Annotated in this window: 188 protein-coding genes and 1 riboswitch (1 of these 189 running past the window's edge); of the genes, 104 read left to right on the top strand and 84 right to left on the bottom strand. The window is 57.3% G+C overall.

All coding sequences use genetic code 11. The features are described 5' to 3' along the window. The 4 genes in view from A3224_RS12920 to A3224_RS12905 are tightly spaced (at most 17 nt apart) and all read right to left on the bottom strand, a layout consistent with a single transcriptional unit that may run on beyond the window. Positions 1–300: the 5' end (the start) of an ABC transporter ATP-binding protein gene (locus A3224_RS12920; RefSeq protein WP_067155409.1), read on the bottom strand. It extends 300 nt beyond the left edge of the window; only the first 300 of its 600 coding nucleotides appear in the window; it begins with the start codon at positions 298–300; the stop codon falls past the left edge of the window. 17 nt (positions 301–317) lie between these two features. Continuing rightward, entirely contained in the window at positions 318–770 is a 453-nt protein-coding gene (locus A3224_RS12915; protein WP_067155406.1) for a DUF2214 family protein, read from the bottom strand. 11 nt (positions 771–781) lie between these two features. Continuing rightward, positions 782–1,378, bottom strand: coding sequence for an imm11 family protein (locus A3224_RS12910; protein ID WP_067155403.1), 597 nt, complete (start codon positions 1,376–1,378; stop codon positions 782–784). Beyond that, complete coding sequence (locus A3224_RS12905) at positions 1,378–2,103, bottom strand: AHH domain-containing protein (protein ID WP_067155399.1); 726 nt, start codon at positions 2,101–2,103, stop codon at positions 1,378–1,380. The genes A3224_RS12910 and A3224_RS12905 overlap by 1 nt, the downstream gene beginning before the upstream one ends. 134 nt (positions 2,104–2,237) lie before the next feature. Between A3224_RS12905 and parC the strand changes: the two genes are divergently transcribed. The 4 genes from parC to A3224_RS12885 all read left to right on the top strand — a co-directional run bounded on the left by parC (position 2,238) and on the right by A3224_RS12885 (position 8,307). After that, positions 2,238–4,487, top strand: coding sequence for a DNA topoisomerase IV subunit A (gene parC / locus A3224_RS12900; protein ID WP_067155396.1), 2,250 nt, complete (start codon positions 2,238–2,240; stop codon positions 4,485–4,487). A 778-nt stretch (positions 4,488–5,265) separates the two neighbouring features. After that, complete coding sequence (locus A3224_RS12895; protein WP_067155393.1) at positions 5,266–5,721, top strand: MarR family winged helix-turn-helix transcriptional regulator; 456 nt, start codon at positions 5,266–5,268, stop codon at positions 5,719–5,721. Between the two features lies 1 nt (position 5,722). After that, the gene (locus tag A3224_RS12890) at positions 5,723–6,802 is read left to right on the top strand and encodes an HlyD family secretion protein (protein WP_197462988.1); all 1,080 of its coding nucleotides are present in this window, start codon (positions 5,723–5,725) and stop codon (positions 6,800–6,802) included. A gap of 59 nt (positions 6,803–6,861) precedes the next feature. Continuing rightward, positions 6,862–8,307 carry a DHA2 family efflux MFS transporter permease subunit gene (locus A3224_RS12885; RefSeq protein WP_067155387.1) on the top strand — a complete coding sequence of 482 codons (1,446 nt, stop codon included), beginning with the start codon at positions 6,862–6,864 and terminating at the stop codon, positions 8,305–8,307. A 42-nt stretch (positions 8,308–8,349) separates the two neighbouring features. Here the strand turns inward: A3224_RS12885 and A3224_RS12880 are convergent, their stop codons facing one another. From A3224_RS12880 to A3224_RS12870, 3 genes are all read right to left on the bottom strand, one after another. Continuing rightward, positions 8,350–8,766, bottom strand: coding sequence for a DUF2147 domain-containing protein (locus tag A3224_RS12880; protein ID WP_197462987.1), 417 nt, complete (start codon positions 8,764–8,766; stop codon positions 8,350–8,352). A 103-nt stretch (positions 8,767–8,869) separates the two neighbouring features. Then, the gene (locus A3224_RS12875) at positions 8,870–10,336 is read right to left on the bottom strand and encodes a protein adenylyltransferase SelO (protein WP_067155384.1); all 1,467 of its coding nucleotides are present in this window, start codon (positions 10,334–10,336) and stop codon (positions 8,870–8,872) included. Positions 10,337–10,365: 29 nt separating this feature from the next. After that, positions 10,366–11,835 carry a Ppx/GppA phosphatase family protein gene (locus A3224_RS12870; RefSeq protein WP_067155381.1) on the bottom strand — a complete coding sequence of 490 codons (1,470 nt, stop codon included), beginning with the start codon at positions 11,833–11,835 and terminating at the stop codon, positions 10,366–10,368. Positions 11,836–11,954: 119 nt separating this feature from the next. Between A3224_RS12870 and ppk1 the strand changes: the two genes are divergently transcribed. Next, on the top strand, positions 11,955–14,012 hold the full coding sequence (gene ppk1 / locus A3224_RS12865) for a polyphosphate kinase 1 (protein WP_067155378.1): 2,058 nt from the start codon (positions 11,955–11,957) through the stop codon (positions 14,010–14,012). Here ppk1 and A3224_RS12860 read toward each other — a convergent pair. Together A3224_RS12860 and aceK are read right to left on the bottom strand one after the other, a co-directional pair. Then, on the bottom strand, positions 13,999–14,496 hold the full coding sequence (locus A3224_RS12860; protein ID WP_067155374.1) for a hypothetical protein: 498 nt from the start codon (positions 14,494–14,496) through the stop codon (positions 13,999–14,001). The genes ppk1 and A3224_RS12860 overlap by 14 nt on opposite strands. Before the next feature lie 117 nt (positions 14,497–14,613). Next, positions 14,614–16,365: a bifunctional isocitrate dehydrogenase kinase/phosphatase gene (aceK, locus tag A3224_RS12855; protein WP_067155371.1), complete on the bottom strand. Its 1,752-nt coding sequence runs from the start codon at positions 16,363–16,365 to the stop codon at positions 14,614–14,616. A gap of 294 nt (positions 16,366–16,659) precedes the next feature. On the opposite strand from aceK, the gene ybaL reads away from it, so the two are divergent. Continuing rightward, positions 16,660–18,363 carry a YbaL family putative K(+) efflux transporter gene (gene ybaL / locus A3224_RS12850; protein WP_067155368.1) on the top strand — a complete coding sequence of 568 codons (1,704 nt, stop codon included), beginning with the start codon at positions 16,660–16,662 and terminating at the stop codon, positions 18,361–18,363. Positions 18,364–18,409: 46 nt separating this feature from the next. Here the strand turns inward: ybaL and pstS are convergent, their stop codons facing one another. Continuing rightward, the gene (gene pstS / locus A3224_RS12845; RefSeq protein ID WP_067155365.1) at positions 18,410–19,477 is read right to left on the bottom strand and encodes a phosphate ABC transporter substrate-binding protein PstS; all 1,068 of its coding nucleotides are present in this window, start codon (positions 19,475–19,477) and stop codon (positions 18,410–18,412) included. Positions 19,478–19,621: 144 nt separating this feature from the next. Further along, positions 19,622–21,550: a PhoX family protein gene (locus A3224_RS12840; protein ID WP_067155362.1), complete on the bottom strand. Its 1,929-nt coding sequence runs from the start codon at positions 21,548–21,550 to the stop codon at positions 19,622–19,624. Between the two features lie 416 nt (positions 21,551–21,966). Here A3224_RS12840 and A3224_RS12835 point away from each other — a divergent pair, with 416 nt between their 5' ends. Together A3224_RS12835 and A3224_RS12830 are read left to right on the top strand one after the other, a co-directional pair. Then, positions 21,967–24,573: a TonB-dependent receptor gene (locus tag A3224_RS12835; RefSeq protein WP_067155359.1), complete on the top strand. Its 2,607-nt coding sequence runs from the start codon at positions 21,967–21,969 to the stop codon at positions 24,571–24,573. A gap of 198 nt (positions 24,574–24,771) precedes the next feature. Continuing rightward, complete coding sequence (locus tag A3224_RS12830) at positions 24,772–26,601, top strand: phytase (protein WP_156481482.1); 1,830 nt, start codon at positions 24,772–24,774, stop codon at positions 26,599–26,601. A 2-nt stretch (positions 26,602–26,603) separates the two neighbouring features. Here A3224_RS12830 and A3224_RS12825 read toward each other — a convergent pair whose 3' ends face one another. Then, positions 26,604–27,470, bottom strand: a complete 867-nt coding sequence (locus tag A3224_RS12825; RefSeq protein WP_067155353.1) for a LysR family transcriptional regulator — start codon at positions 27,468–27,470, stop codon at positions 26,604–26,606. Between the two features lie 93 nt (positions 27,471–27,563). Between A3224_RS12825 and A3224_RS12820 the strand changes: the two genes are divergently transcribed. After that, a complete protein-coding gene (locus A3224_RS12820) occupies positions 27,564–28,535 on the top strand; it encodes a YeiH family protein (protein WP_067155350.1) in 972 nt (323 codons plus the stop codon). 4 nt (positions 28,536–28,539) lie between these two features. Here the strand turns inward: A3224_RS12820 and A3224_RS12815 are convergent, their stop codons facing one another. The 3 genes from A3224_RS12815 to A3224_RS12805 all read right to left on the bottom strand — a co-directional run bounded on the left by A3224_RS12815 (position 28,540) and on the right by A3224_RS12805 (position 31,221). Further along, positions 28,540–29,250: an outer membrane beta-barrel protein gene (locus A3224_RS12815; RefSeq protein ID WP_067155347.1), complete on the bottom strand. Its 711-nt coding sequence runs from the start codon at positions 29,248–29,250 to the stop codon at positions 28,540–28,542. A gap of 98 nt (positions 29,251–29,348) precedes the next feature. Then, positions 29,349–29,897, bottom strand: coding sequence for a replication protein P (locus tag A3224_RS12810; RefSeq protein ID WP_231902387.1), 549 nt, complete (start codon positions 29,895–29,897; stop codon positions 29,349–29,351). A gap of 16 nt (positions 29,898–29,913) precedes the next feature. Next, a complete protein-coding gene (locus tag A3224_RS12805; protein ID WP_067155341.1) occupies positions 29,914–31,221 on the bottom strand; it encodes a DnaT-like ssDNA-binding domain-containing protein in 1,308 nt (435 codons plus the stop codon). Positions 31,222–31,490: 269 nt separating this feature from the next. Between A3224_RS12805 and A3224_RS12800 the strand changes: the two genes are divergently transcribed. Beyond that, positions 31,491–33,737, top strand: a complete 2,247-nt coding sequence (locus A3224_RS12800; protein WP_067157984.1) for a heavy metal translocating P-type ATPase — start codon at positions 31,491–31,493, stop codon at positions 33,735–33,737. Continuing rightward, a complete protein-coding gene (locus A3224_RS12795) occupies positions 33,734–34,096 on the top strand; it encodes a cupredoxin domain-containing protein (RefSeq protein WP_067155337.1) in 363 nt (120 codons plus the stop codon). The genes A3224_RS12800 and A3224_RS12795 overlap by 4 nt, the downstream gene beginning before the upstream one ends. 321 nt (positions 34,097–34,417) lie before the next feature. Here the strand turns inward: A3224_RS12795 and A3224_RS12790 are convergent, their stop codons facing one another. The 4 genes from A3224_RS12790 to A3224_RS12775 all read right to left on the bottom strand — a co-directional run bounded on the left by A3224_RS12790 (position 34,418) and on the right by A3224_RS12775 (position 37,992). Continuing rightward, positions 34,418–35,152 (bottom strand): copper resistance protein B, encoded by a 735-nt coding sequence (locus tag A3224_RS12790; RefSeq protein WP_074902806.1) that lies wholly within the window; start codon positions 35,150–35,152, stop codon positions 34,418–34,420. 12 nt (positions 35,153–35,164) lie between these two features. Continuing rightward, a complete protein-coding gene (locus A3224_RS12785; RefSeq protein WP_067155334.1) occupies positions 35,165–37,057 on the bottom strand; it encodes a copper resistance system multicopper oxidase in 1,893 nt (630 codons plus the stop codon). A gap of 9 nt (positions 37,058–37,066) precedes the next feature. Further along, entirely contained in the window at positions 37,067–37,546 is a 480-nt protein-coding gene (locus A3224_RS12780; RefSeq protein WP_067155331.1) for a DUF411 domain-containing protein, read from the bottom strand. Between the two features lie 95 nt (positions 37,547–37,641). Continuing rightward, positions 37,642–37,992 (bottom strand): hypothetical protein, encoded by a 351-nt coding sequence (locus A3224_RS12775; protein ID WP_067155328.1) that lies wholly within the window; start codon positions 37,990–37,992, stop codon positions 37,642–37,644. Positions 37,993–38,112: 120 nt separating this feature from the next. Between A3224_RS12775 and A3224_RS12770 the strand changes: the two genes are divergently transcribed. Continuing rightward, positions 38,113–38,670, top strand: coding sequence for a L,D-transpeptidase family protein (locus tag A3224_RS12770; protein WP_231902386.1), 558 nt, complete (start codon positions 38,113–38,115; stop codon positions 38,668–38,670). 356 nt (positions 38,671–39,026) lie between these two features. Here the strand turns inward: A3224_RS12770 and A3224_RS12765 are convergent, their stop codons facing one another. After that, positions 39,027–39,224 (bottom strand): CopG family transcriptional regulator, encoded by a 198-nt coding sequence (locus tag A3224_RS12765; RefSeq protein WP_067155326.1) that lies wholly within the window; start codon positions 39,222–39,224, stop codon positions 39,027–39,029. Positions 39,225–39,356: 132 nt separating this feature from the next. Here A3224_RS12765 and dauA point away from each other — a divergent pair, with 132 nt between their 5' ends. From dauA to cobO, 7 genes are all read left to right on the top strand, one after another. Next, a complete protein-coding gene (dauA, locus tag A3224_RS12760) occupies positions 39,357–41,120 on the top strand; it encodes a C4-dicarboxylic acid transporter DauA (protein WP_067155323.1) in 1,764 nt (587 codons plus the stop codon). Between the two features lie 154 nt (positions 41,121–41,274). Further along, on the top strand, positions 41,275–42,669 hold the full coding sequence (gene radA / locus A3224_RS12755; RefSeq protein WP_407939253.1) for a DNA repair protein RadA: 1,395 nt from the start codon (positions 41,275–41,277) through the stop codon (positions 42,667–42,669). Positions 42,670–42,716: 47 nt separating this feature from the next. Continuing rightward, positions 42,717–43,526, top strand: a complete 810-nt coding sequence (locus A3224_RS12750) for an ABC transporter substrate-binding protein (RefSeq protein WP_156481481.1) — start codon at positions 42,717–42,719, stop codon at positions 43,524–43,526. Beyond that, a complete protein-coding gene (locus tag A3224_RS12745) occupies positions 43,510–44,505 on the top strand; it encodes a FecCD family ABC transporter permease (RefSeq protein WP_067155314.1) in 996 nt (331 codons plus the stop codon). Before A3224_RS12750 ends, A3224_RS12745 begins: the two co-directional genes overlap by 17 nt. Next, positions 44,502–45,284: an ABC transporter ATP-binding protein gene (locus A3224_RS12740; RefSeq protein WP_067155311.1), complete on the top strand. Its 783-nt coding sequence runs from the start codon at positions 44,502–44,504 to the stop codon at positions 45,282–45,284. The genes A3224_RS12745 and A3224_RS12740 overlap by 4 nt, the downstream gene beginning before the upstream one ends. Before the next feature lie 329 nt (positions 45,285–45,613). Next, a riboswitch (cobalamin riboswitch) is annotated at positions 45,614–45,783 on the top strand. 103 nt (positions 45,784–45,886) lie between these two features. After that, positions 45,887–47,707 carry a TonB-dependent receptor plug domain-containing protein gene (locus A3224_RS12735; RefSeq protein WP_067155308.1) on the top strand — a complete coding sequence of 607 codons (1,821 nt, stop codon included), beginning with the start codon at positions 45,887–45,889 and terminating at the stop codon, positions 47,705–47,707. A 95-nt stretch (positions 47,708–47,802) separates the two neighbouring features. Then, positions 47,803–48,423, top strand: coding sequence for a cob(I)yrinic acid a,c-diamide adenosyltransferase (cobO, locus tag A3224_RS12730; protein WP_067155305.1), 621 nt, complete (start codon positions 47,803–47,805; stop codon positions 48,421–48,423). A 1-nt stretch (position 48,424) separates the two neighbouring features. Here cobO and A3224_RS12725 read toward each other — a convergent pair whose 3' ends face one another. After that, entirely contained in the window at positions 48,425–49,483 is a 1,059-nt protein-coding gene (locus A3224_RS12725) for an AraC family transcriptional regulator (protein ID WP_067155302.1), read from the bottom strand. Between the two features lie 997 nt (positions 49,484–50,480). Here A3224_RS12725 and A3224_RS12720 point away from each other — a divergent pair. Next, complete coding sequence (locus A3224_RS12720) at positions 50,481–51,182, top strand: glutamine amidotransferase-related protein (RefSeq protein WP_067155299.1); 702 nt, start codon at positions 50,481–50,483, stop codon at positions 51,180–51,182. A 54-nt stretch (positions 51,183–51,236) separates the two neighbouring features. Here A3224_RS12720 and A3224_RS12715 read toward each other — a convergent pair whose 3' ends face one another. Continuing rightward, positions 51,237–51,785, bottom strand: a complete 549-nt coding sequence (locus A3224_RS12715) for a thioredoxin family protein (protein WP_067157975.1) — start codon at positions 51,783–51,785, stop codon at positions 51,237–51,239. 1,109 nt (positions 51,786–52,894) lie between these two features. Here A3224_RS12715 and A3224_RS12705 point away from each other — a divergent pair. Further along, positions 52,895–55,948, top strand: coding sequence for a TonB-dependent receptor (locus tag A3224_RS12705; RefSeq protein WP_067155294.1), 3,054 nt, complete (start codon positions 52,895–52,897; stop codon positions 55,946–55,948). Positions 55,949–56,078: 130 nt separating this feature from the next. Here the strand turns inward: A3224_RS12705 and ettA are convergent, their stop codons facing one another. Beyond that, positions 56,079–57,743, bottom strand: coding sequence for an energy-dependent translational throttle protein EttA (gene ettA, locus A3224_RS12700; RefSeq protein ID WP_067155291.1), 1,665 nt, complete (start codon positions 57,741–57,743; stop codon positions 56,079–56,081). A 145-nt stretch (positions 57,744–57,888) separates the two neighbouring features. Between ettA and A3224_RS12695 the strand changes: the two genes are divergently transcribed. From A3224_RS12695 to A3224_RS12670, 6 genes are all read left to right on the top strand, one after another. Further along, a complete protein-coding gene (locus A3224_RS12695; RefSeq protein WP_067155288.1) occupies positions 57,889–58,992 on the top strand; it encodes an enoyl-CoA hydratase/isomerase family protein in 1,104 nt (367 codons plus the stop codon). Positions 58,993–59,266: 274 nt separating this feature from the next. Further along, on the top strand, positions 59,267–60,166 hold the full coding sequence (mmsB, locus tag A3224_RS12690) for a 3-hydroxyisobutyrate dehydrogenase (RefSeq protein WP_067155285.1): 900 nt from the start codon (positions 59,267–59,269) through the stop codon (positions 60,164–60,166). A gap of 420 nt (positions 60,167–60,586) precedes the next feature. Beyond that, positions 60,587–61,270 carry an OmpW/AlkL family protein gene (locus A3224_RS12685; RefSeq protein WP_231902385.1) on the top strand — a complete coding sequence of 228 codons (684 nt, stop codon included), beginning with the start codon at positions 60,587–60,589 and terminating at the stop codon, positions 61,268–61,270. Positions 61,271–61,363: 93 nt separating this feature from the next. Beyond that, entirely contained in the window at positions 61,364–62,746 is a 1,383-nt protein-coding gene (gene hemN / locus A3224_RS12680; protein ID WP_067155282.1) for an oxygen-independent coproporphyrinogen III oxidase, read from the top strand. 63 nt (positions 62,747–62,809) lie between these two features. Further along, positions 62,810–63,541, top strand: a complete 732-nt coding sequence (fnr, locus tag A3224_RS12675; RefSeq protein WP_067155280.1) for a fumarate/nitrate reduction transcriptional regulator Fnr — start codon at positions 62,810–62,812, stop codon at positions 63,539–63,541. A 100-nt stretch (positions 63,542–63,641) separates the two neighbouring features. Then, on the top strand, positions 63,642–64,070 hold the full coding sequence (locus A3224_RS12670) for an Hsp20/alpha crystallin family protein (protein ID WP_067155277.1): 429 nt from the start codon (positions 63,642–63,644) through the stop codon (positions 64,068–64,070). Between the two features lie 355 nt (positions 64,071–64,425). On the opposite strand, the gene A3224_RS12665 is transcribed toward A3224_RS12670, so the two are convergent. Together A3224_RS12665 and A3224_RS12660 are read right to left on the bottom strand one after the other, a co-directional pair. Further along, the gene (locus A3224_RS12665) at positions 64,426–64,872 is read right to left on the bottom strand and encodes a SpoIIAA family protein (RefSeq protein WP_082817521.1); all 447 of its coding nucleotides are present in this window, start codon (positions 64,870–64,872) and stop codon (positions 64,426–64,428) included. Between the two features lie 100 nt (positions 64,873–64,972). After that, positions 64,973–65,545 carry a hemerythrin domain-containing protein gene (locus tag A3224_RS12660; RefSeq protein ID WP_067157969.1) on the bottom strand — a complete coding sequence of 191 codons (573 nt, stop codon included), beginning with the start codon at positions 65,543–65,545 and terminating at the stop codon, positions 64,973–64,975. A gap of 274 nt (positions 65,546–65,819) precedes the next feature. On the opposite strand from A3224_RS12660, the gene A3224_RS12655 reads away from it, so the two are divergent. The 12 genes from A3224_RS12655 (at position 65,820) to ribA (ending at position 75,456) form a co-directional block, all read left to right on the top strand. Then, positions 65,820–66,308: an outer membrane beta-barrel protein gene (locus tag A3224_RS12655; RefSeq protein ID WP_067155275.1), complete on the top strand. Its 489-nt coding sequence runs from the start codon at positions 65,820–65,822 to the stop codon at positions 66,306–66,308. Between the two features lie 127 nt (positions 66,309–66,435). Further along, a complete protein-coding gene (gene glyA / locus A3224_RS12650) occupies positions 66,436–67,701 on the top strand; it encodes a serine hydroxymethyltransferase (RefSeq protein WP_067155271.1) in 1,266 nt (421 codons plus the stop codon). Positions 67,702–67,993: 292 nt separating this feature from the next. Then, positions 67,994–68,461 carry a transcriptional regulator NrdR gene (nrdR, locus tag A3224_RS12645; protein ID WP_067155268.1) on the top strand — a complete coding sequence of 156 codons (468 nt, stop codon included), beginning with the start codon at positions 67,994–67,996 and terminating at the stop codon, positions 68,459–68,461. Further along, entirely contained in the window at positions 68,458–69,585 is a 1,128-nt protein-coding gene (ribD, locus tag A3224_RS12640; RefSeq protein WP_082817520.1) for a bifunctional diaminohydroxyphosphoribosylaminopyrimidine deaminase/5-amino-6-(5-phosphoribosylamino)uracil reductase RibD, read from the top strand. The genes nrdR and ribD overlap by 4 nt, the downstream gene beginning before the upstream one ends. Positions 69,586–69,609: 24 nt before the next feature. Then, entirely contained in the window at positions 69,610–70,272 is a 663-nt protein-coding gene (locus tag A3224_RS12635) for a riboflavin synthase (protein WP_067155265.1), read from the top strand. Positions 70,273–70,386: 114 nt separating this feature from the next. Beyond that, positions 70,387–71,511, top strand: a complete 1,125-nt coding sequence (gene ribBA / locus A3224_RS12630; protein WP_067155260.1) for a bifunctional 3,4-dihydroxy-2-butanone-4-phosphate synthase/GTP cyclohydrolase II — start codon at positions 70,387–70,389, stop codon at positions 71,509–71,511. Positions 71,512–71,569: 58 nt separating this feature from the next. After that, the gene (gene ribH / locus A3224_RS12625) at positions 71,570–72,040 is read left to right on the top strand and encodes a 6,7-dimethyl-8-ribityllumazine synthase (RefSeq protein ID WP_067155257.1); all 471 of its coding nucleotides are present in this window, start codon (positions 71,570–71,572) and stop codon (positions 72,038–72,040) included. 188 nt (positions 72,041–72,228) lie between these two features. Beyond that, a complete protein-coding gene (gene nusB / locus A3224_RS12620; protein ID WP_067155254.1) occupies positions 72,229–72,672 on the top strand; it encodes a transcription antitermination factor NusB in 444 nt (147 codons plus the stop codon). A gap of 13 nt (positions 72,673–72,685) precedes the next feature. Beyond that, on the top strand, positions 72,686–73,636 hold the full coding sequence (gene thiL / locus A3224_RS12615) for a thiamine-phosphate kinase (RefSeq protein WP_067155251.1): 951 nt from the start codon (positions 72,686–72,688) through the stop codon (positions 73,634–73,636). A gap of 7 nt (positions 73,637–73,643) precedes the next feature. Next, the gene (locus A3224_RS12610) at positions 73,644–74,123 is read left to right on the top strand and encodes a phosphatidylglycerophosphatase A family protein (RefSeq protein WP_067155246.1); all 480 of its coding nucleotides are present in this window, start codon (positions 73,644–73,646) and stop codon (positions 74,121–74,123) included. Positions 74,124–74,133: 10 nt separating this feature from the next. Then, a complete protein-coding gene (locus tag A3224_RS12605) occupies positions 74,134–74,766 on the top strand; it encodes a retropepsin-like aspartic protease family protein (protein WP_067155243.1) in 633 nt (210 codons plus the stop codon). Between the two features lie 81 nt (positions 74,767–74,847). Further along, the gene (gene ribA / locus A3224_RS12600; protein ID WP_067155241.1) at positions 74,848–75,456 is read left to right on the top strand and encodes a GTP cyclohydrolase II; all 609 of its coding nucleotides are present in this window, start codon (positions 74,848–74,850) and stop codon (positions 75,454–75,456) included. Between the two features lie 97 nt (positions 75,457–75,553). Here ribA and pulA read toward each other — a convergent pair whose 3' ends face one another. Together pulA and A3224_RS12590 are read right to left on the bottom strand one after the other, a co-directional pair. Continuing rightward, a complete protein-coding gene (gene pulA / locus A3224_RS12595; protein WP_231902384.1) occupies positions 75,554–78,910 on the bottom strand; it encodes a pullulanase-type alpha-1,6-glucosidase in 3,357 nt (1,118 codons plus the stop codon). Between the two features lie 514 nt (positions 78,911–79,424). After that, on the bottom strand, positions 79,425–79,658 hold the full coding sequence (locus tag A3224_RS12590; protein ID WP_067155236.1) for a hypothetical protein: 234 nt from the start codon (positions 79,656–79,658) through the stop codon (positions 79,425–79,427). A 321-nt stretch (positions 79,659–79,979) separates the two neighbouring features. Between A3224_RS12590 and A3224_RS12585 the strand changes: the two genes are divergently transcribed. Together A3224_RS12585 and A3224_RS12580 are read left to right on the top strand one after the other, a co-directional pair. Continuing rightward, positions 79,980–80,381: a ZrgA family zinc uptake protein gene (locus A3224_RS12585; protein ID WP_197462986.1), complete on the top strand. Its 402-nt coding sequence runs from the start codon at positions 79,980–79,982 to the stop codon at positions 80,379–80,381. 183 nt (positions 80,382–80,564) lie between these two features. Beyond that, positions 80,565–82,751, top strand: a complete 2,187-nt coding sequence (locus A3224_RS12580) for a M3 family metallopeptidase (RefSeq protein ID WP_067155230.1) — start codon at positions 80,565–80,567, stop codon at positions 82,749–82,751. Between the two features lie 183 nt (positions 82,752–82,934). On the opposite strand, the gene folE2 is transcribed toward A3224_RS12580, so the two are convergent. From folE2 to A3224_RS12550, 6 genes are all read right to left on the bottom strand, one after another. Next, entirely contained in the window at positions 82,935–83,837 is a 903-nt protein-coding gene (folE2, locus tag A3224_RS12575; protein WP_067155227.1) for a GTP cyclohydrolase FolE2, read from the bottom strand. Positions 83,838–83,911: 74 nt separating this feature from the next. Next, positions 83,912–85,198: a dihydroorotase gene (locus A3224_RS12570; protein WP_231902528.1), complete on the bottom strand. Its 1,287-nt coding sequence runs from the start codon at positions 85,196–85,198 to the stop codon at positions 83,912–83,914. A gap of 45 nt (positions 85,199–85,243) precedes the next feature. Then, on the bottom strand, positions 85,244–85,669 hold the full coding sequence (gene hisI, locus A3224_RS12565) for a phosphoribosyl-AMP cyclohydrolase (RefSeq protein WP_067155221.1): 426 nt from the start codon (positions 85,667–85,669) through the stop codon (positions 85,244–85,246). After that, positions 85,666–86,046: a MerC domain-containing protein gene (locus A3224_RS12560; protein WP_231902527.1), complete on the bottom strand. Its 381-nt coding sequence runs from the start codon at positions 86,044–86,046 to the stop codon at positions 85,666–85,668. The genes hisI and A3224_RS12560 overlap by 4 nt, the downstream gene beginning before the upstream one ends. A gap of 152 nt (positions 86,047–86,198) precedes the next feature. Next, a complete protein-coding gene (locus A3224_RS12555) occupies positions 86,199–88,601 on the bottom strand; it encodes a TonB-dependent receptor (protein ID WP_067155215.1) in 2,403 nt (800 codons plus the stop codon). 254 nt (positions 88,602–88,855) lie between these two features. Continuing rightward, the gene (locus A3224_RS12550; RefSeq protein ID WP_067155212.1) at positions 88,856–89,491 is read right to left on the bottom strand and encodes a DUF3299 domain-containing protein; all 636 of its coding nucleotides are present in this window, start codon (positions 89,489–89,491) and stop codon (positions 88,856–88,858) included. 79 nt (positions 89,492–89,570) lie between these two features. Here A3224_RS12550 and A3224_RS12545 point away from each other — a divergent pair, with 79 nt between their 5' ends. Further along, entirely contained in the window at positions 89,571–90,308 is a 738-nt protein-coding gene (locus tag A3224_RS12545; RefSeq protein WP_067155209.1) for an ABC transporter ATP-binding protein, read from the top strand. Beyond that, positions 90,298–91,512 (top strand): ABC transporter permease, encoded by a 1,215-nt coding sequence (locus tag A3224_RS12540; protein ID WP_067155206.1) that lies wholly within the window; start codon positions 90,298–90,300, stop codon positions 91,510–91,512. Before A3224_RS12545 ends, A3224_RS12540 begins: the two co-directional genes overlap by 11 nt. A 112-nt stretch (positions 91,513–91,624) precedes the next feature. Here the strand turns inward: A3224_RS12540 and A3224_RS12535 are convergent, their stop codons facing one another. The 5 genes from A3224_RS12535 to A3224_RS12515 all read right to left on the bottom strand — a co-directional run bounded on the left by A3224_RS12535 (position 91,625) and on the right by A3224_RS12515 (position 98,393). Then, positions 91,625–93,472 (bottom strand): DUF885 domain-containing protein, encoded by a 1,848-nt coding sequence (locus A3224_RS12535; RefSeq protein ID WP_067155203.1) that lies wholly within the window; start codon positions 93,470–93,472, stop codon positions 91,625–91,627. A gap of 81 nt (positions 93,473–93,553) precedes the next feature. Further along, entirely contained in the window at positions 93,554–95,461 is a 1,908-nt protein-coding gene (gene dxs, locus A3224_RS12530; RefSeq protein ID WP_067155200.1) for a 1-deoxy-D-xylulose-5-phosphate synthase, read from the bottom strand. A gap of 160 nt (positions 95,462–95,621) precedes the next feature. Then, on the bottom strand, positions 95,622–96,527 hold the full coding sequence (locus A3224_RS12525) for a polyprenyl synthetase family protein (protein ID WP_231902383.1): 906 nt from the start codon (positions 96,525–96,527) through the stop codon (positions 95,622–95,624). Next, positions 96,527–96,787, bottom strand: a complete 261-nt coding sequence (gene xseB / locus A3224_RS12520) for an exodeoxyribonuclease VII small subunit (protein ID WP_067155197.1) — start codon at positions 96,785–96,787, stop codon at positions 96,527–96,529. The genes A3224_RS12525 and xseB overlap by 1 nt, the downstream gene beginning before the upstream one ends. A 118-nt stretch (positions 96,788–96,905) precedes the next feature. After that, positions 96,906–98,393 carry a PQQ-dependent sugar dehydrogenase gene (locus A3224_RS12515; RefSeq protein WP_067157959.1) on the bottom strand — a complete coding sequence of 496 codons (1,488 nt, stop codon included), beginning with the start codon at positions 98,391–98,393 and terminating at the stop codon, positions 96,906–96,908. A gap of 697 nt (positions 98,394–99,090) precedes the next feature. Here A3224_RS12515 and A3224_RS12510 point away from each other — a divergent pair. Beyond that, a complete protein-coding gene (locus A3224_RS12510; RefSeq protein WP_067155194.1) occupies positions 99,091–99,663 on the top strand; it encodes an HNH endonuclease in 573 nt (190 codons plus the stop codon). Positions 99,664–99,738: 75 nt separating this feature from the next. Here A3224_RS12510 and A3224_RS12505 read toward each other — a convergent pair whose 3' ends face one another. From A3224_RS12505 to A3224_RS12480, 6 genes are all read right to left on the bottom strand, one after another. Beyond that, a complete protein-coding gene (locus A3224_RS12505; protein ID WP_067155192.1) occupies positions 99,739–100,740 on the bottom strand; it encodes a D-alanine--D-alanine ligase in 1,002 nt (333 codons plus the stop codon). A 22-nt stretch (positions 100,741–100,762) separates the two neighbouring features. After that, positions 100,763–101,599 (bottom strand): penicillin-insensitive murein endopeptidase, encoded by an 837-nt coding sequence (gene mepA, locus A3224_RS12500; protein ID WP_231902382.1) that lies wholly within the window; start codon positions 101,597–101,599, stop codon positions 100,763–100,765. Positions 101,600–101,750: 151 nt separating this feature from the next. After that, entirely contained in the window at positions 101,751–102,842 is a 1,092-nt protein-coding gene (gene hisC, locus A3224_RS12495; protein ID WP_067155189.1) for a histidinol-phosphate transaminase, read from the bottom strand. Then, positions 102,839–103,912: an FHA domain-containing protein gene (locus A3224_RS12490; protein WP_067155186.1), complete on the bottom strand. Its 1,074-nt coding sequence runs from the start codon at positions 103,910–103,912 to the stop codon at positions 102,839–102,841. The genes hisC and A3224_RS12490 overlap by 4 nt, the downstream gene beginning before the upstream one ends. Beyond that, positions 103,903–105,222, bottom strand: coding sequence for a S1C family serine protease (locus tag A3224_RS12485; protein WP_067155183.1), 1,320 nt, complete (start codon positions 105,220–105,222; stop codon positions 103,903–103,905). Before A3224_RS12485 ends, A3224_RS12490 begins: the two co-directional genes overlap by 10 nt. A gap of 165 nt (positions 105,223–105,387) precedes the next feature. After that, positions 105,388–107,169, bottom strand: a complete 1,782-nt coding sequence (locus A3224_RS12480; protein ID WP_067155180.1) for a trans-sulfuration enzyme family protein — start codon at positions 107,167–107,169, stop codon at positions 105,388–105,390. A gap of 678 nt (positions 107,170–107,847) precedes the next feature. On the opposite strand from A3224_RS12480, the gene A3224_RS12475 reads away from it, so the two are divergent. Then, positions 107,848–108,327, top strand: coding sequence for a hypothetical protein (locus tag A3224_RS12475; protein ID WP_139223215.1), 480 nt, complete (start codon positions 107,848–107,850; stop codon positions 108,325–108,327). On the opposite strand, the gene A3224_RS12470 is transcribed toward A3224_RS12475, so the two are convergent. Next, complete coding sequence (locus tag A3224_RS12470) at positions 108,328–110,883, bottom strand: serine/threonine-protein kinase (protein WP_067155174.1); 2,556 nt, start codon at positions 110,881–110,883, stop codon at positions 108,328–108,330. Positions 110,884–111,184: 301 nt separating this feature from the next. Beyond that, positions 111,185–111,463, bottom strand: coding sequence for a hypothetical protein (locus A3224_RS17675; RefSeq protein ID WP_367620115.1), 279 nt, complete (start codon positions 111,461–111,463; stop codon positions 111,185–111,187). Here A3224_RS17675 and A3224_RS17320 point away from each other — a divergent pair. Next, positions 111,359–111,715: a hypothetical protein gene (locus A3224_RS17320; RefSeq protein WP_231902381.1), complete on the top strand. Its 357-nt coding sequence runs from the start codon at positions 111,359–111,361 to the stop codon at positions 111,713–111,715. The genes A3224_RS17675 and A3224_RS17320 overlap by 105 nt on opposite strands. Before the next feature lie 870 nt (positions 111,716–112,585). Here the strand turns inward: A3224_RS17320 and A3224_RS12460 are convergent. Then, positions 112,586–113,572, bottom strand: a complete 987-nt coding sequence (locus A3224_RS12460; protein WP_067155168.1) for an FHA domain-containing protein — start codon at positions 113,570–113,572, stop codon at positions 112,586–112,588. A gap of 839 nt (positions 113,573–114,411) precedes the next feature. Next, entirely contained in the window at positions 114,412–114,924 is a 513-nt protein-coding gene (locus A3224_RS12455; RefSeq protein ID WP_067155165.1) for a MarR family winged helix-turn-helix transcriptional regulator, read from the bottom strand. 302 nt (positions 114,925–115,226) lie between these two features. On the opposite strand from A3224_RS12455, the gene ectA reads away from it, so the two are divergent. The 5 genes from ectA (at position 115,227) to A3224_RS12430 (ending at position 121,300) form a co-directional block, all read left to right on the top strand. After that, complete coding sequence (gene ectA, locus A3224_RS12450) at positions 115,227–115,868, top strand: diaminobutyrate acetyltransferase (RefSeq protein WP_082817518.1); 642 nt, start codon at positions 115,227–115,229, stop codon at positions 115,866–115,868. A 52-nt stretch (positions 115,869–115,920) separates the two neighbouring features. Further along, positions 115,921–117,255, top strand: coding sequence for a diaminobutyrate--2-oxoglutarate transaminase (ectB, locus tag A3224_RS12445; RefSeq protein ID WP_067155162.1), 1,335 nt, complete (start codon positions 115,921–115,923; stop codon positions 117,253–117,255). 114 nt (positions 117,256–117,369) lie between these two features. Then, positions 117,370–117,771: an ectoine synthase gene (locus A3224_RS12440; RefSeq protein WP_067155160.1), complete on the top strand. Its 402-nt coding sequence runs from the start codon at positions 117,370–117,372 to the stop codon at positions 117,769–117,771. A 286-nt stretch (positions 117,772–118,057) separates the two neighbouring features. Beyond that, positions 118,058–119,503: an aspartate kinase gene (locus A3224_RS12435; protein WP_067155158.1), complete on the top strand. Its 1,446-nt coding sequence runs from the start codon at positions 118,058–118,060 to the stop codon at positions 119,501–119,503. A gap of 378 nt (positions 119,504–119,881) precedes the next feature. Beyond that, on the top strand, positions 119,882–121,300 hold the full coding sequence (locus A3224_RS12430; RefSeq protein ID WP_067157950.1) for a sodium/proline symporter: 1,419 nt from the start codon (positions 119,882–119,884) through the stop codon (positions 121,298–121,300). Between the two features lie 100 nt (positions 121,301–121,400). On the opposite strand, the gene A3224_RS12425 is transcribed toward A3224_RS12430, so the two are convergent. The 5 genes from A3224_RS12425 to A3224_RS12405 all read right to left on the bottom strand — a co-directional run bounded on the left by A3224_RS12425 (position 121,401) and on the right by A3224_RS12405 (position 125,292). After that, the gene (locus tag A3224_RS12425) at positions 121,401–121,967 is read right to left on the bottom strand and encodes a YceI family protein (RefSeq protein ID WP_067155155.1); all 567 of its coding nucleotides are present in this window, start codon (positions 121,965–121,967) and stop codon (positions 121,401–121,403) included. Beyond that, positions 121,964–122,581 carry a cytochrome b gene (locus tag A3224_RS12420; RefSeq protein ID WP_074902855.1) on the bottom strand — a complete coding sequence of 206 codons (618 nt, stop codon included), beginning with the start codon at positions 122,579–122,581 and terminating at the stop codon, positions 121,964–121,966. Before A3224_RS12420 ends, A3224_RS12425 begins: the two co-directional genes overlap by 4 nt. A gap of 174 nt (positions 122,582–122,755) precedes the next feature. Then, the gene (locus tag A3224_RS12415) at positions 122,756–123,412 is read right to left on the bottom strand and encodes a hypothetical protein (RefSeq protein WP_067155152.1); all 657 of its coding nucleotides are present in this window, start codon (positions 123,410–123,412) and stop codon (positions 122,756–122,758) included. A gap of 408 nt (positions 123,413–123,820) precedes the next feature. After that, on the bottom strand, positions 123,821–124,774 hold the full coding sequence (gene corA, locus A3224_RS12410) for a magnesium/cobalt transporter CorA (RefSeq protein WP_067155149.1): 954 nt from the start codon (positions 124,772–124,774) through the stop codon (positions 123,821–123,823). An 80-nt stretch (positions 124,775–124,854) separates the two neighbouring features. After that, complete coding sequence (locus tag A3224_RS12405) at positions 124,855–125,292, bottom strand: host attachment protein (RefSeq protein ID WP_067157947.1); 438 nt, start codon at positions 125,290–125,292, stop codon at positions 124,855–124,857. A gap of 521 nt (positions 125,293–125,813) precedes the next feature. Between A3224_RS12405 and A3224_RS16630 the strand changes: the two genes are divergently transcribed. Together A3224_RS16630 and A3224_RS12395 are read left to right on the top strand one after the other, a co-directional pair. Continuing rightward, positions 125,814–126,077 carry an Hsp20/alpha crystallin family protein gene (locus A3224_RS16630; protein WP_067155146.1) on the top strand — a complete coding sequence of 88 codons (264 nt, stop codon included), beginning with the start codon at positions 125,814–125,816 and terminating at the stop codon, positions 126,075–126,077. Positions 126,078–126,157: 80 nt separating this feature from the next. Then, positions 126,158–126,577 (top strand): CBS domain-containing protein, encoded by a 420-nt coding sequence (locus A3224_RS12395; protein ID WP_231902380.1) that lies wholly within the window; start codon positions 126,158–126,160, stop codon positions 126,575–126,577. 285 nt (positions 126,578–126,862) lie between these two features. On the opposite strand, the gene A3224_RS12390 is transcribed toward A3224_RS12395, so the two are convergent. Beyond that, entirely contained in the window at positions 126,863–128,398 is a 1,536-nt protein-coding gene (locus A3224_RS12390; protein WP_067155140.1) for a phospholipase D-like domain-containing protein, read from the bottom strand. Between the two features lie 236 nt (positions 128,399–128,634). On the opposite strand from A3224_RS12390, the gene A3224_RS12385 reads away from it, so the two are divergent. The 9 genes from A3224_RS12385 to A3224_RS12345 all read left to right on the top strand — a co-directional run bounded on the left by A3224_RS12385 (position 128,635) and on the right by A3224_RS12345 (position 138,770). Next, positions 128,635–130,950 carry a marine proteobacterial sortase target protein gene (locus tag A3224_RS12385; protein WP_231902379.1) on the top strand — a complete coding sequence of 772 codons (2,316 nt, stop codon included), beginning with the start codon at positions 128,635–128,637 and terminating at the stop codon, positions 130,948–130,950. A gap of 18 nt (positions 130,951–130,968) precedes the next feature. Next, positions 130,969–131,547 carry a class GN sortase gene (locus tag A3224_RS12380; protein WP_067155134.1) on the top strand — a complete coding sequence of 193 codons (579 nt, stop codon included), beginning with the start codon at positions 130,969–130,971 and terminating at the stop codon, positions 131,545–131,547. Positions 131,548–131,991: 444 nt separating this feature from the next. Then, positions 131,992–134,661, top strand: a complete 2,670-nt coding sequence (gene aceE / locus A3224_RS12375; RefSeq protein WP_067155131.1) for a pyruvate dehydrogenase (acetyl-transferring), homodimeric type — start codon at positions 131,992–131,994, stop codon at positions 134,659–134,661. Between the two features lie 17 nt (positions 134,662–134,678). Further along, positions 134,679–136,325: a dihydrolipoyllysine-residue acetyltransferase gene (gene aceF / locus A3224_RS12370; protein ID WP_067155128.1), complete on the top strand. Its 1,647-nt coding sequence runs from the start codon at positions 134,679–134,681 to the stop codon at positions 136,323–136,325. A 436-nt stretch (positions 136,326–136,761) separates the two neighbouring features. Next, complete coding sequence (locus A3224_RS12365) at positions 136,762–136,965, top strand: hypothetical protein (protein ID WP_139223216.1); 204 nt, start codon at positions 136,762–136,764, stop codon at positions 136,963–136,965. Between the two features lie 39 nt (positions 136,966–137,004). Beyond that, positions 137,005–137,301 carry a hypothetical protein gene (locus A3224_RS16940; RefSeq protein WP_156481479.1) on the top strand — a complete coding sequence of 99 codons (297 nt, stop codon included), beginning with the start codon at positions 137,005–137,007 and terminating at the stop codon, positions 137,299–137,301. After that, on the top strand, positions 137,291–137,593 hold the full coding sequence (locus A3224_RS12355; protein WP_067155120.1) for a hypothetical protein: 303 nt from the start codon (positions 137,291–137,293) through the stop codon (positions 137,591–137,593). The genes A3224_RS16940 and A3224_RS12355 overlap by 11 nt, the downstream gene beginning before the upstream one ends. Before the next feature lie 101 nt (positions 137,594–137,694). After that, entirely contained in the window at positions 137,695–138,327 is a 633-nt protein-coding gene (locus A3224_RS12350; protein ID WP_067155117.1) for a carbonic anhydrase, read from the top strand. A gap of 86 nt (positions 138,328–138,413) precedes the next feature. Then, positions 138,414–138,770 (top strand): hypothetical protein, encoded by a 357-nt coding sequence (locus A3224_RS12345; protein WP_067155114.1) that lies wholly within the window; start codon positions 138,414–138,416, stop codon positions 138,768–138,770. 58 nt (positions 138,771–138,828) lie between these two features. Here A3224_RS12345 and tmpT read toward each other — a convergent pair whose 3' ends face one another. The 3 genes from tmpT to A3224_RS12330 form a co-directional block, all read right to left on the bottom strand. Further along, positions 138,829–139,470, bottom strand: coding sequence for a thiopurine S-methyltransferase (gene tmpT / locus A3224_RS12340; protein WP_067155112.1), 642 nt, complete (start codon positions 139,468–139,470; stop codon positions 138,829–138,831). 99 nt (positions 139,471–139,569) lie between these two features. Continuing rightward, positions 139,570–142,752, bottom strand: a complete 3,183-nt coding sequence (locus A3224_RS12335) for an efflux RND transporter permease subunit (RefSeq protein ID WP_067155109.1) — start codon at positions 142,750–142,752, stop codon at positions 139,570–139,572. Positions 142,753–143,015: 263 nt separating this feature from the next. Beyond that, complete coding sequence (locus tag A3224_RS12330; protein ID WP_067155106.1) at positions 143,016–144,152, bottom strand: efflux RND transporter periplasmic adaptor subunit; 1,137 nt, start codon at positions 144,150–144,152, stop codon at positions 143,016–143,018. A 373-nt stretch (positions 144,153–144,525) separates the two neighbouring features. Between A3224_RS12330 and A3224_RS12325 the strand changes: the two genes are divergently transcribed. Then, positions 144,526–145,485, top strand: coding sequence for an AraC family transcriptional regulator (locus tag A3224_RS12325; protein WP_067155103.1), 960 nt, complete (start codon positions 144,526–144,528; stop codon positions 145,483–145,485). Positions 145,486–145,505: 20 nt separating this feature from the next. Here the strand turns inward: A3224_RS12325 and A3224_RS12320 are convergent, their stop codons facing one another. From A3224_RS12320 to A3224_RS12290, 7 genes are all read right to left on the bottom strand, one after another. Then, positions 145,506–145,778, bottom strand: coding sequence for a high-potential iron-sulfur protein (locus tag A3224_RS12320; protein WP_156481478.1), 273 nt, complete (start codon positions 145,776–145,778; stop codon positions 145,506–145,508). Positions 145,779–146,034: 256 nt separating this feature from the next. After that, positions 146,035–147,366, bottom strand: coding sequence for a sensor histidine kinase (locus A3224_RS12315; RefSeq protein ID WP_067155097.1), 1,332 nt, complete (start codon positions 147,364–147,366; stop codon positions 146,035–146,037). Between the two features lie 91 nt (positions 147,367–147,457). Further along, positions 147,458–148,822 carry a sigma-54-dependent transcriptional regulator gene (locus A3224_RS12310; protein WP_067155093.1) on the bottom strand — a complete coding sequence of 455 codons (1,365 nt, stop codon included), beginning with the start codon at positions 148,820–148,822 and terminating at the stop codon, positions 147,458–147,460. Positions 148,823–148,943: 121 nt separating this feature from the next. Then, on the bottom strand, positions 148,944–150,161 hold the full coding sequence (locus A3224_RS12305) for an ABC transporter permease (protein WP_067155090.1): 1,218 nt from the start codon (positions 150,159–150,161) through the stop codon (positions 148,944–148,946). A gap of 10 nt (positions 150,162–150,171) precedes the next feature. After that, complete coding sequence (locus A3224_RS12300; RefSeq protein WP_067155087.1) at positions 150,172–151,485, bottom strand: ABC transporter permease; 1,314 nt, start codon at positions 151,483–151,485, stop codon at positions 150,172–150,174. Positions 151,486–151,496: 11 nt separating this feature from the next. Further along, on the bottom strand, positions 151,497–152,198 hold the full coding sequence (locus tag A3224_RS12295; RefSeq protein ID WP_067155084.1) for an ABC transporter ATP-binding protein: 702 nt from the start codon (positions 152,196–152,198) through the stop codon (positions 151,497–151,499). Positions 152,199–152,345: 147 nt separating this feature from the next. Next, positions 152,346–153,626, bottom strand: a complete 1,281-nt coding sequence (locus tag A3224_RS12290) for an efflux RND transporter periplasmic adaptor subunit (protein WP_067155082.1) — start codon at positions 153,624–153,626, stop codon at positions 152,346–152,348. A gap of 303 nt (positions 153,627–153,929) precedes the next feature. Between A3224_RS12290 and A3224_RS12285 the strand changes: the two genes are divergently transcribed. Both A3224_RS12285 and A3224_RS12280 read left to right on the top strand, forming a co-directional pair. Next, positions 153,930–155,435 carry a SulP family inorganic anion transporter gene (locus A3224_RS12285; protein ID WP_067155079.1) on the top strand — a complete coding sequence of 502 codons (1,506 nt, stop codon included), beginning with the start codon at positions 153,930–153,932 and terminating at the stop codon, positions 155,433–155,435. After that, entirely contained in the window at positions 155,435–156,349 is a 915-nt protein-coding gene (locus A3224_RS12280) for a universal stress protein (RefSeq protein WP_082817517.1), read from the top strand. The genes A3224_RS12285 and A3224_RS12280 overlap by 1 nt, the downstream gene beginning before the upstream one ends. Before the next feature lie 245 nt (positions 156,350–156,594). Here the strand turns inward: A3224_RS12280 and A3224_RS12275 are convergent, their stop codons facing one another. Continuing rightward, a complete protein-coding gene (locus A3224_RS12275; protein WP_067155076.1) occupies positions 156,595–158,259 on the bottom strand; it encodes an aminotransferase class V-fold PLP-dependent enzyme in 1,665 nt (554 codons plus the stop codon). Between the two features lie 175 nt (positions 158,260–158,434). Here A3224_RS12275 and A3224_RS12270 point away from each other — a divergent pair, with 175 nt between their 5' ends. Further along, entirely contained in the window at positions 158,435–158,908 is a 474-nt protein-coding gene (locus A3224_RS12270) for an Lrp/AsnC family transcriptional regulator (protein WP_067155073.1), read from the top strand. 262 nt (positions 158,909–159,170) lie between these two features. Here the strand turns inward: A3224_RS12270 and A3224_RS12265 are convergent, their stop codons facing one another. The 3 genes from A3224_RS12265 to A3224_RS12255 all read right to left on the bottom strand — a co-directional run bounded on the left by A3224_RS12265 (position 159,171) and on the right by A3224_RS12255 (position 161,013). Beyond that, a complete protein-coding gene (locus A3224_RS12265; RefSeq protein WP_067155070.1) occupies positions 159,171–159,881 on the bottom strand; it encodes a DUF2238 domain-containing protein in 711 nt (236 codons plus the stop codon). 11 nt (positions 159,882–159,892) lie between these two features. After that, the gene (gene miaE, locus A3224_RS12260; protein ID WP_067155067.1) at positions 159,893–160,465 is read right to left on the bottom strand and encodes a tRNA-(ms[2]io[6]A)-hydroxylase; all 573 of its coding nucleotides are present in this window, start codon (positions 160,463–160,465) and stop codon (positions 159,893–159,895) included. A gap of 119 nt (positions 160,466–160,584) precedes the next feature. Beyond that, positions 160,585–161,013: an acyl-CoA thioesterase gene (locus A3224_RS12255; protein ID WP_067155064.1), complete on the bottom strand. Its 429-nt coding sequence runs from the start codon at positions 161,011–161,013 to the stop codon at positions 160,585–160,587. 350 nt (positions 161,014–161,363) lie between these two features. Between A3224_RS12255 and fabV the strand changes: the two genes are divergently transcribed. From fabV to A3224_RS12215, 8 genes are all read left to right on the top strand, one after another. After that, positions 161,364–162,542, top strand: a complete 1,179-nt coding sequence (fabV, locus tag A3224_RS12250) for an enoyl-ACP reductase FabV (protein ID WP_067155061.1) — start codon at positions 161,364–161,366, stop codon at positions 162,540–162,542. 169 nt (positions 162,543–162,711) lie between these two features. Continuing rightward, a complete protein-coding gene (locus A3224_RS12245) occupies positions 162,712–163,755 on the top strand; it encodes an NADP(H)-dependent aldo-keto reductase (RefSeq protein ID WP_067155058.1) in 1,044 nt (347 codons plus the stop codon). Positions 163,756–163,835: 80 nt separating this feature from the next. After that, positions 163,836–164,069 (top strand): DUF2789 domain-containing protein, encoded by a 234-nt coding sequence (locus tag A3224_RS12240; RefSeq protein WP_067155055.1) that lies wholly within the window; start codon positions 163,836–163,838, stop codon positions 164,067–164,069. A 160-nt stretch (positions 164,070–164,229) separates the two neighbouring features. Further along, a complete protein-coding gene (gene lpxL / locus A3224_RS12235) occupies positions 164,230–165,195 on the top strand; it encodes an LpxL/LpxP family Kdo(2)-lipid IV(A) lauroyl/palmitoleoyl acyltransferase (RefSeq protein WP_067155052.1) in 966 nt (321 codons plus the stop codon). Positions 165,196–165,379: 184 nt separating this feature from the next. After that, positions 165,380–166,255, top strand: a complete 876-nt coding sequence (dapA, locus tag A3224_RS12230) for a 4-hydroxy-tetrahydrodipicolinate synthase (RefSeq protein WP_067155049.1) — start codon at positions 165,380–165,382, stop codon at positions 166,253–166,255. Between the two features lie 34 nt (positions 166,256–166,289). Beyond that, positions 166,290–167,465 carry an outer membrane protein assembly factor BamC gene (gene bamC / locus A3224_RS12225; RefSeq protein ID WP_067155046.1) on the top strand — a complete coding sequence of 392 codons (1,176 nt, stop codon included), beginning with the start codon at positions 166,290–166,292 and terminating at the stop codon, positions 167,463–167,465. Continuing rightward, positions 167,465–168,235 carry an MBL fold metallo-hydrolase gene (locus A3224_RS12220; protein WP_067155042.1) on the top strand — a complete coding sequence of 257 codons (771 nt, stop codon included), beginning with the start codon at positions 167,465–167,467 and terminating at the stop codon, positions 168,233–168,235. The genes bamC and A3224_RS12220 overlap by 1 nt, the downstream gene beginning before the upstream one ends. Positions 168,236–168,320: 85 nt before the next feature. Further along, a complete protein-coding gene (locus A3224_RS12215; protein ID WP_067155039.1) occupies positions 168,321–169,148 on the top strand; it encodes a sulfite exporter TauE/SafE family protein in 828 nt (275 codons plus the stop codon). A gap of 389 nt (positions 169,149–169,537) precedes the next feature. On the opposite strand, the gene A3224_RS12210 is transcribed toward A3224_RS12215, so the two are convergent. Then, positions 169,538–170,227, bottom strand: coding sequence for a LexA family protein (locus A3224_RS12210; RefSeq protein WP_082817516.1), 690 nt, complete (start codon positions 170,225–170,227; stop codon positions 169,538–169,540). A gap of 849 nt (positions 170,228–171,076) precedes the next feature. After that, on the bottom strand, positions 171,077–172,861 hold the full coding sequence (locus tag A3224_RS12205; protein ID WP_067155033.1) for a peptide MFS transporter: 1,785 nt from the start codon (positions 172,859–172,861) through the stop codon (positions 171,077–171,079). Between the two features lie 336 nt (positions 172,862–173,197). Here A3224_RS12205 and A3224_RS12200 point away from each other — a divergent pair, with 336 nt between their 5' ends. Continuing rightward, on the top strand, positions 173,198–174,334 hold the full coding sequence (locus tag A3224_RS12200) for a tetratricopeptide repeat protein (protein ID WP_067155030.1): 1,137 nt from the start codon (positions 173,198–173,200) through the stop codon (positions 174,332–174,334). Positions 174,335–174,404: 70 nt separating this feature from the next. On the opposite strand, the gene A3224_RS12195 is transcribed toward A3224_RS12200, so the two are convergent. The 9 genes from A3224_RS12195 to A3224_RS12155 all read right to left on the bottom strand — a co-directional run bounded on the left by A3224_RS12195 (position 174,405) and on the right by A3224_RS12155 (position 194,248). Next, positions 174,405–177,083 (bottom strand): TonB-dependent receptor plug domain-containing protein, encoded by a 2,679-nt coding sequence (locus A3224_RS12195; protein ID WP_067155027.1) that lies wholly within the window; start codon positions 177,081–177,083, stop codon positions 174,405–174,407. Between the two features lie 853 nt (positions 177,084–177,936). Then, on the bottom strand, positions 177,937–178,917 hold the full coding sequence (locus tag A3224_RS12190; protein WP_175487779.1) for a class I SAM-dependent methyltransferase: 981 nt from the start codon (positions 178,915–178,917) through the stop codon (positions 177,937–177,939). A 70-nt stretch (positions 178,918–178,987) separates the two neighbouring features. Continuing rightward, positions 178,988–181,615 (bottom strand): TonB-dependent receptor plug domain-containing protein, encoded by a 2,628-nt coding sequence (locus A3224_RS12185; protein WP_074902909.1) that lies wholly within the window; start codon positions 181,613–181,615, stop codon positions 178,988–178,990. 410 nt (positions 181,616–182,025) lie between these two features. After that, positions 182,026–184,851, bottom strand: a complete 2,826-nt coding sequence (locus A3224_RS12180) for a TonB-dependent receptor plug domain-containing protein (protein WP_067155018.1) — start codon at positions 184,849–184,851, stop codon at positions 182,026–182,028. 851 nt (positions 184,852–185,702) lie between these two features. Then, a complete protein-coding gene (locus tag A3224_RS12175; RefSeq protein WP_067155015.1) occupies positions 185,703–185,993 on the bottom strand; it encodes a ComEA family DNA-binding protein in 291 nt (96 codons plus the stop codon). 154 nt (positions 185,994–186,147) lie between these two features. Then, positions 186,148–188,940 (bottom strand): TonB-dependent receptor plug domain-containing protein, encoded by a 2,793-nt coding sequence (locus tag A3224_RS12170; protein ID WP_067155012.1) that lies wholly within the window; start codon positions 188,938–188,940, stop codon positions 186,148–186,150. A gap of 288 nt (positions 188,941–189,228) precedes the next feature. After that, positions 189,229–192,126 carry a TonB-dependent receptor gene (locus A3224_RS12165; protein ID WP_231902378.1) on the bottom strand — a complete coding sequence of 966 codons (2,898 nt, stop codon included), beginning with the start codon at positions 192,124–192,126 and terminating at the stop codon, positions 189,229–189,231. Between the two features lie 134 nt (positions 192,127–192,260). Then, on the bottom strand, positions 192,261–193,307 hold the full coding sequence (locus A3224_RS12160) for a FecR family protein (protein WP_067155009.1): 1,047 nt from the start codon (positions 193,305–193,307) through the stop codon (positions 192,261–192,263). Positions 193,308–193,720: 413 nt separating this feature from the next. Further along, positions 193,721–194,248 carry an RNA polymerase sigma factor gene (locus A3224_RS12155; RefSeq protein WP_067155006.1) on the bottom strand — a complete coding sequence of 176 codons (528 nt, stop codon included), beginning with the start codon at positions 194,246–194,248 and terminating at the stop codon, positions 193,721–193,723. A 226-nt stretch (positions 194,249–194,474) separates the two neighbouring features. Here A3224_RS12155 and dnaX point away from each other — a divergent pair, with 226 nt between their 5' ends. The 17 genes from dnaX (at position 194,475) to A3224_RS12070 (ending at position 212,508) form a co-directional block, all read left to right on the top strand. Further along, a complete protein-coding gene (dnaX, locus tag A3224_RS12150) occupies positions 194,475–196,433 on the top strand; it encodes a DNA polymerase III subunit gamma/tau (protein WP_067155003.1) in 1,959 nt (652 codons plus the stop codon). A 90-nt stretch (positions 196,434–196,523) separates the two neighbouring features. Continuing rightward, on the top strand, positions 196,524–196,868 hold the full coding sequence (locus A3224_RS12145) for a YbaB/EbfC family nucleoid-associated protein (protein WP_067155001.1): 345 nt from the start codon (positions 196,524–196,526) through the stop codon (positions 196,866–196,868). Between the two features lie 29 nt (positions 196,869–196,897). After that, positions 196,898–197,491, top strand: a complete 594-nt coding sequence (gene recR, locus A3224_RS12140) for a recombination mediator RecR (RefSeq protein WP_067154998.1) — start codon at positions 196,898–196,900, stop codon at positions 197,489–197,491. 8 nt (positions 197,492–197,499) lie between these two features. Continuing rightward, positions 197,500–198,630, top strand: coding sequence for a ribonuclease D (gene rnd, locus A3224_RS12135; RefSeq protein WP_067154996.1), 1,131 nt, complete (start codon positions 197,500–197,502; stop codon positions 198,628–198,630). Further along, positions 198,627–198,914, top strand: a complete 288-nt coding sequence (locus A3224_RS12130) for a YcgL domain-containing protein (RefSeq protein WP_067154994.1) — start codon at positions 198,627–198,629, stop codon at positions 198,912–198,914. The genes rnd and A3224_RS12130 overlap by 4 nt, the downstream gene beginning before the upstream one ends. 13 nt (positions 198,915–198,927) lie before the next feature. Next, positions 198,928–199,377 (top strand): YcgN family cysteine cluster protein, encoded by a 450-nt coding sequence (locus tag A3224_RS12125; protein ID WP_067154990.1) that lies wholly within the window; start codon positions 198,928–198,930, stop codon positions 199,375–199,377. A gap of 54 nt (positions 199,378–199,431) precedes the next feature. After that, positions 199,432–199,812, top strand: coding sequence for a hypothetical protein (locus tag A3224_RS12120; protein WP_067154987.1), 381 nt, complete (start codon positions 199,432–199,434; stop codon positions 199,810–199,812). 145 nt (positions 199,813–199,957) lie between these two features. Next, positions 199,958–200,638, top strand: coding sequence for a YEATS-associated helix-containing protein (locus tag A3224_RS12115; protein WP_067154985.1), 681 nt, complete (start codon positions 199,958–199,960; stop codon positions 200,636–200,638). Between the two features lie 137 nt (positions 200,639–200,775). After that, on the top strand, positions 200,776–201,621 hold the full coding sequence (locus tag A3224_RS12110; RefSeq protein WP_067154982.1) for an AAA family ATPase: 846 nt from the start codon (positions 200,776–200,778) through the stop codon (positions 201,619–201,621). Positions 201,622–201,665: 44 nt separating this feature from the next. Next, positions 201,666–202,847, top strand: coding sequence for a vWA domain-containing protein (locus A3224_RS12105; RefSeq protein ID WP_067154979.1), 1,182 nt, complete (start codon positions 201,666–201,668; stop codon positions 202,845–202,847). 234 nt (positions 202,848–203,081) lie between these two features. Beyond that, the gene (gene hrpA, locus A3224_RS12100; protein ID WP_067154976.1) at positions 203,082–206,996 is read left to right on the top strand and encodes an ATP-dependent RNA helicase HrpA; all 3,915 of its coding nucleotides are present in this window, start codon (positions 203,082–203,084) and stop codon (positions 206,994–206,996) included. A gap of 225 nt (positions 206,997–207,221) precedes the next feature. Next, the gene (locus A3224_RS12095; RefSeq protein ID WP_067154973.1) at positions 207,222–207,515 is read left to right on the top strand and encodes an HvfA family oxazolone/thioamide-modified RiPP metallophore; all 294 of its coding nucleotides are present in this window, start codon (positions 207,222–207,224) and stop codon (positions 207,513–207,515) included. Positions 207,516–207,766: 251 nt separating this feature from the next. After that, positions 207,767–208,624 carry an HvfB family MNIO-type RiPP peptide maturase gene (locus tag A3224_RS12090; RefSeq protein WP_067154970.1) on the top strand — a complete coding sequence of 286 codons (858 nt, stop codon included), beginning with the start codon at positions 207,767–207,769 and terminating at the stop codon, positions 208,622–208,624. Further along, positions 208,605–209,396: an HvfC family RiPP maturation protein gene (locus A3224_RS12085; RefSeq protein ID WP_067154967.1), complete on the top strand. Its 792-nt coding sequence runs from the start codon at positions 208,605–208,607 to the stop codon at positions 209,394–209,396. Before A3224_RS12090 ends, A3224_RS12085 begins: the two co-directional genes overlap by 20 nt. A gap of 133 nt (positions 209,397–209,529) precedes the next feature. Continuing rightward, the gene (locus A3224_RS12080; protein ID WP_231902377.1) at positions 209,530–210,444 is read left to right on the top strand and encodes an MlaA family lipoprotein; all 915 of its coding nucleotides are present in this window, start codon (positions 209,530–209,532) and stop codon (positions 210,442–210,444) included. Between the two features lie 39 nt (positions 210,445–210,483). After that, positions 210,484–211,665 carry a PP2C family protein-serine/threonine phosphatase gene (locus A3224_RS12075; RefSeq protein ID WP_067157935.1) on the top strand — a complete coding sequence of 394 codons (1,182 nt, stop codon included), beginning with the start codon at positions 210,484–210,486 and terminating at the stop codon, positions 211,663–211,665. Positions 211,666–211,992: 327 nt separating this feature from the next. Next, positions 211,993–212,508 carry an STAS domain-containing protein gene (locus A3224_RS12070; protein WP_067154964.1) on the top strand — a complete coding sequence of 172 codons (516 nt, stop codon included), beginning with the start codon at positions 211,993–211,995 and terminating at the stop codon, positions 212,506–212,508. Between the two features lie 44 nt (positions 212,509–212,552). Here the strand turns inward: A3224_RS12070 and A3224_RS12065 are convergent, their stop codons facing one another. The 3 genes from A3224_RS12065 to dusA all read right to left on the bottom strand — a co-directional run bounded on the left by A3224_RS12065 (position 212,553) and on the right by dusA (position 215,097). Beyond that, the gene (locus A3224_RS12065; protein ID WP_067154962.1) at positions 212,553–213,050 is read right to left on the bottom strand and encodes a tellurite resistance TerB family protein; all 498 of its coding nucleotides are present in this window, start codon (positions 213,048–213,050) and stop codon (positions 212,553–212,555) included. Further along, positions 213,031–214,020 (bottom strand): transaldolase, encoded by a 990-nt coding sequence (tal, locus tag A3224_RS12060; RefSeq protein ID WP_067154959.1) that lies wholly within the window; start codon positions 214,018–214,020, stop codon positions 213,031–213,033. Before tal ends, A3224_RS12065 begins: the two co-directional genes overlap by 20 nt. A 99-nt stretch (positions 214,021–214,119) precedes the next feature. Then, positions 214,120–215,097 carry a tRNA dihydrouridine(20/20a) synthase DusA gene (dusA, locus tag A3224_RS12055; protein WP_067154955.1) on the bottom strand — a complete coding sequence of 326 codons (978 nt, stop codon included), beginning with the start codon at positions 215,095–215,097 and terminating at the stop codon, positions 214,120–214,122. 538 nt (positions 215,098–215,635) lie between these two features. Between dusA and A3224_RS12050 the strand changes: the two genes are divergently transcribed. Together A3224_RS12050 and A3224_RS12045 are read left to right on the top strand one after the other, a co-directional pair. After that, positions 215,636–216,490, top strand: a complete 855-nt coding sequence (locus A3224_RS12050; protein ID WP_231902376.1) for a hypothetical protein — start codon at positions 215,636–215,638, stop codon at positions 216,488–216,490. A gap of 8 nt (positions 216,491–216,498) precedes the next feature. Then, positions 216,499–216,939 (top strand): DUF5991 domain-containing protein, encoded by a 441-nt coding sequence (locus A3224_RS12045; RefSeq protein WP_156481477.1) that lies wholly within the window; start codon positions 216,499–216,501, stop codon positions 216,937–216,939. A gap of 19 nt (positions 216,940–216,958) precedes the next feature. Here the strand turns inward: A3224_RS12045 and A3224_RS12040 are convergent, their stop codons facing one another. Continuing rightward, on the bottom strand, positions 216,959–218,167 hold the full coding sequence (locus A3224_RS12040; protein WP_067154949.1) for a glycerol-3-phosphate dehydrogenase/oxidase: 1,209 nt from the start codon (positions 218,165–218,167) through the stop codon (positions 216,959–216,961). Next, the gene (locus A3224_RS12035; protein WP_231902375.1) at positions 218,151–218,912 is read right to left on the bottom strand and encodes a glycerophosphodiester phosphodiesterase family protein; all 762 of its coding nucleotides are present in this window, start codon (positions 218,910–218,912) and stop codon (positions 218,151–218,153) included. Before A3224_RS12035 ends, A3224_RS12040 begins: the two co-directional genes overlap by 17 nt. 348 nt (positions 218,913–219,260) lie before the next feature. Between A3224_RS12035 and motA the strand changes: the two genes are divergently transcribed. The 10 genes from motA to cheZ all read left to right on the top strand — a co-directional run bounded on the left by motA (position 219,261) and on the right by cheZ (position 230,219). Next, positions 219,261–220,124 carry a flagellar motor stator protein MotA gene (gene motA / locus A3224_RS12030; protein ID WP_067157926.1) on the top strand — a complete coding sequence of 288 codons (864 nt, stop codon included), beginning with the start codon at positions 219,261–219,263 and terminating at the stop codon, positions 220,122–220,124. After that, positions 220,121–220,987, top strand: a complete 867-nt coding sequence (motB, locus tag A3224_RS12025; RefSeq protein WP_197462985.1) for a flagellar motor protein MotB — start codon at positions 220,121–220,123, stop codon at positions 220,985–220,987. The genes motA and motB overlap by 4 nt, the downstream gene beginning before the upstream one ends. Before the next feature lie 2 nt (positions 220,988–220,989). Beyond that, on the top strand, positions 220,990–223,080 hold the full coding sequence (gene cheA, locus A3224_RS12020) for a chemotaxis protein CheA (protein WP_067154946.1): 2,091 nt from the start codon (positions 220,990–220,992) through the stop codon (positions 223,078–223,080). Further along, a complete protein-coding gene (locus tag A3224_RS12015) occupies positions 223,077–223,580 on the top strand; it encodes a chemotaxis protein CheW (protein ID WP_067154943.1) in 504 nt (167 codons plus the stop codon). Before cheA ends, A3224_RS12015 begins: the two co-directional genes overlap by 4 nt. Beyond that, on the top strand, positions 223,577–225,235 hold the full coding sequence (locus A3224_RS12010) for a methyl-accepting chemotaxis protein (protein ID WP_074902931.1): 1,659 nt from the start codon (positions 223,577–223,579) through the stop codon (positions 225,233–225,235). The genes A3224_RS12015 and A3224_RS12010 overlap by 4 nt, the downstream gene beginning before the upstream one ends. Positions 225,236–225,240: 5 nt before the next feature. After that, positions 225,241–226,101 carry a CheR family methyltransferase gene (locus A3224_RS12005; RefSeq protein ID WP_067154940.1) on the top strand — a complete coding sequence of 287 codons (861 nt, stop codon included), beginning with the start codon at positions 225,241–225,243 and terminating at the stop codon, positions 226,099–226,101. A gap of 122 nt (positions 226,102–226,223) precedes the next feature. After that, positions 226,224–227,282: a protein-glutamate methylesterase/protein-glutamine glutaminase gene (locus A3224_RS12000; protein ID WP_074902934.1), complete on the top strand. Its 1,059-nt coding sequence runs from the start codon at positions 226,224–226,226 to the stop codon at positions 227,280–227,282. Positions 227,283–227,325: 43 nt separating this feature from the next. Next, the gene (locus tag A3224_RS17430; RefSeq protein ID WP_067154937.1) at positions 227,326–229,086 is read left to right on the top strand and encodes a methyl-accepting chemotaxis protein; all 1,761 of its coding nucleotides are present in this window, start codon (positions 227,326–227,328) and stop codon (positions 229,084–229,086) included. Between the two features lie 24 nt (positions 229,087–229,110). Further along, positions 229,111–229,497: a chemotaxis response regulator CheY gene (cheY, locus tag A3224_RS11990; RefSeq protein WP_067154934.1), complete on the top strand. Its 387-nt coding sequence runs from the start codon at positions 229,111–229,113 to the stop codon at positions 229,495–229,497. Between the two features lie 29 nt (positions 229,498–229,526). Next, positions 229,527–230,219, top strand: coding sequence for a protein phosphatase CheZ (gene cheZ, locus A3224_RS11985; RefSeq protein WP_067154931.1), 693 nt, complete (start codon positions 229,527–229,529; stop codon positions 230,217–230,219). Positions 230,220–230,686 lie beyond the last annotated feature (467 nt).

Below are 230,686 nucleotides of genomic sequence, written 5' to 3'. Positions count from 1 at the left end.
GTGAAGGGCTTTTGGCATGGGCTTGTACAGATGTTCGCCGACAGTGTCGAACCACCAGGCGCTCTCCGCAGGCACCATCATCACCGAGCGCCGCCAGCGGTGGCCGGGTACTAAGCCCTGCGCCAAATTCCCCAGTTTCACAGTGCCGCCGTGGGGTTCCAGGTCCGCAACAGCCCTGAGCAGGCGGCTCTTGCCAGCGCCGGAAGGACCGGACAGGCACACTATCTCTTCCGGCGCCACTTCCAGGTTAATATTTTGGAGGGTGCCGATCGACACCTGGTGAAGTATGAGTTTGGCCAATGCACTTGCCTGTCGGTTCAGCCGAAGTAGCCGATTCCTCTCGCCATCATGGCCGCGCACAACAGAATACCGACTACCGCCGCCAGCTCGATATGCACAATGCCGCGCATCCGCTTCCACTGCCGCTCGCTGACATCCGGCAGTTTCCCCTGTTTGAGGGACTTGTTCCAGGAGACAAAGCGAAAGGTTGGGTAAATGGAAAGCAATGCGGCAAGAAAAAACAGCGCCAGCTTTGCGTGGAAGGCGCCGTTGTGGAAATAGTAGGCACTGCCCTTCTCGAAGTAGAAAACCCGCAACAGGCCGACCACCACGAGTAGCCCCGCGGAAATACCTAGTACCCGATCGACGATTTGAAGCTTGCGCGCCTTCTCAAGCGTGAACTTTTGCCCCAGCAGCACTAGTTCTATGGCGATGGCGGAGACCAGGGCGAAGGCGGTGAGGTGGTGTAGGAATGCGAAAGTCAGAGGCATTTTTTTGAATTTTAGTAGATATTGGATATATCTTCGTCGAAAATCAAACCGTCCAAATCGAATTCTTCACAGGTTTGCTTGAATTCATCCGTGCAAAACACTCCCCCAAAAGATTTTTCGCCCGAGCGGAACAGGAACTTTCCCCGTAGATCGCTCTCACTGAAGACAAGCTTTTCAATTCCATCAGGGAAGGTTCGATCTTCACCGGAATATTGGTAAACGGTTTTTTTCTCGTCTACTTCGACATAGGTAAATAGGTTGAATATAAAGTAGTTGGTTTCCTGAACCTGTACGGGTAGAAACTCTCCATGCGGCTCAAGTATAAGGCTTAGCGCGGCCTTGGCTTTCTCGGAAAGTACTAATGCTGATCCTATCCATATGGAAATATTCGGGATCTTTACTGCAGAGGGGTACATGGGAGAGGCTTCGAAGTCGGATTTGACCCGTTTCCACGGGTGTGGAAATGGCTTGCCGCTAGTGCCCAGATCCGAACAATCAGACAAGCCGGATTCCGAATCTTCCAGGTGGAGCTGTTCATAAAGTTGGACGCAGTCTAAGGAAAGCTCTTTGAACGACTTTTCATCATTCTTTAGTCTGTAGAGATTCATTATTTGCCGCTCCACAATGGATCTTTTGGGCTTTCGATTTTTACCGGATAGGTGCCGCTTTTAATTTTCATTTTAACGTCTCTCAATTTGGCGACGAAGGTTGGCCCGGGAGGGATTGGAAGAAATTGGACTGAAATCCAGTGCTCATAGTTTACGCCGTGTATGGATTTATGTGTTGGGGCTTCGGGTGTGGCCCAGTGATTTTTGTGTGTTTTCAAGTTTGGTATCCATACGCCATTTCTCGGATCGTTTATGCGGATGCCGGACAGATGCAGTTTGATGCGAGCCGCTAGCAGGTTTTTCTGCTTCCAGCGCCCTTTCCCCGGTATAAGGTGGTGGGCTACATGCTGTAGGCTGGGTTTTGGTTCTCCTTCTGCAAGCAGGTGACGGGCAAGCACCTTGGTTGGGTGATGCTTTTCCTTACGCATGCGCTCAAGTCTTTGGGAGGATGTCAGGGCGTTGAATTCCATCCGGTATTTAACCAACCCATCTTCAATAGACGCGAGCGTATTGATTCGTCTGCGCTCCTGCTCCAGATGCTCTCGTGCCTCACGCCACTCTCGTAGGCGTTTATCCCGTTCTTGCGGGGATTCATTGCTTAAGGAGGGGGAGTATTGGGCCGCGTGATAGGCATCACACTTCTTTTCAAATTCGTAGATGGCCATTTCCAGGGCTGTTGCGGCTTTGGGTGGGGCATTGGGAGCCGGAGGCTGTTCAAGCCACATATAGCACACTCCTTGCGCAGTGGATTCTTTGCGATTATGGCTAGCGGTCATGGTAGTAGCAAGATGTTGGACTTTGAACCCGGGCTACCTGTCGGCCATAATCCGCTCCTTCCGCACAAGATAACGAGAGTTGTATGACCGATACCTCCGTTTATGAGGCCAGCGAGCGGCAGTCGCTCGCGGAGTACACTGAGAAGGCGTACCTGGACTACTCCATGTACGTGATCCTGGACCGCGCCCTGCCCAATATCGGCGACGGCCTGAAGCCCGTGCAGCGGCGTATCGTCTACGCCATGAGCGAGCTGGGGCTCAAGAACACCGCCAAGTACAAGAAGTCTGCCCGCACCGTGGGCGACGTGATCGGTAAGTATCACCCGCACGGCGACAGCGCCGTGTACGAGGCCATGGTGCTGATGGCGCAGCCCTTCAGCTACCGCTATCCCCTGATCGACGGTCAGGGCAACTGGGGTTCACCGGACGATCCAAAATCTTTCGCCGCCATGCGTTACACCGAGTCGCGCATGGGCAAATACTCGGAAGTGCTCTTGTCGGAACTGGGCCAGGGCACCGTAGACTGGCAGCCGAACTTCGACGGCACTCTGGATGAGCCGGCGGTGTTGCCCGCGCGGGTGCCCAACATATTGCTGAACGGCACTACCGGCATCGCCGTGGGTATGGCCACCGATATACCGCCGCACAATCTGCGCGAAGTGGTCAATGCGACGGTGGCGCTGCTGGAAAACCCCAAGGCCACGGTGGCGGAGCTATGTGAGCATATTCTGGGCCCGGATATGCCCACCGAGGCGGAGATCATCACGCCGCGCGCAGAGATACAGAAGATGTACCAGACCGGCCGTGGCTCGATCAAAATGCGCGCTATCTGGGCTAAGGAAGATGGCGAAATTGTCATCAGTGCGCTGCCTTATCAGGCCAGTGGCGCCAAGGTATTGGAGCAGATAGCGCAGCAGATGCAGGCTAAGAAGCTGCCGATGATTACAGATCTGCGCGATGAATCGGACCACGAGAATCCCACCCGCCTGGTGATAGTGCCGAAATCCAACCGCGTGGACCTGGAAGCGGTGATGAACCACCTGTTCGCCACCACTGACCTGGAGAAGAGTTACCGGGTCAACCTAAATATGATCGGCATCGACGGCCGCCCACAGGTGAAGTCTCTCGATAAGATCCTGGGGGAATGGCTCAGCTTCCGCACTGTAACCACCCGCCGCCGCCTGCAGTTCCGCCTCGACAAGGTGGAAAAACGGCTGCACTTGCTGGCCGGTTTGCTGATCGCTTTCCTCAATATTGATGAAGTGATCGAAATTATCCGTACCCACGACGAGCCCAAGCGCGAGCTGATGGAGCGCTTCGAGCTGACTGACGTGCAGGCGGAATATATCCTCGATACCAAACTGCGGCAGTTGGCGCGGCTTGAAGAGATGAAGATCCGCGGTGAGCAGGCGGAGCTGGAGAAAGAGCGCGATATGCTCACCAAAACCCTGGACAGCCCGCGGCGCCTGAAAACCCTGATCAAGAAAGAACTGCTGGCGGCGGCGGAAGAATTTGGTGACGAGCGCCGCTCGCCGATTGTGGAGCGCGCCGAAGCCAAGGCCTTCAGCGAAGCGGAACTGCTTTCCAGTGATCCGATCACCGTGGTGTTGTCGGAGAAGGGCTGGATTCGGGCGGCCAAGGGACACGATATAGATCCGGCCGCCCTGAGTTACAAAGCCGGCGACCGCTTCAAGCTGGCCGCCCGCGGCAAGAGTAACCAGCCGGCGTTGTTGCTGGACAGTACCGGGCGCAGCTATGCGATCGCCTCCCATACTCTGCCGTCCGCGCGCGGCCAGGGAGAGCCCCTGTCCGGCCGCATCAACCCGCCTTCCGGTGCTGTCTTTGAGGGGCTCTTGATGGGTGCCGATGAACAGCGGGTTCTGCTGGCCAGCGATGCCGGCTATGGCTTTATTGCCAAGCTGGCGGATCTGCAATCGCGCAATAAGGCGGGCAAGGCGATGCTGACACTGCCGAAGGGCGCGCGGGTGTTGCCGCCCTGTGTGGTGGAAAACCCCGGCGAAGCGTTGCTGGCGGCGGTGACCAGCGAAGGGCGCATGCTGGTGTTCCCTGTCTCCGAATTGCCGGAACTGGCGAAAGGCAAGGGCAATAAGATTATTAATATCCCCGCCGCCCGCGCCGCCAGCCGCGAGGAGTTTGTGGTGGGTATCGCCGTGCTGGAGGGGGATGTCCAGCTGGTGATTCACGCTGGCAAACGCCATACCAAGATCAAAATCTCCGAACTGGAGCACTACCTTGGAGAGCGCGGTCGCCGCGGCAATAAACTGCCGCGGGGCTTCCAGAAGGTGGACCGGATCGAGGTGTTGAAAAAATAACGCCTCTGACAGTACCGGGCCCGGTAAATCTTTCCGGGCCCGGAGTCTGAATACGCCGCCTCTGCAAAAGAGGATGAAAGCCTCTGTGTCTGACGCTATGTAGATGGGGAATTGGCTGTAGGCCTGGAAACTCTGTTTTTTGATGACGGCGATGTTGCAGGCCGCTTTCTATTTAAGTCCAAGTTGCAGGGAAGTGGCGTGCTCTACTGCTCCTCCTTCAAAGCATTATGTGAGGAGGCTGGCCTGAGAGGGCTTCGATTTGATGAGGATTTGCTTAGGGAACCTCTGATTAATTCGAGGGGATACTACGGTGGGTTCCGGGGCGCTCAGGCAATAGGATGGATTTTTCGAAAACGCACAAGTACTTCCCTGTAGCTCCGACGGATACATCCCTGTATCCGACGGTTTCGAAATATCCACCCTATCACCTGAGCTTCTCATCCGCCCACGAAGAATCTCTCCCCCCAGAACGTGAATTAATCAGAGTTTCCTTAGACTTTTCTGACCAAGGGTAAGCAAATAGCGGTTCTGTTGAGGCAGCAGCACTGCCAATGAATTGATTTTTATAGGGGGGAACCTCGGGGGCGCTCCCTTTTTTGTTTTCAATGTGCGATCAACCCCGCTCCCGCCAAAAGTGTGAGCGTCCCTGCGTCAGCCGCGCGCCTGCATCTATTTAACATCGATTCCCTAAGGTCACGGTTGCATCAAAGGATGCACGAATTCTCATTGCGACATTTATAAGCATGCTTATAATAAGCGCCCTTCAAAAGGAGGGGGCATGTCCGAAGATTTCGATGCAGCAAAAGGCAGCGCCGCTGAGATGAGTATTGAGCTGCATTCCGCCGCGCGCCTGTTGCGGCGCAATTTCGATCGCCGAGCCAAGGCCCACGGCCTCAGTCGTTCCCGTTGGCAGGTGCTCTGGCATCTGAGCCGGGAAGAGGGGCAAAAGCAGGCGGAGCTGGCGGAACGTATGGATGTGGCGCCGATCAGTCTGACGCGACAGCTGGACAACCTGCAGCGGGAAGGGCTGGTGGAGCGCCGCCCGGACCCGGAGGACAGGCGTTGCTTCCGCATCTATCTCACCGAAGCCGCCCAGCCGGCACTGGAGCTGTTGCGCGGCCTGGCTCAGCAGACCCGCGCTCAGGCACTGGCCGGTTTTTCGGCGGCAGAGGTGCGGCAGTTGCATGGTCTGCTGGCGCGGTTGCGGGAGAATTTGACACGAGAGGAGGTATAGCTTGAGGGGCAAATTGGGGCTACAGATGGGGAATTTGCCGGCGCGGCAGCTGGGCTTTCTCCTCGGCATTGTCGTCGCTGTGGCGGTGGCAGGTTGGTGTGTGTTTGGCGGTGGCGGCCGCGTGGAGACCGAGAACGCCTATGTCAAAGCGGACAAGATTTCCCTGGCGCCGGAGGTAAGTGGCGTGGTGGCCGAAGTATTGGTAAAGGCCAATCAGGTGGTGGCGCAGGGGCAGCTGCTGGTGCAGCTGGACCCAACCCCCTTCGAGTTGGCGGTGGCCGAGGCTGAAGGGCACCTGGGGCAGGTGCGCAACCAATTACTCGCTCGCCGGGCTGAGTACGCTGAGGCGGAAGCTGCCCTGGAGCAGGCGACCAAAGACGCGGACTTTTATCGCCGCCAGCTGTCCCGCAATGAAAAGCTGAGCGACGTGGCCCTGTCGGAGGCACAGTTGGATGAATCCCGCCAGCTGCTGCAGCGGGCGCGGGCACAGATAGCGATCAATACAGAAAAACTCGCCAGCCTGCGGGCGGAGCTGGGCGGTAATCCGGAGATTCCCCTGGAGGAGCAGGCCGACCTCAAGGTAGCCCAGGCACAGTTGGACAAGGCCCGCTACCAGTTGTCCCGTACCCGTATTGTCGCTCCCGTGGCGGGGGTGATCGCCAACGAGGTCCCTGTGGTCGGGGAGATGATTCCAGCCGGTATCAACGTCATCAGCATGCTCGCCAGCGAGGGGCTCTGGGTGGAAGCGAACCTGAAGGAGACGGAACTCGGGGAAGTGCGCCCTGGTCAGCAGGCTGAAGTGGTGGTGGATGCCTATCCTAATTTCAAGTGGCAGGCCCAGGTGGACAGTCTTAGCCCCGCCAGCGGCAGTGAGTTTGCGCTGATTCCGCCGCAAAATGCCAGCGGTAATTGGGTCAAGGTGGTGCAGCGGGTGCCGGTGCGCCTGCGTCTTTATCCGGCCAAAAACGCGCCGGTGCTGCGCGCCGGTATGAGTGCCCGCGTGCGCATCGACACCGCTGAGGACGATAAGTTAGTGGCCGCGCGCGCGAGCGGCGGCGAGGACAGTCGGGTAGTGCTGTAGCCGTGAGTGGTGCAACGGGCATAACGGAAGGACGGCGCAGGTGGATTACTGTCAGCATTATGTTGGCCACAGTAATTCAGGTGTTGGATACCACTATTGCCAACGTCGCTCTTCCCCATATGCAGGGGAGTCTCGGTGCCGGCAGTGATCAGATTACCTGGGTGCTGACGTCGTACATCGTCGCCGCGGCCATTATGACGTTGCCGGTGGGGTACCTTTCTCAACGCTTCGGCCGCCGTCGCCTGTTTCTCTGGTCAGTGGCCGGTTTTACTGTCACTTCCATGCTGTGTGGTCAGGCGGGCAGTCTGAACGAGATGATTTTCTGGCGCTTGATGCAGGGTGTCTTCGGGGCCGCTCTGGTACCACTTTCCCAGGCCACTCTGCTCGATACCTATCCGCCGGAGCAGCACGCTTCAGCCATGGGACTCTGGGGCGTGGGCGTGATGATTGGGCCCGTATTGGGGCCGACTTTGGGCGGCTGGTTGACGGAATATTACTCGTGGCGCTGGGTCTTCTACATTAATTTGCCGTTCGGCATTTTGTCGTTGCTCGGTATTTACTTTGCTCTCCCCGAGCGGGAAACCACCAGGCCGCGATTTGATGCGCTTGGCTTTGGCCTGCTGGCACTGGCGGTGGGCGCGTTGCAAATGCTGTTGGACCGTGGCGAACAGGTGGACTGGTTTGAGTCTCTGGAAATTCAGGGCTATGCCATTGCCTCGGCACTGGGACTCTATCTGTTCGTGGTGCACTCGCTGACGACAAAAAAACCCTTTCTTTCGCCGGGCTTGTTCCGCGACCGCAATTACGTATCGGGCTTGGTGTTTATTTTTGTGGTCGGCATTATTTTGTTGGCCACCATGGCGCTGCTGCCTTCGTACTTGCAGCAGTGGAAAGGCTATCCGGTGGTGGCGACAGGATTGGTTTTGATGCCCCGCGGCCTGGGGGTGATGGTGGCGATGATCTTGGTCGGGCGCCTGCTGAAATTTGTCGACGGTCGCGCGCTGATTGTCGCGGGTATGTTCCTGGTCAGTTTCTCCTTACATCTGATGGCTGGTTTTAATCTGCAGGTAAGCCGTTCCGCGTTGGTGTGGACTGGTGTTTTGCAAGGGTTTGGCCTGGGTCTGGTATTTGTGCCAATTTCCACGCTGGCCTATGCGACCTTGCCGGCGCAGCTGCGCGGTGAAGCCACAGCGCTGTTCAGTTTGTCGCGCAATCTGGGCAGCAGTGTGGGCGTATCGATTGTGATGGCCGTGCTCACCCGCAATCTGTGGATCAATGAGCAACAACTGGGGGAACATTTACAAGTGCCGCGGAATTTGGCGGGCACGCTGCCGAATACAGGGGAGTTGCAGACGCTGCCGCTGAATATTATGCAGGAGCTGTCGCGGCAGTCGGCGGAGATCGCCTATGTGAACGATTTTCAGCTACTGATGTGGATCAACCTGGCGGCGGTGCCGCTGGTATTTCTGCTGGCGAACCCCCGGCGCGGGCTGGAGGTCGCCTAAGCCGGTTTTCCCTAACGGAAAACCGGTGATTCCGGTGACGGTTTACTCCACTCTCTGCCAGGTTTGGGTGCGGTAGAAGAAGCCGAGGTAGCCACGCACCTTTAGCTCATTCCCCTCGAGCCAGAATTTGCAGTCGTAGGTTTTACCTTTGGCCGGGTCCAAGATTTGGCCACCCTCGTAGGTATCACCTTTTTTCATCATATCGGTAATGATGTCCATGCCGACGATTCTCTGCCCTTTGCGTTCGCCGGGGCATTTGTCGCACACGGTGTCATCCGGCTTCATCAGTAGGTCCACCACACGACCATAGTATTTGTCGCCCTTTTGGTAGATTTCGATGATGGACTTGGGCTGGCCGGTTTCGTCGTCGATGGTACGCCATTTGCCCACAACTTCCTGGGCTCCGGCCTGCAGGGCGAACAACAGGCTGCACGCAGCGATTATTAGTGTTCTCATCATGTCGCTTACCTTTTTGGTTGAGTGACCAGGATATTACACCAGGTCACGCAAGAAGACAGAATCCCGTGTCCAGTGTAGTAGCGGTCAGGCATTGCCGTCGGCTTCAGGATGAGCAGCTGATCGGCATATGCTTGCCGGACTCCGGTGGCGCTGCGGCCCAGAACTCGTGTTGCGGGTGCTCGTCGAAGGGGTTCTGCAGCAGCGTCACCATCGTCTGCAAGGGCCGGTAATCGCCGGTCTCGGCGGCCTCTATCACTTTCTGTGCCAGATAGTTGCGCAGTATGAACTTGGGGTTCACGGCGCGCATGGCGCGGTTGCGTCGGCAGAAATCGCTGTTCTCGTGGGCCAGCCGCCGGTCGTAACCCTCCAGCCAGTGGCGTAGCGCACTGTGCCCCGCTGGGGGCAGCAACGCCAGTAACGCCGAAGGCGGGCGTTCGCCGCGGTAGTGGGCCAGGGCGCGGAAAAAATTGGTGTAGTCGACCCGGTTGTCGGCGAGCAGTTGCAGCAGATCCGCGCAGAGTTTCTGGTCGTTTTCTTCTTCTGTCGTCAGGCCCAGTTTGCGCCGCATCAGGGCGGCGTAGGTGTTGATCAGGTGTGGCTGGAATTCTTCCAGACACTCGCGCAGTGTCTCGGCACCGACGAAGGCGGACAGGGCATGGGCGAGGGCATTGAGGTTCCACAGTACTACGCCGGGTTGCTGCTCGAAGGCATAGCGGCCGGTGTGGTCCGAGTGGTTACAGATAAAGGCGGGTTCATAATCGTCGAGAAAACCGTAGGGGCCGTAGTCGAAGGTGTCGCCGATAATGGACATATTGTCGGTGTTGAGCACCCCGTGTGCGAAGCCCACCGATTGCCAGCCGGCGACCAGCTCAGCGCTTCTGCGCGTCGCAAAGCGCAGCAGTGCTTCAGCCTGTTCGCTGGTGCCCATGTCTCCGGTGTCGGGGATAAAGCGCTGGCAGACAAAATCGATCAGCCGTTGCAATGCCTCCAGTTGCTTGGTGTAGAAGAGGTACTCAAAGTGGCCGAAGCGTACATGGGTTTCCGCCACGCGGATCAACATGGCGCCGGTTTCGATTTCCTCCCGAACCACCGGCTCGTCGCTGCCGACAATGCACAGGGCGCGGGTGCTGCGGATACCGAGGGCGGTCAGTGCTTCACCGGCCAGATATTCGCGGATGGTGGAGCGCAGTACCGCGCGGCCGTCGCCAAAGCGGGAGTAGGGGGTTTTGCCGGCGCCTTTCAGGTGCAGTTCCCAGAGTCTGCCGCGGGCTTCTATTCCCCCCAGTAAGAGGGCGCGACCATCGCCCAGATCTGGGTTGTAGACGCCGAACTGGTGGCCGGTGTACTTCATTGCAAAGGGTTTGCTGCCCTTGAATAACTTTTTGCCGCAGCCGAGCTGCGCCCAGTCGGGATTGTGTGCCTCGCTTGCGTCTATACCCAGCAGTTGCAGCACCGCTGGGTTCACATGGATCAATGCGGGGTGGGCGAAGGGCGTGGGGGTGGTGCGGCTTCCGAAGGCCCCGCCCAGATCAGCGTATTGGTGTGTGAGGGTGACATCGCTGAGTTTCATGGGAACCTCTGATCAATTCGTGGGCGGGCTCAAACTTCGCTGATCTCCAGCGCCTGGGGTTGCGACTGCCAGTATTCCTCCTCCTGCCGGAGAAGGTCTTCAATCGCGGGGTTCTGATCCAGCCACTCCCGGGGCAGGCGCAGCCGGTAACCGTTGTCGCGGGCCTTGAGTTTGATGCCATCCAGGCCGCGGTCGGTGCGGTCGCGGTGGATAATACAGGCCAGGCGCAGACACAGCAGCAGGTCGGGGTTGGGGTGGAAGCCATAGTGTTCCCGCGGCGGCTTGATACGCCCGCGCTGATTGCGCAGCAGATAGGCCAGATATTCCTGTTCTGTCTTGGCGAAACCGGCCAGGTCCGCGTGCTCGATCATATAGGCGCCCAACTTGCGGAAGTCGCTGTGGGACAGTGCCAGGCCTATTTCGTGCAATTGCGCCGCCCAGCGCAGCCGCTGCAATTCCTCGCTGCCCGTTTTTGGGCGCAGCTGGTGCAGCAGGGCCAGGGCGGTGTCGCCAACGCGTCGGGCCTGTGCCGTGCCTACCTGCCAAAGTTGCATCAGCGCCGCCACTGTATCGGCGCGGCGGTCCCCACCGTGCAGGCGCCCGGCCAGATCGTGCACTATGCCCTCGCGGATGGCGTAGGGGGAAACCTGCATTGTCTGGATATCCAGCTCACAAAAGGTTGCGTGCAGTATCGCCAGGCCCGCGGCGAATACCGGGCGCCGCTCGCTGTCCAGGTCGGGCAGGTCCAGGTCGGCAATGTGCTTGGCGTCGGCCACTTTTGCCGCCAGCTTGTCGATATCCTCGCGCTTGATCTCCGCAAGCTCGCCGCCATAGAGAACCCTCGCCACCGCCTTGATGGTCCCGGAGCTGCCGATCACTTGAGCCCCTTCCGCTAAGTGTTGGAGCTCTTGTAGTTCCGCCCGAGCGGCGCGGTGGGCGCGGTTAAAATGGTTGACGGTGTTACTGGAGACGATGCCGTCGGCAAAGAAGCGCTTGCTGAAAGACACGCAGCCCATATAGAGGCTTTGCAGTTGTTGCGGCGTTTCGTAACCGCGCACCAATTCGGTGGAACCGCCGCCGATATCCACTACGCAGCGCAGCCTCGGGGGGCCGTCGGCGGCGGCCATAACGCCACTGTAAATCAGTCTGGCCTCTTCTATACCGCTGATAATTTCGATTGGCGCGCCCAGGATGGATTCGGCGGACTCGAGGAAGCCGTCGGCGTTGGCGGCGGCGCGCAGGGTGTTGGTGCCCACAACGCGGATGTGGTCCGCGGGCAGTTCCGCCAGTACCGGACGGAATCGATGCAGTGCGTCCAGGGCTCGTTCGGCCACGGCCGTGTCCAGATTGCGCTTTTCGTCCAGTCCCTCCGCCAGCCGGACCATGGCTTTGTCCGTGTGCAAGCGCACCATGCGCTGGTCGCGGAATTCCGCCAGCAACAAATGGAAGCTGTTGGAGCCCAGGTCGAGGGCGGCGTAGCGTTCGGTGTCGGGTACCATGCGGTTCTCTGTCAAAAAAATGTCATCTGAATGTAGCAAACTGCTCTACTATTTTTCGGGACCCGGTTCGGAGTCGCAGTCCCATCACCGCTATTCCTTGTGTAGATTAAGAAGCACGCATGTTCAATGATACGCCTCTGTACCCGAAAGAGCTAAGTTGGCTTTCCTTCAATGAGAGAGTGCTCCAGGAAGTGGAGGATAAAAGTGTCCCCATTATCGAGCGGGTGCGTTTCCTGGGCATCTTTTCCAATAATTTGGACGAATTCTACCGCGTGCGGGTGGCGGATGTGCGCCGCCTGGCCGCTTTTACCAAAGGGGAAAATAAAGAGCGGTTTGCAGAGCTATTGGCGGATATTAATGAAAAGGTATTGCGCCTGCAGCGCCGTTATCACACTGCCTACTTGAACGTGCTGTCGGATCTCGATAAGCACAATATTCATTTGGTCAATGAGAACCAATTGTGTGAAAAACAGCGCGCCTTCGTGGAGGCTTACTTTCACCGCGAGGTGTTGCCGGAACTGGAACCGTTTTTTATCGACGACCGGAACACCATGCCGCTGCTCAACGAGACCAGCATTTACTTCGCGATTTATTTGTTGCTGGAAGACGGCTCTGAGCGTTTCGCGGCGCTTGAAATTCCCACGGATACGCTGCCGCGTTTCGTGGTGATTCCACCGCGCAAGGGCAGGAAAGAAAAAGTTTATATCGTGCTCGATAATATTATCCGCGCCTGTTTGCTGGAGGTATTCCGCTATGTGTTGCCGATCCGGCGGGCCGAGGCCTATATGTTTAAAATCAGCCGCGATGCGGAGTTGGAGCTAGGGGAGCACGTCACACAAAATATTCTCGATCGGGTGGCAAAGTCCCTTAAAAAACGCAAGCAGGCGGAGCCGGTGCGCCTCGCCTATGACGCGAAGATGCCGGAAGTGTTGCTGAACCTGGTGAAGAAAAAACTGAAAATGGGGCGCTATGACAGCTTTACTCCGGGCGGGCGCTACCACAATTCCAAAGACTTTATGGGCTTTCCGGCCGATTCGGCGCGCCACAGCTACAAGGCGCTCAATCCACTGGCCACGCTGCCGGAAAAAGAGAGCGTGTTCAATTTGTTACGGGGACACGACCAGCTCTACTACTATCCCTACCACGACTTCCGGGCCATCACGAATTTTCTGGTCTCCGCGGCCATCGATCCACAGGTGAAGGAAATCCGTATCAACCTCTACCGGGTGGCGAAAAATTCCCGCGTGGTTGGGGCGTTGATCAACGCGGCGCGTAACAACAAAAAGGTCATCGCGGTAGTGGAACTGCAGGCGCGCTTCGACGAGCTGGCCAATATTCACTGGTCCAACGAGTTGCGCGAGGCCGGGGTACAGGTCATTTTCGGTGTTCCCGGCCTCAAGGTGCATTGCAAGCTGATTTCCATTGTGCGCAAGGAGGACGGCGGGGACCGGTTTTACAGCCATCTTGGCACCGGAAATTTCAATGAGAGCACGGCGCGCGTCTACTGTGATTTCAGTCTGCTGACCAGCGATCAGGCCCTGGGGCGGGATGTCTACAATGTCTTCGAATTTATCCAGTTCCCCCACCTGAGGCCCGAATATCGGCACATCGCCGTCTCTCCCTACACCAATCGCCCGGCGTTGTTGAGTGCCATCGATAGAGAAATCGCTGCCGCTGAGGCCGGTAAGCGGGCAGAGCTGTTTTTCAAGTGCAATAACCTGGTCGACGGCGAGGTGATAGAACATCTGTACCGCGCCAGCGCGGCGGGAGTGCGGGTGCGTATTATCGTGCGCAGCATGTGTTCGCTGGTGTGCGAAACCCCTGGGGTGTCGGACAATATTCAGGTGATCAGCCTGGTGGATAAATATCTGGAACACGCCCGCGTTTATATTTTTCACAATGGCGGTGACGAGCAGGTGTGGATGTCATCGGCGGACCTGATGACCCGTAATCTGGATCACCGTGTGGAGGTGACCTTTCCGGTCCGCGATGAGCAACACCGGCGCACGGTGAAGAAAATCATGGAGCTGCAGTGGAGTGACAATCAGAAAGCGCGGGTATTGGACAAGCTGCAGAGCAACACGCGCATCGCCAGTAATACGGAAAAGGGCTGCCGCTCTCAGGATGCCATTTACCGCTATCTGAAGCGTCAGGCCTCACGGCTCAGCGGCGGCTGAACCCAACCAGTTCGCCGCGACTGAATGAGAAGCGGTAGCGTTTGCCAATCTTGAGGCGGTTGCGGCAGGGGGATTGAATGGTGATGCGGGGATACTGGGGGGTGACCACCCAGGTGGTGAACGCCTTTCCGGGGCCGCGGCCGATCAACCAGTAGCGATCGCCGCCCTCGCATTGACCGGCCTCCATACAGTTGTCGAATCCCCAGACATAGGCATTGACGTCATATTGCGCCGGTGTGTTTTCCGCTTCGCGGAACGGCTGCTCGGAGTCGCCTGTAAAGACATAGAGGTCGTCAAACGCCACTTGGCGGAAGCCCCGCGCCGGGGTTTTGCAGCTGACGGTATGGGGTTTGGTGACCGCGCGCGCATGTCCGCGGTCCTTGTCCTTTTTCTCCTTGTCCATTTCGCTGGGGAGGTAACCGCAGCCGCTGGACACCAGTAGTATCAGAGTGCCGGCAGCTGCCGCGAAGTCAATAAAACGCACAACTTGCCCCTCGCCTGTCCACCTCTTCCACTATAGACCCAATTGGCGCGGCGTTCAGGAGCGCCTTGGCGAGAGCCCGGGCGGCGGCAAAAACTTGCCATTATCTGTTCGATGCGGTCACTTCTGGAGCGCGCCGGAGCCACTGCGCTTAAAACGCCATTTGCGCCGGTAGGGGAAGGCGCTTTCGATGTGGCCGGCGCGGATGCGCTCCTGCAGCCGCTGCCAATAGCGGTAGTCGTAGAGGTCGCTGTGCTGTTCCTCGAACGCCTTGCGTGCCTCCGGGTTTCCTGAGAAGAACAGGCGGAACTCTTCCGGGAAGACGTCCATTTCATCCACTGTGTACCAGGGCTTGTCAGACAGCTCCTGCTCCGCGGTCTGGGGCTCGGGAATCTTGCGGAAGTTGCATTCGGTCAGCGGGCAGAGTTCGTCGTAGTCGTAGAAAACCACGCGGCCGTGGCGGGTGACGCCGAAGTTTTTCAGCAGCATATCACCGGGGAAGATATTGGCGGCCGCCAATTGTTTGATGGCGTTGCCGTATTCTTCCATGGCTTCGCGCACCTCTTCTGCGCTGGCGCCCTGTAAATAGAGGTTGAGCGGTTCCATGCGCCGTTCGACGTAGAGGTGCTTGATGATCACCCACTTGTCGTCGATATGCAGCTTAGACGGGGCCAGCTGCTTTAGTTCTTCCAGCAGTTCATCGCTGAAGCGGTTGCGATAGAAAATAAAATTGGTGTATTCCTGGGTGTCCGCCATGCGGCCCACCCGGTCGGAGCGGGATACGAATTTGTATTTTTCCTTCACGATTTCTTCGGTGACGGTTTTCGGACGGTCGAATTTGTCCTTGATCACCTTGAACACCACAGGGTAAGAGGGCAGGGTGAAGACGCTCATCACCATCCCTTTGATACCAGGGGCTATCACAAACTTGTCGTTGCTTACTTTCATATGCGCCAGCACGTGGCGGTAGAACTCTGTTTTGCCGTGTTTGTGGAAGCCGATAGAGTTGTACAGCTCCGAGCGCTCTTTGAGCGGCATGATCGTGGATAGGAAACGTACAAAACGCGACGGAATCGGCGCATCTACCATAAAGTAGGAACGGGTGAAGCTAAACACGATACTGGCGGCATCTTGGTTGTAGAGTACTGTGTCTACAAAAATACCGCCGCGGCCGTTGTTCAGGCAGGGCAAAATCAGCGGTACTACCTCGCCGCCGAACATCATGCGGCCGACCAGGTAGGCTGCCTTGTTGCGGTAGAAGACAGACTCGAGCATATCCACCCGCAGCTGTTTTTCGTTTTCCAGGCCCGAGAGGGGGGCCTTGCGCAGGGCGGCACAGATATTTTTGATATCCCGCTGCTGGTTTTCCCAGGGCACTGAAAAGCCGTAGTCGTTGAGAATATCTTCGATCATATACTCCAGGCCGTCGCGGCCGCTGTAGCTGATGTAGATGCTGTAGTCGCGCAGTGGCTTGTCGTCTGGGGCGCGGGAGGGTTTAACGAAGATGTAATTATCGTGGATATTGTCGTGCTGAAACTGGCTGCAAAACACTGAGTTGAAAAAGGTTTCGGCAATTTCGTAGTTGCTGTGGTTGGCGATCAGCTGTGCGTAGGCGGCGCGGGCCTCTCGCCACAAATCCAGTTGGCCGGTGTCTTTGCTGGTGACCGAGTGAACCAGCTTCAGCACTTGGTTGACCTTGGTTTTGTAGAGATCTATGCGCTCGCGATTGGCTTGGTGTACCTCGTGCCACGCGGCGCGTTCAAAGCGTGCCTTGGCGCCGAGAGTGATGTTCTGGAAATCGGCGAAGTAGGCGTCGAAGCCGTTGAGGATAGTCTTGGCGATGCGGCGCGTTGTCGGTGAGTGATTGGTCATGCACTAGACTTTTGGCTGAAAGTGGGATTGCTCCTTCAGGGACAGCCTGCGGTCGCATTCAGTGCTTGGTGCGTGGACGCGGCCCTTCCGGCTGCGGGATTTGTCGATAGTAGCACGCCGCACCGGTGTATCACCTGGGCGATTGGATCAGATGTTTTGTCATTTTCGCAGGGTCTACCCGGTGTGTCGCCGCCATTTATCAAATTAGCCTGTGTGCATGACAGATTTGCCGCCTTTGCGGCTGTGTAAAACAGGTAAAATGGTTTTTTTGGCTGCCTGAAGGAAGAGAGCACTTTGCATCACGATATCACTTTGATCACCACGCTTTCCGCTGCCCTGGGACTCGCACTATTGCTCGGTTTTGCCGCTGTTCGCCTGCATCTGCCGGCGCTGGTCGGCTACCTGATCGCCGGTATTTTGATTGGCCCGGCAACACCGGGATTTGTCGCGGATATAGAGCTTTCGCAACAGCTGGCGGAGATCGGAGTGATATTGATCATGTTCGGTGTCGGCCTGCACTTTTCCATCGAGGACCTGATGTCGGTGCGGCGTATTGCCATTATCGGCGCACTGGCGCAGATTGCGGTGGCGACCGCGCTGGGGGCCGCGGTTGCCAGTTACTGGGGCTGGCCGCCGGGTGCTGCCGTGGTTTTTGGTCTGTCACTGTCGGTGGCCAGTACCGTGGTTTTGCTGCGCGCACTGGAGGCCCGCGGCCTGCTCGACTCCATCAACGGCCGCATCGCCGTAGGCTGGCTGGTTGTCGAGGACCTGGTGATGGTGCTGGTGCTGGTGGTGCTGCCGCCACTGGCGGGCTGGCTGGGTGGCGGCGGTGCCGATGTCGGCGAGGGCGACCTGTCGACCACGGTGCTCTGGACCCTGGTGAAAGTGACCGTCTTCGTGCTGCTGATGTTGGTGGTGGGGCGCAGGCTTTTCCCCTGGTTTCTGTGGCGAATTGCTCGCACTGGCTCCCGTGAGCTGTTCACTCTTTGCGTGATCGTATTCGCCATGGGGATAGCCTACAGCGCAGCGGAGGTTTTCGGTGTCTCCTTCGCCCTCGGTGCCTTCTTTGCAGGCAGTGTTCTGCGCGGTTCGTCACTCAGCCACCGCGCCGCGGATGAGTCACTGCCCCTGCGCGATGCCTTTGCCGTGCTCTTTTTTGTGTCGGTGGGCATGCTGTTCGATCCGGGGATGTTGCTCGAAGAGCCGCTGCGGGTTCTGGCTGTGCTGGCGATTATTATGCTGGGCAAGACCCTGGCCGCTTTTATCCTGGTATTGCTGTTCCGCTACCCGCTCAATACCGCGCTCACGGTGTCCGCGAGCCTTGCCCAGATTGGCGAATTCTCATTTATTCTCGCCGGCTTGGGGGCGTCCCTGAATCTGCTGACGGCGGATGCCCAGAATCTCATTCTCGCCGGAGCGCTCCTTTCTATCGCCCTCAATCCGCTGCTGTTTAACGCGGTGGAGCCATTGCAGCGCTGGATTCGCTCCCGTTCCCGCTTGGCGCGGGTGATGGAAAGATCGGCGGACCCCCTGGCGGAACTGCCGGCGACGGTGAGCTCGAAGTCGGTGACCGGCCACGCGCTGCTGGTGGGGTACGGGCGTATAGGCCAGAGAATTTGCGACGACTTGATCGAAAACGGCATCTCGCTGGTGGTGGCCGAGCAGAACCGGGAGATTGTGGAGAGTCTGCGCAGCCGCGGTATCCCGGCGGTTTCCGGGGATGCGGCGGAGCCGGAGGTGCTGATCCAGGCCCATGTGGCGCGGGCGCGGATACTCGTTATTACCACTCCCGATGCCGTGCGTGTGCGAAAAATGATAGAGACCGCCCGCATCCTGAACCCGGCGATCGAGATTGCCGTGCGCGCGTACAGCGACGAGGATGCGATGTTGTTGCGTAGAGAGCAGGTCGGCAATGTGCTGATGGGGGAGCGCGAGCTCGCTCTCGGCATGAGCCGGTGTGTCAAGGAGAGTTTTGGGGAAGCGGCGCGGGAAGGTTAAGAAAGCGCATTAATCAGAGGCTTTCCCGTGAGGGAGAAGGCAGTATTCAGCGGATAAAGCCGACAGTTTCCCGCGCTTGCTGCCTGAGTTCCTGTGGCAGCGGGATAAAGCCCAGCTCTCTGGCTTGCTGCTGTGCCTCATCGCTGAGTATGTAGATCACTAGTTTGCGCAGGGCCGCCGCTTTAGCGCTGTCCTGCCGGGCGTAGAGCAGCAGCCAGCTGAGGCCGATGACGGGATAGGCCGACTCTCCGTCTGGATCGGGAATATCGGCTACCAGGTTGGGAGCACCGCTGACCGGCAGCCTGTCCCGCGGAAACTCTACTTCTGATAGCGCCGCCGCACTTGCTTGTGGGCCGGGGGCAACATAGCTGCCAGACTTGTTCTGCAGCCGCGCCACCGGCAGAGCCAGCAGTTTGGAGAAACTGTATTCCACGTAGCCGATGGCGCCGGGGGTGTGTTTCACTCGTGTGGCGACGCCCTGGTTGCCGGGTGTGGCGATGAAGCGGGCGGCACCGGGCCAGCGGGGTTGGCGGCTTCTGCCGATGCCCTTCTCGAAAGCCGCGCTGATCGCACACAGGTGGTTGGTGAGTATGTCTGTGGTACCGGAGGGGTCCGATCGGGTCACGACGGTGATGGGCATGTCCGGCAACTCGATACCGGGATTGGCTGCGGCGATTTTCGGGTGATTCCAGTTGGTGATTTCGCCGAGAAAAATTGCCGGGTACACATCCCGCGGCAATCGCAACCCATCTACGCCTTTCAGGTTATAGGTCAGCGCTACCTGTTCGGCGGCCAGGGGCAGCAGCACCACGCCCTGCTCGATTGCGGCGATTTCTTCCGCCGTCAGCGGCGTACCGGAAGCGGCGAAGTCTACGGCACCGTGGAGAAAATCCTGAATGCCTCCGCCGCTGCCCTTGTCCTGGTATAGCACTTTCACGTTCCCGTGTTTGCGCGAGAAATCCTTGAACCAGTTCGTGTAGATGGGGTAGGGGAAACTGGCGCCCGAGCCCTTGAGCTGAAGTTGTTCCTCGGCCGCACGGGCGGAGAACAGAAAAAGCATCAGGACTACTGCCGCGAGGCAGCCGTAGATAGTAGTGGTGCGCCGGAACTTCATGGAGATTCCCCAGAAACGGTTCCTTTGAGTCTAGACGACCGCAGTAATTGCCCCTGGGGGCGGAATTCGCTCCATGGCAGTAACGACCACTTGTGCGCGCACCGGGGTTAGCGGCAGCACCCGTGTGAATGAAACGGAAGCGCCTTAACTTCCGATCACCCTGCCGTCCTTGCGGTAGATGGCCAGCACTGACGGCCGCGGCGGCAGCGCCGGGTCCCCGTCCGGCCAGCGGTGCATGGGATGGTCGAAGGTGGAAGAGCCACCGTCTGCCGGGTGCTGCACGGCGACGAATAGGGTGGTGCCATCTGGCGTGAATTCCGGCCCGCACACTTCGGCGCCGCGGGGGCAACCGAAGAAGTGTTTTGGGGCCGCGCGCATTTCCCCTTCTGTGGCCATGGCCCAAAGGCCGTCGTGGAAGCCAAATCGCTCGCAGCCGTCGGTGGCGATCCACATATTGCCCTTGGGATCGAAGGCGACGTTGTCGGGATTGGCGAACCAGCCGTGGGTGGAAATGGCGCCGGGTGATTGCTGGCCGTAGGCGCCCCGCTCATTGGGATCTTCTGCATTGGGGTTGCCGCCGAGCAGGAAGGTGTTCCATTTGAAGCGGTTACTGCTGTGGTCGCGCCGGCCTTTCTTGCCCGGCGGTACGATTTCCAGGACGTGGCCCGCAACATTGCGCGGACGCGGGTTGGCGGCGTCGATATCTCCGTGTTTGCGTTTTTTGTTTTTGGTCAGCATCACATAGGTGCAGTCGTTGACCGGATTGGTTTCCACATCTTCTGGGCGGTCCATCGGTGTGGCCCCGAGCAGGGCGGCGGCGCGGCGCGTATCTATCAGCACATCTGCCTGGTTGCGGAAGCCGTTTTCCGGCGTCAGCGGACCCTGGCCAAATAGCAGCGGCAGCCAGCGGCCGCTGCCGTCGGCGTCGAAGCGGGCCGCGTAGAGGGTGCCTTCGGTGAGGAGCTGGCGGTTTTGGGTGTGGTCACCGGGCCGATAAATGCCGCTGCTGACAAAGCGGTAGACAAACTGGTGTTCGTCGTCGTCGCCGCCATAGGCGACAACCGGCGCACCCGGTTTGCACACCAGGGTAAACCCCTCGTGCTGGAAGCGGCCGAGACCGGTGAGCTTGCGCGGGCGGGAGGAGGGGTCATAGGGGTCGTATTCCACCATCCAGCCGAAGCGGTTGGGCTCGTTCGGCTCCACAGAAATGTCGAAACGGCGGTCGTACTCGCCCCAGTTGCGGTTGTGCGGTGATATGCCGAAGGCGTGGTGATTGCGCGCCTCCACGGGGTCGGCGACAGCGTCCGGGTCCCCCTGGAAGGCGCCGCCGAAGCCTTCCTCGGCGATCAACACGGTGCCCCAGGGTGTTTTGCCGCCGGCGCAGTTGCCGACCGTGCCCAACACCCGTTTGCCGGAGCTGTCGGCCCCGGTGCACAGGCGGCGGTCTCCAGCTGCCGGCCCGACGATCTCCATACCGGTGTTCAGGGTGATGCGGCGGTTGTAGGGGCTGTCCAACACCGGCCGCCAGCCATTGTCTGTTTTTGCGATTTCCACCACCGAGTGACCGCAGGCGGCCTGCTCCACGGCCACATGCTGCGCGCTGACGCCGCGGGTGGCGCTGTGTTCATCGTTGTAGCCGGAAAACATCAGGTGCGGTTGGGTGTACTCGTGATTGACGCACAGCAGACCGCGAGTACTGTTGCGGCTCTTGCAGTGGCGCTCCCCCTCGCCTGGACCCGCCCCCGGGTCCAGGGGCATAAAGGCGATGAAATCGTTGTTGTAGCCGAAGCGCCGCTCTTGTTCGCGCGGCGTCAGGGCTCGGGGATCAAAGGGCGTGGCGCCGGGGACAAGCGGATCTCCCCAACGCAGCAGCAGATCGGCGTTGTAGCCGACGGGCAAATGATGCCGGTCATCCAGGGCGTGGGGGATTTCCGCAAAGCTCAGGTTAGCGGCGCCGCTATCGCGTTTTTTTCCGCAGCTCGGCAACAGGCCGACCGTGGCGCCGACAGCTGTTGCGGCACCCAGTGCCTTGAACAGGGCGCGGCGGGTGGGATTTTTCGGTTCCTTGCTCATGAGTCACTCCGGGAGCGCGGGGCTGTGTCCTTGAATAAAAATTTTCAGCGCCCCTGATGGATTCGTATGGGCGCGCTGTTGATACCGGAGCGCTCAGGCAAGGAGGTATACATCTGGCCGCGGGGTTCCTTTTCCGCAGGGAGGCGAAATCATCGGAGGCTCCGTAATCAGAGAAAAATACCCTAAACGCAAGTTGTGACATTTATGTAACGCAAGCTTCACACCGCGCCGTTAGTCTGCGCCCATTCCACAGCAATCACCAATAAAGGAATCTCAGCTTCATTTCCCTCAGAGCCTTGTCGGGCAGCGGCGTAGCTCGGAGCCTCGAGCGCGAATCAATCTGCGGTTTTTGTAAGGCTCAGGCGCGAATGAATCCAGGGGTTCCCAAACGCCAACAATGGGGGAATGGGTATCTCATGAATAGCAAAATAATTCACGCGCGTTTGATGAATGTGCCTTTGGCGGCCATTGCCGCGGCGATCATTTCCTTTAACGCCGTTGCTGAGCAGAACCAGGCGCTCGAAACCGTTACGGTAACCGCCCAGGCCGCCAATGCCAGCAGCGATATTGAGCGCCAGCGCAACTCGAACAAGATGGTGGCGGTCCAGACCTCGGAAGCGATCGGCGAGTTGCCGGATGCCAATGTCACCGAGGCGCTCCAGCGTATGCCGGGCGTGTTTATCGTGCGCGACCAGGGCGAGGGGCGATTTGTCGGTGTGCGCGGTATCGATCCCAACCTGAACGCATCCACCATCAACGGCGTAAGCCTACCGGCGCCGGAGACCGACAGCCGCGCGGTGGCCATGGACGTGATTCCATCCGACCTGCTTTCCAGCCTGGAAGTGTTTAAAACGCTCACGCCGGATATGAGCGCCGACTCCATCGGCGGTGCCATTGAAATCAAAAGCCTGAGCGCGCTCGACCGCGATGGCCGCCACTTCAAGCTGAGCGTTGAAAACAGCTACAGCGAATTGCAGGAGGAAAACAGCCCCAAGCTGGCGGGCACCTTCACCGATAGATTCGAGCTGGATGGCGGCCGCGAGTTGGGCGTCGCCATCGTCGCCAGTCACCAGGCGCGCAATTTCGGCTCGGAAAATATTGAAACCGACGGCATCTGGGAAAAACTCACCGCGGTGGATGGCAGTGAAGCCTTCGGCGCGGTGGAAATCGAACAGCGGGATTACACCATTACCCGCGAGCGCACCGGGCTCGCCGCCAATTTCGACTTGCGCCTGTCCGAGAGCAGCCAGTTATACCTGCACACCCTCTACTCCGATTTTTCCGACGAAGAGGAGCGCCAGCGCAACTCCTGGAAACTGGATGAAGAAAATGACGATCCCGCCAGCATCAGTGCCAGCAGCGCGGTCTGGGAAGACGCCGCGTTGGAAAAATCCCTGAAGGATCGTCTCGAAGAGCAGGAAATTCTATCTGTGGTATTTGGCGGCGAGCACCAGCTAGACCAGTGGGGCATCGAATATGCCTTGGGCTACTCTCAGGCGGAGGAAGCCGAGCCGCACCGGCGCGATACGGACTTCGTTCAGGAAGGCCTACTGCTCGGTTACACCAGTGCCGGCGAAAAGCCGCAAATGGCGGTCGGCGCCGATGACTTGGAAGCGGCTCTGACCGCGGCCAATTACGCGCTGGATGAATTGGTGATCGAGGACAACTTTACCGAAGATGAGGAAATCAGCTTCCGCCTCGATTTCAGCCGTGAGATCCAGCTGGCGGGTAAGCCTTCGGAACTGAAGTTCGGCCTGCACGAGCGCCGCCGTGAAAAATCCGGCGACCTGAACGCCACCGTCTACGACGGCTTCGGCGCCGATTACACACTGGCCGACTTTGCAATGGGACAGGTCGACTATGATCTCGCCGCCTTCGGCCCCGGTGTCAACAAGGGGGCGCTGAACCGTTTTATCGATGCCAACCTGTCCAGCTTCGAAGTGGACGAAGCCGAAACCGCCCTCGGTTCCGCCCGCGACTATGTGATGAGCGAAGACATCTCCGCCGTCTACGTGATGAACACCATCGAGCTGGAGCGGGCGCAGCTGGTCTACGGTGTGCGCTATGAAGCGACGGATTTTAGCGCCGATGGTTACCGGGTGATTGAGTCAGAGGAGGCGGTGCCCGGTGCCGAAGAGGTGGCCGAGGATGTCTACGTCAGTCCTGTGCACTATCAACGCGATTACAGCAATCTCTTCCCGAGCGTCAATTTAAAGTACGATTTCAGTGACAACATCGTACTGCGCGCGGCTTACACAGAGTCACTTTCCCGCCCTTCTTTCGGTTATCTGAACCCATCACCGGCAGCGGTTGAGTACGATGAGGGCGAGCTGGAGGTCGAAGCGGGCAACCCGGCGCTGGACCCCTACGAAGCGCGCAATCTGGACTTTTCCGCCGAGTACTACGCCGACAGATTGGGTATGTTTTCGGTGAGCTTTTTCCATAAGCGCATCGACAACTTTATCGTGGTCGCGGATGTGGCGGGCGTGGTGGATGTTGCCGACTATGCGGGCAGCCTGCCGGTGGACGATGCGGAAATTCTGCAACCGGTCAACGGCGACACCGCCACCCTCACCGGTGCCGAACTGGCCTGGACCCAGGGCTTCGACAATGGCCTGCTGCTGCGCGCCAACGCCACCTTTACCGATTCCGAGGCCAGCCTGGGGCTGGGGCCGGACGCGGAGCGCAGCGACGATATCTCGCTGCCGAATCAGGCGGATTTAGTGGGCAATTTCATCATCGGCTACGAGCGCGACGCTTTCAGCCTGCGTCTGTCCACTACTTTCCGGGGAGAGCGGCTGTTGGAAGTCAATATGGAAGACGCGGGCGGCGACCGCTACGAGGACGACCATATGCAGGTGGACCTGTCGGCCAAGTACCGGTTCGAAAACGGCCTGCAGCTCACCTTCAGCGGCGTAAACCTGACCGACGAGCCTTTATTCGTGCACAACGCCGGCTACAACGGCCAGTACGAAGAATACGGCCCCACTTATGTGCTGGGACTGACCTACAGTACCTTCTGATTGCTGAAAGTCCCTTTTGCTGGATTTGGGTGGAAATGTGCCCCCTGGCATTTGCTCCGGCCATGCTGTTGGATTTAACAAGCAGTGGAAAAAATGACGCGAAAAAAAATTCTCAAACTGTGTATTGTCGCGGCTCTTTTGGACTTTCTTATTGGGTGCGGAAAAACGACAGAGGTAACAACAAAGCACGTTGGAATATTGAAAGATCCGCAAACACTGTCGCTGCAGGATGTTGCCTCCAGCCAACTGGCGCCGCTGTCGTTGGGGGAAGCAAATTATCTGTTGCTGGCCAGCGAAACCCGCGGACTGGTGCTGATTGGGGAAGACGGCAGCGAGATCGCTGCGCTGGATGGCGGTAGTGTGGAACGCTTTGCGTTGCAGGCGCGCGGCGGGGGCCACTGGTTGGTGGCGGCCTACGACGAGGACAGCGGCAAGATCCAGCTGCGCGGGCTGGAGCCCGACGCCCAGGGCCGGCCCCGTTTTCAGTTTCTCGGGGATATGGCTGTGGACGCGCCCCAGGCCGCGCTCTGCTTTTCCCGCCAGAAGGATCGCATCCATCTGTTTGCCATCGATGAAAGCGGCCTCGGCCGAGAGTATTTGCTTCTTCCGCGGGCGTCGTCCTGGGGGTTCAGTGAAGTGCGCCCTTTGTATTTCGGCGAACAGGTCAGCAGCTGCGCGGTGGATAACGCTCGAGGGAAGCTGCTGGTGGCGCAGCCGCCGCTGGGGATCTGGCGGCTGAATGCCGACGCGGAGCGGGATGAGGCGCGGGAAGTTTTCGTCGCCCCCGACCGGCAGGGCGCGGACTTTGGCGGCCTGTGGGTCGACGCTGCCGCCGGCCATCTGTGGGTGGCGGCGGAAAGCGGCGTGTGGGCATACGATTTGAGAAGGCCTCTTTCCGAGCCGCTTTTTTCCCGGTCCCTGGATGGTGTGGCGCCGGTATCCGTGGCGGTGGCCGGCGGCAAACTGCTGGCGCTGGAAGAGGAGAGCAACGCGGTGTTGCGCTTTGCCGTGCCGCTGCCGGAACCGGTGGCGGAAATCCAGGCGTTCCGCGGCGCGGTTTCGATGCCACACGTGGCCGCCCGCGCGCAGACAGCGCCGGTCGCCTCCGGTGGCGATGCCGCCGACGATCCCGCCATCTGGGTCAATCCGCGCAACACCGAAGAGAGTCGTATCCTCGGCACCGATAAAAAGCGCGGCCTCAATGTGTACGATTTAAACGGGAAGCTGCTGCAAGCCCTGCCGGTGGGGCGGGTTAACAATGTGGATTTGCGCCCGCTGGATCACGCCCGTTTTGCCGCCCTGGCCGCTGCCTCCAACCGTACCACGCCGGGGGTCAGTCTGTTCGGTATTACCGCGGATGGCGAGGTGGAAAGCCTGGGACTGCGGGAGATGGATCTCGCCGATCCCTACGGCTTGTGCCTCTCCCGCAAAGACGGGGGCCTGTTTGTCTGGATGTCCGACAAGCAGGGCGATCTGCATCTGGCGGAAATTCGCCTGGGGGAAAATCCGCTGCAGTGGCAGCTGCTCCCCCGCGCCAGGCAGCCCCTGGCGGGGCTGGTGGAAGGCTGTGTGGCGGACGATGAGCGCGGGCAGTTGTTTTACGCCGAGGAAGATCGCGGAATCTGGCGTCTGGATATCGACGCCTTTGTCGCCGGCGAAGGCCAGCCGCAACTGGTGGCGAGGGTGGACGGCGACAAACTGGTGGATGACATCGAAGGTATGGCGCTTTACCTCAACGGCGACAGCAGCTATTTGGTGGTCTCCAGTCAGGGCAACAACAGCTATGCCCTTTTCAGTCGCGACGGCAGCGAGTTCGTCGGGCGTTTCCGTGTTGATATCAACCCGGAGCTGGGGATTGACGGCGTCTCCGAGACCGACGGTCTGGAAGTGACCAGCGCCGCGCTGGGCGCGGATTATCCACAGGGGGTGCTGGTGGTACAGGACGGGCGCAACCGCTTGCCCAGCGCGGCGCAGAATTTTAAGTTGATTTCCTGGACGGAAATCGCTGACGCGCTGGCGCTGCAGTGACGCTATTCCAACAGTGACAGAAAGGCATTCAGGGTGGTGTCGCGGCGCCTGCCCGGCGGCACCAGCCAGGACAGTTCGCGCTCCAGTTGCAGGGGGGTCGCCAGTTCGACAAATTGACCGGCGGCCACTTCATCGGCGATGGAGAGGGCGGACAGGCAGCCCACACCCAGCCCCGCGAGCACCGACTGCTTGATCGCCTCCTGGCGCGGCAGTGAAAAGGCGATGGTGGGGGTGATGCGGGCCGCGCGCATGGCGGCGTCGAATACCGAGCGGGTTCCGGAGCCGGGTTCGCGCACTATCCAGCGCTGTTGTCCCAGATCTTTGCGCTCGATTCTGCCGCTGCCGGCCAGTGGATGGTCGGCGGCGCAGAAAACACTCAACGTGTCCTTCCGCCACGAGTGCACTTCCAGCGCCGTGTGTCCTGCCGGCCCCTCGATAATCCCCAGGCGGGCGCGCCCCTTTTCCAGCAATTCGATGACTGCCTCACTGTTGCCGATAGTTACCCGCGGTTCTACCTGTGGGTGGCGTCGGCAGAACGCGGCCAGCAGGTGTGGCAGAAGATAACAGCCTATGGTGACGCTGGCGGCCACGTGAAAGTCCCCGCGGACCTGGTCGCCGCAGGGGTCTTCCAGCGTATCTACCAGAGACAGTATCTCCCGTACCCGCGGCAGTATCCGCTGGGTGGCGTCGCTCGGTTCCAGGTTGCGGCCCACCCGGTGAAACAGTGAGTAGCCCAGTGTGCGCTCGAGTTCGCGGATTGCCTGGCTGGCGGCGGATTGGCTGATCGCCTGTTCATCCGCCGCCTCGGTGAGCCGCCCGAGACGGCAGGTGGCCTCCAGAAGGCGAAGCTGACGCAGATTTAAATTCATAAGTAGTACTTAATTTTTACATTAATAATATCCATTTTAGTTAAGTGTATGTGGCGGATAAAGTCACCTCGGAAATACGAGGGAGCTTCTGTCATGTGGATACATTTACTGCTGATCACCGGGAGTGCCGTGGCGCTGGCTCAGGTACCGCAGATTGCCGGGCTCGGTCTGTCGGCATTGCCGCTGGCAATCCTGCTGGGGATGCTGTACGGCAATCTCTACCCGACAAAAGGCAACGATGAAGGCGCGGTGAACTGGTGCCAGCGGCGCGCCCTGCGCCTCGGCATTGTGCTCTTCGGGTTCAATCTGAGTCTGCAGCAGGTGGCGGCACTGGGGTGGCAGTTAGTGCTGGTGGATACACTGGTGATCTGTGTTGTGCTCGCGGTGGGCATTGGGGTCGGTATGCGCCTGCTGGGGTTGTCGCGTGAGCTGGCGGTGCTCACTTCGGTGGGTAGTGCGGTCTGCGGCGCGGCGGCCATCGCCGCCGCCGAGCCGGTGGCCCGTGCACGGGAGCAAGACGTGGCGGTGGCGGTGGCAACCGTGGTGTTGTTCGGCACGCTGGCAACCTTTTGCTATCCGCTGATCTATTCGCTGTGCGGCTGGGAGGAGTCGGTCTTCGGCATTTATATCGGCAGCACGGTGCACGAGGTGGCGCAGGCGGTGGCCGCGGGCCAGTCCATCGGCGCCGATGCCATGCAGAGTGCCCTGGTGGCGAAGTTGGTACGGGTGATGCTGCTGGCTCCGGTAGTGGTGTTTCTCGGCAGTGTACTGTTTCGCGCACGGGGCGGTGAACGGCGCGGGGCGCCAGCGCCCCTGCCCGGGTTTGTGTTCGGCTTCGCGTTGGCGGTGGGACTCAACAGTGTGCTGGTGCTGCCCCAGGCGCTGCAGACAGTTTTGCAGTTGGCCTCTCAGGGATTGCTGGCGCTGGGGATGGCGGCGCTGGGCGTCAAAGCGCGCTGGCGCAGTATCCGCAGCGCTGGTGCGCGCCCGCTGCTGCTGTCGTCGCTGCTGTTTCTGCTGCTGCTTGGGGGCGGGTTTGTCTTGAATGCTTACTTCTACCGTTGAGCATTCAGAAGTGCATACTCCAGCCGAGGGTGGCGCTTTGTGCATCGAAGTCGCTGCGGAAACTGTCGCTGCCGACTTCGGTAAAGGATTCCCACTCGGCGCGCAGCGTCCATTTGTTACGGTAGCGGTAGTCGATGCCGAACCCATATCCCCAGTGAAAGCCGTTGTCGCTGTCGTAGGCTTTGCCGCTGACTTCCTCCAGCCGCGTCTCCACTTCGTCCTCTGCGACCGGGTAGGCGAATAACAGCTGCCCGGACTGGCGTTCCGACAGCTCGGCGCTCCACAGGCCGCCGCCCAGTTTGCCGAACAGACTGAGCCCCTCGAACAGGGGGCAGTGACCGACGATAAAGGCGTTGAGCAGGTGGGTTTTGATCCTGTCTTCAAACTGTAGGAACTCGCCGTTGGTGGCATCGATGCGGAAGTCCAGGTCGGCTTTTGCCAGCTGCTGGTAGCTGGCTTCCACCGCCATATATGGGGTCCAGCGCCAGCCGGTATAGATTTTCCAGCTGTCGCCCTTCTCACCGCAGGCGCTGGCGCTGGCAGTCTGCCCGGAAGAGTTCAGGTTTCGTACAAATACTGCGGCGCCGTTGCAGAAACCTTGTAATTCCGTATTGCCGTAGCCGATACCGCCGTATTTATGGGAGTAGAAATCGGCCTGTGTTTGGGCACAGGCGACTAGGAAAAATACCGCTAGCAGAACGTTTGGCCGCTTCATGGCGTTACCTGCTTTTGGGTTTTAGACGGGATTTTTACTGCATTTCCAGTGGTTGATGAAGTTTTGCCGGAGCGATTGTGTACAGTTGCTGCGGATCATTAAATATCGAGTTCGGCCCGCAGCTCTGCGAGCTTCTTCGCATTTTCTTCCTTGGATAGGGGTTTCCCGGGTTTTTCTTCCAGTTGTAGCTGTTCGGGCACCGGCAGCTTTTCGCCCTCCAGTACCCGCGCGCAGAGCTTGCGGTAGTGCTCGGCAAATACCGGATAGGCGATCGACTCCGAATTGCTGGCGAGAAAAAACCAGCCGGTCTCGCGCCCGGCGTGGTAGACCGCCGGGTGGCTCCAGTTGTAGTTGGCCCTGGGGCTGGGTGCGTTACAGGCTTCGCGATAGGCGGCGCGGGCGTCGGGCAGGCCGTTTTCTCCGGCGGCGCACAGAGTGAGCATCTTGTGCACTGTAGGCAGGTATTCGCTCTGCAGTATCGCGCGCTTGGCACCGGCCATGATTTCCTGCGGGCTGAAGGCGGCCAGTGCTTCCAGCCACAGGCGTTTGGCGTGGTGCAGGGTTTCGGTGTCCGGGAAGGCGGCGCTGAACTGGTTGTGGTAGTTCAGCTTGAAGAGCGCGAAGACTTCGTTGATGGCGCGCTTCATCTCGTTCAGTTCGGGACTACCAGTCTGTGTCTGTGAGTATGTCGCCGATTGACCGGTCGCGGGTGCGTTGGTTGGTCGGGCGGGTGGTGTCTTGTGGCTTGCCATAAGAATTTCCTATTGCCAGCTTGTTGCGCTCGGCCCACTGGTGGCGAGCGTGACGCACGAAGACGGCGTCCCAGCTTTTGCGCGCGGCGTTCTGTCCGCGCCAGTAAAGAATAAATTCAGGCACCAGGGAGAGGGCGAAATCGCGGTCTATTTCACACTGGTTGATCAGGTGGCTCAAGCAGTCTGGGCTCGGCTGCCAGTTCCGCGGCAGGGGCTTGGCCACCGGGTTTTTCTCGATGCCCTGACAGTAGTAGGCCCACTCCTCGCGCGCGTACTGGATAAATTGCTCTCCCCAGCGGGCGCTGTGACCGCCGCGCTCGAGCCATTTGTAGATAAATTCCGGCAGCAGTTCGGCGGCGAAGTCGGGGTTGATCGCCAGGCGCTTGAGCTGTTCCCAGGTGTGCTCGCTGGGTTGCCAGTCGCGGGTCATGGGCTGGGGTTTGCGCTTCTCAATAAAGGGCGCGTCTTGATTTTCCCAGTCTTCCATCACCCAGTCGTTAAATTCCAGGTCCCAGGAGATGGATTGTTTGCCGCTGGAGTGGTGGTAGTCGAGAAAGCGTTGCAGGGCCCGCTGCACAAAGGTGCTCGGTACACCTTCGTCGGAGAGTTTGCGCAGTGTCTCTTGGCCGGGGCGCCAGTTTTCCGGCAAGGGCTGCTTGCGCTGCGCGGTGGCCCGGTAGGCCTCCCACTTGCTCTTGACCTGTTTAACGAACAGGGAGCCGAAAGAGTGGCGCGGCTCGCCCCGTTCGCGCCAGTAGGTAACGAATTCCGGCAGCTGTTCGCGGGCGAAGTGATCCGGTACGCCCAGCTGGGCGATGCGCGCCATGGTCTCGGCATCCGGCTGCCAGTTGGGGCCTATGGTGTTGGCGTTGCGCTCCGTCGCGGGGGTAAAGCGAGGGTCCGGGCGGGCGGTGCCGAGGGGCAGGGCGAATTTAAGAAGCTCACTGCTGCCGTAGGGCGCGGCGGCCAGCAGAAGGGCGCCTTGGTTGCGGAGGCTGGTGGCCACCCGCTGAATATCCGCCGGCTGCCAGAAGGGGAGAAGCTGGTTGAGCTGTTCTCCGTCCGCCGTGTACCAGTTGTGCCCGGAGCGGTGCTCCAGAGGCAGGAAAGGCAGCAGGTCCCCGAGCGCGGTCAGCAATACTGCTTCCTCCAGGCCGAGGGTGGCGGCCAGAGTAGGGGAGATGCAAAGGGGTCTTTCGGGGAGCAGGGGGTGTTTCATGGCGCGATTCTAGCACTCCTGTGTATCCGCTGCGCGCTCCTCTGGTCCGCTTACAATGGCTCGCCAGCTGCGGGGCAGGTGAGATCCACTGTCGCTGCAAAGTTTTACTTGCCCTGCCCTTGGGGGAAGCTTTTAACTTGCCTGACAACAGAGATCCCTTAGGGAACCCCTGATTAATTCACATATGAGTTTTTTCGGGTTTCAAAACATCTTTACCGCCACGAAGCGACTTAATCAGTGGTTCCTTAGCAATGCTGATGGAGAGTGACATGAAAGAAGGGGCTGGATCCCCGGCGCAGCTGTTCCGCCTGAGGGGGGCTTCCTGCGCCGGCTGCGTCAACAAGATAGAGCGCGCCCTGCAGCAGGTGCCCGGTGTGGCCGAGGCGAGGGTCAATCTGGCGGACAAGACGCTCTCGGTTCGGGGCAGTGTGAGCGCAGATACTTGTATCCGTGCCATAGAAAACGCCGGCTACGGCGCTGAACTGGCAACGGTCAGCGAACGCGAGTTGCGCGAGCAGCAGCGTGCCGCGGACCGGGCGCACTACCGCGATCTGCTGTGGCGCTCTGGGCTGGCGCTGGGGCTGGGTTTGCCGCTGATGATCTGGGGGCTGGTGACCGGTGAGATGTCGGTACACAGTCTGGGGCAGCAGCTGGCCTGGGGGCTGGTGGGGCTGGCCACGCTGGCAGTGCTGGTTTACTGCGGGGGGCACTATTTCACCGGGGCCTGGAAGGCGTTCCGTCACCACAACGCCAGTATGGATACGCTGATTGCGCTGGGCACAGGCACCGCCTGGGCCTTTTCCTCCCTGGTCGTCGTGGCGCCGCAATTGCTGCCGGAAGTGGCGCGGCACGTTTACTTCGAGGCCAGTGCGATGATTATCGGCCTGATCAACCTGGGGCAGGCTTTGGAGCTGCGCGCGCGCGGCAAAACCAGCGCGGCAGTGGAGAAGTTGCTGTCGCTGCAGGAGACCAAGGCGCGCGTATTGCGGGATGGTGAAGAATTGGATGTCCCGGTGGATGCGGTGCAGCCGGGCGACCGCCTGCGAGTACGGCCCGGAGAGAAGATACCTGTGGATGGCAGAGTGGTGGAAGGCGATAGCCTGGTGGACGAGTCCATGCTTTCCGGTGAGCCGTTGCCGGTGCGGAAAACTGCCGGTGATGCCTTGTCCGCCGGTACTTTGAACAAGAACGGCAGCCTGTTATTTGTCGCTGAAAAGGTCGGCGCCGAAACCCGCCTGGCGCAGATTATCGAGATGGTGAAGCGCGCACAGAATTCCCGTGTGCCCATCGCCCGCCTCGCAGACCGCATTGCCGCGGTATTCGTGCCAGTGGTGATGATTGTCGCGGTGCTGGCAGCGCTCGCCTGGTTTAACTGGGGGCCGGAGCCGAAAGTCGCGCATATGCTGGTGGTAGCCACCGCAGTGCTGATAATTGCCTGCCCCTGCGCACTGGGATTGGCCACGCCCATGTCGGTGATGGTGGGCGTGGGCCTGGGCGCCGAGCACGGTGTGCTGGTGCGCAATGGCAAGGCGTTGCAGCAGGCGGGTAAATTGAATGTCCTGGTGGTCGACAAAACGGGCACGCTCACCGAGGGGGCGCCCAGGGTTACCGATCTGCAGGCGGACGGCGATGAGCGGGAGCTGTTGCGTTTGCTGGCGGGCCTTGAGCAGGCGTCCGAGCATCCGCTGGCGGCAGCCATTGTGGCTGCGGCCCGGGAACGCGGAATCAATCCCGGTGAGGTGCAGGATTTCGAGTCCATTACCGCTCACGGTGTTTCCGGTACTGTGGATGGCCGCGCCGTGTTACTCGGCAACGGCAAACTGATGCAGCGCAAAAATATCGATATCGACCGCTGGCGGGAGACCGCGGAAACGCTCGCCGCCCAGGGGCGCACGGTGATGTTCGCGGCTGTAGACGGCGAGGCCGCGGGACTGATCGCAGTGGCGGACCCCCTGCGCGAAGATGCGAAACTGGCGATACAAAGGCTCAAAAAACTCGGCCTGGAAATCCAGATGCTCACCGGTGACAACCGCGCTGCGGCGGAGGCGGTAGCTGCGCAGCTGGGAATCGATCGGGTCTACGCGGATCTGCTGCCGGAGGACAAGGCGCGTATTGTCGGCGACTTGCAGGCCGATCGAAGGCTGGTGGGGATGGTCGGCGACGGCATCAACGACGCCCCGGCGCTGGCGCGGGCCGAAGTGGGCTTCGCCATAGGTGCCGGTACCGATGTGGCCATTGAAACCGGCGATATCACCCTGATGCGCTCCTCGCTGCACGGGGTGGCGGATGCGATCGAGCTGTCGCGGGCGACGCTGCGCAATATCAAGCAAAACCTGTTCGGCGCCTTTATCTATAACACCCTGGGAATTCCCATTGCGGCGGGAGTTCTGTATCCGCTGACCGGCAGTTTGCTGAGCCCGGTGATTGCCGGTGGGGCCATGGCCCTGTCTTCGCTGACGGTGGTCAGCAATGCCAATCGCCTGCGTTTGTTTAAGCCCTCGGAGGTGACCGTATGAGCTTGCTCGTCAATCTGAGTGGACTGGCGCTGATCGCGGCTATTGTCTGGTGGTTTCAGTTGCTGAAGCGCAGCCCGGCTGCCGATAAGGCTGCGGAAGCCGCCGCATTGATAGTAGTTAGAGATGGTATTTATGAGCCGGGGTGCATCCGGGTAGCTGCGGGGAGGGAAACCGAGTTGCGCTTTCTGCGCGAAGACCCCAGCCCCTGCGCCGAATATGTGGTGTTTGCGGATTTGGATATCAGCGCGCAACTGGCTGTCGGGCGTGAGACAGCCGTATCCCTGCCGCCCCTGACGGCAGGGGAGTATGAGTTTACCTGCCAGATGCGTATGTATCGCGGAACTCTGGTGGTGACATAGAGAACCGCTGATGAATTTGCGCGAGCGCTTCAGAAGATTCGGAGGCGGAGTATTTTTAAGGAACCTCTGATTAAGTCACTTTCTGGTGGCAGAGGCGCTTCGGGGGCGGATGTGAAGCTCAGGTGATAGGACGGGCATTTCGAAACCGTCGGATACAGGGATGTATCCGTCGGAGCTACAGGGAAGTACTTGTGCGTTTTCGTAATGTCCATCCTATTGCCTGAGCGCCCCGGAAGCTACCATAGTGTTCACGCGAATTAATCAGGGTTCCTTAAACCTCGCGAGCGAATTCATCAGATGTAAAAACGCTGGTATCCAGTATCAGAACCAGACGCTGAGGCCCATTACCCAGGTGGTTTCTCGGGATTCCCGGCCATCTTCGCGGGCGAAATCGGCGGCGCGGCCGAACTTACGCTCGTGGTGTATGCCGATATAAGGGGCAAACTGGCGCGTGAATTCGTAGCGCAGGCGCAGACCGGCTTCCATTTCCGAGAGGCCCGCGGCGGTTTCGTTGTCCCTGTCGTTCTGGCCATAGAAATCCAGTTCTATTTCCGGGCTCAGTATCAGGCGCTGGGTAAACAGCAGTTCGTACTCGGCGCCGATGCGCATGCCGATATCGCCGCCATCACTTGCGAACAGCGCTGACTCCACTTCAAAAAAATAAGGGGCCAGCCCCTGGAAACCGATTACTCCCCAGTTCTCGCTCGGTCCGTTTCCCAGCCTGAAATCGTGGCGCATTCCTATCTGCAGGTCCCAATAGGGTGCAACCGCGCGGCTGTAGAGTAGTTGCAGCTCGGCGTTTTCGGTGCTGTTCTCCTCGCGATTCAAGTCGCCCTTTAGCCACAGCTTGTCGCGGTCGCCGCCGAAGCGGATATCGCCCCTGAGTGCGCTGCCCTGGTCCCCGCGCGCTTCCAATCGGTCCACGCTGACCGTGGTCAAGAGCGTGTTGTGGTCCATTACATGGTCCGGTGTGAGAGCGCTCTGGTATGCGGGCTCAGCGGCGGCCGTGCTGGAGAGAGCCGCGAGCACGGCATTGCTGATCAATCGCTTTTTCATTGCCTCCCCTCCTTAAACGACGCGTACTTCGCGGAACATGCCGGGCATGTGGTACAGCAGGTGGCAGTGGTAGGCCCAGCGGCCGTAAGCATTGGCAGTCACCAGGTAGCTGATTTGGGAACCCGGTTGCACGAGTACCGTGTGTTTGCGCGGTATGTAGTCCGGTTCTTCTGTCTCCAGTTCACTCCACATACCGTGCAGGTGGATGGGGTGGGTCATCATGGTGTCGTTGACCAGCGTGATACGGATGCGCTCGCCGTAGTTCAGCATCAGCGGCGCTGACTCGTTAAATGGAATGCCATCCATACCCCAGAGGTAACGCTCCATATTGCCGGTAAGGTGGAGTTGGAGTTCCCGCGAGGGCTCGCGTTTGTCGATGGTGGGGGTGAGGTTGCGGATATCGCCGTAGTTCAGTACCCGCCGGCCATAGCGCTGCATGTGGTCTCGCAGTCCTACACCGGGGTCACGCAGGCCGTTCATCGGCTGTTCTGATCGCATATCTACCGTGTAGCGGTATTCGCTCGGCAGGTGCACCACTGGGCTGTGGCTGCCGAAGCCGGCGCGCCCCAGGTTTCCCGTGTACCAGACGCCCTGCATACCGCCCAGTTCCGGGCGGTCGCCGTGCAGGCTGTAGCCACTGGCAGCAGTGTGCCCTGTGTGGTCAGTGCCGCCCATTTGGTGCCGGTTGTGTTCCATACCGTGCCGGGCGTGATCCATGCCGTTCATCGGATGTTGGGTGTGGTTCATATCGCTCGAACCGTGCGCCATACCCATATCGCGGTGGGTGAGTACCGGCGCGTAGTCCATGGCGGGCACCGGCGCAGTCAGGCTCAAGTCTGAGGTCAAGGTGCCGCGGGCGAAGCCGCTGCGGTCGATGGTTTGCGCAAACAGCGTATAGGCGGTGTCCGCCTCGGGTTCGACCACGACATCGTAGGTTTCGGCCACGCCGATACGGAATTCGTCCACGGTGACCGGCTCTATATTCTGGCCGTCGCTGGCGACGACTTTCATTTTCAGGCCGGGGATACGGATATCGAAGATCGACATGGCGGCGGCATTGATAAAGCGCAGGCGGATTTTTTCGCCCCGCTTGAACAATGCTGTCCAATTGTCGTCCGGGGTTTGTCCGTTCATCAGATAGGTGTAGGTGCGGCCGGTTACATCGGAAATGTCGCGGTCCGACATGCGCATCAGGTTCCACATCTCTCGCTCGCGCCAGGTGGCCGCCAGCCCTTTGTCCCGGATCTCCCGCCACAGGTCGCCGGCAGTGCGGCGGCGCAGGTTGTAGTAGTGCCCCTCTTTTTTCAGCTTGGAATAGATATTGTGGGGTGTTTCGTCGCTCCAGTCGGACAGCAACACCACATAGTCTCGGTCATAGGCCACCGGGTCTGGTTCGGCCGGGTCTATCACGATGCTGCCGTAGAGGCCCTGCTGTTCCTGGAAGTCCGAGTGACTGTGATACCAGTAGGTGCCGCTCTGGCTGACCTGGAACTGGTAGCTAAACGTCTCGCCGGGTTTGATGCCGCTGAAACTGAGCCCGGGAACGCCGTCCATATGGCTTGGCAGAATCACGCCGTGCCAGTGAATGGAGGAGTCGTGCGCCAAATGATTGGTGACATTCAGCGTGACTGTGTCCCCCTCCCTCCAGCGCAACACTGGGCCGGGCAGGCTGCCGTTGACGGTCACCGCGGTGCGCTTGCGGCCGGTGAAATTCACCGGCTGATAGCCGATATGCAGGTCGAAGCGGTTGCCGCGCAATGTCTCTAGGGCGCTACCTGCTCGCGGTGTGCGTGCCTTGAGCCCGGCGGGCAAGCCCAGCAACGCAGTGCTGGCGGCCACACCGGTAATGAAGGTCCGGCGGCCGGGTGAGAACAGCTGCCGCCGGCAGTTCCTGATTTTGTTCATTCTGTTCCCTCAGTACTGCTGGTCGGCCGTATTGATTTCGGCGTAGACACTGTGGCTGCCATCGGCATTGATTTGCAGTACCTGGTAAGGCACGAAGCGATCGCCCATTTCCATGCCCGGGCTGCCCGGTGGCATGGCCGGCACCGCCAGACCTTTGGCGCCCTCGGGTGGATTTTGCAGAAAGCGCCGCACCAGTTTGGCGGGGATATGTCCTTCGAATATATAGCCCTCGGGCGATACGCTGGTGTGACAGGATTGGAAACGCGGGTCGATACCGTGACGATTTTTCACCCCGTTGAGGTCGTCGACGTCCATGGCGGTCACGGCAAAGCCATTGTCTCGGGCGTGGTCAATCCACAGTGTGCAGCAACCGCAGCTGGCGGACTTGTACGTGGTCAGCGGAATGTCTTCGACGGCCGGTTTTTTTTCTTCGGCACAAGAGGTCAGAGCCAGCAACAGCAGGCCGGCGGCAAACAGTTTGCGGTACATGATTTCAACTCTTTTCCACAGATGATGGTCGCGCGCTGTTTATGCGCGCGGATTGTCAATCGGCTGGGGAATGCGCCGGGCGCACTGATCCCGCATCAGCTGTGAATCGGGGGACGCAGAGCCGCTTCGGGTTCGGGGGAGGAGCTGAATTCGCGATAGGCGGTGGCCTGGATATTTCCGGCAGGGGCTACTGCTCTGTTGTCACCTGCGGGCAGTGCGCTGGCGCAGTGGCCGGGGCAGCAACCGCAGCTTTGGTCGCAGTTACCGCTGTGCGCTTCGCAATCGCCGTTGGCAGCGGGTGAGCAGTGGGACTGGTGATCGCCCTGCATGTCCATCGGCATGGGCATTTTCCCGCTGGCTTCGGCGTCACAGCCCGCCGCCAGCGCCTGGCCGTTGAGGGCCAGTAGCAGTACCAGCAGCAGTGTGCGGGTGAATCGGACGGGCATGGCAGTGACTTTGAAATTAAGGCGGGTGCAGTTTATGAGCTGGTCCCTGTCGGCGCAACTCTAGGGATGTAGGAATGCGGGTTGGGCGACACTATGCTGGCCAGTGCGGGAGGAGTGTTTATGCACCCGATACGGCAGTACAGGCAATATCTCACCGCTCTGGCGATGTGCCTCGCTGCGTTAATGGCGACAGCGGCCAGCGCAGCGCCGGAGAATTGGTTCGACGAGGCGGCCGCGGCCAACAGCTCAGGAGCTGCTTCCATCCGCGTTTCTCTCGGTGAACAGCGGGCCTATTTCTACAAAGGCAAGAAGTTGGTGGGGGTGTCCCGGATTTCCTCCGGCAAGGCCGGCTACAGAACGCCGAAGGGGCATTACAAGGTCAGGGGCAAGAAGCTTAAACACAGGTCCACCCTCTACGGCAGTTATGTGGACAGGAATACCCATCGGGTAGTGCGCGCGGATGTGGATACCCGCAAGCATCGCCGCCCGCCGGGCACCTATTATCGCGGTGCCAAGATGGATTACTTTATCCGTTTCAACGGCGGTATCGGCTTCCACGCATCCGGTAATGTGCCCAGCTATCCCGCCTCCCACGGTTGTGTGCGGATGCCGCGGCATATGGCGCAGAAGTTTTACCGCTATGCGCCGGTGGGTACGCCGGTTATCGTTACCAATTGATGGGATGGGAATTTCGAAAACGCACAGGTACTTCCCTGTAGCTCCGTCGGATACGCTCTTGTATCCGCTGGCCTATCACATCACTTGAGCTTCTTTCCCGTCTCCCGGGCTCGGAGTCTCTTTCCTCTTTGGGAGAGAATTAAGGAACCTCTGATTAATTCGCGTGAACTCTTTGGTAGCTTCTGGGGCGCTCAGGCAATAGGAGGGCCATTTCGAAAACGCACGAGTACTTCCCTGTAGCTCCGACGGATACATCCCTGTATCCGACGGTTTCGAAATGGCCCTCCTATCACCTGAGCTTCTCATCTGGCTCCAAAGAGTTTTTACCGTCAGGAAGCGAATTAATCAGAGGTTCCTTAATTAGTGGCTCCCTCACTATCCTGGCCGAACACCTGCTTTTTCCAGTCGGCCCCCAGCTGCTCCTCGATATACTCGCGAATAAACTGCCGGACTTTCTGCGACGGGGTAACGTCTTCCTGCGCACACAGTTTTTCGAATACCGCCTTCTTCTTGGGGTCGATCAACAGTGTCAGCCGGGCTGTGCGGTTTTCCATGGGGGAACCTCTCGTTTTCTCTCTTATGAGTTATACATGTTAATCATATTAACATTGAAGATGCTTTAAATGAGAGGATAATGCGCATAAATCTTCCCTTCACATTGCTCTCCACGGGTTTGAACCGCAACTATGGCGCACCGCAAGCATCTGCTTTCTCTTAGAGTCGCCCACGCCCTACGGGATGCGCTGGGTGAGCATTCCTATGACAGGCGGACTTTCGCCAAGGATCTAATCGCCGGTGTTACCGTCGGCATTATCGCCATACCTCTGGCCATGGCGCTGGCCATCGCCTGTGGCGTGGCGCCGCAGTACGGTCTTTACAGCGCTTTTGTCGCTGGCTTCCTGATTCCGCTGCTGGGCGGTTCGCGCTACAGCGTATCGGGGCCCACGGCGGCCTTTGTGGTGATTCTGGCTCCGGTGGTTCAGCAGTACGGCCTTGCCGGTCTGCTGATCGCCAGTGTGTTGGCGGGAGCCATGCAGTTGCTGTTGGCCCTGATGCGGCTGGGGCGTTATATCGAATACATCCCCGAATCGGTCACCCTGGGGTTCACCGGGGGCATTGCGGTGGTGATCGCCACTTTGCAATTGAAGGATTTTATGGGGCTTCCTGTTGCGGAAATGCCGGAGCACTTTACCGGCAAGATGCTGACCCTGATGGAGGCCATGCCCGCCTTTTCATCGCCCAGCCTCACTGTCGGCCTGGCGACATTGGCGGTAATGCTGGTCTGGCCGCGCCTGAAAACGCCGCTGCCGCCACACCTGCCCGCAGTACTGGTGGGTACCATGGTTGCTCTGGCGTTGAACCGGATGGGTCAGGATGTTCCAACCGTGGGGTCCACCTTCAGCTATTCCCTGGCGGACGGTATTTCCGGAGCGGGCATTCCCCCGGTGCTGCCGGACTTTCAATGGCCCTGGGGGCGCACTCAGCCCGGGGAGACACCGCTGGTCTTCAGCTGGCAGCTGGCGGGGGATCTGCTGTCCGCGGCTTTTGCCATCGCCATGCTGGGCGCCATTGAATCTCTGTTGTGCGCGGTGGTGCTCGACGGCATGACCGGCAAAAAGCACAGTGCGAACAGCGAACTCCTAGGCCAGGGGATCGGCAATATGGTCACGCCGTTTTTTGGCGGTATTACCGCCACTGCCGCCATCGCCCGCTCCGCCGCCAATGTGAAGGCGGGCGCGCAGACTCCGATTGCCGCCATGATCCACGCGCTGGTGGTGCTGGTTGCACTGGTGTCTCTGTCGCGCCTGCTCGGTCATCTGCCGATGGCCAGTATGGCCGCGCTCCTGATGGTGGTCGCGTGGAATATGAGTGAGGCCCCCAAAGCTGTGCAGCTCATCAAAAAGGCGCCGCGCAGCGATGTATTGGTGTTTGCTGTGTGCTTTTCCCTCACCGTGTTGTTTGACATGGTGATTGCCATCACCGCCGGTGTGGTGCTCGCTTCCCTGCTGTTTATGAAAAATATGGCGGAGATGACCCGGGTGGCGGAGGTGACCGGTAACCGCAAGCTGGTGGATGTGGATGTCCCGGAGGGGTGGCGGGTTTTCAAAATCAATGGGCCGCTCTTTTTTGCCGCGGCGGACCGGGTATTCGGCGAGCTGTCTCTGCAGTGCGAGCGGCAGCGGGGCATTGTTGTGTATCTGGATGCGGTGCCCATCCTCGATGCGGGGGGCTTGTCCGCACTCACTAATTTCCTGGGAAAATGCGCGGCTTCGGATACCCGGGTGTATCTGGCGGATTTCCAGTATCAGCCTCTGAAAACGCTGGCGAAAGCCGGATTCAAGCCGGACCAATGGGGTTGCACGCTCTTCCCGACACTGGCCGATGCATTGAGCCGAGTAGCCGATTCCGCCGGCCGAATCGATTCTTCTGTCCGGGAAAGTGGCAACTAAACGCTGAGGTGGGGCCTGGTCTATCGTGTACCGGCCCCAGTGCGCGAGCTCCCCGCACGGCGGCGCAGCAGCGCCTGCAGGAGAAAGCCGGGTCCGCTTCCGGTACACTCCCCCGCGATAGCAGAGTATGTGCCCCATTAATGCGGAGCGAGATTTGGCCAAGAAGCAGAAAACTGCCTACGTGTGTAACGAGTGCGGCGCCGACTATAGCAAGTGGGCTGGTCAGTGCAGTGCCTGTGGCACCTGGAACAGCCTCAGTGAGGTGCGCCTGGGCCCGGAGCACAGGGACAGCCGCGCAGCTAACTTTACCGATGCCCAGTCCGGTTACGCCGGCGCCGCAGGTAGTGGCAAGGTCCAGAATCTGTCCGAAATCGATCTCGGCGAACTGCCGCGTATCCCTACTGGCGCCGGGGAGTTGGACCGGGTGCTGGGCGGTGGTCTGGTGCCGGGATCGGTGGTGTTGATCGGCGGCCATCCCGGCGCCGGTAAATCCACCATACTGCTGCAGACCCTCTGCCAATTGTCTGGAACCATGCCCGCGCTCTATATCACTGGCGAGGAATCGCTGCAGCAGGTGGCTATGCGCGCTAAGCGTCTGGGGTTGCCGGCGGAGCATCTGCAGTTGCTCAGTGAGACCGATGTGGAGCGCATTTGCCACGTGGCCAAAGAGGTCAAGCCGAAGGTGATGGTGGTGGATTCCATCCAGGTGATGCATATGAGCGAGGTGCAGTCGGCCCCCGGCTCCGTGGCTCAGGTGCGCGAGAGCGCGGCCTACCTGACCCGCTTCGCCAAGCAGACGGGCACAGCGTTGATTCTGGTCGGTCATGTGACAAAAGACGGCAGCATCGCCGGACCCAAAGTGCTGGAGCACATAATCGACTGCTCGATACTGCTCGAGTCCACCCACGATTCCCGCTTTCGCACCCTGCGCGCGCACAAGAACCGCTTCGGCGCAGTGAATGAGCTGGGAGTCTTCGCGATGACCGAGCAGGGCCTGAGGGAAGTCTCCAATCCCTCGGCGATATTCCTGCAGCGCGCCGAGGAAGTTGCGGCGGGTTCAGTGGTGACTTCCGTATGGGAAGGGACCCGGCCGCTGCTGGTGGAACTGCAGGCACTGGTGGACGACAGCAGCCTGGGCAATCCGCGCCGCGTCGCCGTGGGCCTGGATCAGAACCGTCTGAATATGCTGCTGGCCGTCCTGCACCGCCACGGCGGTATTCTTGTCGGTGACCAGGATGTATTTATCAACGTGGTTGGCGGGGTCAAGGTGATGGAGACCAGCGCCGATCTGACACTGCTGTTGGCTGTGGTATCCAGCTTTCGCAACCGGCCGCTGCCGCGCGACCTGATGGTCTTCGGCGAGGTGGGCCTGGCCGGAGAGATACGCCCCGTGCCTTCTGGCCAGGAGCGGCTGCGCGAGGCGGCCAAGCACGGCTTTCGCAAGGCGATTGTGCCCGCCGCCAACCGGCTGAAAAATGATATCGAAGGCATGGAGATGCATCCGGTGAAAACCCTGGCAGAGGCCTTGGCGGCGATCGATATGGGCTGATCCCGCGGGCGCTTGCGAATTCAGGTGTGGCGGAGAACACCGAAAAAATGAAGCAAATACTCCTGCTGACCTCTCTGCTGTTGTCTGCGAGCGCAACGGCCTATGAGCGTATCGCGTCACTCAATCTTTGCCTCGACCAGATGCTTCTCAGCTGGGTGCCTGCGGAAAAGATTGCCTCGGTCACCTGGCTTTCCGCCGACGACCACTACCGCTCGGCGCCACTACCGGAAAACATCCACTTAAACCGCGGGCGGGCGGAAGAGTTGGTGCCTCTGGCGCCGGACCTGATTCTGGTGGGCGAGTTTGGCGCCCAGCGGGCAGCGCGGCGTTTGCGGGATTTGGGGATGAAGGTGGTCTCCATTCCCGATGCCTACAGCCTCAAGCAGCTGCAGGAGCAGCTGGCGGCGCTGGAAAACGTCCTCGGGCCATTGCCGCCGCTGCAAAAACAACAAAGGCAATTGCAGGAACTACTTGCCAGACCCGTACCGGAATCAGAGGCCAGTGCGCTGATTCTCTCTGCCAATAACATCACTTACGGTCGGGGTATGCTGGAGCATCAGTTGCTGGCGCGGGCGGGCTTTGCCAATCTCGCCGCCGAGCGGGGTGTGGAACAACTGGGGCGTGTCAGCCTGGAGGAGGTGATCGCGCTTCAACCGGATTTGCTGGTGCTCTACGGCGGCGAGAGCGATTTTGCCCTGGCGCACTTGGCCTTTCGCCACCCGGTATTGAAATCCTATATCGATGGCCATCGCCTCTACACTTTGCCGGCGGAGCTGGGTTTTTGCCCGGCGCTGGTGGCTGCAGATGTGTTGAAACAACTTACCGAAAAGAGAAAAAAACTTGTCGCGCAGCAATAGATGGTTCTTTTTCCTCATCGTTTTCGCTTTATTGCTGGCACTGATCGCGGCGCTTGCCAGCGGTCCCGTGTCCATTAATTTGAGCTCGGCCCTGGCGGAAGGTTGGCGCAGTGAAAACAGCGATGCGGTGATTCTGTGGCAGCTGCGCCTGCCGCGGGCGCTGCTGGCGATAATGGTCGGCGCGGCCCTGGGGATGGGCGGCGCGGCCATGCAGGGGATGCTGCGCAATCCGCTGGCGGAACCGGCACTGTTGGGGGTTTCCAGTGGCGCGGCGCTGGCGGCAATTCTGCTGCTTTACTACGGTGTGGCCTGGCAGTCCGGCTGGCTGCTGCCACTGCTCGCGATAGCAGGTGCCTTTTGCTCGGTGGCCTGCGTATGGATGCTGGCCGGGCGCGGTGCCAGCGCCAGTCGCCTGGTGCTGGCGGGGGTGGCGATCAATGCCTTTCTGTCCGCGTTGATGGCACTGGCTCTGAACTATGCGCCGAGCATGTTCGCAATGCAGGAGATTGTCTTCTGGTTGCTGGGCTCGCTGGCCAATCGCGGCTGGGACCAGCTGCTGCTGGCACTGCCGTTTATTCTCGCCGGTGCCGCTTTACTGTTTGCTGCGCGCAACTATCTGCGCGCCCTCTCTCTGGGGGAAGCCACCGCCGCCTCGCTGGGATTTCGCGGCCGCCGCTACCCGCTGCTGGTTCTGGCCGGCATCGCCGCTGCTGTGGGGGCGGCGGTGGCGGTGGCGGGTACTATCGGTTTTGTCGGCCTGGTGGTACCGCATCTGATGCGGCCGCTGGTGAGGCAGGACCCGGGGCGCCTGTTGTGGGCCAGCGCGCTCGCCGGCGCGCTGCTTTTGTTAATTGCAGATATTTTGGTGATCAATATAGTCGGCGCTCAGGAGCTGCGCATCGGCGCGGTGACGGCTTTTCTCGGAGCGCCTTTCTTTTTCTGGCTGATCGTCAGTGCGCGCCGGGGGCAGTCGCTGTGAGGGAAAGCAAGAAGCTCGAAGTCTCTTGTCTGAAGCTCGGCTTGGCGCGTCAGCACCGCGAGGTGTTGCGCGGTATCAACGCCACCTTTAAACCGTACGAGCTGACCGCAGTGGTGGGACCCAACGGTGCCGGAAAAAGCAGTCTGCTCAACTGCTTGGCCGGCGTGCTGGCGCCGACTGCCGGGCAGATCGAGTTCGATGGAAGACCGGTGCAGTGTTTGTCGGCGACTCAGCGCGCGCGCTTCTGCGCCTATCTGCCCCAGGCGGAGACGCCGGCCTGGCGCCTGGAGGCCGCCGATCTGGTGGCGCTGGGGTTGTTGCCCTGGGGGCAGCCCGCGGACAGCGCGGCGCGAGTGACGCATGCCCTGAAACTGGTGGATGGATTGCAGTTTGCCCGCCGCCCTGTCACTCAGCTCTCTGGCGGCGAGCTGCGCCGGGTGCAGATCGCGCGCCTGCTGGTGGGCGAGGCGCCGTTACTGGTTGCCGACGAACCCACCGCGGCGCTGGATATTCGCCATCAGCTGCAGCTGATGCAGACTTTCCGCAAGCTGGCGGATGCGGGGCACACCGTGGTGCTGGCACTGCACGACCTGTCCCTGGCCGCGCGCTTCTGCGACCGTATTTTGTTGTTGCAAGACGGGCGGCTGCTCGCCCAGGGGGCGCCCGAGGATGTCTTCAGCCCGGCGTTGATCGGCGATGTTTACGGGGTACGCTGTGAACTCCGCCGCTGCGGCGGCGTGCTGGAATTTGTCGCTGTGGATCTGCTCGAACGTCCTTAGGGAGCCTCTGATTAATTCGCGTGAACGCTTTGGTTAGTTCCGTGGCGCTCAGGCAATAGGATGGCCATTTCGAAAACGCACGAGTACTTCCCTGTAGCTCCGACGGATACATCCCTGTATCCGACGGTTTCGAAATGGCCATCCTATCACCTGAGCTTCTCATCTAGCTCTAAAGAATTTTTACTGTCAGGAAGCGAATTAATCAGAGGTGCCTTAGGTTCTCCAAAAGTGTTGGCAACTCTCAAGTGAACGAACCTGAGGCCCTTTCGCACACCGGGTTGAGTGCCCGCGCTGGATGCGCAAGGTGTGCTCCCGCAACGCCGACTGCTATACTGCCGCCCGCCCTGGGTGCCCAGCAGCGCGATGCGCTTGGCTGGGGTAAACGGGAAGTCCGGTGGAGGTTTCAGGTATTTTCCTGAGGTCGATTCCGGCGCTGCCCCCGCAACGGTGATTCAGATTATCTGATCAGCCCGATACCGGCCCTCGGCATACACAGGATAAAGCGGAGGGCTTTGTCTGATCCGTGTGCCTCTATCCCTCAGCGCACCGATTGCACTCACCCTCCCTCAATCCGTACACACATTCGAGATTGGGGAATCACCATGAAAAAAACGCTTATCGCTGCGGCCCTTGTTGCCGCCGGCCAGCCGCTGCTGTCTGCAGCTGATACTCTGGAGCAGGTCACCGTTACGGCCAGTCGTACCGAAACTCCCAAACGGGAAGTGGGCGTCTCTGTTTCAGTCCTTACACAGGCGGATATTCAGCGCATGGGATACGATAGCTTGTTGGATGTGATCCGCACATTGCCGGGAATTTCCGTCAGCAACAGCGGCGGTGCCGGCAAGGTCAGCTCCGTATTTATTCGCGGTGAGAGCAACTACCGCACTCTGGTTTTACTGGATGGGGTCAATATCGCCGATCCTTCCGCGCCGCAGGTAGGCGCCCAGTTCCAGCACTTACAGGTGGCGGATATCGAGCGCATCGAAGTGCTGCGCGGTCCCCAAGGCATGATGTACGGCGCCGGTGCCGGAGGGGTTATCAATATCATCAGCCGCAAAACCAGTGAGCCGCTGCGCGCGCAATTGGACCTGGAAGCCGGTCGCTATGGCACGCAAAAAACCGCTGCCAGTCTGGGGGGAAGCAGCGACGGATGGAATTACGATCTAAGCATCAGTGACTTTTCCACCGACGGCTTTAACGCGATGGAGGCCGATGACAGCGGTGAGCGGGACGGTTACGACAACGTCAGCGGCAGCGCTCGGCTGGGCTATCAGTTTAATGAGGCTTTCTCTCTCGAAGGGCAATTACAACGGACGGAAACCGAAACCGGGTACGATAACTGCGGTTTTCTGTTCTTTGTTAATGATTGTATGGATCGCTATAACCAGAGCAGCGCCAGGGTGAGCGGCAAATATCAACAGGCGACCTCCGGCCACGAGCTGTCTGTCGCCAGCACGGATATTGAGCGGGAAGCCTTTGCCTTCGGTGAACCCTCCTACGGCTTCGACGGCGCGATCAGCGAATTGAACTATATCGGCAAGAGTGCGCTGGGCGGCGGACAGCTGTTGTGGGGAGGTGAATACGAACAACAGGAGTTCACCAGTAACTTCAGCGAGCAGGATATCGACAGCCTGGGGATCTTCGCTGAGTGGCGCAGTGATATCGCCGATAAGGTGTTCTACACCCTGGGTTACCGCCGCGACAGCCTGGAAACCGACGACCATAACAGTTGGCGTGCATCCGTGGCTTATCCGGTATTGCTGGGTGACAATCAGCAGCTGAAGTACCGGGCCAGTTACGGTACCGGCTACCGTGCGCCCAGTCCCTACGAGGTAGGGCTCAATCTCTCGGAAGGCGTGGAAGCCGTCGGACCTGAAACCAGCCGCGGTTATGAGCTGGGCTTGGAGTATCAGTTGGCCAGACTGCTGCAGCTGGAAATTACCTATTTCGACCAGGAAATTACTGACGCAATTGTCTACGACTATACTCTGGGCTCCTGGGGCGCCTACCGCCAGGATGACGGCGACAGCTACTCCGAGGGGGTAGAGCTGTCCTTGAACGGCAGCCTGGGGGAGCGTTTCGGATGGTATTTTAACGGTACTTGGCTGGACGCCGTGGATACTACAGGCGCGCAGCGCTCACTGGTTCCGCAGCGGGTCTGCAATCTGGGCTTTAGTTACAGCCTGCTCGCAGACAAGCTGACTTTGAATGGCAATTGGCGGCGGGCGGAGGACATTCTGGATTCCTCTGGTGAGGCGCTGGATGACTACAGCAAGCTGGATTTGAACCTCGCCTATCGCCTGACGGAAAAGCTGCGCCTGACCTTGCGCGGTGAAAATATTCTGGATGAAGACTACCGCGAAGTGGGGGGGTACTATACCGCCGGCGCGGCTGTGTATGCCGGGGTACAGCTGACTCTGTAGCCCGCGTTTTTATACGGAGCGGTTGGCCGCCGCTCCGTGTATGCACAGCGTTTTCAGCTCTACAATGTTGTTATCAATCCTAATCCCGTATCCCCATGAGTGCCCCGGAAGAAAAAGCCAAACGCCACAAGAAGCGCATGCAGGCGCGCAAAAAAATCGTTGACGAAGGTGTGGCGAAAGCACTGGAGGAGCGGGGCGTAGTTGTACTCTATACCGGTGATGGCAAGGGCAAGACCACCGCGGCGGTGGGCACAGTGGCCCGCGCGCTGGGCTACGGCTATAAGGTGGTGGTGGCGCAGTTTATTAAGGGAGTCTGGGAATGTGGGGAGAAATATCTGTTAACCCAATTGCCAGAGCAGCGCTACCGGCTCGAATGGCACGAGATGGGCACGGATTTTACCTGGGAAACACAGGACTACGAGGCGGACAAGGCAGCCGCCCGGGCCCTCTGGGAAAAGGCACTGGCGGCGCTCAGGGATGAGAGCGTCTATCTGGTGGTGCTCGATGAACTCACTTATGCCTTGAATTTTCACTGGCTGGAAAAGCGGGAAGTGCTCGAGGCGATCCAAGGGCGACCGCGGGGGCAAACTGTCATTATCACCGGGCGTGGAGCAAAACAATATCTGAGGGATATTGCTGATACCATTAGCGAAATGCGCCCGGTCAAACACGCCTTCAACGATGGCATTGCCGCACGCAAGGGCATCGAATGGTAGATCAGGTGTCCGCTTCTGTTTCCGCCTGCTGTGGTGCTGCTCCGGCTTCCTTTTTCAGTAGCTGCCGGCGCCGTTTTAGCGGCGTAATGCCATACCAGCGGCGGCAGGCCCGGTTAAAGGAACTTTGCTCTCGGTAGCCGAGTTGTGCCGCAATCTGGATCATGGGGATATTCGGCTCCGCTAGATAAGTTTCTGCATGTGCGCGGCGAATATCATCGAGCAGTTCTTCAAAGATGATATCGTGCTCCGCCAGCCGGCGTTGCAGTGTGCGCTTGTGCAGCCCGAGCTGGTTGGCCACTTCCTGCAGATTGCAGCGTTGTACAGGTAACAGGTGGTAAATCAATTGTTCCACCTGGTGCTTCAGGTCCATGGTCTCCTGCTGCGGTGTCGCTTCCGTTGCGTCGCCCGGACGTGGGGCGCCCGGACATCCGGGCTTTACTCCTGGCACGACCTTTCTATCGAGTTGTTCGGCACTGAGTATCAGTGCGTCCCGCAGGCGGGAAAAGATTACCGGCGCAGTGAAAAAATCGTGGTAGCTGTTGTGTAGGGGGACGTCGCAGCTTCGCCAGACGGCTACGGGCGCTGAACGGGCGTTACTGAGCATTGTCATGGCCCTTTGCGTCAAGCCCATAATCCATTCTGCGCTCTGTGGGGGCAGCGGGCAGCCGTTATTGGTGTCAAATAACAAACATCCGTGCCCGGTTCTATCGTCGCGGTCGAATGAAATTTGGAATCCGCCGGTGTATTGATAGAGATTGTGGGAGATGGTCTCGAGGGCTTCGCCGACAGTGGATGCGTTCAGAGCCTCTGTCCCTAGAGATCCAAGGGCCCTGAGATCCTGCCGCCGCGCCAGGCGCAGGCCGAAATCCGCACAGCTTAACAGCCGGGCGGTGTTTTCGATCAGTCTGACGGTGGAGCGATAGGGTAGCACCCCCTCAAGCGCTTTTACTTTATCGGGTTCAATATCGAACCTGCGCAATAGTGTATCCGCGTCGCCATTGAGCTGATTAACCAGATCATAAAATCCCATCAATGAAGTGGTCTGGATCAGTTGTGTCATACCTCTTTGAATCCCTGCTGGCCCCAGTAGCACTGGGTAAATCGTGTGCTGTGATCTGAGCACCACGGTTAGCGGCGGCTATATGTTTTTATGGTGATCGCTGTCCTTGTGCTTTCTAGTAGCGGGAAAACCGATTTCGTCGGCAAGACGACGGTGACATTGTCATCATGCGGGGAACGAACTTTGATGTGGAAGTAGGGCGACGGATGACCTAGCCGGATTCACCGGTACGGCGAGGGGCAGGGCAGCTGCAATTAGCAGTCATGACCGACTTCCCATATTTTTTTTCGGCGTTCCGCAGATGTTTTCCCTGGGCATCCGGCCGCGGGGATTGCTGGTTGCAGTTACCTCTTAGCCGAATATTACCCGTTTATAGTGAATAGTTATTTGGCTTTTGGTGACTTTTAGTGCCATCTTCTCATGGAGAATTCGGACATATTTCCATTTTTGTTTTTATTATTGGTAAGTTGTTTGTCTATATAAGTTATCGACCAACGTATGTTTTAATTTATGGGTCTTTTAAAAAATAATTATTTCTCGATAGGGCTGTTTCTCTAAAATGCTCTCCGTGAACACATTGCGGTTGTCGGTCGCGATGTAAGAATTCCAGGGGGATCGCTTCGTCTACCCTTGAGGCCCGTAAATTCCACGGCGGGGTAGGGACATCATCGTCGCGAATGGTGCAGGAATGTTCTACCTCTTACCCAAAAGCTTCTCTACTCTCATTTATAAATTGATGCGAGGGCAGGGAGATACAATAATCATGAAACATGTGGATCTGGACGAATTTTCAGCAACTGAACATCATTGTGGCTGTTAGCCTCTTAGCGCCTCCAGGTCGCAGAAAGGTAGAAGGTGATACGGCCGCGTAAAATGCGATTGGCGTGGAGCTGGTCGGTGGGGGCTGCTCGCCTGCTATTCGGCCATGGGCTGCCGAGGATATGCCATAATCCGCCTGTAAAATGGATAATCGATAGCAGAACCTAGCGGTGAATTAATGAAAATTGGTGTTTTGAAAACCGATGACGTGCGCGAGGAACTGGTGGACGACTTCGGAGAATACCCGGAGATGTTTGCCCAACTGCTGCGCAATCAGGACCCTGGTCTCGAGTTTGTCACTTATGAGGTACAACGCGGCCACTATCCCGAGGATATCGACGAGGTGGATGCCTATCTGATCACCGGCAGCAAAACCGGCGTCTACGAAGACAAAGACTGGATTCCCCCCCTGATGGAATTCGTGCGCAGGCTGCACCAACTGAAGAAGCCCACCATCGGCATCTGTTTTGGCCACCAGTTGATCGCTCAGGCCCTGGGGGGCAGGACGCGGAAGTCTGACAAGGGGTGGGGTATTGGGGTGCACAGCTATGAGCTGCAGGAGACACCCGCCTGGATGTCCCAGCCGCTGGAGCGCTTTTCCCTGCTGGCCAGCCACCAGGATCAGGTGGAAGAGTTGCCTCCCGGCGCCAAGGTGCTGGCGGGCAGCGATTTCTGCCCTATGGCCATGATGCAGGTGGATGACCACATGCTTACCTTTCAGGCCCACCCGGAATTCACCAAACCCTACTCCAAGAGCCTGATGGAGTTGCGCAGGGAGGCGTTTGGAGAGGAGGTGGTGCAGAAGGGCCACGCCTCGCTGCAGAACGACATCCACGAGAATGTGGTTGCCAGTTGGATGCTGGATTTTTTGCGCAAATAGCGCTGCATTATGCCCCCTCTCCCATGCGTGGGAGAGGGGCAATCAGAGCCAAGCTTACTTCCACTTGATATTGCACCCCATCGAAGGGGTCTGCTCTTCGCCGGGCTTTTGCCCCGCCAACACCGCGTCGGCCGCCGCGCGCAGATCGTGCCCACTGGCCGCTTCACCACTCCCGGGCCGACTGCTGTCGAACTGGCCCCGGTATGCCAGCTTGCGGTCCTTGTCGAATAGAAAGAAATCCGGTGTACAGGCAGCGCCAAAGGCACGCGCTACTGCCTGGCTTTCATCCACCAGATAGGGAAAGGTATAACCGCGCGCGACGATTTCCTTTTGCATCTGTTCCGGACTGTCATCGGGATAGGTTTCGAAGTCGTTGCTGTTAATCGCGATAACGGTTAGCCCTGCCTTTTGATACTCCCGCGCGAATTCGGAAAGGGCGGGGGCAATATGCTTTACGTAAGGACAGTGGTTACAAATAAAAGCCACAAGTATTGGCTGGTGCGGGAGAGCGTCGCTGCTGTGCAGATTACCCGCCGCGTCCGGCAGTCTGAAATCCGGCATGGGAGTGCCGAGGGGAATCATTGTAGATGGGGTCAGTGCCATTGGTGCCTCCCGTTGCGTTGTTGAATATCCCGGCTGCAGTTTATTGGTATCCCGGATGCCGGCCAAGAGATCCACCGCGTACATCTCCGTGGGTTGGCTCTAACTATAGAATGCACAGCCTCTACAAGCGTGACTTTCTTATTCGCCGGTTTTGGAGAATGAAGCGGCACGGCGGCGCTTTGCATTAGATAGTCTCACGCAGCGGTTCAGCAAGTTGGATGATCTGCTCTCCTCTAACCACCACTGGTGGTAATCCAAACCTTTTCACCATCGCGAATACTATTGGCAGCATAACCATCCGGATCTCTGTGCAGATCTGGAGCGGTTTACGGACTGTGATGTGGAACGATTGGAGAGCGATATTGCCACTACGATGAAGCAACTGTCTGCATGGATTCCGCAAGGCCCGCGTTTGCAATAGCTAGCGTGTTTGCCCCATTTTGGCGCCCGTAGGCTCCAATACGATGCCCGCCTGGCGTGGGGAATTTCGGGGCGCAATTGGAGCCAGGTTCGCCCTTTTGCCGTCCGCTGGCACACTGGTTGGTGCTGGACAGAGCACTCTTTCCGCCAGAGGGCGCGCGGATATCGGCGTTTTCTGTGAACGCAGTTTGATACCGCGCTATATCTCGCTGAAGGCTTGGCACTGAGTGATGTGCTGTGCAAATACAACGAAAAATTCAGCTGGTTTCCTGTTGTTGATTTGATTTTCCAGGTGATGGCATAGATGTTGCAAAGTGCAAGGCGCTAGGAGGTATCTGGTGGATTATAAAAATACGTTTGTGTGTTTTCGAATAATCCACCCTGTATCTGAGTGTCCAAGGAGAGCCTTTGTTGATCGCTACGAAAAGGCCGCGCCCAAGCTCGCCGAGTAGGCAGAAGAAATTTTTTTCAAGGATTGGTGGTTTACCAGTTGGCAGAGGCGTATCAGAGAAGGTAGTGAACATGCAACCTTTAGAGAAGGACAGCAAAAGCTGAATTGCTGGACGTACATGGCAACGCTGTTTCTCAATGAGGAATCATGTCCAGTTAACGGGGAATTTACAGAAGAAAGGTTGCTTTATCTCGGACATGCCGTCATCCCAACCTATAAAACTAAAGAGGATATATGTATGAACAGGGTAAAATTTCGTCAAGGTGGGGTACCCAGAGGAAGCTATAAGTTCGCTTTTAAGCGCTCAGTACTGGCTGTTGCACTTGGATTGTGCGTTGCGAATGGTGTTCAGGCCCAAAGTACCACCGGTAGTATTCATGGTTCAGCGCCTGAAGGTGCCACAGTTATTATTACAAACAATAGCGGTTTTAGCCGTACTGTAACTGTGGATGCCTCGGGCAATTATAATATTCGATCTTTGCCAATCGGCACCTATACCGTAACTGCGAAACAGGGTGAGGAGACTATCGGAACACGCACTGTCCCCATTCGTGTGGGTGCTGGTGCTGACGTTTCTTTCGGTGACCCCGATGTCATTGAAACCGTGATGGTTACTGGAGAGCGTCTGCCGGCAATTGATACTGGAGCAACTGATACGCGTGTCGTAATAACATCTGAGCAGCTCAATCGTATGCCGATTGGTCGCTCCGCTGAGGATATTGCTCTGCTGGCTCCGGGCGCCAACGGGGGTGCTGCTGGCTACTTCGATGGCCTAGTTTCCTTCGGTGGTGCTGGCATTTCCGAAAATGCTTACTACATTAACGGCTTTATTTCCAGTGACCCTCTGTCCAACCTCGGAGGTTTTGATTTGCCGTTTGGTGCTATCGATCAGCAGGAAACCTATACGGGCGGCTACGGAGCCAAGTACGGCCGCTCTTCTGGCGGTGTGATTAATCAGGTTGGTAAACGCGGTGACAACGAGTTCCATTATGGCGCCCAGGTTGTTTTTAGACCAAAAGAATTGCGTTCTTCTGGACCTAAAACTTATTTCCAGGATATGGAACTACCGGAAGGCTATGAGTACGAAAATGAGTCTCTTGTTGGGACTTTATATGAACGTAAGAGCGAAGATTTTTCCTGGAGCAGCACCTACAGCGGCTATGTTAGTGGGCCATTAATTGAGAATACGTTGTTTGGTTTTGTAGCTTATGAAACTGAGCTTGAGGAGATGCAGAACTCACCGAAAGCGACACAAAATCAATTCCTGGAGGAGGGTGAAACTGACACGTCTAAGCTTTATGCCAAACTGGACTGGAATGTCAGTGAAGATCATCTGCTCGAATTCACATATATGCAGGAAAAGGAGGACTACGACGGCAGCTACAGTGCTTGGGAGTTTGAGAAAGGTAAAAAAGGCGAAAGTTTGGATATTTCGCCGAATGTAGATGGGCACGAAAGTGAATTTACGATTCTGAATTACACCGGTTTCCTGACGGAAACTCTGACATTGAATGCCATGTACGGGCATGGCAGCTTTACTTATTATGATACCCCTGTGGGTACCTTGGATTATCCTTATATCTCTAGTTATAGAAATCAAGATCCATCTATTGTCGGTGATAATTTTGTGCAAGGACTTGCCGGTGGTTACAACGGCCGAGATGCTGAAGATACAACTGATGGTATACGCTTAAACCTGGAGTGGGTATTGGGCGACCACACTCTCACCTTCGGTATCGACAATATGGAGTTTGAGGCCGAAAACGAAGGTACCATGCAGTTTACTGATGTTTGGGTTTATGCCCACGCCACGGACCCATCGAAACCGATTAGCTCCGTGCTAGGGGTGGGAGCCCCAGGTGGCGATGGCTACTACGTGTACCAATATTTTTATGAAACTGCTACTACTATGAAGCTGGAGCAGGATGCTTACTACATAGAAGATAGTTGGCAGGTGACTGATGATATTCTGCTGAACCTGGGACTGCGGAATGACAAGTTCACCAACTACAACAACGTCGGCGAAGCTTATATGGAATCCGATGACCAATGGGCGCCTCGTCTAGGTGTCGCTTGGGACGTGTTCGGAGATTCCTCACTGAAATTGTTTGCTAACGCTGGCCGCTATTATCTTGCTATGCCGAATAATGTGGCCATCCGCGGCGCGTCGGCTTCAACCTATACCCGTGAATATTTTACTTATACCGGTGTAGATCCGGAAACCGGAGCGCCGACAGGTCTGACGGCATTGGGCCCGGGGCCGGTTTCCTCTAACGGCGAATACGGTGAACCTGTCGATCCGCTCGCATTCGCACCGGCCGACCTGGAAAGCATGTACCAGGACGAGTACATCATGGGCTTTGAGAAGACTTTTCTCGAAGACTGGACCTACGGAGCCAAGTTCACCTTCCGGGATCTAAAATCCGGTATCGATGATGTGTGTGATCCATACAGTATGTTAGATAAATTATCCGAAATGGGGGTAGATCCCGATACGGTAGACTGGCAATACTGTTACATGTTTAACCCCGGCGACACGAACACCTTTAGCTTGGCAAACCTCGACGCGAGCGGCAATCCTACAGGTACTCGCACAGAGGTGACGATGAGTGCCGACGATTGGGGTATGCCAAAGCTGAAGCGTGAGTACAAGGCCATCGACTTGTTTGTTGAGCGTCCATTTGACGGTAAGTGGGAGCTCCGTGTCGATTACACCTACAGTAAGCTACAGGGCAATACCGAAGGGCAGGTTAAGTCCGAGTTTGGGCAGGACAATATCTCCAAGACCCAGGACTGGGATGTAGCCGAATTGATGATGTTCTCAGATGGTTATTTGGCCAATGACCGTCGTCACCAGTTGAAAGTCCGTGGTAGTTATGCGCTGACCGATGAGGTCTTGCTCAGTGCCAATGCGAGTATTAAATCTGGCATGCCGATTAGCTGCCTGGGTTACTACAATCCGGACGGCAGTATTGATGAATCCTCACCCGCAGGAGATCCAGTGAGCTATGGATCGAGCTACCACACATGCTTCGGCAGTGTGGCTGAGCCTGGCAAAGAGCGAACCCCTTGGACACGCAATCTGGACCTGGCGGTAACCTACACTCCGGCAATGTTTGAGGACAAACTGAGCCTGAGTCTGCAGGTGTTTAACGTTCTGGACGAGCAAGAACCATTGCAGGTGGATGTGACTTCGGAAGAAGGTCCGTACACTGTAAGCAACACTTACCGGGTTCCAATTGCTTATCAGACACCGCGTTATGCGATGCTGACAGCGACATTGAACTTCTGATCAGTGGTTCATCACTAATTTGACGTAAGCGATTCCGGCCCCAGTAATGGGGCCGTTTGAGGTGCCTCTTATTTGGTATACCCAAAAGTAGAAAAGCCCGTATAAATACGGGCTTTTCTGTATCCGGGTATCAGGTTTTGAGTTTCTTATACTGCATCCGATGCGGTGTCGCATCCTCACCTTTGCGCTTGATAAAGTCCTCGTGGTACTCAGTGTAGTTGCCCTCGAAGAAGACCACTTCACTCTCCCCTTCATAAGCGAGGATATGGGTGGCGACCCGGTCCAGGAACCAGCGGTCGTGCGAGATTACCAGGGCGCAGCCGGGGAAGTTCAGCAGGGCTTCTTCCAGAGCGCGCAGGGTTTCGATATCCAGGTCGTTGGAAGGTTCGTCCAGCAGAAGTACGTTGGCACCCTGTTTCAGGGTGTAGGCCAGGTGTAGGCGGCCGCGTTCACCGCCGGAAAGCTCGCCAACACGCTTCTGTTGATCTGAACCTTTGAAGTTGAAGCGACCGACGTAGTTGCGTGAACCGACCTCGTAGTTGCCGATCTTCAGTATGTCGTGACCGTCTGAGATAGCTTCCCAAACAGTTTTGTTGTCATCCAGGTTTTCGCGGCCCTGCTCTACGTAGGCGATTTTTACTGTCTCCCCGATCTTGATCTCGCCGGAATCCGGTTTTTCGGTGCCGGTGATCATGCGGAAGAGGGTGGATTTACCCGCGCCGTTACCGCCGACGATGCCGACAATGGCCCCCTTGGGAACACGGAAGGACAGGTTGTCGATCAGCAGGCGCTCGCCGAAGCCCTTGCTCACACCCACGAACTCGATGACGTTGTCACCCAGGCGCTCGCCCGGCGGAATATAGATTTCGTTGGTTTCGTTGCGGGCCTGGAATTCCTGCGATTGCATTTCCTCTAAGCGCGCCAGGCGGGCCTTACTTTTCGACTGGCGGCCTTTGGGGTTTTGACGCGCCCATTCCAGTTCTCGCTGCATGGACTTCATGCGCGCTTGTTCCGCGCGCTGCTCCAGCTCCAGACGCTTCTCTTTCTGTTCGAGCCAAGTGGTGTAGTTGCCTTCCCAGGGAATGCCGTGGCCGCGGTCGAGTTCCAGTATCCAGCCAGCCACGTTGTCGAGGAAGTAGCGGTCGTGGGTAATGGCCACCACTGTGCCGCTGAAATCGTGCAGGAAGCGCTCCAGCCAGTACACGGATTCTGCGTCCAGGTGGTTGGTGGGTTCGTCCAGCAGCAGCATGTCCGGGCGCGACAGCAGCAGGCGGCACAGGGCCACACGGCGTTTTTCGCCGCCGGATAGGGTGTTTACGTCGGCATCCCAGGGGGGCAGGCGCAGGGCGTCGGCGGCCACTTCCAGGCGGTGTTCCAGGTTGTGGGCGTCCCAGGCCTGAATGATGTCCTCGTACTGCTGTTGTTTCTTGGCCAGGGCATCGAAATCCGCGTCTGGCTCGGCGTAGTCGGCGTAGACCTGTTCCAGGCCTTTGAGGGCGTCGATCGCCTCGCGCACACCGTCTTCGACGTTGCCGCGCACATTCTTAGCCGGGTCCAGCTGTGGCTCTTGGGGCAGGTAGCCCACTTTGATACCCGGCATGGCGCGGGCTTCACCGTTGTAGTCCTGGTCCACGCCGGCCATGATGCGCAGCAGGGTGGATTTGCCGGCACCGTTCAGTCCCAACACGCCGATTTTGGCGCCGGGAAAGAAGGACAGGGAGATATCCTTGAGGATTTCGCGTTTGGGTGGCACTACCTTGCCCACCCGGTTCATGGTGTATACGTATTCGGCCATTTGGAATTCCGTTGCAGGGGTTGGACAGAAATTGCGCGCAAGTTAGCCAAAAGCCCGCCAACAATCAACCACCGCGGCGCGGCTGACTCCAGCTCGCTTCTGTGCTTAACTGCAGCGCAATCTGTACCGAAAAGCGCAATGAGAGATGGATCAGGATTCGCCAATATTATTTTCTCGCCGCGGTGCCCTGGCGACCGCAACCCTCAACCTGCCCCGGGTGCTCAATGCACTCAACCTGGAGATGATTAACCGGTTATCGCAGAAGCTCGATGAGTGGGCTGTCGATGACAGTGTGGCCGCTGTATGGATCGATGGCAGTGGCGGCAAGGCGCTCTGTGCCGGCGGTGATGTGGTGACTTTGTTCCGCGAGTCCACCGCCTACGGTGAGTCTCCGGATTACCGCTTCACTACTGAATTCTTTTCCCGCGAATACCGCCTCGATTACAAGATTCATACCTATAAAAAGCCGATAGTGGTCTGGGGTGGCGGCATAGTGATGGGCGGAGGTATCGGCATTATGGCCGGGGCCAGCCACCGTATAGTCACCGAAACCACGCGCATGGCAATGCCGGAGGTGACCATCGGTTTGTTCCCGGATGTCGGCGGCAGCTGGTTCCTGAGCCGTATGCCGGGGCGGTTGGGATTGTTTCTCGGCTTGACCGGGGCACAGTTCAATGGAGCCGATGCGCTTTTCGCGGGTATGGCGGATCGCATGCTGCCAGACGATTCGCGCGAAAAGGTACTGGAGGAATTGGCCGGGCTGCCATATGCCACAGACAGCGAGGACAACCGGCGCCAGATCAGCGATTGCCTGAAGCGGTTGCAGCTGCCACCGGAAGCGCAGCCGGCGTCAAACCTGCGCGCCCATTTTGATCAGGTTCAGCAGCTGACCGATTTCGCCTCCCTGCCGGAGGTGTGCCGCTCAATCACGGGTTACCGGGGCGGGGATGAATGGCTGCAAAAAGCCGCTGCCACACTGGCCGCTGGTTCTCCACTGACGCCCTGGATTGTTTGGGAACAACTGCGCCGCGGCCGCCATTTGTCTCTGGCCGGGGTGTTCAGAATGGAGTTGGTGCTGGCGGTCAACTTGTGTGCCAGCGGCCATTTCCGGGAGGGTGTGCGGGCACTGTTAATCGATAAGGACCGCCAGCCCAAGTGGCGCCCGGCGACTCTGGAGGAAGTATCCGCGCAGGAGGTGCAGGCCAGTTTCCAGGCCCCCTGGACAGAAAACCCCTTGGCCGACCTGTAGCTGCGTTCCTGGCCGCTCAGTCTGAACAATAACCATAATTAAGGAACCGTCAAAGTGTTGGTGCGAGCGCCCAGGTTGCTAGCGGGCGCGCGGACAATGGGGTGGCGATATTTTCGAGGCATAGGAGTGTTGCCCTATAGCACTCTTGCCGGCAGGCGACGACCGCCAAATGCCTATCCCAGCGCCGGTTTTTCCCTCTGGTGGCGAAGTCGGCTTACCGCCAGGAGGCGATGCAATCAGAGGTTCCCCAGGACCTATAAAAAGGAGTGGCACAATGGAAAACATAGCTTTTTTCGGACTCGGCAATATGGGGGCGCCCATGTCTGCCAATCTGGTTCGGGCAGGTTATCGGGTAACCGCCTTTGATCCTTCCGATGCGGCGTTGCGGCGGGCGGTGGACAAGGGCTGTGTGCGCGCTGAGAGTGCGCTGCAGGCCGTGCAGGGCGCGAGTGCGGTGATATCGATGCTGCCGGGAGGCGATGCGGTGAAATCGCTTTACCTGGGGCAAGACGGGCTGCTGCGTGCGTTGGCGGGAAATACCCTGGTGATCGATTGCTCGACCATAGCCGCTGAGGATGCGCGCCAACTGATCACTGCGGCGGGGGAGCTGGGGCTGCGCGCGATCGATGCTCCGGTTTCCGGTGGCACGGCGGCGGCCGCTGCCGGCACTTTATCGTTTATGTGTGGCGGCGATAAAGAAGCAGTGGATGCGGCGCGGCCCTATTTGCAGGCGATGGGTGCCAAGCTGTTTCACGCGGGCCCGGCGGGCGCCGGTCAAGTGGCCAAGATTTGCAACAATATGCTGCTCGCGATTCATATGATCGGTACCGCGGAAGCACTGCAGCTTGGCGTGGACAACGGTTTGGACCCGGTGGTCCTGTCGGAGATTATGAAAGCCAGTTCCGGCGGCAACTGGTCGTTGGAGAAATACAATCCCTATCCCGGGGTAATGGAAAAGGTGCCTGCCGCCAATGGTTACGCCGGTGGCTTTTCGGTGGCGTTGATGTTGAAGGATTTGGGGCTGGCCATGGACACTGCCGCAGCCAGTGCCTCTTCCACACCGCTGGGCGCACTGGCGAAAAATTTATATCAGCTGCATGGCAGTTGTGAGGAAAACCGGCGCTTGGACTTTTCCAGTATCCAAAACCTGTTCCGCCGCCCGGCGGGTGGGTGACCGGGAACCGCTGATGAATTCACAAAAACGCTGTCGTTGATTCCGAGGCGCTCAGGCGACGGAATGAACAATTCGAAGGTGCAAACTGCATCGCTGTAACTCCGTCGGATACATTCTTGTATCCGGCGGTTTCGCACAGTCCATCCTATCAATCGAGTTTCTGATCTGGCTGCAGTACCTATGTCGTCGGAGAGCGAAACAGGCAGAAACTCCCATTCGCCCACTTGCGCTCTTCTCCAGGCGCGAATGACACTGACATTTTCCAGAAAATAATTTTTCCACATAAATCGCCGACGTCGCGGCTGTTTGATTTGGATCAAGAGGCACTAACCGAGGCTTGTTTAACCTGCCCTGGTCCCGCGGGGATGAATAAAGACCGCTGCGGGAACAACGCCCAACACACACATCATGGAGATGTCGATGAAACTGTTAGTAGCCCTCGCCGCTGCCGCTCTGTCTGTGCCCGCTATGGCCTATGAGTCCGGGACCTTTATTCTGCGCACAGGGATTGCCACCGTGAGTCCGGATGTGGACTCCGATGCGCTCGCACTGTCGGGAACTGAGTTGACTGGTACTGCTGCCGATGTGGATGACGCCTCGGCTCTTGGGCTGACCGGTGTTTATATGCTGAATGATCACTGGGGGGTGGAACTGGTGGCGGCCACTCCGTTTACGCACGATCTAGAAGTTAAAGGCCTGGGGGCCACCTTCGATCTGGGGGAAACCAAACACCTGCCCCCCACGGTGCTGCTTCAGTGGTACCCCATGGATGCCAATTCCAATATTCAGCCCTACGTCGGCCTGGGCTTGAATTACACCGTTTTCTTTGATGAGGAAATCGATAGCCAGGCCAATGAAGTTTTCGCCGGCCTGGGCGCCACCGGCAATGCGGATTTGTCGCTGGACAATTCCTTTGGCATGGCCGCTGAGGCCGGTGTGGATTTTGCCTTTGGTCAGGACCAGCGCTGGTTGTTCAACCTGTCCGTATGGTGGATGGATATCGATACAGAGGCGGAAGTAAAAGTACCGGGAGTCGGTACGATTAAAGCCGATGTGGAGCTGGATCCGCTGGTCTATATGGCGGGGCTGGGTTACCGCTTCTAAACGGGCCCACCACTTTTGGTCGGTAAGGGTGCGGGGCGGCGTTAGAGCGCGTCGCCCTGTACCCGTTTATGTTGTTGCAGAGGTTTTTTTAAGATGAGACAAGCGCAGAACGCTGCAGAGCCGGCTTTATCCGAGGAATTACTCTCCCGCTATGCCGGGCCCTGTCCGCGCTATACTTCCTATCCCACAGCGGATCGTTTTGGCCCCCTGGGTGACGGAGAACCTTGGCGCGCACTGGCGGATATTCGCAGCCTGTCACTCTACGTGCATATTCCTTTCTGCCATTCGCTCTGTTACTTCTGTGCCTGCAACAAAGTCATTACCCGGCAATACGGGCTTGCGTCCAGTTATCTGGAGCAACTGCTGCGGGAAATGCGCTGGTATCGCGACAAGGTGGCCAGAGTGCCCGTGACTCAGTTGCACCTGGGGGGAGGAACACCCACCTATCTGAACGACGATGATATGCGTCGCCTCATCGATGGACTGGCACAGATCTTCGATCTGCGCACGGGGGAAGACGTTGAATACAGTATCGAGGCGGACCCGCGCACTCTTGAGCTGGATACCCTCGCCACACTGCGCCAACTGGGTTTTAACCGCCTGAGCCTCGGCATTCAGGATTTCAATCCGGTGGTGCAGCAGTCGATCAACCGCATTTGCAGCTCCGACCAAGTGGCGCAGCTGACTGACGCTGCGCGCGAACAGGGGTTTCGCTCCATTTCCTATGATCTCATCTATGGTCTTCCCGGGCAGAGTGTAGATAGCCTGCAACGCACTTTGGACAGAGTGCTGGAGCTGGCACCGGACCGTATCGCGCTCTACCACTACGCCCATCTGCCGCACCGGTTCAAGGCGCAGCGGCTGATTGATTCCAACCTGATCCCCACGCCGACGGAAAAAATCGCCATGCAGTTGGCGGCGGTATCCCGCCTTACCCAGGCCGGTTATGAGTTTTTGGGCATGGATCATTTTGCGCTGCCCGGCGACGAGTTGGCGGCAGCCGCTCGCGAGGGACGGCTGGCGCGCAACTTTCAGGGATACACACTGATGCCCGCGGATGCACTGGTAGGGCTGGGGGCTTCGGCGATCAGTTACAGCGCTGATGGCTACTGGCAGAATCTGCACCGGTTGAAGGAATATGCCCAGGCAGTCACCGACCGGGGGATCGCCACTTGCCGTGGATGGCTGCTTGACGGCGATGATCGCCTGCGCCAATGGGTGATCGGAGAGTTGATGTGCCGTCTGCAGTTGGACAAAAAAGAGGCCGCAGAGCGCGCTGGAGCGCCTTTTGAGACCTATTTTGCGGCCGATTTGGCGAGATTGCAGCCAATGTTCGACGACGGCCTGCTGCAGCAGGACGAAAACTGTTTGCGCGTCACGAACCGAGGCCGCTGGTTTGTGCGTAATGCCGCCGCCGCTTTCGACCGCTATCTCCATTCAGCGGAAACCGATGCCCGCTATTCCCGTGTTCTGTAACCGTGTAATATCCGGACTGCTCCGTAACCGATAACTGATGTGCTACGAAAGGTCCGGATATCCATGACTGATACTCAGAGAGCGGTAAGCTGCGGGAACTGTTCGGTCAGGCGGCTGTGCCTGCCGGCCGGCCTTTCCCAGGGTGATATCGACAAGCTCGAACAAATCACGCGCAAAAAGAAAATCGTCAAGTCCGGCGAGTCCCTTTTCCGCACCGGTGATCCCTTTGCAAACCTGTACGCGATTCGCTCAGGTAGCTTCAAGTCGGCGGTAATTGCCGCAGATGGCGATACTCAGGTGACCCATTTTGCCCTGCCGGGAGAACTGCTGGGCCTGGACGCCTACAGTGGCCGGGTGCACCCGAGCTATGCGGAAGCGCTGGAGGATAGCAGCGTCTGTGTACTGCCGTTCTCGCAGCTGGAGACACTGGCACAGCAAGTGCCGGCACTGCAGCAGCAGATCTACAGCATTTTCTCGGAAGAGCTGAAACAGGAAAACGATATCCTGATGCTGCTGGGCAAGCGTTCTGCGGATACACGTTTGGCGGCGCTGCTGATCAATATCTCCAGTCGTTATGCGCGCCGCGGTTATTCTGCCAGCCGCTTTGTGTTATCCATGCCGCGCACCGATATTGCCAACTATCTCGGGTTGACCGCGGAAACCGTAAGCCGCCTGTTTTCCCGTTTTCAAAAGGAAAAGCTGATACGGGCCAGCGGGCGCGATGTGGAAATACTGGATCTGATCGGACTCAGTGAAGTGGCCGGTACTCACTGCGGCTACGAGGGCGAGGGCTGATGTGCCAGCGCCTGATTTTGGCTTGATTCAGATCAATAACTGCCACACGGTTGCGGCTTAACCTTAAAGCGTAAATCAACCGCTGAAAGGAGTCGCAACCATGCAAATTATTCCGAGAAAATCTCCGTTTGATTTCGATCATATTTTTCACGGCTGGTGGGGTGGTGTACCCAGCACCGACACCACAACTCCGGTAACTTTTGCTCCCAAAGTGGATATCTTTGAAGAAAAGGGAAAATACCGTATTGTCGCCGATCTGCCGGGTGTCGAACGGGAAAATATCAAGCTCACTCTGGATGAAGGTGTGCTCACTCTGGAGGCGGTGCTTGAGCGAGAAAGCAAAAAAGAAGAAAAAGGAAAGGTGATTCGCCGAGAACGTTTTAGCGGCAGTTATCTGCGCCGCTTTGATCTCGGCGACAATATTGCCGAAGATGATGTTCAAGCAGAGTTTAACAACGGTGTGCTCACCTTGGAAATCCCTTTTCTGGAGCCGCGTGAGCGTGCGGCAAAGCGCATTCAAATCCGTTAAGTAGTAGTCTTTTGCTTGGGCGTCTTTATTGATACAGGGGCGTTCAGGCTGTGGGATGGATGCTATGAAAGCACACAGGAGCTTTCCTGTGACTGACGGCTTTTAGGTGTCTGTCCCATCATTTGACCATCTTTTTAAGATGGAAATTTTGAGCACGAGAGTTTTTTATTTGCGGTTCCCAGTCAAAACCGCAGTGGCCAGCTTCTCCGCTGGCCTTTTTTATTAAAAAAAAGACCGGCTATGCCGGTCAAAAAAGCAACCCGGTTGTCCGCTTCCGGGTGAGCTAGCGATGAATTCCTATATTGCCTGAATGAATCGAAACCAATCTCAGCGCTTGTGACAGTTTTACTGTTTCCTAGTGGGCGGGAAATACTGGCGTACTATGGTGGTTGTCTCGACTAGATTTCTCGGTATTATCCGGTTGCGCCAGCCAGTGCAGTGCGTCGTCATGTTCTTCGAAATATTGTACGTCTCCACTCAAAAACCAGGAGGCGATACGTGCGGCAACTTTTTGCCATTTTTCTTCGCCCACCACGGCGATTCTGGAAAACTCATTGCCGTGTTTCAGCGCCAGTTTAAAGTCATCCCAGGCGGCGCGCAGTTCCCAACCCTCGAAATCTTCCACATCTACCAATGCTTTCACTTTCGGATCTTTTATACCTTGTAATGCGTAGTCGAGAAGTGGTGTTATCCTTTCATAATCTTCATGGGTAAGCCGACCGATAGCTTTGACGTAGAGAAAAAAATCAGAGTCGATTCTTTCAAGCCCGATGGATATGCCGTGGCACTTGATGTCTCTCATTGGATGCTCCTTTCTCTGGTTTCCTGATCGAGAGATTGCGATGCATTGAAAAATGATGTCTGTTGCTACAGTGCAATCGCCCGCTTTTTATCTCGCGGGTTCAGGTCAATGCGGCTGCGGGTTGATCTGATGTTGTTAGATACTGGTGCAGCATGTCGTATGTTTTTTTGATTCCGGCGTGAAATACCGGATTGCTGTTTTGCTTCAGGTTCGCGTGTATTTCCTGCCAGTCAGCCTCGGTGAGGTATTGTTCGATCAGGGGATAGACAATCTCGTTTTCCCATCGCATGTGGTCGCGCTGCAGATTCAGGTAATCCAGGGCCGTATTGATTAGCTTGCTGCGCTCTACGGCAGAATCATTGGCGATGGCGTAGAACAGGCTGGACATTTGCCGCGTGCAGGCGGCGATATGTTGGTGCTCCTGTGATGTGGCGATAACCGCCTCCCGGCAGGGGATGGGTTTGGTCAATAGCTGCTGAAATACCACATCTTCAACGGGGTGGTGCCACTTGTCCGGGTAAACGGAAATATAGTCTAAAGCGTCGAGAATCAGCCCCAGGGTCGCCGGGTCCCGCTCCCTGTCGTCCAGGCTGTGGAGAAGGGACTCAAAAGTATCGAGGAGCTGCTGGAGGTGTTTATGATCCAGGCACAGCTGCCGATAGATAGTGTTCATGTCCGCCTCCATTGATTGACCGGTGTCCCCATTGTTGTCTGTCTGACAGCGGGAGGCTTGACCTGGATCAAGCCTCGGCACGGTTGCGTGGTGGCAGGCGGCAATCTGCGCGCTTGGACACGGGGCGGGCCTTGGAACCATGCGTTGCCATCGCGGTCACAGGGGCTCCGTGTGCGCTTCTGTGATTGGGGAACTGTTAGGTGGAAATCAAGGTGAGTAGAATCCGTGCCCACCTTATCGTGTGAATTGATCAATAACCAGTTAGGGAATTTGTATGCGTAATATTGCAAAAGGTGTCGCTGTATTAGCGCTGGTATCTTCTTCCGCGGCTTTTGCTGAGGGGGGCTATTGGGGGGCTGTTGGCGGGATCATGGATATAGACCTGCCCAACGCAGACAGCCCATTAAATCTGGGATTGCGTGGAGGTTATATATTGCCCTCAGGATGGGGATTCGAGCTTGAGTACACCAATTCGCTGATCAGTGGTCAGGCCGATGTTTTTGCCAATGATGTCGATGTGGACGTTCAGACCATGGCAGGCTACGCCACCTATCGCTCCTATGGCGATGTTTACTTTAAAGGCCGCCTGGGCGTGCTGTATGAGGACGTCTCCGTGGGCGCCTCCAGCAGCGACGACACCGGCGTTTCCCTGGGGGCGGGCATCGGCTTCAACTACGGCCCCAACACCAATATCGAGCTTGAATACACAGTGATTGAGGAAGATATTGCCTTCTGGTCCGGTACCATGACCCTGCACTTCTAAACCCTTCCCAGCGCGCGGCCCGAAGCCGCGCCGCTATACGTGCGCGCCAACGATTTCCTTGGTGTACAATGCGCGCCTTCGATAGTTTCACCCTGTCTGATCCAGCCCGCATTACCGAGGGAATACCATGTTTGATTCATCAGTCACACTCGCCTCCTATGACCCGGATATCTGGGAAGCCATTCAGGAGGAAGATCGCCGCCAGGAGGAGCACATTGAGCTGATCGCCTCCGAGAACTACACCAGCCCACTGGTGATGGCAGCCCAGGGCAGCAGCCTGACCAACAAGTACGCGGAAGGCTACCCGGGTAAGCGCTACTACGGCGGTTGTGAGTATGTCGATAAAGTGGAAACCCTGGCGATAGAGCGGGCCAAGCAGCTGTTCGGCGCCGACTATGCCAACGTGCAGCCGCACTCCGGCTCCCAGGCAAACGCCGCGGTTTATCAGGCACTGTGTGCGCCGGGGGACACCGTATTGGGGATGAGCCTGGCCCACGGTGGCCACCTGACCCACGGAGCACGGGTGAACTTCTCCGGCAAGATATACAACGCGGTGCAGTACGGCCTCAACCCCGAGACCGGTGAGGTGGATTATGAAGAGGTGGAACGCCTCGCTCTGGAGCACAAGCCGAAGATGATCGTTGCCGGTTTCTCCGCTTATTCACGCATTATGGATTGGGGCCGCTTCCGCGAGATCGCCGACAAAGTGGGCGCTTACCTGTTTGTGGATATGGCCCATGTTGCCGGTCTGGTGGCTGCGGGTGTCTACCCCTCGCCGATTCCCCATGCGGACGTGGTGACCTCCACTACCCACAAAACCCTGCGCGGTCCCCGTGGCGGTATCATTCTGGCCAAGGCCAACGAAGAGATCGAGAAAAAGCTCAACAGCGCGGTATTCCCCGGGGGGCAGGGCGGCCCTCTGATGCATGTGATCGCGGCCAAGGCCGTGTCCTTCAAGGAAGCCATGAGTCCGGAGTACAAGGAATACCAGAAGAAAGTGGTGGAAAATGCCCGAGCCATGGCCGAGACCTTCCTCGATCGCGGCATCAACATTGTCTCTGGCGGTACCGACGATCACCTGATGCTGGTGGATCTGATTGGCAAAGAGTACACGGGCAAAGATGCCGATGAAGCGCTGGGCCGGGCCAATATTACCGTGAACAAAAACGCGGTCCCCAACGATCCGCGCTCCCCATTTATCACCAGTGGTCTGCGCGTCGGTACGCCCGCGATTACCACCCGTGGCTTCGGTGTCAAGGAAACCCAGGAGTTGACGCATTGGATCTGCGACGTGCTGGATGCCCTGGAGAAAGGCGACGCCGAGGCGACCATCGCCGAGGTGAAGCAAAAAGTGCTGGATATCTGCGCGCGCTTCCCTGTCTACAAAGGCTGAAAACCTACAGCGTGGCGGCGGCTGATCAAGCCGTCCTGCGGCCGCGGGCCCTCCCCCGGGCGAGAAGCCCGGGAGGTGGGTGGAAACTTTGAGATCGCTGAATACGGGCCTCACCCGGCTGCTGAGTGCCCTGTACAGTCGAAACATTCATCCCATTTAGACCTGCCCTATGGATCAGCGGTTGCTCTGATACAGGGGAATCATGGGGCCATAGTGCGGCGGGACCGCTCAAGGGCCGGAGTGTCTGTGGTAAACTGCGGCCCGTTTTTCAATCCCCTAGAGACAATCCCTCATGCACTGTCCATTCTGCAGCGCAGAAGAAACCAAGGTTGTCGATTCCCGCTTGGTGGCTGACGGTGACCAGGTGCGCCGCCGGCGCGAGTGCCTACAGTGCCGCGAGCGCTTCACTACCTTTGAGACCGCGGAGCTCTTATTGCCGCGGGTAGTCAAGCAGAACGGCCATCGCGAGCCCTTCAATGAAGACAAGCTGCGTGCGGGCATACAGCGCGCGGTGGAGAAGCGGCCAGTGAGCACCGAGCGCGTGGAGTCCGCGGTTTCACAAATCAAACACGCCCTGCGGGCAACCGGAGAGCGAGAACTGCCGGCGCGGGTCATCGGTGAACTGGTGATGGAACAGCTGCGCGAGCTGGACCAGGTCGCCTATGTCCGCTTCGCCTCGGTTTACCGCCGTTTCGAGGATGTCAGCGAATTCAGTGAGGAAATCGAGCGGCTCACCAGCAGGCACACGGAGAAGAAATGACCCCACGGGAACTGATGGCGCGGGCGATTCAGCTGGCGGAGCGGGGCCTCTACACCACTATGCCCAACCCCCGTGTCGGCTGCGTGATTGCCGACAGCGAAGGCAATATCGTCGCTGAAGGCTGGCACCAGCGCGCCGGTTTGCCACACGCGGAGATTGAAGCACTCAGTGTTGCCGGGGATGGCGCCCGCGGTGCGACTGTCTATGTGACCTTGGAGCCCTGCAGCCATACTGGCCGCACTGGCCCCTGTGCTGACGCATTGATCCAGAGTGGTGTGGCCAGAGTGGTTTACGGCATGCAGGACCCCAACCCCGCGGTCAGCGGTCGGGGGCTGCAAAAGCTCAAGGACGCGGGTATCGAGGTGGAGGGCCCACTGCTGGAGGAGCAGTGTCGTGCGCTCAACCCCGGGTTTATCAAGCGTATGACTTTGGGCCTGCCGTTTGTGCGTTGTAAGTCGGCGATGAGCCTGGACGGTCGCACTGCCATGGCCAGCGGTGAATCCAAGTGGGTTACCGGACCCGCCGCCCGCGCCGATGTACAGCGGCTGCGCGCGCGCAGCTGCGCGATAGTCACCGGCGTGGAAACCGTGCGTTTTGACAATCCCAACCTGAATGTGCGCGCCGACGAAATGGCCCTGGAACTGCTGGCCGCGGAGCAAGCGGCGGAAGTGCAGCCGCTGCGGGTTATTGTTGACAGTAAACTGCGCACCCCGCCCAAAGCCTTTATATTGCAGGGCGACGCCCCCACATTGGTGGCCACAACCGCAGGCGCGGACATATCGCGCCGCGACCGGCTGGAACAGGCGGGCGCCGAGGTGTTGGTACTGCCGGCGGACGGAAAGGGACGCGTGGATCTGTCGGCGCTGCTCAAGGAGTTGGCGCGGCGCCAGTGCAACGAGATACTGGTGGAGAGCGGCGCTACCCTTTCAGGTGAATTCCTCTACCGAGGCCATGTAGATGAGCTGATTGTCTATATGGCGCCGAAGCTGCTCGGCAGCACGGCCAGGCCGCTGTTCGAACTACCCATCGCGCGGATGGGTTCGGTGTTGCCGGTTACCATTACTGATATGCGTGCGGTCGGGCACGACTGGCGCATCACGGCCACAACTGACATAGAGCGTTAAAGGCTCTTATATGATGGAGCGGAGATGTTTACCGGTATTATCGAAGCTGTAGGTGAAATTTCTGAACTGCAGCCAAAGGGCGGCGACCTGCGTTTGCGGGTCAAGACCGGCAAGCTCGATTTGTCCGACGTGCAGCTGGGGGACAGTATCGCCACCAACGGTGTTTGTCTGACGGTGGTGGACCTCCCCGGTGATGGCTATTGGGCCGATGTCTCCGCCGAAACCCTCAAAGTGGCCACCGTCGGTGACTGGAAGATCGGTGATAAGGTCAACCTCGAAAAGGCTCTGACCCCGCAGACCCGGCTCGGTGGTCACATTGTCAGCGGCCATGTGGACGGTATCGGCGAAGTGGTTTGGCGCAAATCCGAAGCCCGCGCCGAGCGCTTTCGTCTGCGGGCCCCGGACAACCTGGCCAAATACATCGCTCACAAGGGCTCCATCACCGTCGACGGCACCAGCCTCACTGTTAACGCGGTAGATGGCGCTGAGTTTGAATTGACCATAGTGCCGCACACGCTTCAAGAGACGGTGATGGACGTTTACCGGGCCGGCACCCGCGTCAATTTGGAGGTGGATCTGATTGCCCGCTACCTGGAGCGGCTGCTGCTCGGCGACAGGGCTGCCGAACCGGAAAGCGGTGGATTGACGATGGAATTTCTGGCCAGGCACGGCTTTTACAGGGCTTAGTGGGCTGTTGGTATTCAACAGCCTGTTCGCCGGCGCCGATCGATCGGATGCTTCTGCACTACCGGGCGCCCCGGCCTCAAATTGAGGTCGCCAACCAAAGAGTTAGAGAGCTTTATGGAACTCAATACCGTTGAAGAACTGATCGACGATATCCGTCAGGGCAAAATGGTGATCCTGATGGATGACGAGGATCGGGAAAACGAGGGCGACTTGGTGATGGCCGCCGAGCAGGTGCGCGCGGAGGACATCAACTTTATGGCCACCCACGCCCGCGGTCTCATCTGTTTGCCCATGAGCAGGGAGCGCTGCGAGCAGCTGGATCTGCCGCTGATGTCGCGGGAAAACGGCGCTCAGTTCAATACCAACTTCACCGTGTCCATTGAGGCCGCCGAAGGCGTCACCACTGGTATCTCCGCCGCTGACCGCGCGCGTACCATTCGCGCTGCGGTCGCGCGCAATGCCAAACCCTCAGACTTGGTTCAGCCCGGTCATATTTTCCCGATTATGGCCCAGCCCGGTGGCGTACTGAGCCGGGCCGGTCACACTGAAGCGGGCTGCGACCTGGCGCGCCTGGCGGGTTTCGAGGCGGCCGCAGTTATCTGTGAGGTCATGAATGAAGATGGCACCATGGCGCGCCGCCCGGATCTGGAAAAATTTGCCCAGACCCACAACCTCAAGATTGGTACTATCGCCGACCTGATTAATTATCGCGCCTTGAACGAAAAGACCGTAGAGTGCATCAACGAGCGTTCGGTGCAGACCGAGTTCGGCGAATTCAAGCTGCGCACATATCTGGATAAGGCCCGTCGCGAACGCCACTTCGCGTTTGTCAAAGGGGAGCCGACGCCGGAAGAACCGACTCTGGTGCGGGTGCATGTGGGCAATACATTGCGGGATGTGCTCGGTATCCGCCGAGGCGACGAAAAGTTCACTCCCTGGACCTTCCGCCGCGCGATGCAGCGCATCGCCGCAGAGGGCAAGGGAGTGGCGGTACTGATCTGCCACAACGAAACCACCGAGGAAATCGAAGAGAGCATCGACTGGCTGATCAGCGGTAAACAACAGCGTCCCAGTCAGGATCTGGTTTACAAGCAGGTTGGAACCGGTTCGCAGATACTGCGCGATTTGAAGGTGCGCAAAATGCGCCTTATGAGCGCCCCGTTTAAATTCAGTGCCATTTCCGGTTTTGATCTGGAAGTGGAAGAGTATCTGAACGCGGACGACGGCGCTCGGGACTGAAGCGCCGGCCGGACCGAAGAACACCAGAACCCGTCTGCGGGGACAATGGAAAACAATTATGAGCAATATCAAGGTTATCGAAGGCGATTTCACCAACTGTCAGGGCAAATACGCGCTGCTGGTAAGCCGCTGGAACAGTTTTGTGGTGGAGAGCCTGAAGGAAGGCGCTCTGGATACACTGCGCCGCAAGGGAATCAAGGATGAGGACATCACCGTCTACTACGCGCCGGGGGCCTTTGAGTTTCCGCTGGCCGCGCAAAAGCTGGCCGGAAGCGGTAAGTTCGATGCCATTATCGCGCTGGGTGCGGTGATTCGCGGCGGCACACCGCATTTCGAATATGTCGCCGGTGAGTGCACCAAAGGTCTGGCCCAGGTATCCCTGAACAGCGGTATTCCGGTGACTTTTGGCGTGCTGACCGTAGACAGTATCGAGCAGGCAATTGAACGCGCCGGTACCAAGGCTGGCAACAAAGGCTGTGAAGCGGCGGAAACTGCGTTGGAAATGGTCTCCCTGCTGGGCAAGATCTAAGGAATTTCTGATTAATCCGCTTCACGGCGGTGTAGATTCTTCGGCGTCAAATGAGTGCTCTGGAATCAACGACAGCGTCCGTGTGCATTAGTCAGGGGTTTTTCTAAGACCTGTCAGACTAGTCCCAATTGCCGCTTCACTTCCTCGCGGGCCCTGGCCGGGGAAGCCAATAAAAGATTGATTGAACCATGACTGTAACTGCATCCGCGCGCCGCAAGGCGCGCCATTATGCCATGCAGGCCCTTTATCAGTGGCACATGGCCGGCGCCAGCCTGAATACCATCGAGGCTGAGTTTCACGCCGATAACGATATGAGCAAGGCAGACGTGCCTTACTTTCGCGATCTGCTGCACGGTGTCGCGAAAAATCTCGATCGGGTGGAGGGCGCTTTCGCTCCCCATTTGGATCGCAGCGTCGATGAGCTGGATCCGGTTTCCCGGGCACTGCTGCGCATGTCCACCTATGAGTTGCTGCATCGCGTCGATGTGCCCTATAAGGTGGTGATCAATGAAGCGATCGCGTTGGCGAAAAAGTTCGGTCCCACCGACGCCTACAAATTTATCAACGGCATTCTGGACAAGACCGCTGCGGACCTGCGCGCGGCCGAAGTAGCCGCGGATAAAAAGGCCTGAGGCGCAAAGAGACATGCCGGCCGCTTCTGGCGAATTTGACATCATTCGCGATTTTTTTGCCGGGGCAAAAAAAAACAGCGAGGGCGTCGTACTGGGCATCGGCGATGACTGCGCCCTGCTGCGGCCGCCGGCGGAGGGGATGCTCGCCACCTCGGTGGACACTCTGGTTGCGGACAGGCATTTTCCTGCCGGCGCGGACCCTGTTGCCGTTGCCGCCCGTGCACTGCGGGTTAACCTCAGTGATCTGGCGGCAATGAACGCGCGGCCGCTCTGGTTCACCCTGGCACTGACGCTGCCCCACAGCGATGTCGATTGGCTGCGGGCTTTCTCCCGTGGCCTGCTGGAGACCGCGGCGCGCTATGGGATCTCTCTGGTGGGTGGCGATACCACCCGCGGTCCGCTGTCGATCACGATTCAGGTCACCGGTATCAGCGAGTGCCCCCTGCGCCGGGACGGCGCATCGGCGGGCGACGCAGTTTACGTGAGTGGCTCCCTGGGGGCCGCGGCGGCGGCTCTTCCGGTCATATTGGGGCAGCAGCCGGCCGCTGAAAGCACTCGGCGGGAGGCTGAGCACCTCTTCTATTTTCCCGAGCCGCAATTGTCCCTCTCCGAGTCCATCGGTGGTCTGGCCAGCAGCGCGCTGGATATCTCCGACGGTCTGCTCGCCGATCTCGGGCATATTTGCGCCGCCAGCGGCGTGAGTGCGGATATCGATATGCAAGCCCTGCCGGTGGCGCCGCTGGCGCAGCAGCTGGCAGGCGAGGGCGCTGCGGCGTTGGCCGCGGGCGGTGGAGACGACTATCAGTTGTGCTTTACCGTACCGCCGGAAAATATTCCGCAGCTGGAACTGCTCGGTCTGGATGTGACGCGGATCGGTCGCATTGTCGAAGGTGCGGGCGAAGTCCGGGCCTGGCGGGACGGTGAGCGCTGGATTCCCCAGGCATGCGGCTATCAACACTTTTGATCGGACTATGAAAAAAACCAGTTTCCGCCAGCTGTTGCGCGACCCGGTAATGTTGCTGGCTTTTGGCTTCGGCTCCGGACTGGCGCCCAGAGCGCCGGGTACTTTTGGAACCCTTGCGGCCATTCCCTTCTGGTGGCTGCTCGCCGGGCTGTCCCCCGCCTGGTATCTGGCGCTGGTCACCGCCGCCGCCTTGCTTGGTTGCTACCTGTGCGGCGCCGCATCGGAAAAGCTCGGTGTACATGACCACGGGGGCATCGTCTGGGATGAGATGGTGGGCTACTGGCTGACCATGTTTATGGCCCCCGCAGGCTGGGCATGGGCGCTGTATGGATTCGCGCTCTTTCGCCTGTTCGACATCGTCAAACCGCCGCCCATCCGCTGGATTGACCGCCGCGTACACGGTGGTGTCGGAATTATGCTGGACGATATACTGGCGGGCATCTTTGCAGCGTTATTGCTGCAATTGACCGCCCTGGTGATCGGATAGGGAAGCGCCCATGCGTCTTATGCTTGTCTGGCTGTGCCTGCTTTCGCCTGAGGTCGCATTTGCTCAGCAGGTACAACTGAAAGGACTGTTTGGCACTAGCGCCATGCTGGAAATCGACGGACATCAGCGATTGTTGAAATCCGGGCAGAAATCCCCGGAAGGTGTGCAGTTGATCGAGGCGAATACCCGCTATGCGCGCGTGAAAATTGACGGGCGAGAGCAGAAGCTGACCCTGGATGCGCCTGTGGCCAGCAGCTACGCGGAAACTCGGCGGGCTGAGGTGCGTTTGATGCCGGACAGTCGCGGCCACTACAACACCAGCGCCTGGATTAACGGTCGCAGTGTGCCGGTTCTGGTGGATACCGGCGCCACCAATATCTCGCTCAACTACCCCACCGCGCGCCGCCTGGGATTGAATCTGGAGCGGGCGCGTCCGGTACAGGTGGCGACCGCTAATGGTATGGTCCGCGCTTACAAGCTGCGCCTGGACAGTGTCACTATCGGCGGTATTGCGCTGACCAATGTGGACGCCACGGTACACGCGGACGACTTCCCCCGCATAACCCTGCTCGGCAACAGTTTTCTGAGCCGGGTGGATATGGAGCAGCAGGGCGGCGTCCTGATACTGCGGGCCCGCAACTGAAAATGTGGGCCGTACCACGGCGCTAGCGCACCGGAACCCGTGAACCGGAAGCGACGCCATTCGATATTGAGAGGTACGAATTTGACCATTCGCTATGTGGAGTCATCCAAACTGCCCACTTCATGGGGCATGTTTGAAATGCATGGCTTTGAAGATGTAGAGGCAGGCAAAGAGCACGTGGTGCTCACTATGGGAGATATAGGAACAGGCGAGGCGCTGCTGGCTCGCATCCATTCAGAATGCCTGACGGGAGACGCGCTTTTCTCCCTGCGCTGTGACTGCGGTGCGCAGTTGCAGCACGCTATGCACCGGATCGCGATGGAGGGCCGCGGCGCCATCTTTTATCTGCGCCAGGAGGGGCGCGGCATCGGTCTTTTGAACAAGATCCGCGCCTATCACCTACAGGACTGTGGTGCCGACACCGTGGAAGCCAACGAACAGCTGGGTTTTGGCGCCGATATGCGCGATTACTCGATTTTGAAGGCCATGTGCGAGCATTTGGGGATTCAGTCTGTACGCCTGATGACCAACAACCCGCGCAAGGTAAAGGCCTTGCAGGATCTGGGTATAGAGGTTGTAGAGCGCCTGCCCCATCAGAGTGGTCGCAATCCGCACAATGTTAAATATCTGTCCACTAAAAAGGGCAAGCTGGGGCACCTGTTCGACGATAATGGCGAAGAGCAGGAGTAATTCGCCAATCACCTCTCGTGATTGATGGGGCGAAGCCCCCGGGGGCGTGTAAAAACGGCCTCGGAGGATTCGCCCTAGCGGCGGGATCAGTCGCGGATTAATCCCACCACCATACGTGTTTCCGCGGGCCGTGACGCTTCTCCACAAACACGACAGTGCTGCGCCCAGGCAGGGTGAAGGTACCGCTGTCTCGGTCGAAATCCACTGTGCGCAGGCGTCGATCCACCGAGAATTTCTGCAACGGGTGCAATTTCAGGTTCAGGCCGCGCAGGCTGTCTTTGCTGAATTGCACGGTTTCGTCGTCGCCGTTAAATAGTACCAGTATTCGCGCATAGCGGCGGTCTACTTCCCCTTTCCTGTCTCTGAGTTGCATGGCGATCAGCCCGGGAACCTGTTCTGGCCCTGTGTTGAGAAAACTCAGGTGCTTTTCTACCGCTTCGGCCGTCGGCAGGCGGAACAGCGGTGAGCTGTTGCGTATTGCCAGCTGTTCTCGGAAGAGGGCTGTGCTCCACAGTCGGTGTATTTTCCGCGGTGAAAGGTTTGGATTGGCCAACAGTGGCTGCATGATTTGCCAGTTGTCCTGATTTTTTTCGGCGATAGGCAGGCCCGCTCCCCATTTGCTGGTTTCTAAACTGAAGTCCAGTGCATTGAACCAGTCGCCGGAGTTGTAGCTGTCCCTGTCCATGGATTTGGAGCGCAGGAATTCCTGCCCGGCGTGGATAAACGGAACGCCCTGGGCGAAGAGTACCAGTGAGTTGCTAAACGCCTGCATGCGTACCCGCTCTTCCAACGAAGCGGTGCTGTTGGCCTTGATCTGAATCCCGTCGAACAGGGTTTCATTGTCGTGGGCGGCAATATAGTTGATTGATTCCTGCGGGTCGGCAGTGTAGCCGGTGGGCTGGCCGTTGTAGATCAACTGGCTGCCGGTAATCGCATTGCCGCTGGCATCGATCAGCGGGTAATCGGCCAGGTTACCGGCCAGTGAAATACGCACCTTGTCCGCCAGGGTCAGCAGTGTGGCGCGTTCGTCGCCGCCGGCGAATTTTCCGTTGGAATCGGTATAGAGGCCGTTGCCGAAACCCTGTTCTTCATAGCCGCCGAACGGGTTACCGCCGCGCACCGCATCGCGCAGCCGGTCGTTAAAGGTGCCTACGCCGGTGCCAGCCATATTGCTTTGGCGGGCCTGTACAAAACGGGCATCGTTCGCCACTTCACCGAAATTCCAGCCTTCACCGTAGAGGTAGATGCTGCTGCCATCGACACCGTCTTCTTCCGGTGTCAGGGATTGCAGGAATGCCTGTGCCTTGAGGATATTGTCGCGGCTGTGATGGCCCATCAGGTCGAAGCGGAAACCGTCCACCTTGTAGGCTTTTGCCCAGGTGAGCATGGAATCCAGCATGAGCTTTTCCATCATCGCGTGTTCGCTGGCGGTGTTGGCGCAGCAGCTGCTCATTTCCACACCGCCTTCCAGGTTGCGGCGGTGGTAGTAGCCGGGAACAATTTTATCGAGAACGGAATTGTCGTATTGGCCAAAGGAGCTGGTGTGGTTGTAGACCACATCCATTACCACCCGCAGGCCGATACGGGAAAGCCCCTGCACCATTTCGCGGAATTCGCGGATACGTGCCACACCATCGGGGTCGGTGCTGTAACTGCCCTCGGGCACGGTGAAATGCAGCGGGTCGTAGCCCCAGTTGAAACCGTCGCTGTCCCGTACGGCACTGACCGCTGCCTGCTGCTCTGCGCTGTCCGGAGCATAGATGGAAAGGTCCGGGGTTTGCGCTTGCCGGCTGCGATCTTCGTTTACCGTGGCGAAATCGAAAGCGGGCAACAGGTGCACATGGGTCAGTCCGGCGCGGGCCAGCCCAGCTAGATGGCGCATACCATCACTGTTGTGCTTGGTAAACGCCTTAAAGGTACCCCGTGCCTCTTCCGGTACGGTTTTATCTTCGATGCTGAAGTCGCGCACATGCAATTCGTAGAGGGAAATATCTTCCGCTTTCTCCAGGCGCGGCTTGCGCAGCCGGTCCCACCCGCGAGGTTTTAAGTCGCGGTCATCCAGGTTGACGATCTGGCTTTTGCCGCTGTTGATGGACAGGCTCAGGGAATAGGGATCGGTGACCAGATTGGTCTCAATACTGCGACTGAAATAGGAATAGACCTCTACTTCGTAGAGATAGAATTTACGATCCCATTGCTTATCTATGTCCGCGGTCCATACTCCAGTGTCCTGGTCGAAGACCATTGGCACAATCATATCGGCGGTGTTGCCAGCCGCGTCGCGGAACAGGTGCAGTTTTACTGAGCGTGCGGTGGGCGCCCAGAGTTTGAAGGCGATGGATGTATGGCCGACGATGGCACCGAGGTCGCCGTCGTAGGCGAAGCGGTCGTCGAGGGCGCCCGCCAGCTGCACACCGGTGGCGTCTCGGACTTGACCTTCGCTGTCGTAAATTGCCAGCGCCAGTTGCTTTGTTACTAAGTCGCTGATCGGTGGGTTTCCAGCGGGCAGCTGCAGTGCGGTGTAGCCGGATAGGTGGGGGAATTTTTGCCGCACGGCATCGGAGAGGCTGCTTGTTTGCAGGGTTATCTCACCGTCGCCGCTGACGCCGTCGGTACCCAGTTTCAGCTTGGCATCTGTGCTGAAGTGCAACTTGACGGTGTCGCCGTCCCGCGGGGAAATGTTCCAGGCGAAGGTATCCGCCGAGACCCAATGGGCCTTGTCCAGGCTCAAGTCGCCGCGGGGAATACCGTTGGTACTCACGCTCACCTGTTTTGTCGCACTGTCGAAGGCGAAGTAGATTTCGTCATTGTCCTCGCTTACAGTGAATGCGAGGTTATTTCCCTGATTGCCGTAGCTTTCGCTCCAGCTTTCATCTAAAGCTACTTTAAATTCGTAGTCTCCTGCGGCAATTTTGTCGGTGACAAAGGTATAGATGCCGTCGCCATCGAGGTCCTGCATCCAGCTCCGCAGACAGTCCGGCTGCCAGTCTCCGGGGCAGCCTAGCTGGGACTGAAAATTGCCCGCCACAGTGGCGATGGTGCTGTTGACGTTGTCTGTGATCCAGTGAGTCTCGTGGTCGTAGATAAATTTGACCTCTCTCCCTGCACCCAGGTGCAGCGGGATATTGGCGCCATCGCGCCAGCCGCCCAGGCCGTAGTTTTCATTCCAGCTACCGTTCAGTGCCGCTTTGTATTCCCAATTGCCGGCGGGAATAAAGAAGCTGCCCTGCCATTTGTCGTCACTGGCGTCGTAGCCGAGCATGCTGGCGGCACATTCCGGCTGCCAGTCTCCGGGACAACCGAGTTGGCCTTGGATGGTACCGGGAATATTGACCGCTGAGGGCTCAGGGGTATCGGATGACTGTGCCGGTAGGCACACAGCGCAAAACAGACTGCTCAGCAACAGTCGCGCCCATGGGGACGTTTGGTGAAAGGTGACGATCGATCGCATCATTTTGCTCCGGGTTGTTTTTATTAAGTAGAGGGAGCCGACGTTTCTCCCTTAGGGAGCCGCTGATAAATTCACCTGAGCTTCTCACCTGAATGCAAAATATCTTTACAGTCAGGAAGGGAATTAACCAGTGGTCCCATAGTAGATTGGAGCGCAGGGAGAGGGCTGCTGCATCCCACCCGGGTATGGAGGAGTTCAGTAAGGAGGGGCGTACACAAGAAAATGGTACGCGCGTCACAAATATTTTATAAATGTGTCACTGTTTCGTCATCCGCGATGGTCATTCTAGAGCGCGAGTAAAAAGTGCTGTGGAACTTTGTACAGCGACTATACTCAAACCATCAGATTGTCAAAGGTCGGGAAAGGTGATGCACCTGGGCAATCGGATGCGAAGGCCGGCGCCATGCCGGCTTTTCTTTTTTCCGCCACGGTGCACAGTTTGGCGCCACCGCAGAGTACAAAGTGGGCCGCTGGTGACTTTTTACTTCGGGCCACTGTTGGCGTGCAATCTGTGAGCTCATTGATCGCTCTGTCGGGGATTGCCAAGCTCCTCTTTTGCCCTTGCGAACCATGCCAGGGTGCGCCGCCTTTGCTCTTCTCCATAGAGTTGAACAAAACGCTTGGTCATATAATCACTATCGTCTTGCAGTGCCCGTAAACGGCTGTCGATAAATACGGGTGTCAGCTTCTGAGCGCAAATTACGGTAATACAGTGCCGCCATTCTCGGTAGCTGTCTGGGATGAGCGCCATTTGGGTCTTCTAGTGCCTCCTTGTTGTAAATGTGATCATTTATTTGACAGTAATGATATGATGTAACATTATATTGGATCGGGCAAGTGGAGAAGGCCTGTATATCCACCTATTGCCTGAGCGCCACGGAACTAGCCAAAGCCTTCACGCGAATTAATCAGAGGTTCCCTGGTTCTGACGAAGCTTTACACCAGGAAGCGAATAAATCTGAGGTCCTTTAAAAAGATGACAGTAAAACGGCCATTGTTTTTCATCCTATTGCTTTTCTTTTCGGTAGAGGTGCGTGCGCATCAGATGGCGCATGTGCATGGAAGGGCGCATATGAGTATCGCCGTTATCGACAATGTATTAGAGGTTGAGTTTGCATCTCCAGCGGAAAATCTGGTCGGGTTTGAGCATACACCCCATACAGCGAAAGAAAAGCAGGCACTGGAAGCGACAAAACATCAGCTCGCCAGCGGGGAAAATTTAATTAGGTTCAATGGTGCCAATTGCCGCCTGGAAGATGCCCGAATAACAGTACCTCAGAGTGAGGGTGATCATGCAGGACTTTACGCCAGCTACCGCTTTCATTGTGACAATCTGGCATCGATCAAGAGTATTTCTGTACCGCTCTTTGCGAGCTTCTCCGGTATTGAAGTGATCGAAGTACAGTGGCTGACATCCAGTGCCCAGGGCGCTGAAACACTTACCCCGCAAAGTAATGAACTACAGCTGCAATAATGGCATCGGCATATCTTAAGTTTTGGAAATGCCGGCTTATGATGAAAAGCGCCAGCAAGTAAAAATATACTGGTGTTATTGCCCGGATACCAACGGGGCGGTGTTTGTCCCTCTATAGGCGATTTTCGAAGTATGAATGCGGTATTGGAGATCGCAATACTATAAGATTTATTGGAGAATGCAATGTTAAAAAAACTACTCATCGCAGCCGCTTTCTCGATAGCTGGTTGCTCTGATTCATCTGACACAGATATGAAAGAATCCGGCATGACAGCAAATCCCACGACTATTCCGGAATCTGGGCAGGCAACAGTTACAGAAAATGAAAATAATCCTCTCCTGATTCCCAGCCCACTGCAATATCAGGCTCCGAACTTTAACAAAATAAAAGACGAGCACTTTCTCCCCGCGTTTGAACAAGGTATGGCGGAACACTTGCAGGAAATCCAGGCAATTATTGATAACCCTGAGCCCGCCAGCTTTAACAATACGATAGTCGCGATGGAAAAATCCGGCAGACTGTTGACCCGGGTATCGAGGATTTTCTTTAATCTGGTGGGTACCGACAGTAATGAAGACCGCCGTAATTTGCAAAGGCAGCTGGCACCGAAGCTTTCCGCTCACTGGGATAACATCTATCTTAATGCAGGGCTTTTTGCCCGTGTGGAAGCACTCTACAACCAGCGGGTAAAACTGGAACTGGATGCTGAATCTGAACGCTTGTTGGAAATATATTACGAAAATTTTGTCAAGGCGGGAGCAAAGCTTCCCGAGGAGCAAAAGGTTACCTTGCGGGCATTGAACGAAGAGCACTCGAAACTTACGACTAAATTCTCACAAAATCTATTGCAGATCGGTGAGGCCAGTGCTGTGTTGGTTGACAATAAGCAGGACTTGGACGGGCTTTCGGAAAGTGAAATCAAAGCAGCCGCGGCGGCGGCTGAAAGTGCAGGAAGTCCAGGAAAATACCTGATAGCTATAACCAATACCACTCGTCAGCCGGTGCTCGCGTCATTGAAAAACCGTGAGTTGCGTCGCCGTATCTGGGAGGCTTCGGCAAACCGCGGTACTTCAGGAGAGCTGGACAATCGCCCCATAGTGCAACGTCTGGTGCAAATCCGGGCACAAAAAGCCAAACTGTTGGGGTATAGCAACTGGGCTGAATATCAGTTGACCGACACCATGGCAGAAAAACCGGAAAATGTGTTTTCCATGCTGAATTCCATGGTTCCAGCGGTAGTGAGTAATACCAAAGCGGAATTGACAGACATTCAGGCCATGGCCAAAAAAGAAGGCGCCGACTTCGATATACAGCCCTGGGACTGGGCTTACTATGCGGAAAAAGTGCGTCAGGAAAAGTACGATCTCAATGAGCAGGAGGTTCGCGAATACTTTGAATTTGAGAAGGTATTAAACGACGGTCTGTTTTACACAATGAAGCGCCTGTTTGGTATCCGGTTTGTGCCGCGACCGGATTTTCCTGTCTACCATCCGGATGTGCGGGTGTTCGAAGTGTTTGATCACGACGGAGAGAGTCTTGCCATCTTTTATGCAGATTACTTCGCCCGGGAAGGAAAGCGCGGTGGTGCATGGATGAGTACTTTTGTAAAACAGACCGGGCTTTTAGGCCAGAAACCGGTTGTAGTGAATGTCATGAATATTCCCAAAGCCCCGGAAGGAGAGCCGACTTTACTGAGTTTCGATCATGTCACAACGATGTTCCACGAATTGGGACACGGCCTCCACGGAATCTTTTCGGACGTCCGTTACCCAAGTCTTTCTGGTACCGATGTGTCACGTGACTTTGTAGAGTTCCCTTCCACATTCGAAGAAGACTGGGCGATCTTTCCTGAGGTGCTGGAAAATTATGCGTACCACTATAAGACCGGTAAACCCATTCCAAAAGAGCTGCTGGATAAGATTCTGAAAGCGAAAAATTTCAATATGGGATTTGACACACTGGAGTATATGTCCGCCGCACTATTGGATATGGAGTGGCATTCGCTGAGTGCGGATAAACCGCTGCAGGATGTAGAGGAGTTTGAAGATGAAGTGCTGAAAAAGCACGGCGTTGATCTGCCAACAGTTCCTCCCCGCTATAAGTCCACTTATTTTTCCCACTCTATGAGTGGGGGCTATTCTGCGGGTTACTATGCCTATATGTGGAGTGAGATTTTGGCGGCGGATGCTTTTGCCTATCTCTTGAAGGAGGGCGGGCTGAGCAGAAAGAGCGGTGATTTATACCGCAAGGCGATTCTAGAAGTTGGGAATTCCCGGCCACCGATGGAGTCCTACATCGAATTCAGAGGAGAAAAGCCGACCACAGAAGCGTTGCTTGCCCGCCGAGGCCTCAAATCCACAACCCACTAAAGTGTTGTTGCGCAGGGAGGCGCAGTGCATTAAGTTGTTGGGAGGTTGCCTTACGTTTTCCACCAATGTTGGAAATTCTTAGATATGGGATGGATATATTAATATCCATCCCTTCCTTGTTTGGCTATGTACGACCGATCAAGCTGAACACAGAAGAATAAGTGGTAATAGACTGTTAAATAATCAGTTTGGACTTTTTTGGTCAATCACTACCGCATTGTGCGCGTGCAGACTTTCTCTGTGTTCAACCTTAAACCAATAGTCTGTAATCCACGTTGACTGCTCCAGCAGGGTTTTAATTTTTCGCGCTGCATCCTCACAGAACATCAGGTTGTCAGCGTTTAATCGTGCAAATTCCTGTTCGTCCGTACGCTTGACCATGGTTTGTACGGGAGTCCCTATTGCTTCCTCGATTTGCGAGATAAAAGATGATAGCGGCAACCAGGAGTTATCGCCCAGCTTCAGATTCAGGTAGGCGTAAGAGCGCTGACTGTGTGGGGTGGCAATAGATTTTTCCTGCAGCCACATCAGCAGTGATTGCTTGTCGATATTCGATGCAGAAAATTCACGGTCTATCGCGGTTGCCAGAAGCTGCCGGGAAAGCGCTGCAGAGCAGGGACAGGTGCTGGAATAGGGGACAGTGAGCCCAATTTCATATCTGGAGTTGCCGCTTATTCGCTCGCCAATAATTTTTACAGGGTAGGATTGAAAGCCGGCTTCTTGACTGAGAAGGGACGACTTTGTAAGTACTAAATCAAAGTTCAGTTCAATTTTGGCACTTTGACTGAGCCCTTCTTGGGATTCGATCATTCTTTCCAGAGCGGTATCGAGAGCGTTTTTATCGCAGTTGGTGCTGGAAAGATGATTGAGGACCGTGTGTAGTCTGGACATATGAATGCCTTTTTCAGCGGCGTTGTCCAGGCTTACATAAGCATTGGCTTTGGCTGCGACGGTTTGGTGCTGATTGTTACCTATTGATATGGAGAGTGGAACAGCGATGCCTTCCATGCCTACCCACTGTAAAGGATAATTCCCAGATTCAGTTTGGCTTTTGGCAATATCTGGAAGCGTGGTTAAAACGTGCATTTAGTCTAGCCTTGGTGTGTTGGATAAGTAATGTGATCTATCAGTAATGGGCTTGATTTTTTGTGGCGCTTCAATCAGCGATTAAAGAAGAGTGGTAATGCCGGTTTGATTGTTGCTGGAATGTCGTCACCAATATAGTAGGGTTGTCCATTCACCCAGGTGTTTATCACTTTTGAGGAGAACGCCTGTCCGTGAAAAGGAGACCATCCACAGCGATATAGAATATTTCTTCGGTTAACAGTTGTGGATTTATGTATATCGATTAGCACTAGATCGGCGTAATACCCCTCACGAATGAATCCCCTGCTGTCAATGGAATAACGAATCGAAGGATTGTGTGCGGTTTTCTCCACAACCTGGGTTAGAGATAAATGTCCATTTTTTACCTGTTCAAGTAAAATCAGTAGCGCATGTTGCACCAGTGGCAGTCCAGCAGGAGCCTGATCGTAATCGAGTTGTTTTTCCTCCCATGTATGGGGAGCGTGGTCGGTTGCAATGATATCGATACGGTTGGTGTGCAAGGCGTGAATTAATGCCGATTGGTCTCGCCGACTCTTTATTGAAGGGTTGCACTTTATCAGGTTGCCAAGACGTGGGTAATCCTGGTCGTTGAACCATAAATGATGTACACAGGCTTCAGCGGTTATATGTTTGTTTTGTATTGGCCCGGGTTCGAAGAGTGTCAGTTCTTTTTCTGAGGTGATGTGTAGCACGTGCAACTGGCTTCTGTACTTGCGGGCTAGTTTGACCGCGTAAGAGGAAGAGGCAAAGCAGGCTTCGGTGTTGCGTATTTTGGGGTGGTCTTCTATTGTGAGTTTAGATTTTTTGCTGAGTATCGACTCTCGGTTTTTATTAATAACAGAACCACTTTCACAGTGTGTCGCAATAAGTACCGGAGATTCCCGGAAAATAGCCTCGAGTGCTGTAGGATTCTCTACGAGAAGATTTCCTGTAGATGCGCCCATAAATACCTTGACGCCACAGTGCTTTTCGGGGTCAAGTAATTTGATTTGTTCAAGATTGTCCTCGGTAGCGCCGAGGTAAAACGCATAATTTGCAGCCGAGTGCCTAGCGGCGATTGCGTATTTCTCCTCCAATGCATCGATTGTCGTAGTGGCTGGGTTTACGTTTGGCATTTCCATGTAGCTGGTAATGCCGCCGGCTACAGCGGCGAGAGAATCGCTGGCAATCGTGCCCTTATAGGTTAATCCAGGCTCACGGAAGTGCACCTGGTCGTCGATCATTCCTGGGAGCAGGTGGCGTCCCTGAGCATCAAAGATCTTGTCTGTGTGCTTCGCGGTAATATGAGTGGCGATTTTATCAACTCTATCGTCAACAATTCTCAGATCAGATTCTGTGATGTTTCCTTCGTTAACGATACGGGCATTTTTTTATCAACGTTGCCTTCATACAGGTGTGGGATCTCCGGTTACAACGACTTTTTGCCCGTCTGTGTCCGCTTGCAAATAAAAACACGATTGCCTGTTGGTATGGCAGGCTGCACCTTGCTGATTCACCTGGCAAAGTACAGCGTCTCCATCGCAGTCGAATGACATAGAAACCAAAGTTTGAACATGCCCGCTTGTTTCACCTTTTACCCACAGTTTCCGGCGGCTGCGGGACCAATAGGTAAGGCGCTTTGTTGCTATTGTTTGCATAAGTGCTTCTTTATTCATCCAGGCGAGCATAAGCATCGTCTTGGTCGTTGCATCCTGTGTGATCACAGGAATGAGCCCCTGCTCATTAAATGCCAGGTTGTCAATGACATCGGATAATGCAAGGGGGCTGTTTTCTGGATGTTGCTCAAGTGCGGTAAAGTATTCGCGTTTCACCCTATAGTGTCCTCTTGTGATGAGGATTTTTGGCTTGGGCAGGGGCAGTTAGAGGGCTTCCTGCAGAGGCGAAAATTCCACAGGTGTCCGAGAGCGACCAGGGCGGAACCTGCCAGTGTCATTGCTTTTTCGCCAATTTCGCCAGTGTGTTCACCCAGTAATACAGCCATAATGAGTAGCGTTAGTCCCGAGCACCCTAAGAGAAGGACACGGTAGCGTTTGTGTTGTTTACAGCCCATGGTCAAGGCGTAGATGCTGGTAGGCAAGACGGCAATAACCATCCAGGTATGAAACGCTTCGTTATCCAGTTGCAACGCCGCCAGGCTGGGGAGAAGTACCAGTATTAATGGTAGTATCAAGCAATGGACGGCACACATTGCGGAAAGTCCGATGGCTATCTTGTCCGTTGCTGATGATATTGGCTTCATTTACTGCTTATCCTCAATTTGTAGATTTACTTTGAGAGATCTCCGCCCCGGGCCTGTCGAAACTGTAATCCTTCACTGTCAGGTCCTGGTACCTGAAATCATCAAAATTCTCCGCGCAGACCGAGGTGAAAGTTTCGCCCGGGAAGTGGTGCGCGGTCTTTCAAGAAGGAGCTGTGTACTCTCGCTTCTTCGTTGGTCAGGTTTTCTCCCTGTAAAAATACGGTCAGATCGCCGAGGTTGTGGCTAAAGGTATAGCGCACTTCTGCGCCGAGCAGGGTGTAGCTGTCGGTGGTGGTTTCCAGTTCTGCGACTTTGTCCTGTTCAAAGTAATGTGACAGGTTGACACCCGTTTCCCAGCCGTTGCTTTCGTACTGCAACTGGAAACCGAGCCGCACCGGCGGAATTCTCGGCAGGTTTCCGCCGTCATCCAGTTTGCCGCGAATGCTATCGCCCCAAAGGGTCAGGGTAAGAGGGGTTGAGAGCCGCCAGGCCAACTGCGTTTCCAGTCCGTATAACGTGGTATCGGCTTGTTCGAAAACGTAGATGGGAAGAGCTCCGTGATCATGGCTGTGTTCATCGCCGACAGTTTCGCTTTCTTGGTGCGTTTCATGGGCGTGATCAGCGAGATCTTCGCTGGTGAAGCCGGTATCGCGCTGGTAATAAAAATTACTAATTTTGTTGTAAAAGAGATTAATCACCCAGCCGATATCTCCGGAGTGTTTGCGCAGAGTCAGATCGAAATTATTGGAAACCTCTTCTTCCACATCGTTACGGTAATGAAAGTGGCGGTTTTCTGACGCATGTATGTCAAACAGTGCGCCTACCTCATAACTGCCGGTGCCAATGTGGGGGCCGTAAGAGAATAGCTCTGCTGCGCTGGGCGCCCGTTGCGCGTAGGTCAGTGAAACACCCGCGTTGTAGTTCTCAGCGAAGTTCCAAACGGTACCAGCGGAAAGACTATAAGGCGTAAATTCAAGCGTATCGAAGTCGAGTAGAGTGTGTTCCTGCTCCGCACTTTCCTCCTCTGCGTCGTGGTGCGTTTCGTGCCATTTAATGGAATCGGCTTCGATGGTGACTTTTTCCACACGTGCCCCCAGTTGCCATAGGAAATCGCCTGTGTGCTTCTCCTGCATCAGGGCAACGGCGAAACTATCGGTCTGATTCGGAGGTGTGAAGGCTTCTTCGCCGATAGCGGAAAAATCCGTGGTTTTTCCTTCAACCGAGAGAGCGCCGCGCCAGCCGGCTATTTCCTGCAGAAGCAGATCGACGCGGGTCTGCAGCGTTTCATTTTGAAATAAGGTTCCTTGCTGGTTGTTTTCGATTTCGATGTGCTCGTAGTCCGTATAGCCAATACGGGTATTGACGCCTCTTAGCAGAGCGGTGTCTAAGGATAATTCGCTGATCAGTTGCCAGCGATCCTGCTTTAGATCTGAGACGGTATCGACTTCTTCGCTGTGCTCATGGGCATCGTCATCCCCCGACGCATGGCTGTGGCCGGGAATGCCATTGAGCCGCTCCAGGCGTCCATAGGCGAGGCCGATATAGCCATTTTCCAGCAGCCAGCTGGCGCCGATATTGAAGCCATTGCTCTCGGCGGCGCTGTTCTCCAGTACCCCCTCTGCCTCGTGTTCCTGTTCTTCCTCGGTATGGGAGTGATCGGCATTGAGCTCCGCCGCCCCGGGAATTTCGTAATCGTCTCCATCGCGGGAAAAACCGTCGAAATGCAGCGCAATCTGTTCAACGCCGCCAGTGTAGGTCAGAGAGACATCATTCTCATTGTTCACTGAGCTGTGCCCCAGCTGAAATGCGCCGGTTGCATCGCTACTGGAGGGCACTCGGTCGTCTACCACGTTGACCACACCACCGATAGCGCCGGAGCCGTAGAAGAGTGTGGCCGGGCCACGCAGTATCTCGATTTGTTCCGCGGTTGATGCCTCCGAGGTCACTACGTGGTCTGGACCTACCCGGGAGGCGTCGCTGGTGTCCAGACTGTTTTGGGTAATCAACACTCTGGGGCCGCTCAGTCCCCGGATAACCGGACTGCTGGCGACTGGGCCGAAGTAGGTGGGGTGCACGCCGACTTCGTTTTTCAGTGTTTCTCCCAGGGTGTCCGCCTGTTTGCGTCGTAGCGTATTTCCCGCTAACACGGTTACCGGTTGCGCTGACTCCATGGTTGAGGTGTGCAGCGGGGTGGCCGTCACATCGATCTGTTCGATCGCTGAGGGACGCAGAGTGATATGCAGTGCGGGGCTTTCGATACTGTCGAGGTGCAGTGTTCGGTGGCTGTAGCCCGGAGCTTTGATATGGAGCTCGGACACTGCATCGCTCTCTAGATCCAGGCTGAAACGCCCGTGACTGTCGGTAAGAACCTGTAAGGTGCGACCGGCGGTTTCTACGGTGGCGCCTTTGATGGGTACTCCAGACTGGTCGGTGACTTGGCCGGATATGCCGTAGGCGAGATCTGAGAGCGCCAGGAGTGTGAGCGTTGCTAGGGTATTTTTCATTGTGAAGATAAAGTCAGAATTCTGCTGTAGGTATCGTGTTGGCATCGGTCCGACAATCACTGCTCGGGGCCATGTATTGCCAGTGTGTGGCGGGCGGAAGCCGTGGGGTTGCCCTGATCATTGCTTCTCCCGGGAGCCCGTTAGATCGCCGGCCAAGAAATGATATAACGTATCATAATGTCGTGGCCAGCCCGCGCCAACCGGCGGGGTGGAAGTCAGCTTTTCCTGTGTATCGAAGGCCGTCTTCCGGTGTCTTACTCCTCGTAGGGATAGACCCGCTCAACCTGCATACTGTAGGCGGCGGTGCCCAGATCGCTGTCTTTGCGCAGCGTGCGCAGTTCACCCTCTACGTAGAAGGGGTCATAGAGAACATCCACCCGCATTCCTTTGGGAAAGCTGGCATAAATCACCTGATTTGGCGGCGGTGGGGGTAAATGCAGGCAGGCGCCGAAGTAAGGCACCAGCAGAAAGCGGAAAATTGTCTGCGTTTCGTCGAATTCCAGAGGGACGACAAAGCCGGGTATGCGGATCTTCTGGCGGTCGAATTCGGGCTTGATGCGGGTTGAGGTCAGTGCCTTCTGGTAGCGGCTCTCGGTTGCCTGGTCTTCGCTGCTGATTGGCTCTTGGGGTAGCTGATCTTCTGCAGAGCCCTCGACAATGGTATCCAGGTAGGCCGGTGGGTTGAGCAGCGCATCCAGGTCATCCTTGGGAATCAGTTCTTCCCACTGTACGTCCCGGTAAACAGTATCCGCTTGCGCTTGCTCCGGCGCCATTGCTTTTTTCTCTGCCGGTGCGCTGATTGTGGCGGAAGCTTCCTTTTCCTGCTTACAGGCTGTTACCAGAACAGCGGCGAGCAAAAGGCAGGTGAGCTTCAGTGGCAGAGCGGGCATGGTTGCAAACCGGGTTGTTACAGTAGAGTTATGATATATCATTTGTTTCTATAGGCAAGCTCATCCCTGAGGAATCCCGATGAAGGACCCGCTTACGTCAGCGGCAGATGCCATTACAGTGCAACAGCTGCGCTTTTCATACTCTGATGGCGATCCGGTGCTGGATATCCGGCACTGGTCTGTACCCTCTGGAGGGCGAGTATTTTTGCGAGGACCTTCCGGCTGCGGTAAATCAACCCTGTTGAAAATTCTCGCCGGTATTTTGGTGGCACCGGCTGAGCGGCTGGAGTTGCTTGGCCAGCCGATGTCCGCGCTCACCGGCCGCCAGCGTGACCGTTTTCGTGCGCGGCATATCGGCGTGGTTTTCCAGCAGTTCAATCTGATTCCCTATCTAAGTGTGCTCGACAATATTCGTCTGGCGGCGTATTTCGGAAATTCCGCCCGCAATCTCGGCCAGCGCGCGGGGGAGCTGCTCGCCCGTCTGCGGTTGAGGGAAGATGTTTTGTCGCGGCGGGTGACTGCGCTCAGTGTGGGGCAGCAACAGCGGGTGGCTATCGCCCGGGCGCTGATTAACGGGCCGCAGGTTCTGCTGGTGGATGAGCCAACTTCTGCAATGGATATCGCAGCCCGTGACGCCTTTATACAGCTGCTGATGGAAATCTGTGAGCGCGATCAGTGCACTTTGGTTTTTGTCAGTCACGACAGCGCTCTGGCGGCGCATTTTCCACTGGTGATGGATATGTGCACATTGAACCGGGCCTGGAATGTGCGCAGCCCCCTTACTACGCAGAGGGAGGCTGCGGCTGATGTTTATTAAGCTTGCCTGGCAGAGCTTGGTGCACCGCAGGGGCGGATTGGCGCTGGCGGTTATTTCGGTGGCAGTAAGCTTGTTTACGTTGCTTGGGGTCGAACAGGTACGGATGCAGGCAAAAGAGAGTTTTAACCGCACTGTATCGTCGGTGGACCTGATTGTGGGGGCGCGCACAGGACAGTTGAACCTGTTACTTTACAGTGTGTTTCGCATCGGCAGTCCCAGCAATAATATTTCCTGGCAAGCGTACCAGGAGGTAGCGCAGCACCCACAGGTGGCCTGGACTATTCCCATTTCCCTCGGCGATTCTCACCGCGGTTACCGGGTGGTGGGTACAAATCAGGGTTTCTTCACCCACTATCGCTATGGGCGGGAGGTATCCTTGGCGTTCTCCAGCGGTCGGCTTTTTGCGCATAGCGATGAGGTGGTACTGGGGGCAACGGTGGCGCGTCAACTGGGCTACCGTGTAGGAGATTCTCTGGTGATGGCCCACGGTATGGGGGCGACCAGCTTTCATTTGCACGATGATCACCCGTTTACCATCAGCGGAATACTAAGTCCTACAGGTACGCCAGTGGACCGCGCCCTCTACGTGAGCCTTGAGGGGATGGAAGCGATACACGGAAGAGATGACGCTGAAACGGTGGCGGCGCACCCATCGAGTATTACAGCCTTTATGCTGGGTCTGAATTCCCGAGTGGCAACTTTTCAGGTGCAGCGCTGGGTCAATGAATACCACGGGGAGCCGCTCCTCGCGATATTGCCGGGGGTCGCGCTGTCGGAGCTTTGGCATTTAATGGGTGTGCTGGAAAAGCTCTTATTGCTCATTTCCGCACTGGTTGTGTTGGCGTCATTACTGGGGTTGAGCATTCTGTTGCTCGCGGCGGTGCGTGAGCGCCGCCGGGAAATCGCCCTATTGCGGGCTATTGGTGCTGGCCCGATGTTCCTGTTCTTGCTGGTCCAGGCGGAAGCCCTGCTGGTATTGCTCGCCGGCGCTGTGCTCGCATTCGCGGGCTTGGCCGCGGGGCTATGGATAGCCGCGCCGCTGTTGGCGGAGCGCTATGGCATATACCTGCAAGGTATGGATGTGGGGGGGCAGACGCTGGCACTGATGGGGGCGATTCTCGCCGGGACTTTTGTGCTGGCGACAATACCGGCGCTGAGAGTGTGCCGCCAGTCGTTGGGCCGTACTTTGCAAAGCGATGGCTGAGGGCCCTGACAAAAGCGTTCCCGGCTTCGCAGCCGCGCCGCCTGGGATGGGCAAGGCATAGGTGCCGGATACTGGCCGCACCCGGCGGTGTTGCAGTTGTTTGTGTGCTGCCTCAGCCGGTGACGGCCGGTGCCGACGCTGCCGGAGCACTGGTGGAAGCGGTGTTCTGTGCCTGTATCCAAGCGTTCATACGCGTTTCCAACACATTTAGCGGCAGTGCTCCAGCGCTCAGAAGCTGATCGTGGAAGGCGCGGATATCGAATTTGTCACCCAGAGTTTTTTCTGCTTTGGTGCGCAGTTCTCTGATTTTCAATTGTCCCAGCTTGTAGGCCAATGCTTGCCCGGGCCAAACCAGGTAGCGGTCGATTTCCACCGTTACGTCGTGCAGTGGTTTGGCGCTGTTTTCCATAAAGTATTCGATGGCCTCTTCCCGGCTCCAGCCCAGCTGGTGCATGCCGGTATCCACCACCAGGCGCACCGCGCGCCACATGTCGTAGGTCAGGGCGCCGAATTTGCTGTAGGGATCCTGGTAGAGCCCCAGGTCGTGGCCGAGGCTTTCAGAATAGAGGCCCCAGCCCTCGACAAAGGCGGTGTAAAACTGGGTGCGGCGCAGCGGGTGTATATCCTTTTGTTCCTGCGCCAGGGCTATCTGCAGGTGATGGCCCGGTACGGCTTCGTGTACTGTCAGTGCCTCCATTTCCCACTTCGGGCGGCTGTCCAGTTTATAGGTGTTGGCAAAGAAGATACCGGCGCGGCCGGCTTCGGGTGAACCCGGCTGGTAGTAGGCGGTAGTCTGGACTTTTTCCGCATAGGCGGGGATGGGTTTTACACCGTAGGGCAGCCGCGGCAGCATGCCAAACAACTTGGGCAATTCGCCGTCGATGCGCTTGGCGATATCCCGGTAGCCGCGTATCAATGCTTCTTTGTCGGTATAGAAGAATTGCGGATCGGTACGCAGGAATTCGGTGAATTCGCGAAAATCCCCTTCGAAGCCCGTCTTTTTAATTATCTTCTCCATTTCGGCGCGAATGCGCCGCACCTCATTCAGGCCGATGCGGTGGATTTCCTCTGGGCTGAGAGCAGTGGTCGTGCTTGTACGCACTTTGTACGCATACCAGCGCAGGCCGTCCGGCAGGCTGGTAAAGGCGGTATTGACCCGGGCACTGGGGATGTATTCGCGCTCCACGAATTCCGCCAGGTTGCGCCAGGCCGGTACCAGTGCTTTGTTATAGAGGGCGTAGGCGCGCTCCCGCAACCGGCGCTGGCGGCTTGCGGGTATGCTCTGGGGCATTTCGCTGAATGCGCTGAGCAGCGGGCTTTGTTGCGGGTCCTCCGGCATCAGGGCGCGAATTTGCGCTGGAAGATCACGCAGGGTGATCTGTGGCGGAGTGATTTTTTGTTTCAGCCCCTCGCGCATCAGCGCCTGAGTTTGCTGAACCAGAGTCGGTAGTTTTTCCAGCCTGGTAAGAATTATTTCGTAGTCGTCCGCGGTACGCCTGGGCATGGCGTTCAGCACTCCGGGTACACTGCGCTGTATGCCACTCATGTGGTTGATGGGGAGCAGGTGTTCCGGAAATTGAAAACCCTTTACTTCGTTTAGCAGGTCCTGGTAGAGCAGCTGGTAATCCAGTTGCTGATCCGCGCTCAGTTGCTCACTGTGGATATGCCGGACGGCGGCGAGCATACGGCGAGTTTGCTCCTGTCGCCGCTGGATACCCGCCTCGGAGGCGTCTGTCCAGCGATCATTGACACCGGGATAGCCCTGGTAGGTGGCCCGTGCGGGAAAGCTTTCCATCAACCAGCGGTAGCGCAGGTCCTGCAGTGCTTGCAGACGCTCGCTGGCGGGCTCGTTTGGCAGTGCCCGGAAGGCGTTGTCGAAGGCCTTTTCATCCATTGCCGCGGCGCCGGCGGCGTTCAGCAGTGCGACGGTAAACAGTAGAAATTTGGTAAATTTGGACATGGTTTCCCCTGCGCCAATATGAAGTCCGAGGAGCGAGTTGTTATCCGGGGCTGCCGGATGGCCATCCGGCGCTTGCAGTGGTTACAGTAGATTTTGGATTTTGTAATCGGGGCTTTGGTTTTCCAGCCGCTGGCGAATCTGCCGTTCTATGCCCGTGGCGTCCAGACCCAATTCCGCAAGTAGCACCTTGTGTTTGCCGTGTTCGATGATTCTGTCGGGCAGGCCGAGCTGCAGCATTGGGATCAGAGTGCCGACTCTGTTGAGATATTCCATAACCGCGCTGCCGGCGCCACCGGCGATGGTGTTTTCCTCGATAGTGACCAGCAGTTGGTGCTCAGCTGCGAGTTCGTCGATCAAACGCTCGTCCAGGGGCTTGACCCAGCGCATGTCGGCGACAGTGGCATTGAGATTTTCCGCCGCTGCCATGGCGGGCGCCAGCAGAGTGCCGAAATTCAGAATGGCCACCCCGGTGCCCTTACGCATCAGGCGGCCCTTGCCGAGGGGCAGTTCGGTCATTTCCTTGCGGATTTCTGCACCGGGCCCGGTGCCCCGGGGGTAGCGCACCGCTGCAGGGCCCTTGTGCCGGTAGGCGGTATAGAGCAGCTGGCGGCATTCGTTTTCGTCGCTGGGGGCGGCGATCGCCACATTCGGCAGGCAGCGCATATAAGTGAGGTCGAAGCTGCCGGCATGGGTGGGGCCGTCTTCGCCCACCAGCCCGGCGCGGTCGATGGCGAAGGTGACGTCCAGGTTCTGGATGGCCACATCGTGCACCAGCTGGTCGTAGCCCCGCTGCAGAAAGGTGGAGTAGATGGCTACCACCGGCTTGGCGCCCTCGCAGGCGAGGCCCGCCGCCAGGGTCACTGCGTGTTGTTCGGCGATGGCCACGTCGTGGAAACGCTCCGGGAAGCGCTCGGCGAAGGTCACCATGCCGGAGCCTTCACACATGGCCGGGGTGATACCGATCAGCTTTTCGTCTCTCTCCGCCATATCGCATAGCCAGCAGCCGAAGACATCCTGATATTTGGGCGTTTTTTTCTCCGCCGGCATGGCCACTTGCACCTTGGGCTCCGGTTCCAGCTTATTCAGCGCGTGGTAGCCCACCGGGTCTTCCTCGGCCGGACCGAATCCCTTGCCCTTGGTGGTGACCACGTGCAACAGCTGTGGCCCGCGCTGGTTGCGCAGGTTGCGCAGTGTGTGTACCAGGTCGTGCAGGTTGTGGCCATCCAGTGGGCCGACATAGTTGAATCCCAGCTCCTCAAACAGGGTGCCGGGCGTGATCATACCCTTGACGTGTTCTTCGGTGCGCCGTGCCAACTGCCAGGCCTTGGGAATGGCGGAAAGTATGCGGCGGCTGCCCTCGCGCATGCTGAGGTACGTTTTGCTGGCGAGAATCTTGGCGAAGTAGGTGGCGAGGCCGCCGACGTTTTTGGAAATGGACATGCGGTTGTCATTCAGCACTACCAGCATGTTTTTGCCGGTGTGGGCCGCGTGGTTCAACGCTTCGAAGGCCAAACCCGCGGTCATGGCGCCATCGCCGATGATCGCCGCCACCCTGCGCTCTTCGGAGGAGGCCAGCGCCATCCCCAGAGCCGCGCTGATAGAGGTGCTGGAGTGCCCTACACCGAAGGTGTCATAGGGGCTTTCCGCGCGCTTGGGAAAGCCGGAAAGGCCACCTTTCTGGCGCATGGTCAACATCTGTTCGCGGCGGCCGGTGAGAATTTTGTGTGGATACGTCTGGTGGCCGACATCCCAAACCAGCCGGTCTTCCGGTGTGTTGTAGATGTAGTGTAGAGCGATCGTCAGCTCCACCACGCCCAGGCCGGCGCCGAAGTGGCCGCCGGTCTGGCCGACGCAGTACAGCAGATATTCTCGCAGCTGATTGGCCAGCTCCGGCAGCTGCCGCTCGTCCAGGGCGCGCAGTTGTGCCGGGTCATCGATGCTGTCGAGCAACGGTGTCTGCGGCCTTGTGCGTGGGATTTCGTTGAACATCAAACGTATCAATTGCAACTGATGGGTAAGGGGGGAATTGTATGCCTGTGACAGGGATATTGCATCCTATCGGGCGCCAGCCCCGTGCGACGGAACCGCCGCAGGCTACGGGTCTCGGAACCCATGCGCGGATACCGTCGGTCGCGGAGACAGGTTGTTTTCAGTGGCTTCGCTGCACTATGTAGTCGGCGAGCTGTCGCAAAAGGCGGGTTTCGCCGTCCAGCTGCGCCAGCGCATCGATAGCCTGACCGTGGAGTCCGTCGAGTTTCTCTCTCGCGCCGTCCAGTCCCAGCAGGGAGACATAGGTGGGCTTGTTGCGGGCTGCGTCGGCGCCCTGGGTTTTGCCGAGGGTGGCGGTGTCGGCGGTAACATCCAGTATGTCGTCCTGCACCTGGAACGCCAGGCCGATTACCTCCGCATAGCGGGTGACGGCTTGCAGCTGCCCGCAATCCGCGCCGCCGAGCAGGGCGCCCATGCGGGCGCTGGCACGGATTAGTGCGCCGGTTTTCAAGCGGTGCATCCGCTCCAAGTGCGCGAGGTCCAAGGTTTTGTCAACGGCGTCGAGATCGATTGCCTGCCCCGCGACCATGCCGCGCCCGCCGGCCGCCACGGCCAGTTCTTGCAACAGGTTTAGCTTCAGTGCGGACTCAGTGCTGCTGGCCAGCAGTAGTTCGAAGGCGGCGGTTTGCAGCGCATCGCCAGCGAGAATGGCACTGGCTTCGTCGAATTGAATGTGGCAGGTGGGCCGGCCGCGACGCAGGTCGTCATCGTCCATAGCTGGCAGGTCATCGTGGACCAGGGAGTAGGCGTGGATGCACTCGAGCGCTGCCGCCGCGGCGTCGCAGCTGGCGGGATCAAATGCCCTGCCGCCCAGTGCTTGCCCACAGGCGTAGACCAGGGCGGGGCGCAGACGCTTGCCGGGCCCCAGGGCGGCGTAGCGCATGGCTGCGAACAATTTTTCCGCACCACTGGTGGGTTGTGCGAGGGCCTGGCTCAGGGTGGTTTCCACGCGCTTGGCGGCCTGGCGCAGAAAGTCTTGCAGTTGGTCTGGCGTTGGAGCGGACACTAGGGGCTTTCCGTGCTGCTGCTGTCATCTTCTGTATCGAAGGGCAGTTCGCGGATACCTCCACTGTCCTCCATCAGCACTTTGACCTTTTGTTCGGCGGTGGCGAGCTTTTGCTGGCACTCGCGGGTGAGTTTGACGCCACGCTCGAAGTCCGCCAGTGCTTCTTCGAGTGGTAGATCGCCGGTTTCCAGGCGCTCCACCAGCTTTTCCAGTTCCTCCAGCGCGTCCTCAAAGGTTGCCGCTTTCTTTTTTGCCGCCATAGTTTCATCTCGCGATTCAAGACACGGAATTTGCCGCCGCCGTGGGCCCGTCCTGTGTCCAGCTGGGTAGTGCCGCGCAACCTTATCCCCTGGAGGCTAAGTGGTCAATTGCGCCGCTTCAGTCCGCTGGCAGTATGCCACTCTCTTCCCTGGACATGAGATAGTGCGCCAGAGCGCGCTTCTGGCGCTTGCTGAAGCCGTAATTGGGCATCGGCGGTGTGGGTGTATCAAAATAATCCGCCAGTGTGCGCAGGTTGTACTTTTTGCTCAAACCGCGCAGCGGTAGTTGCGCGCTGTGACACTCGGCGCAATTGTGCTGTTGGTAGAGCGCTTTTCCACGCCGGGCGGCATCGGAATCGATAGCCTGTGGCTTTTGCGGCGCCGACAGGTGCGCTCTGCGGCCGGCGACAGCCTGTGTGCTGTCCACCGCTCCAGTCCTTACGCGGTAGATGGCGCCGGCGTAGTCGTCGGAGATATAGATGTTGCCGGCGCTGTCTTCCACAATGGCCACCGGCCTGCCGTAAACCGCCTCTCCGTCTTCTGCGAGGAAACCCCAGAGAAAATCTTTTTGGTGAATATTGCCGTGCTCGTCCCAGTGCAGGGAGACCACTTTGTAGCCGTCCTTGGTACTGCGGTTCCAGGAGCCGTGGAGTGCTACCAGGGCTGCGTCGCGGTAGCCCGCAGGTTGCGTGGGGCTGCGCAAAAAGGTGATTCCAAGCGGTGCATTGTGAGCTGCGAATTGGTGTACTGGAGGGCGGGATGCGGCGATTTTTTCTTTGACTTTTTGTGTGCCATTAACGCCAAAATCGGGATCGGGGATACGATCACCGTTTGCGTAGGGCCAGCCGTAGAAGGCGCCTTTTTCAATCAGATTTAATTCGCAGGGAGGGAAGTCGTCGCCGAGCCAGTCGCGGCCGTTGTCGGTGGCGTAGAGTCCACCATCTCTCGGCGACCAGTCGAAGCCGACACTGTTGCGCAGTCCGGTGGCGTAGATTTCAAGGTCGCTCCCATCGGGCTTGAAGCGCATGATGGTGGCGCGCCGGGGATCCTTTTCTTCACAGACGTTGCAGGTGGAGCCGCTGCTGAGATAGATCCAGCCATCCGGCCCCATGGCGATGGTTTTGGTCCAGTGATTGCCCTGGTCTCCGAGGCCGTCGAGGATTTTTTGGTAGCGGCCTGCCAGCCGTCCATCAGAGTGATCGAAGGGTACGCGGCCGACACCATCGCTTTCGGCAATGTAGAGCCAGCCCTCGTGTAGGAAGAGGCCGTGAGGGCGTCGCAGACCATCTATCAGCACCCGCTGGCCGTCAGTGCGACCGTCCCGGTCGGCATCCGCCTGTAGCAGAGTGACTTGGCCGCGCTTTGGTTGCGATACGATCAGATCGCCGCGCCGGGTTACTGCCAGCCAGCGCGCGTTGGGTACCGCTTCGGCGAAGAGCTCTACCCGGTAACCGTCCGCGCTGTGCAATTGATTTTTTACGGTGGCTGTATTTGTTTTGGCCCCGCCGGTGAACTGCCGCCACGGCAGGTTGACGCCGGGGGTAACAACCACTGCAGTTGCCAGCGCGATGACGAGCACGAATAGAAAAATAAGCGTATATTTCAACAGCTTTTTCACGGGGGTGATTGATCTCGTAATGAAGCTAGCTATAGTAGGCGCCTCTTCAATAGGCCTCCGCACCAGTTTTACCACAGGGCGCTACTTTCGGTCTCGTTTGTCGCTTCCTTGTGGGATATTTCTTCCCTCTGTGAGATATCTCGCACAAAAAAATCAGCCGATTGCCCCTACTTTTTTCTCCGCCCCCGTCCATAATGAAAGTGCAGGGACGCATTAAGGGACTGCATTCAGCGGTAAAGGAATAAGGGACTGCACCGCGCGCGCCCCAGGGATTTGGGCACCATCCTGTGAGACGCACCGCTCGGGCTGGATTGCCCGGGCGGTGTTTTATTTGCGCACAATATTGACCCGGGCATCCAGTGCAAGGCCCGCCTTTCCCTCCTCAACCGTTCCTGTCTGGAAATTGCAACAATTATCCGCTTTAATCAGGGCAATCCAGCCATATTTTCAATAGGCTGGCGGAGGGTGACGCATTCAGTAAGTCAGCACCAGAAACGCCCCGTGTCCTTCCACCTGCGTTATTTGCGTGGGCGTTACCCCTCTCACCCCTGAATTTTCCCAAAAGCCCCACTGGTTCGCCGGCGGGGCTTTTTTGTTGCCGTTCGGCAAGGTCCGCCGCTTGTCCGGAGCGGTTGTGCGTTCCTGTAACCGGTTGTAATCCAGCAGACTGTGGGGAGGCGAAGTGATGCAAGCGAGAATTCTGCGTCTGAATCTGGCGGGGCAGCCGCTGGAGTGGTTGAGTTGGCAGGAAGCGGCCTGTCTGTATGTGCGGGAATTGGTGACCTGGTCACTGGGCGGGGTGGTGCAGCGGGTGCACGGCGGCATCAACCGTGACGGCGAACGCTCATGCCTGGATTTGGCGGCGATTATCGCCTGCGGCGGCGAGCGTATGGCACGTCCGCGCAAGCGCCCGCCACTGACCAATCGCGCACTGTTTTATCGCGATGAGCACACCTGCCTTTATTGCGGCAATGTGTTCTGTTCCAGAGAGTTGACCCGAGATCATGTGCACCCGGTTTCCAAAGGGGGACGAGATGAATGGGAAAATGTGGTGACGGCCTGCCGGCGCTGCAACCAACACAAGGGTAACCGCCTGCTGGATGAGCTCGATATGGAGCTGTTGGCGCTGCCTTTTTGTCCCAACGCTGCCGAGTATCTGGCTTTGATCAATAGCGACCGTATTCGCGGGGACCAGATGGAGTTTCTTCGCAGCCAGTTTTCCCGCCGCAGGCAGGAAAGCTGGCTGATTTCTCATTGACGTGGGCCAAAAGGAGGGCTGTTTTGATTATCCGCAGCGGATCCCGGTTCAAAGTTCTGCCCGAACGGGCAATTTTCAGGACTGCCTATTCACTGCCGCACGAATCAAGTTGGCCATATAGCGGCGGAAATCGTGGCCGGCGTGCGCCATCATCTTGGGAAACATGGAGATGGAGGTCATACCGGGGAAGGTATTGACTTCATTTAAATAGATTTCACCGCTTTCGGTCAGGAAGAAGTCAATGCGCGACAGGTCCTTGAGCTGCAGGCCGACAAAGGCGCGCCGCGCCGCTTCGTGAATCCAGCTCACTTGGGCCTCACTTAAACCGGGCGCTTCTACGTGGGTTACGGCGCGGCTGGCGTCCGAGTATTTTTCCTCGTAGCTGTAAAAGCTGCCGGCCGGCGCACACACTTCGCCGGGCGGGGTGATGACTAATTTACCCTCGTAAGGATAGACGGCGACTTCCAGCTCACGTACTTTCAGGCACTTTTCCACCAAAACATAGGGGGATAGGGCGAAGGCTTGTTCCAGTGCCCTGTCCAGTTCTTGTGTGGAACTCACCTTGTAACAACCCACCGAAGATCCCTGGTTCGAGGCTTTGACGAAGACCTGTCCCCACTCTTCTAGTGCCATGCTGGCTTTGGCCAGCTCTTCCGGTTCGCGGCTGGAGAGATATTGATAGGGCGTGTTATCAATCCCCAGTGCGCTGAGCCACAGTTTTGTGGTGACCTTGTTGAAGCAAATCTTGCTCGCCTCGGGGCCGCAACCGTAGTAGGGGATGCCGAATAAGTCCAGCAGTGACTGCAGATCGCCGGTTTCACCGGGGTAGCCGTGTATGGCGGGAATGACATAGTGGACTTCCCAGGCGCCGCCATTTTCATCGCGCAGCATCCGATCCTGGTCCAGCCGCCGCACTTGGCCGTGCCGGTCAGTGAGGCGGCCGTTGCCGTCCATTTCCACGCGCTCAAGAGCCACCTCTTCCAGCTCGCACAGCTGGCGCTCGATAAAGTCTGCGGTGCGCAGGGAGACTTGGTGTTCGCTGCCACCGCCGCCGCAGATAAGCAGGGTGTTGATCATGTGTTTTTTTCCAGTTCGGCGCTCAGGGCGCGTTTAACACCTGTTGGCATTGTTGTGGCATTGGTTTGGGCTTGGGTTTTTCCGGCGTTGGCGCTGTGCCTTTCAGCATTGCGTAAAATTCATCGCTAAACCACCAGTCCAGGTCTGCGCCACAGGGCGCATTGTTAACCGGACGCTGGGGTTTGCACGAACCGTCGCCCTCCGGGCAGGCGAGGCGTACATGGAAATGATAGTTGTGTCCCCACCAGGGGCGTACTTTGCGCAGCCATTGGTTATCGCTGCCGGCAATTGCGCACAGTTTGCGTTTGATGGTGGGGTGTACAAATATCCGTTCAACCCGGTCATCTTCCGCTGCCAGGCGCAATATACGCGGGACCTTGTCGTTCCAGTTTTTCTCGATTAGCTGATGGTTGCGCTCGTCCGCCAGGGGGATGGCGGAGATATTGTCCCGCTCCCAGGGGGTCAACGGGCGTTCGGCCGCGCGCTTGTCCTGGGAGTACCAGATATCCACGTCCAGGCCCGTCTGGTGGCTGCGGTGGCCGCTGCGGAATGGGCCGCCGCGGGCCATGGACATATCGCCAATCTGCAGTCGACCGAGACCGTTGTGTGCCACGCTGCTGGCAAATTCTTTCAGGAAGGCAACCGTGGCGGGATGGGCGTAGTGGCGATTGCGGCCGGTCCGCACCAGCTGGAAGCCCTCGCCGCGCAGTGGCATCTGCTCGGCACCGCTGAGGCAACCGTTGGTATAGGTGCCTATGCTGGCCGGGGCCAGAGGGGCCGGGTGCCCGACTGTTTCCCACGGGTTGGCGCTGGCGTTGCCGGTTAAGAGGAGGAGGCTGCTTATGAGGCTGATGGTCAAAAAAGAATGCATAACCGCTGAATAGCAAAAGTAATTCAAAAATCTGGGATCGCTCCCATTGTCCGGGCAATCCATGCGGATATTAAGTCCTGTGGCGGCTGTGCACTGCGCGTGGAGGCGAGGGCGTACGCGCAGCAGCGCAGTGCGATCATTATAGGGCCCCGGTGCCGCCAGCGTGTTTGCCGGTGATCTCCTTACAGCACTGTACCAGCGCCTGCATTTCCGTCTCTGTGCCAATGGAAATACGCAGATATTCACTGATGCGCGGTTTATTGAAGTAACGAACCAGAATATTCCGCGCGCGCAGCTCCCGGTAAAGGGCTTCGGCACTGATACCCGGTGGCCGGGCCAGAATAAAGTTGGCTTTGGACGGCACCACGTCAAAGCCCAGGGTCCGCAATGCCTCTGTGGTCCAACTGCGACTGGCAATTACCTTGTCGCAGCACGCCTTGAAGTAGGCGCTGTCGCAGATAGCCGCGGCGGCAACGCGCTGGGCTATGGCGTCCACCGGGTAGGAGTTGAACGAATTCTTGGTGCGGCTCAATCCCTCGATCAGGTGCGCTTGTCCCAGGGCGAAGCCCAGGCGCAGGCCGGCCAGGGAGTAAGACTTGGATAGAGTGCGGATCACCAGCAAATTCGGATAGCGGTCGATCAAGGTCACGGCGCTGTCACCGCCAAAGTCGATATAGGCTTCGTCGATGACGACCACCCGCTGCGGTTGCAGCTGCAGCAGCCGCTCGATGTCAGCTAGCGGCAGGCAGCGGCCGCTTGGCGCATTGGGATTGGGGAGTATGACGCCAGCCGCGGCGCCGGAATAGTCCTCTACGTCGATTCGGAAGTCCTCCCGCAACGCGGGTGTGCGCCAGTCAATACCGTACAACTGGCAGTAGACGGGATAGAAGCTGTAAGTGATATCCGGGAAGAGCAGTGGTTCATCCCGCTGAAAGAAGCTGTAGAAGCTATGCGCCAGCACTTCGTCGGAGCCATTGCCGACGAAAACCTGTTCAGACGTAAGGCCGAAGTGCGCGCCGATGACCTCGCGCAGCTCCCCCGACTCCGGGTCCGGGTAGCGGCGCAGGGCATCCGCCAGGTGCGGGTCACTCAGGACTTCCAGCGCGCGGGGGGAGGGGGGATACGGGTTTTCGTTGGTATTCAGTTTGATCAACGATTGGCCTCGGGGCTGCTCGCCGGGCACATAGGGCTCCAGTCGCGCCAGTGCCGGGCTCCAAAAAGCATTGCTCAAGAGTCTGTCTCCGTCGTGCTGCCGATGGATCTGTTCAGGGAATTTTTGTCTTCACTGTCGTCCGGCGCAGCGGTTTCTATCTGCGGGGGATTGTCTCGTTTCTTTTCGATCGGAATATCAAACAGCGCCGGGGAATCGGCGATAAACTCTTCCATCGGAACCGGTGTCCGCAGCAGTAAATCCCGGTATTTGATTTCAGTAGAAATCTCCGGTATTTCGCTAAAGCTGTCCATATCCGCTATCTTTTCTGCCAGACCGAGGCCTAGAAAACTCCAGGGCAGTAGAAGGGCGACGCCCCAGCGCCAAATACGGGGAATATTGGTGGCCAGGTAACAGGCACACCAGAGCATGGCCGGCAACAACAGTGCCAGCACGGCCAAGTCGAGTACCTGGACCAGCCTGCCGAGGGCGAAGTTGTAATTGAGCAGTGAGCTAAACCATTCCCAGCCGGTGTAGATGAGGGCACCCAGTGCGGCTATGGATAGATGTGTGAAGAAGTTGGTTTCGTGGCGCACAACCCGGCCGATAAAGGCCCAGGCGCCAGCGTAGACCAGGAGGCCGACGATGCTGCCGATGAGCAGATTGACCGCAACGGGCCACTCGTAGGTGCGCGCATAGCCGAGGTAGCTGATCAGCAGGGTGAACAGGGCTGCGGCCAGCAGGAGTCCTATGGCGCCTGCTGGCCGGGACAAACGTTCAAAAAAGCTTTCCAAGGAGTGCAGTGGTACCGCCGCAGGTACGGCCGTTTCACTGTGGGTCAGGCGCAGGTGAGTTTTTCCCAATTGCACCAAGTCGCCGGATTCGATGATGCGCTCCGTTACTGCTCCGGGGCCGACGGCTTGATTGCGCCCGTTGCCCAGCAAGCGGGTACCGTTGGTGCTGCCCAGGTCGCGCAGGTAGTAGCGGCCGTCCTCGCCGAGGCGGATTTCCGCGTGGCGGGCATCTGCGTGGATATCTTCCAGAATAACGTCGTTGTCAAATCCGCGGCCGAGGGTAAAGTGTGGCCCGTCCATACGGTAGCGGGCCTGTACCCGATTGGCGCGGTTCAACTCTTCGATAATCAGTGCCATTGGATCTCGCTTGTAAACTTCTCGGTAAAGGCCGCGGCGGATTCCCGGGTGAAGCCGGACAGGGTGAAGTGGCTGACCAGGGCGCGGTTTTTCTGGTCGACGCTGAGGCTTAAAAAGAAGATGTCGTAAAGATCCGGAAAGTCCTTATAGCGGCGCACGCAGTAGCTGGTCCGCGCGATGGTCGGTTCCATTTTGTTGTGAGCGGGCTTGGAGGGTGAGGCTTCTCCGTCGCGCGCCTGGCTGGTGAAGGCCTGTTTGCAGCGGAAGTTGGTGACGTCGTCTTCCCCGGCACTGTTACCCGGATAGAAGCTGCTCATCTGGGCCTCGTATTCGGCGTAAAAGCGTGATGGCAGCAACTTGTCGTCAGCCTCCAGCCAGAAAAACTCATACTCGACACGGCCGGTATTGAAGTCGTCGGCGAGGAAGACCACATCCTGGCCGGTACAGCCCTTGTCGATGCGTTTGACCGGGTTGTCGTCGTCCTCAAGTGTGTTCCCCCAGCACTGGATGGCGGGGACGATTTCGCCGACCACTTTGGCTTCCCCCAGGGAGCGCTTGCTCCATTCTGCCTTTAACACCGCATCAATGATGCGGCGTTGGTTGGCCAACAGTTGCTGATAGGTGACTTGTTTCAGGTCCAGCTTGTTGTTTTGCGTACGGAAGTGTTTCAGCAGCGCGGCCAGTTTTTCCACTGGCACCAGGAAGCTCACTTGGTTGCCGGCAGTGGCCACGTTGATGCCCACCACGCGGCCTCGGGTGTTGATTGCCGGGCCGCCACTCATACCGGGGTTGATGGAGCCCGCAAAGTGAATACGGTCGTAAAAGCTGCCACTGGCGATACCGTTGTAGGTACCCGGGATCAGAGTCATCCCCAGGTCCAGGGGATTACCGAGGGATATGATGGTCTCACCCTTTTTGGGGGTGTCTTCCGCCAGCAGCAGGTGGTCTGGTCCGGGTTTGTCCTGTTGCAATAGCGCCAAATCGTTAATGACGTCGATATCCAGTAGAGTCAGTTTGCCCTTTGTACCGTCCACCGATAAATACTCGAGCTGGTATTTATCCGGGGCGCGTACCGCTTCGGCCACCACGTGGTAGTTGGTGGCGATAAGGCCATCGGGAGATATCTGAAATCCAGATCCGAGCCCGGCCTTCGAGTTGGAAGATTTTTCGATTAGCCGAATCTGGTAAAGACTGTCGCGGTAATCGCTGTAGAGCTTTTCGTAGCTCTGAGCCGAGGCCGGACTGGAAAAGGCGAAACTGCAAAAACAGTACAACAAGACGCCCAGCAGGCGCACGGGTAGGTTCAGCATTTTGTTTGATTAAATTGTGGGCAGAAAAGAACTGATATTACGGGATATATGAGAGTGCAACAAGCGGGCGGATTTCGGGGACTGTGTCGCAATCCGCTACCTCCGCCGCCGGGGATGGCCGCGGCCAACTGCTGGTGCGCGGCCGCGAGCCACTGGCGGCATGGGTCAAAGGTAGTCGGACACTTTGGGGAATGCCGCCGCCACTTTTTTGTGTGACTCGAGATAGAAGCCCGCAAACAGCGCGTCGGCTTCCTCTGGGCCCATAAATTCTTCGCTGAAGCCGGGGCAGACCGGGTCCAGGTGCAGCCGCGCGCAGCTGACCACGTGGGCGGCCAGCTGTGCCACGTTTTCGTCACCGACGGAGATGCGGATAGTCGTGGGATGAATGTCCGCCGCTTCCATTGCCTCCGGCGACAGCTCCGAATGGGAGGTGAGCGCCGGGCAGAGCACCATGGTGTTGGTTTGTCCCAGGCTTACCATCTGGCCGTAGGCCGGTTCCAGGGCGTCGAAGAAACGCTTGAAGGCATCGGTGGGCAACTGCGCAGCTTCCATATCGATACTGAACAGCGGTGTTGGCAATTGATGGCGCATCAGGGCTTGACGCAGACCGCTGTTCGGGTGCTGCTCCAACGCGTGGCTATTGACGCGTATCTTCGGATGGCTGGCAAAAAAGTGGCTCAGACACAGGGTGTTGATGCATTTGGTTAGCATGCGCATTTCCAACGTGCGCATGCCGCTTTGTACCTCCCAGGCTTTATCCGCGTCCAGAAATGCGCCTTTTATGTAGTACACGTTCCAGAACATGCTCTGGTCCCAGTTCAGCCCCTTGGCGCTTTCGCCTTTGGGTATGAACATGCGGTGATTTTCACCGATGACTACTCCAGCCGTGGCCGCGCCGCTTCCGCCAATATCTTTGGTGTAGGAATGCACTACAAAGTCCGGCCTTTCAGCGCGGTTCTTGCGACTGAGCGGCTGATAAAGGAAAGGCGTCGCCAGGGTGGAGTCAAGGCTGACCAGGATGTTTTCCCGGTGGGCGATGCGGCAGATAGCGGGCACATCCAGCATTGTGCCGTGGGGGTTGCAGGGTGACTCAATATATACGTGAATCCGCGCGCCATTTCTCACGGCTTCGGAAAAAGTTTCCTGAGTTTGTGCGAGTGCCTGCTCAAAAGCGTCTCCGGTAGTGCCGTCGAACCAGACCAGGTTGATAGCCAGTTTGTCGTCGCGTGCGTAGAAGTCGTGTAACAGTTGGTACACACCACCGTAAATATGGCGCGATACGATCAGGATATCACCCCTGCTCAGCTGATTGGAAAGCAGCGCGTCGATCGCGGCCATGCCGGAATTGAAGTTCCACGCCATATACTCGTTGGCGGCTGGCCCGCACTCCAAGTCGACGACCGCGTTGGCGAGAGAAATGGAGGTCGGATTCAACAGGCGGGAATAGATATCGTGACTCGGCTCGCGGCCGCGGAAGGCGTCGTCGACCCATTCGGTGCAGGCGTAGATATAGGTGGCGGTGCGCGCGATCACCGGTGTGGCGGAAAAAATCGCCGGGATATTATCGAACAGAGGATAGCCGCCGCGGGTGGTGCTATTGAAATCCTCCCCTTGAAGGCTCTGGAAACTGGCGCGCAAGGGATTTTGCAGCGTGTCCAGCAGTTTTGCCAGCTGGAAGCTCATAAAGCGTTTGGCGTTGAAGTAGGCAACCTTATCCGACCTGTCCAGCCGTCTCAACGTCTCAGCGCTCTGCGTCCAAAGCTGATTCAGGTTGCCTTGCGCCTGGTACAGCAACTCCGCCGTCTCCAGCAACAGTCGGCCGTGCTCGGAGTCGGCATCGATCGAGAAATGTTGCAACTGCTCCCGCGCCAGTGCCGCAATGCTCGCCGCGCGGGTGGTGTTGCGCCGGGGAGAAAGAATTTTTACGTCGGAAAGGTTAATGTCCATTTTATCCTCGCTATATGTCGTTTATTGTTATAGCTCGACTGTAGCAGCTCAGAGGGGATGAAGATACATGCGTATATGCGTAATTGGCAGGGACGCTCATCCAGAAAGACTCTGGAGAGTAGTGTATGCGCCGCGCCTGGCCGGACTACAGCTCCGAACAGGATAAAAAACGACCGGCTGTGTAATAGCGTGTAATGGCGTGTGATCGACCTGTAATCGAGGAATCCGTAGAGTAGCGCACAGGGTTGAGGGGGCGCACTGGAAAGGATTCGGGTGCGATGTCTAGGGACAGCTGACCCCTTCAGCGACCGGATCCGATGGATCGGAGGTCTGCGCCCTGAGTGGCGCAGTATGGTAAGGAAGCCCTGTCAGCGCAAGCTGAGAGGTCGAGTCGGACCCGGCAGGTACAGAGTCTGATCTGCCGCGGTTTAGGGATGGGCTCGACTGGCGGCACGGATGCCACATTTCGCTCTTGATAGTGTTGTTGTAATCGTCGATGGCTGGGACCATCAATTCTGGCCGGTAGTAACCCCCGTTGCTGCCGGCTCTTTTTATTGCGGTTTATTCTGTTTTGGCGCACTTGTTTTTGTGCTCGGAGCAATAGGAGTATGTTCCGGGGTGCGCTGTATTTCATAAATTTTGTGCGACACATAATCCAAAAGGATAGGGGGTGGAATTGTGATAAGTTGCGAAGAGTTACCGGTATTGGAATGTGATGTTCCCAAAGAGGGGCTTAAGCTGGACTTGGTATTACAGCCAAGGGAGCCGGTCGACGGCAAACCTCTGTATTGGCCACTGTATAATGCGGACAATCCGGATGAGCATTTTGGGAATATGCAGTTCAATTTTAAAGGTAAGGGCGTGTTGACTCTAAAGATTACCTTAGATCAGACAGAGGTGCCTGGACGAGATTTAGAATTTGCCCGCTTTCGCCGCAGAAAATTGGACGGGATTATCGCGTTAAGTCCGGATTTTCGGCACCAGTTCAGGTCCAGGGCTAGGTCCGTTGATGGTGACTACACTAAGCTGGTGATCAAGATCAGAGATAAAGCACATATCCCAGATAATTTTTCCTTCTTGTGGATATGTGAAGATGTGGAGACTGGTATGCACTTTGTCTCTGGTGATCCTAAAGTCGCCGTGCGAACGGAAGACTAGTTAACGACAGATTTTGTCAGTGATTTTCCGGGGCGTTTCCTTTTGGGTGCAGAGCTGGGCAAATGTAGGTAAAGAAAACCAGTCTGCACTCATTCCCTGGTCCAAAAGTTGATCTATATATACTGAGGCTGAACGATACTCTCTCGCCAGCAAATATATTTGTGCTGATACATATTTAACGTTTGTATCTTCTGGGTACTCGCGGTTTAATTTGTATATAAGTGTTATCGCATCGGAGATGTTGCCCAAGTATGCGATTGAAAGTGCTCTGTAAATTTTTGCTTCAATGTTAGAGCTTCCCTCTGTTAATTGAAGAATTTTTTCATATTGGTTTTTCTGTAGTTCTTTGTTGTTTGTAATGGTATATATCTCAGCAATATTGGCTAATGTTGTCAGGTTGTCGGGAGCTATTTCTAATGCGTTTTTATAATTGACTAGTGCGGCTTCGTAATTTTTTTGAAGAAGATTTGCAACTCCCAGGTTGGAGTGGTCGTGCCAGCTGAGGGATTCCTGCGGAATTTTTGAAATTGCTGACAATGCTTGTGGGTATTCCCCCATTTCTATTAGTATAGCGCCGAGAAGCCCATAAGAGCTCCAGTGTTCTGGGTATTTCTGTATGATTCTCTCTAGTATTTTTTTGGAGTTTGGGTAATCGCCATTTCCAAAATAGTTTAAAGCAAGCAAATATAAGTTCGATTTCGAGGGATTGATTTCGGCTGCCTTGTTGGCGTAACGTATTCCTGAGTCGTATTTGCCCTGGATATATAGAGATTTTGCGTATTTCGCTATTATTTCAGCTGGCGGGAAATCGAGTGCAAGTAATTGAGGCAACAGGGCATCAAAAGCCTCTCTATTGGTGTCATATGTTCTTAGCCAGAGTTCAAGCTCTAATATTGTTCGCTCTCCAATTCCTTGCGATTTTGCTTTTGATAACGCGTCCACCCCCATTGCTATGAGTTCAGACTTATTTGTGCTTACATAAAGAGATGTAACGGCTTTTATGTATGCTCGATACAAATTTTCATTTTTGGGATATCGTAAAAGGAGGTTGTCTAACAACTTCAAGTCAGACTCGCTGATAAGCCTTTTTTCTGAACGAGCAATTATGTCCAGGTATACTTCATAATCCTCATCGCCCATTAGTTCTGGAGTGGACGCGTGGCGAATATAGTTTGGTGAAAAGAGATAAGTCGCTGTGTTGGAAACCCGATAGCTTGATTCTTGCTTCTTATCCGTTAAGAGCACAAAGCTTGCTTGTTGTTTTATCTGGCCATCTGCCGGCCCAATCCGCTGCAATTCAATCTCGCATCGCACCCGAGCACACTCCAGCCGTGCCAGCAGGGCGTCTGTTACCCCTTTGTCCCTGAGCGCCTGCAACTGCGCATCAAAATCCTGCCCCTCCTTCGGGGTAAAACTGACCAGCGCAGAGGCCTTGAGCCGCGAGGCTGCATTCATCATTGCCTGCCGCACCATAGCTGCGGTTAGCTCTTTGGCGTTTTCTTCGCCGCGCACTTCACCGTTGATCTCCACGGGAAGTACAGCGATATATTGTGGGTCCAGGCGGGTGGCGTACTCCCAGCCGAAGTAACCGGCGATGCCCATTGCGACAAAGCCCGTGGCACCGGTGAGTGCGCGCAGAACCCGGCGGCGCCTGCTGGGAGGCTTGCGCAATAGCTGGGTTACTGTGGCGGAGAACTCCCGGGTATCGGTATCGTCCGTCTGGTGCTGGTAGAGAAAGTCCAGAGCCTCGTACACCTGTTGGGCGGACTGGGGGCGCTGTTGTGGGTCCTTGTGCAGTAGCCTGTCCAGCAGTGCTGCCACTGGCTCGGGGATACCGGGCCAAGCGTGTCCCGGCGGAATATGGGGCTCGTTGACGATGCGGTGCGCCAACGCAAGGGCACCGTTCTCGCCTTGGTCAAAAGGTTTGCGGCCGCACAGTAGCTCATAGGCGATGGTGCCGAGGCTAAAGAGATCGCTGCGCGTATCGAGGGGCTGGCCCTTCAACTGTTCCGGCGACATTGCCTCAACAGTACCCGCAACATGGTCCTCGCGGGTGATATTCTGGGCGTCCTCATTTTGGGACTTGGCGATACCGAAGTCACTGATCTTGGCGGTGCCATCGATGGTGATCAGGATATTATCGGGCTTGAGGTCGCGGTGGATGATGCCGAGTTTGTGGGCAGCGGTAAGACCCTTGCAGATCTGCATCAGCAGGCTGAGCTTGTCCCGCAGCGGGGCGGAGTGTTCGCGCATCCATTCTTTGAGAGAGGTTCCGTCGATGTATTCCATCACCAGGGCGATACCGGCGGGCTCTTCGAGCACGTCGTAGAGCTGCACGATATTGGGATGGTTAAGCCTGGCCAGCAGCTGAGCTTCGCTCTGGATTCTGGCACCAGCGGATGCACTGGTGGCGTCTTTGCGCAACTTTTTGATAGCCACTTGGCGTTGCAGGCGGGTGTCCCTGGCCAGGTAGACAATGCCCATGCCGCCAGCGCCGAGCGTGCGTTCAATCTGGTAGCGCCCCAGTTGTTCTTGTTCCGATTCGGCGATTTCCATGACTTTATTCTTGTTGATGGTTCTCTTATTGGCTGATTCGTTTATATCCTGGTTGCCAGTTGCGCCAGCGGAGTGCCTAGTTTACTGCCAAAGTACAATGTCTACTATTTTCGCGCCAGCTTGGCCGATATTGAATGTGCTCTTCCCTTTGATCGAGGGCGTACTCTTTGGAAGCGGGGCGTTGCTTGTTGGTCTAGGGCTTCCACTTCTTGACAGAATCGCAGAAACATACTGAAAGTGTGACATCGCTCACATAACGCTGGTCTGTCCGCTGGGGGAGATGTGACAGCTGCCGGAGAAGCTATGTCACAGCCCCGCCTGGCTTATTGGCGTATCTAGGAGACTTGGGGAGAGGTAGTAGAAAAGGCCGCTTGAGCGCGCACTCTTTTCTTTGAGAGAGATACCTTCGCCATATTCCATCACCAGGGCGATACCGCGGGCCTTCGAGCACGTCGTAGGGCTGCACGATATTGGGGTGGTTAAGCTTGGCCAGCAGTTGAGCTTCGCTCTGGATTCTGGCACCAGCGGATGCACTGGTGACGTCTTTTCCCAACTTGTTGATAGCCGCTTGGCACTGCAGGTGGGCGTCCCTGGTCAAGTAGACAATGCCCATGCAGCCAGCGCCGAGCGTGCGTTCAATCTGGTGGCGCCCCGGTTGTTCTTGTTCCGATTCGGCGATTTCCATGGATTTAGTGTTGTTGGTGATTATTTACTTCAAAAACTCCAGTTGCCCCGGCGGTTAGTCGCGGTGGCGGAGCGCATAGTTTACTGCTGCTTTGCCAAAACTACGATTTTGGCGCCATCTGAAAACATAGTGGCGGTGGTGATCTAGGGGGTCTCTGATTAATTCACCTCAGCACAGTCGTTGGTTCCGGGGCGCTCAGGTAATGGGATGGGTATTTTGAAAACGCACGAGTACTTCCCTGTAGCTCCGCCGGATACCTCCTTGCATCCGACGGTTTCGAAATATCCATCCCTCCACCTGAGCTTCTCACTTGGGTGATATGTCTCTTTGTCGTGCAGGAGCCAATTAATTAGAGGCTCCCTAAGCGCTGCCACAGCAGTTTGGGGGCAGTAGTGTAGGCGGGTTTACCACGAGCCAGCATCAGCAATGGCCCACAAGGGCTGTGCGAATCGGGACTCGCGGCAATTCCCGGATTGCCCGCCAGCTATAGGCCAAGAGGTGGTGTAGGCTGAAGCGCCCGGAAGGTCCAGTTATCTCTTTTTTATCCGTAAAAAGGTGGGCTTATTCCACTGAGGCGGGTTCTTGATCCATGCTTCAAGTGTGCCGTATTAACGCCTCTTGCAGATTGTTGGCGCTTACTTGCTTAAACAGAGCAGTCGGTGTATCGCAGACAAGAAGCTCACCGGTATACCTGAGCGAGATTCGGTCTTAGCACTCCTCCCATTTCATAAAGTGGGAGGACGTGAAAATGATAATGCCGTACTCGCGGGAGAGGCATATGAGCAGTTGCCTGATGCGATTGTGGGTAGCCGGGCCCACGCCGCAAGTGGGCTTGTCCAGAATCGGCAGGTCCGGGTTGTACGCCCAGTGCGCAACACAATCCCATTTTCTGCTTCATGCCTCCAGACCGCTTGCCGGCTGGTCGCCTTCCGAAAGGCCGCAGTACTGGTCGTTTCCTGTAGACGCCGAGTCTGTCGGTGGCGCTGAGTGCCGGTGAGTCCGCACAGCCCTCTTTGTTTAATCAGGCTGTGCTTTTTCAGGCTGTGCCATGCGGGACTCCAGCTGTGCCCCTTTGTAGATTTCAAAGTGGCTGCAGCCGAGGCGGATCTCCCATGAGCGGCGTTCCACCAGGCTTGAGGTATCTATGGCATCTGGCAGTGTCTCCGCGATTTGTTTGCGAGCGCGAAAGATCTGCGTGTTGAGATGGTTGGCGGTAATACCCAGCTCGCGGGTTACCAGCTGGATGGAGACCCAACCCTGGGCGTCCGGATCGGCGCCCTGCTGCATGTCGCGGATGCGAGCTCGAGCCAAGTACAGTAGCAGGTAATTGTGCGTGCGGGCGGGCAGGTCTTTTTTCATATCTTCCCGGCGCAGCTGCAGCTGTACGTGTTCCTCGTGATGGCTGACTGTGAAGCGCAGTGCAAAGTCAGTGATAGACAGCCGTTGCAGGGATAGTTCCTTGGTTGCTCCCTGATTCTCGGCGAGGAACAGTTGCCAGCTGTGTCGGCCGCAGTCGATGCGTTCGCCGTGCTTGACGACTGTAGCGCTTTCACTGCCGCTGGGTGTGCCGGTGATCTCGTAGAGCCACTGTCCGGTGAGTGGATTGAAATGCAGGCTTGCCAACGGATCGCTCTCGTCCGGAAGCAGGTGGTACTGCTCCAGCGGCAATGCTTCACCAGTGCGCAGATCAATGAGCAGGTTTTCCGGCGCGTCGAGACTTTCGACCACCCACAACGGGTTGCTGGCGCGGCCGAACGCGATTCGGTCACCCTGCTGCAGTGGGTAGTTTTTTGCGGGCACTAACTGTTGGCCGTTGACCCAGGTGCCGTTGCGGCTGAGGTCGCGAATTATCCAGTGGGTTCCCGTCCACTGGATTGCCGCGTGGATACCGGAAATCTCGCTGCTGGTGATACGTGTATCCACGGCGTCCTGACGGCGGCCGATAGTGTGGTGCGCCATCAGGTAGACGGGTTGATCCTTATCTGGATGCTGCAAGCAAGCCATGCTTTTGTCCTTTCCCCCTTATGGCCTTTTAGGGTTTTGCGCTCCAAGGCTCAAACAAGGCAGGTGGCGCAGTGGCGGGATGCTTTGCACGCAGTGGGAAAACCGATGGGGCATATTATGAGGTTTTCATTTCGCCCGGCGCAGCTATTTTGCCGCAGAAAAGCGATGCCGATCTCAATGCTTTCACATTGTGGGCCGAGCCCCTGGGGCCCGTGGCAAAGCCGCTTCTTGCAGCGCTGTTGAAATTGTTATCGCGCCCTGTCTTGAGTAAGCAAGCGCTAACCATGCGGTTGGCGACTACTTTAGTGTTGTTGCACCATTTATACCGAAGTTGCGCTCAATTGCAACGATTGAGTGCTGCGGCAAGCGTATCTTACGGATATTTGTTCTGGCGCATAATTCTTTTATGAGAATTGTACCTGTTTGGCAAGAGGGTGGGGGAGTGATTATTAAATTCATTGCTGGTCCCGGCTGTTGGGGGCCTCTAATTAAGGGGCTCAGTTCACTTCACGCAGTAGCAGTGGTGGGGGCGCTCAGGCCATAGGGTGGTGTTCCGAAAATTCTTGGGTGGACTTTAGTAGCTCCTGTCCCCGCATCCCCAGAAAATTTTTACTGCTGGGAAACGAATTAATCAGGGGCCCCTTAAAATTCTAGGTATGGCGTATCGGGTTTTGGAGAATTTATGCAGTGGGCTGGATGTTTCGAAACACGCGAGTAGGTCTCTGTTGTTCCGCCGATAATTCCATATATTCGACGTTTCGAGGTGCGCATTCGATCACCGGAGCTTCTCTCTGCGTCCGATGAACCTTTTAACCATCAGGTAAATAAGCCCGAGATTTCTACATGTCTCCCTCTTCTCCGGGCGGCAGTTGGCGGCTATCTTTGCGATCCAGCTCACCGACATCCAGCACCGGCGATGCATCTATATGTTCCGCATCCATCATCCGTGCTACCCGCTGTAGGGACGAGATAATCATCGACTGCTCCCAGTCGCGCAGGTCGCGAAATTGACGCACGAAGTGCTCCTGCAAAGGGGTGGGGGCGTCGCGCAGTATTTCCATGCCCTTGTCGGTTAAATAGGCGTGTACTTTGCGTTTGTCCTTTGAGGAGCGCTCCCGATACACCAGATTGCGTTTCTCCAGCCGGTCGAGAATGGTGGTCACGGTCGCCTGACTGAGGCTGATCTCCTGTGCAAGGGCACCGATGGTCAGCTGGCCCTTCTCGCGGATTGCCTGCATCAGCAGTAGCTGCGGCGCGGTGAGTCCAGCCGTCTTAACCAATTGCTTTGAGTGCAGGTCGGTGGCGCGGATCAGCCGTCGCAGGGTGATCAGTACCTCTTCGATTTTGTCCATTTTCAGCGCGTCTTGTTGCTTGTCGGGGCTCGTTTGCGGCCGACTTTAGGGCCTGTTCGTGGATTGTCAATCGCCTGTTCTTCGCTGGCGTGTGCCTCTCTCCGGCGGCTGATGCCGCTCCCGTTTGACTGGATGGTGCCCGGTTTCCCAGTAAGCCGTCCTTGCTAGTGGGTATTTATTTAGAGTACTATGGAAAAAATTATTTAGAGTCGTAAATAATTTTGAAACAAATGGGTCAAATTTGATCTGAAATACTGAAAAAATGCGTAAAATCCAGTTTTTGTGTTCAAGTTAACAGTTTGATGACTAAAGGAAATGATTGGGGCGCCACGAGCGATACAACGCCTAGTGGCAATAGCGTGCACAGGCAGGGTGAAAGCCCGCAGGACGAAACCGGCGTGTCACAGGGCGAAAAGATCCGGGCCCAGCAGGGCTCAGTGTCGAAGAAGGTTCTGTTGCGCGAACCGGTCAGTGAGGACGGTGCCGCAGTGCACCGACTGATCAGCCGCTGTCCCCCTCTGGACGAAAACTCCCTCTATTGCAATCTGCTTCAAGCCTCTCACTTCGCGAGTACCAGTGTCGCCGCGGAGGTTGACCGTGAACTGGTTGGTTTTGTCTCCGGCTATCTGATCCCGCAGCGCCCGGACACGCTGTTTGTCTGGCAAGTGGCGGTGGCGGAAGAAGTCCGCGGTCTCGGTCTGGCGGGCCGAATGGTCCGCGAAATACTGGGCCGCCCGGGCTGTGGGCAGGTTAGACATCTGGAAACCACCATTACCCCGGATAACGCTGCCTCTTGGGCTCTGTTTCGGGGGCTCGCGCGCAAGCTCGGCTCGACTTGCACGGAGGCGGTGATGTTCGACCGCGAGCGCCATTTTTTCGGCCTGCACGACAGCGAAATACTGTTGCGCATAGGTCCTTTTTCTCCGGGGGCAGTCGCAGGCTAAAACTGCAGCTTCCCCAACTGAACCGACAATTCCCGAATCCAAGGTTGCCGATATGAAAGTTTTTGATGAGATTGAATCGGAAGTGCAGAGCTATGCGCGCGCCTTTCCGCGTGTGTTCAACAAAGCCCAGGGCGAGTATCTGTACGACGAAGAGGGCAATCGCTACCTGGATTTCCTCGCCGGTGCAGGCACTCTGAACTACGGACACAATAATCCCCTGTTCAAGGAAGCGTTGATTGAGTACATCCAGCGGGACGGAATCACCCACGGGCTGGATTTACACACCAAAGCTAAGCGCGAATTTCTCGAGTCTTTCTACGACAAAATCCTCAAACCCCGCGGTCTGGATTATGTGGTGCAGTTCACTGGCCCCACCGGCACCAATGCAGTGGAAGCGGCGCTGAAAATAGCGCGCAAGTACAAGGGACGGGAAAATATCATCTCTTTCACCAATGGTTTTCATGGCTGCAGTATCGGCGCGCTTTCCGCGACCGGAAATGCTCACCACCGCGGCGCCGCCGGTGTGAGTATGGTCGGCATCACCCGTATGCCCTACGACGGTTACCTCGGTGACAATGTGGATACCACGGCTTATCTGGACAAGGTGCTGTCCGACTCATCCAGCGGTGTCGACCACCCCGCGGCTGTGCTGGTGGAGACAGTGCAAGGTGAGGGGGGCATCAATGCTGCCAGTGCCGGCTGGCTGCGCAATCTGCAAACGGTGTGCCGGAAGCATGATGTACTGCTGATCGTTGATGATATTCAGGCAGGCTGCGGTCGCACCGGCAGTTATTTCAGTTTTGAACAGGCCGGTATAACGCCGGATATTGTCACTCTGTCCAAGTCTCTGTCCGGCTATGGTCTGCCGTTTGCCGTGGTATTGATGCGCCCGGATCTGGATCAGTGGAAACCGGGCGAGCACAACGGCACATTCCGTGGCAACAACCTGGCCTTTGTTACCGCCAAGGCGGCCATCGATCACTACTGGAGTGATGAACGGTTTGCCAGGGAAGTACTGCGCAAGGGTGATTATATCGGCCAGCGTTTGGAGCAAATTGTCGAAAAATATGGTGACGGCAACATGACCACCCGCGGTCGGGGCATGTTCCGCGGGCTCAATTGTGTCAGTGGCAAACTGGCCGGGCGCATTACTCGTGAGGCGTTCAGAAACGGCCTGGTGATCGAAACCAGTGGTGCCGATGATCATGTGGTGAAGACGCTCTGCCCCCTTACCATCTCTGATGAAAACCTGAAAAGCGCTTTGGATATTGTCGAAGCGGCAGTGGGTAAGGTTCTGAAAGGCACCGAGGTGCCGGAAGCATATGACTTTTTCTCCGGCAAGAATGCGTCTGCGGAGAGAAAAGACCAGTTGGCCGGTGCCGCGTAACTTTGCCGGGAACCGGTGGAAGCGGCAGGAAATGACTTTGAGTTTCGCAGCCTATTTTATCGCATAAGCGCTTCCGGTTCCGCAGCTAATGAACTCAAAACCGAGAGGAAAGCAATGATTGTAAGAAGTCTGCAAGAAGCCAGAAAAACGGACCGCCGCGTAGTTTCCGAGGGATGGGAGAGTACGCGCCTGTTGTTGAAAAATGACAATATGGGATTCTCCTTTCATATCACTACGATTTATGAAGGGGCCGAGTTGCATCTACATTACCAGAATCATCTGGAATCTGTTTACTGTGTTTCCGGTGAGGGAGAAGTGGAAAACTTGGATGACGGTGTCGTCTATCCGATCCGACCGGGAACAATCTATATCCTGGATAAAAACGACAAACACATTCTGCGTGCTAAAACTGAAATGGAAATGGCGTGTGTGTTTAACCCACCGCTGCACGGCAAGGAAGTACACAATGCCGACGGTGCTTATGAGCTTGACGGGGAAGAGGTATCCGACAAATAAGAGGAGATTGTCTAGCGGGCTACGGAAAAGCCAGTACAAAGACCACAGGAGCCTCTGATTAATTCATTTCCTGGTGGCAGAGGTTCTTCGGGGGCGGATGTAAAGCTCAGGTGATAGGACGGATGTTTTGAAACCGTCGGATACAAGGCGGTATCCGGTGGAGCTACAGGGAAGTACTCGTGCGTTTTCGAAATATCCGTCCTATTACCTGAGCGCCCCGGAACCTACCATTGTGTTTACGCGAATTAATCAGAGGTTCCCTTACTCTCTTACCTAAAGGAAAACCATGAAAGCACACACGGTGGAAAAAATTGGCGGTACGTCCATGAGTGACTACGCTGCGGTTCGGAATAATATCATTCTTAAAAACCGCGGTTCCGCTGCACAAGGGATTTATCAGCGCATCTTTGTGGTGTCCGCTTACGGCGGTATCACCGATTTACTGTTGGAGCACAAGAAATCGGGAAAGCCCGGCATCTTCGCGCTTTTTGCCGGCTCAGAGGAAGAGCGTAGCTGGGGCGAAGCTGTGGACGGCTTGCGCCAGCGCGTTGAGGAGATCAACGCGGATCTGTTTGAAGATCCGCAAATGCGGATGCGCGCCAACGCTTTTATGGGAGAGCGGATGAAGGACACCGAGCGTTGCCTCAGTGATCTGGAGCGTCTCTGTCAGCACGGGCACTTTGCACTGGAAGTGCATCTGGATACGGTCAGTGAAATGCTGGCCAGCCTCGGAGAGGCTCACAGTGCCTGGAATACAGTGCAGCTGCTGCGGCAGGAGGACATCAATGCACGCTTCGTCGATTTGACCGGCTGGCACGATGGCGGGCAGCTTGATTTGGACGAGCGTATTGTCCGCGCTTTTGCCGACATTGATTTAAGCCGGGAGCTGCCCATAGTAACTGGCTACGCGCACACGCGGGACGGCTTGATGAAAACCTTTGCCCGCGGCTACAGCGAAATGACCTTTAGCCGTATTGCCGTGCTCACTGGTGCCCGGGAGGCCATTATTCACAAGGAATATCACCTGAGCAGCGCTGATCCGCGTCTGGTGGGTGAAATGAAGGCTGTGCCCATTGGCCGCACCAACTACGATGTGGCGGATCAATTGGCCAATCTGGGGATGGAAGCGATACATCCCCGCGCGGCGAAGAGCCTGCGGCAGCGGGAGATTCCGCTGCGGGTTATGAATACCTTTGAGCCGGAGCACTCCGGCACCCTGGTCACGGGCGATTACGTCAGTGAAACGCCCCGTGTGGAGATCATTGCTGGGCGCAAAAATATCTACGCGGTGGAATGCTTCGATCAGGACATGATGGGGCATACCACCAGTTACGATCGCGCGATCAACGATATTATCGCCCGCTTCAAAGGCGGCGTGGTCACCAAGGATATCAACGCCAACACTATCACCCACTTTCTGGCCAACAACCTGAAAACGGTTAAGCGCATTGGCAGGGTCATCAGCGAAACTTTTCCGGATTGCGATATCCAGGTGCGTAAAGTGGCGGTGGTGTCCGCCATTGGCAGTGATATGAAGGTGCCCGGCATGTTATCCAGAGCGGTGTCCGCCCTGGCTCAGTCCGGTATCAGTATTCTCGCCGTTCACCAGTCCATGCGTCAGGTGGATATGCAGTTCGTGATCGATGAATGCGACTACGAACAGGCGGTGAAGTGTCTGCATCAGGCCTTGGTGGAAGTGCACGATCACGGCGAAGCGATATGCGCCGCCTAAGGAACCTCTGATTAATTCGCGTGAACACTATGGTAGGTTCCGGGGCGCTCAGGCAATAGGCTGGCTATTTCGAAAATGCACGAGTACTTCCCTGTAGCTCCGACGGATACCGCCTTGTATCCGACGGTTTCGAAATGGCCAGCCTATCACCTGAGCTTCTCATCTGGCTCCAAAGAGTTTTTACGTCAGGAGGTGAATTAATCAGTTCCCTAAGAACCCTGACGCATTCGCACCAGCGCTGTAGTCGGTTGCGGACTCAGGCAGCGCTGCCCCATTGCCTGAGCTTTTTGTGCTGCCTTGTGATCTCTTTTGTCAGGCGGTGATTTAAGCCGCGGATCATCAGCGCAATCCAACAACAAACAATAAAGGGTGCCGCCCGTGCTCATCAGCTTTTTGTTTTTTCTCGCCGTCTTTGCTGCCATTGGTATCAGTTCCTTTTTGAAAAGCCGCGGCACCAAAAAGGACTACTATCTTGCCAGCCAGGATGTGCCGCCGTTTCTGGTGGGCCTGTCGGCAGTGGCCACTAATAACAGCGGCTATATGTTTATCGGCGTGATCGGTTATACCTACGCCACGGGGCTCGCCTCTGTGTGGCTGATGGTTGGTTGGATACTGGGAGATTTTCTCGGTTCCCTGTGGGTACACAAATCCCTGTGCCGGGCGACGCGAGACACGGGAGAGTCCAGTTACGCGGGCGTACTCAGTCATTGGGGCGGCGCACAGTTCAAGATTTGGCAGCGCCTGGCCGGACTGCTGTCACTGCTGTTTCTGCTCGCCTATGCCAGCGCGCAACTGGTGGCGGGTGGAAAAGCACTATATGTTCTGCTGGATCTTCCGATTTGGAGTGGCGCCGTTGTCGGGGGTGTCATTGTTGCCGCCTATTGCCTCGCTGGCGGTATCCGCGCTTCGATTTGGACCGATGCGGCCCAATCAGTGGTGATGATTGTCGCTATGGGCACACTGCTGGTGGTTGCCACAAACTCTATTGGTGGTGTGGATGCCGCTATTCGTGCCATGGGGCAGGTAGACGGGTTTCTCAATTGGTATCCGAGGGATTTGCTCCTTCCCGGAGTTGCCGGCGGTGTGATCTTTGCTTTCAGTTGGCTGTTCGCGGGCCTGTCGGTGATCGGTCAGCCGCATGTCATGGTGCGATTTATGGCACTGGACTCCCCTGACCGCATGATGCAGGCGCGCCTCTGGTATTACCTATGGTTTACCGCCTTTTACGCCATGGCCACGGGGGTCGGTATGTTGGCGCGCATAATGCTCAGCGATCCTGGCAGTTTCGACGCCGAGTTGGCGTTGCCGATGATGGCGGTGGAGCTGCTGCCGCCGGTGGCGGTGGGATTGATCCTGGCTGGCGTTTTCGCCGCCACAATGTCCACCGCTGATTCCCTTGTGCTGAGTTGTTCCGCGGCCTTGACCCATGATTTGCTGCCGCAGCGTATCGAAAAAAACTGGATGTTGAAGCTCGCCACTATGCTGATTGCCGCCGCCGCGGTAATTTGGGCACTGTTGAACAAGCAGAGTGTGTTCAGCCTGGTGGTATTGTCCTGGTCATCTCTGGCGTCGGCATTTGCGCCGCTCTTGATGGTGTTGGCGCTGGGGGCACGGCCTGGGGAGCGCTTGTGTATTGCAATGAGTATCGCGGGGCTGGCGACAGCGCTGTTATGGCGCTGGCTGGGCTGGCAGGAATATGTCTATGAGGGGATGCCGGGGATTCTCGCCGGGTTGTTGGTTTTCGGTGTGGCCAGGTGGCTGGTACGGGAGCCCGCCCTGAGGGGCGCAAATGCTTGATGCCTCTGCGAGAACAAATAAAAAGCCCGGTGTTTCACCGGGCTTTTTATTTGAGAAAGGTCCAGTCGGACGCAGTGAATAGCCGAACGCTAAACCTTCCTTACATGCGTACGCCTTCCACATCCAGGATCATTTCCACTGTCTGGGAAGCCGGGCCCAGGTTGTAGTCGATACCGAAGTCTTTCAGCGCAAACTCGGTGGTGCCGCTGAAGCCCTGACGGTAGCCGCCCCAGGGATCTTTGCCGCCGCCGATGTGCGTAACGTCAATGGTAATGGGTTTGGTGACGCCGCGCAGGGTCAGCTCGCCGGTCAGTTTCGCTTTGCCGTTCCCCAGGGGCTCAAAGGCGGTGCTTTTAAAGGTGGCTGTGGGGTACTTGGCGACATCGAGGAAATCGGCGCCGCGCAAGTGCTTGTCCCGCTCAGCGTGGTTACTGTTCAGGCTGGCCACATCGATTTTGACTTCCACGGATGATTTTTCCGGTGCGTTTTCATCGTAGGAAAAGGAACCGCTGAAGTCGTCGAAACGTCCGTAGAGCCAGCTGTAGCCCAGGTGCTTGATGCGGAACTGGATAAAGGCGTGAGCGCCTTTGGTATCAATTTGGTACTGAGCGGCCTGGGCGGTCGCGCCCAGCAAGGCCGCAAATAGGAATACGGCGAACTTTTTCATTGGAGATCTCCTTCAGTGTTATTTGTGAGTGAAACTTGTGTTTGTGGCAACGGTTTGCCCGGTTGGGGTGCAAGTCCCAGCATTCGGCGCAGTGTTCCGTCGCGGTCAATAAAATGGTGCTTGAGCGCGGCCAGTGCGTGCAGGGAGACCAGCGCCATCAACGTCCAGGCCAAAATCTTGTGGATTTGCCCGGCGATATCCTCTTGGTTGGGGATGCCCTGGATGGTGGCGGGGACTGAGAACCAGGCGAAAACCTCGATGGCGCGGCCGTCGGCGGTGGAGATCAGATAGCCGGACAGCACGATGGCGAACAAAAGCAGGTAGAGTGCGCCGTGGATCAGGCGCGCCGCGAGCGTTTGCCACGGCGCTGTATTTGCCAGTGGCGCTGGGGTCGGATTAAACAGCTTCCAAAACAGGCGAAACAGTAGCGCGCATGCAAGCAGTATACCGATACTTTTATGTAACTCCGGGCCTTGCCGGTACCAGGGATCATAATAGGACAGCTGGCGCATCCACCAGCCGAGGGCGAAGAGGCCGATTGCGGCTGGAGCCATCAGCCAGTGCAGGGTGATGCTTACCCAGCCGTATTGTGTATCACTGTTTCTGGCCGCCACCGGTAGATCTCCGCTAATCTGAGCGTCCCGCCCCCATTGGGCGGGCGCAATACAGACTGCTCATTATAAAAATTCCGTCACCAGGGAACAGTGAAATAAACCGGATAAACCGATCGAAAAATTTGCGGGGCTGGTCAATTTGCAGGCAGAGCGCTTTGAGGTCGCCGCCTCCCGTCAATGCGATGTGGCACGCGCACCTTCGCGCTCGGCGGCGGCCAGGATCCGCTCCAGGGCGGATTTATCCAGGGCACTAGAGTGCCTGGCCAGCTGCTCCGCCAGCCAGGCGGGGCCGTGGCGGCTGCCGTGCAGTGCCAGTTTTTCCAACTGCCAGATGACGGAAAGCAGAAGTTGTGGTTGAAGCTCTCCTTCCTGTCCCTGTGCTGAAAAAAGGCGCGGCTCGAGGTGTTCCAGGTCGCTGCGTTTCACCCTCAGTTCCGACAGGCTCGGATACCAGCGGCCGCTGAAGGGCTCCGGCCTCTGGCTGTTGTCGAAGGTGATGCGCAGGCGGTGGCCCTCGTCATCTTCCAGCAGAGGGGTGTCGCCCTCATAAGCGGGTAAGGCGGGGCGGTGGCGCAATATGTCGACGATCGCCTTCCAGTCGCTACGATTTTCCGCGCACAGGCGCAGCGGCGTGGTCAGTTCACAGGTTTGGTGTTGATCCAGGTAAGTGAGCATTTGGCGGGCGCGATACCAATATAGATCCAGTTGGCGCTCTTCCGCCAGGTCTGCCAAATCGGCGCTGGTGACAGATTCTTCGGCGATGGCGCTCAAGTGGTTGACCGCTTGCTGTACATTCAGCCATTGCCTGCGGTGGAAGGGTTTACTAGTCATTCGTCGCCCTCCGATACGGTGCAGTCATTCATGGTCATTGCGCGAAACATCGGAAAACCTTCGACTCAATATGCGTGGCGCTGTATTCGCTCCAAAGGCACTCAGAATATGGAGTGGCCATTGCGACATTACGCAAAAATCCAGCCGGGCAAGAATCTGGTTGTATCGCAACGCCCGAGTCATCACCTGAGCATCTCCTGCGGTGGCAAAGGGCTGTCCGTGGAGCGGATTGAGCACAGGCGCCTCAGCTGTGTTCAGGGAATTATCAATTCGTGCTCAGGGCGTGGGAGAGTTCGGCCGGGTACCGGGATAGTCCTTCTGTTCCCGGCAGCGGTGGCCGCGGTGTCGCCCGTAAAAGAGTAGCAGCTGCGATTGCACAGGCGGGAGTAACTGGCGGATGAACGCGCCCTATAACCAGCCTTTTTTCTTGAAGTAGAGGTAGGGCGCCAAACCGGAAAGCACGATCAAGCCCAGAGAGAATGGATAGCCGAGCAGCCACTTCAGTTCGGGAATAAATTCAAAGTTCATCCCGTAGATACTGGCCACTGTGGTCGGCGGCAAAAAGACCACGGCGGCAATGGAAAACATCTTGATGACATTGGTCTGGCGGATATTGATAAACCCCTGGGTCGAGTCCATCAGGAAGTTGATTTTGTTGAACAGGAAACCAGTATGAGCGGTGAGGGTGTCAATATCCCGGATAATATCCAGCAGGCTTTCCCGCTGTTCTCCATCGATATGGATGTGGCGCTGCAAAAAGGCGATCGAGCGGCGCGTATCCATCAGGCACAAAAGCACTTTACCATTGCAGTCCTCCAGGCTGGCCAGTAAGGCGATAGCATCCTCCAGATCTGAGTCTTCGTCCTCCAGTACCCGGAAGCTGGCTTCACTCAGCTTTACGTGTATATCCTCTAGTGTGTCCGCCAAGTCCTCGACTTTTTGTTCGAAAATCTGTACTACCAGATCATGGGCGCTGCGCGCTTCCACCTGGCCGCGGCGAGCGCGCATGCGCAACAGCCGAAAGTCGGCCAACTCGTGCTCCCGCATTGTGATCAGCCGCCGGGGTTGCAGAATAAAAGCCACCGTGGCCGTGTAATGGCGGCCTTCACTCTGAGTCAGAAAAAGCGAGTGAATATGGACACCGGCATCGTCGACGAAATAGCGCGCCGAGGCTTCGATTTCATCTACTTCCTCCGATTCCGGCAGCTCGGTGCGCAGCAAATGTTCAAGCAGGTTCCGTTCTTCTTCCAGTGGCTCCTGAAGATCGACCCAAACCACTTCCGCCAGATCGGGTTCGGTCACCTGGGATGAGAAGGGCCGTTCGACGATTTTGCCCCGCTTGATATCGAAAAGTCTCAGCATCGTCCATTACGTCTGGTTATATCGGGATGGCAAGTTTGTAACCGCGAGGCACAAATCAATGTCCGGCTGACTATTGCAGTTTATAACCAGCGCGGAAGCTGTGCTCGGATTTCTCCCGGCGCCTGGTTGACCAGATTTTTGCCCGTCTCTCCGGCAATGGCCGCGCGTGTGGGTGGTTTCAGCGCCTCGCGCAGGTTGCCCACCATCTGCGGTTCGGCCACGATGTAGAGTTTCTCGTAAAGTCCTTGAGTGCGGCCGCGCTCCAGAGTTTGGGCGAGCTCACGGGCAAATTTTCTGCCGCTGAGACGGTGTAGTTGTTCCGTATTGCCCATGGCGTGACGGCCCTGGCCGCCGCTGTCAAAAGTACGTCCTGGGGCGTCACTGATCAGATCCCGGCCGCTCATGCGGGACTGGGGGTAAATCATTGACTCCAATTCGTGCAGTTCACCAGAACGCTTTTCCGCTTCGAACAGCCGCGCTTCAGACTGATTGGCCACAAGGACCCATGCGTGTGCCATAAACGATACCTCACCAATTGTCATTTCTATGCTAGGGAATTCCGGGCGAATTCTGTAATGCTGTCGGTGAGAAGTATCCAGATTGTGGTAAAAGCGCAGCAGTGGTCGGCAGAGCGCCAAAAGCCCGCTACGGTATCCGCGCGAATTACCAAAGAAGTTCCCCCTACTCAGAGATGTTTGGCGTTTTTCTATAGCAAATCACGTTCAGAAATTTTTTCTATATAAAAAAATCTTTTAAAAAGAACTACCCCTGGTGCCGGAAAAAAATCCGCCTGTCGTCCTAGACTTAGTTGGACGATGTTCGGCGCGCCACTGCGAAGTGGCTCTTTTAATCCATACCTGATGGGAGGTTATTCCATGAGCTTGATTCCAAGAGGATCGTTGTTTGACCTGGACAATATGATTGAGCAGTTGATGTTGCCAAACCGTGTTCTGGGCCAGGGCACCGAGGGATTTTTTCTCCCCGCATTGATGTCTGTGAACACAAAGACAGTTACGAGATCAGTGCCGAACTGCCAGGCGTGAGCAAAGAGCATATCAACGTGACCCTGGAAAATGGCGTGCTGACGCTGGAGGCGGAAACACACAGGGAGAACAAAGAAGAGAAGGAGGGACGTGTGATCCGCGAGGAGCGCCGCTATGGAAAATTTTTGCGCAGTTTCAATCTCGGCGAAGATGTCAGCGAGAAGGAAATTGATGCGAATTTCAAAGACGGCGTTTTGACATTGAAGGTTCCCAAGCGCGAGGAAGTTCAACCTCAGCGCAAACGTATTGAAATTCACTGAGTATCACAGCCAAAGCGCGGTTGTATCTGTTGGTAATCGCAGACGGTTTCCGCCTGTGTCGAGCATTAAACTGGAGTTGAATGATGAAAGTGAAACAGGCAATGCACGAAGGTTGCACTTGGTGTTCCTCGGACACGCCTTTGTCAGAAGTGGCGAAGCTATTGCGCGATGAGGATATCGGTGCAGTCCCCGTGGGTGAGAACGACAAGTTGATCGGTATGATCACAGACCGGGATATCGCCTGCCGAGCTGTCAGCCTGGGAGGAGATATGTCTTCCGTGACTGCCCGGGATGTGATGACAGAAGGTATCCAATGGTGCTGGGAAGATGAGGATCTGGACTCGGTCATACAAAAGATGGAAGAGCATCAGCTGCGCCGGATGCCGGTCATGAACCGCGAGAAGCGCGTAGTGGGCATACTGAGCCTGGGCGACATTTCTCATGCATCCGCTCACAGACAAACCGGTGAGTTTGCCTCGGCGGTATCCGCGCATCACTAAAATTACCGCCCTGTGCCCCGGGCTGGGAAATGGAAACTACGCCAAAAAAACCGGCAGCATCGGCTGCCGGTTTTTTTACTAAGAGGGCTCTGATTAATTCGCGTGAGCACTGTAGTTAGTTCTGGGCGCTCAGGCAATGGAAGGATATTTCGAAAACGCACGAGTAGGTGTCTGTATCCGATGGTTTCGAAGTGTCCTTCCCATCACCTGAGGTTCTCATCTGGACGAGCAGTTTATTTGTCGTTAAGGAGTGAATTAATCAGAGATGCCCTAATGGGTTAACCGTTACAACAGCGACTCCAGCGGTAGCCATCCGCTGAGGCGGGAACCCATCCGTTGCAGCCAGTTTGTGTCCGGTTCTCGATGCAGTTCCGCACCGTCGGAGCGGCGCCATACGATCCGGTTATTGCGCAGCAGTAGCTGATAGGCATTTTTGTGTACGTTTGTAATGAGGTTTTTGCTCACCATCTCCGTCAGCTGCGGAGACTTTATCATCAAGCCCAGCTCCGTGTTCAACAGAATGGAGCGCTGGTCCAAATTGAAAGAGCCCACGTAGAGCCACTGGCCGTCCACCGCGAAGAGTTTAGCGTGCAGTAGGGATCTGGACTCACCATGCCAGCTGTCCAGCTTGTACTTCAGGGCACTGGAAAGCTCATAGAGATGAACGCCGGCCTCCAATAGCGGCCGCCGATATTTACGATAGGCGCCATGGACAAAGATCACGTCACTGGATGCCAGGGAGTTGGTCAGGATATAAACCTCTACTCCGCGTTCCGCGGCGGCGATCAGTTGTTGCAAATAGTGCTCTCCGGGCAGTAGATAGGGAGAGATGATAATGAGTTGCCGGCGGGCGCCTGTGATGCGCCGCATCAGTTCGCTACCGGCGAATCCCCCCTCTGTACCCGGCGGCTGAGCCACTTTCCTCGGGGGATCGAAAAGGGCGTGGGCCGGCCCCCAGTACCACAGATTGGCGTTGTGGCTCAATGTCTTAATCACAGGTGATTTCAGCAGGCTCCTGCCGTAATCACTGGTGAGAAACTTTTCTGCCTTGCGTAAGAGCTCCGCCGAGAATTGCCGCTGCCGCTCCGGGTCGAGCCGCTCGTGGATCACCGACTGTACAGGAAAGCTGTAGTGGCTGTTCCAGTAAATATCGAACTGGCGGGTGATTTCCGGCACGACCGCGCCTATAGCGATCAGATCCAGATCGCCGAAGTGCTCTTTGCTGTCGAACCCAAAATATTTGTTGCTCAGATTGCGCCCACCAATAAAGGTCACCCTGCCGTCTGCGGTAAAAGATTTGTTGTGCATCCGCCGGTGCAGACGTCGGAAGTCCGCGAGCAATTCCAGGGTCCGAGGGCCCCGGTGCGGAAAAGGGTTGAACAGTCGGATCTGGATATTCGGATGCCGCTGGAGAGCGAGCAGCAGTTTTCCGGCGTCGCCAGTGGTGAAATCGTCCAAAAGAAAGCGTACACGTACGCCGCGCTCAGCGGCGCGCAGCAGTTCCCGTGTAAGCAACAGGCCGGTTTCGTCGTGGCGGAAAATAAAGTACTGAATATCGATGGAACTGCGGGCTGCGCGGATGACGGCCAGGCGCACGGCCAGTGCATTGTGCGCAGAGGTCACCGGGTAGACACCGGTCTGGCCGGGATGGCCGCGGGTCAACCGGTCGCTGACGATTACCAGCGGCGCATCGGGAGGCGCCTTTGTTTGCCCGCTAGCAATTCTCTCGGGAGGTTGTGGAAAAGTCACCGGGCCGGAGCAAGCCCACAGGCACAGCAACAGTAGAACCAGGAATGGAGATTGGCGGAGGGCAGCTTCCATGCGGGCAGACTGGATTCCTTGGATGAGCCCGGACTCACAGTATAGACGTAGGCCGGGATGGCGGGGTTTGCACTGCCGAGCGCAGACGGCGGCCCGCTATGGATCGCGGCGCACCGCACTGCCGAGCCGCCACAATTCGCCATAATCCGCCCGCAGTTTGCCTTCCTTTTGTCCACCGATCGCCGGATTGCCCTCTTTTAATGGCCTTCAGAGTGCAACCTGGATGGAGGGAAACGGTGGAAAGAACCATTTTCTGTGGCCAGCGCATACCCCGCGAGCGGGTAGTGTTGCCGACCGAGGAGTATTATCGCCGCCGCAACCGCGCCAGCCGGCGCGGCCGTTGGCTCTTGTTTTTTGTCACCGCGCTGGCGGTATTTGTCGCGGCCCTGGGGACCGGTGCCGCGCGGGCGCAACAGACGGTAGCGCTGGATGATGTGGAAAGCGGTGATCTGCTGTTTACCGGCAATGAGCCGGGGAATTATGTGCCCGCGGTGCACTTGGCTAGCCGCGCGCATATCGCAATACGTGGCTTGATGGCGGAGGTGGTGCTCCAGCAGGTGTTTTCCAACCTCAGTGATGACTGGCAGGAAGCGCTGTATGTGTTGCCATTGCCGGAGCAGGCTGCGGTCAGCGGACTGGAAATCCGCGTGGGTGAACGCCGGATTATTGGTAAAGTGCGTGAACGAGAGGAGGCGGCAAAGATCTATGCGGAAGCCCGCGCCGCTGGCAAACGGGCCGCGCTGCTGGAGCAGCAGCGCCCGAACTTGTTTTCCAATAAGGTGGCGAATATCGCTCCGGGCGAGCGGATACAGGTACAAGTCACTTTCCTGCAGCCGGTTCACTACGATGGGGGCAAATTCAGTCTGCGTATGCCCACGACGCTGACACCGCGATATATCCCCGGCGAGGCTGTCACCAATACGGGAGTCGCGCTGGCGGTAAACAGGCACGGCTGGGCTATGCCAACCGACCAGGTGCCGGATGCGCACAAAATAACGCCGTTTATGTGGCCAGCTTTCGACACTGGCGTACCTTCAGGCGGCGCAACACAGTCGGACCCAGAGTCTGGCGGGTCCGGTGCAGCGCTGGCGGGCAGCCACAAAATCGCTATAGAAGTGGAATTGGACAGTGGCTTACCGCTGGCGGATATCGATAGTCCCTATCACGATATCGATGTGGAAAAAAAAGCGGACGGCAGCTATGGGATAAGGTTGCGCAAGGGTGAAACGGAGATGGACAGGGATTTTGCCCTTTTCTGGAAGCCGCGTCCCTCCGCAATGCCGCGCGCGGCCCTGTTTTCTCAGCCCGCGGTTTCGGACGGAAAAGAAAGCCACTACCTGCAGTTACTGTTGTTGCCGCCCGATACGAAGCAAAGCGCGCGGCGCCTGGCGCGGGAAGTCGTTTATGTGATCGACACCTCCGGTTCCATGAGCGGCGTCTCAATTCGTCAAGCCAAGGAAAGTTTGCAGCTGGCCTTGTCGCGTCTGCGGCCAATAGACCGCTTTAATGTGATTGAATTCAATACCAGCTCCCGCGCTTTCTTCCCACGCCCCGTGGCTGCCGAGGCCGCGAATATCCGATTGGCCAGTGCTCAGATTGAGGGATTGCAGGCGAGTGGCGGTACCGAGATGGCGCAGGCTTTGCGCCTGGCCCTGAGTCAGCAGATGCCGAATGCCGACAACTTGGTGCACCAAGTGGTGTTTATCACTGATGGTGCCGTCGGCAACGAGCGCGCACTCGTCGAGTTGATACAACAGTCACTGGGCGATGCGCGCCTGTTCACCGTTGGTATCGGGTCGGCGCCGAACAACCATTTTATGCGCAAGGCGGCACAGTTCGGTCGCGGTGCTTTCGTCACCATCGGCGACTTGAGCGAGGTCCAGCAGCGGATGGAGGCCCTTTTTACTAAATTGGAGCACCCGCTGGCGACCGACCTGCAGATACAGTGGCCCCGGGGACTGGTGGTGGATGCCTATCCGAAGCGGATTCCCGACCTGTATCGCGGAGAGCCGATGCAACTGGTTGCGAAAATCGAAGGCGCACTCGCAGGAGAGCTGCAGCTGCGCGGCCGCCTTGCCGGTCGGCAATTCGTGCAAAGGCTGGCGTTGGAAGAAAACGAATCCGATGGGAGCGGCGGCCTTGGCAGTCTTTGGGCGCGGGCCAAGATAGAGTCGCTGCGCGACCGGCAGCTGCAGTTGGGGGAGCGGAGTCGGGCGGGCGAGGCGCTGCGGGATGAGATACTGCAGTTGGCCCTGGATCACCAGTTGGTAAGCCCTTACACCAGTTTTGTCGCGGTGGAGGAAAAAATTGCGCGTCCCGCGGCGGACAATTTGTCCACAAGCGCGGTTCCCAATGCGGTGGCTCGCGGCCAGTTGCTGCAGCAGCAGACTTATCCGCGCACCGCTGCCGGCCTCTACGCGCAGCTTCTCGCCGCCATGGGGCTGCTGAGTTTGGCCGCTCTGTTGCGTCGCATGCGCCAAGTGCGCTACAGCTTTTCGCGCTCCTTGCGCCGCTTGTTGAAAAAGCTGGTGCCGGATCCCCGCAGTTGCTAGGCGGGAGAGGGCACTGCTATGTTGCGCACATTGCTTAGCGCTGCCTGTTTGCTGGCCGGTTTGTGGCAACTGAGTGGCGCCGCCTGGTTGCTGATCAAGGCAGAACTGGCACAAGTGTTGATCGGCCGCGCCTGGGAGCAGCAGCTGCTGGCCGGGGAGCCGGCCAGGCCCTGGCCTTGGGCGGACACTTGGCCGGTGGCAAAGCTGCAACTGGACGGCGGGGACCCCCTGATTGTGCTGCACGGAGGCAGCGGTCAGGCGCTGGCCTTTGGGCCAGGTATGCTCGCGGGGTCTGGCGAGCCGGGACAACCGCGCACCACGGTCATCGCCGCGCACCGCGATACCCATTTCGGCGATCTGGGAAAGTTGAAGCCCGGTGCCCCTGTTCGGCTTCAGGACAGTCGCGGGCTTTGGCACAATTTCAGAGTCACTGAGACCCGGGTGGTGAACAGCCGACGGGAACGGCTGCCCATCTTCGCCGAGCCGGGTTTGCTGCTGGTGACCTGCTACCCTTTTCGCGCGGTCAACCCCGGCGGGCCGCTGCGCTATGTGGTCTATGCGGAATATCTCCACGGTGGAGTGGCGTGGGGGCTGTGACCAAAGTGCCAATTTGAGACTCGATTTTGTAATTAAATTTCTGTCATTTCCCGCAATATGTTCCGTTTATATGGCGAATCGGCAAATAATTGTTTTGCAAATTGGTTTTAGTTGTTACTAACCGTCCTATCTGGAAAAACATTTGTAGTAATACTACAATCGCCCCGCTTATAAGACCGGGGTGACTGATCAGCCGCCAGGGCGGCTGCCCGGCCCGGATTGGATTCACAACCCAAATTACCAGATCACGGCAGCAGCAAGGCCCGTTTCCCTCTCTCCGCCGCATTTGCAGATATTGCATTTCCGCCAACGAAGGTGGTGAATTGGCGGAAACATTGAAAAAAGGAAGCAATTTTCTGCCTGCGCTGTAGTTTGCCCGGTTAGCTAAAACTCAACGATAAAACACCGACGCGACGTCGATAATTCGCCGAGGAGCATTGTTTGATGCAAGACGAAACCGATATCCAGGAAACGCAGGAGTGGCTCGATGCACTGCAGGCGGTAATCCGCCACAGCGGTAAGGAACGCGCGGCGTTTCTGCTGAAGCAGTTGGCCAATCGTGCCACCGGCGCGGGTGTGCAATTGCCGGCGGCCATCACCACCCCTTACCGCAATACTATTCCCCCGAGTGCGGAAAAGCGTATGCCCGGTGACCTCTTTATGGAGCGCCGCATCCGCTCGCTGATCCGCTGGAATGCACTGGCGATGGTGGTGCGCGCAAACCAGAGCAGCGACAACCTGGGTGGCCACATCTCCAGCTTCTCCTCTGCGGCCACGCTTTACGATGTGGGCTTCAACTACTTCTTCCGGGGCGACGAGGGCGAGCAGCGCGGCGACCTGATCTTCTTCCAGGGCCACAGCTCCCCGGGCATCTATGCGCGCTCCTACCTCGAGGGCCGCTTCGATGAAGACAAGCTGGATAACTTCCGCCGCGAAGTGCACGGCAACGGTCTTTCATCCTACCCGCACCCCTGGTTGATGCCGGATTACTGGCAGTTCCCCACAGTTTCCATGGGGCTGGGGCCGATCCAGGCGATTTATCAGGCGCACATCATGCGCTACCTGTCCGCCCGCGGCCTCTCCCCCAGGGGCGACCGCAAGGTATGGGCCTTCCTCGGTGACGGCGAGTGCGACGAGCCAGAAACACTGGGCGCTATCTCTCTGGCTGGCCGTGAGCAGCTGGAAAACCTGGTCTTTGTGATCAACTGTAACTTGCAACGTCTGGATGGCCCGGTGCGCGGTAATGGAAAAATCGTGCAGGAGCTGGAAGGCGTTTTCCGCGGCGCCGGCTGGAACGTGATCAAGGTCCTTTGGGGCCGCTTGTGGGACCCGCTGTTCGAAAAGGACGAAAAGGGGTTGCTGCAGAAGGTCATGGACGAGGTGGTCGATGGCGAGATGCAGAACTTCAAAGCCAACGGCGGCGCCTATACCCGCGAGCATTTCTTTGGCCGTTATCCGGAACTGAAGGAAATGGTCAAGGATATGTCCGACGAGGAAATCATGATGCTGAACCGCGGCGGCCACGATCCTTACAAGGTTTACGCCGCCTATGCGGAGGCCATGGCCAGCAAGGGCCGGCCCACCGTCATTTTGGCGCAGACGGTCAAAGGCTATGGTCTGGGCGCTGCTGGCGAAGCGGCGATGGACACCCACTCGGTGAAAAAACTGGACCTGGATGCGCTCAAGCGCTTCCGCGACCGCTTCGGTATTCCCTTGTCCGACAAGGAACTGGAGGAGGTACCTTACTACCGCCCCGCGCCGGACAGCCCGGAAATCAAATACATGACCGAGCGCCGCAAAGCGCTGGGTGGACCGGTGCCGGCGCGTCGCACCGATTGTGAGAAACTCAAAGTGCCCGGTCTGGATGCTTTCAGTGCTCTGACCAAGGGCTCCGGCGACCGCGAGATCTCCACCACCATGGCTTTTGTGCGCGCCATCTCCGCGCTGGTGAAGGACAAGAACATGGGCAAGAACGTGGTGCCCATTGTGCCGGACGAAGCGCGTACCTTCGGCATGGAAGGCCTCTTCCGCCAGCTGGGTATCTATTCTTCCCAGGGGCAGAAATACACCCCGGTGGATCACGGCCAGATCATGTATTACAAGGAAGACAAGAAGGGCCAGATTCTGGAAGAGGGCATCAACGAGGCCGGTGCTATGTCCGCCTGGATGGCGCTGGCCACAGCCTATTCCAACCACGGCGTTGCCATGGTGCCCTTCTATATCTTCTATTCCATGTTCGGCTTCCAGCGCATTGGCGACCTGGCCTGGGCCGCGGGCGATATGCAGGCGCGTGGATTCCTCATCGGCGCTACCGCCGGGCGCACCACCCTGAATGGAGAGGGACTGCAGCACCAGGACGGTCACAGTCACGTGTTGGCCTCTACTATTCCCAACTGCAAGAGCTATGACCCTGCCTTCGGCTACGAGCTGGCGGTGATCCTGCAGCGCGGCTTGGTGGAGATGTACGAGGAACAGAAGAACGTTTACTACTACGTCACGATCGAGAACGAAAACTATGTTCAGCCGGAAATGCCCCAAGGTGTTGAAGAAGGCATTATCCGCGGTATTTACAAACTGAAGTCCAACGCTAAAAAAGGCGCCAAGGGCAAGAGTGCCAAGAAGCATGTGCAGCTGATTGGCGGCGGCACCATATTGCGTGAAGTGATCGCGGCGGCTGACATCCTTGCCAGCGAATTTGGCGTTACCTCCGATATCTGGAGTCTGACTTCAGCGGTGGAAGCTGCGCGCGAAGGGCAGGACGTGGCGCGCTGGAACATGCTGCACCCCGCTGAGAAACCGCGCAAAGCCTGGATTACCGAGCAGTTCGAGGGTAACCAGAGCCCGGTAATCGCTTCCACTGATTACATTCGCTCCTATGTGGAGCCGCTGCGCGAGTTTATCGACGGCGACCTGACAGTGTTGGGTACCGACGGCTTTGGCCGCAGCGACAGCCGCGAGCAGCTGCGCCGCTTCTTCGAGGTGGATCGCAACTATGTGGTGATCGCGGCGCTGAACGGTCTCGCCAAACAAGGCGTGATCAGTGCCGGGGAAGTGTCTGAAGCGATTAAAAAGCTCAACATCGATCCGGAAAAAGTGAACCCGCGCATCAGCTAAGAGAAGGCAAAGACAATATGGCCAAACAAGTCATCAAAGTGCCTGATCTCGGCGGTGCCGATCAGGTAGACGTAATCGAAATTACCGTTGCGGTGGGAGACACTGTCGCCGAGGAAGATTCGCTGATCGTTGTTGAGGGCGATAAGGCCTCCATGGATGTGCCGTCCCCCTGCGCCGGCAAAATCCTCAGTATCAGTGTCAAGGAAGGCGACAAGGTCTCCGAGGGCGATGTTATCGGTGAAATAGAAACCGAAACCGCCGCGGCGGAAGATACCCCGGCACCCGCCGAGCCGGCAGGCGAGGCGGTAGCGGAGCAGCCGGCTGAAGAGCAACCAGCGCAGGCAGCCAGCGCCGCTGCACCTGCCGCGCAGGAAGAGAAAGAAGAAAAGATCGCGGTCCCGGATCTGGGCGGTTCCGACTCCGTGGACGTTATCGAAGTCTGTGTACAGCCTGGAGACGAGGTCGCCGAGGGTGACTCTCTGATCGTTGTGGAAGGTGACAAAGCCTCCATGGATGTCCCCGCGCCCTTCGCCGGCACTGTGGTGTCCATCGCCGTCAGTGAAGGCGACAAGGTTTCCACTGGCGACGACCTGGGCGTTCTGAAAGTGGTCAGTGGCGGTGCCCCCGCGCAGGATAAAGTGGAGGAGGCTCCGGCCAAAGTGGAGACTGCACCGGCCGCACCCGCGTCTCAAGCCCCGGTGGAACCACCTGCGGCGCCGCAGCGAGACCATCAAGTGGAGCGCAATCTGACCGTGTCCGCAGAAGTCTACGCAGGCCCGGCAGTGCGCAAGCTGGCGCGGGAACTGGGCGTGACTCTGAGCAAGGTGAAAGCCACCGGTCCCCGTGGACGCGTTACCAAGGACGATCTGCACGCTTATATCAAAGAGCAGGTACAGAAGGCGGAGAGCGGTGCTGTAGGCGTCGGCGCTGGACTGCCGCCCCTGCCGGAAATTGATTTCAGCCAGTTCGGCCCGGTGAACGTCGAGCCGATGACCAAGATTCACAAGGTCACAGCCGCCAATATGGCGCGCAATTGGCTCAACGTGCCCCATGTCACCCAATTCGATGATGCGGATATCACCGAGTTGGAGGAGTTCCGCAAGTCAATGAAGGCGGAGGCGGAGAAGCGCGGTGTGAAACTCACCCCGGTGCCCTTCCTGCTCAAGGCCGCCGCCGCAGCGCTGCGTGCAGAGCCCAGCTTCAATGTGTCGCTGCACAATGACGGCGAGCACATAGTGCGCAAGGACTATGTGCACATCGGCATGGCCGTGGATACGCCTAAGGGGCTGATGGTGCCGGTGATCCGGGACGTGGACAAGAAAGGCCTTTACGAGCTGGCGCAAGAGGCTACGGAATTGGCCGGTAAAGCCCGCGACGGCAAACTGATGCCGAAGGATATGCAGGGCGCCTGCTTCACTATTTCCAGTCTCGGCGCCATCGGTGGCACAGGCTTTACGCCCATCGTCAACGCGCCGGAAGTGGGTATTCTCGGCGTGTCCAAACTGACGGTGAAACCGGTGTGGAACGGCAAGGAGTTTGTGCCCCGGCAGATGTTGCCTCTGGCTCTGTCCTACGACCACCGCGCCGTCAACGGCGGTGACGCCGGGCGCTTTATGACGTACCTGGTCAGCGTCCTCAGCGACGTGCGCCGTTTGTTGCTGTAAGCGGCGTTTTTAACGCGCATTTGCGAGCGCCCGGAAGCTGTTGGCCAATAGCGGGAAATCCGCAAATTTGGCCGCAGCCTCGGGCGCATTGCTTCCAGCGCGAACCTGCACAATTCTGGCAATTGCGTTTTAAGAAAACTCTGATTAATTCACGCGGACGCTGTATTGGGCTTCGGGGCGTTCGGGTAATGGGATGGGCTTTTCATCTGGCCTAAATCATTTTTCCCGTCACGAAGTAACTGAAACAGAGGTTCCTTAAGTTGAATTTCGCGCTAATTTCCTTTCCCCCGCCGCAAGCCGAATCCTCCGCCAGCTAAACTCAAATTGTACAAATATTGAGCGTGGCGCTGAAGGCGAGAGGTAATTAGAAATGAGGCGCATAGGGATATCCGCTCTACCACTGATCGCGGTACTGACTGTACCGGGATGCGTATTTTTGCCCGTTGAAAAAACAGACCGCAACGACCCCTTTTTTTTCGATCCCGACGATAGCAGTTACAGCGCTGATTTTGCCGAAGTCGGCTATTACCAGCCCAATACTCAACTGCCCTTAACCGCCAGCCGCTACTGTCCGGAGGCCGGTGAAATCCGCAAGGTGGGTTCCGCCTGCTGGTTTTTTCCGGTGATACGGGTTTACTAGTGCTGAGCAGGCAGAAGAGATTCACCCGGAGGCCAATCGATGCTCAGATATTTGGCGCTCGCGCGCACGCTCCTTGCCGTTACACCGCTTGTCGCATGCGGTGTTGCCGATCCCAGGGATGAGGTCGTCTATCCCTACAGCCGGCCCATTCCCCGCGCCGCCGAGTACCGGGTGCCGGAAGTGCCGCGTCCGGTGGTGCAACCCGCGGCGAGCGAGACATACCGCGATGCCTGTCCCGGTGATGCGGAGGAGCTCGCCGAGGGGTCCATTTGTCCACCAAGCGCCCAGTGCTTTGACATAGCTGGCGGACGCCGGTGTATCGTTCATGAAAAGTAAATTTCTGCCCGTTCTTCCCCTGGCACTTTTACTCGGCGGGTGCAGTGGCTTCTGGAATGATTTGTGTGGCACTCCGCAGTTTTATACCCACAGCTCTATCCCCGTCGAGTTGGCGCCAGCCTTTCCCCACGAATGTTTTACCGGTGATATGCCGGCTGCAGGTCCCGCTATGTGTATTGAGGAGGGCGTCCACTGTTACGAGCTGGATAACGGCGACTGGTGCGCTGGTCCATACTCGCCTTTTACCCTGGAGCCTGCGTACGGGATGCGCGCGCAGGATTGGTCCAAATAACTTCCCACCCGAAATTTTTGCACGGTAGGTTTACCTGCGGCGGGAATCCGCTATGCTTGGCCCCCATTGGTTGACGGTCTGGGCAACGAGTGGAGGTGTATATGTTGTCTGCCGCAGAGGCGATACGCCGCTTACGGGAGGGCAATCGCCGTTTTGTGTCCGGGGAGCGGGATATGGGCGTCCGGTTGGATCAACACCGGCGCCGGGAGCTGCTGGAGGGACAGCCCTGCTTCGCAATTATTCTTGGCTGCTCTGACTCCCGAGTGCCGGCAGAATTAATTTTCGATCAGGGGCTGGGCGACCTTTTTGTTATCCGCGTGGCCGGCAACGTGGTGGCGCCATCACAAATTGGCAGTATTGAGTTTGCCGCAGAGCGCTTTGGCACACCGCTGGTGGTAGTGCTGGGGCATTCCCATTGCGGCGCGGTGCAAGCTACGCTGGAGGAATTGGAGCGACCGCAAGAGAGCCGTTCTCCGAACCTGCGTTCTATTGTCGATCGGATACGTCCTTCGGTGGAGCCACTGTTGGAATGTGCCGATGCCCATAATGCGGAAACTTTGGCTGAGCGCGCGGTGCGCGCCAATATTCGAGCTTCCGCCAATCAGCTTCGCCACGGTTCGCAGATACTGGAACAGTTAGTACAGGAAGGGCGGCTGGTAATTGTGGGCGCGGAGTATTCGTTGGAAACCGGCGAGGTGGATTTTTTCGATGGCCTGCCGGAGGAAAGCGATTGAGGAACCTCTGAATAACCCTCTGTCTGGCGGAAAAAAGACACCGCACCCACGCGAACTCATCGACGCTTCTAATAAAGGGAAAAACGATGCGCTGGCTCAAGGGAGTACTGATCGCCATCGACCAGTTGGGTAATGCAATCGCCGGGGGTAACCCCGACGCCACTATTTCCGCGCGCACTGGCTATTTTGCCCGGGTGGAGGAAACACCCTTGCGGCCATACTGGCGGTTGTTGGAGCGGATTATCGACTTCACCTTCCTGCCCATTGATGGCCCGGATCACTGCTATAACGCCTACTTGGCGGACAAGGACGAAAAAAATGAGGAGGGCAGTGATTTGATGCGCGGGTTACTGGGGGTGATAGTGATCCTCGTGTGCCTGCCGCTGTCACTGTTTACCCGCCTGTACGTCCTGATTATCCCCGGTGCGCGCTACAGTGCTTGAGGCGGCCCCGGTCAATGTGCGCGGATGCCGCAATGCGCTTGGGTGCTGTGCGGTTGAGCTATTGTTTTGGTTCTAACAGCCAGATAGTCTCATCTGCCTCGCATTTATTTTTCAGCCGTCCCGGGAAAGGCACGCTCTCGAGTTTGGTCAGCTGATAGCTTTCCCCATAGTGTCCCGCGATTTCCTCGCCGCCGACGGAAAAGGGTGGGCCGGCGACTAGGCGTTGGTCATACTCAAAGGTAATCAGAAGCTGCGGCACGCCCCCAGTGATGGCTTGCAGGTGCGCACTATAGCGGCGGCGCATGGGTTCCGGCAGGGCGACCAGGGCCGCTCTGTCATAGATGGCATCGACGGGGCCGAGCTGCTCGGCGGTCAGGTTGAAGATATCGCCCACAAACAGGTCGACTGCTTCCGCGCTGTAGCGGGTCAAGCCTCCCGCACTGGTTATTTCCGGCTCGACGCCCGCCTCCGCGAACAGCTGTTCCACCGCAATGCGGCTCAATTCTGCCCCAACCACCTGGTAACCGCGGGCGAGAAGCCAGGGGATATCCTGAGTCTTGCCGCACAGGGGAACAAAAAAACGTTTGCCCTGTGCGATCGAGAGGGCGGAAACATGTTTGACCAGAAGGGCATTGGGCCTACCTTCGTGGAAGGCAATCTCATTTTTTGCCCATCTTTTATGCCAAAAACCCGCTTCCATTATTGTTCCTCTTATTTTGGTTTTTACGCCCGGCCTGAGTGGGTGCGGATGCATCCGCACGGGTGTTGTCACTCGCTCCGGAAAGCTCACGGGAATTCATCATAGCTTCCCTGAAGTGGCTGAAACCGGCTGCGGCATGTCTACGGAAGTTTGACGCCCACTTCCGGTCAGTTTGCGCAGCGCCACATAGAATACCGGTGTCAACAGCAATCCAAACAGGGTCACACCGATCATACCAGTAAAGACCGTCACTCCCATCGCGTTGCGCACCTCGGCACCGGCACCAGTGGCCAGCACCAGCGGCACCACGCCCGCGATAAAGGCCACCGAAGTCATGATAATCGGACGCAGGCGCAGGCGGCAGGCCTCGAGCGCAGCACGGACCGGATCAAGCCCCTTTTCAATTTCCAGTTCGCGGGCAAACTCCACGATCAGAATGGCGTTCTTGCAGGCCAACCCCATCAGTACGACAAGTCCCACCTGCACAAACACATTGTTGTCGCCGTCGCTCAGCCAGACACCGAACAGTGCGGCGAGCAGGCACATGGGCACGATCAGTATCACCGCCAGGGGCAGTACCCAGCTTTCATAGAGGGCGGCGAGCACCAGGAACACCAGCAGCAGCGCCAGTGGAAAAACCAGCATGGAGGCGTTGCTGCGGTTGACCTGTTCGAAGCTGAGATCCGTCCAGGCGATATTCATGCCGGCGGGCAGTGTCTGTCCGGCCACCTGCTCCACCGTTTGCAGTGTCTCGCTGGAGGACAGCATCGCTGGATTTGACTGCCCCAGCAGATCCGCGGCCGGATAGCCATTGTAGCGGATCACCGGATCGGGGCCGTAACTTTGCTTGAGCTGCACCATGGTGCTGATAGGGACCATTTCGCCCCGGTTGTTACGGGTATACAAATGGTCGATATCCGCAATTTCGTCGCGGAAGGGGGCATCCGCCTGGGCCATAACGCGGTAAGTGCGGCCGAAGAGGTTGAAGTCATTGATGTACAGGGAGCCGAAATACAATTGCAGTGTCCCGAACAGATCGTCCAGTCGCACGCCCTGGGCCTTGGCCTGCAGGCGGTCTACTTCCGCGTCCAGCTGGGGCACATTGGCCTGGTAAGAACTGAATGGATAGCTGAGTCCCGGTGTTTGGCTGAGGGCGCCGGCCAGTTGATTGGTCGCGGTCTGCAAGGCGCCGTAGCCTGCGCCAGAGCGGTCCTGGATATAGAGCGAATAACCGGAGCCGGCGCCGAGACCAAAGATGGGGGGAGGCATAAAACTGACTGCGAAGCCCTCCTTGATCTGTGCCAGTTTGCCGTTGAGTTCCGCCGCGATTTCTTCGGCGCTGCGATCCCGCTCGTTGAAATCATCGAAGAGCACAAACACGGTACCCACATTGGGGGTGTTGGTGCGTTGCAGCGCGTTGAAGCCGACAAAGCCCGCTGCGTGGGCGATACCTTCAGTCTCCAGCGCCAGCTCGCTCACCCTGCGTGCGACGGCCTCGGTGCGGTCCAGGCTCGCGCCTTCCGGCAGGCGGATACTGCCCACCAGATAGGTTTTGTCCTGAGTGGGGATAAATCCGCCCGGGACCTGATTGAACATAAAGGCGGTGGCTGCCAGTAGAAGTGCGTAAACCGCGAACACCGCCCCGCGGCGCTTCAGGCTGCGGCTCACCAATCCCTGATAGCGCTCGGCATTTTTGCTGAAGAAGCGGTTAAACGGGCGGAACAGCCAACCGAACAGGCGGTCGATAATCCGCGCTGGCATGTCCGGTGCGGCGCCGTGGGGTTTCAGCAGTGTCGCAGCCAGTGCGGGCGACAATGTCAGTGAATTGACCGCTGAGATAACGGTGGCAATCGCGATGGCCATGGCAAACTGGCGGTAGAACTGACCGGTGATGCCGTCCAGAAATGCCATCGGCACAAAGACCGCGCAGAGCACCAGGCTGATGGCGACAATGGGGCCACTCACCTCCCGCATCGCCTGATGTGCCGCCGCCAGCGGCTGCAGGCCTTCCTCAATGTTGCGTTCGACGTTTTCCACCACCACGATCGCATCGTCAACGACAATACCTATAGCCAGCACCATACCGAACAGGGTGAGGGTGTTGATAGAAAAGCCCAGCAACAACAGCACGGCGAAGGTTCCAACGATGGATACCGGTACCGCCAGCAGTGGGATGATGGACGCGCGCCAGGTCTGCAGGAAGAGGATTACCACCAGCACCACCAGCAGTACCGCTTCCATCAGGGTTTTGATCACGGCTTTGATCGACGTGCTGACAAATACGGTTGGATCGTAGGCGATCTCCCAGGTCATGCCCTCGGGGAAGTCATCGTCCAGCTCCGCCATTTTTTCGCGCACAGCCTGGGAAACTTCTAACGAGTTGGAGCCGGGTGCCTGGAATATTGGTAGGGCCACCGCCTGACGGCCGTCCAGCAGCGTGCGCAGCGCGTCTTCTGACGAAGCCAGTTCAATGCGCGCGAGTTCGCGCAGGCGGATGAGCTCGCCGTTGTCGCCGGTTTTCAGCACGATATCTCCGAACTCATCGCTGTTGGCAAGCCGGCCCCTGGCGTTGATGGAGATCAGGAAATCGTTGTCGACGGGCATCGGCTGGGCGCCTATCTGGCCGGCGGACACCTGAATATTCTGTTCTCGCACTGCGTCGACGATATCGGAAGCAGTTACACCCAGGGCGGCGGCCTTCTGCGGGTCTACCCACAGGCGCATGGCGTAGTCGCCGGAACCGAACAGTCCCGCTTGCCCGACGCCGGGGATGCGCGCCAGCTCATCGCGGATATGCAGCACCGCATAGTTGCGAATATAGGTAGCGTCGAAGCGGTCGTCTGGCGACAGGAGGTGTACCGCCATCATCAGGTTTGGAGACTGCTTCTGCGTGGTTACTCCCTGGAGGCGGACTTCTTCCGGTAGCCGCTGTAGCGCCTGGGACACGCGGTTTTGCACCTGCACCTGAGCAAGGTCGGGATCTGTGCCGAGCTTAAAAGTGACTGTCAGTGACAAGGTGCCGTCGCTGCCGGCGACGGATTTCATGTAAATCATGTTTTCCACGCCGTTGATGGCTTCTTCCAGCGGCGTGGCGACAGTTTCGGCAATGGTTTTCGGGTTGGCCCCAGGGTAGCGCGCGGTCACGGCAACGCTCGGCGGCACCACTTCCGGATATTCACTTACCGGTAGTACCGGGATACTGATAAGGCCGACGGTAAAAATGATGATCGATAATACTGAGGCGAAGATCGGCCTGTCGACAAAAAAACGGGAAAAATTCATAGATCAGTCCGCACTGACTTCGGAGATTGCTGTTGTTACTGCCACGGCTAAGCGATGGCAGTGCGCTTGTGGGCCACCCGTCTGGGGTAGCGGTTTAATTCGCGTAAGTGCTATAGCGGATTGCGGGGTGCTTGAGGTGTTGAGCGCGAAGTCTCGTCACCTTCAGCGAGCGCAATTAGCTGAGGTCCCATAATGGCAGCGGGACTTGTTGAGGATCGCCGGACGCGGCTGGCATGGCGCGCGGCCGGAAATCCCGCACCGAGTCAGCGCTTGGCGACTTCCCGCGGGAGCTCACTTCCCCGCATTGCCACTAGCTCCGGTTGCACCGGCATGCCAGGAAAATAAATTTTCTGCAATCCGTTGATTACCACCCGCTCGCCGGGCCGCAGGCCGCTGCGGATCACAGTCAGGCCGTCCTGCTGTGGTCCGACGACAACCTCGCGGCGCTCGGTGAGATTTTTGTCGTTCACAAGATACACATAGCGTCGATCCTGGTCGGTCAGTACTGCGCGGCTATTCACCAGCATGGCGTGCGCCAACTGTTCCGCGGGCATTTTTACGCGCGCGAATTGCCCGGGCTTGAAAGTACCTTGTGGGTTCGGGATCACGGCGCGGAATTGGAGGGTGCCGGTGTGGCTGTTCAACTGGTTGTCGATAAAATCCAGCTCGCCGCTGTGTGGGTAGCCGTCTTCCCCCGCGAGACCGATGCGCACCTGCGGGCGCTGCTCCGGGGTGAAAAAGGTATGGCTGTCGACAAAAGTTCGCTGGTCGCTCTCGAAGTAAACGTACATTGGGTCCACCGACACCAGTGTGGTCAACAGCGTTTGATCGGCATTGGCAAGGTTGCCGCGGGTGACGAACGCCCGTCCGACCCGACCGCTGATCGGTGCCTCGATAACCGTGTACTGCAGATCCAGGCGGGCATTTTCCAGCGCCGCCTCTGCGGCATTGACCGCTGCGCGAGCGGAATCCCGCGCAGCCATCCGTTCGTCGTACTCCTCGCGGGAAATGGCCCGGCTGTTCAGCAGTCGCTCGGCGCGTCCCGCGCGGTTCTCGGCCAGAGTCATTTCGCTGCGCGCGCGGGCCAGATCCGCCTCGGCGGCGCGCAGTTGGGCGCGGTACGGGCGAGGGTCTATCTCGAAGAGCACATCGCCCCGTTGTACCAGTTCACCCTCATTAAATGCGACTTTTTCGATATAACCACTGACCCGGGGCCGCAGCGACACAGTTTCCGGTGCCTCCACCCGCCCGGTGAAGTCCCGCCAGACGGTTGTGGGAGCCGCTACCACTTGGGCGACATCCACCGCCGGTGCCTTCTGTTGACCGTTCTGTTCACCGCTGCCACATGCCGCCAGTGCCAGTGTCGCCAGTCCCAGCAGTGATAATTTCAGTCTTGTCATTGTGTCGTGAGCTCCTTGGATAGGGCAGAATCAAAAACGTCGGAGCGCGAACTCCGGGATGCACACCATAGTTGCGTGGGTTGACCGGACGGTATTCGGGTACTGCCAACTAATTGCCCGATTCTGCTTTACCGGAAAAATCGGAGCGGGAGAGAAACATCAATATTGTTGTCATTTTTGGTGAAAGTCGGCATTTTCGCGGCGTTTTTACCTGCAGTAGGTATCTATTGGAACGCTGCACAAGCGGAGCGGTTGCACATTACTGCAAGGTGTTTGCCTAATACTGTAAAAGTCTAAGTCACTTACCCAAATCTCCGTATACTGGCGGCATTGTTTTGCGATGGCGCCCAGACATTGGGCCGGGAGGGGAGGTATGTCGACAAAGCAAAAACTTTCGGACGTGCACAGTTGGGAACAGGAGCCTGCGCGGCAAAAACTCGCGGCGACAATTTCGCGCTGGATGCCGGCGTCGGGTATGGAAGAGACGACACTGGAAGGGGTCAGTCTGATCCGCGCGGATTCTGCGACCAGCTGTATGTCGTCAGTATACGAGCCCTCTCTCGGTTTTATCGTTCAAGGGAGCAAGACACTGCAATTTGGTGACCGGGAGATCGCCTATGGGCCCCTGAGCTATCTGGCCACCTCTGTACATTTGCCGGTGCTGGGGGAAGTCAAGGAGGCATCCCCGGAGCAACCGTTTTTCGCGGTCAAGCTGATTATCGACCCTCAGGAAGTGACCGACCTGGTGTTGGAGCTGGGGGATAAGGCACCGGAACTGAAGGCGGAGTTCAACTGTCCGGAAATTAATTGCGGTATCTGCGTGGCGCAAATGGATTCTGGCATGCTGGACGCGGTCAGTCGCTTGGTGGGGTTGCTGGACAGTCCTTCGGACGCACCCATATTGGCGCCGCTTGCGCGCAGAGAAATTATCTACCGTGCTCTGATGGGTGAGATGGGGGCACGGATGCGTAAATTTGCCGTGGTTGACAGTCAGGCCAACCGTATCTCAAGGGTTATCGCGGTGCTCAAGGACCGCTTTACCGAGCCGTTGCGCGTGCGCGATCTCGCCGAGCAGGCGAATATGAGCGAGTCTTCTCTATACCACAGTTTCAAGCAGGTCACGCGCATGTCGCCGCTGCAGTTCCAGAAAAAACTGCGCCTGCACGAGGCCCGCCGCCTGATGCTGACGGAGGGGCTGGAAGCGGCCTCTGCCAGCTACCGGGTGGGCTACGAGAGCCCGTCTCATTTCAGCCGCGAATACAGCCGTATGTTCGGCGCGCCGCCGCGCACGGACGTCAACAAGCTGCGCGGCGAGCAGCGGGTGCCCGCCTGAGGCCCACGGCACACCGGTGCTTAGGACGGTTTGGGAGCGAACAGGCTGCACCAGCCGTCCGGACTGATTTTGCCCTCAACCACCTTGCAGGCTTCCGGCGCTTCAAAGAGAATGCAATCGACACACTTTTGCCCGTTTTTCGGCGTGTCCTGATATTGCACCACTTCTTTCTTCGCCTTGGTCTGCGCCACCGCCCGGTCGGTCGCAATCAGGGCCGCCGGCAGCAGTGCCAGTGAACAGCCGGACAGTTTGAGAAACTGCCGCCGCGAAATCTTTTGGTAGCAATTGTTCATGGCTTTGCCTCGCCGCATCGAAATGGCATTGCTGACTTTCAGACTAGCAGCTCATGGAAAAAATACTGTGGTCTTTGAATAACTACAAAAGATATTCTGCAGGCTGTGGAGAATTGCTCTCGCAATCACCAGCAACCCCGCCACATGCACTTTTCATTCCGTTTCGACGTTTTTGGGCGCCTGTGAATTGGGTGGATCACCAGTTCTATGGACGGTGAAAATAGAAACAAGAATCGCTCGTTTTTTGTGTTTGCTTTTACTCTGCGGTTTGTGTTTCGGGCCAGGGTAGCCATAGATTGATCTGGATACCGCCCCCCGCACGATTTTGCAATTGAATACGGCCGCCGTGGGCATCGATGATTTCCCGGCACAGCGTCAGTCCCAGGCCGACCCCCTGGGGCTTGGTTGAGTAGAAGGGCAGCAGAGCCTGTTGCAGAACCTTTTCACTCATGCCGTGGCCCCGGTCGCGGATTACCAGCTCCTGGCCGTGCTGATCGACTTTGATCTGCAGTTCCGTGTTCAGGGCGTCGCTGCCGGCCTCGGCGGCATTTTTAAATAAATTCAGCAGGGCCTGTTCCATCTGCACGGGATCAAAGTAACCGGGCCGATTGGGCAGCTCCCCCTTCAACGTGAAGCCGTGCAGAGGCTTCAGGCGTTCTACTAACTGTTGCCAGCGAACAGGTTCACGACTGGGCGCGGGTAGTTTCGCAAATCGCGCGTAGCCCTGAGTGAATTCCGTCAGGTGTTGGCAGCGGTCGGCGATAATATCGAACACCTTTTCCAGTGCCTCCGATTGCCCAGGTTGCCGGATCAGCAGTTTGCCGCTGTGCGCCATTGAGGAAATAGGAGCCAGGGAGTTGTTGAGTTCGTGGCTGATTAAACGGATGACTTTTTTCCATACTTGCACTTCGGCACGAGTAAGTTCGCGGGTCATTTCGCGGATTACTATCAATTGGTGCTTTTGCGCATTGAGGACAAAAGAACTGTTGCTGAGGTGTAGTGTGCGTGTTTCACCGTTCTCACTGTAACTGAGGAGACCTTCCTTTTTTTTCTCTATGGCGTCAGCGAGCTCCTGGGGGCAGTGTGGCAGTAGTCGTTTCACGGTCAGGCCCTGTATGGGTTTTCCGCGATTTAGTAGGTGGCGAGCACCGCTGTTGGAGTAGATGATATGGTCGCCCTGGTCCACCAGCAGCAGTGCTTGGGGGGAGCTCTGGATCAAAGTATCCAGTAACAATTCCTGCTGGTAGATATGGGCGCGCTCGCGGCGCAGAATTTCCGCCACTTCGTTGTAGAGTTTAGTCAGATATCCCAGTTGATCATTGCGCCGAGTTACCAGGGAAACTGAGAAGTCGCCGTCGCGGAAATTGAGCAGGCCGCCTTCGAGTGCTTTCAGCGAGTGGCTGATTGGACCTATGACGAGACGCAGTAACAACAGCACCGTTGGCAGCGCCAGCAATAGGCCTCCGGTCCAGGCCAGTGGCGTATTGATTCCCTGCTGGATGAGCACAATCGGAATACTTGCACCGATCGCAACTGCCAGTAGGGATATAGCCGCGATGCGGCCTTCGAGGGACAATTTTTTGGGCATAAGACAGTTTTTGATTTCGCCTGCACTCTGCAGTTGATCCAGGGGGTGTGAAGTATCTTGCTCGTCAGGGAGAGAATTACTCAGGGGCTCCTTAATATGGAATACCGTATTTATCCAGGCGGCGATAGAGTGCCTGCCTGCTCATACCGAGTTCGCGCGCGGCCTGGGCAATGACACCGTTGCAGCTGGCCAATGTCTGCTCCAGAAGCTCGCGGCTCGGTTCGAAGCTGACCTCTACTCTGTCGGATCTATCACTGGTTGGCTGGGCGGGTAATCCGAGCGTCTGTTCGTCGATGGTATCGGTATTGCAAAGTACCGCGGCGCGCTGCATGGTGTTCTGCAGCTCGCGCACATTGCCCGGCCACCGGTAGCGCATCAGTGCCGATTGGGCCTGGCGAGACAGCTGCCTGCTTTCGCCGCTGCTTTGATCGAGGAAGCCCCGCGCCAGTGGCAATATATCTTCAGGGCGCTCACACAAAGGCGGCAGCTTCAATTCAATGACATTCAGGCGGTAGAACAGGTCCTGGCGAAAATTGCCCTGGGCTATCTGCTGCGGTAGATCGCTGTTAGTAGCACTGATTACGCGGACTCTTACTTTGCGGGTTTGGCTGCTTCCCAGGCGCTGGAATTCCCCTGTCTGCAATACCCGCAGTAATTTAACTTGGCCGCTGGCGGAAAGTTCGCCGATTTCGTCCAGAAACAGGGTGCCGCCATCGGCGGCCTCGAAGCGCCCCTGGCGGGCGCGGTTTCCGGCACCTGTATAGGCTCCCGCCTCGGCGCCGAAAAGTTCCGCTTCCATCAGCTCTTCCGGCAGGGCACCTACATTGACCTTGATGTAAGGGCCATCCTTGAGAGAAGAGTTGGCTTGCACGATATCGGCAATCTTCTCTTTGCCGGCGCCGTTGGGACCAGTAATCAGAACCGGCACATCGGCTCTGGCTACTTGTGTGGCCATCTCCAGCAGTTTCTGCATGGCTTCGCTGCGGTAGATGATGCCCTGCAGGTCGAAATTCTGCCGCAGATGTTCACGCGCCTGTTGCGCCTGTTGCTGTGCTTTGCGCTGCTGTTCCTGGAGTTCACTCAACTCCAGCAGGTTTTTTACCGAGGAGATCAGTTTGTTGTCGTCCCAGGGTTTGCCGATATAGTCGGCAGCTCCCGCCTTAACCAGTTCCACCGCCATTTCCAGTTGCGTCCAGGCGGTCAATAGTATTACCGGCAGATCTGGGTTTATTTCACGGATTGCGAAAAACAGCTCACGTCCCTCTTCACCGGAGGTGGTGTCCGCGGTGAAATTCATATCCTGTATCACCAGGCCGATATCTTTGTGTTCGCGCAGCAGTTGCAGTCCCGCCGGCGGTGTGGTCGCGCTGACGGTTTCAATCCGGTGCAGGGATAACAACAATTCCAGGGCAGAGATGATGCTCGGGTTGTCGTCGATAATCAGGACTTTATCCATACCTTTTATTTTCTGTATCTGTCATGTAGGTACGGGGCGACCGGAAACTGTGGCCGACTTTCGGGAAAGCCGGCTTCTAGTCGTCTCCGGGTGCGCCCATGGCTTTTGGATGAAGCCGGGGTCAGACATTGCGTGTCGCTGTCGCCGGTGAAATATTGGCTGCCCGGAGGGCGGGTACCAGGGCGGCAGTCAAGCTGACAATAAGCAGTATTAACGCACAGGACAGCATGGTCGGCAATGGCAGCTGCGGTTGGCCGTAGGACTCCACCATCATGCGGTTGGCGATCTGTGCCGCAGCCATACCTAGGGCAATACCGGCACTGGCGATCATGCCATTTTCCAATAGAAAGTAGCGGCCGATAGCGGCGCGAGTTGCGCCGAGGGCGCGGCGGACACCGATTTGCTTGCGCCGCTGGTTGATCCAGAAAGTGGTGAGGCCGACGATGCCCAGGGCAATGATAAAGGTGAGCAGCCCTATCACCACTGACAGTACCTTGATCATGGTGTTGTCGCGGGAGTAGCTTTTGTGCAGAAAGTTTTCAATAGTGTCCATTTCAATAACCCGGTGCGGATCCCGTTGGCTCAGCTTCTCTTCCAGCTGGTTGAATACTGAGTCCCGCTGGCCGGGCTCTGTGCGCACCAGATAGCGCATAAACAGGTTGCCCTCGGCAATCAGCATTTCCGGGAAGAATACGGCGTTGCCGGCTTTAGACCAGTTCACCCAGCCGCCCAGGTTGCGCTCCACTATGCCAATAATTTCGATCGGATGGCTGCTGCGATCGCCGTAGATGTATTTGCCGAGCGCATCGCCTTCCGGGAAGAGCTTTTCCGCAAACTGCTTGGTGACAATAACTACACTGGATTCACGGTTTTCGGTGAGATCTGCGACCTGAATATCTGACGGATCAAAGTTGCGTCCGGCAATCAGTTTCATACCCATAGCCTGGATAAATTCCGCACCCACTTGGTAATAGTTGGCCACTTCGCCGCCGGTTTCCTGACTAGGCTGGTTGTAATAGGCACTGGCAGAACCGCTGCCCGACAGCGGAAAGTGATTGCTGTGAGTGGCCTCTACCACACCGGGGATGGTGCGTATTAGGTCCAGGTCAGCAGCTACCGCTGTCTGCATATCGTAATTCTGCGACACGGGCTGAAAGTTGACTGTGATAATGTCTTCCACCGCTATGCCGGTAGGGCGTGCGGTTTTTTCCTTGCGATCACTGATGATAACGCTTGCGTTGCTGACGATGGCCAAAGTTAATGCCAGCTGCAGTGCGATCAGCAGCGCGGCTATCTTATTGCGCCAGAGCGCGGACAAAATAGGTTTGATTTCCAACATGGCCAGATCCTTATTGGGTTTTCAGGTAAACGGACGGGTTGGTATTACTGATGCGCCAGGCGGGATAGATGCCGGCGAGCAGGCTTGCGAGAATCGCTAGTCCAATGGCCGCCAGCATCATTACCCAGTCCATGGAGGCGATCTGGTCGAGGCGCCCCATCTGTAATGTGCGAATCAGGCTTAGCCCCAGCAGCGTCAGCAGAATACCCATGACGCCGCCGATTAGCCCAATGCAGCCGCTTTCGATCAGGTGTTGACTGAAAATGGCTTTGCGGCTGGCACCCAGTGCGCGCCTGACCCCAGCTTCGGGCGCTTTGCGCAGGAACTTGGCCAGCAGCAGTGCTATCGCATTGACCACGCAGACCAACAGGAACGCCAGGGATAACCATCCCAATATCCGGTTGTCGTCGCTCAACACTTCGTTGACCACCAGCCATTCCGATGGGCGGGTCAGACCGAATTTCAGCGGACGCGGGAAATAGCCCTTGGTCTTTTGGGTCTCGATATAGGCGGCGAGAAAGTTTTCGTAGTCGTGTTTCTTTTTCTCGTTGTCCAACTCCACCCAGTACTGAACCCACACGTAATGACTGTTGAGGAGGTCTTCATAGTTACTTATATCCTCTGACTTCCAGCCATTAAGATTGCCCCAGGAGTAGATCTGTAGCTGGCGGTGTAGGCCGAATGGCATATAGATCTCTTCCGAATTTTTGAACGCACCGTTGTTCAGGTCGTAAACCTTAGGGGTCGGGTTCCAGTGTTCGATTACGCCTACGACAGTGAAGGGTTCTCCGTTCAAGTTAATTGAACGTCCCACGCTATTTTCACCATTGAACAGTTTTTCGTTGGTTTTCTTTGACAAAACCACTTCCCGGGTTGGATTTTGGTCCGAGCTTTTGTGCCAGGTGTTGCCGTAGATAAAGGGAATATCGAACAGCGCGAAGAAGTCGCGGGTGGTTACCCGGATTTGGGCTGTAAAGGGGCGCAATTCACTATTTTCCTGGCTCACGGTGGCGCCCCAGCGGTGCATAGCCACCTGCCGACTGGGAATGTCCGAACGGAGCAGGGCCTGAGCATCTCGATAAGTGAGCTCCCAGGGCATCTGGGTGTCGTTTTGGTAGGCTTTCTCCGGGGCCCAGCTGTCTAACTGTACAGCGTAGAGCCGGTCATCTTTATGTTGCAGGGCATTCTGCGACATCATGTAGTTGAGTGTCAGTGTTGTCATGGACGCGCCCACGCCCACCGCGATGGCGGCGACCATAAGGGCGCTCAACACCGGCGTACCGCGCAAGCTGCGCAGTGCTAGAGAAACGTAGTATCCAAACATAGTTTGTCTCCTCAGGCAGTCGCGGCTTCGTTGCCAAGCGCGTTTTGGTGCAGGTCGGATACCTGTCCGTCGACGATCTGAATATTCCGGTGTGCGCGGCGGGCCAGGTCGGGGTCGTGCGTTACCATAACGATGGTGGTGCCCCACTCGTTGATAAATTCCAGCAGCTCCATCACCTGGCGGGCCATCAGGGAGTCCAGGTTTCCGGTGGGTTCGTCGGCGAGCAGGAAGCGCGGTTCACCGGCCAGGGCGCGGGCTATGGCGACACGCTGTTGCTGTCCACCGGACAGCTGCGCCGGCAGGTGTTTTGCCCGGGCGGCGAGCCCTACCTGTTCGAGGGACTTTTCGATCCGTTTTTTGCGCTCCTTGGCGTTGAATCCGCGGTAGCGCAAGGGGACGTCGATATTGTCGAAAAGATTCAGGTCCGGGATCAGGTTGAAACCCTGGAAAATAAAGCCGATTTTTTCATTGCGCAGGCGTGAGCGCTCGCGATCATTCAGTCCGCTGACATCTTGTCCATCGAGCAGGTACTGCCCGCCGGTGGGGGTCTCCAGCAGACCGGCGATATTCAAAAAGGTGGTTTTGCCGGAGCCGCTGGGGCCGGTTACAGAGACGAATTCCCCCTCTGAAACCTCCAGGTTGAAATCGCGCAGCGCGTGGGTTTCGATGGTGTCGGTGCGGAAGCTTTTGCGGATATTGTGCATTTTCAGCATGGTAGTTTCCCTATAGTTCTGAGTGTTCGGTGCCTTGATACGGTTTCGAATATCTTTAGGCTGTTTTGGGGTGGGCAAAACTCTGCGTGCCCATACTTCGAATCTTTCTTTGCCGGAGCCAGCGGGTGGTCTTCTGCTGTTCTGCCTTTATTCCTTCAGTGCAACCAGTTGTGCGTTTTCCAGTTCATCTGCGGCGGAGATGATGATCCGGTCGCCCACATTGAGGCCGGACACGATTTCCACTTGGTTAAGGCCCAGTGCTCCTATCTGGATCGGTACCCGCTCTGCTTGCTGTTCACCGTTTAGACGGAAGGCGTAGCGGCCACCGCTTTGATCGAGGAAGCTGCCGCGCTTGACCAGCATCACGTCTTCGCGATTTTCCAGTAGGATGCGTGCGGTCAGACGCAGGTTCTGGCGCAGATTCTGGGGCTGTCCGTCGGTGAAGCGCACGCGAGCTTGAACTTGTCCATTGATGACTTCCGGGGAAATCGCGGTGATCTCGCCGGGCAGTTTTTTACCGCCGAGGTTGATTTCCACTGCCATATTCAGGCCCAGGTCATCGGCGTAGTTTTCCGGTACCGCGGCTTCCAGTTCGAAGCTGGTGAGGTCTACTACGGTGATCAGCGGAGCGTTGGCGGTTACGGCACTGCGCTGGGCTACCGCCAGGCTGCCGATGGTGCCGTCCACCGGTGACAGAATTTTCAGGTCGCGCACACGGCGCTCGAGCTCTTTCACTTGCAATTTTTGCTGCGAGACCTGTAGCTCCAGGGTGCGGGTTTCGAAAGTCAGGGCTTCTTTTTCAAGCTCGGCATTTTGTACAGCCTGTTGGTATTCAAGTTCGGCACGCGCCAGCTCATCGCGCGTTTTTTCGAAGTCCAGGCGGGCGATGATCTGCTTTTCCATGGAAATTTCCGCGCGCTTGAGTTCCCGTTCGGCGGCGGTGAGATTTACTTTGGCCAGATCTGCCTTCTGGCGGTTTTCCAGCTGCTGGCGCTTGGCCTGGATTTTTTGCCGCTCCAGCTCCACGCTCAGTTTGTTGAGCAGGGCTTTCTCCTGAGCCAGCTGATTAGACATCTCTGGGCTGTCCACCTCCGCCAGCAGCTGGCCCTGGGTGACGGTGTCGCCGGCCTTAACCGCGAACTTGACGATACCCTGGGCCGGGCTGAACAGGGTGGGGCTGTTGGCGGCGACTACCTTGCCTTGAACAACCAGGTCGCGGACCAGGTCGCCGCGCTCTACCTGGGCGATGTTGATGCGGGATAAGGCCAGGGTGCTGTCTACCGCGCCGGTTGCGAACCAGGCTCTGGCTCCCCAGGCCAGAAAGATAAGCGCGATGCCCGCGGCGGCGGCGGTTTTCAGGACCTTGGGGTTTTTCCACGCCGGGACGGTGGCGATTTGTACGTCCTGTCCGGAGGTGTCTCTGATCATTGTGGTTTCCCGTTCCTCGGTGTTTTGTGCCGGCGCTGTGCTTTAGGCATGTGATGCGCTGGCGATCGAATTTGGATGCGGGATATCGGCCCCGCTCACAACGTGTAGGGCAAGGGCCGTGCCAGTTTTTATTTGTTTTGTAACTTATTGAAAAATAAGGAGAATTTTATTTCTTTCCGAGGATGGTCCGGCCTGAGGGTGTCCGCTTAAAGTGTCCGCTGTCCGCCAGGACGCGGCCGGACAGCGGGGGGTATTTGTGGTAGAGTGCGCGCCCTTTTTTCGCCAACTCCCTAGCTGTTGTCTATGTTGTTTCCTTCGTTGTTTACTTCGACCAAAGCCGACTGGTTCGGCAATATACGTCGCGATGTACTTGCAGGCCTAGTGGTGGCACTGGCACTCATTCCCGAGGCCATCGCCTTTTCCATTATCGCCGGGGTGGACCCGCGGGTCGGCCTCTACGCCTCATTCTGTATCGCAGTGGTCATCGCTTTCGTCGGCGGGCGCCCGGGCATGATCTCCGCGGCCACCGGCGCCATGGCCCTGCTGATGGTGACCCTGGTGAAAGAGCACGGCCTGCAGTACCTGCTGGCGGCGACACTGTTGACCGGGGTACTACAGATAATCGCCGGCTATCTTAAGCTGGGTAGCCTGATGAGCTTTGTCTCGCGGGCGGTGGTGACCGGTTTTGTGAATGCGCTGGCGATCCTTATTTTTATGGCGCAGTTGCCGGAGCTCACCGATGTAACCTGGCATGTTTACGCGATGACTGCCGCCGGCCTCGCCGTTATTTATCTGTTCCCGCGAGTTCCGGTAGTCGGCAAGATTCTGCCATCGCCGCTGGTGTGTATATTGCTGTTGACGGCGGTCTCGGTAAGCCTGGGACTGGATATTCGTACGGTCGGCGATATGGGGGAACTGCCCGATACACTGCCGGTCTTCCTCTGGCCGGATGTGCCATTGAACCTTGAGACCTTGCAGATCATCTTCCCTTATTCCGCTGGCCTGGCGGTGGTGGGACTGCTGGAATCTCTGATGACGGCCACTATTGTCGATGACCTGACTGACACCCCCAGCGATAAAAACCGCGAATGTAAGGGGCAGGGCATCGCTAATATCGCCTCCGGCTTGCTGGGCGGTATGGCAGGCTGTGCGATGATCGGACAGTCGGTAATCAATGTAAAATCCGGCGGGCGTGGGCGTTTATCCACTCTGGTGGCTGGCGTTGGCCTGTTGACACTGGTGGTTTTCCTCAGTGATTGGGTGGCGGTGATCCCCATGGCCGCGCTGGTGGCGGTCATGATCATGGTATCCATCGGTACCTTTAACTGGGAGTCCATCCGCAATTTGCAGCGCCATCCGCTGTCCACCAACCTGGTTATGCTGGCGACAGTGGCTGTTGTAGTCTGGACCCATAACCTGGCCTATGGTGTATTTGTCGGCGTGCTGCTGGCTTCGCTATTCTTCGCCAACAAGGTGAGCCACTTTATGTATGTGGATAGTGAGCTGGACGAAGCGGAGAGCTGTCGCACCTACCGAGTGGTGGGGCAGGTGTTCTTCAACTCAGCCGATAAGTTTGTTGCCGCCTTTGATTTCAAAGAGGTGGTGGATAAAGTGGTGATCGACCTGAGCCGCGCGCATTTTTGGGATATCTCTGCGGTGCATGCGCTGGACAAGGTGGTGGTGAAGTTCCGCCGCGAGGGCGCCCTGGTGGAGGCTGTGGGGCTGAACGAAGCCAGCGAAACCATTGTCGACCGCTTCGGTGTACACGATAAGCCGGAAGAAATTGAACGGGTCCTGGGAGGCCACTGATGACCGTCAAATCAAACGACAATAACAATACCGAGGTCAACGGCAGTAGCCGGTCGGCCCGGGACGAGGCGGTAGTGCTCGCCTGTATCGATGGTTCCCACTACACGGGAGCGGTTTGCGACTACGCGGCTTGGATCTCGGTGGCGACCGGCGCGCCGCTGAAATTGTTGCACAATATTGAGCGCGGCAATGTACCTGCGGTGGCGGATCTCACCGGCAGCATCGGTCTCGGCAGCCAGGAGGAGCTGCTGGAAGAACTGACCGCGCTGGAGCAGCAGCGCGCGCGACTGATGGTGCAGCAGGGTAAATTGATGTTACAGGCGGCCAGCGAACGCGCCGGTCAGTATGGCGTGCAGGAGGTCACCAGCTGTCAGCGCCACGACAGCCTGAGCGAATCCCTGATTGAACTGGAAGATCACATCCGTGTACTGGTACTGGGGATTCGCGGCGAGGAGCACAGCGGCACGGAGCAGGGGCTGGGGACGCACCTGGAAACTGTAGTGCGTTCACTGCACAAGCCGATTCTGGTGGTGAATAAAGAGTTCCGCAGCCCCCGCCGCATTATGCTTGCCTACGACGGCAGCGAAGGCGCGCGCAAGGCGCTGGCGATGGTGTGCGAAAGCCCGCTATTCCGCGGGCTGTCCTGCCATTTGGTGCATGTGGGCCCGGCTGAGACCGCCGAAGGGCTTTTGGCGGAGGCCAGTATGCAGTTGGATCAGGCGGGGCTGGAGGTGAACGCCAGTCGCCTCGACGGTAGAACAGTGGCCGCGCTGACCGCATACCAGGCCGAGCACAAAATCGATCTGACGGTGATGGGTGCCTTCAGCCACAACCGGTTGCGGGATCTCCTGCTGGGCAGTATCACCGCCAAAATGCTGCTCAGCACTCAACAGCCGCTCCTTCTGCTGAGGTAATCCGTACGGAGTAATACCCAGAATCGCTGATTACGTCTTTAAGCGTGCTGTAGTTGGTTGCGGGGGTGCTCAGGCAATGGGGAGGACATTTCGAAAACGCACGAGTAGGTCCCTATAGCTCCGCCGGATACTTCCCTGTATCTGGCGGTTTCGAAATGTTCATTCCATTAACTGAGCATCTCATTTGGCCTCGCAACCTCGCCATCACCAGGAAGCGAATGAATCCGCGGCGCCCTGGCCCCATCCTAAAGGGCGATTTCCTGGGGCAGTACAAACCAGCGTAATTTCTCCACTTCCTCGGGCAGCTTCAGGGCGTACCGTTCGCCCTGCCGGTGTTCCCGGCGAAGCTCTTCTTCTGCTTCTGCGAGACAGGCCGCCAGTGCGTGTTCCACCTTGTCGCTACTGCCTTCGTCCGGGCCGAGATTAAGAAAATCCAGCTGGGAGAGGCTCGTTGTATTCGGTTGTGTATCCTGAAAACGCCAGATGCCGCGCTCGGTGTCGAAACGGTAGTAAGGCAGCAGACGCCAACCGTATTCCGCCACCAGTTCCACCGCCCGAACCAGGTACTCGAAGGTGTCCTCGTCGATAAAATAATTGAAATTCAAGCGTACCCAGCCCGGCCGTAACACCATATGACCTTGCACTAGCTGCGCTTCCAGTGCCTTGCTGTAGGCCATGTCCATGCGCAACAGATGGTGCCCGTAGGGACCCGCGCAGGAGCAGCCGCCGCGGGCCTGGATACCAAAGAGGTCGTTGAGCAGCGCCGTCACAAATCCGTAGTGCAGGTCTTTGCCCCGATGCTTGAAACGCAGCGAGGCGATGGCGAGTCGGGGAGCGGTTGGATTACCCAGAATTTCGATATTGTCGCAGTGGGACCAGCGCGCCAGGGCGCGGCGGATAAAGTCTGTTTCGCGTTTTTCGATTTCGCCGGTGCCCACTTGCCGCTGCAGCTTGAAAACCAGCCCGGCGCGGATCGATTCGATAATGGCCGGGGTGCCGCCCTCCTCGCGGCGCTCGCTATCGTCCAGATAGCGGTGGTCCTGCGGCGTCACATAGAGCACTGTGCCGCCGCCGGGTAGCGCGGGAATAGCGTTTTTTAACAGCTTGTCGCGGACAATCAACAGGCCCGGCGTGCCCGGGCCGCCGATAAATTTATGCGGCGAAATAAATACCGCGTCCTTGCCGCTATCGCCAGCGACATCCTGCTCACCGGTCATATCAATCGCCGTGTAGGGCGCCGCTGCGGCGTAGTCCCAGAAGGCGAGTGCGCCGTGGCGGTGCAGCAGCCGCGTCACCCTGTCCACATCCGTCTTTATGCCAGTGACATTGGAAGCGGCGGAGAAACTGCCGATCTTCAACGGGCGGTCGGTGTGGGCACGGAGCTCGGATTCCAGTGCGTCGAGATCGAGGGTGTCGTCCGGGTTCAGGGGGATGCGCACTACCTCGGCGATGCTCTCCCGCCACGGGAGCTCGTTTGAATGGTGTTCATAGGCGCCGACAAAGACCACAGGGCGCTCGCGGGGCGGTATTTGCTCGTGCAGTTTGTACTTCCGCATTAGGTCTGCCGGCAGGCGCAGGTTGAGTATATCGATCAGCTTGTGCACGGCGGCGGTAGCGCCGGCACCACAGAAGATTACCTTGTGCTCTGGTCCCGCATTGACCGCGCGCTTGATTTCCCTGCGCGCCTCTTCCCGAAGCCTTGTGGTATGTGCGCCGGTAAAGGAGGTCTCCGTGTGTGTATTGGCATAGAAGGGAAGCACCTGTGCGCGGATAAAATCCTCGATAAACCCCAGTGCGCGCCCGGAGGCGGTGTAGTCGGCATAGACAAGTGGTTTCAGGCCGAAAGGGGTCCGGATAGATGCCCGGCCGCCGATGATGGATTCACGGATGCGTTTTATTAGATGGTTCATGTTTCACTTTTCCGATTTGCGGTGCATGCGGACTCTACTCTGAAAAGGGAGGAACAATGTTTCCATCTGGTTTCATCAATGCCCTGTTTGCGATATTCCGTTTCATCTAAAATAAAAAAACGAAACGTTGGACCGATTTGTGGCCAACTTTGTGAACCTTAAGTGGAAATGGGCTATGGCGGGGCATAAATTGACCAGCTGCGATCGGCAGATTCTGGATTTGCTGCAGCGGAACGCGACGCTATCTGTCGGCGATATTGCCGAGCGGGTGGGGATTTCCAAATCCGCCTGCTGGCGGCGCATCCACAGGCTGGAAGAGGAGGGGGTGATCCGCGAGCGGGTGACGTTGCTGAACCAGGACAAAGTGAACCTGCCGTTGACGGTCTATATCGTAATCCGCACCAATCGGCACAACGATCAGTGGGCGGCGCAGTTCAATGAGGTGGTGCAGGGTATTGCGGAAATATTGGAAGTGCACCGTATGAGTGGCGATGTAGATTATCTGATTAAAGCGGTGGTGACAGACATGCCCGGTTACGACCGCCTTTATAAAGAATTGATCAAGGCGGATTTATTTGATGTGAGTTCCAGCTTTGTGATGGAAACCATGAAGCAGACCACCCGCTTGCCGCTGAACTATATCGCTTAGGGAACCTCTGATTAATTCGCGTGAACACTATGGTAGGTTCCGGGGCACTCAGGCAATAAGCTGGCCATTTCGAAAATGCACGAGTACTTCTCTGTAGCTCCGACGGATACATCCTTGTATCCGACGGTTTCGAAATGGCCAGCCTATCTCCTGAGCTTCTCATCTGGCTCCAAAGAGTTTATACGTCAGGAAGTGAATTAATCAGAGGTTCCTTAGGGGCTTCTTTTATGTGCGCTAGTGCGGCTTTGGAATCCATTACTTGTCAGTGATCGCGCTTGTTACGTAACCATTGGGCCAGTACCGCCTCGCCCAGTATGCGGTCGGATCCGGGTATCCGCAGACTGTTACGTATTTCGCTCCAGGCCCGGGAGTTTAGCCAGAGATTCAGTGCCAATACGATCAGCATGGCGATAATCGCTCCCATTCCCGCCAATAACATATCTTTCTGCGCGTCCCAGATATCCCCCTGGGAGCCGAGAAAAGCCAGGCCCAATTCTGGCGACACAGTATCGGCGGCCAGCCACTCAATAATTTCGTAGATGGAGGACAGCGCAAAGGTGACATCCACCGGGAAGAAATAGGCCCAGAAGCCCCGCAACCCGGCGAGGCGGATCAGTACTTCCCGCACCGGATAGGCGAGTAGAAGCCCGAAGCAGAAATGCACCAGGCGGTCGTACATATTGCGTTCCGCGCCGCTCCAGGCCCGCAGTGTCTCGCCAAAGGGCACTTCGGCATAGGTGTAGTGGGAGCCGATGACGTGCAGGCACATAAACAGCGTGATCAGGGTGTAGGAGACCTTGGACAGGCGGAAGGCGCGGGCGCTAATCAGAATTATCGGAACAAAAATAAAGACCAGATAATTTTCCAGCAGCCAGTCGTCCGGGTGTAAAGGCTCCCAGGCGGCCCAGCACCAAGTGAGCGCGAACAAACCCAAAAGAAACAGGTGGTAGCCGTTATAGCGGGGTTTTGTCATGGCCATCTCTCTTAGTGCAGTGCGGCGCGGTGTGGCAGAGCGGCGGTGATTTCCGCCTCGGCGTCGAGCAGTTGGTCGAGCCGTGAATCAACCTCGCTGCGCGGGAAATACTGCAGCGCCAGTTCTACAAACAATTCGTGATGACGGGCCTCACTCTCTGTAATGGTGCGGTAGAAAGTTTTCAATTGGCCCGAGGGGAGGGCATCCGCGACCAGACCGAAGCGTTCACATCCCCGGGCTTCGATAATACCGCCGGTCAAGAGCCGGTCCAGCAGGTAATGTTCGGGGCCGCGCCGGATGAGTTTGCGCAGGTTGTTGATATAGGGATCTTTTTCGTCCGGCGCCTGGTATATGCCGCGCTCGTGCATGATCTTGATCACCTGGCGGAAGTGGTTCATTTCCTCCAGGGCAAGATTGACCATCGACTCCACCAGCAGCGGCTTATCCGGGTAGTGGGAGAACATGGATACCGCCATGCCCGAGGCTTTTTTCTCGGCGGCGGCGTGATCCTGTAAAAAGCGGTCGAAGTCGGCCAGTACCGGCTCTGTCCAGGTGGTGGGCGTTGTGAACCTGAGTTGAAACATGGTTGGCGGCGGTTGCTTATAGAGAGATGATTATACCGCCGCCGCAATGAAGCCCAAGACATTATTATCCGAGCGCCCCGAAGCAACAGGAGCGCTTGTGCGGGGAATTCAGTGGGCGCTCAACTGGCCATCCGCTGTTCCCGCAGTTCCAGTTCGCGCTGTGTTGCCTGGTGTGCCTCTTCTAGTGTCATTCCCGCCTTCTTGTGTGGGGTGGGGTTTCCCTCTGCGTCCAGGGCTACGAAAACGATGCGTTCCACTTGCAGTATCAGGGCGCGGGTCTGTTTGTTGCGCACCTCGCAGCGTATGGTCAGAGAGGTGCGGCCTATATCCACCACTTCGAAGCCAAATTCCACCACGTCACCACAGAAGGCGGAGCTGACAAAGTCAATTTCCGACATCAGTTTGGTAACTACTATGGGGGTGCCCATCTGGCATCCGGCGAAGATGGCTGCCTCCTCATCTATCCACGCCAGTAACTGCCCGCCAAACAGTCTTTGTGCCGGGTTGAGATCACCGGGTTTTACGAAGTGACGTGAGTAGTATTTCATTGCGAACCTCGCTGTTGCCATTGGTTCCGGATTACGCCGCTTGTCCAAGCGGCCTCAACTTACAATTTGCATACATCCAATCTGCATACAGCGTGCCAAGACGGAGTGGCCCGGCAGTGCCAATTTGGCGCCCATCGCTCCTTCCGTGCTGTACCGGGAGACCGCACTGGCCAAACCGCGCCCCCGAATAGGGCGGGGCGGAGGATCTGGCCGAGGAAATGGAGATTCTGGACAGCGCCGAGGGCCACCCGGGTGCTCGGCTATGGGACTCAACGCGCGATGCCATTAGAATGAGCGGCCAGTGTGACCGAACAACCACGATTCCCAGATCAGAGGGGGAACAGAAAGGCATGATCATTCAGCCGAAAGTACGCGGATTTATCTGTACCAACGCCCATCCGCAGGGCTGTGCCGCCAATGTGCGCGAGCAGATCGAGTATATTCAATCTCAACCGGCCATCTCCGGTGGCCCCAAGAATGTGCTGGTGGTGGGTGCCTCCACCGGTTACGGCCTGGCCTCCCGCATCACCGCGGCTTTCGGCTGCGGGGCCAAGACGCTAGGGGTTTTCTTCGAAAAACCGCCGACGGAAAAGCGCACGGCATCCGCGGGCTACTACAATGCCGCCGCTTTCGAGCAAGAGGCACACAAGGCGGGCCTCTACGCCAAGAGTATCAATGGCGACGCCTTCTCCGATGAGGTCAAGGCTCAGGCTATAGAGATGATCAAGGCCGATATGGGCCAGGTGGATCTGGTGATTTACAGTCTGGCTTCACCCCGCCGCAAGGACCCGAAAACCGGCGAGCTCTACAGCTCTGTGCTCAAGCCGATCGGCAAGCCCTACACGGCCAAGAACCTCAATACCGACAAGCTGGAAATCTCCGATATCACCTTGGAGCCCGCCAGTGAGGAAGAAACCGAGGCAACGGTTAAGGTCATGGGGGGCGAGGACTGGGAGTTGTGGATGAACGCTCTCAGCGAGGCCGGGGTGCTGGCGGATGGCTGCAAGACCGTCGCCTACACCTATATTGGCGAAAAGCTTACCTGGCCCATTTACGGTCACGCCACTATCGGCAAAGCAAAGGAAGATCTGGACCGCGCCGCCGGCGCCATTACCGCGAGCGGTGTTGCCGATGCCCATGTGGCCGTATTGAAGGCGCTGGTGACCCAATCCAGCTCCGCAATCCCCGTAATGCCCCTGTATATCTCTCTGGTATACAAGGTGATGAAGGAAGAGGGAACCCACGAGGGCTGTATTGAGCAGCTGTACCGCCTCTATACAGAAGGCCTCTACACCGACAGCCCGCGCCTGGATGAGGCAAACCGATACCGCATGGACGACAGGGAGTTGCGCCCGGAAACCCAGGCTGAGATCGAGAGGCTGTGGCCGGAGGTGACGGCGGAAAACCTGTTCGAGCTGACTGACTTCAAGGGCTACCAGGAAGACTTCCTGAAACTCTTTGGTTTCGGTATCGACGGTATTGATTACGACGCGGATATCAGCCCGATCGTCGAGGCGGATTTCCAGTAATTGAGCCGGTAAGTCCCGAGGCCCGGCGCGCAGGCCCCGCGGTTACAGGCCGCGGGGTGAAGCTGCGGGCGGGCCCGCTCAATGAGTATACTTTCCAGGAGCCTGCCAGCTTGCATGCGGTTCAGGGAGAGGGCCGCATTATCTATCCTTTGATATGCAGGAGCCTTCCATGAAGTACCGCCGGCTGGGCCAAACCGACCTCAAAGTCAGTCAGATTTGCCTGGGCACCATGACCTATGGTGAGCAGAACACCGAGGCCGAGGCATTTGAGCAACTGGATTACGCCCTGGATCAAGGGGTCAACTTTATAGACTGCGCCGAGATGTACCCGGTGCCTCCGCGTCCGGAGACCCAGGGGCGCACAGAGGAATACATCGGGAACTGGCTGGCGGCGCGGGGTAACCGCGACAAAGTCATACTGGCCACAAAAGTGGCCGGGCGGGGCGAAATCAATTCCGGTGTAAACCATATCCGGGGCGGTCCGCGTCTCAGCCGGGAACAGGTCCTCGAAGCTTGTGACGGCTCCCTAAAGCGCCTGCGCACCGATTACATCGACCTCTACCAGATACACTGGCCCGAGCGCCGCACAAATATTTTCGGCCGCCGCAGTTACGAGCACAGTTGTGACTATGGCATCGCCATTGCCGAAACCCTGGATGCCTTGGAAGCGCTGATCAAGGCGGGCAAGGTGCGCCATATCGGTATCTCCAATGAGACGCCCTGGGGGATACACCACTACCTGTGGCTTGCTGCACATGATGGCAAGCCGCGCATTGCCTCCATACAGAACCCGTATAATCTGCTCAACCGCATTTTTGAAATCGGCTGCGCGGAAATGGCAATACGCGAGCAGTGCGGCCTGCTCGCCTACTCACCCTTGGCGTTTGGTGTCCTCTCCGGTAAATACCTGGGCCGACGTTGGCCCGAGGACGCGCGTTTGACGCTATTTCCGCGCTTCCAGCGCTATACCAACGAGCGCGCGCTGCAGGCTACCGAAACATATGTCAAGATAGCGCGGCAACACGGTCTGGACCCGGCCCAGATGGCTCTGGCTTTCGTTAATCAGCAGCCTTTTGTCACATCCAATATTATCGGCGCCACCACTATGGAGCAGCTGAAAAACAACATCGCCAGTATTGACGTGCGGCTGAGTGATGATCTGCTGATGGCGATCGAGTCCGTCTATGCGATGAACCCCAACCCCGCGCCCTGACAGCGGTGACAGGTGGAGGGTATGGCTGTAATGATATTTATTGCCGCCCAAGGCGGCCCGATCAATTACAGGGAGTGAATATGGAAACCACTGGCTATCACAATCTAAAGGATCTTTTCGCTCAATTGGGCATGGACTCCGAGGACGCTGCCATTGAGGCTTTCCTGGAGCGCCACCGGTTGCGCGACCAGGAGCAGCTTTCCGATGCACATTTCTGGTCGGAAGAGCAGCGACGCTTCCTGAAGGAGGCGATACTTGCTGATGCCGATTGGTGTGAGGCGGTGGACGAACTGGACACCCGCTTGCGCCGCTGAACGGCTGTTGATACCTACTCGTTGAGTCGCCCCGGCTCAAGCTTGCCTCAGATCCGGGGGTAGCGCTGCTCTGCCCGCCTATCCATAACAAGCCCCCTGCCGCTATAATGCGCCGCTTTCGACCTGCGGCGGACAGCCGCGCTCCAGAATAATCGTTCCGATGGAAAAACCCCGATTCCGCGCGGCGTTGCTGTATCCGCGCTACTGGCCCACTTGGCTATTGTTCGGCTTCTGGTTCCTCGTCGCCCAGTTACCCTACCGCTGGCAACTCGGGCTGGGGCGGGTGCTGGGGCGGCTGATGCTGCGCCTTGCCCCCGCACGCCGCACTATCGCCGAACGCAACCTGGTGCTCTGTTTGCCCGAATTGTCCGCCGCTGAGCGGGCGGACTTGTTGCGGCGCAACTTCGAGTCCAATGGTATTGCCCTGATGGAAACCGGTATGGCCTGGTTCCGCTCATCCAGGTGGCTGCGCAAGCGTTTCACTATCGAGGGATTGGAATATCTGCGCGAGCCCCAGTCCCGCGGCCAGGGAGTGGTGCTGATGGCGATGCATTTCACCACGCTGGAATTGGGAGCTGCGTTTATGGCCATGTGCCATAAAGTGGACGGTATGTACCGACCGCACAAGAACCCGGTCTACGATTATATGCAGCGCAAGGGGCGCGAGCGCCACGGAGAGGATTCCGAGGTCTATCAGCGCAAGGATGTACGCGGCATGCTGCGCGCGCTCAAACGCGGTCGCGCGGTATGGTACGCGCCGGATCAGGATTACGGTATTAAACAAGGCGTTTTCGCACCGCTGTTCGGGATTCCCGCAGCAACGGTGACGGGGACTTCGCGCTTTGCCCGTGTCGGCCGCGCCCTGGTGGTGCCCTATACGACCACACGGGTCGATGACGGCTGCGGGTACCGGGTCAAAATCTACCCGCCGATCGAGGAAATCCCCTCCGGCGACGAACTGAAGGATGCAATTCTGGTCAATCAGTTTGTCGAGGCGCGTATCCGGGAGAACCCGGCGCAGTACATGTGGGTGCACCGGCGCTTCAAAACCCGCCCGGAGGGCGAGCCGAATGTTTATGAGGGTGTCCGCAAGAAGAAAAAAAAGCGCAGAAAGAATCGCCGCTGACAGGGGCTTTACCCCATCGGCGACGCTGATCGCGGGGCGCGAATTGCCCCGCTCGAGCCAATTGAAGGGCGCTAGTGGCCGGGTGGCGAGGGCTGGTATCCACGGGGCGCCCTCAGTAACATACCGGTGTCATTTTTGGGCAGCCATCTCCCTAGGGGATGGGGATGTGAAATAAGGAGTTAGGATGTTTTCCGGCAGTATGGTGGCGTTGGCTACCCCAATGTATGCAGACGGCAGCCTGGACTGGGACAGCCTGCACAACCTGGTGGAATGGCATATTGAACAGGGCACCCGAGCCCTGGTTGCCGTGGGTACCACGGGAGAATCCGCGACCCTCGATGTGGGCGAGCACATAGAGGTGATCCGGCGCGTGGTGGATCAGGTGGCGGGACGCATCCCGGTAATTGCCGGCACCGGCGCCAACTCTACATCCGAAGCCATTGAACTCACGGAGGCGGCCGCCAAGTGCGGTGCCGATGCGTGCCTGCTGGTCACCCCCTACTACAACAAGCCCACGCAGGAGGGGCTTTTCCAACACTACAAAGCCATCGCCAAGGCGGTATCCATACCGCAAATTCTCTACAACGTGCCCGGACGCACCGCAGTGGATCTGCTGCCGGACACGGTCAGGCGCCTGGCGCCGATTGCCAATATCGTCGGCGTCAAGGAGGCGACCGGTGACCTCGAGCGGGCCCGCGAGCTACTGGATACACTGCCGAAGGAATTTGCCGTCTATTCGGGGGACGATGCGACCGCGATGGAGCTGATGTTGATGGGCGGCCACGGCAATATCAGTGTTACCGCCAATGTTGCACCGGCGGCGGTGGCGCAGATGTGCGAGGCGGCAATGGCTGGCGACGCCGATACGGCCCGCGCCATCGATCAGCGTATCCGCATACTGCACGAAGTGCTGTTTTTGGAGTCCAACCCGATACCCGTGAAATGGGCGCTGCGGGAAATGGGACGAATCGATGGCGGTATCCGCCTGCCGCTTACCAGCCTCTCCCCGGAGCACCACGCGACAGTGCGCGAGGCGCTGCGCAGCGCGGGTGTTCTCTAGCCCGCGACACACAAAATCAGTTAGGAAACAGATAATGACAAGATTGACCGCCGGAGCCGTTCTCTGTATCGCCGGTTTCGCACTGACTGGCTGTGGCCTGTTCGGCAGCGAAGGGTATTTCCGCGACCGCAGTGACGACTATCAGCGCGCCGCCAGCCTGCCGCCGCTCCAACTGCCCGAGGGGGTCACAGCCAAACACCAGGAAGAGCTGTACGAGATACCACACATCGCCAGTGCCGAGCCCCTGCAGGGTGAATTCGAGGTGCCGCGTCCGCAACCCCTGTCATCCAATGTCGGCCTGGACCGGGTCAAGATACAGAAACTCGGTAACCGGCGCTGGGTACTGGTCTCGCTGCCACCTGCCGAGGTCTGGCCACAATTGCACTATTTCCTGCGCTCATCCGGCCTGCAACTTGAAGTGTCCGATGCCAGTGCCGGTATTCTGGAGACGGCCTGGCTGCAGTTCGAGAACAGTCCAGATACCAAGGACAAGTACCGTTTGCAGGTGGAGTCCGGGGTACAGCCGGATACCACCGAGGTTCATGTACGCCACCTGTCGGTGCCTGCCGATGCTCCGGTTGGAGGCAGTGTCAACTGGCCTGAGCGCTCCACCAGTCCCGAGCGCGAAGGTTGGATGATCGATGAAATGTCTACCGCGCTGGCGACTGAGTCCACCGGTGCGGCCGCTTCCCTGGTGGCCCAGGCCATCGGTGGCACCACCGTCAAGGTTCAGCTCCAGGAGCCCGCCGGGCGCGAACCCTATATTTCCATGAACCTGGCCATGGACCGCGCCTGGGCGACTGTGGCCCACGCCCTCAGCTCCGGCGCCTACCGCTTGCACCAGGAGGACGCCGCCGTCGGTATCTTCTACGTTACCTACGACGAGGACCGCGAATTGTCCGATGAGGATGAAGGCGGCTGGTTTTCCTGGGGCAGCAAGGGCGAGGACAAACAGGCTGAAGCCGCAGAACAGGTGAGCCTGCAGCAGGTGCTGGCCAATATCGATCCGAACAGCGATGCCGAACCCGCACTGTTCGAGGGAATTGAAGGCCTCGGTGGCGCGCCGGCTGCCGAGTACCCCGGGTATCTTGTCGTGCTGCGGGGCGCTAATGAACAGATAGAGGTCCGGGTCCGCAATACCCGGGGGCAGCAGCTGTCCCGCGCCAAGGCGGCACAGCTGCTGATGGCCATCCGCCAGAACCTGATTTAATGAGCCTGCGTTTCGCTTCACTGGGAAGCGGCAGCAAGGGCAACGGCACCCTGGTCGCCAGTGGCGGCCACTGTCTGCTGGTGGACTGCGGCTTTACCATCAAGGAAACCGAGCGGCGCATGGCGCGGCTCGGGGTTTCTCCCGCGGACCTGTCCGCAATACTGGTGACCCACGAGCACAGCGATCATCTGTCCGGTGTGGCGCCGCTGGCGCGCAAGTATAAGTTACCCGTCTATTTGACCCCAGGAACCCTGCGCGCCCGCGATATCGGGGTGTTGCCCGAAGTACATTTGATTGAGGGCCACCAGCCGTTTGCCGTGGCAGATATCCAGGTCACTCCCGTGGCCGTTCCCCACGATGCCCGCGAGGCGGCGCAGTTTGTCTTCCGCTGCCGCGGCAGCAGTCTCGGGCTGTTGACGGACCTCGGCACTGTGACACCTCACGTCGAATCGCACTTTGGCGCCTGTGATGCCCTGGTGCTGGAAGCCAATCACGATCCCCGGATGTTGGCTCAAGGTCCCTATCCTCCATCTCTGAAGCGGCGTGTGGGCGGCGCCTATGGCCACCTGAGCAACCAACAGGCCGCCGGATTTCTTGAGCGCGTCGGCGCTGAGCAGCTGCAGCATCTGGTGGTGGCACATATCAGTGAAAAGAACAACACCTTGGAGCTGGCCCGAGAAGCCTTGGCCGAGGCTGCCGATAGCGTTGCCAACTGTCTCTTTGCTTGCCAGCAAAGGGGATTTGACTGGCTGCAGGTAGAACCGGACTGACCGGCGGCGTGGCCACCCCCTTTAATGCCCATCCGCTGCGCTTTATTACCGGGAGCCCGGTCTGGGCAACAGAAAGGAGCCCACAATGGAAACTCTATTGATCTACCTGATCGTTGGCGCCGTTGCCGGTACTATTGCCGGGCTTTTCGGCGTCGGCGGCGGTTTGATCATCGTGCCGGCACTGGTGCTCGTCTATACCGCCCTGGGAATCCCTGCTGAAATTCTCACTCATATGGCGGTGGCGACTTCACTGGCCACCATTGTTATCACCTCCCTCAGCTCCATTCGAACCCATCACCTCAAAGGCGCGGTGGACTGGCGTGTCTTTCTATCCATGACCCCGGGTATTCTCCTTGGCTCTTGGTTGGGCGGGGTGACTGCTCACTTGCTTCCAGGGGCTTGGCTTCAGCTGCTGATCGGCATTTTCGCGCTGGTGATTGCCGTCAGAATGTGGCGCGCTGGGCGGCGCCCCGCGACGCTGTTGGCAGATGGTGAAAAACTGCCGGGAGGCCCATTTCTGGCCGGTGTCGGTGGCGTGATCGGCTGGGCGTCCGCAATATTTGGTATTGGCGGCGGCTCCCTGACCGTGCCGTTCCTGACCCGCTGCCGTGTGCAGATGCAACGCGCTGTAGCCACTTCCGCCGCCTGTGGATTACCCATTGCTGTGGCCGGTGCCATCAGCTTTGCCGTACAGGGCTGGGGAGAGCCGCAACTGCCGGCCTGGAGCAGTGGCTATATCTACTGGCCCGCTTTTTTCGGCATAGTCGTTGCCAGCACTCCCTTTGCCCGCATTGGCGCTAATCTGGCGCACAGGATGTCGCCGCAACTGTTGAAGAACTGCTTCGCGGGGCTCTTGTGTGTGATTGGGGCTCGGTTTATTTGGTTGAATGCGGGCTTGGTACTCGGACATTGATCTTGTCGTCGATGGCGATGGAAAGAGGTGTGCCCGCGGTCAGGGATGGACTTGCCATTGGGGTGGGTTGCGCCGATGAGGCCTTCTATTGCTCGTTTTCCATCATCGACTTCGGACCCGTCTTCAGCACCCTATATCGTTAGGGAACCTCTGATTAAGTCACTTTCTGGTGGCAGAGGCGCTTCGGGGGCGGATGTGAAGCTCAGGTGATAGGACGTACATTTCGAAACCGTCGGATACAGGGATGTATCCGTCGGAGCTACAGGGATGTACTCGTGCGTTTTCGAAATGTACGTCCTATTGCCTGAGCGCCCCGGAAGCTACCAAAGTGTCCACGCGAATTAATCAGAGGTCCCTTAGTTTGATTCAAGTGTCTGCAAAGGGTAGCGCTAGAGATCAATTTCCACTTTTTTAGCCACACCGATAATACGGCAGTTATCGCTAATAGGAATTGGGGTATAGGCGGGATTCAAGGATTTTAAGTATTTGTTAGGGCCGTCGATGATCAGCTTCTTGAGCGTGGCTTCCACGGCATCGGCCAACTTGGCGACAACGATGGAGCCGTTACTATAGGAAGCGTCCGGGTCCACAATTACCACTGAGCCTTCAGGGATAGACAGGCCCGTCAGTGAGGTCATCGAGTCGCCCTGGACACACAACGCGAATGCGTGCGGGCCCACACGGGCGGTAGTGTCACGCCATTTCTCGGCATCGCCTAGCTGGAAGGTATCGGCGATCTCTTCCCATTCTCCCGCTTGGACCCAGTTGATCAGCGGCACTGAAGTGGAGATGCGAGGGCTGGATTCCAGGCGGTTATTGAAACCTTCCATTACTTGCCAGGTGTGATGTGCCGAGGGCTTGAATGGACGCATATTCCCTTTGCCGAGGCTGAGCCATTCAGGGTTCAAGTCAAGAGCCCGGCAAGCGCGGACCAGACTGGCATGCGAAAGTCCTTTTGATATGCCTAGTTCGACTTGGCTAATCGCAGACTTTGTCACCCCCATATGTTGGGCTAGTTGCTGCTGGGTCAGCTTCGCCTCTTTTCTCGCCAGTCTCAGGCGCTCACCAATCGTTTTCATGTTTAGGAATCTAAACTCTTTGGGGTAAACAATGCTTGATTTAAGGAGGTTTAGATTGCTAAACTCTCTGCATGGGGTTTTTCGCGAAACATCATTAAAAAAGAACCCTTGGATAGTCGTATGGAGCTCGCACCTCCTTTGTAAAGTCGCAAGAGACCCACTTTGCAGCCGTCTGATAGTGGTTCGTAAAACCGCGTAGGCATGTTTTGGAATACCAGCGTGCGCGAAATCCTTCCAGGCAAGGGCGGGTCTGGGCAGTGTGGGTGGAAAGCGGGACGCGGAGTCTGAGAAGGTTTTGGCAACAGGGGCTATGCCGGAAGAGTCATTTATCAATTCTAGTAGGGCGAGTTGGGATCGTCCGGGCCTATCCATGAATACACAATGCGGGTGCTAGATAAGCGGTACAAGCGCGTGCATTAGACACATATCTTCTCACAGGGTGATTAATGATGGCGCGCCAGTATGGGCGCCTCACTTTTTTTAGGGAACCTCTGATTAATTCGCGTGAACGCTTTGGTTAGTTCCGTGGCGCTCAGGCAATAGGAGGGCCATTTCGAAAACGCACGAGTACTTCCCTGTAGCTCCAACGGATACATCCCTGTATCCGACGGTTTCGAAATGGCCATCCTATCACCTGAGCTTCTCATCTAGCTCCAAAGAATTTTTACCGTCAGGAAGCGAATTAATCAGAGGTTCCTTAGGCCTGGGAAACAGGTCACCATTTGGCAGAGGTGAGAGCGAAGGGTGCTGTCCGCGGCCGGGAACGGCCTGGGAATGGCGCCCCTGTTGAGCCCTAAACAAAAAGGCCGCTGTTTTCACAGCGGCCTTTGCGTTATGTATTCGCTGTAATCAGCGGATACCGCACATGCCTTTTTTCAGCAGCGGTGACAGGAGGATCATCAGCGCGCCGACCCCAAGTCCCCACCACATCAGATACTCATACAGATTGGTGTAGGTGGCCAGAGTAGAGGCCAGGTCGCCGGTGCCATCCTGGTCGAGAGCCGCCATTTTGCCGATCCGGGTGGCCACGGTTTCCGACAGGGCGGTGGCCAGGAACCAGGTGCCCATGCTCACGCTGACCACCTTGCCGATTGACAGTTTGGTCACCGCGGACAGGCCCACCGGTGACAGACAAAGTTCCCCGGTAGTGTGCAGTAGATAGGCCAGCACCAGCCAGATCATGGCGACTTTGCCCGCCTCGGTGGGGAAGGCCGCACCGAGAACCAGAGCGCCGAAGCCCAGGCCCGCCTGGATAATACCTAGGCCGAATTTGACCGGTGTGCTGGGCTCCCAGCCGCGCTTGCCCAGCCATACCCACAAAGTGGCGAAGGGAATCGCCAGCAGCATGATAAAGCCCGCGTTGAGAGAACCGAACATGGATGCGCGGATTTCGCTATTGCCCACAGAGCGGTCCAGGACCCTGTCTGCATAAAGGGTCATGGAGCCGGCAGATTGTTCAAACAGCGCCCAGAAGACGATAGTGGAAGTAATCAGCACCATTAGCACCACAGTGCGGGAAAATTCTTCGCTGTAGTGGCGCCTGAAACCGTAGACGATAAAGGCCACCAGCCCCAGCAGCATGGCGCCCAGCCAGATGTCGACATCGGTAAACGCCCATACCAGTCCCAGCGCCGCCGTGAGTACCGCGAGGCCGATGGCGAGCATGTCTTTACCCTTGCTGTCGTTGTACAGCATGGAGTACAGGATCAGGCCAACGATCGCGACAATCAGCAGGCTGTTTTGCGCCAAGTGAACCACCGGCTCACTCTGCACCAGGAACCATACCAGTGCCAGGGAGGCAATACCGCCCAGGTAGACGGCCCACTCCTTGTTGATCGGCCCCAGGGCTTTTTGTTTCAGCACTTCCGGACGGCTCGGCTCCGCCAGGCCATTCAGATATTTCTGGCCCCAGATAAAAGTAATCAGCCCGAAAAGCATGCCGATACCCGCGAGCCCAAAGCCGTATCCCCAGCCGTAAGTCTCGCCCAGCCAACCACACAGCAGAGTAGCGACAAAGGAGCCGATATTAATGCCCATATAGAAAATGGTGAAACCCGCATCGCGGCGTGGGTCATTTTTCGCATAAAGCTGACCGACGATGGTGGAGATATTCGGCTTCAGGAAACCCACGCCTACGGTGATTAGCGCCAAAGCCATAAAGAACACTTTCAGCGCCACGACATCCTGAATGATCACATCCTCGGCGAGCGTGGTGCCAGCGGCGATGACTGTACCGTCATTCAAGGTAATGGCCTCGCTGAGTACGGTACCGGCTGCGTAAGAGACCGCTTCATTCCCCTCAAAAGCCATCAGTAAGTGGCCAAGGCACAGCAGTATGCCGCCGAAAAGCACCGCTTTGCGCATGCCCAGGTAGCGGTCTGCCAATAGGCCGCCGATTAGCGGCAGGGCGTAGACCAGCCCAGCGTAGGCACCGAGTACATCGTAACCGGCACTGTCTGTGAACAGGTGGTATTTGGTGAGGTAGAGGAGGAGCAGGTACTTCATGCCGTAGAAGGAGAAGCGCTCCCACAGTTCAGTGGCAAAGCAGATATAGAGCCCTTTGGGGTGGCCGAGCAGTTCGCCCGAACCGGCAGTAGTGGGCGCCGTAGTGGCGTCCGCGACATTAGAAGACATTAGCAGACCCTCTGTCTGTAATTGTTATATGAACCTCTGGAGCAGAGTTTTCACCACAAAGCTAGCGAGTGTAACAGTTGGTCGCTAAACGTGCGAATGGTTACAGGTGAAACAGGGATAGGGGCGGGGGTGACTGCTTGCTTAACTCGGGTACCGAGAGGAGATGGCTCTGCTCGTATATTTCCTCCCTCGGTCTGCGGACGTCGCTTATTTGCGGGATGCTTTCGTATGCACGTTGTAATTGATCCCGGCGCGCTCGGCGACGGATACGGTTTACAGGGCACAGTGATCGCGGTAAAAAAGTGCTTATAAAGTAAGCAGCAGGGGAGAATAATCATGAAAGCCCTGTCTTTGTTGGCGTTGGTACTACTTCTGGCCGCTTGCGCTGCCGCTCCCAGCCGTCAGCATGACCCAATCGACACCCGCGCGGCTCTGAGTGGCACAGCGATTCTCGGTGAGCCTGTGGACATCGCACAATTGCCCGAGCATGACCTATTGACGCTGGCCCCTGAGATACGCGAATACCTGGCCACCATAGCGCCCGGTGCCAGTCCGCGGCAGCGGCTCCTCGCACTGATCCAAGCCTTCGAATCTCGTGAATTTCGCGTGGAATACGATGCGGACAGTACGCTCAGTGCTACAGAGACCTATCGTCAGCAGCGCGGCAACTGCCTGGCTTTCACGCTTATGATGGTGGCCATGGCGCGGGAGCTGGGAGCAGAAGCCTACTTCAATCAGGTGGATGTGCCGCCAGTGTGGAGCCACGATGAGGCACAGACGTTCGTCGTATACCGCCATATCAATATGGTTTCGGAGAGTGCCCGCGGCCGAAGGGTGGTGGATTTCAATTTGGATGCCTACGACCCTCTCTACGACCAGCGCAAGCTGTCGGATACCGATGCCTTTGCTCAGTTTTACAGCAACCGCGGCATAGAATTGATGAAGCGGAATGAGCGCGAAGAGGCCTTCCGCTATTTGCGCAAGGCACTGCAGCTGCGCCCGGAGGACAGCAGCTTGTGGTCCAACCTGGGGGCTCTATACAGTCGTTATGGTTATTATGATGAAGCGGAACAGAGCTACCGCCAAGCGCTGGCGTTGCGCCCGAACAACCTGGTTGCCATCAGCAACCTAGAGCGCCTATACCGCCACAACGGCCGCAAGGAACTGGCTGACTATTATGCCCAGCGCGCTCGCTACCACCGTGAACACAATCCCTATTACCTTTTCTATCAGGCGAGAAATGCCTACGAACATGGAGAGTACCGTCGGGCCAAGCAACAGCTGCGTCGCGCCTTGTGGCAGTACGAAGACGACCACCGGTTTCATTTTTTGCTGGGGTTGACGAACTACCGGCTGGGTGCACTTGAAGCGTCAAAAGAGAGCTTCAGGGAGGCTTTTTCTCTGGCAAATAACCCGGCAACCGTCAACGCATATGCGCGGAAGCTGGATTATCTGAGGCGTGTACAGCAGTGAAAATTGCTAATGCTTATATATGAAAAAGCAGGGGCGCTGAGGCGCCCCTGCTTATTAGTGACTTCTTACGTTAGAACTGGTAGCTGATACCAGCCCAGGCGTAGCGGCCCATGAAGTCGTAGGCACTGTTCCAGTAGGAAGTGCTTGTAGTTGTGGCCGGCTCGCGATCCGTCAGATTGTCCACGCCCGCGGTGAGGCTCACTGCATCGTTCAGATCCCAACCCGCCCGGAGGTTCAGGTATGTGTGAGAGGGGATCGGGCGGTAGGAGCTTTCACCTTTGCCCAGGTATTGCGCTTCGAGGCCCAGACTCCAGTCGGAACCATACCAAGTAGCGCTGGCGAGGCCCCGCCACTTGACGTACAACCCACTGTTTGTGCCGACGTAGCCAACCCAATCGCTGGTCTGTCCACTTTGCTCGTTGTACTCATCGTACTCGAGCAAGCGTGAAGCCTGCAGGCGCAGAGCCAGCTGGCCAGCATCGTAGTGCAGGTTGTTGATAATATCCAGATCGATGCCGCGGGTGTTGATTTCACCAATATTCATCTTGGCGCCTTCCAGGGCGATGATCTGGCCGCCGGCACCGCGGGTAATGGCGCTACAGGCACTGGTGATACCCGAGCGGAAACACTCGTCCAGAATGAGTTGAAGGTCTGGAGACGTGATCGCGTTTTCAACCTGGATATCGTAGTAGTCCAAGGTAATGGACAGGTCTTCGATGAAGGCCGGAGTCCATACGATACCAAAGGTATAAGACTCGGCCTCTTCAGGTTCCAGTTCATCGTTGCCGCCAATATTCGTGGGAACTTGGCTACTGTCTTGAGTGAAACCAGGGGCAACGGTCAAGTCGCTACCGATAACGGCGGCATTTCTACAGAATTCGCCCTGCCCTTTCGTGTTTTTAGCGCTGGTGTCACAGGGGTCGATCAAATACTCCTGGCTCTGTGCGACGCCGCTAAAGAGTTCGTAGATACCTGGGGCGCGGAAAGAGGTGGAAGCACTGGCGCGGAAACGCAGATCTTCCACTGGCGCGTAAACAAAGCCGACCTTACCGGTGGTCTCACCGCCGAAGGTGTCGAAATCGGAGTAACGTACGGCTAAGTCTACGCTCAGTTCTTCTGCGTATTTGACACTAGACAAAATCGGCAGATTGAATTCGGCAAACAGTTCAGTGGCGGAGTACTCGCCCTCTGTTGCGTCCTGCGGGTTGCCGAAGGTAGTGCCGGCCTGGGTTTCAACGCTGGGGTTAAACTCACCGGACTCTTCCCGGTACTCGATACCTGTGGCAAATCCGAGCGCACCACCCTGGAACTGGATAGCTTCGATATCGCCAGTCAAGGAGAGGGCTGCGTTCAACAGCTCATACTCGTTGTCTTCGCGATCGTCGTAGCGCATGTAATTAATAACTTCGTCACTCCAACCGCCGGCGAATACCGGGTCGATTCCCGCTGAACCATCCAGGATTTGCTCTAGCTTGGACTTGCTATAGTAGTTGGTGACGACGTTTTCACCTTCGTTTTTGCTGTAGCTTACGAAGCTGTCCCAGCTCCAGCCGTTTGCCAGGTCCCCGCGCAGGCCGCCTAGAAAACGATAGGTATCGGTTTCCTGTTCATATTCACGGTTGCCGCCCGCCACTGGGCGGATATTCAGGCTGCTGAAGCCTTCAGTCCAGCTTGCTCCGGGGTAAGGGTTGACTTCGTCATCCATATTAGAACCTGCGGCGACCCAGGCATCATATGCGTCTTGCCAGGCTTGCTGCAGTTGGGATTGGATTTCCGGCTGGAGGTGCTGTGCCGGATCGAGGGTGAAGCCGATGCCAGCATATAATGGTTGTGCCGCCAGCTGTTGGTTCGTAGTTTTGTTGGTATAGGCTGCTTCGCCATAGATCTCTAAGGCATCGGTGATAGAGTAATTGCCTGACAAAGTAAGGCTGGTGCGCTCCATAGCACCCGCAAGCCACATGTACTGGCCAATATCATGGCTAGTTGCGCCTTCAGTCAGGGTGAGATCTTCACCGACTGTAAAGTCTCCGTAGGCAGTGCTGATGTTGCCGTTGGGAGTATAGGAACTGGTGAGGTGTGCCCAGTCGCGATCATTGTAAGTAATTTCATCCCGAACGCTGTGGCTGATATTGCCCACAAAGCTGCCGCGCTCGCCTTCATTGCCGAAAGTAATAGACAGCTCGCCGTTTTCACCACCGCCCTCTTCTGTTGCGCCGCCGCGAGCACTGATCTTCACGCCGTCGAAGGAATCCTTCATTACGACATTGATAACGCCGGCAACAGCGTCGGAGCCGTAAACTGCAGAGGCGCCATCGGTGAGTACTTCGATACGGTCAATCATGTCGACAGGGATATTGTTCATATCCACAGCGGAGCTGACGCCTGAGCTGGAAGACACAAAGCGTCGGCCGTTGACCAGAACCAAAGTACGTGCGGAACCCAGGTTGCGCAGGTCTACGAACGCCAGGCCGTTACCGCCATTGTTGTCGTTGGCGTTAATACCCGCGTTACCCATGGAAGGCAGTTGAAGAAGCAGTTCATCGATGGTGCCCACGCCGGAGCGTTGAATTGCCTCGGAGTCAACAATAGTGATAGGTCCTGTAGTGGACAGAGGGTCCCGGGCAATGCGAGAGCCTGTGACAATCACCTCTTCAACATCCGGCCCGGGCATAAAGTCCTGGCCCACAACACCAGAGCTGGCAATGGTGCCGAGAGCTGCGATAGCTACGCTCAATTTAGTTTTGATCATAGTGCATCCTTTTACGTACTCAAGGTACTTATCATTGGATTATTTGCTTATAGCAATTCATGCGCGAGCTGACTTTAATGTATTAAATAAAATTATGGAACTATTGTGACAATACGAAAATTATGCTCAGTTTGAGATCTGTTTAAGAAGTGGACTTTATGTAGATTTTTTGATCTTTGGTGGGTTTTTATATCTTAATAAAAAGGTTTTTTATGAAATTATTTTGCTATTTTTTAATTTTTTTTGGGATAACTTGGCAAAATGTGAGATATGTGATTGAGTCGACTAGATCGGAAATTGTTCGGTAGGTAAGGGAGCGGGATTTATCTCCTGCTCGAGATCAGCCGCTAAGCCGTTGACGGTTTGCGTATGTCCACCTGGTCTCAGTAGAGATAAGCTCTGGAGTAGTGCTTTGAGGGCCGGATCGCAATGTCGCCTTCAGAGCTAGGGGCAGACAGCAATGCGTGGCTGGCCGCCGGAATCCGCAGGGGGCCGTTGGGCCGCATAATTTCGCAGGTGTAGTCGTAACAGCCGTCCCGACAGACTCAATACGGATAAAGCGTAGACATCACTCCCGGAATCAGGCCTCGCGTGCGCAGCAGACATCCCAGCTGCGGAAGCGCTTGGCGCCCTGTTGGTGCTCGCGTGCATAGGTGCCAAAAGGCTTGCCATAGGATTTTGCGGTTTTGTAGTGATCCAGCCAGTATTTTTTGCTTTTCGGTGATTTGGCATTACTGATCCTACGTTTTACGGGATTGAAGGCGGGATGATGGGGGATTGGGGAGGTGTGGTGTTAAGCTGTGGAAGAATTACCGCTTACAATTAATCAGAGTTTCCTTAGTGTGAGCAGTTCCTAATTCGAATCGCATTTTTTGAAGTCAAAAAGCCAGCCAATAAGGTTTTCGTTTTCAAGGAAAGGTCTGCTAGATATTTTTTTTAATTTATTTCTCATAAATAAAGATTCAATTTTCTGCACTGATCCTTTTGTTAGGGTGGCCTTCAGCTGATCTTCAGTTCGCTGCATTGCACATATTAACTCTTTTGCAAACGTTATCGCAAAGTGGTTTTTCTGATCCATTCCAGACACAAGACTGTTTGCAAAGAAGTAATTTATGGATTTGCTGATAAATTCTGCAGGGGATGATTGTGGAAATTTTTCTAAAAGTTTATTGGTGCTCTCAATTAGAATTTTGAGTTTGTTGAGAGCGCTTTTTTGATTTAGTTTGAGTTCAAGTTCTGCTATGGATGTTATGGATCCGATTTCTTTGAGTGTAGATTTTACAAGGGTAGTAATGTGTAATTGATATTCAGCAAATTTATATGCTTCGAGATCTTCTTTACATTTAAGGTGCGTTTCAGACTCTGAAAAGTGGCAAATAGCTTTAAAATGCCCACCCTTTTTCAGGGATGAGGAAATTGATGTAATCGATTTCTCTATATTTGAGTATTCAAATCCGAATTGTGATGAGATTAGTTCAAAGCTATTTTTTTTGAACGGTAGTTGTTCTATTTCAACATTAGGATGAAAGGTTATTTCTGATAATATTTGGGTTAATTTTGGGTTTTTATTTGTCTTTTGGGGCGATATGCTGGCTAGATCTGCTGCGTGCACATCTACTTGTTTTTCTTGTTTTCTTGCTTCATCAGCGATGATAATTGCTATGGCGCCATTACCTGAAGCTATATCTAGTACCCTAGAATTGTCATCTAGTGATTTTGCTGTTTCTCTCCAAAATTCTTCTATAGCGCCCTTATAGCTATTAGGGAGCTCTTTGGCGAATGAAGTCGGGAAACCTTGCTGCCAAAATTGAGACCATGAGGTGTTGGAATTCATAGAAAAGGCCTCCATATAGGAGGCCTTATCGTGCCAAGTAAAAGTTGAATAATCAACCTAGTTTGACAGCTTATAGGTCGACAGAGTACTCGGCAAAGTAGACTCGACCAAAGTTGTTGTACAAGTCATAGTGATCGCGAGAGAACTCCCCATTCTTATCGAGTACGGGGTCTTCATCAAGCAGGTTGCGTACACCTACCCGGAAATTATGGTCATTATTGAAGGTATAGTTATACGCAACATTGTGCACCAGCCAGCTATCGAGCTCGCCTTCCGGCTTTAATGGCGGCAGTAGAGAGCCATCTTCATCAATAAGATTCTCTGCTGCATGAGAGCCTGTGTAGGACATATACCAGTCGACACGGTGATTGCCCTGAGTCCAATTTAGCCCCAAGGTTCCTTTCCACTCTGGGTACAGGTTCCAGCCCGCATGGTCTTGTACTTCTGCACCAAAGTAGGCTTGCTGACTGTATTCTATTAGATGGCTGAATAAAACATTGAAGCCAAATTCGCCAAACTCAGTCGCATAGGAGCCTTTCGCGCTAAAGTCGAGAGTTTGCAGCTCAAAACCTGGACCATTTACCGTGCCTGCACGGATCTCATCGATTTGACCGTTACCAAGACGTGTGACGGTATGCGACAAACCGGCCAGCTCTGCAAAAATCATGTCTTGAGCGCCGACTGTTTGGATCACGTTATCGACAGACAGATTAAAGTACTCAATGCCTAGGGTGATCATGTCATTTACGTCGTAGATCACGCCGGCAGTGTATGCCTCGGATTCCTCTGCGTCTAAGTCTGGGTTAGACCCAAAGTAGGTATCGAATTGTTCCTCAATGCAGCTATCAGAGGGGATACCGTTGGCCGCACAGTAGACGTAGTCGGTGGCGTCCTCTGCGGAGAAGGAGGTCACACCATACAAATCAGATAGAGCGGGCGCTTTGAAGCCTTGTCCCCAGGATGCCTTTAATGTCAGGTTATCCAGTGGGCGATAGTTGATTCCTACTTTAGGCGATGTTGCGCTGCCGAAATCGGAATAATCGTCGTAGCGTACAGCCAAGTTAACTTCAATGCTATCGGTTACAGGCAGCAAGAATTCAGTAAAGATAGCATCCAAGTCGCGACTGCCTTGGGCGCTATTGCCTGCGCTGCCACCAATCCAGCCTGCTTCTGATTGTGCGTCCACTAAGGAAGAGTACTCAATTTCCATATGCTCCAGGCCGATATAAGCCGAAGCTGTACCCCCAGGCATTTCCATAAAGTCGATTTGCGATCCCGCAAAAAGTTTGCGAGTGTCCATCTGCTCATCTGTTACAGTGGTCGCACGCAGGTTGGCGATAGCCTCTTCGCTATCCATGATCAGGTCACCATACCACTCATTGTTAATGGCGAGACCGCCATAGCTGAGATAGTTGCTGCCGATGCCTGTTGAAACGTATTTTCCGTACTGAGCGTAAACCTCGAGAGAAACAGCGTCGTTGATTTGACCCGTGATACCGACGGTACCATCCATCATCAGGTCTTCAATTGTGTTATCTCGCGGTCCTAAGGTATCCCAACGCCATGTTGCGTATGTATCTTCACCTGTGGGGTTGTCGGGGTGGTTTGCTGGCATTGGGTCAAAGACAGCAGCAGGTGGTGCGTAGCGGCCGAAGGACTCTACGCGAGAGAAGAGAACATCTGTATAGGCTTTCCAGTTGTCATCGATATTGAATTCTGCACTGGTAAAGCTGTTTGCGCGTTTGAGAGATGCGCGGTTGGCAGAGATGAGGGCGTGTGCATAGCCGCAGACGTTGCCGCCTTTGTATTGCGCATTAATAAAGCCTTCACCAATGCTCTCACAGTCGGCGCCTTCCCATAATTCTGTAGTAGGATTCCAAGTGCTACCCGGGGCTGCCCAGGTGTTGTGTACCGGGTCCCAGATAGCGCGAGCGTAACGGCTTACACCTACAGTTTCGGTATCGATATCAATATAACCGTCACCATTCTCATCTGCCCAGCGGGCGGCAGTGTAGTCACGGTCTGCATCGTAAATTTCGTCACGTGAGTTAAACTCTAGCGCAGATGTTACGGAAACGCGATCGCCGGTGGCTCCGAAAACAAAACTAACGCTTTCTTCATCCCCACCTTCTTGGGATGGACGTCCAACGCGGGACTTGAATGAAACCCCTTCGAAGTTCTTGCGCATAATCAGGTTAACAACACCTGCAATAGCGTCAGAACCGTAAGTAGATGAAGCTCCATCTGCAAGGATTTCGATTCGCTCGACGGCATCCATCGGAATCATGTTTAAGTTGACGGAACCACCGCCCCCCAGGGATGGAGAGCCTGTCACACGGCGTCCATTAATGAGTACCAAGGTACGATCTGAGCCTGCACCACGCAAGTTTACGGTTGCGTTCGATTGGGCTGAGCTACCCGAGCGCTCGCTAAATGAGCCTAGAGCATTTAAGGATGTTTCACGAAGCACGTCCGCGACAGACATGTTTCCAGAAATATCGATATCTGAGCGGTCAATGGTGACTGTTTGGCCTGCAGTGTTCAGTGTTTCACGTTTAATGCGTGAGCCGGTTACAACCACCTCTTCTACAAGCGCCGCATCGTCTTGTGCAAATGCAGGTGTAGTCGGAACCATTATTGCAGCCGCAGTCAGGCCCAAAGCCCCTTTTACAGCTACGGACAGGAGGTTCTTTTTCATTGTAAATCCTCTCTTGATCGTTGGATTTAAGTCTTTGCCTTGAATGGCGATAGTTGAAAGCGGCTACCCCCAAGTGGCCGCTTCCCTCCCAACACAGATAATGACGACTGGGCGCGGAAGTCCCTCAAAAAAAACACGATTTTTTCTGTTTCTTCGTAATGTCAGGTTTGGGAGGGGTGGTGTGGTCAAAAAATAATCTGATTTTGGTTATAAATTGAACGATCTGTCACCTCACACCTATTGATGCTTTGACTTTTACTTGAGGCCTTAGTGTCTCGTGTTGCCAGTCGGATTGCCTGGCTCTCAATTAAAGAGGTGTCACCTTCGTTCAGGTGCCGGGTTTGCAGGTTTCGCCGAGCAAACAAAAATGGGGCCCTTAAGGCCCCATCCCTAGCATGTGCTAGTAAGTTTTAGAAGGTGACGGTAAAGCCTGTAAATACACGACGACCGATCACGTCATACATGCCCGGCTCGGTATTGGCGTTAAAGGCGCTATGGAATCGCGGGGCGTCTTCATCAGTAACGTTGTTGATCCCAAGAGAAAAGTTGATGTTCTGCCATGTGTAACTACCAATAAGGTCGTGATAGATAATATCTTCGGCAACAGCGTCGTCGGTGATAGAGGCAGGGCGCAGTGCATCAACAGTTTCGTCAATGTAGCGCATATCCCAATCCAGGGTCCAATTATCACCAAAGATACCTACGTTAGTGCTCCAGCGCCACTCAGGGAAAACTTCGAAGCCGTTTGCAGTACCAACCAGCTCACGGCTACCCGCCAGCGGGAACTCGCGTTCATAGCTTTCTACCAAAGTGCCAGTCCAGCTGAGCGTGTAGCCTTGAATGGGTCCTACACTCAGTTCTCCCTGGTACTTGGCTGCAAAATCGAAGCCGTCGGTGCGTAGGGTGCCCAAGTTACCAAAGGCACCAGATGCATCGTTGGGATACGGCATATAGCCCAGGGATGGATCGCTACTGTCTACTGGCACATCCAGGTATGGGTTTCCGCCAATGAACGCAGTGCAGGCGATAGAACTCAAATCTACGGAGTTCATGCACGCCGCATGTAGGTCGTTGATATCCTCAGCACCGATAACATTGTCGATTTCAATGTTCCAGTAGTCCACACTGAATGACAGGTTTTCCATAAAGGAGGGCGTGTATACAAAGCCCAAGTTGAAGGACTCAGATTCTTCTGGCTCCAGCGGTTTTTCTGGTGCCGAAGTTTCGTAATAGGATTGCCACGCGAAACCAAGTTCACCCGCATCCGTAGTGTTGATACCCAAAGCCTTACAGTTATCGTAAGCAACTTGTGAGATATCTCCGGCGGCGAGTCGGCGGTCGGCAAATTCACAGATAGGCTCTACAATTGGGAATCCACCAGATGCCCCTTGGTTTAGCTCGGAAATATTCGGTGCGCGAAAGCCTGTAGAAATGCCTGCCCTTACCCGCAGGTCATTGATAGGCTGATAGTCCATTCCCACTTTGAATGTGGTGGCTGATCCTGCGGATGTGTCGTAATCAGAGTAGCGTGTAGAGGCGTTAAAGCTCAGGTTGTCGAGAACTGGTAGAAAGATTTCTCCGTACACTTCTGAGACGGAAAAATCACCTTCTTGCGGGTCCCCGGCACCACCGGTTGTGAGACCACCAGATATGAATTCATCAGGAACATAGGATCCCTGTTCGTGACGGTGTTCTAAGCCCAATGCCCAGCCGGCGGTACCGCCAGGCATGCTGAACATATCACCACTGAAGTTAAGGGCTGCCATTTCCAGGCGGCCTTTATATACATCCTTCAAAGAGCCTGCAGTTAGATAATCCATTTGCTCTTGAGTGATACTGCGATAGTCACCAAATGGGTTTAGAACCCCGGCTTCCGCACACACAGGATCAGCTGCACATGCGTCTGGGTCTACTGCGATAGCCCAGCGATCAAAGCGACCATAATTGGTGGTTTCATCTGTAGTTTGGTTTTCAGCGAATGTATAGCTAAAATCCCAGTCAACGATGCCACCAAAATCACCTCTGATACCTGCTACCATCCTGTATGTATCCGCAGTCTGAGTAAACAGGCGACCACCGGACTCTTCGAAGCGGCGATTAACCCTCACGTCTTGTCCAGATATTCCTAAATCATTTGCAGGGTTATCGCCAAAAGGATTGTATGGGTTGCTTGCAGGTACGAAATCGTTCATTTGCTCTCCATTGTTAGGAGTTTGAACTGTCGTTACTGCAAAGGAAGCATCAGGAGCCAACCGCTGATGCGAAGTTCGACGAGTATATAAAGCTTCGAAATACCCCTCTGTTTCATCAGTTATTTCGACATTGCCAATAGCGCCAAACTGCCAGCGTTTGTTCGGAGTGATCAGGGCATTAACAGGCGCATAATTGTATACATCCTCAGTTGTGAATGGGCGTGCTTTACCAAGCTCTTCGTCGTAAATAAAGGTACCTACACCCGGTACTGTGATTTTACGGCTATTCGAAGAACCAGAACCTACCGCTTTAAATGTGCCGTCTTCTTGCAGTTGCGGATATAGAGCCTCTGTAGCCCAGGGACGCTCTGCTTGGTACATCTCATCTTGCTGAGAGTAACTTAATGACATCAGCATGTGGCCCCGGTCACTTCCCAGGCCGGCCAGCATAGAGAAGCCACTATTTTGTGCTTGGCCGTCTTCGGTGCCTTGCCCAAAGTTGCCTTTTAGCTCAAAGCCTTCGAAATCATCTTTTAATACAAAGTTGACAACGCCAGCCAGTGCATCGGATCCGTAAATGGTGGAGGCGCCATCTTTCAACACTTCTACGCGCTCTATCATGGCTTCCGGTACAGTATTGATGTCTACAGCACCATCGCCATTTACGTCGCCAATGGTACGCCGGCCATTAATCAGTACCAGGGTTCGGTTAAAACCCAGTCCGCGCATATCGATTTTTTTTTGACCTTGGCCGCTCCCATTGTTTGTGGATGTGCCCATTTGGTAGCCGGTGAAGGCCGGGTCTTCTTTCAGGAATTCATCAATACTGGCTAAACCAGCTTTATCCAAATCTTCTGAGCCATAAGTGGAAATGGGACTAGAGGAACTAAAGTCGTCTCGGGCTATGCGAGAGCCAGTAACAATAACTTCTTCTACTGTTGTCGCATTTTCTTGTGCAATGGTAGGCATAGCGGGAATCAAGACTGCAGCCGCAGTCAGGCCCAAAGCCCCTTTTACAGCTACGGACAGGAGGTTCTTTTTCATTGTAAATCCTCTTTTGATCGTTGGATTTAAGTCTTTGTCATGAATGGCAATAGTTGAAAGCGGCTACCCCCCAAGTGGCCGCTTCTCTCCCAACAAAGACGAAGACGAATAGGCGAGTATTTCCCTCAAAAGAAGCGCAATTTATTATGTTTTTTCGTATTGTCAGGTTTTGAATGTTGTTCAGGTAAAAACTAATTTTTCAATTAATAAAAAATGATTGATTTTTTGTGAATGACCTTATATATGGGAGTTATATTATGTATGAGAGTTTTGTTATATATGGGTGGTTGTTTGTAAAATATATTTTGCCAATTGGTCGCTTCGTGACTGAATTTTTTAACAGTAAGACCTTGGATCTTGTTTTTTGTATGTTGTTGCGTGACTGCTAAGGAACCTATGATTAATTCATTTCCTGGTGGCAGATGTTCTTCGGGGGCGGATGTGAAGCTCAGGTGATAGAGCGGATATTTCGAAACCGTCGGATACAAGGAGGTATCCGGCGGAGCTACAGGGAAGTACTCGTGCGTTTTCTAAATATCCGCCCTATTGCCTGAGTGCCCCGATAGCTAACATTGTGTTCACGCGAATTAATCAGAGGTTCCCTAATTTCACTGGGGAAACTAAAACGATTAGCTTTTAGTGCAGACCTATTTGCTATTACCTTGATCTGCATTGAGGGTTTCCTGTGCCATCTTAGATCTTATTTTGCTTCGTTTTTTCTAATCCGTATCAAGCTTCCTTATGAGGCATGTCCCAGACATCTCTCCCTTGGGTGCCAGCCAATAGCGGAGACGAAAAACTAACATCTTATCCGGCCCCGCTGTCGCCAGCAGGGCCGGACTCCAGCTAGCTTAGAGCCGTATTTTGTCGCGATTTTTGTCCAGAGTGGCCTGGCCGATTCCTTTGATTTCCAGCAATTGCTCCAGCGAGGTGAAAGGGCCGTGCTGGTCGCGGAACTGGATGATCAGTTCCGCTTTGCTTTGGCCGATGCCGTCCAGTTTTTCAGCGAGTTCCTCTGCCGTGGCGGTATTGATGTTGACGGAGACGACATCATGTTCATCGGCGGCGAGGGTGGCGGCGGGGGCGCAGAGCAGGTATAGGGCTGCGAAGATGGCGGTGCAGTAGGCACGGATGGTTTTCATTGTATTTCCTCCCTGTTGGTTGTTTTGCTTCCGGAACAGTCCCATTTCTCCGGAAGTGAAAACTCTACCAGCTCACCGAGATCTTGAAAGCAGTTTCCGATTACACGTTATTACACGGAGGAGAGGGCCCCACCCGGAAGGGTGGGGCTGAAGGTCAGAAGGATAGGGTGATGCTGCCGTAGAAGAAACGGCCGATAGTGTCGTAGTTCAGTGGCAGGGTATTCATATCATCGTAGTTGGTGACGTAGGGTGGCTGTTGGTTCCAGACATTGCGGATGCCGCCGGAGATTTTCACGTCTTCCCAGCAGAAGTAGGCGGCGCGGATGTCCTGGTACCAGGTGGCGTCCACCTGGGTGGCTAGGTCTGCGGTATTGGGAGATATGTCATCGACGCTTCCTTCCATTCGGACAGTGGTGCCCACGCTCCAGTAATCCGCCTCGTAGTCCGCGCTCATATAGAGCTTCCAGCGCGGGAAAGCGGCGATACGGGTGGTCACCGGGTCTGCGCCAAATTTGCCGGCGAGGTTGATTTCAGGGTCGAACGCACTGGCTTGGAACTTGTAATCGTGCAGGTAGGTGGCGAGGCCTTGCACGGCGATATTACCTTCCCAGAAATCCCAGTTGTAAAAGGCCCCCAGATCCACGCCATCTGTTTCAAAAGTGGAGATGTTTTGAGTAATGAGTGCTTGCCCGGCGATAGTGGCGTTGGCGGCGCGCCGGGGGCCAAACGCACCTGTTTGCTGGCCTACGGCTGTCGGGCCGAGGATCAGGTTGCAGAAGTCGTTGTTGGGGAAGCTGGCACTTGCGTAACAGTTGTCCACTATCTGGTCGGTGGTGAAGGTGCCAATAGCGTCTTCAACATCGATGCGCCAGTAGTCCAAGGTAAAGCTGAGGTCCTCTACAAAGGTGGGTGTCCAGACAGCGCCCAGTGTCCAACTTTCAGACGTTTCCTTGTCGAGGTCGGGGTTACCGGCGAAGAATCCGGTGGCCTGCGGGCCGCCGGAGATCTGCGGTGAATTGATGAGGGAAGGACTGTCGGCGTTGCAGTTGGCAATAACCGTTGGATCTGTCGCCTCGAAGCAGGGGTCGGAGTAGCGTTCGGCGGAGAGTTCTGCGGGGCTGAACAAGTCGTCTAGGCCGGGTGCGCGGAAGCCCTCGTTATAGCTGCCTCGGAACCGCAGTTCTTCGAAGGGGGCGTATTCGACAATTGCGGCGAAGGTGGTGTCGTCGCCGATGGTATCGTAGTCGGAGTAGCGCGCGGAGACTTCGAAAGCAAGCAGATCAGCCCAGCGCTGCCCTTCCAATACCGGGGCGCGAACTTCCACGTAGCCCTCGTCCACACTGTAGCTGCCGCTCCAGGGAGTTCCCTGGACGAAGTAAATTTGCCCCAGCTGGGCGGCGCCGTCCACAGTGACTTCGACGGACTCTGAGCGGTGCTCATACCCAGCCGCCCAGGCCCAGGCTTCACTGGTGAGTGCGAAGCCGCCGAAGTCGCCGGTTACGTTGATCTGGAAGCTGCGCAGGGTTTCCTTTTCCACCGGTGAGTTGGTGACAAGCCCGAACTCGATCATATCTTCGGTCAAGGTGTCGGGATCGAAGGGGTTCCAAATACCGCAGTTGGGGTCTTCCGGGCAGTCTGCTGAGGCGAACTCTTCACCGATGATGTTGCCTTCGTCATCGCGGATAAAGTTGACTGAAGCGAGGAGCGTGTCCATATTCGTCTGATTAGCTCTGCCCCTGTCTATCTGGGGGTCTACCCAGCGGGCATAAGTGTAGGAAATATCCCAGAGCCAGTCGTTGCACCACTCTCCGTTGAAACCGATCACACCTCGCCAGGTGCTGAGATCTTGAGTGAAGGAGCGGCCTCCCGCTTCCGTTAGGCGCCGGGTGACGAACACCGGTTCGCCGATGGGATTGAAGGGGTTGTCCGCCGCAATTCCCGGTCCCCAGAAGGTGCCCTCGGGGGCGAGTAGTTGATCGGACTGCCGGTTGGTATATAGCAGTTCCGAAAAGGCGTTGATGGTGGTCAGGTTTTTGATATCCCAAAGTTCATGTTCGCCGTAGCCGTAAATACTGAACACTTCCTGCGGAGTGATCAGGTAGCTGAACTCGGCGAAATTGAAGCCGTCCGACGCTTGGAAGGGGCGCACTTGTCCGGTGGTCGGGTCCACGATAAAACCGGGGTCGTCCGGGTTGTCAGTGAAAAATTGTGCGGGTGTCGTGGTGCCACTGCCGAAGCAGAAAACCTGTCCTCCACCTTCAGCCAGCGGGCACTGTGAAAATTTGCGATCGCCCTGAAAAATGTCGTCGCGTTTGGTGTATTCAACATTCAGCATGACATGACCTTTTTCGGTTTCGGCGCCAAAGGTCATGGAGGCGAGCCACTGTTCGCCATCGCTTTCGTCGGTAATGCCATAGTCGGCGCGGATCTGGGCACCTTCAAAATCTTTTTTGGTGATGATGTTGACGACCCCGGCGATGGCGTCGGAACCATAAATAGAGGATGCGCCGCTTTTTAAAATCTCCACTCGATCAATGATGGAGATGGGGATGGTGTTCAAATCGACAGTTCCCGTCAGAGTTCCGGCGGATACCAGTCTGCGGCCATTGAGCAGTACCAGGCTGCGCGAAGAGCCCAGGCCGCGCAGGGATACCGTCGCCAAGCCAGGGTTGCCGTTATTGACGGATGAGCCGAACTGGCCGCCCGTCATGGAGGGTAGTTCCTGTAGGAAATCTTCGAGCGTGGTTTCACCGGAGTTTTCCAGAGCCGCGGCATCGAATACGGTGATGGGAACAGTGCTGGTGGCGTCAGTTGCGCGTTGGATACGCGTACCGGTAACGACGACTTCTTCCACTTCCTGAGCAAAGGACAAAGTGGCAAAACTGGCGGATACGGTGGCGGTTGCGATAGCGCCCTTAATTGCCCGGGATAGATGGGATCTGTCCATGGTATACCTCTCCTGATACCGGATCTAAACGCCGAATATGGCAGTGCCCTCCATGACAACTGCAAACTTCTATCAACAGAGGCTTGCTAAAACACTAGAACATTTTTGTTGTAGGGGGAGTTTCCACCGAGCATTAATGCGCCGTTGGCGACTATTGTCGGTTTTTTTAGGTGTCAATGGTTTTTTTGGCTGTCAAAAAACGGAAAGTGGAGGAAAAAAGCGAGGCGTTTGATCGAAGGTTGTCCGAGTGGACTGCGGCTGCTGGCTATTGCTGGAGGAATGCCGCAACTAAAGAGAATACGCCAAAGTGGTGTACCAATAGCGGCCGCTCAGGTCGTAGGTACGTCCGTCAAAGTTATCGTTGAAGGCTGTGGCGGCGAAAGGTGGTTCCCGGTCGAACAGGTTGTCGATACCGACGGCAATGCGCAGGCCGCCGGGCAGTGCGTAGGCAACTTGCAGATCGTGTGTCGTCCAGCTGTCTATTTCGCGGGTGATACGGGTGTTGTCGAGTGTGAAAGACTCCTCCAATGCACTGACAAAATGCACGGTATAGCCACCTTCCCAGGGGCCTTTTTTCCAGTAGATTCCGGTGTTGGCCTTCCATTTTGGCAGGGAACCGGCGCCGCCACTGGCGGCATCCACGAAGGTTCCCACCAAGTCTTCGGTTGCTTCACCGGGTGCCGCCTGATTTAGGTAGCGCTGGATGTGGCTCGCGTTAAACGACCAGCGCAGCTGCCCCAGCATGTCTGAATTGTGCTCGTAGCGCATGGCTAGGTCTGCACCTCGTACTTCTCGGGCTCCGATATTGAGGCGCGTGGCGAGGATGGTAATGATTTCGCCCTGTTCATCCCGCTGCACACGGTCGGAGAAGAGGGCGTAAGAGGCGTTTTGGTCGATAAGGTATTGTGGGCTGGTATCGATGACATCGTTCTGGCGAATTTCGAAGAGGTCCAAGGTGGCGCTGAAGCCCTTTAATTTTGCCGGGGTCCACACGATCCCCAGGGACCTGTTATCAGAGGTTTCCGGCTGCAGATCCGGATTGCCGCCATACTCTGTCAAATATTGGATGCGAGCACCGTCCGCCTGGCCGCGGCAACCGGGCAGGGTGATGGCATCTCTACCGGTGCAAGGATCGAACAGGTATTCCTGGCTTTGATAACCACTCTGATTCATGTCGATTAGAGTCGGTGCTTTGAAGCCTGTGGCGTAGCTGGCGCGCAGCATCAGAGACGGAAGAGCCCGGAACCGCAGGGCGACTTTGGGGTTGGCGGTGCTGCCGAAATCGCTGTAATTGGAGTAACGCAACGCGCCGTCCAGCCAAAAACGGTCCGCAACCAAGGGGAGTGAAATCTCGCCGAAAGTTTCGCTAATTATGCGATGACCTTGTGCCGACCCGGCGGTGACCCCGCCAATATAGGAGAGGCCCATGGCGTCGTTGGAGCGAAAGTCGATGGCTTCGCGGCGGATTTCCATTCCGAATGCGGCGAGGATATCGCCGGCACCACTGGTGCCAAGTGTGCCATTGGCGATATAAGTTAAAGATGTCATTCGGGTGATTCCGTCCACCAAACTTTCGGCGCGAATGTAATCGAGCTGTTCTGCATCGATACTGCCGCTGGGTCCCAGTAAATTAATGGGGATGCAGTCGCTCTCGGAATTGCAGATATCCGGGCCTTTGAGCCCGAGCGACAGGGCAAGGGGATCAATCAGGCTGCTGAGGCTTTCCGACGCGTGCGTATAGTGTTGCGCCGCGGTCAGCTCCCACTGCCAGCTGTTCAACATTCCAGTGAGCCCCAAATTGAGGCGCCAAGTCTCTGTGTCGTTGTTTTGTACACGCGGCCCCAATTCCAATACCCGCTTGCGGACATCGGTGATTTCCTGCCCGAAAGGGTTGTAAATATTGTCCGCGGAAATTGTCAGGTCACCGTTGTCAAATCGCGTAAATACTGGTGTCGGTGCCAAAGTAGTCTCGGCCGAGGTCCTGATTCCCATAAGTTCTATAAACAGTTGGGAGTTGTCTCCCAGGTCCAGGTTACCTTCCAGGTAGGCCGATTGCCGCTCGGATGGTACCAGTGCGGTTGTGTATTCGCTGTAGTCGTAGCGGTCCTCTTGGGTCCAGGGGCGGTAGCTGCCGTCAGCGTTGGCGGTCAGGACGATGTCATCGCTCAAGGCGATATAGCTGGAAGGCGATGCGGAGGAGCGATTGTCCGTGCCTCCGCGGCTGCGGTTGTCCGCAGTGGCAGAGATTTCCCTGTCGCGGCTCATCAGCGCATCCTGGCGGTAATGGGCAAGGCTCAGCATCAAATGGCCGCGTTCGCCGTTCTTGCCCCAAGTCAGGTGATGGGATCCTGTCTGTTGATCGCCGCGCTGCGCTTCGCCGTAGTAACTGTTGACTGATAGGCCCTCGAAGTCCCGGCGCAGGATGATGTTGACCACTCCGGCAATGGCGTCGGAGCCGTAGACTGCCGATGCGCCGTCTTTGAGTATCTCTATACGGTCCACAGCGGACAGTGGAATGGTATTCAAGTCCGCCGCCTCGCCGCCGAAGCCATTATTGACGATACGCCGGCCGTTGATTAATACCAGTGTGTTGCTGGCGGGAAGGCCGCGCAAGGTGACAGTTGCAGTGCCATCGCCCCCATTAGTGACTGAGGTACTGGTGGAATTGCCGGAGACGGCGGGCAGGAATTTGAGCAGCTCGGAAACAGTCTGAGCACCTGTGATCTCCAGCTCCGGCTGGGCCAGAATGTCGATGGGCGCATAACTGTCCAACTGAGGGTGACGCAGGTGGCTACCTGTCAGCATGCGGCCGGTAACGCTGATCTCTTCGGTATGTCCCTGCGAGAGCGCGCCCTGTTCTTCCGGCTCGGGCTTCCGGGGAACTACGGCTACCGCGCTCGGGCCAAGGAGCTCGTAGGTAAAAGGCAAATCTTGCAGCAGCTGACGCAATATCGGCTCAATATCGCCGTCATTAGTATTGAGTTGCTGCTTGGGCAGGGCGTAACTGGCCGCGGATGAGGCCTGTACAAGAACGGAGACTTGGCACTGACGACCGAGGGATATCAGAGCGCGGGACAGATTGCCCGCCGGGAGAGTGACACCGGATGTAGGGCAGGCGGCGATTGCCCCTTCGCAGAGCAACAACAGGATCGCCAGCGACAGTGTGGCCCGGTGCCGTAGATTCAATGAGGTGCCCGCCTAGGTTTTGGTAGTGCTGCCCTGGCGCTGGGCCGGGCAACTTATTTTGTGGTTTTCGAGTGCTTGTGGGCGGGTGAGACCGAGTTTATGCAATAAACAACCGCCCAGCGGGGTTTTATAACCTAGATATGTTGAGGGGACAAGAGAGTCAGTTTAGGGTCGCTGTCATCCTGATACAGGTCCAGTGCCGCGGCGATGGCCTTCAGCGTGTTGTCCGGGTCAGACAGCTCGAAGGTGCCGGATACCAAGCGGTCGCGCACGCGCGGATCCGCGGCAGCGGGAACTTTCAAGTAGCGGTTTAATTCTTCCAGTACCTCGGCAAGGGGGGTGTGTTCAAATACCAGCACACCGCGGGTCCAGTCCAGAGCTTCCTCCGCGGAGGTGCGGCCCACTTCGCTCAGTCCCCCGCTGGAAACGCTGATTTTCTGGTTTTTGGTCAATTTGACGGATTCGGGGTGGAGGCCTGAGCTACTTTCCGCTTCACTGACTGCCACCACGCCATCGGTTACGGATACGCGCGTATTTTCCGGGTTGCGCTCCACATTGAACTCGGTGCCGAGTACCCGGATGTTGGCCTTGCCCGCGGCCACTGTGAAGGGGCGTGCGGTCTGACGGACCACGTCGAAATAGGCCTCGCCGCGCAACAGGCGAGTGTGCCGCTCTTCCCGGCTGTAGGCTACGCGCAACTCAGTATTGGTATTGAGTTGTACCAGGGTGCCGTCGGCCAGGGTGACGGTGCGGGTCTCGCCAACCTGAGTGACATAAGTTTGTTCACGCAGGCCGCCGAAACTCCAGGGGTTGCCCAGCCAAAGTGCAATCGCCAGACAGGCTGCGACCAGCCCTCCACTAATCGTCCACCGGGAAATAAAGCGTCGGCTGTCGGTGGCCGCGGTGCGGGCGTTCTTTTGCTGTTCAGAGGCGGGTTTTGGCGACGGTCGGCTTTCGGGGAACAGCTGGTCGATTGGCAGGTGGGCCAGGGCGCCCAGATCACCCCACAGCTCCGCCATCTGGTCGAAAGCACGGCGGTTTGCCGCGGACACAGAGAGCCATTTCGCGAATTCTCGGCGGTCGGTACTACTGACTTTATCGGAGCGCAGACGTGCGATCCAGGCGCATGCCTGGTCCAGCTGCTCGTCGTTTGGTGCTTCTTGTACGCTCGCTGTAGTCACCGCTCTATACCCTGTTTAGTCCGTGGTTGTCCTGTCTATTCTGTCTCTCGGTTAAATCCGTACTTCGCTCGTTTGTGGTGCATTTTATTCAAAGCTGCCGTTATGACGCGATTTTTTTCGTGCACATGACTTGCTGCGCAATTACTTTTTCTTTTTGTGCGTCAAGTTGAACTTTTATATTTTCTTTCGCCAGTTTTTTGCGCTTGGATGTCTCACCCTGATGTTAAGACGACCGGCAGTCCAAGTCCCTCAAGTAAATTTGTCGAAATATCAAAGTTGGCTTGCACAAAGCTTGTGCGCTGGCTCTCAATTCTGCAAATCCTTTGCGATAGAGCGGGGGAAAAATACGCCCAAGCAGCCAGCGTTTCACGCTGTTTGATTAGCTAGTGACCAATCCGTTCCCCGGATGCCTGTCAGTTCATATCGACACGGCGGCGGCACACCTTGAGAGCCTGCAGTATGTACTTCTCCACACTGCTTACCGAGGTGTTCATTTCCTGGGCGATTTCACTGTAGGACAGGCCTCGGGTGCGGTGTAAAAGAAAGGCTTGGCGGCATTTGAGGGGGAGACTGTCCATGGCGTCGTAGATGGATTGCAATTGCTGCCGGGCCGCCAGTACCCGTTCCGGGGACTGGTGGTCGGCTTGGTCGTCGCCGGGCAGTGCTTCCTCCTCGGCGGGCAGCTGCTGGTTGATGTACTCCATATGTAGCTTGCCGCGGCGCAGCTGATCCACGGCGAGATTGTTGGCGATCTGGTAGAGGTAGGCGCGCGGATTCTCCAGTTCCTTCTCGTCACTGAGCTTCTGCAGGCGAAGGTAAGCGTGCTGGGCTATGTCTTCGGCATCGTCGGTGTTGCGGACAATGCGGACCACGAAGCGCACCAGTGCCTGGCCGTGTTCGGCAAACAGCTTTTCCAGAAGCGTTTTCCGCGCTTTATTCATTGATTGGAGGTGCCCCCTACTACGTGCGGCTTCGGCGATTATCACTTGTTGTTTTGATCGCGAGCTGGCGCACAGTTATAACACAGGCGCCGTGCGCCCGACGAGAGGTGGATGAGGCGGAGTGAATGTCCGCTGTGACTTGGCGCCTATGCCGGTATAATGGCGCCCGCGCCACCGGCGCTCGGATTGAATACAGAGAATGGCGCCGTCGGGCGCTGGAGAGTGGATGAGCTATCAAGTACTGGCGCGCAAGTGGCGGCCGCGGCTGTTTCGGGAGATGGTGGGGCAGGAGCATGTACTCCAGGCGCTGATCAATGCTCTGGACAACGGTCGCCTGCACCACGCTTACCTGTTTGCCGGTACCCGCGGCGTAGGTAAGACCACGATCGCGCGCATCCTGGCCAAATGCCTGAACTGTGAGAGTGGTGTCAGCTCCGAGCCCTGTGGCCAGTGTCTGGCCTGTACGGAGATCGCCGAGGGGCGCTTTGTTGACCTGATCGAAGTGGACGCCGCCTCCCGCACCAAGGTGGAGGACACGCGTGAACTGCTGGAAAATGTCCAGTATGCGCCGACCAAGGGGCGCTATAAGGTCTACCTGATCGACGAAGTCCATATGCTCTCCAACAGCTCCTTCAACGCGCTGTTGAAGACCCTTGAAGAGCCGCCACCCCACGTCAAATTCCTGCTCGCCACCACGGACCCGCAAAAGCTGCCGGTCACGGTGCTTTCCCGTTGTCTTCAGTTCAATCTGAAAAACATGAGCCCGGAACGGGTGGTGGAGCACCTGCGTTTTGTGCTGGAGCAGGAAATGGTTCCCTTCGAGGAGGGAGCCCTGTGGCTCCTGGGACGGGCCGCCGACGGCAGTATGCGCGATGCCATGAGCCTCACCGACCAGGCGATCGCCTTTGGCGGAGGCAAAATCAGCGAGTCGGAAGTGCGGGCCATGCTCGGCAGCATCGATACCGGATTGGTGTGGAAGCTGTTGCAGGCCTTGGCGGAGGAAAGCGCACCGGCCCTGTTTGCCGCCGTTGAGGAATTGGCGCAGCAGGCACCGGATTACAGTGCCGCACTGGCAGAACTGGCCAACAATCTGCACCGTATCGCCGTGGCTCAAGTGCTGCCGCAGTCTGCGGACAATGCTCTGGGCGACGGAGAGCGGCTTCGCGATCTGGCCGGGCGCCTGGCCCCGGAAAACGTTCAACTCTACTACCAAATGGCGCTGCTCGCGCGCCGAGACCTGCCCCTGGCGCCGGATCCGCGCAGCGGCTTTGAGATGGCGCTTCTGCGCATGCTCGCCTTCCGCCCCCAGGGGGTGGCGGATGTGCCGCGAGCGCGCCTGCAGGCAGACAGCGGGGGCGAGGTGGCAGCGCGGGAAAGCGCCGCTCAGGAGATGAACTCCACAAGAGCGGAGAGTCCTGAAGGAAAAAAGCCGCAACCTGATTTGACACCGGCTGAGCCGACAGCCGAGCCTATTCCTTCTCCGGCACTGGCACCCGCACCGGTAGCGCCGCTGGAACAAGCCCCCGCGAGTGCTTCGGGACCCGCCGAGCCGCCGCAGCCAACGGGCAGCCAGCCCCCGGCCCCTGGCAGCGAAGATCGACCGGCTGATCCTGTACACACTGCGCCAGAGCCTGAGCCCCCCGCCCAGGCGGCGGGAGACAAGGCCGCTTTACGCGAACAGCTGCGCCGACAGGTTGCCGAGGTTGAGGCGGGTCCGGCGCCAGCGCCAGAGGCTTCGCAGCCCGACAAGAGCACCCCGTCAGCCGAGAAACCGAAGGCGCGCCTCGACGCGCTGACACCCGGCAGCTGGCCCGCGCTTTACAGCCAGCTGGGTGTCAGCGGCATACTCCATTCCATCGCCTTCCATCTGGAGCTGGTGGGAAGGCGGGACAATATACTGTCCTTTATCCTGGATGAGTCCTATAGCAGCTTGTATGACGAGGTGCACCAGCGCCGTTTGGCAGATCTGCTCGGTGACTTTTTTCAGCAACCGGTTACTGTTCATATCCAGGTGGGCCAAGTACAGGGGCAGACGCCTGCGCACTTGGCCGCGGCCACCAGGGAAGAACGCCTGGCCGCCGCGCGGGAAGCTTTGTCCAGCGACCCGCTGGTGCGGGAACTGCAGCAGGAGCTGGGTGCCGAACTGCTGCCGGATTCCGTGGAGTCCTTGGTGGAAACCGAATAACTAGCTATGCGGGAGCATTCGCCAAAGATTGCCGCCGCGCCGCAATTGAGACGGCAGGCGCCCGCAGCGAATCAATAGAAGAGGTTCATCATGAAAGGTTTGGGCGATTTGATGCAGCAGGCCCAGAAGATGCAGGCCGAGATGCAGGAGAAAATGCAGAAGATACAGCAGGAGCTCGACGCTCTGCGTGTCTGCGGGGAATCCGGTGCCGGAATGGTCAAGGTCACCATGAACGGTCGCCACGATGTTACATCGGTGGAAATCGATCCGGACCTGCTCGGTGAAGACAAGGAAATGCTCGAGGACCTGCTGGCCGCCGCAGTGAATGACGCGGTGCGCCGTGTTGAAGAAAAGACACAGGCGCTGCAGAAACAGCGGCTGGGTGATCTTGCCTCCGGTATCAGCCTGCCCGAAGGCTTTAAATTCCCTTTTTGAGCCGACTGTGACGCTGAATCCCAGAATCTATGTTTAGTCCCCTGATTGAAGATCTCATCCGCGCCTTGCGCTGTCTGCCGGGCGTGGGGCCAAAGTCCGCTCAGCGCATGGCGATGTACCTGTTGGAAAAGGACAGGGACGCGGCGGACTCACTGGTGCGAGCCCTGGAGCAGGCGGTGGAAAAAGTCGGGCGTTGCAGCCAGTGCCGTACCCTGACGGAACAAGAGGTCTGCGCTCTGTGTAACAACCGTCATCGCGATCAGAAACTGCTGTGCGTTGTGGAGACTCCGGCGGATATTCTGGCGATAGAACAGGCGGGCAACTATCACGGCCGCTACTTTGTCCTGCACGGCCACCTGTCGCCGATCGACGGTGTGGGCCCGGCAAATCTGGGTATCGATCTGCTGGAGCAGCGCCTGGCCAGTGAACCGCTGGAGGAGCTGATTATCGCCACTAACCCCACGGTCGAGGGTGAGGCCACGGCGCAATTTATCGCCGAGCGCGCCAGGGCCCGCGGCATTGCCGTGAGCCGTATCGCCCACGGCGTTCCCATTGGCGGCGAGTTGGAATATATCGACGGGGGCACCCTGGCACACGCCTTTAACAGCCGAACCGCATTTTAAGAAAACGCATGGTGAAAGTAGATACCACCCCCATCTGGATTGACAGCGGTGAACAGCTGGCCGAACTCTGTCAGCGCTGGCGTCGTCAGCAGGCGTTGGCACTGGATACAGAGTTTATGCGCAGCCGCACCTTCTATCCCCGGCCCGCCCTGGTGCAGGTGGGCGACGGTGAGCGCTGCTATCTGATCGACAACCTGGCCATTGACAATCTCGATCCCTTGCGTGAACTGCTGCTGGACACCCGCGTTACCAAGATCATGCACAGCTGCAGTGAAGATCTGGAAACACTGGAGCGGCTGTTGGGGGCCATCCCCGAGCCGGTCTTCGATACCCAGATCGCTGCCGCCCTGACCGGTATGGGTGCGGGTCTCGGATATGCCGCAGCGGTGAAGGAGCTGCTCAATATAGAGCTGCCAAAGAGCGAGACCCGCTCCGACTGGTTGCAGCGCCCGCTTTCCGAAGCGCAGAAAAAATACGCCGCGCTGGACGTGGCTTGGTTACCGCTGATGTACGGTGTGCTGATCAAACGCCTGCGCGAGCGCGGGCGCCTGGAATGGCTGCAGGAAGACTGTGCGGCGTTGGTGTCCGCGGCCCGCAATCCGCAACCACCGGAACTTTACTACCGCAAGGTAAAAGGCGCCTGGCGCTTGCGCGGCGCGCAGCTGGCGGCGTTGCAGGACCTGTGTGCCTGGCGCGAACGGGAGGCGCGCCTGCGCGACCTGCCCCGCAACCACCTGCTGAAGGAAAATGTTTGTATGAATCTTGCCCAGCGGCTGCCAAAGCACGTGGCTGCGCTGGCACAGCCGGGATTTGAAGGGCGAGCGTTGCGTGAATACGGCGAGACACTGCTACAGATTATCCGGCGCGCGGCCGAACGCCAGGACCCGCCGCCGCCTCTGCCCCAGCCCCTCAATCGCCGCGAGGGAGAATGGCTGAAACTACTGCGCCAGTGCGTCAGCACCGTCGCCGAGCAGGAAGGGCTGCCTGCGGAAATACTGGTGCGCAAGAAGGAGTTGGAGACATTGATACAGTCGCCCCGCCCCGAGTTGCAGGGGCGCCTGCGCGGCTGGCGTGCTCCAGTCATTGGCGAGCGGCTACTCAAAGTATTGAATGAGCTGCGTAAAGAGGAACCGAAGTGAAAAGCCTGTGCGATATTTACCGCAGTCCGCGCAAGGACGAAATGTATCTCTACGTGGACAAACGCGAAGGCACAGCCAAGGTGCCTGAAAAACTATTGCAACTGTTCGGCAAGCCGCAGCATGTAACCACACTGCTGCTGACGCCGGATAAGCGCCTGGCCCGCGCGGATGCGAACAAAGTCCTGAATGAAATCCGCGAGCACGGCTACTATTTGCAGATGCCTCCGGCAGTCGATTCAGAGATGAGCGCCATCGCCGCTAAAAACTGCAAGCTGCAGCGCTGAGCGGGCGGCCGTGATGGAAAAAAATTTCTGGCAGAGCAAATCCCTTGGGCAGATGAGTGACGCAGAGTGGGAAGCGCTCTGCGACCGCTGTGGCCGCTGCTGTCTACACCGGCTGGAGGATGAGGAAAGCGGTGAGATCTACAGCACCAACGTCGCCTGCCGGCTGCTGGACACTCACTCCTGCCGCTGTCGCGATTACGCCCAGCGCAAAAGAGAAGTGCCGGACTGCATTCAGTTGCGTGCGGTAAGCGGCGGGGGCTTCAGCTGGCTGCCGGCGACATGCGCCTACCGCACCCTGGCCGAGGGGCGCCAGCTGGCGGCGTGGCATCCATTGGTTTCGGGCCGCGCGGAATCAGTGCACGAGGCGGGCATCTCGGTGCGCGGCCGTGTGATTAGTGAAGAACTGGTGCATCCGGACGACTTTGAGGAGCATATCGTCCGCTGGGTAAGTGGCGAATGCTAAATCTGTTTACAGGGCGGGTACTATGTCCGTCCTTGTTGGAAGTAAAGAAATACCATGGCTGAAGAATACCGCATTGCCTGGACCATCTACACCGCTGCCACCCTGGTGCTGTTACTGGCTGGCTGGTGGTTCACGCGCACCTGGAGCTGGGCTTGGCTGCGCCGTCTGCTGCTGATCACCTTTGCCGCGGTGCTGCTGATGCCCGCGCGCCCTATGGCGCCCGATGCGGTGGCGGTCCCCGTGTTGCCCTTGTTTGTTTACCAGATGCTGTTTGAGGAGGAGGGCGCAGCGCCGGAAGTGACCGCCAACTTGGTGTTTGCCGCTGGCGGCGCCTTGACGCTGATGGCCCTGTGGGGGCTCGCCGTCCTCTACCTGGGCTACCGCCGCGAAAAGCGCCAGCGCTTCCAGGAAGATCCCTATTTCGACGAGCAGTGACGGAGCATCCGATCAAAGGCGCCTTTTTCTCCCTCCTCCTCCACCGCAGGGGGCCGCAACTGCTATATCTATAAGGCTGGCCCTGCCATCGACGTGGATTCAAACAGAAAAATACCGGCGCTTCCTTGCCGGCAGAGGGACAGGGATGCTCGACCATCTACTAATCCTGACGGCCGTAATGCTGGTCTCGGGTATTCTCGGCGGCCTGGTGAACTACTACCAGATGCTGTTTACCGAGGAGGACCCGGCGGGTCTGGCGCGTTGCCTGATTATGGGGCTGTGCGGCGCGCTGATGGTGCCGATTTTCCTCAAATTCACCCAGAGCGATCTGTTGATAGAGATTCAGGGGGACCCCTCGCGTCTGCTGATCTTCACCGGCTATTGCCTGCTCGCCGCCATCGCCTCGCGCATGTTCGTATTCAACGCCGCACGCCGGCAACTGCGCGACGCCAGCATCGCCCGCGCCCGGGTGGAGCACCTGGAGCAAGAGCTGCGCGCAATGCAGTTAGAGATGCTGCCCTTGCTGGAGCACGAGATAGAGGGCGACCCGGAACAGGGGCCGACGCTGGACTTCAACCAGATCCGCAAGCTGGACGACAATGCACTGCAGGTGCTCAAACTGCTCAACAACAGCGACTGTGTCTTCCGAGCTCTGTCAGGCATGGTGCAGGAGGCGGGAATGGAAACCAACTCTGTCGCTCGCGCGCTGAACAACCTGCTGGTACTGGAGATGGTGGGCAAGATCCACAGCCATCTGGGCATCCGCTGGTATATCACCGACAAGGGCCGCCAAGTGGTCCACCGCCGGAGCACTCAGGCCGCCTGAGCCGGTTCGCCGGTCGGGTACGCCTGTAGCTCACAAGTCGTCAATGACATTGAGCACTCCCGTCTTCCATCCCTTTTGGCCGATCAATTAATATGCGCTTCTCACAGTAACCTGCGCGGAACCTGAGTGGAGCGACAATGAAATTTACCGGCACTGAAAGCTATGTAGCCAGCGAAGACCTGCAGATGGCGGTGAACGCGGCGGTCACCCTGCAGCGGCCGTTGCTGATCAAGGGTGAGCCGGGCACAGGCAAGACACTGCTGGCCGAAGAGGTGGCCCGCAGCCTGGGTCTCCGCTTGATACAGTGGCATATCAAATCCACCACCAAGGCGCAGCAGGGGCTGTACGAATACGATGCCGTATCCCGCCTGCGGGATTCCCAGTTGGGGGTGGACAAGGTCCACGATATCCGCAATTACATCAAGCGGGGTAAGCTGTGGGAGGCTTTTGAGTCCGAGGAGCGGGTGGTGCTCCTGATTGATGAAATCGACAAGGCGGATATCGAGTTTCCCAACGATTTGCTGGTAGAGCTCGACCGCATGGAATTCTTCGTCTACGAAACTGGCGAGACGGTCAAGGCCAAACAGCGCCCCATTGTTATCATCACTTCCAACAATGAGAAGGAGCTGCCGGACGCTTTTTTGCGCCGCTGTTTCTTCCACTACATCAGTTTTCCGGATCGGGAGACGATGCACAAAATCGTCGAAGTGCACTTCCCCGGTATCAAGCGCCAATTAGTGGCGGAGGCAATGGATATTTTCTTCCAGCTGCGCGAAGTGCCGGGTTTGAAGAAAAAGCCTTCCACTTCCGAATTAATCGATTGGTTGAAACTCCTGCTGGCGGACAATATTCCCGAGGAGGTACTGAGAAGCCGTGACAGCAGCAGTGCGATTCCGCCTTTGTACGGCGCTCTGCTGAAAAACGAGCAGGACGTGCATATGCTCGAGCGGTTGGCCTTTATGGCTCGCCGGGAAAAGCGTTAGCCACTGTCGGCGACCCGGCTTTCACCCCGCGATAGAGGCGCAATATGCTGATCGGTTTTTTCCTGAATCTGCGCCGGCATAAACTGCCGGTTTCCATTACTGAGCTGTTGTCTCTGCTGGAAGCCCTGCAGCAGCACTTGGTTTTTGCAGATATGGAAGCCTTTTATTTTCTTGCCCGCACCTGCCTGGTCAAGGATGAAAAGCATTTCGACAAGTTCGACCGGGCATTCGAGGCTTATTTTAAAGATTTGCAAACACTGGACGACATTCTCGAACAGTTGATTCCCGAGGACTGGCTGCGCTCTGAATTCATCAGGCAGCTCTCGGAAGAGGAAAAAGCCAAAATCGACAGCCTCGGCGGCCTTGAAAAGCTGCTGGAAGAATTCCAAAAGCGCCTGCAGGAGCAGAAAAAGCGCCACAGCGGCGGCAATCGCTGGATAGGCACCGGCGGCACAAGTCCCTTTGGCAACAGCGGCTATCACCCGGAAGGCATCCGCGTGGGGGGGAGCAGCCGCAACCGTTCTGCGGTCAAGGTGTGGCAGAAGCGGCAGTTCCGCAACCTGGACGACAGTGTCGCACTGGGCACACGCAATATTCAGATGGCGCTGCGCAAACTGCGCAAATTCGCCCGCGCCGGCGCTGCCGAGGAACTGGACTTGGACGGCACCATTGCATCGACAGCGCGCAACGCCGGCCTGCTGGATATCAAAATGGTGCCGGAGCGACACAATGCAGTAAAAGTGCTGATTTTCTTCGATGTGGGCGGTTCCATGGACATGCATGTGCGTGTGTGTGAAGAACTCTTCTCCGCCTGCCGTTCGGAGTTTAAGCACCTGGAATATTTTTATTTCCACAACTGCGTTTACGAACATGTGTGGAAGGACAACCAGCGCCGCTATGGGGAAACCACTCCCTTGCTGGAAGTGCTGCGCACCTATGGCAAAGACTACAAAATCATATTCGTAGGCGATGCCTCCATGGCGCCTTACGAGATCACCAGCCGCTACGGTAGTGTCGAGCATATGAACGAAGAGCCGGGGGCAATGTGGTTGCAGCGGGTAGTGGATAACTACGACAGCCTGGTGTGGCTGAACCCGGTCGACGAAGCTCACTGGCAATACACATCCAGCATCGGCCTGATTGAACGCCTGGTTGGTGGGCATATGTATCCCATGACCTTGGAGGGACTGGACCGGGCCATTGCCTACCTGGTGAAGGGGCGCTGACCGAGTATCCGGCGGTTTCGAAATATCCATCCCATCGTCTGAGCGCCTCATCCAGCTTCGAGGAAGCTTTACCGTCAAGAGGTGAATGCATCAGTGGTGCCCTAGTTGCCACGAAGCAAGCTCATCCGAGTTTCCTCGAGCACAGATTCCCAAGTGCTTTTACTGCGGTGCCGCTGACTGTGCCGATGCGGAGAGACGGGTATAATTGCCGGTTTGCAGTGGCAAAGCGAACCCATGAAACACCCTGAGACCGCAACCTCCCTCACCGCTGTGGAAAGCCGCATCGCCCAGTGTATGGGGCGCGATCGCTACCGCCTGCGTAAGTCTCTCAGTAACGCGCGCAGGCGAATCAAGGCGGGCAAACCGGCCGACCGCATACTTGCGCAAATCAAGGAACAGCTCGAGACGTCTCTGGCACTGGTGGAGGCGCGCCGGCAGAAAGTGCCGGAAATACGCTGGCCGGAAGGGCTTCCAGTGGTGGCCCGGCGCGATGAAATCGCCGAGCTGATCGCCAAACACCAAGTGGTTGTTGTCGCCGGGGAAACCGGATCGGGAAAAACTACCCAGTTGCCGAAAATCTGCCTGCAACTTGGCCGCGGTATCACCGGCCAGATCGGCCATACCCAGCCGCGCCGTATCGCCGCGCGCACCGTTGCCAATCGCATTGCCGAGGAGTTGGGGCAGCCGTTGGGGGAATCCGTCGGCTACCAGGTGCGCTTTACCGACCACAGCAGCGAGCACACCCATATCAAGTTGATGACCGACGGCATACTGCTGGCGGAAATCCAGCGCGATCCGTTGCTGAATCAATACGACACTCTGATTGTGGACGAAGCCCATGAGCGCAGTCTGAATATCGATTTCCTGCTGGGCTATTTGAAAACCCTGCTGCCGAAGCGTCCGGATCTTAAACTGATCATCACATCAGCTACCATCGACCTGGAAAAATTTTCCCAGCACTTCGACGGTGCACCGATCATTGAGGTCTCCGGGCGCACCTACCCGGTAGAGATCCGCTATCGCCCGCCGCTCGACAGTGACCAGGATTTGAACGAGCAGGTTGTCGCCGCGGTGGAGGAGCTTCTGGAGGGGGAAAAATCCAGCGGCAGGCGCGGCGGCGATATCCTGGTATTTATGAGTGGTGAGCGCGAAATCCGCGAATGTCACAAAGCGCTGCGCGATGCGCAGTTGGCGAATATTGAGATACTCCCGCTCTATGCGCGCCTCAGTCTGGCGGAGCAGGCCAAGGTTTTTCACGGTCACAAGGGCCGCAGGATAGTTCTCGCCACTAACGTGGCGGAGACCTCGATTACCGTGCCCGGGATTCGCTATGTGATCGATCCCGGCACAGCGCGAATCAGCCGCTACAGTTACCGCAGCAAAATTCAACGGCTGCCGGTGGAACCCATTTCCCAGGCCAGCGCCAATCAGCGCGCCGGCCGCTGTGGCCGAGTCAGTGCCGGTATCTGTGTGCGGCTCTACGACGAAAAGGACTTCGAGCAGCGGGCACAATTTACCGATGCGGAGATACTGCGCACCAATCTGGCCGCGGTTATTCTGCAAATGTTGCAGCTCAGAATTGGTGATATCCGCGACTTTCCGTTTGTTGATCCGCCGGACCAGCGCCTGATTAACGACGGTTACAAGTTGTTACAGGAATTGCAGGCGCTGGACGCGCGCGGCAAGGTGACACCGCTCGGGCGCACTCTGTCGCGCCTGCCACTGGACCCGCGTCTCGGTCGTATGCTGGCGGCCGCCGCGGCGCGCGGCAGCCTGCGGGAAATACTGATTATTGTCAGTGCGCTTGCGGTGCAAGACCCACGCGAGCGCCCGGCGGAAAAGCGGCAGGCAGCGGATGAAAAGCACAGGCAGTGGCAGCACCAGGAATCGGATTTTCTCTCCTATGTGCAGCTGTGGGAGGCTTTTGAAGCACAGCGCCAGGCCCTGAGCCAGAACCAGCTGCGCAAATGGTGTCAGAGAAACTTTCTGTCCTGGCTGCGTATGCGCGAGTGGCGGGATATACACCACCAACTGCGCCTGGCCTGTCGTGAGTTGGAACTGAAGGAAAATGCTGAGGCGGCGGATTACGCCGCGGTGCACGCGGCCATTGTGCCCGGCTTGCTGGGCAATATCGGTGTGCGGGATGAAAATAAAGAATTTCTCGGTTGTCGCAACCGGCGTTTCCATATTTTTCCCGGATCAGGCCAATTCAAAAAACCTCCGCGTTGGGTTGTCGCCGCGCAGTTGCTGGAAACCAGCCGGCTATTCGCGCACACCGTGGCAAAAATCGAGCCGGACTGGGTGCTTGCGGCGGCGGAGCACCTCGTCAAGCGCAACTATTCCGAACCCCACTACGATACCCGTTCCGGCCGGGTGATGGCGTTTGAAAAAATCTCCCTCTACGGTCTGGTGCTGGTGGAAAAACGCCGCGTCCACTTTGGAAAACTGGACCCGAAAATATCCCGTGAGGTCTTTATTCGCCAGGCACTGGTGGAGCAGCGCTACCGGGGCAAGGGCGGATTTTTCGAACACTACCGGGAGCTGCTGGCGGAATTGGAGGATTTGGAGGCCAAGTCCCGCCGCCGCGATATCCTGGTAGATGACGAAGTGATTTTCCGCTTTTTCGACGAGCGAGTGCCTGGGGACATCATAAACCTGGCCGGTTTTGAGCACTGGCGCAAGCGGGCGGAGGAAAAGGAGCCGCATCTGCTCTACGTCCCCCGTGAACTTTTGATGCAGCACACCGCATCCAATATCGGTGAGGCTCAATTCCCCGATGAACTGTCCACCGGCGGCATGGTGTTTCCGCTCGCCTACCACTTCGAGCCTGGAGCGGAAGATGACGGTGTCAGTGTTCAGGTGCCCGTGGGCGCACTGCACCAAGTCCCTGCGGCGCGGCTTACCTGGCTGGTGCCAGGGCTGTTGCGCGACAAATGCATAGCGCTGATCAAGGCACTGCCCAAACAATGGCGCAAATATTTTGTGCCTGTGCCCGCGGCGGTGGACAAGGCGTTGCCCCGCCTACAGCCGGACCAGTTGCCCTTGTGGCAGGCGTTGGCGCAGGAACTCAAACGTCAAACCGCGCAGGAAGTGCCGGATTCCGCCTGGGAAGCGGCGGAAGCATCTCTCGAAGATTTTTACCGTTTCAATATCCAGGTGCTGGACGAGGAGGGTGAACTGCTCGATCAGGGGCGGAATCTGCCTGAGTTGCAGGCGCGCTACAAGGACCGGGTACAAAAGGAACTGGCCACTGCCGGCGATGACTTCGAGCGCGAAGGGATCACCCACTGGGATTTCGGCGATCTGCCCGAAACCCACATATTGCAACAGGGTGCCTTGAAAGTACGCGCCTATCCAACCTTGATAGAGGCGCAAGACAGCGTTTCCCTCAAGCTGTTGGATAACCCCTATGAAGCGCAGCGGCAGAGTCGCGCGGGTATCTGTCGTCTGGCGCTACTCCACCTGCCCGAGCCGGTCAAATATCTGCGCAAAGAGTTGTTGCGCGGCAAGGAATTGGGGCTTTCCGCTGCGGACCTGGGCAAGCGGGAAGACGTGGCGGACGACATTCTGCTGGCCGCCGCACGCGAGCTTTTCTGGCCGGACGAACAATGGCCGCGCACTGAGGCGGATTTTCTCTCCGCATTGGAAAAGAGTGGGGAACTGGTATCGGTGGCTCAGGAGATCGCCGACCTGCTGGTAAAAGCGCTGGCTCAGTTGGTACCACTGCGCAAGCTGATCAAACAGCAGAAAAATCTGGCCCTGGCCATGGCGGTGGGGGATATCCAGCAGCAACTGGCGGGACTCTTTTACCGCGGCTTTTTGTTCGATACTCCACTGGAGTGGCTGCGCCAATACAGCCGCTACCTTAAAGGGATCTCTCTGCGTCTGGAAAAGGCTGCTCTGGACCCAAACCGCGACCGCCGTTTGCAGGCAGAGCTTCACGGGACCGCAGAACCTTATCTCGCCTTGGCGGAGCGCCATACCCCGAGATCGCTGGCCGCGGATACTCAGCTGGCACAGTACCGTTGGATGTTGGAAGAATTCCGCGTCTCACTCTTTGCCCAGACTTTAAAAACTCTGAGGCCGGTATCCGCCAAGCGCCTGCGCAAGCTGTGGGAGGAAATAGAACCCGCCGTTTGCCGTTTCTGAAAAAATCCCGCCGTAGGTGTAATAAACCCCGCCAAACAGCGACCAACCATTCGAGAACGGGGTCACGGTTTGGACATTATTCCGCTGGAGAGTGGAAATTTCGTTCTTCGATCCTGTCTCAGTGCGCGACTGTTTTGCAGTTGGTGGCACTATACTCCTCCTGGAAAACTGTCGCGCTGTGGCGTTTGTTTTCCATTACTCAGGATTTTTATCAGGAGATCCGTTATGTCCAAGAAGAATCTTTCCCCGGTAGCAGCTGCGGTCGGCGCGGCTTTTCTGGCCTCTGCGGCGATAAATGTTTCCGCGTCTGTCGGCAATGCCAATCCCTTTGCCGCCGAGGAGCTCTCCTCCGGCTATAACCTTGCCATGCAGCAGGGAGAGGACAAGAAAAAGGAAGGCAAATGCGGCGAGGGTAAATGCGGCGAAGGCAAGAAGAAAGAAGGCAAGTGCGGCGAGGGTAAATGCGGAGAAGGTAAGAAAAAGGAAGGTAAATGCGGCGAGGGTAAATGCGGCGGATAATTCGCTATTTCCCTCGCGGGAATCGGCCCTGTCGTTTTTGCATGGAACCGCTGCCAGGGCCGATATCCGCAAAAGTCAAGAAGCCGTGGGGACACGGATGCATTCCCCCTGAGCGCAGAAAGGTTCCAGGTGCGCTCGAGATCCGTCATCCGCTGGTTTCGAAAATCCTTCAGCTCATCAATTGCGCTTCCCGTCTATAGTGGCACATTTCTATAAGCCCGGGAGCGGGTGATACAGAGGTTTCTCACAGAATGCAGGAAGATACCTTTTATCCGGTTAACGGTGCCGGCCTGGGGTTACGGCGCTCTATGATGGGGGAGGAACTTCCCGATGAGTCTGTGGATTTTCTCGAAGTGGCGCCGGAAAACTGGATAGGTGTTGGCGGGCGCTTCGGGCGTTGGTTCCGCAGCTATACTGAAAGGTTTCCCTTCGTTACCCACGGCCTGTCCCTGTCGATCGGTTCGCCCGCTCCCCTGGATCTGGAACTGGTCAAATCCATCAAAAAGTTTATTCGCGATCACGAAATCCGCTGTTATAGCGAGCATCTGAGCTACTGTTCCGACCACGGCCACCTCTACGACCTGTTGCCGATCCCCTTCACCGCTGAAGCGGTCACCTACGTGGCGGGGCGGATACGCACAGTGCAGGATATTCTCGAACAGCGAATCGCCATGGAAAATGTGTCTTACTATGCCGCGCCGGGCCAGGAGATGACGGAGCTGGAATTCCTCAATGCGGTGCTCGAAGAGGCGGACTGTGACCTGCTGCTGGACGTGAACAACGTCTACGTCAATTCCGTAAACCACAATTACGATCCGCTGCACTTTCTGCAGGGGCTGCCCAGCACACGCATCCGCTACGTCCATGTGGCCGGGCACTACGATGAGGCCGAGGACTTAAAAGTGGATACGCACGGCGCGCCGGTAATCGACCCCGTATGGCAGTTGCTGGAACGGGCTTATGAAATTCACGGCAGAATGCCGACCTTACTGGAGCGGGACTTCAATATACCGCCGCTGCCCGAATTGTTGTGCGAGGTGGCGCGGATCAGATCCATCCAGGCCGCTTACACAGCGGGGGAGGTGCATCATGCCTTCAGTCACGGGTAACCCTAGGCACTTTCAAAGTCTGCAGCGGGCATTTGCCGCACATTTGCGCGCGCCAGACGCCTGTGTGGCGCCCGAAGGGATTGAAGATCGCCGTATGGGCATATACCGGGATCTGATTTACAACAATATCGAGTCTTTTATTGCCGATGGCTTTCCGGTGTTGCGCAGTGTATACCGCGAAGGTGGCGGCGCTGTGGGAGACGAGCACTGGCACGCCATGGTGCGCGATTTTGTCCGGCATCACGCGTCCCGCAGCCCGTACTTTTTACAAATCAGCGAGGAGTTTTTGCACTATCTGCAGCACGAGCGGGGACTGCGCGCCGACGATCCGCCTTTCCTGCTGGAGCTGGCCCACTATGAATGGGTGGAATTGGCCTTGGACGTCAATGAGGCGGAGTTTCCGCAGGCGTTGATGCAAACAGGGGATGTGCTGGTGCAGGTGCCGGTGGTTTCTCCCCTGGTGTGGTCCCTCAATTACCGCTATCCGGTGCATCGGATCGGACCGGCCTACCAGCCGCAGGAGCCGCCGCCGGAACCGACGTTCCTTCTGGTCTATCGCGACCGCAGTGACCGGGTTCGCTTTATGGAAATCAATGCAGTGACTGCGCGCTTGCTACAGTTGCTACAAGAGGGAGAGCGGAACGGGGGGCAGGTGTTGGAAATTCTGGCAGAGGAAATTGGGCAGGTGGACCAGAAGTCAATGTTGGTATTCGGGCGCGAGCTGTTGGAAAAACTGCTGCGCATCGGTGTCATCGCCGGGCTAAAGCCCTGACACTTGCCGGAATCTCTTCAATTCTTGACTAAAACCGCCCAGTCCCCAGCTGCTATGCTGCCCAGGGTGGTTTACCTACTGTGGGGGCGTTAAAATCCTCGCAATTGTAACTATGACGAAGAGGAGCAGGGTTTTGCTGGGACGCAGTTTCATTTCCCCCTGGATGTTTGCAACCATGCTTTGCGCCGCTTCTGCGCTGGCACAGGAGCCTTTTGCAGAGCCGGAACAAGAGGTCGTTGCGCCCCAGACAACATCCAGCGAGCAAGACATACAGCCTTCTGCAGAGAGCGAAGACCCCTTTGCCGCAGATGGAAACGATGCTGAAAGCGAGGCTGAGGCCTCGACGCTGGAAGATGAATACGGTTTCGATCCGGCGGAGGAGTTCGCCAGCGAGGAGGAACCGGCTCAGCGTGACCCCTGGGAGGGCTTCAACCGCGCCGTATTCCGCTTTAACGATACCGCTGACCGATGGGTGCTGAAGCCGGTTGCCACCAGTTACCGCCAGATCACCCCAATATTTATGCAAACCGGTATCAGCAACTTTTTCGGGAACTTGCGCGAGATCACAAACTCCTTCAACAGCCTTTTGCAGGGAAAGTGGGGGCAGGCGGGTAACGACGCAGGGCGCTTCCTGGTTAATAGTACCGTAGGCGTGGCAGGCCTTTTTGATGTGGCCAAGCACGTGGGCCTGGAATCCGGTGAAGGGGAAGACTTCGGCCAGACGCTGGCGGTTTGGGGCATGCCCTCCGGGCCCTATGTGGTGCTGCCCTTTATGGGACCCTCCACCCTGCGGGATGCCCCCGGAGGGGTGGTAGACTGGTATACCAACCCGCTTACCTACATCAATCACGATCAGACCAGCTATGCATTTAAGTTCACCGATTTGGTTCAGACACGTGCCGGTCTGCTGCAGGCGGAAACCCTGTTGCACGGTGACCGCTATATCCTACTGCGGGATGCCTATCTGCAGCGGCGCGACTATCTGATTCGAGACGGTGAACTGGAGGATGATTTCGGCAGCGATTCCGATGAAGAGTTTGACTTCTGATTGTTCCCCAGCCGCCGCCGGGTGTCGGCGAGTCGCGCCATGGCTGACCGCAGAAATGTACTGCTGATCGAAAGTGAGCTGCGTTCCCGCGACTATGTGCGCGGCGCATTGTCGCGTCTCGGCTACGAGGTCGTGGTGGCGGAGAGTGGCGTCGAGGGCATCGGTCGCTTCACCCCGCGGATTTTCCATTTGGTGATTGTCGACCTCAATTTGCCGGACATGGATGGCCTGGAGGTGCTGCGCAAGATCAAGCGCTTGTCCTCGGAAACCGCAGTGATTGTGCTCTCGTCTAATAGCGACGTCGGCGACGCAGTGAAGGCGCTGCGCCTCGGTGCTGCAGACTACCTGCTCAAACCCCTCGAAGATACGGCGGTCATTGACCACGCCATCTGCCGCATTGCCAATGCCGAAACTCTGGAGACCCAAAACCGCGAGTACCGCGAAGAACTGGAGCGGCGCAACCGCGAATTGCGCGATCACGTGGAACTCTTGCAGCAGGACCACCAGGCCGGGCGCCTGTTGCAGCAGCACCTGTTGCCCCGTACCCCCTATCGCTACCCCGGCGGTATAGAAGCCGCTTACCGCCTGGTTCCCTCCCTTTACCTCAGTGGCGACTTTGTCGACTATGGCCTATTCGGAGGGCGCTTTGTCGCCTTCTATCTGACGGATGTGTCCGGGCACGGTGTCTCCTCGGCGCTGGTGACGGCGCTGATCAAGAACAGCATCATGCACGAATTGCGCGAGCGGTCGCTGTTTGTGCAGCAGGAGAGGCTGGGCACTGATCTGCTCGATATTCTCAGCATGATCAATCGGGAGCTGCTTTCCACACGCCTGGAAAAGCATGCCAGTATGTTCGTCGGGGTGGTGGATACCAAAACGGACCAGCTGCACTATGCCGTTGCGGGGCAGGTGCCCATGCCGGCACTGCTGACTGACGAGGGCGCCGAATGGCTGCCCGGTAAGGGACGGCCTCTGGGGCTCTTTGAGCAGGGGGACTGGTCGGTGCTGTGTGCCAAATTGCCGGCTAAATGGTGTCTGGTCACTTGCTCCGACGGTGTGCTGGAGCTTTTGCGGGGAGACCTGTTGAAGCGGGAAGAGCAGCTACTGCAGGCAATCCAACGCAGCTGCGGTGACCTGGATGCCCTCTGTGCCGAGCTGCATGTGGACACGTCCGACGCGTTGCCGGACGACGTCACTATACTCACATTGAGGCAGGGCTGATATAACCGGCATAGCGGTTTGCCGGTAGCTCGGCGCTAGGCGTGGGTGGCGGTTGCCGGCCTGACCCAACAAAGGTGGATACCGGTCTGGGATGGACTTTTCGCCGCTTGGCATACTGGAATAATGCCAGCAATGACCGGAGAGTCCATTCGATCGATTTTGGTACCCTTGCCACTGCCGGTGCGCAGGAGTAAGCTCCGCCCACTTTACGCACAAACCGCTTGATCTGCGCTATCTGACAATCAACGGTTGTGCTCTCTGTAAGTGAACTATCGCCATCTGCCCGCGCGCAATAGCTGCCGCAGCGTGGATGTGCCAGGGGTTGTTATGCAGTCCGGGCAAATTATGGTTGGAGCCCACGAGGGTGTGTACGTCATCAAAATGGTGGGTGATGTGCGCCTCAATTTGTGTGCTTCCTTCGATGACTTTATCGACAGCATGTTTAAGCGCGATGATTTCACCGACGTAGTATTCGACCTGCACGGCGCTGAATGTGTGGACAGTACCACTTTGGGGTTGATGGCTAAGATTGCCATTCGCGCCCTGGAGCGGGGCCGCCCAAAACCGCTCGCCCTGTCCGCTGATGAGGGTATCCGCCACTTGCTGGATGCGATGGGTTTTGAGTCGCTCATCGAAGTCAGCGATGAGCGCCGCGACTTGGCCGAGACCGAGGCCCTCAAGTGCGAGTCTCCGGATGAATACGCGGCGCGGGAGAAGGTGCTGGAAGCCCACCGCGTGTTAATGAGCATGAATGCGCGCAACGAGGAGGCCTTCCGCGATCTGGTTCACTCCCTGGAGCTGGAGTGCGATCCAATTGGCAAGCCTTCCGCGCGGATGCACTGATGATGCATACGCGCTTTGCGGTTTTGCCGTGTTAGCCGGCAAGGCTATCTTTCCTTTCCCATTCCTTTGGGGTCATCCCTTTGCTCCCGTTGGCGCAGCTCTCTCGCCTCTGCCCGAGCTCGCGTAAAGCGTCCGTGGGGCAGGTGGATCAGCTCCGCCACCCGACGGATCAGGTGCTCTTCGAAGGGTTCTATGACATTGTCGGAAAAAGCCACCTGCCACATCTGTAACACCAGCGCGTATTTTTCCCTGTCGCTGAACTGTGCATTCACCGTCTGGGTGAATTCGTACAGGGATGTGGCCCGGTCGCGGTGAGCCAGGGCTTCAGTGACCAGCGTCTCTGCGGCGCTGGAATCCAGCTGGTAGTGGCTTTGCAGCAGGCGGGTCAGGGTGGCTCGCTCGCGCTGGTCCAGCTTCTGATCGACGGTGGCGACTTCCGCCAGCAAAGCGGCACTGATCATACGCACGTCTTTGTCAACGCTGACTTCGACATCGGCGCCGCGGCCTATTTGCTCGAACAGCTTACGGATTTGTTGCAGCATTTGTTTCCGTGCGCCCTATCAAATGTGTCTGCAGAAGAAGCTCCAGCCGCTCCTGATCCTGTACAAAATTGCGGATACCCTCGGCCAGCTTTTCAGTGGCCATAGCATCACTGTTAAGTTGGTAACGGAACTCGGCTTCGCCCAGAGCTCGGTTTGGGCGCGCCAGGGGTTCCGTTTGCTCGGGCAGCCCCCCGGTCAGGTTGCCGTCATCCTCCTCCAGGGCTTGCAATAGCTGTGGGCTGATGGTCAGGCGGTCACAGCCGGCCAGGGCTTCAATTTCACCAGTGTTGCGAAAACTGGCGGCCATAACCACCGTGTCGTAACCGCGGGACTTGTAGTAATGGTAGATGTTGCGCACCGACAGTACGCCGGGATCCTCCTCGGCGGTAAAATCTTCGCGGCCGCTGTGTGCTTTATGCCAGTCGAGAATGCGGCCCACAAAAGGGGAAATCAGCGTAACGCCCGCTTCGGCGCAGGCCACTGCCTGGCAGAAGCTGAACAGCAGCGTCAGATTGCAGTGGATGCCCTCCCGCTCGAGGACCGATGCCGCCGTTATCCCTTCCCAGGTGGAAGCGATCTTGATCAGCACCCGTTCCCGCGGCACGCCAGCCTGTTCGTAGAGCGAGATCAGACGGCGCGCGTAGTCGATGGTGGCGCGGGTGTCGAAGGAGAGGCGCGCGTCCACCTCGGTAGAGACCACGCCCGGTACCAACTGCAGTATCTCCGCACCTATGGCCACGGCCAGTTTGATCGCCGCCTGCCCGGGGATGGACGCATCGTCGTGGCAATGGCGCTTAGCCCAATCCAGGGACTCGCCGATCAGTGCCTGGTACTGAGGCAACTGCGCGGCCTTGAACAGTAGTGACGGGTTGGTGGTGGCGTCCTGGGGGTGATAGCGTTGAATCGCCGCTATGTCTCCGGTGTCCGCAACCACCTGGCTGCGCGCCTTTAATTGTTCGAGCTTGTTCATTTCAGTCCCTCGATTTACTGAATTGGTTCTTGAGTAGCGCATGCCCGCCCCAGTAGCCGAGCGCTCTTGGATCGGAATCGCGCCCGGGAGGCTGCACCCCTAGGCGGCTTGAGTCACTTGCGCCAAGGCTTGCTCAACCACTTCCGGACCGGCCCCATCGCGGTGCGCATTTTCGCTCAAGTGGCGGCGGAAGCGGCGCGCACCCGGAAGCCCTTGAAAGAGCCCCAGCATATGGCGGGTAATATGGTTCAGGCGTGCCCCCAGTGCCAGCTGGCGCTCGATGTAGGGCAGCATCTGTTCAACCACCCGGGCGGCGCCGGGTCCCGGTTCACCGCTGAACAGTTCACTGTCCACTTGCGCGAGCAGCGCCGGGGTCTGGTAGGCGGCGCGACCGAGCATAACGCCGTCCACATGGCGCAGATGTCGCCGACAGGCCTCGATGGAGTCGATACCACCGTTGATGACAATCTCCAGCTGCGGATAGTCCCTTTTCAACTGGTAGACCATATCGTAGTTGAGTGGTGGAATTTCGCGGTTTTCCTTCGGACTGAGTCCCTTTAGCCAGGCCTTGCGCGCGTGCACGATAAAGGTGCTGACACCCGCGGCGGCCTGGTGTTCCACAAAGCGGGTGAGGCCGGGATAGTCTTCCATATCGTCGATGCCGATGCGGTGCTTGACGGTGACCGGGATGGAAACGGCCGCACGCATGGCCGCCAACCCCTCAGCCACCAATTCCGGCTCCGCCATCAGACAGGCGCCGAAGCGGCCCGATTGCACTCGGTCACTGGGACAGCCGCAGTTCAGGTTGATTTCATCGTAGCCCCAGTCTTCGGCGATACGGGCGCACTCAGCCAGCTCGCGCGGGTCGCTGCCCCCGATCTGCAGCGCAACGGGGTGCTCAGCGGCGTCGAACTGTAAGTATCGCTTTCTGTCACCGTGCAAAATCGCACCGGTTGTCACCATCTCTGAGTAGAGCATTGCGCGCTTACTCAGCAGGCGCCACATATAGCGGCAGTGCCTGTCGCTCCAGTCCAGCAGGGGGGCAGTACAGAATCGGTGTGGGGAGTGATTGGGCATGTCTCAACTATCGGTTGTGGCGGCCGCGGGGCGCGCAGGTCCACCATTGCGAACGGGGGACATATTATCCCGATCGGGCTGGCGAAAGCACTATGGCGCTTTGGATTAATTTACTAGGGAACCTCTGATTAATTCACTTCCTGACGTAAAAACGCTTTGGAGCCAGATGAGAAGCTCAGGTGATAGGAGGGGTATTTCGAAACCGTCGGATACAGGGATGTATCCGTCGGAGCTACAGGGAAGTACTCGTGCGTTTTCGAAATGGCCAGCCTATTGCCTGAGCGCCCCGGAAGCGACCATAGTGTTGACGCGAACTAATCAGAGGTCCCCTAGTACTTCCCTGTCGCTTTCCTCGCTCTAGAAATACCCACCGCTGCACCTGGGCTCCTTATCTGGAGCCGGGTGCATTGCGCTGCATGGAGCGGGTAGCGCAATGAGCGAAGCAGGATTTTAGCGCCGAATTTGTGAACGGTTGATTGTTTTAAATAAACGCAGCTTTTTACACTGTTTTCCTTCTGGATTTCCATGGAAAAGGACTATGAAGACTCAGATGAAATTGACCGGATCGGTCGGCTTTCGGGCCCAAAACTTCCGCGATGACGTGCGGCTGGTGCAGGAGCTGCTGAACAGAGCTACCCGCGTTCCCTGGACATTGCTTGCCGTGGATGGCTTGGCTGGCCCGAATACCATCAACCGCATCAAGGATTTTCAGAGAAATGTGGTCGGTTTCTCCAAGCCCGATGGCCGGGTGGATGTGGGCGGCAGAACCTGGCGCAGTCTGGCGCGCTATGCGGAGGAAACGCCGGTATATTTCCGCGGTACCTTCTCGGTGCACCCGACGGAAACCGGTGTGCGCGCTGCGGAACCTGCCGCCCGCCCGGCGACCGACGCGATTGCCTGGGGCGCCAAGGTATCTCCCGCGTTCAAGCGCCGGGTCAGGGAGGTCGCCGCTAACCTCGGTATATCACCAGACTTCCTCATGTCCTGCATGGCTTTTGAAACTGGCGAAACCTTCAGTCCTTCAATTAAGAATGCCGCTGGCAGTGGCGCCACGGGGTTGATCCAGTTTATGCCGCGGACTGCCAAGGGACTGGGTACAACCACCGAAGCCCTGGCCAAAATGACCGCAGAAAAACAGCTGGATTACGTCGAAAAATATTTCCTGCCCTACAAAGGCAAGTTGAAGACATTGGAGGATATCTATATGGCGATTCTGTATCCGGCTGCGATCGGTATGGACCCCGCCGCCGCATTGTTCCGCCAGGGGAGTAAAACCTACGAGCAGAACTCGGGCTTTGACAAGAATAGGGACGGCGTCATTACGCCAGCCGAGATTTCGGTCAAAGTGCGGCAGAAATACGAAAAGGGACTGCAAAAGGGGTATCTGGGATGAGCACTACAATGGCTATGATAAAAAAGTTCTCGATCACGGCGTTTTGCGCCTTACTGTTCGCCCTCGCCGCTTGCCAGTCCCGTGCGGACTGGGAGGGGGTCTATCTGTTCAGCGAATCCCTGGGAGAGGACCCCGGCGGGGCGTCTATGCTGGTGGAGTATCGTTTGGAGCTCGGAGCTGACCGCTGCCTGTTGGCAATCAGCGGCTACCAGTCAGACTCCCGTATTCGCTGTACGCTCGATGCCGGTGCTGAATCGGCGATAGTGCGCTTTCGCTCCTACGGCAATGGCGAAGTGAAAAATATCTACGGGGTGCAGGTCTATCAAGTGGACGAGCCGTTGTTCACGCTGCGTCATGCCCGCGATACCGGAGCACTGATTACCGAATGGGGCGCCCTGGCGCCGGACTCGGTAGAGGAAAAAACGGGTAACTATTTCGTCCGTCAGTGATTGTGATGCCACGGGGGTATTAAAGGTTGCGCTCCTTTTCCGATAGGCCGGTGGGAGAGGTATGCGCCGCCTTCCCGCCGTCCCCGGTATCGTCCTCCTCCAGCGTTAGACGCAATTTTTTCACAACCTTGCGCGCCGTTGCCCGGTAGCTGGTGAGCTTTCCGCCAGCCACCGCCACTACCCGGGGCCGTTTTTCATTGTCGCTACAGATAAGTGTTTCCCGCGGCCGGGAAAAGGGGTTTTTTTCCATTTTCGGCAGTACCCGCAACCCGGTAAAACTATTGCAAATATCTTGTGTCTGCAGCGCGCGGGTCTGGGGAAAGTAGCGTTGCACCGTGCTCAGCAGGTAGCGTTCCTCCTCAATGGTGGGGGCCACGTCCCGCGGATCCCCGGAATAGTTGCGCTCAGTGGTGCCCACCAGCGTTCCGCCCCGCCAGGGCATAACGAACACCGCGCGTCCGTCCTCGGCTTCCACATAGAAGATCTGTTCACCCAGGGATAGGGGGAGCTCTATATGGGTGCCGGCCACCAGCTCGATTGCCGGCAGTCGTGCCTCCGGCGAGCAGAGCGCGTTGGTGCTTTCCACCCAGGGGCCGGAGCAGTTGACCAGAGCGCGGGTGCGCAGTGTGTTGAGCTGACCTTCAGAAAAGTAATCGACGCGCAAGCCGTTGCCGGACAGTTCGGCGCCGATCAGGCTGCCGGGGCAGATAAGCCGGGCGCCGAGTGCGACTGCTGAGTCCACCACATTGCGTGTGAGGGCAGCGTCATCGGTTTGCGCGTCGTAGTAGCTGAAGACCGCAACCAGTCCCTCGCGGTCGAGACCGGCGAGCCCATCCCATTCAGATTGCGGCACGGTGCGGAAGCGGGAATAGGCACCGGTCGCGCCGGTCAGCAGAGAGTAGAGGGTTAATCCCAGGCGCAGCACCCACGCAGACCTTTTACTGTGGCGGTACACGGGAATATAGAAGGGCACCATGCGCACCAGCTGCGGTTTGTGGTCGAGCAACCAGCGCCGCTCGCGCAGACATTCATAGACCAACTGGAACTGACCGCTTTCCAGATAGCGCAGACCGCCGTGGATGAGTTTGGAGGAACGGGAAGAGGTGGCCGCGGCTACGCCTACCTGCTCGAGGATCGCTACCCGATAACCGGCCTTTGCCAGCGCTTCTGCGGCACCGGCGCCCTGTATGCCCGCCCCCACCACCAGGACATCAAAATTCATAGACATCGCTGGCTTCCCGGGATCGCATCAGCAACGGCAGGTTGCCGGTGAGAATATGGTGGGCGCCGCGGGTGCGCCAGTGCACGGCTTCCTCGGCGGAGTTGATCTCATAGACCACCCACTGCCAGGGGCCCGGTGGCAACTCAGCCGTTTCTACACGCTTGTCGCGGATCAAAAGGTAGTCCGGCGCCAGAGTGACCACCTCGGGAGACAGGCAGCGTGCCACACGGTCCACTTTCAGTGCCACCTGGTGCCAGTTGCGGCTGCGCGCCAAGCGCAGGCAGTGGTGGTTTCCGGTTAGCAGAGCAAAGGAGTCTCTCTCGGCCCGCAGCAGTTCCATCAGTGTCTCCACGACCCGCGCAGTACCTAATCGCGTAAGGCAAGTGGCGCTCACTTCGATAAACCAGTCCAGGTGCCGGTGGCAGCTGGCCCAGTCGACCACTTGAATAAGGGGATTTAACGGTAGCTGGCGCAATTCCCGGTCGTGCAGCTGATGAAAGGCGCGCGTGCTGCTGTGGCCGGGCAGCTGAACTTGGTCGTCGTGGAAGCACCAGGGCGTTCCATCGGCACTGAAGCGGACATCTATTTGAATGGCGCAGGTGCCCAGGCCGTGAGCGGCCTCGAAGGCGGCGATGGTGTTTGCCGGTTGGCGGACTTTGTCGCCTCGGTGCGCAATCAGCATAAACGTCAGGTCCGGATAGCGGGTGTTATTGTCTTCTCGGCGCGAGTGGCAGAGAAATCGCAGGTCCATCTAGGGAAGCTCTGATTCGGTCGCCTCGCGATGGTAAAGATACTTTGAGGCTGGATGAGACACCCATCCTGTTGCCTGAGTGCCCCGAAGCCCATGACAGCTCCTGTGGGAATAAATCAGAGGTTCCCCAAAACGGCTTGGCGGTGGCCGCCGGCCTTACTGGAAAAATAGCTGGTGGTGGTGATGTTGCAAGCAGGGGTGGGCCCCGTTTGCAACGCCTGGACAGTCTGTGCCGCCGCGCAGCGAGCATGCGCGCGACTTTTTCTGCCGCCGACCCTCAAGCCCGCCGCCCGTCCGCCGATAGACAGGCTAAAGGCAGTGTATGCAGTCAGCGGAGGGATGCCGGTTGTGTTGATAGTTCTCGGATTTCTTATTGTCGCCCTCTCGGTATTCGGGGGCTTTTCTCTGTCCGGCGGGCACCTTGGGCCGCTGTATCAACCGATGGAAATTCTGATCATCGTTGGTGCGGCGCTGGGGTCCTTTATTGCGGGCAACAATGGCAAAGCCATCAAGGCCACTTTGCGTACCCTTTCGCGCATGAGGCGTACAGGCAAGTACGACAAAGACACTTATATGGACCTGATGGCGTTGCAGTACAAACTGCTCACCAAGATGCGCCGCGACGGTGTTATCGGTATCGAAAACGATATCGAAAACCCGCGAGACAGTGCGCTGTTTGCTGAGCACCCGCGCATTCTGAATGATCCTCTGATCATGGGATTTATTACCGATTATCTGCGCTTGATGGTGAGCGGCAGCATGGATCCTCTGGAGCTCGACGAATTGATGATGCACGAAATAGAGGCTTTCGAGCACGAAGCGCGGATTCCCGCCGATGCGCTGTTTAAAGTGGGTGATGGTCTGCCCGCCTTTGGCATTATCGCCGCGGTCCTGGGGGTGGTGAATGCTCTGGGGGCGGCGGATTCCGGCGTCGCCCAGATCGGGGTCATGGTGGCCCACGCTCTGGTGGGTACCTTTATGGGGATTTTGCTCGCCTATGGCTTTGTCAATCCCACGGCCAGCCGTATCGAGCGTCAGACGCGGGAGCTGGTGAAAATGCTGCAGTGCATTCGCGTCACGCTGCTGGCCAGCCTCAATGGCTATGCGCCGCAGCTGGCTGTGGAATTCGGTCGTAAAACTTTGGATACCGCCGAGAGACCTACCTTCGATGAGTTGGAGGGGTATGTGCGGTCCGGTCTGGTCAGTGCGTGATTGCCGTGGACAAGGTGGAACGCCGCATCGTTATCCGCCGCCCGCGCAAAGGGGAAGAGGCGTATCACGGTGGGAGCTGGAAAATCGCGCTCGCGGATCTGATGACGGCATTAATGTCGCTCTTCCTGGTGCTGTGGATTATCTCCGCTGCTTCTCCTCAGCAACTTGCGGGGCTGGCGGAATATTTCCGTACCCCCCTGGCGGTCGCGCTCAGCAAAGGTGATCGCGACAGCGCCAGCACCAGTGTAATCCCCGGAGGCGGTACGGATCCGGCCCATGTGGACGGTGAACGGGCGCGTGTGGATATGCGTACCCAACGACTGCCCACGGATGTGCGTCGCAGTCTGCTCGAACTGCGCCACCGCATAGAAACGGTGATGGAGGCCAAGGCAGAGCTGCGCGATTTACGCGAACAGACCCGCTTCGAAATGACCCCCGAGGGCATGCGTATCCAGCTGCTGGATACCGAGAGTCGCCCCATGTTCCGCCTCGGCAGTGATCGGGTGGAGCCCTATATGCGGGACTTGCTGCGCACCATGGCGCCGCTGCTCAATGAGCTGCCCAACCAATTGGCGATCAGTGGCCATACCGACAGTCTCACCTATGCCGCGGGCGATATTGGGTACAGCAACTGGGAATTGTCCGCAGACAGGGCCAACGCCTCGCGCAGGGAGCTGGTGGCTGGCGGTCTGGACAGCGCCAAATTGTTGCGTGTCACCGGTATGGGCGACCGTGTGCCCATACCGGGCAGTGCTCCCGGCGATCCTGTAAACCGGCGTATCAGCATCATGGTACTCAGCGATCAGGCAGCGGCGCGGATATTGGCCGGGCACTGGTCCGCTCCCCTCCAAGTGCGTAAGTAAAGATGGATATAACAGAATTTTACGACACCTTTTTCGAGGAGGCCGGTGAACTCCTGGCGGAGATGGAAACCCATCTGCTGGAGCTGGATGTGGACGCTCCCGACCCGGAACAGCTGAATGCCATCTTCCGCGCTGCCCATTCGATCAAGGGCGGTGCGGGCACCTTCGGTTTCGAGGCGCTGCAACGCACCACACACCTGCTGGAGAACCTGCTCGACTACACCCGCCGCGGCGAGCTGGCCCTGCGCCGCGACATAGTGGATACCTTTTTGGAAGCCAAAGACATGCTGAACGACCAACTGGAAGCCTATCGCAGCGGCTCCGAGCCGGACCCGGAGGCGTTGGAGCGGATATGTCAGACGCTGCAGCAGCTGGCTCTGGAGGAAATCGGTGAAGTTGCGGATGTGAACGGTGCTGCGCCGAAGCCTGCAGCTGTAGAAGCAGTGCCGAAGCCCGCAGCTGGAGAAGCTGGGCAGCCGCAGTCCGACGGTGCCGGTGGAGGCTACCGAGTGGTGTTCCTCAATGTGGCCGAAAAGGACCGTCAGCTGCTGATCGAAGAGTTGGGCAACCTGGGGGATATCAAGGGTCAGTCCGGCGGCGCCGAGCGCTACGAGGTGACCCTGTCCACCTCTCTGAGTGCGGATGATATTGAAGCGGTAATGTGTTTTATCGCCGAGCCGGAGCAGTTGGAGATCAGCCCCTTGGCGCAGGCCGGAGCCGCCGCGGATACCGGTAACGCCGGGCAAGCGACTGCGGGCACCGCCGAGGAAAAATCCTCTGAGAAAGTTGAAGAGAAAAAGGCGGCGTCCCCAAAGACATCGAAGCCGGGGCGGAGCGCTGCGGCGAAGGGCGCCGGAGGCGGCGAGTCCACCTCCATCCGCGTGCCGGTAACCAAAGTGGACCAGATCATCAACTTGGTGGGCGAGCTGATCATTACCCAGTCGATGCTCAACCAGGTGGCGTCGGAAGCCGGCGATCAGGTCCACGGGAAGCTGGAACACGGCCTCAATCTGCTAGCCCGCACTGCCCGCGACCTGCAGGAGGCGGTGATGTCGGTGCGCATGGTCCCCATGGACTATGTGTTCAGCCGCTTTCCGCGCCTGGTGCGCGATCTGGCCGGCAAGCTCGACAAAGAAGTGGAGCTGGTCACCGAGGGAAGATCCACCGAACTCGACAAGGGGCTCACCGAGCGCATTATCGACCCGCTCACGCACCTGGTGCGCAACAGCCTGGACCACGGCATCGAGTCGCCGGAGCGCCGCGAAGCCGCCGGCAAACCGCGTTGTGGCCGCCTGACCCTGTCCGCCACCCACCAGGGCGGCAACATTTTGATCGAAGTGAGCGACGACGGCGCAGGGTTGAACCGCGACAAAATACTCGCCAAAGCGCGCAGCAACGGTCTTCCGGTAACCGACAATATGCCCGACGACGAAGTGTGGCAGCTGATTTTCGCCCCCGGGTTCTCCACCGCCGAGGAGGTCAGCGATGTGTCGGGACGGGGCGTGGGCATGGACGTGGTCAAGCGCAATATCCAGTCCATGGGCGGTCACGTGGATATCCTCTCCCAGCCGGGGCAGGGCACCACCATCCGTATTGTGTTGCCGCTGACCCTGGCGATCCTCGACGGCATGTTGATCCGTGTGGGCGATGAAACCTTCATTCTGCCGATCAGCGGTGTCATTGAATCCCTGCAGCCACAAAAGGAAGACCTCTACCCCAGAACCGGTGGCGACCTGCTGCTCAAGGTGCGGGAAGACTACCTGCCGGTGGTGGCGGTGCACCGGGTTATGGATGTGCGCGGCGCCGTCGAAGACCCCACCGCCGCCATCGCGGTAATCGTGCAGGGCAAAGGGCGTCGCTACGCCCTGCAGGTGGATGAGCTGGTCGGCCAGCAGCAGGTAGTGGTCAAGAACCTGGAAACCAATTACCGCCGGGTCCCTGGCGTGTCCGCCGCGACCATTCTCGGCGACGGCAGCGTGGCTCTGATTCTCGACATCGCCGATCTGCACCGCCTCAGCCAGAGCATAAAAGAAAATCCCATCTTCGGGGCGCACGAAGCGGCCCGGAGCCGACAGGAGGCAGAAACAGTATGACCAACACCAGCGCACAGGAGATCGCCGCCGCTGAGAGCGGCAACCGGGAGTTTCTGGTTTTCTCCCTAGGGGATGAGGAATACGCCATCGATATCCTCAAGGTGCAGGAAATCCGCGGCTACGACAACGTCACCCGCATTGCCAATGCCCCGGACTTTATCAAGGGTGTGGCCAATCTGCGCGGTGTGATCGTTCCGATTGTGGATTTGCGCATCAAGTTCCGCCTGTCCAGCGCCGAGTATGACGCGCAGACCGTGGTGATCGTCGTCAACATCGCCGAGCGGGTGGTGGGCATGGTGGTGGACCGTGTCTCCGACGTGATGACGCTGAGTGGCGAGCAAATCAAGGCGGCGCCGGAATTCGGTGTCGGCCTGCCATTGGCTTATATCGAGGGGCTGGGCAATCTGGGTGAGCGCATGCTGGTGCTGGTGGATATAGAAAAGTTGCTCACCAGCGAGGAAATGGCGCTGGTGGATAAGGCCGAGGAGAATCAACAATGAGAAACAATCAGCCGGTCACCCAGCGAGAATACCTACTCAGGGATGACGACATTCTGATTTCCCGCACCGACTTGCGCGGCAAGATCACATACGCCAACCCCGCCTTCGTGGAAGTCAGCGGATACAGTCGCGAAGAGCTGATCGGTGCTCCTCACAATCTGATCCGCCATCCGGATATGCCACCGGAGGCATTCAAGAACTTGTGGGAGACCATCGAGCGTGGGGAGCCGTGGATCGGTCTGGTTAAAAACCGGCGCAAAAACGGCGACCACTACTGGGTCCGGGCCCACGTTACTCCGGTGATCGAAGAGGGGCGCATTGTGAGCTATGTGTCAGTGCGCACCAAGATCGACCGCGACACCTCCGCGCGGGCGGAGGAGCAGTACCGCGCATTGCGCGAAGGCCGCGGCGGCCATCTGGCACTGGACCGGGGGAAGGTGGTACCGCGCGGTCCGCGCGGTTGGTTGCGCCATCTCAGCCTTGCTTCCTTAAAGGTCCGCGTGGCGGCGTTGATAGCGGCGGCGGTATTGCTGCTAGGTGGCAGCGTCGTCCTCGGATGGCACGCGCTGGGGGCGACAGCCGAAGAGACCGCCAAGCTGATATTCGGCGGCCAGCTGGCGCTGTTGCTCCTCGGGGTGCCTCTGCTGGGATTGCAGGCGTTCTTTATCGGGCGCGGCGTGTTGCAGCCGATGCAGGAGGCGGAGACCTTCGCCTTTCATATCGCCGCTGGCAACCTGGACATGTGCCCGCCCAAGGCCGCTCGCGGCGAAGTGGGCCGTCTGGTGAGTGCGCAGGACATTATGCGGCGCAGCCTTGCCAATATCGTAAAAGAGGTCAACAAGAGTGTCGCCGTGGTATCTCCGGCCGCGCGGGATATCGCCATGAGTAATGAAGACCTGTCCCACCGCTCCGAACAACAGGCGGCCTCTCTACAGCAGACCGCATCGAGTATGGAGGAAATGACCGCCACTGTGGGCCAGAACGCGGACAATGCGCGCCAGGCCAGTGACCTGGCTGTGGATGCGTCACAGATGGTACGGGAGAGTGGCACCGCCATGGGCCAGGTTGTGGAGACCATGGGGCGGATCACTGCCAGTTCGGAAAAAATGGCGGCCATTATTGAGACCATCGACAGCATCGCCTTCCAGACCAATATCCTCGCTCTGAACGCCTCGGTGGAGGCGGCCCGGGCCGGCGAGCATGGGCGCGGTTTTGCGGTGGTGGCCCAGGAAGTGCGCAGCCTGGCCGGCCGTTCTGCCGACGCGGCGCAGGAAATCCGCAGCCTGATCGACAGCTCCGCACGGGAGATCGACAGTGGTGCCAGCCTGGTGCGGCGCGCGGAATCCTCAATCGCGGCGGTGGTGGAGTCCGTCACCCGGGTGAGCGATATCATGCAGGAAATTTCCACCGCCTCCTCCGAACAGAGTACCGGAATTAACCAGATCAACCAGGCGGTGGCGCAGATGGATGACATGACTCAGAAGAACGCCGAGCACGTCCAGTCCTCGGCGCGCACAGCCACCGCTCTGCAGTCCCGTGTCGAACAGCTCGCCCAGGCCATATCCGTCTTCCGCATGCCGGAGTTCAATGCAGCGGCAGCACCGCGGCGCGACTTTCCGGCCGATCGTTTGTCGGAGCAGACTGCCACGGAGTAATCGCGTTGACTGCCATTTTATCCGCAACCGCCCCACAGCTTGGGGCGGATGTTCCTGTTGAGCGGGACCTGATACTCACTGACACAGACTTTGCCCGCATTCGCGATCTGATCGCTCAGCGCGCAGGTATTGTGCTCACAGAGCATAAGCGTGACATGGTGTACAGCCGCATTGGGCGGAGAGTGCGTCAGCGTGGTCTGACGCACTTTGCCGACTATTTGGCAGAGCTGGAGCGGTACCCTGATGGCCCGGAGTGGGAATCCTTTGTCAACGCGCTTACCACCAACCTGACCGGATTCTTCCGCGAGGCGCACCATTTCCACCTACTGGCGGAGCACTTCCGCGGCCGCCGCGGACCTGTGCGGGTATGGAGCGCCGGTGCTTCCACCGGAGAGGAGCCCTATTCCATCGCCATGACGCTGGTAGAGACACTGGGGGATAGCGCCGATATCCGCATCCTGGGAACGGATATTGATACCGATGCGCTCGCCCGGGCGCGGGCAGCCGTCTACCCGGAAAAGCAGGTGCGCATGCAGGTGTCCAGCGCGCGGATACAGCGTTTTTTTCTCAAGGGAACAGGGGATCGCGCCGGCTTGGTGCGGGTGCGCCCACAGTTGGCCGGGCGGGTGCGCTTCGAAAAGCTCAATTTGGTTCAGGGCAGCTGGCCGATCAAGGGCAGTCTGGACGCTATTTTCTGCCGCAACGTGATGATTTATTTCGATAAGGCTGCCCAGGCGCGGATGCTGGAGCGTTTTGCCCCTTTGCTCAAACCTGACGGCCTGTTGTTTGTCGGGCACTCGGAGAATTTTACTCAGCTCAGCAAACACTTTCGTCTACGAGGGCAGACGGTATACACCCTGGCGTGAAGATGATCATCTGTGAGGCGGTTGAAGCGAGTTATTGAAAAGCCGGCTAAAGAGGTACGCCACACGGCCGATGAATAACAACGTGGTGCAGTGCCGATAAGGGCCGCGAGGAGAGAATTGATTTGCCCAAGGAAAAAATCAAGGTCCTGTGTGTGGACGATTCGGCACTGATCCGTGGCTTGATGAGCGAAATCATCAACAGCCAGCCGGATATGGAGGTAGTGGCGGTGGCGCCGGACCCCTTGGTGGCACGGGATCTGATCAAGCGCCATAACCCGGATGTACTGACGCTGGACGTGGAAATGCCGCGCATGGACGGCCTGGATTTTCTGGAGCGCTTGATGCGGCTGCGGCCAATGCCGGTACTGATGGTGTCCTCACTGACCCGGTCCGGGTCCGAAATCACTCTGAGAGCGCTCGAACTGGGCGCGGTGGATTTTGTGCAGAAGCCGGAAATGGGCATCCGCAGCGGCATGCTGGAGTACAGCGAACTGATCGCCGACAAGCTGCGCGCCGCCGCCCGTGTACAGCCGCGCCGTGTCGAGGCCCGGCGCCCAGCGCCGGAAGCGCTCAAACCGGTGATGGTATCGAGCGAGAAACTGGTGATTCTGGGGGCTTCCACCGGCGGTCCGGAAGCGATTCGGCGGGTGCTGGAACCGCTGCCAGCCAACTGTCCGGCAATTTTGATTGCCCAGCATATGCCGCCCGGTTTTACGCGCTCATTCGCGGAGCGGCTCAACCGGCTCTGTCGCGTGGGCGTCAAGGAGGCCGAAGACGGAGAGCGGGTGCTGCCGGGACATGTGTATATCGCCCCGGGCGACCACCATCTGCTGCTGGACCGCAGTGGTGCCAATTACCAGGTACGGCTGGATTCGGGGCCGCCGGTCAACCGTCACCGCCCGTCTGTGGATGTGCTCTTTCACTCCGCAGCGGAACTGGCGGGCCGCAACGCCATCGGTGTGCTCTTGACCGGAATGGGCAAGGACGGCGCCGCGGGATTGTTGGCAATGCGCGACGCCGGTGCCCCGACCTTGGCCCAGGACGAAGAAACATCACTGGTTTACGGCATGCCGCGCGAGGCCGCAGCCCTGGGCGCCGCTTCGGAAATCGTCTCCCTGGAGACAGTGGCCCCGCGCATTCTGACACTGGCCGCGGCCTCCGGGCGCGCGCAACGGGTATAGAGAACGAGAACTCTGGAGGACGGACGAGGAGGATACGCCGCCCATGAAGAACCTGATCCGCAATCTCAATATCAACGCGATAGTGGCGGGGGTGCTGGTGTGTTGCACTCTGCTGATGGCGGCCCAGGCCGCACTCCGCGTCGCCACCAATCAAATTGGCGAGGAATCCATTCGCTCCCTGCACCGGATCAACGTGGAGGAACTTCACGAAATATTCCGCGCTATTACGCAGCTTAATCAGGGCCGAATAGAGATGAACCTGGGCGCCGATGAGCTGTCTGCCGGGCGCAAGTTGAGCGCCGGGACCTATCTGGAAGAGGCCGGCCCCCTGCTCAATAGCGCCGGTGAGAAGTTTGCCGCTGTCAGCAAAGCGCACACAGAAAAAGGGACGTCGGATGAATTTGAGCAACTGGCCGCTGCCTTCCCGGAACTGCTCGGCGAGGTGCAGGCCCAGTACGACATGCTGAGTCAGGACAAGCCGGATTTGGACGGCTTCCGGGAAGTGCAGGAGGATGTGAGCTTCCTATACGACGATCTCAACTCGGCGCTAATCGACTATCTGGAAAAGGCGGGAGAGAACAGCGCCGCCATTATGGCGGTCTATCAGGATACGAGCGAAAGCTACGGCATCATCGGCACCGCAGTACTGGCTGCGGTGGTTGTGATTTTGGCACTTATCTACCTGCTGCTGCGCAACGCTGTGGTCAAGCCCCTGGATGAAGCAGTGGATAACCTGCAGTGCATCGCCCAGGCAGACTTGTCTCATCCTATCAGTGACCACGGTCGCAACGAGATCGGCAAGTTGTTCAATGCCATGCGCGAGGTGCAGGACAGCCTTGGCGACATCGTCGTGCAGGTGCGCGCGGGCAGCAACTCCATCTACACCGGCTCCGGGGAAATCGCCCGCGGCAACGCCGACTTGTCCGTGCGCACCGAGCAGCAGGCGGCTTCTCTGGAAGAAACTGCCGCCAGCATGGAGCAACTCACCGCCACGGTGAAGCAGAATGCCGACAATGCGCGTCAGGCCAGCGGTTTGGCCAATGACGCCTCCGGCACCGCGAGTCGCGGTGGCGAGGTGATGCAGCAGGTCTCCAGCAAAATGCAGGGTATCACCGAGAGTTCGCGCAAGGTGGCGGAGATCACCGGCATGATCGACTCCATTGCCTTCCAGACCAATATTCTCGCTCTCAATGCCTCTGTTGAGGCGGCTCGTGCGGGCGAACAGGGCCGCGGTTTTGCCGTGGTGGCGGGGGAAGTCCGCAATCTGGCAGGCAACAGCGCCGACGCCGCGCGGCAAATCAAGGCGCTGATCGAGCGCTCCGTCAGTGAAGTCGAAGAGGGGTCTTTCCTGGTGGCGCAGGCCGGTGAAACCATGCAGGAAGTGGTGGCCGCGGTGAAAAGGGTCACCGACATAATGGACGAGATTTCCGCCGCCTCTCAGGAACAGAGCAGTGGTATCGAGCAGGTCAGTCGCGCTGTCAGCCAGATGGAAGAAACCACTCAGCAGAACTCGGCACTGGTGGAAGAAGCGTCTGCCGCTGCGGCCTCTTTGGAGGAGCAGGCGCGGCGTTTGGAAGAGGCAGTTGCTGTGTTCCGTCTGTCCGCCGAGCATGAGTTCAGTGCTCCGGCCCGAAATGATACCGACGAACCGCAACTGTCGGTGAGCCGTGATGCCGGCCAGGCGCTTGCGGAAAGTAACGGTCAGGATACTGCGGTGCGCCGTGAATCCAAGGCCGCCACACCGGTGGAGAGTTCGCGGCGGGAAACCGTAGCCGCGACGGATGACGAATGGGAAGAGTTTTAATCGACGACCGAGTGAGAAGTACAAATGGATAAGGGTATGAGAATTTTGGTGGTGGACGACTTCCCCACCATGCGCCGGATCATCCGCAGCCTCTTGAAGGAATTGGGCTTTACCAATGTGGAGGAGGCAGAGGATGGCCAAGAGGCATTGTCCAAACTCGCCGCTGGCGGCTTCGAGTTTGTGGTATCGGACTGGAACATGCCCAACCTCAACGGCCTCGATATGCTCAAGCAGATCCGCGCTGATGAGGCCACCAAATCGCTGCCGGTACTGATGGTTACCGCCGAGGCGAAGAAAGACAACATAGTGGCGGCCGCCCAGGCCGGTGCCAACGGTTACATTGTCAAGCCGTTCACCGCCGCCACCCTGGAAGAGAAACTCAGCAAGATTTTTGAGAAGTTGGGAAAATAGCGCCCACCTTACCCTGAGGAGACGTGATTATGAGTGGTGAGGCTCGGCAACCGGCGGCCCCTGAAAACGCGCAGAGCGACGACCTGGTCCAGCGTATTGGCCAACTTACCCGTATGCTGCGGGACAGCATGCGCGAGCTGGGCTTGGATAAGGAAGTGGAAAAGGCCGCCCAGGCCATCCCCGATGCCCGCGACCGGCTCAATTATGTGGCCGCGATGACAGAGCAGGCGGCGGACCGGGCCCTCAATGCGGTGGACCGGGCGCAGCCGCTGCAAAACGAAATCGAATCCCGCGCCGAGGCCCTGGACAAGCGGTGGCAGGACTGGTTTGAAAACCCGAAAGAGTTGGATGAAGCCCGGGAACTGGTCAAGGAGACCCGCGCCTATCTGCAAGCGGTGCCGGCCATGGCTCGCGAGACCAGTAAGGAACTGCTGGAAATCATGATGGCCCAGGACTTTCAGGATCTGACCGGCCAGGTAATCAAAAAAATGATGGAAGTCATCCAGGAAGTGGAGCGCCAGTTGCTGCAGGTGCTGCTGGAAAGCGTGCCCGAGGGTGAGGAGCGAGAGGCTCTGAGGCAACGCCTGGAGAAAAATGCCGCAGAGAGCCGCAAGCGCGAGGAGGATACACTGGTGAACGGCCCTCAGATCCACAGCGATGGCGAGGACATTGTCAGTAACCAGAATCAGGTGGATGATCTGCTCAATGAACTGGGCTTCTAGGGAACCTCTGCTTAATTCGCGTGAACACAATGGTAGGTTCTGGGGTGCTCAGGCAGTAGGACGGATATTTCGAAAGCGCACGAGTACTTCCCTGTAGCTGCGCCGGATACCGCCTTGTATCCGACGGTTTCGAAATATCCGTCCTATCATTTGAGCTTCACATCCGCCCCGAAGAACCTCTGCCACCAGGAAATGAATTAATCAGAGGCTCCCTAGTAATGCACTGATGCATGCTCAGGTGTGTTTTGCGTGTCTCCGGGGGCGAGACAGCGGGAAAGTCGGTCGAAAACGTACAAATTTCTCTCTGTAGTGCACGCCCCCGGACTCAACGGATTATTCCCGTTATTTACCCTTATCCATACGATGTTGTACTTCTAAACCGCGACGCCAACGCACCCTCCCTTCCCGAATAAGCGCCGGCAAACCCCGCTTATCGTGCCTTTGCCTGCGGCTGCCATGCCCGACAA

Origin of the sequence: Microbulbifer thermotolerans (genome assembly GCF_001617625.1) — a bacterium.
In the GTDB taxonomy this organism is placed as follows: Bacteria; Pseudomonadota; Gammaproteobacteria; order Pseudomonadales; family Cellvibrionaceae; genus Microbulbifer; species Microbulbifer thermotolerans.
This window is presented reverse-complemented; position numbering and strand designations above follow the sequence as displayed.

Coding starts and splice junctions, on each gene's coding strand:
- ribH (WP_067155257.1), top strand. CDS start 71,570: ATGAGCAATATCAAGGTTATCGAAGGCGATTTCACCAACTGTCAGGGC.
- A3224_RS12695 (WP_067155288.1), top strand. CDS start 57,889: ATGGATCAGGATTCGCCAATATTATTTTCTCGCCGCGGTGCCCTGGCG.
- A3224_RS12415 (WP_067155152.1), bottom strand. CDS start 123,412: ATGACTAGTAAACCCTTCCACCGCAGGCAATGGCTGAATGTACAGCAA.
- A3224_RS12270 (WP_067155073.1), top strand. CDS start 158,435: ATGGCGGGGCATAAATTGACCAGCTGCGATCGGCAGATTCTGGATTTG.
- A3224_RS12505 (WP_067155192.1), bottom strand. CDS start 100,740: ATGATCAACACCCTGCTTATCTGCGGCGGCGGTGGCAGCGAACACCAA.
- nrdR (WP_067155268.1), top strand. CDS start 67,994: ATGCACTGTCCATTCTGCAGCGCAGAAGAAACCAAGGTTGTCGATTCC.
- A3224_RS12300 (WP_067155087.1), bottom strand. CDS start 151,485: ATGTTTGGATACTACGTTTCTCTAGCACTGCGCAGCTTGCGCGGTACG.
- A3224_RS12490 (WP_067155186.1), bottom strand. CDS start 103,912: ATGGCACTGATTATCGAAGAGTTGAACCGCGCCAATCGGGTACAGGCC.
- A3224_RS12090 (WP_067154970.1), top strand. CDS start 207,767: ATGCAGGAAGATACCTTTTATCCGGTTAACGGTGCCGGCCTGGGGTTA.
- A3224_RS12380 (WP_067155134.1), top strand. CDS start 130,969: ATGTTGCGCACATTGCTTAGCGCTGCCTGTTTGCTGGCCGGTTTGTGG.
- thiL (WP_067155251.1), top strand. CDS start 72,686: ATGCCGGCCGCTTCTGGCGAATTTGACATCATTCGCGATTTTTTTGCC.
- A3224_RS12065 (WP_067154962.1), bottom strand. CDS start 213,050: ATGCTGCAACAAATCCGTAAGCTGTTCGAGCAAATAGGCCGCGGCGCC.
- A3224_RS12320 (WP_156481478.1), bottom strand. CDS start 145,778: ATGAACAATTGCTACCAAAAGATTTCGCGGCGGCAGTTTCTCAAACTG.
- ectA (WP_082817518.1), top strand. CDS start 115,227: ATGACTAAAGGAAATGATTGGGGCGCCACGAGCGATACAACGCCTAGT.
- A3224_RS12805 (WP_067155341.1), bottom strand. CDS start 31,221: ATGAAACACCCCCTGCTCCCCGAAAGACCCCTTTGCATCTCCCCTACT.
- A3224_RS12910 (WP_067155403.1), bottom strand. CDS start 1,378: ATGAATCTCTACAGACTAAAGAATGATGAAAAGTCGTTCAAAGAGCTT.
- dxs (WP_067155200.1), bottom strand. CDS start 95,461: ATGTTCAACGAAATCCCACGCACAAGGCCGCAGACACCGTTGCTCGAC.
- A3224_RS12155 (WP_067155006.1), bottom strand. CDS start 194,248: ATGAATAAAGCGCGGAAAACGCTTCTGGAAAAGCTGTTTGCCGAACAC.
- corA (WP_067155149.1), bottom strand. CDS start 124,774: ATGCTGAGACTTTTCGATATCAAGCGGGGCAAAATCGTCGAACGGCCC.
- A3224_RS12345 (WP_067155114.1), top strand. CDS start 138,414: ATGCGCTGGCTCAAGGGAGTACTGATCGCCATCGACCAGTTGGGTAAT.
- A3224_RS12895 (WP_067155393.1), top strand. CDS start 5,266: ATGTCCGAAGATTTCGATGCAGCAAAAGGCAGCGCCGCTGAGATGAGT.
- A3224_RS12015 (WP_067154943.1), top strand. CDS start 223,077: ATGACCAACACCAGCGCACAGGAGATCGCCGCCGCTGAGAGCGGCAAC.
- A3224_RS12200 (WP_067155030.1), top strand. CDS start 173,198: ATGAAAGCCCTGTCTTTGTTGGCGTTGGTACTACTTCTGGCCGCTTGC.
- A3224_RS12715 (WP_067157975.1), bottom strand. CDS start 51,785: ATGGCACTGACCCCATCTACAATGATTCCCCTCGGCACTCCCATGCCG.
- A3224_RS12285 (WP_067155079.1), top strand. CDS start 153,930: ATGTTGTTTCCTTCGTTGTTTACTTCGACCAAAGCCGACTGGTTCGGC.
- A3224_RS12125 (WP_067154990.1), top strand. CDS start 198,928: ATGGAAAAAAATTTCTGGCAGAGCAAATCCCTTGGGCAGATGAGTGAC.
- A3224_RS12820 (WP_067155350.1), top strand. CDS start 27,564: ATGTGGATACATTTACTGCTGATCACCGGGAGTGCCGTGGCGCTGGCT.
- ribBA (WP_067155260.1), top strand. CDS start 70,387: ATGGAACTCAATACCGTTGAAGAACTGATCGACGATATCCGTCAGGGC.
- A3224_RS12535 (WP_067155203.1), bottom strand. CDS start 93,472: ATGTCCAAATTTACCAAATTTCTACTGTTTACCGTCGCACTGCTGAAC.
- A3224_RS12550 (WP_067155212.1), bottom strand. CDS start 89,491: ATGCCCGCTCTGCCACTGAAGCTCACCTGCCTTTTGCTCGCCGCTGTT.
- tmpT (WP_067155112.1), bottom strand. CDS start 139,470: ATGGAAGCGGGTTTTTGGCATAAAAGATGGGCAAAAAATGAGATTGCC.
- A3224_RS12110 (WP_067154982.1), top strand. CDS start 200,776: ATGAAATTTACCGGCACTGAAAGCTATGTAGCCAGCGAAGACCTGCAG.
- A3224_RS12075 (WP_067157935.1), top strand. CDS start 210,484: ATGGCTGACCGCAGAAATGTACTGCTGATCGAAAGTGAGCTGCGTTCC.
- A3224_RS12220 (WP_067155042.1), top strand. CDS start 167,465: ATGAGCCTGCGTTTCGCTTCACTGGGAAGCGGCAGCAAGGGCAACGGC.
- hrpA (WP_067154976.1), top strand. CDS start 203,082: ATGAAACACCCTGAGACCGCAACCTCCCTCACCGCTGTGGAAAGCCGC.
- A3224_RS12485 (WP_067155183.1), bottom strand. CDS start 105,222: ATGCTGAACCTACCCGTGCGCCTGCTGGGCGTCTTGTTGTACTGTTTT.
- fnr (WP_067155280.1), top strand. CDS start 62,810: ATGACTGATACTCAGAGAGCGGTAAGCTGCGGGAACTGTTCGGTCAGG.
- A3224_RS12660 (WP_067157969.1), bottom strand. CDS start 65,545: ATGAACACTATCTATCGGCAGCTGTGCCTGGATCATAAACACCTCCAG.
- A3224_RS12185 (WP_074902909.1), bottom strand. CDS start 181,615: ATGAAAAAGAACCTCCTGTCCGTAGCTGTAAAAGGGGCTTTGGGCCTG.
- A3224_RS12825 (WP_067155353.1), bottom strand. CDS start 27,470: ATGAATTTAAATCTGCGTCAGCTTCGCCTTCTGGAGGCCACCTGCCGT.
- A3224_RS12815 (WP_067155347.1), bottom strand. CDS start 29,250: ATGAAGCGGCCAAACGTTCTGCTAGCGGTATTTTTCCTAGTCGCCTGT.
- dusA (WP_067154955.1), bottom strand. CDS start 215,097: ATGCCCAATCACTCCCCACACCGATTCTGTACTGCCCCCCTGCTGGAC.
- A3224_RS12175 (WP_067155015.1), bottom strand. CDS start 185,993: ATGAAAACCATCCGTGCCTACTGCACCGCCATCTTCGCAGCCCTATAC.
- A3224_RS12905 (WP_067155399.1), bottom strand. CDS start 2,103: ATGTGGCTTGAACAGCCTCCGGCTCCCAATGCCCCACCCAAAGCCGCA.
- A3224_RS12115 (WP_067154985.1), top strand. CDS start 199,958: ATGCTCGACCATCTACTAATCCTGACGGCCGTAATGCTGGTCTCGGGT.
- A3224_RS12435 (WP_067155158.1), top strand. CDS start 118,058: ATGAAAGCACACACGGTGGAAAAAATTGGCGGTACGTCCATGAGTGAC.
- A3224_RS12880 (WP_197462987.1), bottom strand. CDS start 8,766: ATGATGAGAACACTAATAATCGCTGCGTGCAGCCTGTTGTTCGCCCTG.
- A3224_RS12295 (WP_067155084.1), bottom strand. CDS start 152,198: ATGCTGAAAATGCACAATATCCGCAAAAGCTTCCGCACCGACACCATC.
- cheY (WP_067154934.1), top strand. CDS start 229,111: ATGGATAAGGGTATGAGAATTTTGGTGGTGGACGACTTCCCCACCATG.
- A3224_RS12215 (WP_067155039.1), top strand. CDS start 168,321: ATGGAAACTCTATTGATCTACCTGATCGTTGGCGCCGTTGCCGGTACT.
- A3224_RS12885 (WP_067155387.1), top strand. CDS start 6,862: ATGTTGGCCACAGTAATTCAGGTGTTGGATACCACTATTGCCAACGTC.
- A3224_RS12605 (WP_067155243.1), top strand. CDS start 74,134: ATGCGTCTTATGCTTGTCTGGCTGTGCCTGCTTTCGCCTGAGGTCGCA.
- A3224_RS12765 (WP_067155326.1), bottom strand. CDS start 39,224: ATGGAAAACCGCACAGCCCGGCTGACACTGTTGATCGACCCCAAGAAG.
- A3224_RS12335 (WP_067155109.1), bottom strand. CDS start 142,752: ATGAATTTTTCCCGTTTTTTTGTCGACAGGCCGATCTTCGCCTCAGTA.
- cheA (WP_067154946.1), top strand. CDS start 220,990: ATGGATATAACAGAATTTTACGACACCTTTTTCGAGGAGGCCGGTGAA.
- A3224_RS12875 (WP_067155384.1), bottom strand. CDS start 10,336: ATGAAACTCAGCGATGTCACCCTCACACACCAATACGCTGATCTGGGC.
- A3224_RS12720 (WP_067155299.1), top strand. CDS start 50,481: ATGAAAATTGGTGTTTTGAAAACCGATGACGTGCGCGAGGAACTGGTG.
- folE2 (WP_067155227.1), bottom strand. CDS start 83,837: ATGCACGTTTTAACCACGCTTCCAGATATTGCCAAAAGCCAAACTGAA.
- dnaX (WP_067155003.1), top strand. CDS start 194,475: ATGAGCTATCAAGTACTGGCGCGCAAGTGGCGGCCGCGGCTGTTTCGG.
- A3224_RS17430 (WP_067154937.1), top strand. CDS start 227,326: ATGAAGAACCTGATCCGCAATCTCAATATCAACGCGATAGTGGCGGGG.
- bamC (WP_067155046.1), top strand. CDS start 166,290: ATGACAAGATTGACCGCCGGAGCCGTTCTCTGTATCGCCGGTTTCGCA.
- xseB (WP_067155197.1), bottom strand. CDS start 96,787: ATGGCGGCAAAAAAGAAAGCGGCAACCTTTGAGGACGCGCTGGAGGAA.
- A3224_RS12275 (WP_067155076.1), bottom strand. CDS start 158,259: ATGAACCATCTAATAAAACGCATCCGTGAATCCATCATCGGCGGCCGG.
- A3224_RS12405 (WP_067157947.1), bottom strand. CDS start 125,292: ATGGCACACGCATGGGTCCTTGTGGCCAATCAGTCTGAAGCGCGGCTG.
- cheZ (WP_067154931.1), top strand. CDS start 229,527: ATGAGTGGTGAGGCTCGGCAACCGGCGGCCCCTGAAAACGCGCAGAGC.
- A3224_RS12685 (WP_231902385.1), top strand. CDS start 60,587: ATGAAACTGTTAGTAGCCCTCGCCGCTGCCGCTCTGTCTGTGCCCGCT.
- A3224_RS12210 (WP_082817516.1), bottom strand. CDS start 170,227: ATGAAAACGATTGGTGAGCGCCTGAGACTGGCGAGAAAAGAGGCGAAG.
- A3224_RS12310 (WP_067155093.1), bottom strand. CDS start 148,822: ATGGATAAAGTCCTGATTATCGACGACAACCCGAGCATCATCTCTGCC.
- ppk1 (WP_067155378.1), top strand. CDS start 11,955: ATGTTCAATGATACGCCTCTGTACCCGAAAGAGCTAAGTTGGCTTTCC.
- A3224_RS12240 (WP_067155055.1), top strand. CDS start 163,836: ATGGAAACCACTGGCTATCACAATCTAAAGGATCTTTTCGCTCAATTG.
- A3224_RS12780 (WP_067155331.1), bottom strand. CDS start 37,546: ATGTACCGCAAACTGTTTGCCGCCGGCCTGCTGTTGCTGGCTCTGACC.
- parC (WP_067155396.1), top strand. CDS start 2,238: ATGACCGATACCTCCGTTTATGAGGCCAGCGAGCGGCAGTCGCTCGCG.
- A3224_RS12915 (WP_067155406.1), bottom strand. CDS start 770: ATGCCTCTGACTTTCGCATTCCTACACCACCTCACCGCCTTCGCCCTG.
- A3224_RS12800 (WP_067157984.1), top strand. CDS start 31,491: ATGAAAGAAGGGGCTGGATCCCCGGCGCAGCTGTTCCGCCTGAGGGGG.
- recR (WP_067154998.1), top strand. CDS start 196,898: ATGTTTAGTCCCCTGATTGAAGATCTCATCCGCGCCTTGCGCTGTCTG.
- A3224_RS12120 (WP_067154987.1), top strand. CDS start 199,432: ATGGCTGAAGAATACCGCATTGCCTGGACCATCTACACCGCTGCCACC.
- A3224_RS12840 (WP_067155362.1), bottom strand. CDS start 21,550: ATGAGCAAGGAACCGAAAAATCCCACCCGCCGCGCCCTGTTCAAGGCA.
- A3224_RS12045 (WP_156481477.1), top strand. CDS start 216,499: ATGGCTATGATAAAAAAGTTCTCGATCACGGCGTTTTGCGCCTTACTG.
- A3224_RS12395 (WP_231902380.1), top strand. CDS start 126,158: ATGATGAAAGTGAAACAGGCAATGCACGAAGGTTGCACTTGGTGTTCC.
- aceE (WP_067155131.1), top strand. CDS start 131,992: ATGCAAGACGAAACCGATATCCAGGAAACGCAGGAGTGGCTCGATGCA.
- nusB (WP_067155254.1), top strand. CDS start 72,229: ATGACTGTAACTGCATCCGCGCGCCGCAAGGCGCGCCATTATGCCATG.
- A3224_RS12425 (WP_067155155.1), bottom strand. CDS start 121,967: ATGAAAAAGTTCGCCGTATTCCTATTTGCGGCCTTGCTGGGCGCGACC.
- A3224_RS12770 (WP_231902386.1), top strand. CDS start 38,113: ATGCACCCGATACGGCAGTACAGGCAATATCTCACCGCTCTGGCGATG.
- A3224_RS12785 (WP_067155334.1), bottom strand. CDS start 37,057: ATGAACAAAATCAGGAACTGCCGGCGGCAGCTGTTCTCACCCGGCCGC.
- A3224_RS12510 (WP_067155194.1), top strand. CDS start 99,091: ATGCAAGCGAGAATTCTGCGTCTGAATCTGGCGGGGCAGCCGCTGGAG.
- A3224_RS12040 (WP_067154949.1), bottom strand. CDS start 218,167: ATGTCTATGAATTTTGATGTCCTGGTGGTGGGGGCGGGCATACAGGGC.
- A3224_RS12010 (WP_074902931.1), top strand. CDS start 223,577: ATGAGAAACAATCAGCCGGTCACCCAGCGAGAATACCTACTCAGGGAT.
- A3224_RS12390 (WP_067155140.1), bottom strand. CDS start 128,398: ATGGAAGCTGCCCTCCGCCAATCTCCATTCCTGGTTCTACTGTTGCTG.
- A3224_RS12480 (WP_067155180.1), bottom strand. CDS start 107,169: ATGGACATTAACCTTTCCGACGTAAAAATTCTTTCTCCCCGGCGCAAC.
- A3224_RS12655 (WP_067155275.1), top strand. CDS start 65,820: ATGCGTAATATTGCAAAAGGTGTCGCTGTATTAGCGCTGGTATCTTCT.
- A3224_RS16940 (WP_156481479.1), top strand. CDS start 137,005: ATGCTCAGATATTTGGCGCTCGCGCGCACGCTCCTTGCCGTTACACCG.
- mmsB (WP_067155285.1), top strand. CDS start 59,267: ATGGAAAACATAGCTTTTTTCGGACTCGGCAATATGGGGGCGCCCATG.
- A3224_RS12585 (WP_197462986.1), top strand. CDS start 79,980: ATGAGTATCGCCGTTATCGACAATGTATTAGAGGTTGAGTTTGCATCT.
- A3224_RS12580 (WP_067155230.1), top strand. CDS start 80,565: ATGTTAAAAAAACTACTCATCGCAGCCGCTTTCTCGATAGCTGGTTGC.
- ectB (WP_067155162.1), top strand. CDS start 115,921: ATGAAAGTTTTTGATGAGATTGAATCGGAAGTGCAGAGCTATGCGCGC.
- A3224_RS12190 (WP_175487779.1), bottom strand. CDS start 178,917: ATGAATTCCAACACCTCATGGTCTCAATTTTGGCAGCAAGGTTTCCCG.
- A3224_RS12035 (WP_231902375.1), bottom strand. CDS start 218,912: ATGGACCTGCGATTTCTCTGCCACTCGCGCCGAGAAGACAATAACACC.
- A3224_RS12440 (WP_067155160.1), top strand. CDS start 117,370: ATGATTGTAAGAAGTCTGCAAGAAGCCAGAAAAACGGACCGCCGCGTA.
- A3224_RS12315 (WP_067155097.1), bottom strand. CDS start 147,366: ATGCCCAAAAAATTGTCCCTCGAAGGCCGCATCGCGGCTATATCCCTA.
- aceF (WP_067155128.1), top strand. CDS start 134,679: ATGGCCAAACAAGTCATCAAAGTGCCTGATCTCGGCGGTGCCGATCAG.
- A3224_RS12280 (WP_082817517.1), top strand. CDS start 155,435: ATGACCGTCAAATCAAACGACAATAACAATACCGAGGTCAACGGCAGT.
- A3224_RS12330 (WP_067155106.1), bottom strand. CDS start 144,152: ATGACAAGACTGAAATTATCACTGCTGGGACTGGCGACACTGGCACTG.
- tal (WP_067154959.1), bottom strand. CDS start 214,020: ATGAACAAGCTCGAACAATTAAAGGCGCGCAGCCAGGTGGTTGCGGAC.
- fabV (WP_067155061.1), top strand. CDS start 161,364: ATGATCATTCAGCCGAAAGTACGCGGATTTATCTGTACCAACGCCCAT.
- A3224_RS12255 (WP_067155064.1), bottom strand. CDS start 161,013: ATGAAATACTACTCACGTCACTTCGTAAAACCCGGTGATCTCAACCCG.
- pulA (WP_231902384.1), bottom strand. CDS start 78,910: ATGATGCGATCGATCGTCACCTTTCACCAAACGTCCCCATGGGCGCGA.
- A3224_RS12870 (WP_067155381.1), bottom strand. CDS start 11,835: ATGGTACCCGACACCGAACGCTACGCCGCCCTCGACCTGGGCTCCAAC.
- hemN (WP_067155282.1), top strand. CDS start 61,364: ATGAGACAAGCGCAGAACGCTGCAGAGCCGGCTTTATCCGAGGAATTA.
- A3224_RS12085 (WP_067154967.1), top strand. CDS start 208,605: ATGCCTTCAGTCACGGGTAACCCTAGGCACTTTCAAAGTCTGCAGCGG.
- A3224_RS12795 (WP_067155337.1), top strand. CDS start 33,734: ATGAGCTTGCTCGTCAATCTGAGTGGACTGGCGCTGATCGCGGCTATT.
- A3224_RS12610 (WP_067155246.1), top strand. CDS start 73,644: ATGAAAAAAACCAGTTTCCGCCAGCTGTTGCGCGACCCGGTAATGTTG.
- A3224_RS12070 (WP_067154964.1), top strand. CDS start 211,993: ATGCAGTCCGGGCAAATTATGGTTGGAGCCCACGAGGGTGTGTACGTC.
- ribD (WP_082817520.1), top strand. CDS start 68,458: ATGACCCCACGGGAACTGATGGCGCGGGCGATTCAGCTGGCGGAGCGG.
- A3224_RS12540 (WP_067155206.1), top strand. CDS start 90,298: ATGTTTATTAAGCTTGCCTGGCAGAGCTTGGTGCACCGCAGGGGCGGA.
- A3224_RS12460 (WP_067155168.1), bottom strand. CDS start 113,572: ATGGCTTGCTTGCAGCATCCAGATAAGGATCAACCCGTCTACCTGATG.
- A3224_RS12725 (WP_067155302.1), bottom strand. CDS start 49,483: ATGACACAACTGATCCAGACCACTTCATTGATGGGATTTTATGATCTG.
- A3224_RS12670 (WP_067155277.1), top strand. CDS start 63,642: ATGCAAATTATTCCGAGAAAATCTCCGTTTGATTTCGATCATATTTTT.
- aceK (WP_067155371.1), bottom strand. CDS start 16,365: ATGACCAATCACTCACCGACAACGCGCCGCATCGCCAAGACTATCCTC.
- miaE (WP_067155067.1), bottom strand. CDS start 160,465: ATGTTTCAACTCAGGTTCACAACGCCCACCACCTGGACAGAGCCGGTA.
- glyA (WP_067155271.1), top strand. CDS start 66,436: ATGTTTGATTCATCAGTCACACTCGCCTCCTATGACCCGGATATCTGG.
- A3224_RS12290 (WP_067155082.1), bottom strand. CDS start 153,626: ATGATCAGAGACACCTCCGGACAGGACGTACAAATCGCCACCGTCCCG.
- A3224_RS12470 (WP_067155174.1), bottom strand. CDS start 110,883: ATGGAAATCGCCGAATCGGAACAAGAACAACTGGGGCGCTACCAGATT.
- dapA (WP_067155049.1), top strand. CDS start 165,380: ATGTTTTCCGGCAGTATGGTGGCGTTGGCTACCCCAATGTATGCAGAC.
- lpxL (WP_067155052.1), top strand. CDS start 164,230: ATGGAAAAACCCCGATTCCGCGCGGCGTTGCTGTATCCGCGCTACTGG.
- dauA (WP_067155323.1), top strand. CDS start 39,357: ATGGCGCACCGCAAGCATCTGCTTTCTCTTAGAGTCGCCCACGCCCTA.
- A3224_RS12775 (WP_067155328.1), bottom strand. CDS start 37,992: ATGCCCGTCCGATTCACCCGCACACTGCTGCTGGTACTGCTACTGGCC.
- A3224_RS12750 (WP_156481481.1), top strand. CDS start 42,717: ATGAAGCAAATACTCCTGCTGACCTCTCTGCTGTTGTCTGCGAGCGCA.
- A3224_RS12205 (WP_067155033.1), bottom strand. CDS start 172,861: ATGTCTTCTAATGTCGCGGACGCCACTACGGCGCCCACTACTGCCGGT.
- A3224_RS12145 (WP_067155001.1), top strand. CDS start 196,524: ATGAAAGGTTTGGGCGATTTGATGCAGCAGGCCCAGAAGATGCAGGCC.
- A3224_RS12455 (WP_067155165.1), bottom strand. CDS start 114,924: ATGGACAAAATCGAAGAGGTACTGATCACCCTGCGACGGCTGATCCGC.
- A3224_RS12195 (WP_067155027.1), bottom strand. CDS start 177,083: ATGATCAAAACTAAATTGAGCGTAGCTATCGCAGCTCTCGGCACCATT.
- A3224_RS12095 (WP_067154973.1), top strand. CDS start 207,222: ATGTCCAAGAAGAATCTTTCCCCGGTAGCAGCTGCGGTCGGCGCGGCT.
- rnd (WP_067154996.1), top strand. CDS start 197,500: ATGGTGAAAGTAGATACCACCCCCATCTGGATTGACAGCGGTGAACAG.
- A3224_RS12325 (WP_067155103.1), top strand. CDS start 144,526: ATGTCGACAAAGCAAAAACTTTCGGACGTGCACAGTTGGGAACAGGAG.
- A3224_RS12835 (WP_067155359.1), top strand. CDS start 21,967: ATGAATAGCAAAATAATTCACGCGCGTTTGATGAATGTGCCTTTGGCG.
- A3224_RS12790 (WP_074902806.1), bottom strand. CDS start 35,152: ATGAAAAAGCGATTGATCAGCAATGCCGTGCTCGCGGCTCTCTCCAGC.
- A3224_RS12105 (WP_067154979.1), top strand. CDS start 201,666: ATGCTGATCGGTTTTTTCCTGAATCTGCGCCGGCATAAACTGCCGGTT.
- A3224_RS12170 (WP_067155012.1), bottom strand. CDS start 188,940: ATGGACAGATCCCATCTATCCCGGGCAATTAAGGGCGCTATCGCAACC.
- A3224_RS12705 (WP_067155294.1), top strand. CDS start 52,895: ATGAACAGGGTAAAATTTCGTCAAGGTGGGGTACCCAGAGGAAGCTAT.
- A3224_RS12635 (WP_067155265.1), top strand. CDS start 69,610: ATGTTTACCGGTATTATCGAAGCTGTAGGTGAAATTTCTGAACTGCAG.
- A3224_RS12555 (WP_067155215.1), bottom strand. CDS start 88,601: ATGAAAAATACCCTAGCAACGCTCACACTCCTGGCGCTCTCAGATCTC.
- A3224_RS12180 (WP_067155018.1), bottom strand. CDS start 184,851: ATGAAAAAGAACCTCCTGTCCGTAGCTGTAAAAGGGGCTTTGGGCCTG.
- A3224_RS12545 (WP_067155209.1), top strand. CDS start 89,571: ATGAAGGACCCGCTTACGTCAGCGGCAGATGCCATTACAGTGCAACAG.
- ettA (WP_067155291.1), bottom strand. CDS start 57,743: ATGGCCGAATACGTATACACCATGAACCGGGTGGGCAAGGTAGTGCCA.
- A3224_RS12245 (WP_067155058.1), top strand. CDS start 162,712: ATGAAGTACCGCCGGCTGGGCCAAACCGACCTCAAAGTCAGTCAGATT.
- A3224_RS12810 (WP_231902387.1), bottom strand. CDS start 29,897: ATGAAGCGCGCCATCAACGAAGTCTTCGCGCTCTTCAAGCTGAACTAC.
- A3224_RS12735 (WP_067155308.1), top strand. CDS start 45,887: ATGAAAAAAACGCTTATCGCTGCGGCCCTTGTTGCCGCCGGCCAGCCG.
- pstS (WP_067155365.1), bottom strand. CDS start 19,477: ATGAAGTTCCGGCGCACCACTACTATCTACGGCTGCCTCGCGGCAGTA.
- A3224_RS12560 (WP_231902527.1), bottom strand. CDS start 86,046: ATGTGTGCCGTCCATTGCTTGATACTACCATTAATACTGGTACTTCTC.
- A3224_RS12265 (WP_067155070.1), bottom strand. CDS start 159,881: ATGACAAAACCCCGCTATAACGGCTACCACCTGTTTCTTTTGGGTTTG.
- A3224_RS12665 (WP_082817521.1), bottom strand. CDS start 64,872: ATGAGAGACATCAAGTGCCACGGCATATCCATCGGGCTTGAAAGAATC.
- A3224_RS12305 (WP_067155090.1), bottom strand. CDS start 150,161: ATGTTGGAAATCAAACCTATTTTGTCCGCGCTCTGGCGCAATAAGATA.
- A3224_RS12050 (WP_231902376.1), top strand. CDS start 215,636: ATGAAGACTCAGATGAAATTGACCGGATCGGTCGGCTTTCGGGCCCAA.
- A3224_RS12590 (WP_067155236.1), bottom strand. CDS start 79,658: ATGGCGCTCATCCCAGACAGCTACCGAGAATGGCGGCACTGTATTACC.
- cobO (WP_067155305.1), top strand. CDS start 47,803: ATGAGTGCCCCGGAAGAAAAAGCCAAACGCCACAAGAAGCGCATGCAG.
- A3224_RS12350 (WP_067155117.1), top strand. CDS start 137,695: ATGTTGTCTGCCGCAGAGGCGATACGCCGCTTACGGGAGGGCAATCGC.
- A3224_RS12355 (WP_067155120.1), top strand. CDS start 137,291: ATGAAAAGTAAATTTCTGCCCGTTCTTCCCCTGGCACTTTTACTCGGC.